The 225,862-nt window shown below is 69.3% G+C and carries 216 protein-coding genes, 2 tRNA genes and 1 riboswitch (1 of these 219 cut by a window edge); of the genes, 75 read left to right on the forward strand and 143 right to left on the reverse strand.

The annotated features are described in order from the left end of the window. Positions 1-336: 336 nt before the first annotated feature. A complete protein-coding gene (locus tag BN2660_RS00005) occupies positions 337-1,662 on the forward strand; it encodes a CoA transferase (RefSeq protein WP_255304797.1) in 1,326 nt (441 codons plus the stop codon). Here the strand turns inward: BN2660_RS00005 and BN2660_RS00010 are convergent. From BN2660_RS00010 to BN2660_RS00025, 4 genes are all read right to left on the reverse strand, one after another. Then, positions 1,619-2,452 (reverse strand): DUF4184 family protein, encoded by an 834-nt coding sequence (locus BN2660_RS00010; protein WP_091225685.1) that lies wholly within the window; start codon positions 2,450-2,452, stop codon positions 1,619-1,621. The genes BN2660_RS00005 and BN2660_RS00010 overlap by 44 nt on opposite strands. Before the next feature lie 83 nt (positions 2,453-2,535). Further along, complete coding sequence (tyrS, locus tag BN2660_RS00015; RefSeq protein ID WP_091225687.1) at positions 2,536-3,837, reverse strand: tyrosine--tRNA ligase; 1,302 nt, start codon at positions 3,835-3,837, stop codon at positions 2,536-2,538. Positions 3,838-3,869: 32 nt separating this feature from the next. Continuing rightward, positions 3,870-4,646, reverse strand: a complete 777-nt coding sequence (locus BN2660_RS00020) for a hypothetical protein (protein ID WP_091225689.1) — start codon at positions 4,644-4,646, stop codon at positions 3,870-3,872. Continuing rightward, complete coding sequence (locus tag BN2660_RS00025) at positions 4,643-5,287, reverse strand: SatD family protein (RefSeq protein ID WP_091225690.1); 645 nt, start codon at positions 5,285-5,287, stop codon at positions 4,643-4,645. The genes BN2660_RS00020 and BN2660_RS00025 overlap by 4 nt, the downstream gene beginning before the upstream one ends. A 59-nt stretch (positions 5,288-5,346) precedes the next feature. On the opposite strand from BN2660_RS00025, the gene BN2660_RS00030 reads away from it, so the two are divergent. Continuing rightward, positions 5,347-5,946 carry a DUF1349 domain-containing protein gene (locus BN2660_RS00030; RefSeq protein ID WP_091225693.1) on the forward strand — a complete coding sequence of 200 codons (600 nt, stop codon included), beginning with the start codon at positions 5,347-5,349 and terminating at the stop codon, positions 5,944-5,946. A 24-nt stretch (positions 5,947-5,970) separates the two neighbouring features. Here the strand turns inward: BN2660_RS00030 and argH are convergent, their stop codons facing one another. The 22 genes from argH to infC form a co-directional block, all read right to left on the reverse strand. Continuing rightward, positions 5,971-7,401: an argininosuccinate lyase gene (argH, locus tag BN2660_RS00035; protein WP_091225696.1), complete on the reverse strand. Its 1,431-nt coding sequence runs from the start codon at positions 7,399-7,401 to the stop codon at positions 5,971-5,973. Continuing rightward, positions 7,401-8,330: an ornithine carbamoyltransferase gene (gene argF / locus BN2660_RS00040; RefSeq protein ID WP_091225699.1), complete on the reverse strand. Its 930-nt coding sequence runs from the start codon at positions 8,328-8,330 to the stop codon at positions 7,401-7,403. The genes argH and argF overlap by 1 nt, the downstream gene beginning before the upstream one ends. After that, positions 8,327-9,538: an acetylornithine transaminase gene (locus BN2660_RS00045; RefSeq protein ID WP_091225701.1), complete on the reverse strand. Its 1,212-nt coding sequence runs from the start codon at positions 9,536-9,538 to the stop codon at positions 8,327-8,329. Before BN2660_RS00045 ends, argF begins: the two co-directional genes overlap by 4 nt. Next, complete coding sequence (gene argB / locus BN2660_RS00050) at positions 9,535-10,452, reverse strand: acetylglutamate kinase (RefSeq protein ID WP_091225704.1); 918 nt, start codon at positions 10,450-10,452, stop codon at positions 9,535-9,537. The genes BN2660_RS00045 and argB overlap by 4 nt, the downstream gene beginning before the upstream one ends. Further along, complete coding sequence (gene argJ, locus BN2660_RS00055) at positions 10,449-11,606, reverse strand: bifunctional glutamate N-acetyltransferase/amino-acid acetyltransferase ArgJ (RefSeq protein ID WP_091225706.1); 1,158 nt, start codon at positions 11,604-11,606, stop codon at positions 10,449-10,451. The genes argB and argJ overlap by 4 nt, the downstream gene beginning before the upstream one ends. Next, entirely contained in the window at positions 11,603-12,655 is a 1,053-nt protein-coding gene (gene argC / locus BN2660_RS00060; RefSeq protein ID WP_091225709.1) for an N-acetyl-gamma-glutamyl-phosphate reductase, read from the reverse strand. Before argC ends, argJ begins: the two co-directional genes overlap by 4 nt. A 245-nt stretch (positions 12,656-12,900) precedes the next feature. Beyond that, positions 12,901-15,048: a bifunctional hydroxymethylpyrimidine kinase/phosphomethylpyrimidine kinase gene (gene thiD, locus BN2660_RS00065; protein ID WP_091225711.1), complete on the reverse strand. Its 2,148-nt coding sequence runs from the start codon at positions 15,046-15,048 to the stop codon at positions 12,901-12,903. Then, the gene (thiM, locus tag BN2660_RS00070; protein WP_091225713.1) at positions 15,045-15,893 is read right to left on the reverse strand and encodes a hydroxyethylthiazole kinase; all 849 of its coding nucleotides are present in this window, start codon (positions 15,891-15,893) and stop codon (positions 15,045-15,047) included. The genes thiD and thiM overlap by 4 nt, the downstream gene beginning before the upstream one ends. Further along, positions 15,884-15,977, reverse strand: a riboswitch (TPP riboswitch). It overlaps the preceding gene by 10 nt. Before the next feature lie 120 nt (positions 15,978-16,097). Beyond that, positions 16,098-17,063 (reverse strand): NAD-dependent epimerase/dehydratase family protein, encoded by a 966-nt coding sequence (locus BN2660_RS00075; RefSeq protein ID WP_091225716.1) that lies wholly within the window; start codon positions 17,061-17,063, stop codon positions 16,098-16,100. A gap of 110 nt (positions 17,064-17,173) precedes the next feature. Then, on the reverse strand, positions 17,174-19,678 hold the full coding sequence (pheT, locus tag BN2660_RS00080) for a phenylalanine--tRNA ligase subunit beta (RefSeq protein WP_091225718.1): 2,505 nt from the start codon (positions 19,676-19,678) through the stop codon (positions 17,174-17,176). Continuing rightward, the gene (pheS, locus tag BN2660_RS00085; protein WP_091225720.1) at positions 19,678-20,718 is read right to left on the reverse strand and encodes a phenylalanine--tRNA ligase subunit alpha; all 1,041 of its coding nucleotides are present in this window, start codon (positions 20,716-20,718) and stop codon (positions 19,678-19,680) included. The genes pheT and pheS overlap by 1 nt, the downstream gene beginning before the upstream one ends. 48 nt (positions 20,719-20,766) lie before the next feature. Beyond that, entirely contained in the window at positions 20,767-21,708 is a 942-nt protein-coding gene (locus BN2660_RS00090; RefSeq protein WP_091225722.1) for an amino acid ABC transporter permease, read from the reverse strand. After that, positions 21,705-22,361: an amino acid ABC transporter permease gene (locus BN2660_RS00095; protein ID WP_091225724.1), complete on the reverse strand. Its 657-nt coding sequence runs from the start codon at positions 22,359-22,361 to the stop codon at positions 21,705-21,707. Before BN2660_RS00095 ends, BN2660_RS00090 begins: the two co-directional genes overlap by 4 nt. A gap of 60 nt (positions 22,362-22,421) precedes the next feature. Beyond that, on the reverse strand, positions 22,422-23,330 hold the full coding sequence (locus BN2660_RS00100) for a glutamate ABC transporter substrate-binding protein (protein ID WP_091226166.1): 909 nt from the start codon (positions 23,328-23,330) through the stop codon (positions 22,422-22,424). Positions 23,331-23,376: 46 nt separating this feature from the next. Then, a complete protein-coding gene (locus tag BN2660_RS00105; RefSeq protein WP_091226169.1) occupies positions 23,377-24,123 on the reverse strand; it encodes an amino acid ABC transporter ATP-binding protein in 747 nt (248 codons plus the stop codon). Positions 24,124-24,478: 355 nt separating this feature from the next. Next, positions 24,479-25,459, reverse strand: a complete 981-nt coding sequence (locus tag BN2660_RS00110) for a TAXI family TRAP transporter solute-binding subunit (RefSeq protein ID WP_091225727.1) — start codon at positions 25,457-25,459, stop codon at positions 24,479-24,481. Continuing rightward, positions 25,456-26,832, reverse strand: a complete 1,377-nt coding sequence (locus tag BN2660_RS00115) for an ATP-binding protein (RefSeq protein WP_176697027.1) — start codon at positions 26,830-26,832, stop codon at positions 25,456-25,458. Before BN2660_RS00115 ends, BN2660_RS00110 begins: the two co-directional genes overlap by 4 nt. A gap of 6 nt (positions 26,833-26,838) precedes the next feature. Beyond that, entirely contained in the window at positions 26,839-27,492 is a 654-nt protein-coding gene (locus BN2660_RS00120) for a response regulator transcription factor (RefSeq protein WP_255304814.1), read from the reverse strand. A gap of 86 nt (positions 27,493-27,578) precedes the next feature. Further along, positions 27,579-28,391 (reverse strand): TrmH family RNA methyltransferase, encoded by an 813-nt coding sequence (locus BN2660_RS00125; protein WP_091226175.1) that lies wholly within the window; start codon positions 28,389-28,391, stop codon positions 27,579-27,581. Between the two features lie 102 nt (positions 28,392-28,493). Next, entirely contained in the window at positions 28,494-28,880 is a 387-nt protein-coding gene (gene rplT / locus BN2660_RS00130; RefSeq protein ID WP_045252681.1) for a 50S ribosomal protein L20, read from the reverse strand. Positions 28,881-28,912: 32 nt separating this feature from the next. Then, positions 28,913-29,107, reverse strand: a complete 195-nt coding sequence (gene rpmI / locus BN2660_RS00135) for a 50S ribosomal protein L35 (protein WP_060927878.1) — start codon at positions 29,105-29,107, stop codon at positions 28,913-28,915. A 71-nt stretch (positions 29,108-29,178) separates the two neighbouring features. Next, positions 29,179-29,829, reverse strand: coding sequence for a translation initiation factor IF-3 (gene infC, locus BN2660_RS00140; RefSeq protein WP_255304980.1), 651 nt, complete (start codon positions 29,827-29,829; stop codon positions 29,179-29,181). A gap of 231 nt (positions 29,830-30,060) precedes the next feature. Here infC and BN2660_RS00145 point away from each other — a divergent pair, with 231 nt between their 5' ends. After that, positions 30,061-30,459, forward strand: coding sequence for a DUF1844 domain-containing protein (locus BN2660_RS00145; protein ID WP_091225734.1), 399 nt, complete (start codon positions 30,061-30,063; stop codon positions 30,457-30,459). Between the two features lie 40 nt (positions 30,460-30,499). On the opposite strand, the gene BN2660_RS00150 is transcribed toward BN2660_RS00145, so the two are convergent. The 3 genes from BN2660_RS00150 to priA form a co-directional block, all read right to left on the reverse strand. After that, positions 30,500-30,892, reverse strand: a complete 393-nt coding sequence (locus tag BN2660_RS00150; protein WP_091225736.1) for a hypothetical protein — start codon at positions 30,890-30,892, stop codon at positions 30,500-30,502. A 65-nt stretch (positions 30,893-30,957) separates the two neighbouring features. Next, positions 30,958-31,779, reverse strand: a complete 822-nt coding sequence (locus tag BN2660_RS00155) for an SseB family protein (protein WP_091225739.1) — start codon at positions 31,777-31,779, stop codon at positions 30,958-30,960. Next, a complete protein-coding gene (gene priA, locus BN2660_RS00160; protein WP_091225742.1) occupies positions 31,763-32,509 on the reverse strand; it encodes a bifunctional 1-(5-phosphoribosyl)-5-((5-phosphoribosylamino)methylideneamino)imidazole-4-carboxamide isomerase/phosphoribosylanthranilate isomerase PriA in 747 nt (248 codons plus the stop codon). The genes BN2660_RS00155 and priA overlap by 17 nt, the downstream gene beginning before the upstream one ends. 915 nt (positions 32,510-33,424) lie before the next feature. Between priA and BN2660_RS00165 the strand changes: the two genes are divergently transcribed. Beyond that, complete coding sequence (locus tag BN2660_RS00165; protein ID WP_176697028.1) at positions 33,425-34,225, forward strand: MinD/ParA family ATP-binding protein; 801 nt, start codon at positions 33,425-33,427, stop codon at positions 34,223-34,225. A 48-nt stretch (positions 34,226-34,273) separates the two neighbouring features. On the opposite strand, the gene hisH is transcribed toward BN2660_RS00165, so the two are convergent. From hisH to BN2660_RS00185, 4 genes are read right to left on the reverse strand one after another with little or no spacing between them, the layout of a single operon-like run. Next, positions 34,274-34,915, reverse strand: coding sequence for an imidazole glycerol phosphate synthase subunit HisH (gene hisH / locus BN2660_RS00170; protein ID WP_091225745.1), 642 nt, complete (start codon positions 34,913-34,915; stop codon positions 34,274-34,276). Then, the gene (gene hisB / locus BN2660_RS00175; RefSeq protein ID WP_091225748.1) at positions 34,912-35,529 is read right to left on the reverse strand and encodes an imidazoleglycerol-phosphate dehydratase HisB; all 618 of its coding nucleotides are present in this window, start codon (positions 35,527-35,529) and stop codon (positions 34,912-34,914) included. Before hisB ends, hisH begins: the two co-directional genes overlap by 4 nt. Continuing rightward, positions 35,526-36,620, reverse strand: coding sequence for a histidinol-phosphate transaminase (locus tag BN2660_RS00180; protein WP_176697029.1), 1,095 nt, complete (start codon positions 36,618-36,620; stop codon positions 35,526-35,528). The genes hisB and BN2660_RS00180 overlap by 4 nt, the downstream gene beginning before the upstream one ends. A gap of 48 nt (positions 36,621-36,668) precedes the next feature. Next, positions 36,669-37,031 (reverse strand): LysM peptidoglycan-binding domain-containing protein, encoded by a 363-nt coding sequence (locus BN2660_RS00185; protein ID WP_091225751.1) that lies wholly within the window; start codon positions 37,029-37,031, stop codon positions 36,669-36,671. A gap of 281 nt (positions 37,032-37,312) precedes the next feature. Here BN2660_RS00185 and lexA point away from each other — a divergent pair, with 281 nt between their 5' ends. Continuing rightward, entirely contained in the window at positions 37,313-37,999 is a 687-nt protein-coding gene (lexA, locus tag BN2660_RS00190) for a transcriptional repressor LexA (RefSeq protein WP_091225754.1), read from the forward strand. A gap of 120 nt (positions 38,000-38,119) precedes the next feature. After that, complete coding sequence (locus BN2660_RS00195; protein WP_091225758.1) at positions 38,120-39,982, forward strand: S9 family peptidase; 1,863 nt, start codon at positions 38,120-38,122, stop codon at positions 39,980-39,982. Here BN2660_RS00195 and smpB read toward each other — a convergent pair whose 3' ends face one another. From smpB to ftsE, 3 genes are all read right to left on the reverse strand, one after another. After that, positions 39,983-40,459 carry an SsrA-binding protein SmpB gene (gene smpB, locus BN2660_RS00200; RefSeq protein ID WP_091225760.1) on the reverse strand — a complete coding sequence of 159 codons (477 nt, stop codon included), beginning with the start codon at positions 40,457-40,459 and terminating at the stop codon, positions 39,983-39,985. Between the two features lie 76 nt (positions 40,460-40,535). Further along, complete coding sequence (ftsX, locus tag BN2660_RS00205; protein WP_091225765.1) at positions 40,536-41,450, reverse strand: permease-like cell division protein FtsX; 915 nt, start codon at positions 41,448-41,450, stop codon at positions 40,536-40,538. After that, the gene (gene ftsE / locus BN2660_RS00210) at positions 41,447-42,502 is read right to left on the reverse strand and encodes a cell division ATP-binding protein FtsE (RefSeq protein ID WP_091225768.1); all 1,056 of its coding nucleotides are present in this window, start codon (positions 42,500-42,502) and stop codon (positions 41,447-41,449) included. Before ftsE ends, ftsX begins: the two co-directional genes overlap by 4 nt. Positions 42,503-42,641: 139 nt before the next feature. On the opposite strand from ftsE, the gene BN2660_RS16705 reads away from it, so the two are divergent. Together BN2660_RS16705 and BN2660_RS00220 are read left to right on the forward strand one after the other, a co-directional pair. Beyond that, positions 42,642-44,015, forward strand: a complete 1,374-nt coding sequence (locus tag BN2660_RS16705; protein ID WP_091225770.1) for a DUF2510 domain-containing protein — start codon at positions 42,642-42,644, stop codon at positions 44,013-44,015. Between the two features lie 26 nt (positions 44,016-44,041). After that, a complete protein-coding gene (locus BN2660_RS00220; RefSeq protein ID WP_091226178.1) occupies positions 44,042-45,046 on the forward strand; it encodes a DUF2510 domain-containing protein in 1,005 nt (334 codons plus the stop codon). Positions 45,047-45,053: 7 nt separating this feature from the next. Here the strand turns inward: BN2660_RS00220 and prfB are convergent, their stop codons facing one another. Next, on the reverse strand, positions 45,054-46,163 hold the full coding sequence (prfB, locus tag BN2660_RS00225; RefSeq protein ID WP_091225774.1) for a peptide chain release factor 2: 1,110 nt from the start codon (positions 46,161-46,163) through the stop codon (positions 45,054-45,056). 108 nt (positions 46,164-46,271) lie between these two features. Between prfB and BN2660_RS00230 the strand changes: the two genes are divergently transcribed. Continuing rightward, positions 46,272-47,504, forward strand: coding sequence for an MFS transporter (locus BN2660_RS00230; RefSeq protein WP_091225777.1), 1,233 nt, complete (start codon positions 46,272-46,274; stop codon positions 47,502-47,504). Further along, complete coding sequence (locus BN2660_RS00235) at positions 47,501-48,049, forward strand: NUDIX hydrolase (RefSeq protein WP_091225780.1); 549 nt, start codon at positions 47,501-47,503, stop codon at positions 48,047-48,049. Before BN2660_RS00230 ends, BN2660_RS00235 begins: the two co-directional genes overlap by 4 nt. A 59-nt stretch (positions 48,050-48,108) precedes the next feature. Here BN2660_RS00235 and BN2660_RS00240 read toward each other — a convergent pair whose 3' ends face one another. Genes BN2660_RS00240 through BN2660_RS00270 form a run of 7 tightly spaced genes read right to left on the reverse strand, consistent with a single transcriptional unit; the run spans position 48,109 to position 52,557 of the window. After that, entirely contained in the window at positions 48,109-48,528 is a 420-nt protein-coding gene (locus tag BN2660_RS00240) for a hypothetical protein (protein ID WP_091225783.1), read from the reverse strand. After that, the gene (locus BN2660_RS00245) at positions 48,525-48,959 is read right to left on the reverse strand and encodes a TadE family protein (protein ID WP_255304834.1); all 435 of its coding nucleotides are present in this window, start codon (positions 48,957-48,959) and stop codon (positions 48,525-48,527) included. The genes BN2660_RS00240 and BN2660_RS00245 overlap by 4 nt, the downstream gene beginning before the upstream one ends. After that, positions 48,949-49,353, reverse strand: a complete 405-nt coding sequence (locus tag BN2660_RS00250) for a TadE/TadG family type IV pilus assembly protein (protein WP_176697030.1) — start codon at positions 49,351-49,353, stop codon at positions 48,949-48,951. The genes BN2660_RS00245 and BN2660_RS00250 overlap by 11 nt, the downstream gene beginning before the upstream one ends. A 9-nt stretch (positions 49,354-49,362) precedes the next feature. Beyond that, on the reverse strand, positions 49,363-49,560 hold the full coding sequence (locus tag BN2660_RS00255) for a hypothetical protein (RefSeq protein WP_091225789.1): 198 nt from the start codon (positions 49,558-49,560) through the stop codon (positions 49,363-49,365). 20 nt (positions 49,561-49,580) lie between these two features. Further along, entirely contained in the window at positions 49,581-50,519 is a 939-nt protein-coding gene (locus BN2660_RS00260; RefSeq protein WP_091225790.1) for a type II secretion system F family protein, read from the reverse strand. After that, entirely contained in the window at positions 50,516-51,373 is an 858-nt protein-coding gene (locus tag BN2660_RS00265) for a type II secretion system F family protein (RefSeq protein ID WP_091225794.1), read from the reverse strand. The genes BN2660_RS00260 and BN2660_RS00265 overlap by 4 nt, the downstream gene beginning before the upstream one ends. Further along, positions 51,370-52,557 (reverse strand): TadA family conjugal transfer-associated ATPase, encoded by a 1,188-nt coding sequence (locus tag BN2660_RS00270; protein ID WP_091225797.1) that lies wholly within the window; start codon positions 52,555-52,557, stop codon positions 51,370-51,372. Before BN2660_RS00270 ends, BN2660_RS00265 begins: the two co-directional genes overlap by 4 nt. Before the next feature lie 120 nt (positions 52,558-52,677). On the opposite strand from BN2660_RS00270, the gene BN2660_RS00275 reads away from it, so the two are divergent. After that, positions 52,678-52,759 (forward strand) — tRNA-Leu (locus BN2660_RS00275). A 65-nt stretch (positions 52,760-52,824) separates the two neighbouring features. Further along, positions 52,825-53,595 carry a DedA family protein gene (locus BN2660_RS00280; RefSeq protein WP_091225800.1) on the forward strand — a complete coding sequence of 257 codons (771 nt, stop codon included), beginning with the start codon at positions 52,825-52,827 and terminating at the stop codon, positions 53,593-53,595. 16 nt (positions 53,596-53,611) lie between these two features. Here the strand turns inward: BN2660_RS00280 and BN2660_RS00285 are convergent, their stop codons facing one another. Beyond that, complete coding sequence (locus BN2660_RS00285; RefSeq protein WP_091226182.1) at positions 53,612-54,475, reverse strand: non-homologous end joining protein Ku; 864 nt, start codon at positions 54,473-54,475, stop codon at positions 53,612-53,614. 58 nt (positions 54,476-54,533) lie between these two features. Between BN2660_RS00285 and ligD the strand changes: the two genes are divergently transcribed. After that, positions 54,534-56,537, forward strand: coding sequence for a non-homologous end-joining DNA ligase (ligD, locus tag BN2660_RS00290; protein ID WP_091225802.1), 2,004 nt, complete (start codon positions 54,534-54,536; stop codon positions 56,535-56,537). A 4-nt stretch (positions 56,538-56,541) separates the two neighbouring features. Here the strand turns inward: ligD and BN2660_RS00295 are convergent, their stop codons facing one another. The 5 genes from BN2660_RS00295 to murI form a co-directional block, all read right to left on the reverse strand. After that, complete coding sequence (locus BN2660_RS00295; RefSeq protein ID WP_091225807.1) at positions 56,542-57,462, reverse strand: cation diffusion facilitator family transporter; 921 nt, start codon at positions 57,460-57,462, stop codon at positions 56,542-56,544. Between the two features lie 82 nt (positions 57,463-57,544). After that, positions 57,545-58,120 carry a dihydrofolate reductase family protein gene (locus BN2660_RS00300; protein ID WP_091225810.1) on the reverse strand — a complete coding sequence of 192 codons (576 nt, stop codon included), beginning with the start codon at positions 58,118-58,120 and terminating at the stop codon, positions 57,545-57,547. A 59-nt stretch (positions 58,121-58,179) separates the two neighbouring features. Next, positions 58,180-58,773: an RdgB/HAM1 family non-canonical purine NTP pyrophosphatase gene (gene rdgB / locus BN2660_RS00305; protein WP_091225813.1), complete on the reverse strand. Its 594-nt coding sequence runs from the start codon at positions 58,771-58,773 to the stop codon at positions 58,180-58,182. Next, positions 58,773-59,507: a ribonuclease PH gene (rph, locus tag BN2660_RS00310; RefSeq protein ID WP_091225815.1), complete on the reverse strand. Its 735-nt coding sequence runs from the start codon at positions 59,505-59,507 to the stop codon at positions 58,773-58,775. Before rph ends, rdgB begins: the two co-directional genes overlap by 1 nt. Before the next feature lie 67 nt (positions 59,508-59,574). Beyond that, on the reverse strand, positions 59,575-60,414 hold the full coding sequence (gene murI / locus BN2660_RS00315) for a glutamate racemase (RefSeq protein WP_091225817.1): 840 nt from the start codon (positions 60,412-60,414) through the stop codon (positions 59,575-59,577). Between the two features lie 75 nt (positions 60,415-60,489). Between murI and BN2660_RS00320 the strand changes: the two genes are divergently transcribed. Next, the gene (locus tag BN2660_RS00320) at positions 60,490-61,818 is read left to right on the forward strand and encodes a nicotinate phosphoribosyltransferase (protein ID WP_091225820.1); all 1,329 of its coding nucleotides are present in this window, start codon (positions 60,490-60,492) and stop codon (positions 61,816-61,818) included. Positions 61,819-61,848: 30 nt separating this feature from the next. Here the strand turns inward: BN2660_RS00320 and BN2660_RS00325 are convergent, their stop codons facing one another. Genes BN2660_RS00325 through BN2660_RS16710 form a run of 3 tightly spaced genes read right to left on the reverse strand, consistent with a single transcriptional unit; the run spans position 61,849 to position 65,524 of the window. Further along, positions 61,849-62,115 (reverse strand): DUF3039 domain-containing protein, encoded by a 267-nt coding sequence (locus BN2660_RS00325; protein ID WP_028503536.1) that lies wholly within the window; start codon positions 62,113-62,115, stop codon positions 61,849-61,851. A gap of 41 nt (positions 62,116-62,156) precedes the next feature. Continuing rightward, positions 62,157-63,719, reverse strand: a complete 1,563-nt coding sequence (locus BN2660_RS00330) for a hypothetical protein (RefSeq protein ID WP_091225822.1) — start codon at positions 63,717-63,719, stop codon at positions 62,157-62,159. Further along, positions 63,695-65,524 (reverse strand): ATP-binding cassette domain-containing protein, encoded by a 1,830-nt coding sequence (locus tag BN2660_RS16710; RefSeq protein ID WP_255304851.1) that lies wholly within the window; start codon positions 65,522-65,524, stop codon positions 63,695-63,697. Before BN2660_RS16710 ends, BN2660_RS00330 begins: the two co-directional genes overlap by 25 nt. A 253-nt stretch (positions 65,525-65,777) precedes the next feature. Between BN2660_RS16710 and BN2660_RS00340 the strand changes: the two genes are divergently transcribed. The 4 genes from BN2660_RS00340 (at position 65,778) to BN2660_RS00355 (ending at position 69,475) form a co-directional block, all read left to right on the forward strand. Next, positions 65,778-66,470, forward strand: coding sequence for a phosphocholine cytidylyltransferase family protein (locus BN2660_RS00340; protein WP_091225824.1), 693 nt, complete (start codon positions 65,778-65,780; stop codon positions 66,468-66,470). Positions 66,471-66,549: 79 nt separating this feature from the next. Further along, positions 66,550-67,536, forward strand: coding sequence for a hypothetical protein (locus tag BN2660_RS00345; RefSeq protein ID WP_255304853.1), 987 nt, complete (start codon positions 66,550-66,552; stop codon positions 67,534-67,536). 101 nt (positions 67,537-67,637) lie between these two features. Continuing rightward, positions 67,638-69,236, forward strand: coding sequence for an acyl-CoA carboxylase subunit beta (locus tag BN2660_RS00350; RefSeq protein ID WP_091225827.1), 1,599 nt, complete (start codon positions 67,638-67,640; stop codon positions 69,234-69,236). 35 nt (positions 69,237-69,271) lie between these two features. Beyond that, on the forward strand, positions 69,272-69,475 hold the full coding sequence (locus BN2660_RS00355) for an acyl-CoA carboxylase subunit epsilon (protein WP_091226186.1): 204 nt from the start codon (positions 69,272-69,274) through the stop codon (positions 69,473-69,475). A 201-nt stretch (positions 69,476-69,676) separates the two neighbouring features. Here the strand turns inward: BN2660_RS00355 and BN2660_RS00360 are convergent, their stop codons facing one another. From BN2660_RS00360 to BN2660_RS00380, 5 genes are all read right to left on the reverse strand, one after another. Continuing rightward, positions 69,677-70,876, reverse strand: coding sequence for an ROK family transcriptional regulator (locus tag BN2660_RS00360; RefSeq protein ID WP_091225829.1), 1,200 nt, complete (start codon positions 70,874-70,876; stop codon positions 69,677-69,679). A 318-nt stretch (positions 70,877-71,194) separates the two neighbouring features. Further along, positions 71,195-72,205 (reverse strand): hypothetical protein, encoded by a 1,011-nt coding sequence (locus BN2660_RS00365; RefSeq protein WP_091225831.1) that lies wholly within the window; start codon positions 72,203-72,205, stop codon positions 71,195-71,197. Further along, positions 72,202-73,437: a sensor histidine kinase gene (locus BN2660_RS00370; protein WP_091225832.1), complete on the reverse strand. Its 1,236-nt coding sequence runs from the start codon at positions 73,435-73,437 to the stop codon at positions 72,202-72,204. Before BN2660_RS00370 ends, BN2660_RS00365 begins: the two co-directional genes overlap by 4 nt. Beyond that, positions 73,427-74,089 carry a response regulator transcription factor gene (locus tag BN2660_RS00375; RefSeq protein ID WP_091225834.1) on the reverse strand — a complete coding sequence of 221 codons (663 nt, stop codon included), beginning with the start codon at positions 74,087-74,089 and terminating at the stop codon, positions 73,427-73,429. Before BN2660_RS00375 ends, BN2660_RS00370 begins: the two co-directional genes overlap by 11 nt. A 53-nt stretch (positions 74,090-74,142) precedes the next feature. Further along, complete coding sequence (locus BN2660_RS00380; RefSeq protein WP_091225836.1) at positions 74,143-75,372, reverse strand: class I SAM-dependent RNA methyltransferase; 1,230 nt, start codon at positions 75,370-75,372, stop codon at positions 74,143-74,145. 23 nt (positions 75,373-75,395) lie between these two features. Here BN2660_RS00380 and BN2660_RS00385 point away from each other — a divergent pair, with 23 nt between their 5' ends. Both BN2660_RS00385 and BN2660_RS00390 read left to right on the forward strand, forming a co-directional pair. Further along, positions 75,396-76,034 carry a Maf family protein gene (locus tag BN2660_RS00385; protein ID WP_091226188.1) on the forward strand — a complete coding sequence of 213 codons (639 nt, stop codon included), beginning with the start codon at positions 75,396-75,398 and terminating at the stop codon, positions 76,032-76,034. Positions 76,035-76,112: 78 nt separating this feature from the next. After that, on the forward strand, positions 76,113-77,879 hold the full coding sequence (locus BN2660_RS00390) for an acetyl/propionyl/methylcrotonyl-CoA carboxylase subunit alpha (RefSeq protein WP_091225839.1): 1,767 nt from the start codon (positions 76,113-76,115) through the stop codon (positions 77,877-77,879). A gap of 68 nt (positions 77,880-77,947) precedes the next feature. Here the strand turns inward: BN2660_RS00390 and BN2660_RS00395 are convergent, their stop codons facing one another. After that, entirely contained in the window at positions 77,948-79,402 is a 1,455-nt protein-coding gene (locus BN2660_RS00395; protein ID WP_176697032.1) for an NAD(P)H-quinone dehydrogenase, read from the reverse strand. Positions 79,403-79,450: 48 nt separating this feature from the next. On the opposite strand from BN2660_RS00395, the gene BN2660_RS00400 reads away from it, so the two are divergent. From BN2660_RS00400 to BN2660_RS00410, 3 genes are read left to right on the forward strand one after another with little or no spacing between them, the layout of a single operon-like run. Beyond that, on the forward strand, positions 79,451-80,284 hold the full coding sequence (locus BN2660_RS00400) for a purine-nucleoside phosphorylase (RefSeq protein WP_091225841.1): 834 nt from the start codon (positions 79,451-79,453) through the stop codon (positions 80,282-80,284). Next, positions 80,281-81,951, forward strand: a complete 1,671-nt coding sequence (locus BN2660_RS00405; protein ID WP_255304861.1) for a phospho-sugar mutase — start codon at positions 80,281-80,283, stop codon at positions 81,949-81,951. The genes BN2660_RS00400 and BN2660_RS00405 overlap by 4 nt, the downstream gene beginning before the upstream one ends. Positions 81,952-81,956: 5 nt before the next feature. Continuing rightward, complete coding sequence (locus BN2660_RS00410) at positions 81,957-82,220, forward strand: HPr family phosphocarrier protein (RefSeq protein WP_091225844.1); 264 nt, start codon at positions 81,957-81,959, stop codon at positions 82,218-82,220. A gap of 37 nt (positions 82,221-82,257) precedes the next feature. On the opposite strand, the gene BN2660_RS00415 is transcribed toward BN2660_RS00410, so the two are convergent. Further along, complete coding sequence (locus BN2660_RS00415; RefSeq protein ID WP_091225846.1) at positions 82,258-84,177, reverse strand: BglG family transcription antiterminator; 1,920 nt, start codon at positions 84,175-84,177, stop codon at positions 82,258-82,260. 166 nt (positions 84,178-84,343) lie between these two features. On the opposite strand from BN2660_RS00415, the gene BN2660_RS00420 reads away from it, so the two are divergent. From BN2660_RS00420 to BN2660_RS00455, 8 genes are all read left to right on the forward strand, one after another. Continuing rightward, a complete protein-coding gene (locus BN2660_RS00420; protein ID WP_091226196.1) occupies positions 84,344-84,661 on the forward strand; it encodes a PTS sugar transporter subunit IIB in 318 nt (105 codons plus the stop codon). Continuing rightward, entirely contained in the window at positions 84,658-84,936 is a 279-nt protein-coding gene (locus BN2660_RS00425; RefSeq protein ID WP_091225848.1) for an HPr family phosphocarrier protein, read from the forward strand. Before BN2660_RS00420 ends, BN2660_RS00425 begins: the two co-directional genes overlap by 4 nt. Next, positions 84,933-86,618, forward strand: a complete 1,686-nt coding sequence (gene ptsP, locus BN2660_RS00430; protein ID WP_091225851.1) for a phosphoenolpyruvate--protein phosphotransferase — start codon at positions 84,933-84,935, stop codon at positions 86,616-86,618. Before BN2660_RS00425 ends, ptsP begins: the two co-directional genes overlap by 4 nt. After that, positions 86,615-88,255 carry a PTS mannitol transporter subunit IIBC gene (locus tag BN2660_RS00435; protein WP_091225854.1) on the forward strand — a complete coding sequence of 547 codons (1,641 nt, stop codon included), beginning with the start codon at positions 86,615-86,617 and terminating at the stop codon, positions 88,253-88,255. The genes ptsP and BN2660_RS00435 overlap by 4 nt, the downstream gene beginning before the upstream one ends. Positions 88,256-88,319: 64 nt before the next feature. After that, a complete protein-coding gene (locus BN2660_RS00440) occupies positions 88,320-88,751 on the forward strand; it encodes a PTS mannitol transporter subunit IIA (RefSeq protein ID WP_091225857.1) in 432 nt (143 codons plus the stop codon). 17 nt (positions 88,752-88,768) lie between these two features. Next, positions 88,769-89,926 carry a mannitol-1-phosphate 5-dehydrogenase gene (locus tag BN2660_RS00445; protein ID WP_091226198.1) on the forward strand — a complete coding sequence of 386 codons (1,158 nt, stop codon included), beginning with the start codon at positions 88,769-88,771 and terminating at the stop codon, positions 89,924-89,926. A gap of 94 nt (positions 89,927-90,020) precedes the next feature. After that, positions 90,021-91,316, forward strand: a complete 1,296-nt coding sequence (locus BN2660_RS00450; RefSeq protein ID WP_091225860.1) for a flavin-containing monooxygenase — start codon at positions 90,021-90,023, stop codon at positions 91,314-91,316. A gap of 48 nt (positions 91,317-91,364) precedes the next feature. Beyond that, positions 91,365-92,114 carry an alpha/beta hydrolase gene (locus BN2660_RS00455; protein ID WP_255304868.1) on the forward strand — a complete coding sequence of 250 codons (750 nt, stop codon included), beginning with the start codon at positions 91,365-91,367 and terminating at the stop codon, positions 92,112-92,114. 26 nt (positions 92,115-92,140) lie between these two features. Here BN2660_RS00455 and BN2660_RS00460 read toward each other — a convergent pair whose 3' ends face one another. From BN2660_RS00460 to BN2660_RS00505, 10 genes are all read right to left on the reverse strand, one after another. Next, on the reverse strand, positions 92,141-93,016 hold the full coding sequence (locus BN2660_RS00460; protein ID WP_091225864.1) for a carbohydrate kinase family protein: 876 nt from the start codon (positions 93,014-93,016) through the stop codon (positions 92,141-92,143). 28 nt (positions 93,017-93,044) lie between these two features. Next, positions 93,045-94,151 (reverse strand): polysaccharide deacetylase family protein, encoded by a 1,107-nt coding sequence (locus tag BN2660_RS00465; protein WP_091225867.1) that lies wholly within the window; start codon positions 94,149-94,151, stop codon positions 93,045-93,047. Positions 94,152-94,153: 2 nt separating this feature from the next. Beyond that, a complete protein-coding gene (locus BN2660_RS00470) occupies positions 94,154-95,269 on the reverse strand; it encodes an adenosine deaminase (RefSeq protein ID WP_091225870.1) in 1,116 nt (371 codons plus the stop codon). A 51-nt stretch (positions 95,270-95,320) separates the two neighbouring features. Continuing rightward, positions 95,321-96,622 carry a thymidine phosphorylase gene (locus tag BN2660_RS00475; protein WP_091225873.1) on the reverse strand — a complete coding sequence of 434 codons (1,302 nt, stop codon included), beginning with the start codon at positions 96,620-96,622 and terminating at the stop codon, positions 95,321-95,323. Continuing rightward, positions 96,619-97,017 carry a cytidine deaminase gene (locus BN2660_RS00480; RefSeq protein WP_042536471.1) on the reverse strand — a complete coding sequence of 133 codons (399 nt, stop codon included), beginning with the start codon at positions 97,015-97,017 and terminating at the stop codon, positions 96,619-96,621. The genes BN2660_RS00475 and BN2660_RS00480 overlap by 4 nt, the downstream gene beginning before the upstream one ends. 7 nt (positions 97,018-97,024) lie before the next feature. Continuing rightward, positions 97,025-98,311, reverse strand: coding sequence for an ABC transporter permease (locus BN2660_RS00485; protein WP_091225876.1), 1,287 nt, complete (start codon positions 98,309-98,311; stop codon positions 97,025-97,027). Next, positions 98,308-99,627 (reverse strand): ABC transporter permease, encoded by a 1,320-nt coding sequence (locus tag BN2660_RS00490; protein ID WP_176697034.1) that lies wholly within the window; start codon positions 99,625-99,627, stop codon positions 98,308-98,310. Before BN2660_RS00490 ends, BN2660_RS00485 begins: the two co-directional genes overlap by 4 nt. Further along, positions 99,624-101,138, reverse strand: a complete 1,515-nt coding sequence (locus tag BN2660_RS00495; protein ID WP_091225878.1) for an ABC transporter ATP-binding protein — start codon at positions 101,136-101,138, stop codon at positions 99,624-99,626. The genes BN2660_RS00490 and BN2660_RS00495 overlap by 4 nt, the downstream gene beginning before the upstream one ends. 157 nt (positions 101,139-101,295) lie before the next feature. Further along, positions 101,296-102,405: a BMP family lipoprotein gene (locus tag BN2660_RS00500; RefSeq protein ID WP_091225880.1), complete on the reverse strand. Its 1,110-nt coding sequence runs from the start codon at positions 102,403-102,405 to the stop codon at positions 101,296-101,298. A 147-nt stretch (positions 102,406-102,552) separates the two neighbouring features. Then, positions 102,553-103,668 carry a mannose-1-phosphate guanylyltransferase gene (locus BN2660_RS00505; RefSeq protein WP_091225883.1) on the reverse strand — a complete coding sequence of 372 codons (1,116 nt, stop codon included), beginning with the start codon at positions 103,666-103,668 and terminating at the stop codon, positions 102,553-102,555. Between the two features lie 174 nt (positions 103,669-103,842). Here BN2660_RS00505 and sdhC point away from each other — a divergent pair, with 174 nt between their 5' ends. The 8 genes from sdhC (at position 103,843) to BN2660_RS00545 (ending at position 111,308) form a co-directional block, all read left to right on the forward strand. Then, positions 103,843-104,277, forward strand: a complete 435-nt coding sequence (gene sdhC, locus BN2660_RS00510) for a succinate dehydrogenase, cytochrome b556 subunit (RefSeq protein ID WP_091225885.1) — start codon at positions 103,843-103,845, stop codon at positions 104,275-104,277. Beyond that, positions 104,277-104,729 carry a succinate dehydrogenase hydrophobic membrane anchor subunit gene (locus BN2660_RS00515; RefSeq protein ID WP_091225887.1) on the forward strand — a complete coding sequence of 151 codons (453 nt, stop codon included), beginning with the start codon at positions 104,277-104,279 and terminating at the stop codon, positions 104,727-104,729. The genes sdhC and BN2660_RS00515 overlap by 1 nt, the downstream gene beginning before the upstream one ends. A 19-nt stretch (positions 104,730-104,748) precedes the next feature. Continuing rightward, positions 104,749-106,575: a succinate dehydrogenase flavoprotein subunit gene (sdhA, locus tag BN2660_RS00520; RefSeq protein ID WP_091225889.1), complete on the forward strand. Its 1,827-nt coding sequence runs from the start codon at positions 104,749-104,751 to the stop codon at positions 106,573-106,575. Between the two features lie 2 nt (positions 106,576-106,577). After that, the gene (locus BN2660_RS00525; protein ID WP_091225891.1) at positions 106,578-107,345 is read left to right on the forward strand and encodes a succinate dehydrogenase iron-sulfur subunit; all 768 of its coding nucleotides are present in this window, start codon (positions 106,578-106,580) and stop codon (positions 107,343-107,345) included. Between the two features lie 76 nt (positions 107,346-107,421). Continuing rightward, positions 107,422-108,639, forward strand: coding sequence for a YihY/virulence factor BrkB family protein (locus BN2660_RS00530; protein WP_091225893.1), 1,218 nt, complete (start codon positions 107,422-107,424; stop codon positions 108,637-108,639). A 10-nt stretch (positions 108,640-108,649) separates the two neighbouring features. Beyond that, the gene (locus tag BN2660_RS00535; protein ID WP_176697035.1) at positions 108,650-109,489 is read left to right on the forward strand and encodes an exodeoxyribonuclease III; all 840 of its coding nucleotides are present in this window, start codon (positions 108,650-108,652) and stop codon (positions 109,487-109,489) included. Between the two features lie 53 nt (positions 109,490-109,542). After that, positions 109,543-110,547 (forward strand): tryptophan--tRNA ligase, encoded by a 1,005-nt coding sequence (trpS, locus tag BN2660_RS00540; RefSeq protein ID WP_091225899.1) that lies wholly within the window; start codon positions 109,543-109,545, stop codon positions 110,545-110,547. Positions 110,548-110,567: 20 nt separating this feature from the next. Further along, positions 110,568-111,308: a hypothetical protein gene (locus tag BN2660_RS00545; RefSeq protein WP_255304885.1), complete on the forward strand. Its 741-nt coding sequence runs from the start codon at positions 110,568-110,570 to the stop codon at positions 111,306-111,308. 42 nt (positions 111,309-111,350) lie between these two features. Here BN2660_RS00545 and pth read toward each other — a convergent pair whose 3' ends face one another. Both pth and BN2660_RS00555 read right to left on the reverse strand, forming a co-directional pair. Then, a complete protein-coding gene (gene pth / locus BN2660_RS00550; protein ID WP_091225902.1) occupies positions 111,351-111,932 on the reverse strand; it encodes an aminoacyl-tRNA hydrolase in 582 nt (193 codons plus the stop codon). 121 nt (positions 111,933-112,053) lie between these two features. Further along, positions 112,054-112,662 carry a 50S ribosomal protein L25/general stress protein Ctc gene (locus BN2660_RS00555; protein ID WP_091226206.1) on the reverse strand — a complete coding sequence of 203 codons (609 nt, stop codon included), beginning with the start codon at positions 112,660-112,662 and terminating at the stop codon, positions 112,054-112,056. 220 nt (positions 112,663-112,882) lie between these two features. Here BN2660_RS00555 and BN2660_RS16715 point away from each other — a divergent pair, with 220 nt between their 5' ends. Together BN2660_RS16715 and gndA are read left to right on the forward strand one after the other, a co-directional pair. Then, on the forward strand, positions 112,883-113,008 hold the full coding sequence (locus BN2660_RS16715) for a hypothetical protein (RefSeq protein WP_255304887.1): 126 nt from the start codon (positions 112,883-112,885) through the stop codon (positions 113,006-113,008). A 119-nt stretch (positions 113,009-113,127) separates the two neighbouring features. Next, a complete protein-coding gene (gene gndA / locus BN2660_RS00560; protein WP_091225904.1) occupies positions 113,128-114,576 on the forward strand; it encodes an NADP-dependent phosphogluconate dehydrogenase in 1,449 nt (482 codons plus the stop codon). Positions 114,577-114,630: 54 nt separating this feature from the next. Here gndA and BN2660_RS00565 read toward each other — a convergent pair whose 3' ends face one another. Together BN2660_RS00565 and BN2660_RS00570 are read right to left on the reverse strand one after the other, a co-directional pair. Next, complete coding sequence (locus tag BN2660_RS00565) at positions 114,631-115,356, reverse strand: ABC transporter ATP-binding protein (protein ID WP_176697036.1); 726 nt, start codon at positions 115,354-115,356, stop codon at positions 114,631-114,633. Positions 115,357-115,392: 36 nt separating this feature from the next. After that, the gene (locus tag BN2660_RS00570) at positions 115,393-116,871 is read right to left on the reverse strand and encodes an ABC transporter permease (RefSeq protein WP_091225907.1); all 1,479 of its coding nucleotides are present in this window, start codon (positions 116,869-116,871) and stop codon (positions 115,393-115,395) included. Positions 116,872-117,034: 163 nt separating this feature from the next. On the opposite strand from BN2660_RS00570, the gene BN2660_RS00575 reads away from it, so the two are divergent. Beyond that, positions 117,035-117,763 carry a response regulator transcription factor gene (locus tag BN2660_RS00575; RefSeq protein ID WP_091225910.1) on the forward strand — a complete coding sequence of 243 codons (729 nt, stop codon included), beginning with the start codon at positions 117,035-117,037 and terminating at the stop codon, positions 117,761-117,763. A 2-nt stretch (positions 117,764-117,765) separates the two neighbouring features. Then, complete coding sequence (locus BN2660_RS00580) at positions 117,766-119,256, forward strand: sensor histidine kinase (RefSeq protein ID WP_255304981.1); 1,491 nt, start codon at positions 117,766-117,768, stop codon at positions 119,254-119,256. 44 nt (positions 119,257-119,300) lie between these two features. On the opposite strand, the gene BN2660_RS00585 is transcribed toward BN2660_RS00580, so the two are convergent. From BN2660_RS00585 to BN2660_RS00610, 6 genes are all read right to left on the reverse strand, one after another. Further along, the gene (locus BN2660_RS00585; protein WP_091225913.1) at positions 119,301-120,875 is read right to left on the reverse strand and encodes an FAD-dependent oxidoreductase; all 1,575 of its coding nucleotides are present in this window, start codon (positions 120,873-120,875) and stop codon (positions 119,301-119,303) included. A gap of 27 nt (positions 120,876-120,902) precedes the next feature. Then, the gene (locus BN2660_RS00590; RefSeq protein WP_091225915.1) at positions 120,903-121,760 is read right to left on the reverse strand and encodes an FAD:protein FMN transferase; all 858 of its coding nucleotides are present in this window, start codon (positions 121,758-121,760) and stop codon (positions 120,903-120,905) included. 18 nt (positions 121,761-121,778) lie between these two features. Next, the gene (locus BN2660_RS00595) at positions 121,779-122,246 is read right to left on the reverse strand and encodes an FMN-binding protein (RefSeq protein ID WP_091225917.1); all 468 of its coding nucleotides are present in this window, start codon (positions 122,244-122,246) and stop codon (positions 121,779-121,781) included. Positions 122,247-122,340: 94 nt separating this feature from the next. Further along, the gene (locus BN2660_RS00600) at positions 122,341-123,375 is read right to left on the reverse strand and encodes a ribose-phosphate diphosphokinase (RefSeq protein ID WP_091225920.1); all 1,035 of its coding nucleotides are present in this window, start codon (positions 123,373-123,375) and stop codon (positions 122,341-122,343) included. A gap of 9 nt (positions 123,376-123,384) precedes the next feature. Next, positions 123,385-124,815 (reverse strand): bifunctional UDP-N-acetylglucosamine diphosphorylase/glucosamine-1-phosphate N-acetyltransferase GlmU, encoded by a 1,431-nt coding sequence (gene glmU / locus BN2660_RS00605; protein ID WP_091225923.1) that lies wholly within the window; start codon positions 124,813-124,815, stop codon positions 123,385-123,387. A gap of 1 nt (position 124,816) precedes the next feature. Beyond that, positions 124,817-124,888, reverse strand: a tRNA-Gln gene (locus tag BN2660_RS00610). A 91-nt stretch (positions 124,889-124,979) separates the two neighbouring features. Between BN2660_RS00610 and BN2660_RS00615 the strand changes: the two genes are divergently transcribed. Beyond that, the gene (locus tag BN2660_RS00615) at positions 124,980-125,474 is read left to right on the forward strand and encodes a MarR family winged helix-turn-helix transcriptional regulator (protein ID WP_091225926.1); all 495 of its coding nucleotides are present in this window, start codon (positions 124,980-124,982) and stop codon (positions 125,472-125,474) included. 19 nt (positions 125,475-125,493) lie between these two features. Continuing rightward, on the forward strand, positions 125,494-126,417 hold the full coding sequence (locus BN2660_RS00620; protein WP_218054091.1) for a pseudouridine synthase: 924 nt from the start codon (positions 125,494-125,496) through the stop codon (positions 126,415-126,417). Between the two features lie 9 nt (positions 126,418-126,426). Here the strand turns inward: BN2660_RS00620 and BN2660_RS00625 are convergent, their stop codons facing one another. The 6 genes from BN2660_RS00625 to BN2660_RS00650 form a co-directional block, all read right to left on the reverse strand. Continuing rightward, positions 126,427-127,086, reverse strand: a complete 660-nt coding sequence (locus tag BN2660_RS00625) for a methionine ABC transporter permease (RefSeq protein ID WP_091225932.1) — start codon at positions 127,084-127,086, stop codon at positions 126,427-126,429. Continuing rightward, a complete protein-coding gene (locus tag BN2660_RS00630; protein ID WP_091225934.1) occupies positions 127,086-128,129 on the reverse strand; it encodes a methionine ABC transporter ATP-binding protein in 1,044 nt (347 codons plus the stop codon). The genes BN2660_RS00625 and BN2660_RS00630 overlap by 1 nt, the downstream gene beginning before the upstream one ends. Before the next feature lie 100 nt (positions 128,130-128,229). Next, positions 128,230-129,141, reverse strand: a complete 912-nt coding sequence (locus BN2660_RS00635; protein WP_091225937.1) for a MetQ/NlpA family ABC transporter substrate-binding protein — start codon at positions 129,139-129,141, stop codon at positions 128,230-128,232. Between the two features lie 90 nt (positions 129,142-129,231). Then, positions 129,232-130,998 (reverse strand): Na+/H+ antiporter, encoded by a 1,767-nt coding sequence (locus BN2660_RS00640; protein ID WP_091225939.1) that lies wholly within the window; start codon positions 130,996-130,998, stop codon positions 129,232-129,234. Positions 130,999-131,116: 118 nt separating this feature from the next. Beyond that, complete coding sequence (locus BN2660_RS00645; protein ID WP_091225942.1) at positions 131,117-132,928, reverse strand: ABC-F family ATP-binding cassette domain-containing protein; 1,812 nt, start codon at positions 132,926-132,928, stop codon at positions 131,117-131,119. A 39-nt stretch (positions 132,929-132,967) separates the two neighbouring features. Next, complete coding sequence (locus BN2660_RS00650; protein WP_141651211.1) at positions 132,968-133,753, reverse strand: alpha/beta fold hydrolase; 786 nt, start codon at positions 133,751-133,753, stop codon at positions 132,968-132,970. A gap of 102 nt (positions 133,754-133,855) precedes the next feature. Here BN2660_RS00650 and BN2660_RS00655 point away from each other — a divergent pair, with 102 nt between their 5' ends. The 3 genes from BN2660_RS00655 to BN2660_RS00665 all read left to right on the forward strand — a co-directional run bounded on the left by BN2660_RS00655 (position 133,856) and on the right by BN2660_RS00665 (position 136,623). Then, complete coding sequence (locus tag BN2660_RS00655; protein ID WP_091225948.1) at positions 133,856-135,184, forward strand: HNH endonuclease signature motif containing protein; 1,329 nt, start codon at positions 133,856-133,858, stop codon at positions 135,182-135,184. Positions 135,185-135,361: 177 nt separating this feature from the next. Continuing rightward, positions 135,362-135,784 carry a hypothetical protein gene (locus BN2660_RS00660; RefSeq protein ID WP_091225950.1) on the forward strand — a complete coding sequence of 141 codons (423 nt, stop codon included), beginning with the start codon at positions 135,362-135,364 and terminating at the stop codon, positions 135,782-135,784. 362 nt (positions 135,785-136,146) lie between these two features. Next, positions 136,147-136,623, forward strand: coding sequence for a hypothetical protein (locus BN2660_RS00665; RefSeq protein ID WP_141651212.1), 477 nt, complete (start codon positions 136,147-136,149; stop codon positions 136,621-136,623). Between the two features lie 75 nt (positions 136,624-136,698). Here the strand turns inward: BN2660_RS00665 and BN2660_RS00670 are convergent, their stop codons facing one another. The 7 genes from BN2660_RS00670 to rsmA all read right to left on the reverse strand — a co-directional run bounded on the left by BN2660_RS00670 (position 136,699) and on the right by rsmA (position 144,905). Then, positions 136,699-137,817 (reverse strand): substrate-binding domain-containing protein, encoded by a 1,119-nt coding sequence (locus BN2660_RS00670; RefSeq protein WP_091225955.1) that lies wholly within the window; start codon positions 137,815-137,817, stop codon positions 136,699-136,701. A gap of 60 nt (positions 137,818-137,877) precedes the next feature. Next, entirely contained in the window at positions 137,878-139,236 is a 1,359-nt protein-coding gene (mmsB, locus tag BN2660_RS00675) for a multiple monosaccharide ABC transporter permease (RefSeq protein WP_091225957.1), read from the reverse strand. Beyond that, complete coding sequence (mmsA, locus tag BN2660_RS00680) at positions 139,233-140,753, reverse strand: multiple monosaccharide ABC transporter ATP-binding protein (protein ID WP_304364064.1); 1,521 nt, start codon at positions 140,751-140,753, stop codon at positions 139,233-139,235. The genes mmsB and mmsA overlap by 4 nt, the downstream gene beginning before the upstream one ends. A gap of 154 nt (positions 140,754-140,907) precedes the next feature. After that, on the reverse strand, positions 140,908-141,921 hold the full coding sequence (locus tag BN2660_RS00685; RefSeq protein WP_091225963.1) for a LacI family DNA-binding transcriptional regulator: 1,014 nt from the start codon (positions 141,919-141,921) through the stop codon (positions 140,908-140,910). 91 nt (positions 141,922-142,012) lie between these two features. After that, on the reverse strand, positions 142,013-142,945 hold the full coding sequence (locus BN2660_RS00690) for a 4-(cytidine 5'-diphospho)-2-C-methyl-D-erythritol kinase (protein WP_091225965.1): 933 nt from the start codon (positions 142,943-142,945) through the stop codon (positions 142,013-142,015). Positions 142,946-142,958: 13 nt separating this feature from the next. Continuing rightward, entirely contained in the window at positions 142,959-144,026 is a 1,068-nt protein-coding gene (gene mgrA / locus BN2660_RS00695; RefSeq protein ID WP_091225968.1) for an L-glyceraldehyde 3-phosphate reductase, read from the reverse strand. Between the two features lie 9 nt (positions 144,027-144,035). Then, positions 144,036-144,905 carry a 16S rRNA (adenine(1518)-N(6)/adenine(1519)-N(6))-dimethyltransferase RsmA gene (rsmA, locus tag BN2660_RS00700; RefSeq protein ID WP_091225971.1) on the reverse strand — a complete coding sequence of 290 codons (870 nt, stop codon included), beginning with the start codon at positions 144,903-144,905 and terminating at the stop codon, positions 144,036-144,038. A 56-nt stretch (positions 144,906-144,961) separates the two neighbouring features. On the opposite strand from rsmA, the gene BN2660_RS00705 reads away from it, so the two are divergent. Further along, positions 144,962-146,230 (forward strand): MFS transporter, encoded by a 1,269-nt coding sequence (locus BN2660_RS00705; protein ID WP_091225974.1) that lies wholly within the window; start codon positions 144,962-144,964, stop codon positions 146,228-146,230. Here BN2660_RS00705 and BN2660_RS00710 read toward each other — a convergent pair. The 11 genes from BN2660_RS00710 to rsmI all read right to left on the reverse strand — a co-directional run bounded on the left by BN2660_RS00710 (position 146,209) and on the right by rsmI (position 159,623). Next, the gene (locus BN2660_RS00710; protein ID WP_091225976.1) at positions 146,209-147,087 is read right to left on the reverse strand and encodes a TatD family hydrolase; all 879 of its coding nucleotides are present in this window, start codon (positions 147,085-147,087) and stop codon (positions 146,209-146,211) included. The genes BN2660_RS00705 and BN2660_RS00710 overlap by 22 nt on opposite strands. Positions 147,088-147,090: 3 nt before the next feature. Further along, the gene (metG, locus tag BN2660_RS00715) at positions 147,091-148,668 is read right to left on the reverse strand and encodes a methionine--tRNA ligase (RefSeq protein ID WP_091225979.1); all 1,578 of its coding nucleotides are present in this window, start codon (positions 148,666-148,668) and stop codon (positions 147,091-147,093) included. A 38-nt stretch (positions 148,669-148,706) separates the two neighbouring features. After that, entirely contained in the window at positions 148,707-150,248 is a 1,542-nt protein-coding gene (locus BN2660_RS00720; protein WP_091225981.1) for a molybdopterin-dependent oxidoreductase, read from the reverse strand. Positions 150,249-150,291: 43 nt separating this feature from the next. Continuing rightward, a complete protein-coding gene (locus BN2660_RS00725; protein ID WP_091225984.1) occupies positions 150,292-151,461 on the reverse strand; it encodes a glycoside hydrolase family 1 protein in 1,170 nt (389 codons plus the stop codon). Positions 151,462-151,488: 27 nt separating this feature from the next. Then, positions 151,489-153,210: an ABC transporter ATP-binding protein gene (locus tag BN2660_RS00730; RefSeq protein WP_091225986.1), complete on the reverse strand. Its 1,722-nt coding sequence runs from the start codon at positions 153,208-153,210 to the stop codon at positions 151,489-151,491. 5 nt (positions 153,211-153,215) lie between these two features. Next, on the reverse strand, positions 153,216-154,130 hold the full coding sequence (locus tag BN2660_RS00735) for an ABC transporter permease (RefSeq protein ID WP_091225989.1): 915 nt from the start codon (positions 154,128-154,130) through the stop codon (positions 153,216-153,218). Then, complete coding sequence (locus BN2660_RS00740) at positions 154,127-155,107, reverse strand: ABC transporter permease (RefSeq protein ID WP_091225991.1); 981 nt, start codon at positions 155,105-155,107, stop codon at positions 154,127-154,129. Before BN2660_RS00740 ends, BN2660_RS00735 begins: the two co-directional genes overlap by 4 nt. Next, entirely contained in the window at positions 155,104-156,768 is a 1,665-nt protein-coding gene (locus BN2660_RS00745) for an ABC transporter substrate-binding protein (RefSeq protein WP_255304912.1), read from the reverse strand. Before BN2660_RS00745 ends, BN2660_RS00740 begins: the two co-directional genes overlap by 4 nt. 143 nt (positions 156,769-156,911) lie before the next feature. Then, positions 156,912-158,018 carry a LacI family DNA-binding transcriptional regulator gene (locus BN2660_RS00750; RefSeq protein ID WP_091225994.1) on the reverse strand — a complete coding sequence of 369 codons (1,107 nt, stop codon included), beginning with the start codon at positions 158,016-158,018 and terminating at the stop codon, positions 156,912-156,914. A gap of 172 nt (positions 158,019-158,190) precedes the next feature. Continuing rightward, positions 158,191-158,808 carry a class I SAM-dependent methyltransferase gene (locus BN2660_RS00755; protein ID WP_091225996.1) on the reverse strand — a complete coding sequence of 206 codons (618 nt, stop codon included), beginning with the start codon at positions 158,806-158,808 and terminating at the stop codon, positions 158,191-158,193. Next, entirely contained in the window at positions 158,808-159,623 is an 816-nt protein-coding gene (gene rsmI / locus BN2660_RS00760; RefSeq protein WP_091225999.1) for a 16S rRNA (cytidine(1402)-2'-O)-methyltransferase, read from the reverse strand. The genes BN2660_RS00755 and rsmI overlap by 1 nt, the downstream gene beginning before the upstream one ends. Before the next feature lie 48 nt (positions 159,624-159,671). Between rsmI and BN2660_RS00765 the strand changes: the two genes are divergently transcribed. Then, on the forward strand, positions 159,672-161,225 hold the full coding sequence (locus BN2660_RS00765) for a dolichyl-phosphate-mannose--protein mannosyltransferase (RefSeq protein ID WP_091226001.1): 1,554 nt from the start codon (positions 159,672-159,674) through the stop codon (positions 161,223-161,225). A gap of 47 nt (positions 161,226-161,272) precedes the next feature. Here the strand turns inward: BN2660_RS00765 and BN2660_RS00770 are convergent, their stop codons facing one another. The 4 genes from BN2660_RS00770 to BN2660_RS00785 all read right to left on the reverse strand — a co-directional run bounded on the left by BN2660_RS00770 (position 161,273) and on the right by BN2660_RS00785 (position 165,793). Then, on the reverse strand, positions 161,273-163,072 hold the full coding sequence (locus tag BN2660_RS00770; RefSeq protein ID WP_091226003.1) for a thioredoxin domain-containing protein: 1,800 nt from the start codon (positions 163,070-163,072) through the stop codon (positions 161,273-161,275). Between the two features lie 60 nt (positions 163,073-163,132). Next, positions 163,133-163,705, reverse strand: coding sequence for an FMN reductase (gene msuE / locus BN2660_RS00775; protein WP_091226216.1), 573 nt, complete (start codon positions 163,703-163,705; stop codon positions 163,133-163,135). A gap of 76 nt (positions 163,706-163,781) precedes the next feature. Then, entirely contained in the window at positions 163,782-164,618 is an 837-nt protein-coding gene (locus BN2660_RS00780; protein ID WP_091226005.1) for an aldo/keto reductase, read from the reverse strand. Beyond that, positions 164,615-165,793, reverse strand: a complete 1,179-nt coding sequence (locus tag BN2660_RS00785; protein WP_255304917.1) for a heparan-alpha-glucosaminide N-acetyltransferase domain-containing protein — start codon at positions 165,791-165,793, stop codon at positions 164,615-164,617. The genes BN2660_RS00780 and BN2660_RS00785 overlap by 4 nt, the downstream gene beginning before the upstream one ends. Positions 165,794-165,864: 71 nt before the next feature. On the opposite strand from BN2660_RS00785, the gene hrpA reads away from it, so the two are divergent. Next, positions 165,865-169,764, forward strand: coding sequence for an ATP-dependent RNA helicase HrpA (gene hrpA / locus BN2660_RS00790; RefSeq protein ID WP_091226007.1), 3,900 nt, complete (start codon positions 165,865-165,867; stop codon positions 169,762-169,764). Between the two features lie 9 nt (positions 169,765-169,773). Next, positions 169,774-170,718, forward strand: coding sequence for an NADP-dependent oxidoreductase (locus BN2660_RS00795; RefSeq protein WP_091226009.1), 945 nt, complete (start codon positions 169,774-169,776; stop codon positions 170,716-170,718). A gap of 18 nt (positions 170,719-170,736) precedes the next feature. On the opposite strand, the gene BN2660_RS00800 is transcribed toward BN2660_RS00795, so the two are convergent. The 6 genes from BN2660_RS00800 to BN2660_RS00820 are packed head-to-tail and all read right to left on the reverse strand — an operon-like array spanning position 170,737 to position 176,986. After that, positions 170,737-171,867 carry an LLM class flavin-dependent oxidoreductase gene (locus tag BN2660_RS00800; RefSeq protein WP_091226012.1) on the reverse strand — a complete coding sequence of 377 codons (1,131 nt, stop codon included), beginning with the start codon at positions 171,865-171,867 and terminating at the stop codon, positions 170,737-170,739. Positions 171,868-171,871: 4 nt separating this feature from the next. Beyond that, a complete protein-coding gene (locus BN2660_RS00805) occupies positions 171,872-172,687 on the reverse strand; it encodes an ABC transporter ATP-binding protein (RefSeq protein ID WP_091226015.1) in 816 nt (271 codons plus the stop codon). Beyond that, complete coding sequence (locus tag BN2660_RS00810; RefSeq protein ID WP_255304923.1) at positions 172,684-173,592, reverse strand: ATP-binding cassette domain-containing protein; 909 nt, start codon at positions 173,590-173,592, stop codon at positions 172,684-172,686. The genes BN2660_RS00805 and BN2660_RS00810 overlap by 4 nt, the downstream gene beginning before the upstream one ends. Next, a complete protein-coding gene (locus BN2660_RS16495; protein WP_176697026.1) occupies positions 173,585-174,439 on the reverse strand; it encodes an ABC transporter permease in 855 nt (284 codons plus the stop codon). Before BN2660_RS16495 ends, BN2660_RS00810 begins: the two co-directional genes overlap by 8 nt. Beyond that, the gene (locus tag BN2660_RS00815) at positions 174,436-175,449 is read right to left on the reverse strand and encodes an ABC transporter permease (RefSeq protein WP_255304925.1); all 1,014 of its coding nucleotides are present in this window, start codon (positions 175,447-175,449) and stop codon (positions 174,436-174,438) included. The genes BN2660_RS16495 and BN2660_RS00815 overlap by 4 nt, the downstream gene beginning before the upstream one ends. Positions 175,450-175,465: 16 nt before the next feature. Next, entirely contained in the window at positions 175,466-176,986 is a 1,521-nt protein-coding gene (locus tag BN2660_RS00820; RefSeq protein WP_091226016.1) for an ABC transporter substrate-binding protein, read from the reverse strand. 120 nt (positions 176,987-177,106) lie between these two features. On the opposite strand from BN2660_RS00820, the gene BN2660_RS00825 reads away from it, so the two are divergent. Genes BN2660_RS00825 through BN2660_RS00845 form a run of 5 tightly spaced genes read left to right on the forward strand, consistent with a single transcriptional unit; the run spans position 177,107 to position 182,255 of the window. Beyond that, complete coding sequence (locus BN2660_RS00825; RefSeq protein WP_141651213.1) at positions 177,107-177,799, forward strand: alpha/beta hydrolase; 693 nt, start codon at positions 177,107-177,109, stop codon at positions 177,797-177,799. Beyond that, entirely contained in the window at positions 177,796-179,088 is a 1,293-nt protein-coding gene (locus BN2660_RS00830) for an O-acetylhomoserine aminocarboxypropyltransferase/cysteine synthase family protein (RefSeq protein WP_091226021.1), read from the forward strand. The genes BN2660_RS00825 and BN2660_RS00830 overlap by 4 nt, the downstream gene beginning before the upstream one ends. Positions 179,089-179,124: 36 nt before the next feature. After that, positions 179,125-180,180 (forward strand): LLM class flavin-dependent oxidoreductase, encoded by a 1,056-nt coding sequence (locus tag BN2660_RS00835; RefSeq protein WP_255304929.1) that lies wholly within the window; start codon positions 179,125-179,127, stop codon positions 180,178-180,180. A 37-nt stretch (positions 180,181-180,217) separates the two neighbouring features. Further along, a complete protein-coding gene (locus BN2660_RS00840) occupies positions 180,218-181,213 on the forward strand; it encodes a Gfo/Idh/MocA family protein (RefSeq protein WP_091226024.1) in 996 nt (331 codons plus the stop codon). Continuing rightward, positions 181,206-182,255, forward strand: coding sequence for an NYN domain-containing protein (locus tag BN2660_RS00845; protein ID WP_091226026.1), 1,050 nt, complete (start codon positions 181,206-181,208; stop codon positions 182,253-182,255). The genes BN2660_RS00840 and BN2660_RS00845 overlap by 8 nt, the downstream gene beginning before the upstream one ends. Here the strand turns inward: BN2660_RS00845 and BN2660_RS00850 are convergent. The 8 genes from BN2660_RS00850 to BN2660_RS00885 all read right to left on the reverse strand — a co-directional run bounded on the left by BN2660_RS00850 (position 182,252) and on the right by BN2660_RS00885 (position 190,512). After that, entirely contained in the window at positions 182,252-182,545 is a 294-nt protein-coding gene (locus BN2660_RS00850) for a Dabb family protein (RefSeq protein ID WP_091226028.1), read from the reverse strand. The genes BN2660_RS00845 and BN2660_RS00850 overlap by 4 nt on opposite strands. Then, a complete protein-coding gene (locus BN2660_RS00855) occupies positions 182,542-183,567 on the reverse strand; it encodes a sugar phosphate isomerase/epimerase family protein (protein WP_091226030.1) in 1,026 nt (341 codons plus the stop codon). Before BN2660_RS00855 ends, BN2660_RS00850 begins: the two co-directional genes overlap by 4 nt. A gap of 11 nt (positions 183,568-183,578) precedes the next feature. Then, the gene (locus BN2660_RS00860; RefSeq protein ID WP_091226033.1) at positions 183,579-184,430 is read right to left on the reverse strand and encodes a sugar phosphate isomerase/epimerase family protein; all 852 of its coding nucleotides are present in this window, start codon (positions 184,428-184,430) and stop codon (positions 183,579-183,581) included. An 83-nt stretch (positions 184,431-184,513) separates the two neighbouring features. Next, positions 184,514-185,722 (reverse strand): substrate-binding domain-containing protein, encoded by a 1,209-nt coding sequence (locus BN2660_RS00865; RefSeq protein WP_091226035.1) that lies wholly within the window; start codon positions 185,720-185,722, stop codon positions 184,514-184,516. A 2-nt stretch (positions 185,723-185,724) separates the two neighbouring features. After that, the gene (locus tag BN2660_RS00870) at positions 185,725-186,780 is read right to left on the reverse strand and encodes an ABC transporter permease (protein ID WP_091226037.1); all 1,056 of its coding nucleotides are present in this window, start codon (positions 186,778-186,780) and stop codon (positions 185,725-185,727) included. Next, positions 186,777-187,868 (reverse strand): ABC transporter permease, encoded by a 1,092-nt coding sequence (locus BN2660_RS00875; RefSeq protein ID WP_091226039.1) that lies wholly within the window; start codon positions 187,866-187,868, stop codon positions 186,777-186,779. The genes BN2660_RS00870 and BN2660_RS00875 overlap by 4 nt, the downstream gene beginning before the upstream one ends. Continuing rightward, positions 187,865-189,406, reverse strand: coding sequence for a sugar ABC transporter ATP-binding protein (locus BN2660_RS00880; protein ID WP_091226230.1), 1,542 nt, complete (start codon positions 189,404-189,406; stop codon positions 187,865-187,867). Before BN2660_RS00880 ends, BN2660_RS00875 begins: the two co-directional genes overlap by 4 nt. Continuing rightward, positions 189,403-190,512, reverse strand: coding sequence for a Gfo/Idh/MocA family protein (locus tag BN2660_RS00885; RefSeq protein WP_091226041.1), 1,110 nt, complete (start codon positions 190,510-190,512; stop codon positions 189,403-189,405). Before BN2660_RS00885 ends, BN2660_RS00880 begins: the two co-directional genes overlap by 4 nt. A gap of 114 nt (positions 190,513-190,626) precedes the next feature. Here BN2660_RS00885 and BN2660_RS00890 point away from each other — a divergent pair, with 114 nt between their 5' ends. From BN2660_RS00890 to BN2660_RS00900, 3 genes are read left to right on the forward strand one after another with little or no spacing between them, the layout of a single operon-like run. Next, positions 190,627-191,823, forward strand: a complete 1,197-nt coding sequence (locus tag BN2660_RS00890; protein WP_091226043.1) for an ROK family protein — start codon at positions 190,627-190,629, stop codon at positions 191,821-191,823. A 16-nt stretch (positions 191,824-191,839) separates the two neighbouring features. Further along, entirely contained in the window at positions 191,840-192,466 is a 627-nt protein-coding gene (locus BN2660_RS00895; protein ID WP_091226045.1) for a DUF4166 domain-containing protein, read from the forward strand. Then, positions 192,463-193,452, forward strand: a complete 990-nt coding sequence (locus BN2660_RS00900) for an epimerase (protein WP_091226047.1) — start codon at positions 192,463-192,465, stop codon at positions 193,450-193,452. The genes BN2660_RS00895 and BN2660_RS00900 overlap by 4 nt, the downstream gene beginning before the upstream one ends. On the opposite strand, the gene BN2660_RS00905 is transcribed toward BN2660_RS00900, so the two are convergent. From BN2660_RS00905 to BN2660_RS00915, 3 genes are all read right to left on the reverse strand, one after another. Continuing rightward, entirely contained in the window at positions 193,449-193,838 is a 390-nt protein-coding gene (locus tag BN2660_RS00905; protein WP_091226049.1) for a PLD nuclease N-terminal domain-containing protein, read from the reverse strand. The genes BN2660_RS00900 and BN2660_RS00905 overlap by 4 nt on opposite strands. Before the next feature lie 61 nt (positions 193,839-193,899). Continuing rightward, complete coding sequence (locus BN2660_RS00910) at positions 193,900-194,829, reverse strand: aldo/keto reductase (protein ID WP_091226051.1); 930 nt, start codon at positions 194,827-194,829, stop codon at positions 193,900-193,902. Positions 194,830-194,850: 21 nt separating this feature from the next. Further along, complete coding sequence (locus BN2660_RS00915; RefSeq protein ID WP_141651214.1) at positions 194,851-195,090, reverse strand: XRE family transcriptional regulator; 240 nt, start codon at positions 195,088-195,090, stop codon at positions 194,851-194,853. Between the two features lie 94 nt (positions 195,091-195,184). Between BN2660_RS00915 and BN2660_RS00920 the strand changes: the two genes are divergently transcribed. The 3 genes from BN2660_RS00920 to BN2660_RS00930 are packed head-to-tail and all read left to right on the forward strand — an operon-like array spanning position 195,185 to position 196,608. Continuing rightward, a complete protein-coding gene (locus BN2660_RS00920) occupies positions 195,185-195,562 on the forward strand; it encodes a helix-turn-helix domain-containing protein (RefSeq protein WP_255304941.1) in 378 nt (125 codons plus the stop codon). A 42-nt stretch (positions 195,563-195,604) separates the two neighbouring features. Continuing rightward, positions 195,605-195,997, forward strand: coding sequence for an ImmA/IrrE family metallo-endopeptidase (locus BN2660_RS00925; RefSeq protein ID WP_091226054.1), 393 nt, complete (start codon positions 195,605-195,607; stop codon positions 195,995-195,997). 8 nt (positions 195,998-196,005) lie between these two features. Beyond that, the gene (locus tag BN2660_RS00930) at positions 196,006-196,608 is read left to right on the forward strand and encodes a GNAT family N-acetyltransferase (protein ID WP_091226055.1); all 603 of its coding nucleotides are present in this window, start codon (positions 196,006-196,008) and stop codon (positions 196,606-196,608) included. Between the two features lie 29 nt (positions 196,609-196,637). On the opposite strand, the gene BN2660_RS00935 is transcribed toward BN2660_RS00930, so the two are convergent. Continuing rightward, a complete protein-coding gene (locus tag BN2660_RS00935; RefSeq protein ID WP_091226058.1) occupies positions 196,638-196,841 on the reverse strand; it encodes a hypothetical protein in 204 nt (67 codons plus the stop codon). A gap of 107 nt (positions 196,842-196,948) precedes the next feature. Here BN2660_RS00935 and BN2660_RS00940 point away from each other — a divergent pair, with 107 nt between their 5' ends. Continuing rightward, on the forward strand, positions 196,949-197,560 hold the full coding sequence (locus tag BN2660_RS00940; RefSeq protein WP_091226060.1) for a flavodoxin family protein: 612 nt from the start codon (positions 196,949-196,951) through the stop codon (positions 197,558-197,560). Between the two features lies 1 nt (position 197,561). Here the strand turns inward: BN2660_RS00940 and BN2660_RS00945 are convergent, their stop codons facing one another. Continuing rightward, on the reverse strand, positions 197,562-197,891 hold the full coding sequence (locus BN2660_RS00945) for a DUF7882 family protein (protein ID WP_091226063.1): 330 nt from the start codon (positions 197,889-197,891) through the stop codon (positions 197,562-197,564). Between the two features lie 59 nt (positions 197,892-197,950). Here BN2660_RS00945 and pgi point away from each other — a divergent pair, with 59 nt between their 5' ends. After that, positions 197,951-199,630, forward strand: coding sequence for a glucose-6-phosphate isomerase (gene pgi, locus BN2660_RS00950; RefSeq protein WP_091226065.1), 1,680 nt, complete (start codon positions 197,951-197,953; stop codon positions 199,628-199,630). A 43-nt stretch (positions 199,631-199,673) separates the two neighbouring features. Here the strand turns inward: pgi and BN2660_RS00955 are convergent, their stop codons facing one another. The 7 genes from BN2660_RS00955 to BN2660_RS00985 form a co-directional block, all read right to left on the reverse strand. Further along, positions 199,674-201,257 (reverse strand): SLC13 family permease, encoded by a 1,584-nt coding sequence (locus BN2660_RS00955; protein ID WP_091226068.1) that lies wholly within the window; start codon positions 201,255-201,257, stop codon positions 199,674-199,676. Positions 201,258-201,351: 94 nt separating this feature from the next. Then, positions 201,352-201,813, reverse strand: a complete 462-nt coding sequence (locus BN2660_RS00960; protein WP_091226070.1) for a GFA family protein — start codon at positions 201,811-201,813, stop codon at positions 201,352-201,354. Positions 201,814-201,823: 10 nt separating this feature from the next. Next, the gene (locus BN2660_RS00965) at positions 201,824-203,035 is read right to left on the reverse strand and encodes a low temperature requirement protein A (RefSeq protein WP_176697037.1); all 1,212 of its coding nucleotides are present in this window, start codon (positions 203,033-203,035) and stop codon (positions 201,824-201,826) included. 53 nt (positions 203,036-203,088) lie between these two features. Then, positions 203,089-204,381: an NAD(P)/FAD-dependent oxidoreductase gene (locus BN2660_RS00970; protein ID WP_091226075.1), complete on the reverse strand. Its 1,293-nt coding sequence runs from the start codon at positions 204,379-204,381 to the stop codon at positions 203,089-203,091. A 48-nt stretch (positions 204,382-204,429) separates the two neighbouring features. Beyond that, positions 204,430-205,236, reverse strand: a complete 807-nt coding sequence (locus BN2660_RS00975; RefSeq protein WP_369690520.1) for an NADPH-dependent F420 reductase — start codon at positions 205,234-205,236, stop codon at positions 204,430-204,432. After that, positions 205,127-205,486 carry a UBP-type zinc finger domain-containing protein gene (locus tag BN2660_RS00980; RefSeq protein ID WP_091226080.1) on the reverse strand — a complete coding sequence of 120 codons (360 nt, stop codon included), beginning with the start codon at positions 205,484-205,486 and terminating at the stop codon, positions 205,127-205,129. Before BN2660_RS00980 ends, BN2660_RS00975 begins: the two co-directional genes overlap by 110 nt. Positions 205,487-205,546: 60 nt before the next feature. Further along, entirely contained in the window at positions 205,547-206,506 is a 960-nt protein-coding gene (locus BN2660_RS00985; RefSeq protein WP_091226083.1) for an alpha/beta hydrolase, read from the reverse strand. Positions 206,507-206,695: 189 nt separating this feature from the next. Between BN2660_RS00985 and BN2660_RS00990 the strand changes: the two genes are divergently transcribed. Then, positions 206,696-207,211, forward strand: coding sequence for a MarR family winged helix-turn-helix transcriptional regulator (locus tag BN2660_RS00990; RefSeq protein WP_255304951.1), 516 nt, complete (start codon positions 206,696-206,698; stop codon positions 207,209-207,211). A gap of 5 nt (positions 207,212-207,216) precedes the next feature. Here BN2660_RS00990 and BN2660_RS00995 read toward each other — a convergent pair whose 3' ends face one another. The 4 genes from BN2660_RS00995 to BN2660_RS01010 all read right to left on the reverse strand — a co-directional run bounded on the left by BN2660_RS00995 (position 207,217) and on the right by BN2660_RS01010 (position 211,993). Then, positions 207,217-209,442, reverse strand: coding sequence for a helix-turn-helix domain-containing protein (locus BN2660_RS00995; protein WP_091226086.1), 2,226 nt, complete (start codon positions 209,440-209,442; stop codon positions 207,217-207,219). A 43-nt stretch (positions 209,443-209,485) separates the two neighbouring features. Further along, positions 209,486-209,842 carry a nuclear transport factor 2 family protein gene (locus BN2660_RS16500; RefSeq protein WP_176697038.1) on the reverse strand — a complete coding sequence of 119 codons (357 nt, stop codon included), beginning with the start codon at positions 209,840-209,842 and terminating at the stop codon, positions 209,486-209,488. A 79-nt stretch (positions 209,843-209,921) separates the two neighbouring features. After that, the gene (locus tag BN2660_RS01005) at positions 209,922-211,253 is read right to left on the reverse strand and encodes an FtsX-like permease family protein (protein ID WP_091226091.1); all 1,332 of its coding nucleotides are present in this window, start codon (positions 211,251-211,253) and stop codon (positions 209,922-209,924) included. Next, positions 211,250-211,993, reverse strand: coding sequence for an ABC transporter ATP-binding protein (locus tag BN2660_RS01010; RefSeq protein ID WP_091226094.1), 744 nt, complete (start codon positions 211,991-211,993; stop codon positions 211,250-211,252). Before BN2660_RS01010 ends, BN2660_RS01005 begins: the two co-directional genes overlap by 4 nt. Positions 211,994-212,082: 89 nt before the next feature. On the opposite strand from BN2660_RS01010, the gene BN2660_RS01015 reads away from it, so the two are divergent. The 3 genes from BN2660_RS01015 (at position 212,083) to BN2660_RS01025 (ending at position 214,188) form a co-directional block, all read left to right on the forward strand. Next, on the forward strand, positions 212,083-212,457 hold the full coding sequence (locus BN2660_RS01015) for an ArsR/SmtB family transcription factor (RefSeq protein ID WP_091226097.1): 375 nt from the start codon (positions 212,083-212,085) through the stop codon (positions 212,455-212,457). Positions 212,458-212,557: 100 nt separating this feature from the next. Then, entirely contained in the window at positions 212,558-213,148 is a 591-nt protein-coding gene (locus tag BN2660_RS01020; protein ID WP_176697039.1) for a type 1 glutamine amidotransferase domain-containing protein, read from the forward strand. Then, complete coding sequence (locus BN2660_RS01025; RefSeq protein WP_091226102.1) at positions 213,145-214,188, forward strand: SDR family NAD(P)-dependent oxidoreductase; 1,044 nt, start codon at positions 213,145-213,147, stop codon at positions 214,186-214,188. The genes BN2660_RS01020 and BN2660_RS01025 overlap by 4 nt, the downstream gene beginning before the upstream one ends. 359 nt (positions 214,189-214,547) lie before the next feature. Here BN2660_RS01025 and nrdF read toward each other — a convergent pair whose 3' ends face one another. The 4 genes from nrdF to nrdH are packed head-to-tail and all read right to left on the reverse strand — an operon-like array spanning position 214,548 to position 218,416. Beyond that, the gene (nrdF, locus tag BN2660_RS01030) at positions 214,548-215,528 is read right to left on the reverse strand and encodes a class 1b ribonucleoside-diphosphate reductase subunit beta (protein WP_091226104.1); all 981 of its coding nucleotides are present in this window, start codon (positions 215,526-215,528) and stop codon (positions 214,548-214,550) included. Positions 215,529-215,573: 45 nt separating this feature from the next. Continuing rightward, positions 215,574-217,694 carry a class 1b ribonucleoside-diphosphate reductase subunit alpha gene (nrdE, locus tag BN2660_RS01035; RefSeq protein WP_091226238.1) on the reverse strand — a complete coding sequence of 707 codons (2,121 nt, stop codon included), beginning with the start codon at positions 217,692-217,694 and terminating at the stop codon, positions 215,574-215,576. Between the two features lie 20 nt (positions 217,695-217,714). Further along, positions 217,715-218,176: a class Ib ribonucleoside-diphosphate reductase assembly flavoprotein NrdI gene (gene nrdI / locus BN2660_RS01040; RefSeq protein WP_091226107.1), complete on the reverse strand. Its 462-nt coding sequence runs from the start codon at positions 218,174-218,176 to the stop codon at positions 217,715-217,717. A gap of 6 nt (positions 218,177-218,182) precedes the next feature. Further along, a complete protein-coding gene (gene nrdH / locus BN2660_RS01045) occupies positions 218,183-218,416 on the reverse strand; it encodes a glutaredoxin-like protein NrdH (RefSeq protein ID WP_045253199.1) in 234 nt (77 codons plus the stop codon). A gap of 388 nt (positions 218,417-218,804) precedes the next feature. On the opposite strand from nrdH, the gene BN2660_RS01050 reads away from it, so the two are divergent. The 6 genes from BN2660_RS01050 to BN2660_RS01075 all read left to right on the forward strand — a co-directional run bounded on the left by BN2660_RS01050 (position 218,805) and on the right by BN2660_RS01075 (position 224,834). Continuing rightward, complete coding sequence (locus tag BN2660_RS01050) at positions 218,805-220,013, forward strand: MFS transporter (protein WP_176697040.1); 1,209 nt, start codon at positions 218,805-218,807, stop codon at positions 220,011-220,013. Next, a complete protein-coding gene (locus tag BN2660_RS01055; RefSeq protein WP_091226112.1) occupies positions 220,010-220,921 on the forward strand; it encodes a sugar kinase in 912 nt (303 codons plus the stop codon). The genes BN2660_RS01050 and BN2660_RS01055 overlap by 4 nt, the downstream gene beginning before the upstream one ends. A gap of 54 nt (positions 220,922-220,975) precedes the next feature. Continuing rightward, complete coding sequence (locus BN2660_RS01060; protein WP_091226116.1) at positions 220,976-221,734, forward strand: alpha/beta fold hydrolase; 759 nt, start codon at positions 220,976-220,978, stop codon at positions 221,732-221,734. Further along, positions 221,731-222,891, forward strand: a complete 1,161-nt coding sequence (locus BN2660_RS01065) for an acyl-CoA dehydrogenase family protein (protein WP_091226119.1) — start codon at positions 221,731-221,733, stop codon at positions 222,889-222,891. The genes BN2660_RS01060 and BN2660_RS01065 overlap by 4 nt, the downstream gene beginning before the upstream one ends. 84 nt (positions 222,892-222,975) lie before the next feature. After that, positions 222,976-223,443 carry an Lrp/AsnC family transcriptional regulator gene (locus BN2660_RS01070; RefSeq protein WP_056517648.1) on the forward strand — a complete coding sequence of 156 codons (468 nt, stop codon included), beginning with the start codon at positions 222,976-222,978 and terminating at the stop codon, positions 223,441-223,443. After that, positions 223,440-224,834 (forward strand): aspartate aminotransferase family protein, encoded by a 1,395-nt coding sequence (locus BN2660_RS01075; protein ID WP_091226121.1) that lies wholly within the window; start codon positions 223,440-223,442, stop codon positions 224,832-224,834. Before BN2660_RS01070 ends, BN2660_RS01075 begins: the two co-directional genes overlap by 4 nt. A 39-nt stretch (positions 224,835-224,873) precedes the next feature. Here BN2660_RS01075 and BN2660_RS01080 read toward each other — a convergent pair whose 3' ends face one another. After that, a protein-coding gene (locus BN2660_RS01080; protein ID WP_091226124.1) for a PucR family transcriptional regulator crosses the window boundary here: on the reverse strand, positions 224,874-225,862 show its 3' portion. Its footprint extends 487 nt past the window's final position; only the last 989 of its 1,476 coding nucleotides appear in the window; the start codon falls outside the window, past its right edge — the gene reads right to left on this strand; the stop codon is at positions 224,874-224,876.

The raw sequence follows: 225,862 nt of genomic DNA on the forward strand, positions 1-225,862 counted from the left end.
CCCACCCTGTCTCGCTTGTCAAATCAGCGCGCCGCGCGGATCTTGGATCCGCTGCGCAGCCTGTGACAGCCGCAGAAGGGGTGGATCTCCCATCCTAGACGCAGGCGTCTGTTCTCACAAGTGAGAGGATCGGGAGGTGGTTCTCCGCTTGAGGGGGGTGAAGCTCTCGGCCTCTCCGCTTCCCTGTGGGGCGAACAAGTAATAAGTTACGGGGGTTCTGGGGTTCTGGCAAATCGGGGCAGCACCCCCGGGCGTGTCGTCTGACGCTGCTCATCGCGTTTGCCCAGGCCAGGCGGTGAAACCATCGTCGAGACCCGACCGCAGTACGATCACACCGTGCCGACGCCGCCGATTCCCACCCCGCCTTCGCGTCTACTCGCCCGGGTGCGCGCCGAGCTGGAGGCGCCCGCCTCAGAGGGCTCGGCGGACGCCGCGCCCTCGCATCCGGTCCCCCTGCCCTCGCGACTCGCGACGGCCGGCCTCGCCTGGGCGAGCGTCACCGCGGTCACATCGCTCGCCGGCATCCCCCTCTCCCCTGACCCCGAGCGCATCGCCCTCGCCTACCGCAGCGACCGGCTGCTCACCGTCGACGGGACCCCTCCCGACGTGTGGTCGGGATACTCCGGCTTCTGGCGCGCGACGGACGGGTGGATCCGGACGCACGGCAACTATCCTCACCACGCCGCGGCACTGCTCGCCGGTGTGGACCTGTCTGCCGGTGCGCGCGCCGACGACCTCCGCGCGGCGTTCGGGGATCGCACGGTCCACGACGCGATCGGCGCCATCACGCGAGCAGGCGGACTCGCCGTCGCCGTCCGCCCGGAGCATCCCGAGGTCGACCGTCGGCTCCGGGAGCAGCCACTGCTCTCCGTGACCCGGCTCGGCCCCGGCGCTCGACTGCGTCTCCCCCGCACCGACCTCTCGGTGCAGCGCCCACTCGCGGGCATCCGCGTCCTCGACCTCACCCGCGTGATCGCCGGCCCCGTGTGCACGCGCACCCTCGCGCTGCTCGGTGCCGATGTGCTCCGCGTCGATCCGCCTCACCGTGCCGAGCCCGAGTGGCAGCACTTCGACACCGGGCACGGCAAGCGCTCGACCGTCCTCGATGCGGCCACCGACGACTTCCGCACACTGCTCGCCGGCGCCGACGTCGTGGTGCTCGGGTATCGCCCGGGGGCGCTCGAACGCCTCGGCCTCTCCCCCGCCCAGCTCGCGGAGCGGCATCCGGGTCTGGTGATCGCACAGCTCAGCGCGTGGGGTCTCGACCATCCGCACCTAGCGGGCTTCGACAGTCTCGTGCAGGCGGAATCGGGCATCGCGATGATCGAGTCGCGCGACGGCGTGACGCCGGGCGCCCTTCCCGCGCAGGCACTGGATCACAGCGCCGGCTACCTCCTCGCCGCCTCCATCGTCGCGCTCGTCGAGCGCCGCCGGAGAGAGGGCGGCACCTGGTGGGTGCACACGTCGCTCCGTCGCATCGCCGCCGAGCTTCTGGGAATGCCGAGAACCCGCGACCCGCAACCCGAGCAGCCGTTCGAGACCTCGGCGCACAGCGCGAGGTTCCGCGTCGGCGTCCACGACGTGACGACCGCGCGGCCCGCGCTTCCGGGACTCGAGTTCAGCGCACCTCGGCCGTGGGGAGCTGATCCGCCGAGGTGGTGACCCGAGCGAAGCGGCGGAACAAGGGCACCGCGAGGCACAGCGCGATCGTGAGCACTCCCCAGAGGCCGCACGCCGGAGGGAGCATCCGGTATGCGAGGTGCTGGAGCGTGAAGTCGTCGTCGAACGGGCCGTACGAGAGGTAGCCGATGACGCCCGCCGTGATCAGGATCACCGGAAGCGACAGCCACCAGGCGAAGCGAACACCGTCGGGGACCGCGCGGACGACGGATGCTCGCGGCCGGGCACGATGGAGACGCAGCAGCGCCCAGATCCCGATCACGACGAGTCCGATCAGGCTCGACCCGTGCTGCAGCCACTTGTACCCGGTGAGCGGCCCCCACAGTTCGTCGAGAACCGGCATCGCGTCGACGCCCCATCGCCCCTCATGCGTGAACAGGTCCCAGGCGATGTGGGACACGACGCCCAGGACGAGCGATGCAGCGAGCCAGACGAGGAACCACCGTCGCCCTGACCCGAGCCCCACAGCGGACGCCGCCGCCGCCCGACCGGAATCCGACCAGTCCGTCGTCAGCCTCCGCGCCACGGCGAGCGGCGACAGCTCTCCGATCGCCGGCCGGAGCACCACCCGCCACAGCAGGAACAGCACGAAGGCGACGAGCGCGGTGACGGCGACGTTCCCGAACTCGTGCGTGAACGAATAGGGCAGGCCGGCTCCCCTGAGGAACAGCGGCAGATCCGGCGTCATCGCTCCGATCGCGATCGCCGACGCCACGAACGGCGTGCGGATGAAGGGCAGCGCGACCAGCGCGTGGCTCGGAGTGAACGGCATCCTGCACCTCCTGTCGAACGGCTGACACCGGAGAGCCTGACGGCGGCGGCTGGGAACGACCCGAGCCGCCGCCGCGCGGGCGATCAGGCGATGAAGACTCCGGCGAGAGTCTTCTTGCCGCGCCGGAGTACGGAGACCCCACCGGGCAGCGAGCCCTCGACCACTGCCGACTCGTCGTCGACGCGTTCGCCGTCGAGCGAGACACCGCCCTGGGCGATGGCGCGGCGCGCCTCCGACAGGCTGGACACGAGCCCCGTGGAGACCAGGACCTCGATGACCGGAGTGCCTGCGGCGACGGTGGCGTTCGGGAGTTCCTCGAGCGCTGTCCTCAGGGTCGAGGCATCGAGCGCGGTGAGGTCCCCCTGCCCGAACAGCGCCTCGGATGCCGCGATCACCGCCGCTGCGGCCTCGATCCCATGCACGGTCGACACGACCTCGAGGGCCAGCCGCTTCTGCGCCGCACGACGGAAGGGCTCCGCCTCGACGAGAGCCGCGTACTCCTCGATCTCCGCGCGGGAGAGGAACGTGAAGACCTTCAGTCGGTCGATCACGTCGGCATCGGCGGTGCTCAGCCAGAACTGGTACATCCGGTACGGACTGCACATCTCGGCGTCCAGCCAGATCGCGTTGCCCTCGCTCTTGCCGAACTTCGTCCCGTCGCTGTTCGTGATCAGCGGGGTGCCGATCGCGTGCACGGAGACGCCCTCGACGCGATGGATCAGATCGGTGCCGCTCGTCAGGTTGCCCCACTGGTCGGAGCCGCCGGTCTGCAGCACGCAGTCGTACTGGCGGTAGAGCTCGAGGTAGTCCATGCCCTGCAGGATCTGGTAGCTGAACTCGGTGTAGCTGATGCCCGCGTCCGAGTTCAGCCGAGCGGCGACCGCATCCTTCTTGAGCATGGTGCCCACGCGGTAGTGCTTGCCGATCTCCCGGAGGAAGTCGATGGCCGACAGCGGCGCCGTCCAGTCGAGATTGTTCACGATGCGCGCCGCGTTGTCGCCCTCGAAGCTGAGGTAGCGCTCGACCTGCCCCCGCAGGCGACCGACCCATTCCTCGACGGTCTCCCTCGTGTTGAGGGTGCGCTCGGCTGTGGGCCGCGGATCGCCGATGAGACCGGTCGAACCGCCCACGAGGCCGAGCGGCCGGTGACCGGCGAGCTGGATACGACGCAGGGTGAGCAGCTGCACGAGGTTGCCGAGGTGCAGGCTCGGAGCCGTCGGGTCGAATCCGCAGTAATACGTGATCGGGTCCCCGGCGAGAAGGGCGCGCAGCGCCTCCTGGTCAGTGGACACGTGGACGAGGCCGCGCCACAGCAGTTCGTCCCACACGTTCTCGAACGTGGGGTCGATCGCCGGCGGGGCGGTCGTCAGAGCGGAATTCGACACGCGGACCAGGCTATCAGCGGTGGATGCTCCACTCAGACGTGGGCGGCCCACCACACGAGGAAGGCCCCGCCGAGCCCGATCACCCAGCTCACGAGGCTGCCGACGAGGAAGTACTCCGCGCGGGCTCCGGTCTCGCCGTCGCGCGAGATCTCGGGAAAGCGCACGATGCCCTTGGCCGCCAGCATCGCGGCGAGGATCGGGTAGGCCGCGGCGAGCGTGAGGATCATGACGATCACTCGCTCGAGCGGACCGATGAGCCGCCCGCCCTTGAATCCCGCTCGCGGGTCGGGTGATGCGGCGGCGGTGACGGGCTCGGTCTCGGGTGCCTCTGTCGCGGGAAGCGGTTCCGGTCGACGCCGAGCGAGTTCGGCCGGACGCCAGGTGTGCTCGCCGTCGAGCGCCGCGCGGACGACGAGGTTGGCGGACTCGAGGAGGAACAGACCGGTGCCGACGGTGAGCACCGCGAGATCGAACGGGATGTCGCCGAACGGCGAGCGCAGGCTCCAGGTGGAGCCGATGAGACCGGCATCCGCTCGGGCACCGAGCCAGACGACGGCGCTCACGGCTGCCGCGCCGAGCAGCACCGCCGGCCAGAAGCCGAGCGGCGCGGTGCGCTCGGTGGGCATGCTCCACACCCACAGGGCGCCCACGACGAGAGCGGCGAGCATGGGGAGCAGGGCGTCGCTGACGCTGCCGAGCAGCAGAAGGATGATCGCCACCGTGAGGTAGCCGATCCACCGCCGTGGTGCGAACTGACGGACGAGGTCGGCGGCGCCGACCGCGAGCAGGAGGAAGCCGGCGACGATCACGAGGCGCCTCCGCGAAGCGCGGTCAGGCCTTCGAGCAGGGCGGCGCTTCCGGCGTTGCGCAGCGACTTCGAGACCGCCGGCTGGGTGATGCCCTCCTCCGCCGCGAGCTCGTGCTGGGATCGTCCCACGAGCCGCCCGTAGGTGAGTCGTCGTTCGCGCTCGTTCATCGCGCCCACCAGCTCGTCTCTCGCGAGCAGGTAGGCGTTGGACGCCGAGATCGTGGTCTCCATGACCTCATCCTGCCCCGGGGCTCCGACAATCCAGGTGCGTGTGCGCGGTACGGCGCGCGACTCCCTCGCGTGCACGGTCTCGATCGCGGCGCGGGCGGCGTACCAGCCGGGGCCGTCTGCGAGTTCGCCGTGCACCGAATCGACCGCTCGCACCTCGCCGATCCCGATGCCGAAGCGGAATGCGATCCCGTCGGGGAGCCGGAGCTGGATCATGAGGAGCGAGACGAGCGCGTCCGCGAGATCGCGGTACAGACCCTGCTGCTCGTCGCCGACTGTCGGCGTGAGTGGCTGCATCGCGAGCGGGAGGTCGCGTTCGACCTGCGCGATGGTCTCGTCGAGGACCCGCTGCGCCGCGCTCCGGTCGTCGAGCTTGCGAGAGCCCACGATGTCGGCGAGTACGGCGATCGTCATGTGATAACCGTATCACGAATAACTAGCGTTTATATCCTATTTGGTTATATCCTCGGGATATGCCTGAATCAGTCATCATCGCCTGGTCCGACGGACAGTGGACCCACGCCCCCGCATCCGCCACGCCGGTGCACGAATCCGCCGGTGTCGAACTCGATGTCACGGCCGTGGAAGGGAGCGACGCCTGGCGCCACACCGCGTACGGCTTCATCCACGACACCGAGCACGCCCTGCTCGCGCCGCTCGCGGTCGGCGACGCCATGGAGGTCACGTTCCGCGCCCCCTGGGACGGTCAGTTCGACCAGGCGGGCGTCTTCGTGCAGACGGACGACGAGCACTGGATCAAGGCCGGTGTCGAATACGCCGACGGGCACCTCGGACTCGGTGCGGTCGTGACCGCGGTCCGATCCGACTGGTCCGTCGGATACGTCGACGACTGGCTCGACAGCGAGATCAGCGTGCGGGTGAGCCGGTGGGCGGATGCCGTGATCGTGCGCGCACGTGCCGGCGACGGCGCCTGGCGTCTGGTGCGCGTCGCGCCGTTCGACGGCGCGGCGACCGCATCCGCCGGTCCGTTCCTGGCCGCGCCCACCCGCGCCGGCCTCACGGTGCGCTTCACCCGGTGGTCGCGATCCGCCGCAGACGCCGACCTGCACTGACGATCGACCGTCGATCCCCGCCCGTCACAGACCGAGGGCGTGGGCCGCGGCCTGTGCCCTCGCGACGAGCTCGGCGCGCTGCTCGGCGACCCTGACCGGGGCGGTGCCGCCGGCGCCGGTGCGCGACGCCACCGAGCCCTCGATCGTCAGGACCTCCCGCACCTCCGGCACCAGGTGCGGCGACACCGAGAGCAACAGCTCGTCGGATGCATCCTCGAGCCCGATGCTCTGCTCTTCACAGGCCCGCACGAGGGCGCCCGAGATCTCGTGCGCATCACGGAAGGGCACGCGTCGCTTGACGAGCCACTCCGCCACATCCGTCGCGAGCGAGAAACCCTGCGGCGCGAGCGCTGCCATCCGCTCGGTGTCGAAGCGCAGCGTAGCGATCATGCCCGCGAAGGCCGGAAGCACGACCTCGAGCGTCTGCACCGAGTCGAAGACCGGCTCCTTGTCCTCCTGGAGATCGCGGTTGTACGCGAGCGGCAGGCCTTTGAGCGTCGCGAGCAGACCCGACAGGTTGCCGATGAGCCGGCCCGACTTGCCCCGGGCGAGCTCCGCGATGTCGGGGTTCTTCTTCTGCGGCATGATGCTCGACCCGGTCGAATAGCTGTCGTGCAGCGTCACGAAGCCGAACTCGCGCGTGTTCCAGAGGATGATCTCCTCGCTCAGACGCGACAGGTCGACGCCGGTCATCGCGGCGATGAAGGCGAACTCCGCGACCACGTCGCGCGCGGCTGTGCCGTCGAGGGAGTTCTCCGCCGGGCGGTCGAGGCCCAGCTCGGTCGCGACGAGCGCGGGATCGAGCCCCAGCGTCGACCCGGCGAGCGCTCCTCCCCCGTACGGCGAGACACCGGCGCGGCGGCGCCAGTCGACGAGCCGCTCGAGCTCGCGCACCAACGGCCAGCCATGGGCCTGGAGGTGGTGCGCCAGCAGCACCGGCTGCGCATGCTGCAGATGGGTGCGCCCGGGCAGGATGGCGTCGGGGTGTGCCTCGGCCTGAGCCACGAGCGCGTCGATGACGCGGAGCAGATCGCGGGCGATGACCCGCGCGTGATCGATCAGGTACATCCGCACGAGGGTCGCGATCTGGTCGTTGCGACTGCGACCCGCACGCAGGCGACCCCCGAGCTCGGGACCCACTTCTGCGATCAGCGCCTGCTCGAGCGCACCGTGCACGTCCTCGTCCGACGGAGCGGGGGCCAGGGTCCCGTCCGCGACCTTGCGCGCCAGAGCATCCAATCCCGCATGCATCCGCTCGGCCTCATCCGGCTCGAGGTAGCCGGCGGCGGCGAGCGCCGTCGCGTGCGCATGCGATCCCGCGATGTCGTAGGGCGCGAGCACCCAGTCGAAATGCGTCGACCGACTGAGCTCGGCGAGTTCCGGCGACGGACCGCTCGCGAACCGGGCGCCCCAGAGAGCGCCTTCGTTGGTGGCGTCGTTCTTCGAACCGGTCATCACGCGTCCTTCTTACCGAGCAGCCATACCAGCAGAGCCTTCTGCGCGTGCAGCCGGTTCTCCGCCTCGTCCCATACGACGCTCTGCGGTCCGTCGATGACATCCGAGTCGACCTCGTACCCGCGGTCGGCGGGGAGGCAGTGGATGAAGATCGCCTCAGAATCGGCGATCGTCATCGTCTCGGGCGTCACCTTGTAGCTCCCGAGGTCGCGGATGCGGGCGAGCTTCTCCTCCTCCTTGCCCATCGAGACCCAGGTGTCGGTGACGACGACGTCGGCACCGGCCGCAGCCTCGACCGGGTCGGTGAGAAGGGTGATGGATCCGCCGGTCTCGGCGGCGCGGCGATCGGCCGCCTCGACGACGTCGGCGCGCGGCGCGTAGTGCTCGGGTGACGCGATGCGCACATGCATGCCGGCGGTGACGCCGGCGAGCGCGTACGAATGGGCCATGTTGCTCTGACCGTCGCCGAAGAACGTCAGGGTCAGTCCCTTGAGATCACCCTTGTGCTCGCGGATCGTGAGCAGGTCCGCGAGCAGCTGGCACGGGTGGAAGTCATCGGACAGCGCATTGATGACGGGCACCGTCGTCCCTGCGGCCATCTCCTCGAGACCCGCCTGCGCGTAGGTGCGCCAGACGATGGCGGCCACCTGGCGCTCGAGCACCCGAGCGGTGTCCGAGGGGGTCTCCTTCCCGCCCAGCTGGCTGCTGGCGGTCGAGATGATCAGCGGAGAGCCGCCGAGGTCGGCGATGCCGACGGCGAAGGACACGCGCGTACGGGTCGACGACTTGTCGAAGATCACCGCGACGGTCTGCGGACCGGCGAGGGCCTTGTTCGCCCAGCGGTCCTTCTTCAACTCGAGGGCGAGATCGAGGATCTCCGCCTGCTCTGCGGGGGTCAGGTCATCGTCACGCAGCAGGTGGCGGGTCACAGTTCGGCCTTTCCGGAGGAGGTGAGAGATGTCGCGACGTCGGCCAGAGCGGCCGCGAAGAGCTCGCGGAACTCGGCGAGCTCGGCGTCGCCGATCGTGAGGGCGGGCGCGATGCGCACGGTCTCGGGATTCGCGGCGTTGACGATGAGTCCGCGCTCCTGCGCGGCGGCCACCACATCGCCGGCCACGGGAGCCGACAGTGCGACGCCGATGAGGAGTCCGCGCCCGCGCACCCCGGTGACCAAGGGCGAACCGAGACCGAGGATGATGTCACGCAGCTCGTCGCCGCGTCGAGCGGCGTTCTCGACGAGTCCTGCGCTCTCGATCTCGGTGAGCACCGCATCGGCGACCGCCGTGGCCAAGGGGTTGCCGCCGAACGTCGAGCCGTGCGATCCGGGCGTGAACAGGGAGCTGGCCGCGCCGTAGGTGACGAGCGCGCCGATGGGGAATCCGCCGCCGATGCCCTTGGCCAGTGTGATCGCATCGGGGGTGATGCCCTCGTGGCTGAAGCCGAACCAGGCTCCCGTGCGACCCGCGCCGGTCTGGATCTCGTCGACGATGAGCAGGGCTCCGTGCTTCAGGGTCAGCGAGCGCGCTGCTGCCAGATACCCCTCAGGCAGCTCCACGACTCCCGCCTCGCCCTGGATGGGTTCGACCATCACGGCGGCGACACGGTCGTCGATCGCCGCCTCGAGCGCCTCGATCGTGGCGGGGATGTGCTCCACTCCCCCGGGCATGGGCTCGAAGGGCGCCCGCATCGACTCCTTGGCGGTCAGGGCGAGTGAGCCCATCGTCCGGCCGTGGAAGCCGTTCTCGAGCGCGATGATCCGCGGCTTCTCACTGCCGCCGTGCAGACGGGCGAGTTTGAATGCCGCCTCGTTCGCCTCGGCGCCCGAGTTCGAGAAGAACACGCGTCCGTCGAGCCCGGCGCCGGCGAGGCGCTTGAGCCGCGCGGCGAGCGCGAGCTGCGACGGGGTCGCGAAGTAGTTCGAGACGTGCGCGAGGGTCGCAGCCTGCGTGGAGACGGCCTCGACGAAGACGGGGTGCGCGTGCCCGAGCGATGTCACGGCGATCCCGGCGAGGAAGTCGAGGTGCCGTGTGCCTTCGGAGTCCCACAGGTACGAGCCCTCACCGCGGATGAGGAGCGCGAGACGGCGTCCCGCGTTGAGGATCAGGTCGCTCTCCGCGTCATCCTGCCAGTTGCTCATGCTTTCGTCCCTGCGCTTCCCACGACCACTTCTGTTCCGATCCCCTTGCTGGTGAAGAGTTCGACGAGCACCGAATGCGGTACGCGTCCGTCGATGATGGCGGCGGCATCGACGCCGCCCTCGACCGCATCCAGGCAGGCCCGCATCTTCGGGATCATCCCCGATTCGAGACCCGGCAGCATCTCGATGAGATCCTCCGACGTCAGGTGCGACACGAGCGAGTCGCGGTTGGGCCAGTCGGCGTAGAGCCCCGGCACGTCGGTGAGGATCACGAGCTTGCGTGCACCGAGCGCGATCGCGAGCGCTGCAGCCGCGGCATCCGCATTCACGTTGAGCGACTGTCCGGGGTGATCGAGGTCGGGTGCGATGCTCGACACCACCGGGACCCGGCCGGCGGCCAGGTGATCGAGCACGGGTGTGGGGTCGACCTCCACGACGTCGCCCACTCGTCCGAGGTCGATCTCCTCGCCGTCGACGACGACTCCGCGGCGGCGCCCGCCGAAGAGACCGGCGTCCTCGCCGCTCAATCCCGTGGCGATGGGTCCGTGCGAGTTGATCTTCGACACGAGCTGCGGATTCACCTGACCGGTCAGCACCATGCGCACCACGCTGATCGCCTCGGTGTTGGTGACCCGGTATCCGCCCTTGAACTCGCTGGGGATCTCGAGACGCTGCAGCATGTCGGAGATCTGCGGACCGCCGCCGTGCACGACCACCGGCTGCACTCCGACATACCGCAGGTACGCGATGTCCTGCGCGAAGGCCTCCTGCAGCTCGTCGGAGACCATGGCATTGCCGCCGTACTTCACGACGACGATCTGATCGCGGAACCGCTTGAGCCATGGCAGCGACTCGATCAGCGTCTGCGCCTTGACCGCCGCGACGTCGGGCGTGGTGTCCTGGATGTCGGTCATGAGGCGTAGGCGCTGTTCTCGTGCACGTAGTCGTGGGTGAGGTCGTTCGTGAGGACCGTCGCGGTCGCCTCGCCCACCTTGAGGTCGATGACGAGGTGCGTGGCGCGCGGAGACAGGTCGACCTCCTCGCGCGGGCGGTCGGGTCCGCCCTCGCTGCAGACGCGCACGCCATTCATCCACACATCGACGTCGTAGGGGTCGAACTGCGCGGAAGTCGTTCCGATCGCCGCGAGAACGCGCCCCCAGTTCGGGTCGTTCCCGAAGATGGCGGCCTTGAACAGGTTGTTCCGAGCGACCGAGCGGCCCACCTCGACGGCCTCCGCCTCGGATGCCGCGTGCTGCACCTCGATCGTGATGTCGTGGCTGGCGCCCTCGGCGTCCCCCTGCAGCTGGACGGCGAGGTCCTGGCACAGCTCCCGCAGCGCGGCCGAGAACTCCTCGAGGTCGGGCACGACCTCGGAGGCCCCGTTGGCGAGGAGAGTGACCTGGTCGTTGGTCGACATGCAGCCGTCCGAGTCCAGGCGGTCGAAGGTCGTACCCGTCGCGGCGCGCAGCGCGGCATCCGCCTCGAGCGGCTCGAGGACGGCATCCGTCGTGATGACGACGAGCATCGTCGCGAGGCCGGGCGCGAGCATGCCCGCGCCCTTCGCCATGCCGCCGATCGTCCACCCGTCGCGGCTGACGACGGCGGTCTTCGACACGCTGTCGGTCGTCATGATCGCTTCTGCCGCGAGCGCACCGCCGTCGGCGGACAGAGCGGCGACGGCCTGCTCCGTACCGGCGAGGACCTTGCCGCGGAACACCTCGTCGCCGACGCCGATGAGTCCGGTCGAGCAGACGAGCACGTCTCCCGCGCTGATGCCGAGCAGTTCGGCCGCCTTCTCGGCGGTCTGGTGCGTGGTCTGGAATCCGAAGCTCCCGGTGAAGCAGTTGGCTCCGCCGGAGTTCAGCACGACGGCCTCGACGACCCGGTCGGCGACGGCCTGCTGCGACCAGATGATCGGGTTGGCCTTGGCGCGGTTGCTGGTGAAGACGGCGGCGCCGACTTTGCGTGGCCCGCGGTTGACGACCACCGCGACATCGGGCTTGCCGGTCGACTTGAGGCCGGCGGAGACTCCGGCCGCCTCGAATCCTGCGGGGGCGGTGACGCTCACGGCGCGACTCCGTTCACTGAGAGTGCGCGGGACTCGGGCAGCCCCAGCGCGAGGTTCATGGACTGGACGGCGGCTCCGGCGGTCCCCTTGACGAGGTTGTCGACAGCGGCGACCACGGTGACGCGGCCCGCGGCACGGTCGATGGCGAGGCCGATCAGCGCGGTGTTCGCACCGAGCACGTCCGCCGTGCGGGGGAACTCGCCCGCGGGGAGCAGCTCGACGAAGGTCTCATCGCCATAGGCCTCCTCCCACGCCGCACGGATCTCGGCGTCGGAGGCATCAGCCGCGATCGGGGCGCTGGAGGTGGCGAGGATTCCCCGCGACATGGGGACGAGGATCGGGGTGAACGAGATGCGGATGCCGTCGGCCTCGCCGCCGGACGCGGCGGCGAGCGCCTGCCGGATCTCCGGGATGTGGCGATGCGTGCCGCCGACGGCGTACGGGTTGGCGCTGCCGAGGATCTCGCCCGCCAGCAGGTTGGTCTTCAGGCTCTTGCCCGCACCCGACGGACCGACGGCGAGCACCGACACGATGTCCCCGGGGTCGATCACGCCCGCCGCGACACCAGGTGCGAGGCTGAGACTCACGGTCGAGGCGTTGCACCCGGGCGCGGCGATGCGCGTCGCTGCGCGCAGTGTCTCGCGCTGTTTGACCCCGCCGACCAGCAGCTCGGGGACGCCGTACGCCCACGGTTCGTGGAACGCGCCGCCGTAGAAGTCGTCCCACGCTCCCTGCGAGGTCAGGCGGTGGTCCGCTCCCGCATCGATCACGAGCGGCGTCTCGCCGAGCGCATCCGTGTACTGACCGGACTGCCCGTGCGGCAGGGCCAGGAACACGATGTCGTGCCCGGCGAGCGTCTCGGGGGTGGTGTCCTGCAGCGTGAGGCGGGCGAGCGATCGCAGGTGCGGCTGGTGCTGGATCAGCGGCTGCCCGGCGTTCGAGTGGGCCGTGACGGTCCGGATCTCGATGTCGGGATGATCGGCGAGAAGGCGCAGGATCTCGCCGCCCGCATAGCCGGATGCGCCGGAGACGGCGACGGAATACGTCATGCTTCTACCTTAACGGTCGGACCCCTCGTCGAACTCGGGGGTGCAGTGTCGGGAACCGGGGCGGCGACGCCGGCACTCGACCGCCGCGCATACGCAGGCAGAAGCGCAGGGTCGCCTAGAGTCGGCGGCCGCTGCGGCGTCGGCGCACGGCGATGACGCTCGGAGCGAGCATCAGAGAAGCGGTGGCGGCCGAAGGCATGCCGCGACGATAGCGCGCTCGTCGCGGCATGCGCAAATCCGGGCCGTCATCCGCACGGCAGCGGGCGTTCCTGAGCGAAGAACGCGCGCTCGTGCGCGCTGGAGACCACGAAGGCGCGGAGCATCCTCCGGCGTCCCTCGGCATCGGCCCGCGCGGCTGCACGCGTGACGTGATCGATCGCCTGCTCCGTCGCCTCCTCGAACGCCGGATCGGCATAGGTCGCGAGCCACGAGGCGTACGGGTGCGCCGGGTCGCGGACGCCGTCGCCGAACTCCCCCGCATGCAGGCGTCTGCCGAGATCCGTGTAGATCCAGAAGCACGGCAGCACCGCCGCGATGAGTTCCGAGTACACCCCGCCGAAGGCCACCGAGCGCAGATGGTCGAGGTAGGCGACGGTCGCCGGAGCGCGGGCTGCGGCGAAGGTCGAAGCACCCACGCCCGCCTCCGGAGTCAGCCAGGACGCGTGCAGTTCGAGCTCTCCGATGATGGACCCCTGTGCCGCGTGCGCCCAGAACGCCTGTTCCTGGGGAGTCGGAGCCAGCCGCGAGGCCTCGGAGAGCACGCGCGCGTACTCCCGGAGGTAGAGAGCATCCTGCCCCAGATAGAACAGGAACGCCTCCCGCGGGAGCGTCCCGTCTGCCAGAGCACCGATGAACGGCAGCTCGTCGATCTCGGCCCGCACCTCGGCGATCTGCTGCCACCAACCGTCTCGGAGCTCTTCCGGAGCGGGCGCCGTCTCGAGACCGCCGCGTCTCCAGAGCCCGCCGAGATGATCGATCGGCCCGTGCCCTCCGCCGACGCGTAGCGAGTGGCCCGTCCGCAGCGCCTCCCGCACCCACGATCGCGCCGAGGCGACGGCGTCGACGGATGACTCCCCCCTCGCGAGGCGCGTCGCCAGGGCCGACGAGAGCGAGCATCCCGTGCCGTGCGTGTTGCCGGTGGCGATGCGAGCGCCGGCGAACTCGCGCCGGAGTCCGCTCGCCGCGTGCACCAGCGCATCCGGAGCCTCGTCGCCGTCGAGATGGCCGCCCTTGACCAGCACCGCTGCACCCATCCGGGCCGAGAGTTCGTCGGCGGCGTCGAGGGCCGCATCCCATCCGTCGACAGGACGCCCGGTGAGCACGGCGAGCTCTGCGAGATTCGGTGTCACGACGTCGGCACGCTCGAGCAGTCCGCGCAGCGCCGTCTCGGCCTCCGCATCCAGCAGCCGATCGCCGCTGGTCGCGACCATGACAGGGTCGAGCACGATGATGGGCGGTCGCACCGTGTCGAGCCATTCGACCACCGTGCGGATGACGTCGCTGTTCGCGAGCATCCCGATCTTGACCGCGTCGACGACGATGTCGTCCGAGACGGCATCGAGCTGTTCGCGCAGGAAGTCGGCGGGAGGGACATGCACCGCGCGCACACCCCTGGTGTTCTGGGCGGTGAGAGCGGTGACCACCGCCATGCCGTATCCGCCGTTCGCCGCGATCGACTTCAGGTCGGCCTGGACGCCGGCGCCGCCGGACGGGTCGCTGCCCGCGATGCTCAGGACCCGCGGGACGCCGGCCGCCCGCCAGCGACGCACGAACTCCGTCGCGGTCCTCGTCGGATCATCGGCGGCGCAGAGTGCGGAGACCACTGCGAGTCCTGCAGCACCCGCGTCGTGGAGCGCCTCGGTGTCGTCGACCGTGACCCCTCCGATCGCCACACACGGGAGCGGACTGGCTGCAGCGAGCGCCGCGAAGCCGTCGATGCCCAGCGCGGGAGGATGATCCGGCTTCGTCGCGGTGGGGCGGATGACGCCGACACCCAGATAGTCCACCGTGCCCGGCGGCAGCGCCAGCACCGCATCGAGATGCTCCCGGGTGTTCGCGGTGAGTCCGACGATCGCGTCCACACCGAGCGCCTCGCGCGCCCGCAGCACCGATGCGTCTCCCTGACCGAGGTGCACGCCGTCGACGCTGGCACCGCGATCGCGGGCTGCGAGAGCCGCGTCGAGACGATCGTTCACGACGAGCAGCGCCCGCCCGTCGATCACCCGGGAGAGTTCGAGGAGCTGCACGGCGATCTCGGCATCCGTCGCCGTCTTGTCCCGCAGCTGGACGATGCGGACGCCGCCGTCGACAGCCTGACGCACCGTCTCGACGACACCCCGCCCGCCCGTGCGCTCCCGATCCGTGACGAGGTACAGGGACAGATCGGCGATCACAGCGCCCGCTCCTCGACACGTGCAGCGGCAGCCAGCTCGTGCGGCTGAACGGCCGCGAGTGCGTCGAGAAGTCCGACGGCGAAGCTGCCGGGGCCGGACGCCCGAGCCGCGGCATGCTCGGCGGCGATCGTGTAGACGAGGCTCGCCGCCGCCACCGCCGTGAGCGGTGCGATCGCCGACGGGCGCGCGGCGCCGAGGAATGCCGCCATGACGGCGCCCAGCGCGCATCCGCCCCCCGTGACCCGGGTGAGGAGCTCATGCCCGTTCGCGATGCGCACCACCCGGTCGCCGTCGGTGATCAGATCGACCGGCCCCGAGACCGCGACGACCGCACCGTGCCGCGCGGCGAGCGCCAGCGCCGCGTCGGCGGCGGCATCCGTCGTATCCGTGGCATCGACCCCGCGTCCGCCCGCGCTCACTCCGGCGAGTGCGAGGATCTCCGACGCGTTGCCTCGGATCGCCGTGGGCCGCCGGGCCACCAGGTCGTGCGCGAGCGCGGTGCGCACCGGCAGCACGCCGATCGCGACGGGGTCGAGCACCCACGGTGTGCCGACCGACGCCGCGCCGTCCGCCGCCTCGAGGGCCGCCGCCCGCTGCTCGGGTGCCGGGGTTCCCAGGTTGATCAGCACCCCTGACGCGACGCCCGCGAAGAGTCCCGCCTCGCCGACGATGTCGACCATCGCCGGTGCCGCTCCGAGAGCGAGCAGCACGTTGGCCGTGAAGCCCGTGACGACGCTGTTCGTGATGCAGTGTGTGAGTGGCGGCGCCTCCCGCACCGCGGACAGGAGCTCGGCAGCCGAAGCCACGAGGGTCGAATCGGACTCTGGACGCAGACGATCGCTCATTGCGACATCCCTTCGCTAGTACGAACTAGATCAGGTTCGACGGGTCTGTTCTCAGCCGCGGATGCGGCACCCCGTGTCACTGCTCGCAGTCTAGCGACGCCCGTCGGTCGGTCGGGCGATGCCGCCGTACAGGTCTCGGTCTCAGGCCGCGTCGTTCCGCCTCACGCTCTCAGCGGTGCGCAGCCGGGCCGGAGCGCAGTCTCGTCACGCGAGCAGGCGCAGGAGCTCCCGTTCCTCGTCGCGGGTGAGGCCGGCACGTCTCGGACGGTCGACCCCGCGTGCGTCCTCGTCGACGATGACCGCCTCGATGGTGTCCTCGACGGACCGCAGTTCGCCCCCCGCGGCGCGATACGCCCGATTCGACCGGGTCATGAAGCCGGTCATCTCGACGGGCAGCCACAGCGGAAGAGATCTGGCCCCGGCCCAGTGAGCGACGCCGTGCTCGAGCAGCCAGTCATCGCCCGCGACGACGACCTCGCCGCGGTGTCGAGCGGCTTCGCGGACGGCGGCCAGCACCTCCTCCAGCGGATGCGCGTCGCCGATCGCATTGACCGCGCCGGTGGCGGTCGTCGTGGAGATGAACGCCGCGAGGTCCTCGACATCGATGACCTGCGTGCTGCGGCCCTCTGCACGCGGCACGAGCACCGGGTCGTCCGCCGCGCGGAGGAACGCGGCCGCCCAGTAGCCGAAGCGGTCGCTCGGGTCCCCGTCCCCCACGATGAGACCCGGCCGGACGACCAGGGCGCGATCGCCGAGCGCTCGCACCGCCTCTTCGGCGGCGACCTTCTGCGGCCCGTACTCGTACTCGTCGCCTGCACGGGCCGGCGGATGCAGCGGCGACGACTCGTCGGCGCCGGTGGTCTCGTCGTCGGAGTACGCCGACACCGACGAGACGTACGTCCATCGAGCGGCACGGTCTCCGAGAGCGGCGACCGCCCCGCTGACGTGATCCGCCCGGGAGGAGATGTCGACCACGTGATCCCAGTCGCGGCCGGACACCATGTCGTAGGCGGTCGGATCGTCCCGGTCGGCGATCACGAGGCTCGCGCCCTCCGGCGACGGCCTGCCGCCCCGGGCGAGGCACATCACGGTCGCTCCGCCGACGAGGAGCCGTCGGGCCACGCGACCGGACAACCAGCCCGTTCCGCCGAGGATCAGCACATCTGTCATGCGCTCATGCCACCAGCATCCGCCCAGGAAGGGAAGGGGCTTCCGCTCGCCCCTGCACCGGGGTACGCGGACTGCATCCGAACAGGATGCAGTCCGCGTACCGGCCGGGGTCAGTCGCGGATGGTCGCGCCGAAGCGCTGAGCGGCGACCTCGACGCCGGCGAGCTTCGCATCGGTCGCCTCCGCTGCGGTCAGCGTGCGATCGTCCGCGCGGAAGCGCAGTGCGAAGGTGAGGCTCTTGCTCCCCTCGGGCAGCCCGTCGCCTCGGTAGTCGTCGACGAGGCGCAGCGACTCCAGCAGAGCTCCCGCGCCTTCGACGAGCGCCGCCCGCACCTCGCCGGCCGGGACGTCGGCGCCCACGACGAGCGAGACGTCCTGCGTCGCCGCGGGGAAGGTCGACAGCGATGCCGCGACGGATCGATCACCGGCGAGTCCCAGGATGCCGTCGAGGTCGAGCTCCACGACGGTGGCGCGGCCGGGCAGGTCAGCCTCGGCGGCCACGTCGGGATGCAGCTCGCCGACGTAGCCCACCTCGACGTCGCCGACGACCAGCGCACCGGTGCGTCCGGGGTGGAGTGCCGCCCGCTGCGTCTGGACGACGTCGATGTCGACGCCGACGGCCGCCGCGATGACGCGGACCGCATCGAGCGCCTCCGACAGGCCCGTCGCCTCGGCTGACCGACCCGGCTGACGCGGGATGACGTTGCCGGTGAGCAGCAGGGCGACATGGTTGTGCTGCGGCGGGATCGACGCGTTCAGCTCCGCGAGCGTCTCGTCCGACGGGCGGACACCGAGCGGCGGCACCGCGTCCGTGCCGTAGTCGACACCGGGCTCCGGCAGGAACACGGTTCCCGTCTCGAACAGGGCGAGGTCGGTGAATCCGCGCGAGATGTTGCGGTGCGCGATCTGCAGCAGACCAGGCACGAGCGAGCGCCGCAGGAACGGGGCGGAGCCGTCGAGCGCGTTCGCCAGGCGGATGCTGGGCAGGTGCTCTCCCGATGCGGACCCGTGCAGGTCGTTCTCCGTGTCGGTCGTGAACGGGAACGACGGCGTCTCGACGAGTCCCGCTGCGGCGAGAGCGTTCGCCACCCGGCGACGCCCCTGCTGGAACGCGGTGAGGCCTCGGCCGGACGGCGGGGTCGGCAGCACCGACGGGATGCGGTCGAGACCGTGGATGCGGGCGACTTCCTCCGCCAGCGACCATCGATCGGTGAGATCGGGGCGCCAGGTGGGCGGGATGACCGTCCACCCTGCATCCGTGCCGGTCACCTCGGCTCCGATCATGGTCAGGGCGTCCTCGATCTCGACATCGGTGTAGTCGACGCCGATGAGGCTTTGCACGAAGCCGCGCGGCAGCTCGATGTCCGCGACGAACACCTCGGAGAACAGCGCGCCGCCCTCGTCGGTGAGCGTGCCGCCGGCGAGCTCGACCATGAGGTCGGCCGCCCGACGGGCCGCGACGAACGGGACCAGCGGATCCACGCCGCGCTCGAAGCGCTTGGAGGCCTCGCTCGGCAGCTTGTGGCGGCGTGCCGTGCGTGCGATGGTGACCGGGTCGAAGGTCGCCGCCTCGATGAGGACGTTGCGCGTCGAGTCGCTCATCTCCGTGGTTCCGCCGCCCATGACGCCGGCGAGGCCGATCGGCCCCGACTCGTCGGTGATGAGCAGGTCCTCGACGTGCAGCCTCCGCTCCTGCCCGTCGAGCGTCGTCATCTTCTCGCCCGGGGTCGCGCGTCGCACGATGATCCCGCCTGCGAGCCTGTCGAGGTCGTATCCGTGCAGCGGCTGTCCGAGCTCGAGCATCACGTAGTTCGTGATGTCGATCAGGATGCCCAGCGAGCGCATGCCCGCGAGCGACAGCCGAGCGATCATCCACGGCGGGGTCGGGCGGGCAGGGTCCACGTTCCGCACGACGCGCGTGACGAACTCGCTCGCGCCGACGCGACCGCGCACCGGGGCCGCGTCGTCCACGACTGCCGTGTGGCCCGTTCCCGGCTGCAGCTCGGCGAAGTCGCGCTCCGCGGGGTCGCGGAATCTCGCTCCCGTGGCGTGCGAGTACTCGCGCGCCACACCGCGAAGGGAGAATGCGTAGCCGCGGTCGGGCGTCACGTTAATCTCCACCGCGACGTCGTCGAGACCGAGCAGGCTGATCGCGTCGGTGCCCACGGGAGCGTCGATACCGAGGTCGGCGAGCACGAGGATGCCGTTGTGCTCGTCGCCGAGGCCCAGCTCGCGTGCCGAGGCGATCATGCCGTCGGACACGTGTCCGTACGTCTTGCGGGCGGCGATCGGGAAGGGACCGGGAAGCACGGCACCGGGAAGGGTCACGACGACCTTGTCGCCGACGACGAAGTTGTGGGCTCCGCAGACGATTCCGCGGACTCCGCCGTTCGCCTCGCCCACGTCGACCTGGCACCAGTTGATGGTCTTGCCGTTCGACTGCGGCTCGGGCTCGAGAGAGACGACCTGTCCGACGACGACGGGGCCCGTGATGTCGAAGCGGTGGATGTCCTCCTCCTCGAAACCGACGGACACCATCGCCTCGAGCACATCCTCCGGCGTCGCATCCGCTGCCAGATCGACGTACTCACGCAGCCACGAAAGCGGGACGCGCATCACACCACCATCCCGTACTGCTCGCTGAAACGGACATCGCCCTCGGCCATGTCCCGCATGTCCTGCACATCGCTGCGGAACATCAGTGCGCGCTCGACGCCCATGCCGAACGCGAAGCCGCTGTAGACGTCGGGATCGATCCCCGCCGCACGCAGCACGTTCGGATTGACCATGCCGCAGCCGCCCCACTCGATCCAGCGGGCGCCGCCCTTGAAGGTCGGGTGCCACAGGTCGAGCTCGGCCGACGGCTCGGTGAAGGGGAAGAAGTTCGTGCGAAAGCGCGTCTTGGCCTCGGGGCCGAACAGCTGACGTGCCACGTGGTCGAGCGTGCCCTTGAGGTGCGCCATCGAGATGCCCTTGTCGATGACGAGGCCCTCGAACTGGGTGAACACGGGAAGGTGCGTCGCGTCGAACTCGTCGGTGCGGTAGACGCGTCCGGGGCACAGCACGTAGATCGGCAGCTCGCGATCGAGCATCGAGCGCACCTGGACGGGGCTCGTGTGGGTGCGCATCACCAGGTGACGCGATGTCGGATCGACGTAGAACGTGTCCTGCTCCTGGCGGGCGGGGTGGTCGACGTCGAAGTTCAGGGCGTCGAAGTTGAACCACTCGTGCTCGAGCTCGGGGCCTTCGGCGATCTCCCATCCCATGCCGACGAAGATGTCGGAGATCTGCTCGCTGAGGAGAGTGAGCGGATGCCGGGCGCCGACGCGCGAACGGGATGGGACCGCGGTGATGTCGACGCGCTCGGCCTCGAGCCGGGCGGCGACCTCTGCAGCGGCGAGCTCGGCCTCCTTGGCGGCGAGCGCCTGGGTGACGCGGCCACGCCCCTGGCCGACGAGCTTGCCGAACGCGGCTTTGTTCTCAGGCGCGACCTGGCGCATCGAGGCGTTGAGCACGGCGAGCGGAGAGCCGTCGGCGACATGTGCGGCGCGAGCGGCTTTCAGTTCGGTCGTATCGGCGGCTGCGGCGATCGCCTCGAGGGCTGCCGCGACGGCGGATTCGACCGCTTCCGGGGTGATTTCGGGAGACTCAGACACGAGAGTCGAGTCTACCGGCGCGAGGCGGTCGCCCCGCGCCGGTGGACCTCACTTCGGATCGGAACTGTCCAGCCCGCCGACACCGCCGGTGCCGCCGAACCCGCTCCCCCCGCGCTGCAGGGTGATGAGCTCGGTATCGGTGCCGTCGCCGTGCTGGCGAGGATCCTCTGCCGCATGGATGGCCTTCACCTTGGGCGAGCGCCGCGTCTGGATCTCCACCCACTTCGCGATGCCCGACAGGATGAGGCACATGATGATGTAGATGCCGCCGATGACGAAGGCGGACTGGAGGATGGGACGACCCTGCTGCGACGTGAGCTGCTTGGCGTAGTACAGCAGTTCCGGATAGGTGATGATGAAGCCGAGAGCGGTGTCCTTCATCGTCACGACCAGCTGGGCGACGATCACGGGGAGCATCGCCCGGATCGCCTGGGGCAGCAGGATGAGGCGCATCACGCCGCTCTTGCGCAGTCCGATCGCGTAGCCGGCCTCCTTCTGACCCCGAGGCAGCGACTCGACGCCGGCTCGCAGCACCTCTGCCAGCACGGAGCCGTTGTACGCCATCAGCGCGATCACGACAGCCCAGTACGGATCCATCTTGATGCCGACCACGGGAAGGCCGTAGTAGAGCAGCATCATGAACACCAGCACCGGGACCGCACGGAAGAGCTCGGTGATCGCGGTCACAGGGATGCGCACCCAGGCGTGCTCGGAGAGTCGACCGATCGCCAGCACGAACCCGAGGATGACGCTGAGGACGGCCGCCAGAGCGAACGCGGCGAGCGTGTTGCCCAGGGCCTTGAGGATGCCCATCCACACGTTGGAGAACGTGAACACGAACCACTTCTCGGCCGAGAACTGGCCCGTCTCCGCCATGCGGTAGACGATGAAGCCGACGGCCGCGAGGACGAGGACGATGGTGGCGACGGCGATGAGCCGGTTGCGGGCGATCGCGCGCGGTCCCGGGACGTCGTACAGTACGGAGCTCATCGCGCGATCCTCCAACGGTTCTCGAGATATCGCTGCAGCCAGCTCAACAGCAGCACCAGGGCGACGAACACCACGGCGACCCAGAGGAGGACCTCCATGGGATTGCCGGGGCGGTCGGCCGAATCGTTGATGGTCGATCGCAGAGCAGCGAGCTCGGCGACGGAGAATCCGGCTGCGACGGTCGTGTTCTTGAGCAGCGCGATGAAGACGCTCATCATCGGCGGTACGACGGAGCGGAATGCCTGCGGCAGGATCACGAGTCCCATCACCTGGCCGAAGGGAAGACCGATCGCGCGCGCGGCCTCGGCCTGGCCCACGGGAACCGTGTTGATGCCCGCCCTCAGGACCTCAGCCACATACGTGGCCGTGTAGATGCCGATGGCGAGGATGCCGAGCACGAGGTTCGACAGATCGGGCAACCCGAGTTGCGGGTACCCGAAGACGAAGAAGAAGAACACGAGGGTGAGCGGGGTGTTGCGCACGGTGTTCACGTAGACCGTGCCGACGCCGCGCGCGATGGGCACCGGGGATACACGCATCGCCCCGACGATCAGGCCCAGGATCAGCGCGATGATCCCGCCTGCGAAGAACACGATCAGCGTGTTGCTGATCGCCTGCCCCCACAGATCGAGGTTGCCGAAGATGACGTCCACGCCACCCTCCCTTCTTCAGGAATGAATGGGCGGCCTCCCTGAGGAGGCCGCCCATGTCGATCAGTACGCGTCGACCTCGGGCTGTTCGACCTCGATGCCGCTGGAACCCAGGTTCGCGTCGAAGATCGCCTGCCAGATGTCGCCACCGTCGGTGAAGAGCTCGTTGATGTGCGTGCGCAGCGCATCGTCGCCCTTCGTCAGGCCGACACCGTAGCGCTCCTCCGTGAAGAGATCGCCGGTGACCTTGACGTCATCCGGGTACTGGGCCGCGTAGCCGATGAGGATCGCCTGGTCGGTGGTCACCGCGTCGACCTTGCCGTCGATGAGGTCCTGGACGCAGGCGGAGTACAGGTCGTACTCCTGCGTCTTGATCTCCGGGAAGTTCGCCTTGATGTTCTGGATCGGCGTCGAGCCCGTCGCCGAGCAGACGGTCTTTCCGTTGAAGTCCTCGAGCGCCTCGGCGTCCTCCGCGTCAGCAGCGACCAGGAGTCCCTGACCGGTGATGAAGTACGGACCCGCGAAGTCGATGAGCTCCTTGCGCTTGTCGTTGATCGAGTAGGTGCCGACGTAGTAGTCGATGTCGCCGTTGGTGATCGCCTGCTCGCGGTTCGCCGAGGCGATCGGCTTGAACTCGATCTTGTCCTCGTCGTACCCGAGCGACGCGGCGATCCAGCGCGCGATGTCGACGTCGAAGCCGGTGCGCTCGCCCGTCGTCACGTCGAGGTAGCCGAGACCCGGCTGGTCCTCCTTGACGCCGACGACGACCTTGTCGCGCTCCTGGATCGCGTCGAACGTCGGGCTGCCCTCGAGCTGGACGTCTTCGGCGACCTCGAACCAGGTGGAGTCCTCGCCTTCCTCGCCGCCGGTTCCGGCGCCGGGGCTGGAGGGGCTGCCGCTGTTGCAGGCGGTCAGCGCGAGCAGCGCTGCCGCAGCGATCCCGATTCCTGCCAGTGTCCGTGTGCGTCGCATGTGCGTCTCCTTCATGTGATGTGGGTGCAAAGGTCTGTGAAGCTCGTCAGTGCGTGAGGAGCTTCGAGAGGAAGTCCTTGGCGCGGTCGCTCTTCGGGTTCGTGAAGAACTCCTCGGGCGTCGCCTCTTCGACGATCTTGCCGTCGGCCATGAACACGACCCTGTTGGCGGCCTTGCGGGCGAAGCCCATCTCGTGGGTCACCACGATCATGGTCATCCCGTCTCGCGCGAGCTCGACCATGACATCGAGGACCTCGTTGATCATCTCGGGGTCGAGGGCGCTGGTGGGCTCGTCGAAGAGCATGACCTTGGGCTGCATGGCGAGGGCGCGGGCGATGGCGACGCGCTGCTGCTGTCCGCCCGACAGCTGAGCGGGGAGCTTCGAGGCCTGCTGCGCGACGCCGACGCGCTCGAGGAGGGTCATCGCCTCCTTCTCGGCATCCGCCTTCTTCATGCCGCGGACCTTGATCGGACCGAGAGTCACGTTCTCGAGGATCGTGAGGTGGGCGAAGAGGTTGAACGACTGGAAGACCATGCCGACGTCTGCCCGCAGGTGTGCGAGGCCCTTGCCTTCGGCCGGCAGCGCCTTGCCGTCGATGCTGATCGTGCCGCTCGTGATGGTCTCGAGGCGGTTGATCGTGCGGCACAGCGTGGACTTGCCCGAACCGGACGGTCCGATCACGACCACGACCTCGCCGGAGTTCACCGTGAGGTTGATATCCGTGAGCGCCTGGAAGTCGCCGTAGTGCTTCTGAACGTCTTCGACCACGACGAGGGGCTTACCAGAGGTCATCATTTCTCCAAACTAGCCACGTCTCAGACGTGGCTCCAACCAGGCGCGTCGACATTTACACGTTCGTAATGACGGGAAGGCGAGGGTTCCGCCGCGCGACGGAGTGCCCCACGATCCGCCCCCGCGAACCGTGGGGGCGTCCTTGCCGCCTCGCTCCTCCCCCAGCGGGAACGCGGCAGCAAGCCTCCGATCGGATGCGACCGCGAGCGGAGACGAAGGGATGTCGGGGCTCCCGCCTGCATGAAAGGCGTCGGCCCTGTGGCATCTGAATTCTCCGTCGAATCGTGCGCGATCGAACCTCAGATTGTCAGAGCAGGGGATGTCGGTGAGAGCTTCTTGAGCATTTCTTGAGTCGTCAGTCGCGCTGCTCGCGGTGGTACTCCGTCGCCCCCGGATGCAGGGGCACGGGTCCGGTGAAGATCGCCTGCGTCCTGTCGAGCAGCGCAGCGGCCGGAACGTGCTCGGCGATCCGGGCACGCGAGTCGAACAGCACGCCGAGCACGTCCTTCACCACCCCGGCAGGAGTGGTCTCGGCCGTGACGAGGTAGTTCGGCACCGCCATCGTCGATTCCGACTCCTCCAGCCCGTACAGCCCGACCGGGAGGTCGGACGGTCGATAGGCGTGCGAGTAGCGCTCGTTCACCTCGTTCACCCACGACTGCTCGACGGGCAGGACCCGTACCGGCGTCGCCTCGGCGAGCGCGGCGATGCCCGGGGTCGGGATGCCGCCCACCCAGAAGAAGCCCTCGATCTCGGCTGCCTCCAGCGCCCTGATCGAGGCGGCCAGATCGAGCTGACGATCCCGCACGGCGGCGATGTCGACGTTCGCCGCATCGAGCACGCGCGCCGCGATGACGTTGACACCGGAGTTCTCGGCGCCGAGTGACACCGTCCTCCCCTCGAGGTCGGTGAGGTCGTCGATGTCGGAGTCCCGACGCACCACGACATGCAGGTACTCGTCGTAGAGCCGAGCGATGGCGCGCACGGGCAGCGGCTCGGCGAAAGCGCCCGTGCCCGCCACGGCATCCGCGGCCGCATCGCCCTGCGCGAACCCGATCAGCGCATCTCCCGCGCTCACACGGAGCAGGTTGTCGACGGAGCCCGCGGATTCGACGGCGGCCACCCGCACGTCCAGGGCGGAGGCCAGTTCGGCGGCGAGCTGGGTGCCATAGGCGTCGTAGACGCCGTCGTGACCACCGCCGGCGATCGCGTAGCGGTCGTCCGACCAGTCCGCGGCCTTCGTGCCGCAGCCGCCCAGCGCTGCGAGGAGCACGGCCGTCGCCGCGGCAACGGCGATGCGACGGTAGAGGGGCCGTCCTCGGCTCGCGGTCGTCATATCGCGCCGCCTGCGGGGATCAGCAGGGACACCTGAAGCCCGCCGCCGTCGCGCGATGCGACGCTCAGCCGTCCGCCGATCACGGCCAGCAGGTCGGTCGCGATGGCGAGTCCGAGGCCCGAGCCCGGTGCGTCTCCGGTGTCGTCGCTCCGCCAGAACCGATCCGTCGCGAAAGCGACCTCCTCGTGGGTGAGGCCCGGCCCCTGATCGCGCACAGTCACACTGCAGAGGCCGCCGTCCTCGGTGGCCTCGACGTCGATCGCCGATCCGGACGGCGAGTACTTCACGGCATTGTCGATCACGGCGTCCAGCGCGCTCTCGACGATCGTGCGGTCCGTGACGCTCAGGACCGGCGCCCGTCCCGTCGACCGCAGGAGGATCCCCCGACGCGAGGCGACCTCTCGCCACTCCTCCACACGTCTCGTCGCCAGTGCGTCGAGATCGACCGTCGACACGGTCGTCTCCGGCCGCCCGTCGCGTGCGAGTCCGAGAAGGGTCTCCAGGATGCGAGCCATGCGCCGCCCCTCCTCGCGCGTCTCCTCGATGTCGTCCCGCCACTCGTCGCCGAGGCCGGTCGCGAGGTGCTCGACCCTCAGCAGCAGGGCGTTGAGCGGATTGCGCAGCTCATGCGACGCATTGAGGGCGAACTCCTGCTGACGCGTCATCACGCGCTCGATCTCGTCCGCCATGCCGTTGAACACCCGGGTCATCCGCCGAAGCTCCGGAGGGCCGGTGTCCTCCGCCACCCTGGCGTCCATCGCGCCGCCCTCGATCGCGATCATGGCCTCGTCGAGGCGTCGCACGGGCGACAGCACCCACCGCGACAGCTGGAGGATCAGGAGGACGCCGAGAAGGACCGAGACGACGGCGACGACCGAGAGCACGACGATCTGCTGGAGCATCCGCGTGCGCGGCACCGCCGAGTCGGCCGTCACCATCACCGCTCCGATGACATCGCCGTCGTCGAACACCGGCTCGACCAGCGACGAGTCCGCGGCGCTCCAGGGGAAGACGGGTGCGGGAGCCTCGGCCCGACGACCGGAGAGCGCGAGGCCGACGCGCGCCGACTCGTCCTCCCCGAGCACCGCCACGTCTCGCGAGGCCGACGCCCATACGCTGCCCGAGAGGTCGAACACGACGACGTCGATGCCGTAGACCTCCTGGAAGCGCTGCGCCTCGGCGGCGACCACGGCAGGGCTGCCCGAGCGCAGAGCCTGCCTGGCGCTGGTCACGAAGTAGCCGAGATCGCCGAGCTGCTCCGTGTAGAACGCCTGCTGGATGCTGCGGGTGGCACTCCAGGCGGTCGCACCGCCGAGAGAGAGGAGGATCGCGACGAGCGGCACGAGGAAGACGATGACGAGGCGCCTGCGCACGACGGATCAGCCCGCCAGACGGTAGCCGACGCCCCGCACGGTCTCGATGAGCCGCTGCTGCCCCGCCTTCTTGCGGATGGCGCCGACATGGACCTCCAGGGAATGCCCGAAGCCACGCCAGTCCGTGTTCCACACCTCGCGGATGAGACGCTCCTTCGGCACCGCCACGCCCGGATACCGGGCGAGCATCGCGACGATGTCGAATTCCTTGCGGGTCAGCTCGACGAGCGTCCTATCGATGAGGAGCTGGCGGGCCACGAGGTCGATCTCGACGACGCCGTCCTGCACGCGGACCCGTGCCTCGGACTCCGGATGCACGGGACGCGCGCGTCGCGTGACCGCCTCGATGCGGGCGAGCAGCTCATGCACGTCGTAGGGCTTGACGACGAAGTCGTCGGCTCCGGCGCGCAGGCCTCTGATGCGCTCGGTCACCTGGTTGCGAGCGGTCACGATGACGATGGGGACATCCGATCGACCGCGGATCCGTCGACAGAGGTCGATGCCGTCCGTGTCGGGGAGTCCGAGGTCGAGCAGCACGACCTCCGTGTCCGCACCGAGCATCGTGAGCGCGGACGCCCCGTCCGCCGCGCGGGCGGTGGCGTAGCCGGACCGCACCAGGAAGGCATCGAGCGCGGCGGCGACGCGCTCGTCATCTTCCACGATCAGAATCCGCATCGACTCCGGTCCCCTTCTCCGCTGACGCAGGGACCAACCTATCAGCGCAGGTGCGTGCGGATGCTCCGCGGTCAGGCGAGGGCGGCGGCGCGCTGGGCGAATGCGCTCTCGTACAGGCACACGCTCGCGGCGGTCGCGAGATTCAGCGACTCCGCGCGTCCGAAGATGGGCAGCCGGAGGACGCGGTCGGCGAGACCCAGCGCCTCGTCCTCGAGCCCGTGGGCCTCGTTGCCGAACAGCCAGGCCGTCGGTTCGGCGAGCACCCCCTCAGCGCGCGCCTGCAGCAGGTCGTCGCCCTTCACATCCGCCGCGATGATGTTCAGACCCGCCGCGTGGGCGCGCCCCACGACCTCCGAGAGGTCGGCACCGACCGACACCGGCAGGTGGAACAGCGACCCTGTCGTGGCGCGGACCACCTTGGGGTTGTAGGGATCGACGGTGCGGCCGGTGAGCACCACGGCGTCCGCACCCGCAGCATCCGCGGCCCTGATGATGGTGCCGAGGTTGCCGGGGTCACGGATCTCCTCGCAGATGGCGACGAGACGCGGAGCCGCGGCGAAGATGTCGCGCACCGACGTCGGCGTCTGCTGGACGACGGCGACCAGCCCCTGCGGGGTCACCGTGTCGGCCATCGCATTGAGGACGTACTCGGTGACGTACTCGACCTCGACACCGGCATCCGTCGCCTTGGCGCGGATGTCGCCGTGCCTCTCCCAGCCGTTCGGCGTCGCGAACAGCTCGACGATCGCCTCGGGGCTGTAGGTGAGGGCTTCGCGCACGGCCTGCGGACCTTCGAGGAGGTACAGGCCGGTCTCGGCGCGCGCGCTGCGCTTGGTCAGCTTCGCGACGGCTCGGACTCGGGGGGAGCGGGGGTTCTCCAGCACGATCACAGTCTAGAGAACAGCGAGGGTCTTCCCGCGCAAACAGCCGGCGAACGACAGAGGACGCCCTCCCGAAGGAGAGCGTCCTCTGTGGTGAAGAGCTGCTTACGCGGCCGACTTCGGGGCGTTGACGTCAGAGGGCAGAGCCTTCTTGGCCGTCTCGACCAGGGTCGTGAACGTGGCCGCGTCGTTGACCGCGAGGTCGGCGAGCATGCGACGGTCGACCGTGACACCCGCGAGGCCGAGGCCCTGGATGAAGCGGTTGTACGTGATGCCGTTCTGGCGTGCCGCGGCGTTGATGCGCTGGATCCAGAGACGACGGAAGTCGCCCTTGCGCTTGCGACGGTCACGGTACGAGTAGACCAGCGAGTGGATGACCTGCTCTTTGGCCTTGCGGTAGAGGCGCGAACGCTGACCGCGGTAGCCGGAGGCGCGCTCGAGGATGACCCGGCGCTTCTTGTGGGCGTTTACAGCCCGCTTGACTCTTGCCATTTTCCTGTGTTCCTATTCGTGCGTTCGGGCGCTCAGCGGCCGAGAAGCTTCTTGGCGACCTTGAAGTCTGCCTTCGACAGAACCTGGTCCTGGTTGAGGCGACGGGTGCGACGGCTCGACTTGTGCTCGAGGTTGTGGCGCATCCCGGCCTGCTGCTTCTTCAGCTTGCCGCTGCCGGTGATCTTGAAGCGCTTCTTAGCACCCGAGTGGGTCTTCTGCTTCGGCATCTTCTCTTCCTTCGTATGGCGCCTTCTCAGGCGACGGTGTCAACCCGCGGTGCGGGAGTGTGTGGGCGGAGTTACTCCGCTGCGGCCTCGGCCGGTGCGTCCGCATCGGTCTTGGCTTCGCGAGCAGCCTGCTTCTTGTCCGCGCGCTGAGCGTCGCGTACCGCGTTCTGCTCCTGCTTCGCCTCGGACTTGCTCTTCAGCGGAGCCACGATCATGACCATGTTGCGACCGTCGATGGTCGGGTTCGACTCGACCGTTCCCAGCTCTGCCACGTCCTCGGCGAACTTGCGGAGCAGACGGACGCCCTGCTCGGGGCGCGACTGCTCGCGACCGCGGAACAGGATCATGGCCTTGACCTTGTCGCCGGCCTTGAGGAAGCCCTCGGCACGCTTGAGCTTCGTCGTGTAGTCGTGAGCCTCGATCTTCAGACGGAAGCGGACCTCCTTGAGGATGGTGTTCGCCTGGTTGCGGCGAGCTTCCTTCTCCTTCTGGGCAGCCTCGTACTTGAACTTGCCGTAGTCCATGATCTTGACCACGGGCGGCTTCGAGTTGGGGGCGACCTCGACGAGGTCGAGGTCGGCTTCCTGCGCAAGGCGCAGCGCCGCCTCGATGCGGACGACGCCGATCTGCTCACCCGCGGGGCCGACGAGGCGGACCTCGGGGACGCGGATGCGCTCATTGGTGCGGGGATCGCTGATGCGGAACTCCTTAGACGATGGGATTCGGCCACCGGGATGCTGTCAGCACCCGGAGCGAAATCGGAATCGTCCCCACCCGCCGGCGTTCAGATGCCGGCTTCGCACCCTGTCTACCCGATCGGTCTGACGACGCGATCCGGCGGAGTGCAAGACCCGGTAGCCTGGAACGGCAAGCGCGGGTGGGAAGTGAATCCTCTTTCGTACCGGAGCATGACGCTCCGGAGCCCGACATAGTCTAACAGAAGGCAAGGCGAAGTGACGAACCAGGCATCGGACGAGGCTGCACGCGAGCGCGAAGAGCGCTGGGCCCGACAGGAGGAGGCGGCGTCGTCCGCCACCCGGGACATCGCCGATGTCCCCGCCGTCGAGGTGATCACCACGGCGGCCGTGCACCTGATGAGCGCCGCGGCCGTGAAGCTCGGCCTCGCGGACGACCCGAATGCCGCCGCGCAGCTCGACCTCGACGAAGCCCGCAAGCTCGTCAACGCCCTCGCCGGGCTCATCACCGCCGGCGCACCCGAGATCAGCGACATGCACGCGCGCTCGCTGCGTGACGGACTCCGCTCGCTGCAGCTCGCGTTCCGTGAGGCCTCGCCCATCCCCGACCCGATCGGCAAGGGTCCCGGCGAGAAGTGGACGGGACCGGTCAACTAGCTCCCGCGCGCGGACTCCGCCGGTCCGCGCGTCCGCGGTGTCAGGGACGGAGGACCAGCGGCGGCGCCGTCGAGGGTCCACCGCACGGTTCCGTGGAGTGCGTCCAGGCGATGGGCTCCTCGGACTCCGAGAGCAGGATGCCGGAGATGTCGTACACGCGCACCGTGATCTCGTCCGGCGCGGCGAATCCGAAGTGCACCGTGCCGGCCTCCCCCAGTGCGGGAACGGAGGGTTCGCTCTCCGGTGTAGGCACCACGCCCGGCGCAGCGGAGCAGCCGGCATCCGAGCACACCTGAAGGAAGACATCGGAGCCGTAGGCGGACGCATCGATCTCGACGCCGTTCGACCACCCGATCGCCGGGCACGCGGTCGCGCACCCCGGCAGCAGCAGCGCGACGACCAGTCCGATCGCCGCGACGGCCGCCCTGTGCATGCCGCCACCCTAGCGAAGGCCCGCGGAGTCAGGTAAGGACGGTGGAGTCAGGCGGAGCGGCGGAGTCAGGCCGAGCGGCGGAGCTTGACCGTCAGAGAATCGGCGAGCACCGCGATGCGGTCGTCCCCGGCCCATCTCTGCGCCAGCCGGGCCAGCACGGCGTCGAGCACCTCGCGCTCGAGGCCGTCGACCAGCTCGAGCACGACGACCAGTTCGGGGCCGCGCAGACGGGCATCCGGATCCCCGGCGGCGACGGCCACGTCGATGACGGCGAGCTCGTGGGCGACGCTCTCCTGCAGCGCGCGGAAGACCTCCGGCGACACGAAGCTCGGCTCCCACGGCTGCCCCTGCGCGATGGCCCACACGGCGGGGCGGCGGAGCACGAACTCCGTCTCGGAGGTCGGGTCGAGGACGATCAGGTCGGTGTCTTCGGCGGACGCCGCGAGGGCGGCCCGTGTGGCCTCGACAGGAATCGGACGGGCAGTGGCGTCCCATCGCCGCATCGCCTCGACCGACGAGAAGACCGGCTGCACGCGGCGCCCGTCGGGAGCCGCCACCGTGACGATGGAGAGCTCCTGCGTCTTGTCGACCGCGAGACCGCTGGGCGCCACGCCCTCTTCGCCCTTCTCCGCGATGAGCGGGATCAGCACCCGCGCCGTCCGGAACGCGTCGACCACCTCGACCTGCGATCCGTCGCCCGCGCGGAACCTCAGCAGGGCGGCGAGCAGCGCGGGGTCGGCGGATCCGTCGTCCGCGGCGTGCGCGTTCGGCTCGAAGCTGCGTCCCTCCCACGGGACGCCCGCGGAATCGCCGGCCCCGTGAGCGCCGTCGTGCGCGTCACGACCATGAGGGCCGTGGTCGCAGACGCCGTCAGTCTCCTGCGACATCCAGCGCCTCAGCGAGGGTGAACGCACCGGCGTACAGAGCCTTGCCGACGATGGCACCCTCGACGCCGAGCGGCACGAGTTCGCGCAGAGCGGCGATGTCATCGAGGTTCGAGATGCCGCCCGAGGCGACGACCGGCTTCGGCGTGCGCGAGGTCACTTCGCGCAGGAGCTCGAGGTTCGGGCCCTTCAGCGTGCCGTCCTTGGTGACGTCGGTGACGACGTAGCGGCTGCACCCGGCGTCCTCGAGGCGCTCGAGCACCTCCCAGAGGTCCCCGCCCTCCTTCGTCCAGCCGCGGGCGGCGAGCGTCGTGCCGCGGACGTCGAGCCCGACCGCGATCGCCTCGCCGTACCGGCCGATCACGTCGGCGGCCCATTCGGGGTTCTCGAGTGCGGCGGTGCCGAGGTTGATGCGGCTCGCGCCGCTCTCGAGGGCCGCCTCGAGCGTCGCGTCGTCGCGGATGCCGCCGGACAGCTCGACGCTGACGTTCTTGAACTGCTTGATGACCTTGCGCAGGATCGGCGCGTTGCTGCCGCGGCCGAAGGCGGCGTCGAGGTCGACGAGGTGGATCCACTGGGCGCCCTGTGCGACCCACTCCCCCGCGGCGTCCAGCGGGTCGCCGTAGCTGGTCTCGGTGCCGGCCTCTCCCTGGGTGAGACGGACCGCCTTGCCGCCCGCCACATCGACGGCGGGGAGCAGAGTGAGAGAGGGGGACTGCGCGAAGTCGTTCATGACGTCCTCAGATGAGATGGGAGCGCCGATTCATCGGCACGAGACTCGACATTAGCCCGCGCGTCCTCCCGCCTCAAACTGATGGCCGCCCTGATCGACGGGCGCCACGCGGTAGCCTCGAACACACGTATTCGGTTCGTGAGGAGATGGTCGATGATGCGCGATGCGGAACCACGAGGAGGCGGACCCCTGCGACGGGGGAACCCGACCCCCGCCGAGGGTCCGGACGCCCCCGCGACCGACGACCGGGGGCAGTCCGCTTCGAACACCCCTCCCCGCGCACCGGAACCCGGCCCGGATCCCGTCATCCCGCCGCCACCGAGCGTGCCGATGACCCGGGCCGCTGCAGCCGCTGCAGCGTCGACGGCCGCACCCCGCCCGATCATCCCCGCTCCGCCCACGGTGTCGAGCGTCCCCACCGACGGCACGCCGCAGCGCGATGAGCCGGGAGCGACGACAGCACACGTACCGGCTGTTCCCACGGCCCCCGCCGTTCCCACGGCGCCGACTGCGCCCACGGTCCCGCCATCCGCCCCGGCAGCGTCGGTCCCGCAGGGCCCCGCCTCCCCGCCCACCGCGGCGCCGTCTCCCACCGCGCCGGTCGTCCCGGTCTCTCCCGCACCGGTCCCTCCGACCTCTGCACCCCCCGCCGTACCGACCGCCGGCTCCGCAGCAGCCGAAGGCCGAACGACGCCGGGCACAGTCACGACGGACGGGACCGCGTCATCAACATCCCTTCCTCCTCTGCCGCAGCCGGAGGCGTCGCCGTCGGACGGCCGTCGTGAGCGCGCGGAGGGCGCCGAGCGCCGATCCTTCCTGCAGCAGGAGCCTCGGGAGCAGCCCGCTCGCCAGGGCGGGAGAGGTCTCCTCAACCGCGTCGGATTCTCGCTCGGCCCCAATGCCAGGGAACGGGCGGTGCGAGACGACGAGCACGCCGTCAGCCGGCACTGGCCGGGTCCCCGCACGGTCGCCGTCGTCAACGGCAAGGGCGGAGCGGGGAAGACCCCGGCGACGGTGCTCCTCTCGGCGGTCTTCGCGCAGTACGGAGGCGCGGGCGTCCTCGCGTGGGACAACAATCAGACCCGCGGCACCCTCGGCTGGCGCACCGAGACCGGCGCGCACGACCGCACGCTTCTCGAGCTGCTCCCGCAGACTCAGCGGCTGCTCGGCGCCCACGGCCAGTCCGCGGACCTCGCGCACTTCGTCCACCACCAGCCTCAGGAGAAGTACGACGTGCTGCGATCGAAGCCGATCCGGCTCGCGCACGAGAACCGTCTGAGCCCCGGCGACGTCGATGCGATCCATGCGGTCGCGGCGAAGTTCTACCGTCTGATCATCATCGATTCCGGGAACGATGAATCCGACCCGATGTGGCTCCGGATGATCGATCTCGCCGATCAGATCGTCGTCGCGACGACCACGAGGGACGACCACGCCGAGGCCGGAGCGCTCCTCCTCGAGGCTCTCGAGGATCGGGACGAACGGTCGGCGCGCCTCGCGCGTGAGTCGGTCGTCGTCGTCAGCCAGGCCGACCCGAAGGCGACCGCCGCCGACGTCGCGGACGTCGTCTCCGGGTACGAATCGCTCGCTCGCGAAGTGGTCCGCATCCCGTTCGACCGGGAGATGGTCGACGGTCACCTGCGTCTGGGTGCGCTCGCCTCTTCGTCTCAGCGTGCATGGCTCTCGGCGGCCGCAGCCGTCGCCCGGGGCTTCTGACGGCGGTCAGCCGCGGCGTGCGACGGTTTCGCGGTCTCGTGATCGCGTTCAGTCGCGCAGGCTCGTCACCCAGTTGCGCAGCAGCTGGATGCCGGCCTCACCGGACTTCTCAGGGTGGAACTGCGTCGCCGAGAGCGGACCGTTCTCCACGGCCGCGAGGAACGGGTCGCCATACGTGCTCCAGGTCAGCACGGGCTGCGGGAACGGCGGGATCACGTCGAGCTCCCACGACTGCGCCGCGTAGGAGTGCACGAAGTAGAAGCGCTCCTGCTCGATGCCCTTGAACAGCACGGAGTCGGACCCCGGCTCGACGGTGTTCCATCCCATGTGCGGCAGCACCGATGCGTTGAGTTCCGTGACCGCGCCGGGCCACTCGCCGAGACCCGTCGAGTCGTGGCCCCGCTCGACGCCGCGCTCGAAGAGCACCTGCATCCCGACGCAGATGCCGAGCACCGGCCGTCCGCCGGCGAGTCTACGGTCGATGATCTCGTCGCCCCCGTGCGCGGAGAGCGCATCGCGCACGGCCTGGAAGGCGCCGACGCCCGGTACGAGGAGACCGTCCGCCTCGAGCGCCTCCTTGCGATCACGGGTCAGCACGGCATCCGCACCTGCTGCCACGAGCGCTTTGACGGCCGAGTGGACGTTGCCGGACTCGTAGTCGAATACGGCGACCTTCGGTGCGCCGCTCACAGCGCGCCCTTCGTGGACGGGATGCCGTCGACGAGCGGGTCGAGGGCCTTCGCCTCGCGGAAGGCGCGGGCGAATGCCTTGAACTCCGCCTCCGCGATGTGGTGCGGGTCGCGACCACCGAGCACGCGGACGTGCACCGTGAGCCCGGCGTTGAAGGTGATCGCCTCGAAGGAGTGTCGCACGAGAGAGCCCGTGAAGTGGCCCCCGATGAGGTGGTGCTCGAAGCCGGCAGGCTCGCCGGTGTGCACGAGGTACGGGCGGCCCGAGATGTCGACGACGGCCTGCGCGAGCGCCTCATCGAGCGGCACGAGTGCGTCGCCGTAGCGGGAGATGCCCGACTTGTCGCCCAGCGCCTCGCGGATCGCCTGGCCGAGCACGATGGAGATGTCCTCGACGGTGTGGTGCGCGTCGATCTGCGTGTCGCCCGAGGCTCGCACCGTGAGGTCGGTGAGCGAGTGCTTCGCGAAGGCCGTGAGCATGTGGTCGAAGAACGGCACCGAGGTGTCGATGCGGCTTGCCCCTGTGCCGTCGAGGTTCAGCTCGAGCTCGACGGTGGACTCCGACGTGCTGCGTACTCGGGAGGCTGTGCGCGGGGGCTGGACGGTGTCGCTCATGAAGCCGATCCTATCGAGGCGAGTGCGTCGAGGAACGCGGTGGTCTCCGCTTCGGTGCCTGCCGTGACGCGCAGGTGGTGAGGGATGCCGACGTCACGGATGAGCACGCCGCGATCGTACAGCTGCTGCCACACGCGCTTCGGATCAGCGACGCCGCCGAACAGCACGAAGTTCGCACCGGATTCGTGCGGCGTGTAGCCGAGCGCCTCCAGTGTCGCGGAGATCCGGTCCCGCTGCTCGATGATCTCCTGCACCATCCCGAGCATGACGTCGGCATTGCGCAGAGCGGCGATCGCGGCCGCCTGGGTGAGCGCGCTGAGGTGGTACGGAAGCCGCACGAGGCGCAGCGCGTCGATGAATGCGGGGTCGGCGGCAAGGTACCCGACGCGGGCACCCGCGAAGGCGAACGCCTTGCTCATGGTGCGAGAGACGGCGAGTCGCGGGCGCCCCTCGAGGAGGGTGAGGGCAGACGCTGCTTCCCGCGGAGCGAACTCCTGATAGGCCTCGTCCACGATGACGATCCCGCGAGACGCCTCATAGACGGCGTCGACGACGTCGAGGTCGAGCGCGGTCCCGGTCGGGTTGTTCGGAGAGCAGAGCAGGATGACGTCGGGGTCGGCGTCTGCGACCTGCGCGGCGGCGTCCTCCGGCGTGATCGTGTAGTCGGGCTGCCGGGGTGCGCTGAGCCACCGGGCTCCCGTCCCCTGCGCGATCAGCGGATACATCGAGTAGGTCGGACTGAACCCGAAGGCCGTGCGCCCCGGGCCGCCGAACGCCTGCAGGATGTGCTGCAGGACCTCGTTCGATCCGTTGCCGGCCCAGATCTGGTCAGCCGTGAGGCCGTGCCCGAGATACTCGGCGAATCCTTCTCGCAGAGTGGTGAACTCGCGGTCCGGATACCGGTTCACGTCGCGCAGCGCGACGGCGATGTCATCGAGGATGTCGCTCGCCACGGCATCCGGGATCGGATGCGTGTTCTCGTTGACGTTCAGGGCGATGGGCAAGGGCGCCTGCGGAGCCCCGTAGGGGGTGAGTCCACGGAGGTCGTCGCGAAGCGGCAGGTCAGCGAGTGAAGCAGTCACCCTTCCCATGGTAGGCCGCGTATCGCACCCTCTCGCCCAGTTGCCGACCGGTGCCGGTCACTCGGAGAACTGGGCAGGGATGGCCAGCTCCTGGCCGATCTGCAGCGCCCCGCCCTGGAGCAGGTTCAGACGCGTGATCTCGCCGATGACCTCGCGAGGGTCGGCCGTCGGCGCGACGCTCTCGGCGATGGCCCAGAGGGTGTCACCGGGCATCACCGTCACGGTCTCGAAGCTCGCGGTGGCGACCTGCTGCCCCGAAGCCATGGCGCTGCCTCCGCTGAGAGCTGCGAGAGCGATGCCGACGGCGAGCGGCACCGCCGCCACAGCCAGCACCACGCGACGGCCGCGCGCCGTCAGACGGAGCCGCGTCGCGGGACCCGCCGTGATGACTGCTGCGTTGCTGAAGGTGATGGTGCTCATGTCGTGCTCCTCTGCATCTCCCGCTTGGGCGGTGAAGTTGGCGTAGCGTTCGCATCCGCGGCTCGGCCGGGAGCCGAGAATGCGAAGCTACGTTCCGAAGGTATCTTCGAATTCGAATATCTGTCAAGACTTCTTCGAAACCTGCTCCGCAAAAGAACCGACACGCTCGAACAGATATTCCCCATCGGCGCTCTCGTCGGATACGGTTTCGATAACGACACCCCACCACGGGCCTCCGACATTCGCACCGAGACGCCGGATCAGCACACCTGAGGAGCACCATGAGCGACATCTCCGCCCCCGAATCCGAGGCGCCGCGCACCCGTCGTCGCAAGAGCCTGAGCCCCAAGCAGATGGCGATCCTCGAGGTCATCCAGTCATCGATCAGTCGCCACGGATACCCGCCGAGCATGCGTGAGATCGGCGACGCGGTCGGGCTGAAGTCGCTCTCCAGCGTCACCCACCAGCTCGGCCAGCTCGAGCTCAGCGGCTACCTGCGCCGTGATCCCGGCAAGACCCGAGCCATGGAGGTGCTCATCGATCTGCCGGGCACGAGCACCGAGAGTCCCGCCGACGTCGCGACGCCGGTGGGAGACGCCGCCCTCGTGCCGCTCGTCGGCAGGATCGCCGCCGGCGTGCCGATCACCGCCGACCAGCAGGTCGAGGAGATCTTCCCGCTGCCGCGCCAGCTCGTCGGCAAGGGCGATCTGTTCATGCTGAAGGTCTCGGGCGAGTCGATGATCGACGCGGCCATCTGCGACGGCGACTGGGTCGTCGTGCGCTCTCAGCACAGCGCCGAGAACGGTGAGATCGTCGCCGCGATGCTCGACGGTGAGGCGACGGTCAAGGTCCTCCGCCGCCGAGACGGCCACACCTGGCTGCTCCCGCGCAACTCGGCGTTCGAGCCCATCCTCGGCGACGAGGCCGTCGTCCTGGGCAAGATCGTCGCGGTGCTCCGCGCGGTCTGATCGCGCTGCAGCACACGCACGAGGGCCCTTCCGATCAGGAGGGGCCCTCGTACGTCCGTCGTCACCCCGGACTCCGCATTCCGCGTGACGCGGTGAGCGCGGTCGCCGTAGGCTCGAACCATGCCCTCGCCCTACGGCACCTGGCCGTCCCCCTTCTCTCCGGCTGCTGTCGCGGCGTCGTCCCCGCGCATCGACGGCGCCGCTTTCGTCGGCGACGAGATCTGGTGGGGCGAGTCGGTCCCCGCAGATGGCGGACGCGTCACGGTGCGCAGCTCATCCGGCGCCGAAGTGCTCCCCGCTCCCTGGAGCGCCCGTTCCCGTGTGCACGAGTACGGCGGCGGCGCCTGGACGGCGGACGCGGAGGGAACCCTGTACTTCGTCGACGCGGGCGACCAGCGCGTGTACCGCGTCGCGCGTGGTGCCCGGCCGAAGCCCCTGACCCCCGCCGGCCCCGCGCACGGTGGCCTTCGCCTGCAGAGCGGCCGCCTAGTGGCCGTACGCGAGGATCTCTCCGCCTCGCCGCATCGGCGCGGCATCGTCCAGATCCCGCTCGACGGCTCGGCGGCCGAAGACCCCGGCGCGCTGCGCGTCATCGTCGAGGGAGAGGAGTTCTACGCGCATCCCGCCGTCTCTCCCGACGGATCACGCGTCGCGTGGGTGGAATGGGACGGAGAGCGGATGCCGTGGCAGAGCGCCACGCTCGCCCTCGCCGACGAGCACGGGACCACGTCTCTGGCCACACGTGCGGCTCTCCAGCCCGAGTGGCTCGCGCCCGACGAGCTCCTCTACGCCGACGACCCGTCGGGTCGGTGGGCCCTGCACCGGCAGCGACTCGACGATGCGCTGGGGCCGCTCGGCTCCCCCGATCGCCTCGACGAGGTCGACGCCGACACCGGCTACGGCCTGTGGGTGCTGGGCAACCGCTGGTATCGCCCGCTCGACGACGGTCGCGTCGTCGCCGTGCGCACCAACGGGCGGGACGAGGTCGTCGTCATCGACCCCGCAGGCAGCGCTCGCCCCCTCGAGCTCGCCGTCGACGGGCACATCAGCGTCGATGATTCATCCGGTCCCCGCGTCCTGCTCTCGGGCAGCGGCTCGACAACGGCGCCCGGCCTGTGGTGCGTGGACATCGATTCCGGCGACGTCGTCACGATCGCCGGCGGCGCCCCCACGGACGCGTCGTGGATGCGGTCGGCGACGCCTGTGGTCGTCGACGGGCCGAAGGGACCGGTGCATGCGTTCGCGTATCCGCCCGCGAATCCGGGGGTATCCGCCCCCGAGGACGAACTCCCGCCGTACATCGTCCTGGTGCACGGCGGACCCACGGCGCACGTCACCGGCGCCGCATCCGCTGCGATCGCGTTCTGGACGAGTCGTGGCATCGGCGTCCTCGACGTCAACTACGGCGGCTCGACGGGATACGGCCGGGCCTATCGCGAGCGCCTCGACGGGCAATGGGGCGTGGCAGATGTCGACGACGTGACCGCCGCTGCCGTGGCGCTCTCGGAGACCGGCCTGGCGGACCCCGACCGCATCGCGATCCGAGGCAGCTCCGCCGGCGGATGGACGGTCCTGTGCGCACTGGTACGCGGCGGCACGTTCGCCGCGGGCATCAGCCGGTACGGGGTCGCCGACCTCCGCATGCTGGCCGAGCACTCGCACGACTTCGAGGCTCACTACATCGAGGGCCTCGTCGGCCCCCTCCCTGAGGCCGAGAGGCTGTACGGAGAACGCTCGCCACTGACGCACGCGGACCGCATCGACGTGCCCGTGCTCCTCATGCAGGGTGCCGACGACGGAGTCGTGCCGCCGACCCAGTCCGAGGCCATCCGCGATGCGCTCGAGGCGCGGGGCGTCGACCACGAGTACGTGCTCTACCCGGGCGAGGGACACGGGTTCCGCGCGTCAGAGACGATCGTCGACGCACTCGAGCGCGAGCTCGCGTTCCTCGGGCGGGTGTTCGGCTTCACACCCGCAGGCTGATCACTCCCCGACGCGGTTGCGGAGGCGCATGGCGCGCTCGGCTTCGCGAGTGTCCTGCCGCTCGCGCAGAGTCTGCCGCTTGTCGTACTCCTTCTTGCCCTTCGCGAGCGCGATCTCGACCTTGGCGCGGCCGTCGGAGAAGTAGAGCTTGAGAGGGATCAGCGTGTAGCCGCCCGCGGAGACGGCATGCTGCAGCTTCGCGATCTCCTCGCGGTGCAGCAGGAGCTTGCGGATGCGCTTCGCCGAATGATTGGTCCAGTGCCCTTGGGAGTACTCGGGGATGTGCACCGAGTCGAGGAACACCTCGTTCCCCTTGACGAACGCGTACCCGTCGCTGAGGTTCGCGCGCCCCTGGCGCAGCGACTTCACCTCGGTGCCGGTGAGCACCATCCCCGCCTCGTACGACTTCTCGATGTTGTAGTCGTGACGTGCGCGACGATTGGTCGCGATGACCTTCTCCCCGCGTTCCCTGGGCATGATTCTCTCCTGTGTGTCGACGGGCTCCGCAACCCACGAGTCGTGAGCAGCCTGTCAGTCTATACCGGAGCCCGGGTCAGGTACGCAGCCAGCGACGGATCGCGAAGCCGGCCGACAGCGCGGCGAGCACCACTCCGATGCCGATGAGCACCGGGACCACGAGCACAGCATCCTGCATCGTCACCCAGGTCGTGATGAAGGGGACACGGCCGCGGAGATAGCCCTCCACGCCGAAATGCAGGCCGGCGACGACCGCGGCACTGGCGAGCACCGAGCCGAGGAACGCGGCGAAGACGCCCTCCAGCACGAACGGCGTCTGGATGAAGCGGTTGGACGCGCCCACGAGACGCATGATGCCGATCTCCTTGCGGCGCGCGTACGCCGACAATCGGATCGTCGTGCCGATGAGCAGGATCGCGGCGATCAGCATCAGTGCCGCGATACCCACCGCGATGTAGGTCGCCACGGTCAACGCCGAGAAGAGCGGCTCGAGATACTGCAGCTGATCCTGCACCTGCTCGACGCCGCCCACGCCGTTGAACGCCTCGGCGATGACCTGCGACTGCCCCGGATCCTTCATCGTCACGAAGAAGACCTCGAACGCCTGCTCCGGGGAGATGACGCTCGCCTGATCCTCGCCCAGCTGCTCGACGAGTTTGGCGTAGGTGTCTTCCTTGGTGTCGAACGTCAGCTCGCTGATGAGAGGAGCCAGAGCCTCACCCTCGAGCTGGCCGCGCACGGCGTTGACCTGGTCTTCGGTCGCTCTGCCGTCGAGGCAGGTCGGCGACTCGGAGATGTCCGAGCACATGTAGATCGCGACCTGCGCGCGCTCGGTCCAGTACCCGCGCATGGTGCCGATCTGCGCCTGCATCAGGATCGCCGCTCCCACGAAGGTGAGCGAGACGAAGGTGACGAGCACGACGGAGATCACCATCGAGATGTTTCGGCGGAGGCCGCCCAGGGCCTCCGCGAGAATGAGCCCGATCCTCATGACGTCGGCCCCACTTCCTCGGCATCGTCCGAGAGGCCGAGGCGATCGGCCACCCCGAGCTCCGCGACGTCGACCTGGGGAAGGAGGATCGGATGCGTGCGCGGGCCGACGGCCGCGGGCGCCTCGACAGGCGTCTCGTCGACCTGCGGCTCGATGGGCGCCGCCTGCGCCTCCGGAGTCTCGGATGCCGTCGGCACGGCGTCAGGGGCGGATGCCGCGGCCTTGCGCTGCGCGCTGAGCTCCTCGGCCAGCGCCGCCCGCACCAGCGACAGGTCGGAGGTCTGACGCTGCACCTCCTGCACGGCTGTCAGGGCTGCGGCCGCGGCCGCTCCCCTGACCTCTTCCGGCACGAGGCGCGGGATGTTCGAGGTGTCTCCGTATCCGCCGTGGACCTCGTCGCGCACCATCTCGCCGTCGCGGAGCTCGATGACGCGGCGCTGCATCTGATCCACGAACGCCGCCTCGTGCGTGGCCATCAGCACCGTGGTCCCACCGGCATTGATCCGGGCGAGGAGCTGCATGATGTCCACCGACGTGGCGGGGTCGAGGTTGCCCGTCGGCTCGTCGGCGAGGAGCACCTGCGGACGGTTCACGAGAGCGCGGGCGATGGCGACGCGCTGCTGCTCTCCGCCCGACAGCTCGTGCGGCATCCGCTTCTGCTTCCCCTCGAGACCCACCAGTGCCAGCGCCTCGGGAACCGCCTGCTGGATGAAGCCGCGGGAGGAGCCCGTCACCTGGAGGGTGAAGGCGACGTTCTGATAGACGGTCTTGGACGGCAGCAGACGGAAGTCCTGGAAGACGGATCCGATGTGACGACGGAAGTACGGCACCTTGCGGTTGGCGAGCGATCGCAGGTCGCGTCCGAGCACCGCGACGCGACCCGTGGTGGGCACGTCCTCGCGGAGGATCAGCCGCAGACACGACGACTTCCCCGACCCCGAAGCACCCACGAGGAAGACGAACTCTCCCCGCTGGACCTCGAAATCGACGCCGGACAGAGCGGGCCTGGCGGTCCCGCGATAGCGTTTCGTGACGTTCTCGAACCGAATCATGGCTGTTCGAGCCTAAGCGCGGGGAATCGTCTGCCTGCGAGCGACACCCCCGCGAGCCACCTCCGTGTCGTGGCGCACTGCTATACATGGAGGTGCGATCCGCGCCGGGGGCACGGACGACGACTCCGAGGGGGATGCGATGACGACGCCTGCTGGCTGGTACGACGACGGTTCTGGTCGACTGCGCTGGTGGGACGGAGTGCAGTGGACCGAGCACTTCGCGCCGTCCGCCGAGTCGGCGGGAGCGTCGGCCGATGAGACCCCCGCCGACGCCGTCACCTCCGACTCGCTCGGATCGGTCGCCGCGGTCGAGGCCGGGGCGACGTGGAGCGGACAGGACGCCGAGCGTGTGGCGTCCGCCGACCCGCAGCCGTCGACCGAGCAGCCCTCGACCGATCAGCCCGCGCAGGCGGAGGCGCCGCAGCCGGAGGCGCAGCCGCAGCAGCCGGAGCCGGAGCAGGTGGAGCCGGAAGTCTTCTCGAGCCCGGCACCGGACCAGTCCCCGAACGCATACTCCGCGACACCGGACGCATCCGCGGCGGCGCCCGCCGCCCAGGACGCTGCGCAGAGCTGGCAGTCCCCCGCCTACCCCGATGCGGCGCCCACGTACCCCGGCACGGCGCCGTCGTATCCGGGCGCGGCACCGCAGTACTCGCCGCCGTCCTACCCGGGAGCCGCCGCGGATCAGGGATATCCTGCCGCAGGCGCCTACCAGGCCGCACCCGGCTACGGAGCTCCCGCGGGCTATCCCGTCTCCTCCGAGCCCTCCGGTCCGAGTCGTCTGTCGGTCGTCGGCCTCGTCGGTCTCGGCCTGGCCGCTCTCGGCACCATCCTCTCGTGCATCCCGGTCACCTTCATCTTCGGCTGGATCCTGCTCGCAGCCGGCTTCATCGTCTCGCTGATCTCCCTGTTCCTGCGGGGAAAGAAGTGGCCGGGAGTCGCCGGACTCATCCTCTCGGTGGTCGGCACGATCGTCGCCGTCATCGTGGCGATCGTGTTCGTGACGGCGAGCTTCGCCGACGCGGTCCGCGACCTCCCCACCGCGCCTCCGAGCAGCGATACGGGCACCGACGACGGCACGACAGACGAGGGCACGGACGACGGCACGCCCGACGCCGAGATCGTCGAGGGCACGCTCGGCGAACCGGTGACGGTCACCCAGATGGGCGGGACCGCAGAGGTCACCATCACGAGCGCCACCTGGAAGACGGATGACGGCAGCGGCGTCCCGAGCACCAACGGCGGCTTCGTGGTCCTCGAGGCGACCTGGACGGGCATCGACGGCACGTCCTCCGTGAGCCCCCTGTTCCTGGGGATCGAGACGGCGGAGGGCGCCGAGGGCGAGTACGACTACTTCGTCGACGGCCTCCTGAGCGAGCAGGTGACGGCAGGACAGACCGTCAGCGGCACGCTCACGTTCGACGTCGCGCAGAGCTCGTCGTACACCGTCGTCCTTCTGAACGAGCTGCTCCAGGACGTCGCTCGCATCTCGGTCACGCCGACCGCCGGCTGAGCCGTACGACCCACGGAGCAGGACCGATGACGATTCCCGCAGGATGGTACGACGACGGTTCGGGGACGCAGCGGTGGTGGGACGGCTCCGCCTGGACGGAGCACACCGTCACGGCGCCGCCCGCAGAGAGCACGGCGCCGACCGCAGACGAAGCCTTCACGCCGCCGTACGTGCTTCCCGGTCAGGCGCCCGACCGCGGCCCGGGGGCTCCGTCGAGCGGGATGCCCTTCGGCGCGGCGCAGCACGGCTCCTCCGCGCACCCAGGTACGCCGTATCCCGGTGCAGGCACGTATCCGGCGAGCCCGGCCGCCGGCGCGCCGCGCGTGAGGAAGACCTCGGTGCTCGGCGTCATCGGCCTGGCCATCACGGCCGTCGGCGTGATCCTGTCGTGCATCCCGCCGGTGTCGGTGATCGGCTGGGTCGTCCTCGGCATCGGGCTCGTCGCATCCCTCGTGTCGATCTTCCTGCCCGGCGCCAAGTGGCCGGGCATCTCGGGCATGGCGCTCGGTCTGCTCGGAGCCGTTCTGGCGGTCGTCGTCCTTCTCCTGACGCTCGGTGCGCCCGGGGGCCAGGAGTCGTCCGACGAGCCCACCCCCGTCGCCTCTCCGGGTCCGCGCGCGTCCGAAGAGCCGACCCCGGTTCCCTCCCCCACCCCCGCCGAGGGGACGAAGATGGTCACCTTCGCAGAGCTCGAGGTGGGTCAGTGCCTGCCGTTCATCGAATGGGAGGAAGAGGTCTACGAACTCCCGACCGTGCCGTGCGACCAGCCGCACACCGATGAGGTCTACCTGATCTTCGATGCGCCCGACGGAGAGTTCCCCGGCGACGATCAGCTGCAGTCGATCGCCTCAGAGCGCTGCGAGAGCGCGTTCGGCGAATTCGTCGGCGTCCCGTATGCGGACTCGCAACTCGACATGTACTGGTTCGTGCCCACGGAGGCTTCGTGGAACCGCATGCGCGACCGCGGCATCCAGTGCATCGCGTTCAGCTACGACGAGGTGACCGGCACACTCGCCGGGGCTGCTCGCTGAGGCGACGTCAGTCCTGGTCCTTGCGCTTGCGCCAGCGGATGCCGGCCGAGATGAAGCCGTCGAGATCTCCGTCGAACACGGCCATGGGGTTGCCCGACTCGTGCCCGGTGCGCAGGTCCTTCACGAGCTGCTGGCCGTAGAGGAAGTACGAGCGCATCTGGTCGCCCCAGCTGGCCGTGATGTTGCCGGCGAGTTCCTTCTTCTTCGCCGCCTCCTCCTCCTTCTGGAGCAGGAGCAGGCGGGTCTGCAGCACGCGCATCGCGGCGGCACGGTTCTGGATCTGCGACTTCTCGTTCTGCATCGAGACGACGATGCCGGTCGGGAGGTGCGTGAGGCGCACGGCGGAGTCGGTGGTGTTGACCGACTGCCCACCGGGGCCTGAAGAGCGGAACACGTCGACACGGATGTCGCTCTCGGGGATGTCGACCTCGGTCGCCTCCTCCATGAGGGGGATGACCTCGACGGCAGCGAATGACGTCTGGCGCTTGTCGGCTGAGCCGAACGGGCTGATGCGCGCCAGACGGTGCGTGCCTGCCTCCACCGAGACCGTGCCGAAGGCGTACGGGGCGTCGATCTCGAACGTCGCCGACTTGATGCCGGCACCCTCGGCGTACGAGGTGTCCATGACCTTGACCGGGTACTTGTGCCGCTCGGCCCAGCGCAGGTACATGCGCATGAGCATCTCGGCGAAGTCGGTGGCGTCGTCGCCGCCGGCCCCGGAGCGGATGGTGATGATCGCCGAGCGCTCGTCGTACTCGCCGTCGAGCAGGGTCTGCACCTCGAGCTGGTTGATGATCTCCGTCAGGGCGGTCAGCTCGTTGCGGGCCTCGATCGCGGAGTCCTCGTCGCCCATCTCGTTCGCCAGGTCGACGAGCACCTCGAGGTCGTCGAGGCGGCGCCCGATCCCCTCGATCCGGGCCAGGGCCGACTGGCGGTGGCTCAGCGCGCTGGTCACCTTCTGGGCGCGCTCGGTGTCATCCCAGAGGTCGGGAGCGCCGGCCTCTTCGCTGAGTCGGGCGATGTCGGAGCGGAGCGCATCGACATCGACGACCTCGCGGATGTCACCGTAGGTGACGCGGAGGGCCTGGATGTCTGCGGAGAGATCGAGTTCGAGCATGGCCTCCTCAGCCTAACGTGCCGTCTGCGCAGGCGGGGACCGCTCGGGATCGGGAGTAGCGTGAAGCGGGTGAGCAGTGCATCCACGGTCCTGAGACGATTCGGGCCCATGGTGTACCTGCCGACGGTGCTGTTCTCTCTCGGCGAGGGCGCCGTTATCCCTCTGATCCCGGTGATCGCCGCGTCCATGGGTGCAGACGTCGCCTTCGCGGCCCTGGTGGCGTCGGCCCTCGTCGTCGGACAGCTGTGCGGCAACCTCCCTGCGGGCTGGGCCGTGGCGCGGATCGGCGAGCGTTTCACGATGGTGATCGCGGGCACGATCGCGATCGCCGCCGGCGTGGGGATGGTGTTCGCGCCCTCGCTGGCCGTGCTCGCGGCATCCGTCTTCCTCCTCGGCTTCTGCGCCGCCGCCTTCGGGCTCGCGCGCCACGCCTTCATGACCACGCGGGTCCCGGTCGCCTTCCGCGCACGGGCCCTGTCGCTGCTGGGCGGCAGCTTCCGTCTCGGGATCTTCATCGGTCCGTTCGTCGCCGCGGGGCTGCTGCAGCTCTTCGGCTCGGAGGCCGCCGCGATCTGGTTCTTCCTCGGCTGCCTCGTCGTCATGGTCCTCCTCGTGCTGTTCGGCCCCGACCCCGAGAAGACCATCTCTCCGACGACCGCCGTCCGCACGGCGGCGCTCGCCGACGACTCGGGCGAGCCGGTCAGCGGTGCGATCCCGGCCCTCGAACGCGCGGGCATCTTCCGCACCATGTGGCTGCAGCGCGCCGTGCTCGGGCGATTGGGCCTCGCGGCGGCCTCCCTCTCGGCCGTGCGATCGGCCCGGCAGGTGGTCCTCCCCCTGTGGGGGCTCTCGCTCGGCCTGGACGCGTCGACGATCGCCCTGGTCGTCGGAGTCTCCGGCGCCATTGACTTCGCACTCTTCTACGCGAGCGGACAGGTGATGGACCGCTTCGGCCGACTCTGGGCCGCGATGCCCGCCATGCTCCTCATGGGGGCGGGGTTCCTCGCCCTGTCGTTCACGCACGACGTCGACGCCGCCGTGCTGTGGTTCGGCATGTTCGCCGCCGTGCTCGGCGTCGGCAACGGACTCTCCAGCGGCATCCTCCTCACCCTCGGCGCCGACGTCGCGCCGAAGCGGGAGCCCGCGGCCTTCCTCGGCTCGTGGCGGACGCTGACGGATGCGGGAGGTGCCGTCGCACCGCTGCTCGTGTCGGGGATCGTGGCGATCGCCTCGCTGCCCGTCGCCGCCGCCGCCATGGGCGTCATCGGGCTGGTCGGCGCCGCGGGGTTCCTCCGTTGGATACCCCGGTTCGTTCCCCGCACCGACGGCGGCCCGCAGTGAGCTCCACGCTCGGCGAGGACATGCATCGGCTGGTGACGGCGTATCCGACCGACTCCGAGCGCGACCGGGCCGTGCGGTCAGACTTCCTGACGTTCTTCGCCGACGCCGAGGGGCCGGTGCGGCGCGATGCCGGAGCCTCGCACGCCACCGCCTCGGCGTTCGTCTTCGACCCCACCCTCGACCGCACGCTGCTCGTGTTCCACCGCAAGGGCCGCTTCTGGGTGCAGCCGGGCGGCCATCTCGAGGACGACGACGCCTCGATCAGAGACGCCGCTCTGCGGGAGCTCCGTGAGGAGACCGGTCTGCACCCGGCGGGGATCGAGGATGCCGATGCCTACGACCTCGACCATCACGCGCTGTCGACGGCGTTCGGGCGCTGCCGCTCCCATCTCGACGTGGGCATCGCGATGATCGCGTCCGACGAGGCAGCCGTGACGGTGAGCGACGAATCGGAGGATGTGCGCTGGTGGCCGGTCGCCGGCCTCCCCCGCGACGTGCCTGCCGGTTTCACCGAGCGCCTGCAGCGACTGCGGGAGCGCCTCTGAGGCAGGGGAGCACCTGACCGGCCCTCGGGCGTTCCGACGTCTCCGCGGGCGCAGCGCCGTCAGCGCAGCGCCGTGCGGCTCGTGCCTGTCGCCTCCAGCCTGATGCCCTGCGGCACGAACACGGTCACCACGGGCGGATGCCACTGCGTCGACACCGTCACCCGCGCAGACACCCCCTCAGGCGCCGTCGCCGAGACGAGCACCGCATCGTCGCCCGTCGCAGACAGCACGACCTCGGCCTGCTCCCTGACGCCGTCGGACGTGAGTTCGGCGCGCACCTCGTCGCCGTCGACCGTGAGGACGAACCCGTCCGCTCCGGCGAGCGCGGCGGCGTCGGCCACCGCGTCCATCCGCTTCTGCGTGATGTACAGGTCGGTGGCGCACGTGCAGATGAGGATCAGTGCGAGAGCCAGGAGTGCGTAGCCGAGAGTGAGAAGCAGCACGCTCCCGTCGTCATCACGCTGGCGGAGGACTCTCATCCCGCACCCCAGAGTCGGGACATCTTCTGCACCGCTGCTCCTTCGACGCCGATCGCTGCGGCCCGGTCGAGTCCGAAGACGCTCGGGATCAGGGGCAGCTCCACCCGAGCCGACACCGTGAGGGTCACCATCACACCCGCGGACGGGCACGGCACATCCGCGGGTGCGCAGGTCATCGACACCTCGACGGTCTCGGGGTCGATGCCGTACTCGGCGATCACGCTCCGCAGGACCGCGTCGCCGTCGGATGCCGCGGCTGCGGCATCCGGAGCGAGTGCCATCGCCCGCACACTGTGGCGTGCCGCTGCCTCCACACCGAGCATCTGCTCCTGGATCGCGCCGAGGGCGATGATGAGGTACACGAGCGGCACGAGCAGGATGACCCCGACGGTGATGAACTCCAGTGCGGCGGAGCCGCCGTCATCCGTCATCGAATGCCTCCTCCGGCGCGTGTGCTTCCACGTCGAGCGCATGGGGCACGCCGAGGAGACCGATGACGGGGAGGGTCGTGCTGATCCTGACGACGACGGTCGCGTGGCCGAGTGATGCGTCGCTCCTGACCGTGACCCCCTCCGAATAGGTCTCCCCGATCGCGCGGTCGATGGCATGTTCGGCGCGCTGAACGCCCTGCTCCAGGGTCGTGTCGGCCAACGCCGCGTGATACGCGCCTTCGACGGCGGCGTCGTGCACGACATTGCGCACGTACACGACGAGAGCGAGCTGCATGACCCCCAGCGTGAGGAGTGTGAGGAGCGTACCGACGAGAACGAACTCCACCGGGCTCGAGCCCTGTTCATCGTCGAGGCGCACCGCGGTCACGGTCATGGTCGCCGGTCAGAGTCCGGAGACCCGTTGTATCGCCTGCTCGAACAGAGCGCTGAGAGCGGGTCCCGCCACCGCCCAGATCAGCACCACGAGCCCGGCCGTCATCAGTGTCACGAGAACCCAGCCAGGGACGTCGCCCGCTTCGTCGTCGACGAGGTCGCGTGCGCGGCGGGGAATCGATCCGATCCAGCTTCTGAGAGTGTGCATGGCGTCCTTTCGAAGAGCGCTCAGCCGATGCCGAGTCGCAGGATGAACAGTCCGGGGTAGATGGCGAAGAGCACGGACAGGGGCAGGATCAGGAAGACGAGAGGGAGGAGCATCAGGATCTCCTTGCGCCCGGCCTGCTCGATCAGGACGCGCTTCGCGTCCTCCCTCGCGTCCCCGGCCTGTGCGTGGAGGACTCCGGAGAGCGGAGCGCCGTGTTCGAGCGCGGCGATCACCTGCTCGATCGCTCTCGTGAGACCAGGCAGCTGAAGACGGGTCGCCATCTCACCGAGTGACTCGGCGAGCGGCGAACCCGTGTTCACGGAGAGCACCACGCTGCGGAACTCGGCAGTGAGCTCCCCCGAACCGACGCTCGAGATCCGACGCAGTGAGTCGAGGAACCCCTCCCCGGCCGAGAGGCAGAGCGCGAGGAACTCGAGAGTCGTCGGAAGCTCGTCGGTGAGACGGGCGCGCCGCGCCGTCGTGCGCGCGGTGAGCTGAGCCTCGTACCCGACCGCCGCACCGACCCCGACGAGTACGGGGAGCATCGCGGCCGGCGGAGCCATCCTCCCGACGACGACGAGCACGACCAGCACGGTGGCCCCGATCCCGATCCCGCCGACCGCCCAGGCGAGCTGCCTCGCGCGAAAGGTCGACGGCGCGACGTCGAGTCCTGCTTGGGACAGTCGTCGACGCAGAGCGTCACCACCGCCGAGAGCGCGTTCGAAAAGCACCTGCAGCCGCACCCAGATCGACAGACGCGCCGCGGGGAGGACGCCGGCTCGCGGGAGCACGCCGAACGGGAGGTCGTCATCGGCGACGACGTCTCGCACGTAGGGAGCGATGCGCGCGGCGAGACCCACTGCCGACCACCGGGGAAGCGCCCACAGGATGCACATCACGCCGACCGCGAGGGCGCCACCGCCGAGGACGGCGAACGCGAGTGAGGAGAACGGGTTCATCCGAACCACCGGCCCGGCTCCGGCAGACGTCCGATCCGGATCATGATGCGGTAGGCGATCACCGAGACGGCCGCACCGGCGCAGATGACGAGCACGCCCTCCGGTGTGCCGTACGCGGCAGCGCCCTCGGGCCTCATCACGAGCAGACCGAGGATGACCCACGGCGCCACGGCGCCGAGCACGGCCGCACCGCGGATCCACGACTGCCTCGCCTCCACCTCGCCGCGCAGGACGGCATCCGCGCGCACGGAGGCGGACAGGGCACGGAGGACGCTGCTGAGCTCGGTCCCACCGACCTGCCTCGCCATTCTGAGCGTCTCGATGATGCGGTCGGCGATCGGGTCCGCCAGCGTCGACTTCAGACGATCGAGGCTCGACTCGAAGCGCCCCGTCGCCCGAAGATCTCTCGCGAACACCGCGAACGCCGGTCGCATCATCGAGGGAGCGGAATCCGCCAGACTGGCCACGGCGTCGGGAAGGGAGAGGCCTACGCGGATCGACGCGATCAGAAGGTCGCACACGTCCGGCCACAGCTGCCGTCGCACCCGGCGCAGACGGAGGCGTCGAGACCTGAGGGTCATGATCGGCGCGATACCACCACCGACGCCGGCGAGAGCAGCGAGCACCGGAATCCCGGTGGCCAGCCACACCGCAGACGCCGATACGAGGGCGACCGCCGACATGACGACCACGAGCATCCGCGGCGTCGCCGAACTGAACCCCGCTTCTTCGAGAGTGCGCGACAGCACTCCGTGTCGACGCGATCCTCGTTCATCGGCACGCGGCGGCCACAGCCACGGCGACGCGCAGAGAAGCACGCCCGCGGCGAGCAGCGCACCCAGTAGAACGGTCATCGCCACCCTCCGACGGTTCGCAGGTCGGCCGGGCGGCGGTCGGAGCCCGCTTCCCCATACGCATACACCTGACGGGTCACGATGCGCCCGGCGACCACGTCACCGGTCGGCGCGACGACCTCCTGCACACGTCGGATGCCGTCGACATCGCGCACGCAGTGCACGACGAGGTCCACGGAGGCGGCGAGAGAGGGAGCGACGAACGATCGGTCGATGTTCCGTCCGGCCAGCAGCGGGAGCATGGTGAGCTTGTCGAGCGCCTCGTCCGCCGAGTTCGCGTGCACGGTCGCCGCCCCGGGCACGCCCGTGTTGAGCGCCAGCACCAGGTCGAGCGCCTCGGCGTCGCGCACCTCGCCCACCACGAGCCGGTCGGGTCTCATACGCAGCGCCTCCTTCACGAGCCGTCGGAGGGTGATCTCCCCGGAGCCCTCGAGGCTCGTCTGGCGTCCCTGCAACGCGACGAGATCGGGACCCTGCACGGCGAGCTCGAACGTCTCCTCCACGGTGATGATCCGCTGGACGTCGGCGCACGACGCGAGCAGCGCGCCCAGGAAGGTCGTCTTGCCCGCGTGCGTCGCACCGGACACGACGACGCTCTTCCCGTCTCGCATCGCGCGCCGGAGCCGCTGTGCGAGGTCGAGCGGAAGCGAGCCGCTCTCCGTGAGCGCGTCGAGCGATCGGTAGCGCGGAATGAACTTCCTGATATTGACCGACCACCCGCCGCGGACCACATCGGCGATCACCACGTGCAGCCGCGACCCATCGGGCAGCGAGGCGTCGACGAACGGCTGACCGATGTCCACCCGCCGCCCCGTGGACTGCAGCATCCGCTCCACGAGATCGCGCAGCATCGCATCCGTCAACCGCAGCTCGAGACGCTGTGCCACGCCGTCCCTCGCGACGTGCACGCTCTCAGGGCCGTTGAGCCAGATCTCCTCGATGCCGGGATCGTCGAGCAGCGGCTGCAGCGCTCCGAAACCCGTCACCGCGGCCAGGACGTCACGGACGCACGCGGCTTCGTCCTCGATGAGGGCCTCGCCGCGCGCCAGGGCCACGTCGTTGAAGCGACGGACCTCGGCGACGGCCACCGCGCGAGCGACCTCGGCCTCACTCGACGGATCGGTTCCCTCGCTGCGCAGTCGCTGCCGGACGCGCTCGGCGACGATGACGGCGGGCAGGAGCATCCGAGCATCCTCGCAAGATCAGCGAAGCGCTGTCGAAGTTATCCACAGGGTGGGGAGCTGTGCCTGCGGGCGGATGCTCAGCCACACAGGATCCCCCGGTCAGTAGACTGTTCCCACCGCGCGGGAGTGGTGGAATTGGCAGACACGCAGGATTTAGGTTCCTGTGCCCCAGGGCGTGTGGGTTCAAGTCCCACCTTCCGCACCGATCAGTCGCGTGCTCGCGACCGATGTCTTAACCGCCGCACAGCGCACTACGACGGGAAGTCCATGCATCACGCCGCTCTCATCCCCTGGCTCGACCCCGCCACGATCATCGGGTCGGCGGGTCCGTGGGCTCTGCTCGTGGTGTGCTTCATCGTCTTCGCAGAGACCGGCCTGCTGGTCGGGTTCCTCCTCCCGGGCGACACCCTGCTGGTGATCTCCGGTCTGCTCTCCCACCCGATCGCGGGCTCCGAGCACGGCGTGTTCGGCATCAACGTCTGGATCGTCGCACTCCTGATCGGTCTCTCGGCGTTCGTGGGTGGAGAGGTCGGATACCTCATCGGGCACAAGGGCGGACCGGCCGTGTTCGAGCGCAAGGAGTCGGGCCTCTTCAGCAAGAAGAACGTCGAGCGCACGAACGCGTTCTTCGAGCGGTTCGGCGGACTCACGGTCATCCTGGCCCGCTTCGTGCCGATCGTCCGCACCTTCGCGCCGGTCGCCGCGGGCGTCGGCCACATGCCCTGGCGCAAGTACACGCTCTACAACCTCATCGGCGCCATCCTGTGGGGCTTCGGCCTCACGATGTTCGGCTACGCGATCGGGTTCATCCCGCCGGTGGCGGAGTTCGTCGAGAGCTACATCGACCTGATCCTCCTCGCGGCCGTCGGCGGCACGGCCCTCGTCACTCTGTGGCACTACCTCTCGGAGCGGCACAAGGCGAAGAAGGAACGCGCCGCCGGCGAGGGCGAGACGGATGCCGTCGAGGCCGAGGAGCTGGCGCTCGACCCCCAGGTGTTCGACCGGGCACCCGACTTCGACGGCGACGGCAAGCACTGAGCCCGACGGCTGAGCGTCAGCCGGCCTTCTTCTTGCCGGCCGTCTTCTTCGGGGCGGCCTTCTTCTCCGAATCGTCCGCGTCCTCCGAGCGCGCCGCCTTCGAGCGTGCGACGCTGGCGCGCAGCGCCTCCATGAGGTCGATGACCTCGCCGCTCTTCGCATCGCCCTCATCGTCACCGAACGTATCGGCGACGTCGAACGTGTCTCCGGCGTCGATCTTCGCGTCGATGAGGGTGCGCAGCTCCTTCTGGTACTCGTCGACGAAGGACTCCGGATCGAAGTCCGCCGAGTAGCTGTCCACGAGCGATGACGACAGCTCGAGCTCCTTCTTCGAGATCCGCACGTCCTCGTCGAGCGACGGGAAGTCGGCCGCCCGCACCTCATCGGCCCAGAGGAGCGTCTGCAGCACCAGCACCTTGCCACGCACCCGCAGGGCGGCGAGCCGCGTCTTCTGCCGCAGGGTGAACCGGACGATCGCCGTACGATCGGTCTGCTCGAGCGTCTTGCGCAGCAGCACGTACGCCTTGGGCGACTGGGAATCCGGCTCGAGGTAGTAGGGCTTGTCGAGCGTCAGCAGGTCGACCTGGCCGGAGGGGACGAACTCGACGACGTCGATCTCGCGACTCTTCTCCGAGGGCAGGGCGGCAAGATCGTCTTTCGTGAGCACGACGGTCTGGCCGCCGTCGACGTATGCGCGGTCGATGTCGGCGTACGCGACGGTCTCGCCGCACACCTCGCATGTGCGCTGGTACCGGATCCGCCCGCCGTCCTTGTCGTGCACCTGATGCAGCGACACGTCGTGGTCCTCGGTCGCGGAGTACACCTTCACCGGCACGTTCACGAGGCCGAAGGTCAGCGCGCCTTTCCAGATCGTTCTCATCGGACCAGTGAACACCAGCCGCACCATCCGCTGCCACTCCCTTGACTACGCTGGCGTCATGGTTGCGGAGGCTCAGAACGTGCAGATCGACGGGCGTCGGCTCCGCGTGACGAACCTCGACAAGGTCGTCTATCCCGAATCGGGCACGACGAAGGGCGAGATCATCGCCTACTACACCGCGATCGCCCCCTACATCCTGCCGATGCTCGAGGGCCGGCCGGTGACACGCAAGCGCTGGGTCGAGGGCGTCGGAACCGCGGATGCGCCCGGAGACTCCTTCTTCACGAAGCAGCTCGAGCCCGGAGCACCGAGCTGGATCCCGCGCCAGGAGATCCGCCATTCCGACGGGCCGAAGGAGTATCCGCTCGTCGAGGACGTCCCGACCCTGGTCTGGCTCGCCCAGGTCGCAGCGATCGAGCTGCACGTGCCGCAGTGGCGCTTCGCGCCCGACGGGCTGCCCGGCAAGCCCGATCGCCTCGTGCTCGATCTCGATCCCGGGCCGGGGGTCGGTCTCGCGCAGTGCGCGGAGGTGGCGCGTATCGCTCGCACGCTGCTGTCCGGCATCGGTCTGGAACCGGTGCCGGTGACGAGCGGGAGCAAGGGAATCCATCTGTACGCGGCTCTGCCCGGACAGCAGACGAGCGACGAGATCTCGGCGGTGGTGAAGGAGATCGCGCGGCTCATCGAGAACGAGCATCCGGAACTCGCGACCAGCACGATGGCCAAGGTGGCGCGGGGCGGCAAGGTGTTCCTCGACTGGAGCCAGAACAACGGCAAGAAGACGACGATCTCGCCGTATTCACTGCGCGGTCGCGCACGCCCGTGGGCGGCTGCACCGCGAACGTGGGACGAGCTCGACGATCCCGAACTCGCGCACCTCGAGTTCGGGGAGGTGCTGGAGCGTGCGGAGTCAGGACTCGATCCACTCGCACCGCTGCGCACCGGCTCGGCGTCCGAGTCGACGGCCCCTGCCGCTCCGGCGTCGACGGAGAAGGATGCTCCTCGGCAGATCGCTCGCATCTCGACCCGACACCCGCGCGCCTCGGCAGCATCGGCGGCGTCCGCAGCCTCGATCAGCACCGCGCCCGCGACTGCGGCGACCCTCTCTCCGATGCTGGCCGAGAACGGCACCCCCGCCATCGCCCGACGGCTGAGCTCGCCGTCCTGGGTCGAGGTCAAGTGGGACGGCATCCGTGCGGTCGGTACGTGGCGCGGAGGACGGATGCTGCTGCACGCCCGCAGCGGCACGGACATCACCGCACGCTACCCGGAGCTGACGGCCGACGGTGCACCCTTCCTGCCCATCGGCGACGCGGTGGTCGACGGCGAGATCGTCGCCTTCGACCGGCACGGCAGACCCAGCTTCTCGCTTCTGCAGAACAGGATGCACCTCACGCGCCCGCGCGAGATCGAGCGCGAGGTCGTGCGCACGCCGATCGTGTACATGGTGTTCGACCTGCTGCGTCTCGACGGGCATGACCTCACAGGTCTTCCACTGTCCCAGCGGCGGACGCTGCTGGAGGACGTCATCGCCGATCTCGACGCCCCGGTCCGGGTGCCGCCGGTGTTCGACGACGTCGATGCCGCGCTGGCGGCGAGCGACGAGTTCGGACTCGAGGGGGTGGTCGTGAAGGATCCGTCGTCACGGTACCGCGCCGGCCAGCGCTCCCCCGCCTGGCTCAAGCTCAAGCACACCCGCATGCAGGAGGCGGTGATCGTCGGCATCCGTCCCGGCCGTGGTGATCGTGAGGGCACTTTCGGGTCCCTCCTGCTCGCCGTCCCCGACGCGGTCGGTGCCCTCCGCTATGTCGGCAGGGTGGGATCGGGCTTCACCGAGCGGTCGCTGCGCGACCTGCTCACCCGTCTGGAGCCGCTCCGTGTGGACCGCGCGCCGCTCGACGGCGTGCCGTCGCTCGATGCCTCGGACGCTCTCTGGGTGCGCCCCGAGCTCGTCGGCGAGGTCGAGTTCGCGAACTGGACCCCGGACGGAGTGCTGCGGCACGCGCGCTGGCGCGGACTCCGGCCTGACAAGACCCCCGACGACGTGGTGGTCGAGAGCTGACGCCTCAGGCGTGATGCGGTTCGCAGTCCGACTGCTCGGCCGGCTCGATCTGGAACGTGGAGTGCGCGACGTCGAAGTGCTCGGCGAGGCACGCCTGCATATCGCTGAGCAGCGTCGTCGACCGCCCGTCCGCGAGCCAGGAGGGAGCGACGCTGACGTGCGCGCTGAAGACCGGGGCGCCGCGGGTCAGCTGCCACACGTGCACATCGTGCACACCGACCACGCCGTCGTACCCCAGCAGGTGAGTGCGGATGTCGCTCACTGCCGTCCCTTTCGGCGCGGACTCCGACAGGACGGAGAAGACCTCGCGCAGCAGGGCGATCGCCCGAGGGATGATCATGACGGCGATGAGCAGGGAGGCGATCGCATCCGCCGGCATCCATCCCGTGGTGACGATCACGACGGCCGCCACGATGACCATGGCCGAGCCGATGAGGTCGCCCATCACCTCGAGGTAGGCGCCTCTGACGTTGATGCTCGTGCGCTGAGCGTGGCTGAGAAGCCATAGTGAGATCGCATTGGCGACGAGTCCGATGGCGGCGACGACGAGCATGAGACCACCGGCAACCTCCGTCTCGCCCGGGTCGAGGAGCCGGCCGATCGCCTCGACCCCGACCCAGCCGGAGAGCAGGATCAGGATGATCGCGTTGATGAGGGCACCGAACACCTCGGCGCGCTGATACCCGAAGGTCCGCCGGTCATCGGCCGGTCGTGCCGCGACGGCGGCCGCGATCAGCGCGATCACGAGGGCTGACGCATCCGTGAACATGTGGGCCGCGTCTGCCAGCAGCGCCAGCGATCCGGTGAAGACGGCACCGACGATCTGCACGACCATGATCGTCCCCGTCAGGGTCAGCGAGATCGCCAGAAGGCGGCGATGACCGGCCGAGCGGATGCCGCCGGCGGCGGGCGCGTGATCGTGCATGAGACCAGGCTAGACCGGCTCACTCGACCGTCGGCGCGATCTCTTGCAGTCGGGAATGGTGATGATTCTCAGTAGTCGAATGTCACGGCGTGCGCGAGTACTCGAGCACGACGCAGCCGTTGTCGAACGTCCGCGCACGGTCGAGGTGGAACATCGTGGGCGCGAAGCCGTGGTTCACCATCGGTATCCCGGAGCCGGCGATCACCGGGTACTTCTTGACGATGAGCCGATCGATCTCATCGAGCAGCGCACCCGCGAGCTCCGACCCGCCGGCGAGGTAGATGCCCAGGCCGTCCTCGGCTTTGAGCTCGCGGACCCGCGCGACCGGGTCGGTGCGCACGGCCTCGACGTTCTCGGCCCCCGGGTCCCCGAGAGTGCGGCTGAACACCACGGTGCGGAGCTGTGCGTAGGGATCCCGCACCCCCTGCTGCAGGGCCGGTTCGTACGTGCGGCGACCCATCAGCACCGTGTCGAAGCGCGTCAGTCGCTCATCGATCCCGCCGCGACCGGCGCGGACGAAAGCGGGCTGGATGTCCGCGAGCTCGGCGCCGAGGAACTCGGCGAACTCCTCGGTGACCGGGTAGAAGTCGACCTCGTCCTCGGGGCCGGCGATGAAGCCGTCGAGGGTGACGCCGATGTAATAGGTGAGCTCTCGCATGCCGTCAGTCAACCACTACGCCTGAACCACGTCAAGGGTAGTGGTTGGAGTTCGGCGTGTCAGAGCCTGGACAGCAGCGGCACCAGTTCCGCGAAGGCGCGCGCACGGTGCGAATGCGCCTGCTTCTCAGCATCCGAGAACTCTCCGACGGTCCGCTCTGCACCCTCCGACTGCCCGTCGGGGACGAAGATCGGGTCGTACCCGAACCCGCCGTCCCCCGACGCCGCGTGCGCGAGACGGCCCGGCCAGATGCCTTCGACCACGTGCTCGTCACCGTCCGGCGTCACGAGTGCGATCGTGGACGTGAAGTGCGCGGACCGATGCGGATCGACGATGTCGCGCAGCTGATCGAGAAGGAGTTCGAGATTGGCCGCGGCATCCTTCTTCTGCCCCGCCCAGTAGGCGGAGAACACGCCGGGGGATCCGCCCAGCACGTCCACGCAGATCCCCGAGTCGTCCGCAAGAGCCGCGAGGCCCGTGTGCGCCGACGCCGCGCGCGCCTTGATCAACGCGTTCTCCGCGAAGGTGACGCCGTCTTCGACCGGCTCCGGACCGTCATAGCCGACGACCTCGAGGTCGGGTCTCGTCGCGGCCACGATCTGCTGGAACTCCGCGACCTTGTGCGGATTGTGCGTGGCGAGGACGACCTTCATCAGCCGGCCAGAGCCGCCAGCTGGCGGTCCTTGAGGTCTGCGCACCCGGCGACCCCCAGCTCGAGCAGCGCGTCGAGCTCGCGCTTGTCGAACGGAGCGCCCTCGGCGGTGCCCTGCACCTCCACGAACAGTCCGCGGCCGGTGACCACGATGTTCATGTCGGTCTCGGCGCGCACATCCTCGACATATGCGAGATCGAGCATGGGTTCACCGTCGATGATCCCCACCGACACGGCGGACACCGAATCGCGCAGCGGCGTGGAGTTCTTGCCGATGAACTTCTTCTCTCGCCCCCACTCGATCGCGTCCGCGAGCGCGACGTACGCTCCGGTGATCGCGGCGGTCCGTGTTCCCCCGTCGGCCTGCAGCACGTCGCAGTCGATCACGATCGTGTTCTCGCCGAGAGCCTTGGTGTCGACGACCGCGCGCAGGGCGCGACCGATCAGGCGCGAGATCTCATGCGTGCGTCCGCCGATGCGGCCCTTCACGCTCTCCCGATCGTTCCGGCTGTTCGTCGCGCGGGGCAGCATGGAGTACTCGGCAGTGACCCAGCCCTTTCCCTTGCCCGTGAGCCAGCGTGGGACGCCATTGGTGAAGGATGCCGTGCAGAGCACCTTCGTCCCGCCGAAGCTGATGAGCGCGGAGCCCTCCGCGTGGCTGCTCCACCCTCGCTCGATGGTGATCTCGCGGAGCTGGTCGGTGGCGCGGCCGTCGACGCGGACGATGCTGGACATGGGTTTCCTTCGATTCGGGTGGATGGAGCGGATGCGGTGCGTGCGGTGCGGGTGTGGCGGCGCGGAACTAGAACGAGGACGCGGACGCCTGCTCCGGCAGAGTGATGACCCCGGTCTGCACCAGCTGGACGTCGCGGACCTCGCGGCCCATGAGCCGGTTGGCGAGCGCCGTGAACTCGGTGGCCGATGCGCCCGTCGCCTCGTAGACGTACGACGCCGTCGCCTCCGGCGACGCGAGCAGGTCGCCGCGGACGAGCTGCCGGTAGACGTCGCCGGCGGTCTCGTCGTCGCTGGAGACGAGAGTCACGCCCTCCCCCATCACGTAGCTGATCGCGCCGCGGAGGAACGGGTAGTGCGTGCAGCCCAGCACGAGCGTGTCGACGTCGGCCGCCCGCAGCGGCGCGAGGTACTCCTCGGCGGTGGCGAGGACCTCCGGAGTGCCGGTGATCCCCCCTTCGACGAACTCCACGAAACGCGGGCACGCCGCCGTGAACACCCGCAGCCGCTCGTTGACCTCGAGCATGTCCTGGTAGGCGCGCGAACCGATCGTGCCGACCGTGCCGATCACGCCGACCCGGCCGTTCCTGGTGGTCGACACCGCGCGGCGCACCGCTGGTCCGATGACCTCGACGACCGGGATGTCGTAGCGCTCCCTCGCGTCGCGAAGCATCGCCGCCGACGCCGTGTTGCAGGCGATCACGAGCATCTTCACGCCCTGGTCGACGAGCGTGTCGAGCACCTCGAGGCTGTAACGGCGGACGTCGGCGATGGGCTTCGGGCCGTAGGGCGAGTGCGCCGTGTCGCCGATGTAGACGAACGACTCGCGGGGCAGCTGGGCCCGGATGGCCCGAGCCACCGTGAGCCCGCCGACACCGGAGTCGAAGATTCCGATCGGCGCGTCATTCATGACTCCCCAGCCTACCCGCGTGTGTGCCCCGCCGCGCTGAGAGACCCGCAGGGAACCGCTCACTAAGCTGAGCGCATGACGACCTCCACGGCGCTTCTGACCGATCGTTATGAGCTCACCATGCTGGCCGCCGCGCTGCGCGACGGCACCGCGTCCCGGCCGAGCGTCTTCGAGCTGTTCTCACGGCGGCTGTCCGGCGGCCGACGGTTCGGCGTCGTCGCGGGCACCGGGCGCCTGCTGGGTCTCCTCCGTGATTTCCGCTTCGGCGACGAGGAACTGCGCTTCCTCCGGGACAACGCCGTGGTGGATGCCGACTCGCTGCGCTACCTGGAGGACTACCGATTCACCGGCTCCATCCATGGCTACCGCGAGGGTGAGCTGTACTTCCCGGGATCGCCGATCCTCACGGTCGAGGGCACGTTCGCCGATGCGGTGATCCTCGAGACGCTCGCCCTCAGCGTGCTGAACCACGACTCCGCGGTGGCGACCGCCGCGTCCCGCATGAGCATCGCCGCAGGAGAGCGCCCCCTCGCCGAGATGGGCTCGCGTCGCGCCGCCGAGCAGTCAGCCGTCGCCGCTGCGCGTGCCGCGTTCATCGCCGGATTCCGCGCCACGAGCAACCTCGAGGCGGGCAGACGCTGGGGCATCCCGACCATGGGTACGGCGGCGCACTCGTGGACGCTGCTGCACGAGACCGAGGAGGATGCGTTCCGTTCGCAGATCGAGAGCCTCGGCACAGACACGACACTGCTGGTCGACACCTACGACATCAGAACCGGTGTGGAGACGGCCATCCGGATCGCGGGGACCGGGCTCGGCGGGGTGCGGATCGACTCGGGCGACCTCCCCATCGTCGCCGCGGAGGTGCGGGCGCAGCTCGACGAACTCGGCGCGACCGGTACTCGGATCACCGTGACGAGCGATCTCGACGAATACGCGATCGCGGCGCTCGCCGCATCGCCGGTCGACGCCTACGGGGTGGGCACGTCGGTGGTCACGGGGTCCGGCTACCCAACGGCGAGCATGGTCTACAAGCTCGTCGCCCGTCAGGACGCCTCGGGCTCCTGGGTGGGCGTGGCGAAGGCGTCGACGGACAAGGCCTCGCACGGCGGGCGCAAGGCCGCGTTCCGCACCCTCGTCGACGGTGTGGCCGAGACCGAGACCGTCGTGGTGTCGGACGGCTTCGAGGAGCTCGACACCGCTGCCGAGCACCCCGACGGACGTCCGCTCCAGGTCACGTTCGTCGAGGGCGGGGAGATCGACACGGCGTTCGAGGGGCCGGAGGGCACCGCCGCAGCTCAGGCGCACCACCTCCGGGTGCGCGAGGAGCTGCCCGTTCGCGCCCTCGCCCTGAGCAAGTCGGATCCCGCGATCCCTACGGTCTACGTCGACGCGGTCGTCTGAGTCGGCGCGAGCCGGTGGTCGCCCGAGAGCTCAGCCGACCATCGACTCGTAGATCTCCTTGCAGGTGGGGCAGATCGGGAACTTCTCGGGGTCACGCCCGGGCGTCCACTTCTTGCCGCACAGGGCACGGACGGGCTTGCCCGTGATCGCCGACTCGAGGATCTTGTCCTTCTTGACGTAGTGCGAGAAGCGCTCGTGGTCGCCCGGTTCGAGATTCTCCTCCCGGAGGAGCTCTTCCAGTTCGCGATCAAGCGTTGCCACGCCGCCCTGATCGGGGCTGTCCAGCGGAGTACTCATGCCGTGAAGTCTAGCCGTGCGCAGCCCGCCGCGGGCGGCGGTCACGCTGTCTCGACGAACTCCATGAGACGCTCGCCCTCGCGCTCGAAGATACGTCCGCCGACGGCCACGCCGAGCACGACGGCACCCACGCCCGTCGCCAGCCCCGCCCAGAACGTCGCGGGGGCGAACTGCTCACCCTCGATCATCGTCAGCGCGAAGAGCCAGGCGGTGGGGACGCTGAGCACGATGGCCCCGAGGAACACCGCGGCAGGGCCATAGGCGCCACGGGACGTCGGCCGCTGCGGCTGCTGGAACGGGCTGTCGCCAGGACGGGACACCGCGTACGGCGCCACGACGGACATGATGCTCGACAGGCCGAGCGCCGACAGCAGCAGGCTGGCCGCGAGGCCCGTCAGCGGGAGGAGCAGCGGCCAGTCGTCGATCCACAGAAGAGTGAGCGGGACGGCGATCGCGAGCACGGGTACCGCGACGAGCGTCACGGGCACGAGCCGTCCGAGGCGATCCGAGAGCCCGTTCACCCCGCTGGCGACATGGGTCCACAGAGCCGTCGAATCGTAGGCGACGTCGTTGTGAGGGAGCCAGCCGAAGAACAGCGCCATCACCGGCACGGGGACGAGGGCGGCGATCTCGAGCGGGACGCCGGCGACGAGCAGGGGCAGGACGGTGAGGACGCCGGCCACCGGCACGACGATCAGGTTCATGATGTATCGGCGGTCGCGCAGCCAGTAGACCAGGCTGCGAGATGCGATCGCACCGAAGGCGTTGGACGGCAGCAGGCCGAACCACCCCAGCCCTGTGCGCTCGCGAGAGGCAACGGGCCGTTCGGTCGTCGTCAGGAGCCGTGCCACGAGCCACGTCCAGACGGACCAGAGCAGCACGGCGGTCGCGACGGCGATGACGCCGCTGATCCAGGCGTCCCCCGTGTCCGCGATGACGGCGAACAGGAACCAGGAGGGAGCCGCGAGCGGGGTGAGACCGACCGTCGTGGTAAGCGCGGCGACCGCCGCGGGAACGAGGCCCTCCCATTTGAGCGACGCCAGGAAGACGGCGACGGGGAACGCGATGACGACGACAGCGAGTGCGAAGAGCGCGGTGAGCTCACGCGATCGACGCTCGGGAAGGAGGAGGGCGTTGACCGCCATCCCGATCCGTGCCGCGAGGATGGTCGAGAGGACGCTCAGGACGCTCATGAGCACGGCCGTCGGCCAGGGAGCCCCGAGCCTGATCGCGACCACGGCGACGCACGTGTGCACGGCGACCAGCGCCAGGCTCGGAACGCTGACGAACGCGGCGAGCGCGAGGATCCACGGCATCTGCTTCTCATCGACGCCGAACACCGCGAATCGTCGCGGGTCGAGCTGGTCGGTCGCACCGACGAGGATCGGTCCGACGAGGAACCCGAGAAGCAGCGCCGCGCTGCCGAGCACGATCACGGTGCGCGCCACCGGAGCAGGGGCGTCGCCGAGACTCAGCACGGCTCCGCACACCACCACGGTGAGAACGGCGACCACTGCGAGTGCGCCGAGCGTGCGCGCCCGCCGTTCGCCGCGCAGCGACCCGACGAGGAGCGCAGCCCTCAGTCGGAGAACGTGTGCAGCCACTCGAGCCCCTCCACCTCGCTGATGCCGCCCGAGAGCTCGACGAAACGGGCTTCGAGCGTCTGTCCGGCACGGACCTCGTCGATCGTGCCCTCGGCGAGCACGTCGCCCGCGACGATGATCGCGACCCGCGAGCAGACCCGCTCGACGAGGTCCATTCCGTGGCTCGAGAGGATCACCGTTCCGCCGTGCGCGACGTAGGCGCGCAGGATGTCGAGGATCACCGCCGAGGACACCGGGTCGACGGCCTCGAACGGCTCGTCGAGGACGAGGACGCGCGGCGAATGGATCATCGCACCGGCGAGCATGATCTTCTTGGTCATGCCCGCGGAGTAGTCGGACACCACGCGGTTCAGCGCATCGCCCAGATCGAAGGCTCGGGCGAGGTCGCCGACGCGCTTCTCGATGACGTTCGACGCGAGTCCCCGGAGAAGCCCGTAGTAGTAGAGGAGCTGACGTCCCGTCAGCCGATCGAAGGTGCGCAGCCGATCGGGAAGCACTCCCATCATGCGCTTGGCGATCAACGGCTTCACCGCCTGGTCGATCCCGCAGATCTCGACGCTGCCACCATCGGCGCGGAGCAGGCCCGCCACGATCGACAGGGTTGTGGTCTTCCCCGCCCCGTTCGGGCCGACGATCCCGTAGAACGAGCCCGCGGGCACGGTGAGATCGATGCCGTTCACGGCGGTCTGATCGCCGAAGCTCTTCACGAGACCCCGGATGCGGATCGCCTCGACGGCAGAGGCTGCATCGGCGCCGCCGATCGACCGCTCGGCCGGTGCGTCCTCTGTCTCCCCGACGGTGTCGGCCGCATCGGCGACCTCTGCGGGCACGTCGGCCTGCTCCACCGCGGGGGCAGACTCGACGTCCACGACCGCGGGCTGCTCCGCCTCTGCAGCGGGCTCTGCCTCGACGGCGGGCTCCACCTCGACCGCGGGCTCGGCCTCGATCGCAGGCTCTGCCTCCACGGCAGGCTCCATCTCGACAGCCGGCTCAGCCTTCTGTACCGGCTCCACCTCGACGACCGGCTCCACCTCGACGACCGGCTCCGCGTCTACGGCCGGGTCAGCCTCGACCGTCGCCGGGAGCTCGGACGCGCGACCCGCGTCCAGGGTGCCCTCGGCGGGCATGGTCGCCGGTTCGGCCGGGATCAGCGCTTCGGCAGACGCAGTCTGCTCGGAGGCTTCGGTGGCCCGCGTCTCTTCTTCCGCCTTCTTCGCTGCGGCGGCCTTGGCCGCAGCCGTCTTGGCGGCGGCCGTCCTGGCAGCGACCGCCTTGGCCGATGTCGAACGAGCGGCAGCGGAGCGAGCGGTCGATCTCGCCGCGGCCGACTTCTCGGCGGCGGCCTTCGCCGCAGCCGTCTTGGCAGCGGCGGTCTTCGACGCGCCGGCGCCCGAGGTGGACTTCGCCGCTGTCGTCTTCGACGCGGTCTTGGCAGCTGCGGTCCTCGCTGCCGCCGTCTTCGTCGCAGCGGTGCGAGCGGCGGTCGTCCGGGTGGCCGACGCCCCCTTCGCCGTTGTCGCGGTGCGGCTGGCCGTCGACCGCGCCGAGTTCGTCGCCGCCGCCTTGCGGACGGTCGCCTTCGCCGCCGCAGGCACGTCTGCGGGGTCGATCCGAATCGCGGGTTCGGCAACGACCTCCACCGCCGAGGCGGCCTTCTCAGCGGCGACCTTCGGTGCCGTCCTGCCGGACGCCGCCTTCGCCGTCGGAGCCTTCCGCGGCGACGCCTTGCGGGCCGGCGCCTTCTTCGCGGGCGGGGTCGCGGCGTCAGCCACCTCTTCGGTGCGGTCGTCGGGGGAAGCAGTCACCGTCCTAAGGTACCAACGGGTGCCGACTTTCTTAGGCTCGCCGCAACAATCGCTCGCATCAGCGCTCACGCCTGACGACCCTCCTGTCAAGCCCTGGACGAAGCTGGACGTTCGGTGTGTAGTGGATCACGAAACGACAACGGACACCTTGCCCCGCGGAGCTTCCCAGGCTCACTCGCTAGCATGGCTCTCGGCACGACGAAGTGTCTGATCGGTGAACCGATCGTGAACACAACTTCCTTTAGGAGCACTCGTGACTCTTCAGACCGTCATCCTCGCCGCAGGCATGGGCTCGCGCCTCGGCCGGGCGCTGCCGAAGCCGCTGACCGAATTGAGCGACGGCCGCACGATCATGCGCCAGCAGCACGACAACATCCGTGCCGCGTTCGGCTCCGACGCCCGCATCACCACCGTCGTCGGCTACCGCGCCGAGACCATCATCGAGGCGTTCCCGAACGTCAACTACGTGCACAACGAGCGCTACGACGAGACCAACACGTCGAAGAGCCTGCTCCGCGCCCTCGGCGCGACCGGCAGGTCGGGAGTCCTCTGGATGAACGGCGACGTCGTGTTCGACCCGATGATCCTGGGCCGTGCCGCCGCGTACATCGAGCGCGACCAGTCGTTCGTCACCGTGAACACCTCCAAGGTCAGCGACGAGGAGGTGAAGTACACGGTCACGGCCGAGGGCTTCATCGACGAGCTCTCCAAGACGGTGAAGGGCGGCCTCGGCGAGGCGGTCGGCATCAACTACATCTCCGCCGCCAACAAGAAGGCGTTCATGCGCCAGCTGCAGCGTGTGGAGGACCAGGACTACTTCGAGCGCGGCCTGGAGCTCGCGATCGCAGAGGACGGCCTGCTGCTCGAGCCGATGGACGTCTCCGACCTGTATGCGGTCGAGGTCGACTTCGCCGAGGACCTCGAGCGGGCGAACCTCTTCGTCTGAGCCGTACAGCACGAATGCCCGGTCCGCAATGGGACCGGGCATTCGGCGTTTTTGCGGCATCCGTTCTTAGGATCGACACATGGCTCCGAAGGTGCACAAGATCCATTCGCTCTCCGACGACGCCCCGTGGGACAGGGGCGTTCCGCCGGTGGGTTCGACCGAGCATCCGTTCGTCGTCCGAGGTCTCGACCGCGTCCTCGCCATCCAACGTCCGCTCGTGCTCGCCCACATCCGCAGCATCCGCCTGCGCAATCCCCACGCGACCCCCGCCGAGATCATCCGAATCCTCGAACGGCGCTACCTCGCCGCGGTGACGACCGGCGGCGCGGCGGTCGGCGCGACCGCGGTGGTCCCGGGCATCGGAACCGGCATCACGCTCGCGCTCTCGGGAGTCGAGACGGTCGGGTTCGTGGAGTCGACGGCGCTCTTCGCGCAGTCGGTCGCCGAGGTCCACGGCATCGCGATCGCGAACCCCGACCGCGCCAGGGCGCTCGTCATGACGCTGATGCTCGGCAAGGAGGGAGTCGCCCTCGTCGGACAGCTCGCCGGCCAGGCGAGCGGCCGCGGAGGCACGCGGTCGTCCTACTGGGGCGAGCTGGTGACGAAGTCGCTCCCCCGCGCCGCCGTCGGCCCCCTCGTCGATCGACTCAAGAGTTCGTTCGTCAGGCAGTTCGCCGCGAAGGGCGGCGCCTCCTTCATCGGCAAGGCCCTCCCGTTCGGGGTCGGCGCGGCCGTCGGCGGCGCCGGCAACCACATCCTCGGCCGGCGCGTGCTCACCACCTCGCACCACGCCTTCGGGGCGCCGCCGATCACCCTGCCCATCGAGCTCGAACCGGTTGCGGGTGCCGAGCGGGTCGAGTCGCGGATGCTCCACGGCGCCCAGTTCGTCGGCGGCGCCGTCGTGGGCGCCGCGGGCTCCGCCGTCAGGGGTGTGGGCTGGGCCGGACGGACGATCGCCTCGGTCGGGCGTCGTCGCAGGAATGAGATCGAGTCGGCGGAGGATCGCGGCGATCATGAGCTGCCGGACTCGTTGGGCTCGGATTCGCCTTCGGTTCCACGCCACTGATCACAGCCGACTCGAGGGCGCTCGGCTGCAAGAGAGCAGCCAAAGGATCCGGCGACCCGTTGTGGCGAGCATCCAACGGTGCGCGCCGGGCCGACGATAGGGTGGAATCCGTGACGGACAAGCCCGAACTCTCGACCACCGCCGGCAGAATCGCAGATCTCCGCGCTCGCTACAACGAAGCCGTTGTCGACGCAGAGAAGATCGCACAGGAGAAGCAGCACGCGAAGGGCAAGATGACCGCCCGCGAGCGCATCGAGCTCCTCGTCGACCCGGGCAGCTTCGTCGAGTTCGACGAATACGTCCGCCACCGCACCACGGCCTTCGGCATGGATCGCAACCGCCCGTACGGCGACTCGGTCGTCACCGGTGTCGGCACCATCAACGGACGCACCGTCGCCGTCTACTCGCAGGACTTCACCACCTTCGGCGGGTCCCTCGGCGAGGTGTCCGGCGACAAGATCATCAAGATCATGGAATTCGCGCTGACCAACGGGATGCCGATCATCGGCATCCTCGACTCCGGCGGCGCGCGCATCCAGGAGGGTGTCCTCGCGCTGAGCAAGTATGGCGAGATCTTCCGGTTGAACACCCGCTCCTCCGGAGTCATCCCGCAGATCTCGATCATCATGGGACCGGCAGCGGGCGGCGCGGTCTACGGCCCCGCCCTCACGGACTTCGTCATCATGGTCGACAAGACCAGCCAGATGTTCGTCACCGGCCCCGACGTCATCAAGACGGTGACCGGCGAGGACGTCGGCATGGAGGAGCTGGGCGGCGCGCTCACGCACAACACGCGGTCGGGTGTCGCGCACTACCTCGCCGAGGACGAGGATGACGCGCTGGACTACGCGCGCACCCTGCTCAGCTTCCTGCCCGACAACAACATGGCCGAGATCCCCGGGTACGAGAGCGGTTTCGAGTGGGAGACAACGGATGCCGACCGGTCGCTGAACACGATCATCCCGGACTCCCCCAACCAGCCGTACGACATCCACACCGTCATCGAGCACGTGGTGGATGCGGGCGACTTCATCGAGGTCCAGCCGCTGTTCGCTCCGAACATCGTGATCGGCTTCGGACGCGTCGAAGGCCGCTCGGTCGGCATCATTGCGAACCAGCCGTCGCAGATGGCGGGGACCCTGAACATCGAGGCGGGCGAGAAGGCGAGCCGCTTCGTGCGGTTCTGCGATGCGTTCTCGATCCCGATCGTGACGCTCGTCGACGTGCCCGGCTACCTGCCAGGCACGGATCAGGAGTGGACGGGCGTCATCCGCCGCGGAGCGAAGCTCATCTACGCCTACGCCGAGGCGACGGTGCCGATGGTGACCGTGATCCTGCGCAAGGCGTACGGCGGGGCGTACATCGTGATGGGGTCGAAGCAGCTGGGCGCCGACGTCAACCTCGCCTGGCCGACCGCCGAGATCGCCGTCATGGGCGGGCAGGGCGCGGTGAACATCCTCTACCGTGGCGAGATCCGGAAGGCTGAGGAGGCGGGCGAGGACGTCGCCGCCGTCCGCACTCGCCTCGCGAACGAGTACACCTACAGCGTGACCTCGCCGTTCCTGGCGGCCGAGCGGGGTGAGATCGACGGGATCATCGAGCCGGCGAACACCCGCGTCTCCATCGCCAAGTCGCTGCGGGCACTGCGCGGCAAGCGCGCCGAGCTGCCCCCGAAGAAGCACGGGAACATTCCGCTGTGATGGGCGGCCCGGCAGAGCGAGCGGGAGCCGGCGAGATGCCTCCTGTGTTCGAGATCACGCGCGGCACCGCGACGGACGAAGAGCTGGCAGCGCTGATCGCCGTGGTCGGCGACGCCTACGCGCAGGAGGCCGCCGATGCCGTCGCAGACGAGCCCGTCGTCTCGGCGTGGACGCGGACGCAGCGATCGATGCGCGCGCCGCTCCGCCGCGACATCCGCTGGGGCAGATTCTCCGGCTGACCCGGGATACGGGTGGCACGGCCATCGGCGCGGGGGCCTGCGTGGTCCGCAAACCCCCCAGCTCGCGGACCACGCAGTCGTGTTCGCCGATCGGTGCGGGGGCAACCCCGGCACCACCCCAGTCGGCGCATCCCTCGTCGATAGTACATCGATTGGAGATATCCGTCCCGGGCTACGAGCGATATACCGGTATGCGGAGAATCATCGATCCAGGTACAGGTCCGACGCGCGCGGGGTGAGGGCGGAATCCAGGACCACGCACCCCGCCCCCACCGCGCCCACGTCGTCACCCACGACCGTCCCCGCGACGGGGATGGTGCGCACGGAGCGCGTCGCGCTCCGAGCGTCGAGGATCCCGGGGATGTCTTCGAGGTACACGTCGGACACCCGTGCCCAGAAGGGCCCTCCCAGCACCACCCTGTCGACGTCCAGCACGTTCGTCAGAACGCAGACGAGGACGGCGAGGTCTGCGGCCGCGCGGCGGAGCACTGCGAGAGCGTCCGGGTCGCCTGCCCCTGCACGCTCGGACAGCCGCGTGAAGCGCTCCTCCACTGTCTGGGCGTCGCCTCCCGCGTGGTCGCCGTCGAACACCCCGGCGTCGACGGCCCGCTCGACGATCGCCTGCGGGGTGCAGACCACCTCGACGCACCCCCGAGCCCCGCACAGGCACGGCGGGCCCTCCGGATCGACGATGATGTGCCCCACCTCGCCGAAGTTCTGGGAGCTGCCCCTGACCGCTTCGCCCTCGCGTACCAGCGACGCCCCGATACCCGTGCCCAGGTACACGAAGAGGAAGGAGTCGTCGACGGGACTCGTGGCGGTCCACACCTCGCCCACCGCAGCGGCGGTGGTGTCCTTCTCGACGATGACGGCGAGGCCGGTCGCCTCGGCCAGCACCTCGCGCAGTGCGACCCGGTGCCAGCCCTGCAGCTTGGGCGGATCGATCACCGTGCCGCGCTCCGCATCGAGCGGGCCGGGCGCGGCGACGCCGACACCGGCGACGCGCCGTCGATCGATGTCGGCGTCGTCGAGCAGCGCGTCGATCGTGAGCGCCATCGTCTCGATCACCCGTCGAGGATCCTGCTCCGCGACACGGACGATCCTGCGGCGGACGATCGCGCCCGCCATGTCCAGCAGCACGAACGTGATCACAGCCGGATCCAGGTGCACGCCCACAGAGAACCGGCTCTCGGCGACGAGACGCAGGGTCACGCGCGGCTTCCCCGGCCCGTTGATCGTGCGTCCCGCCTCGATGATGAGCCCCTCGTCGAGAAGGCGACGGGTGATGTTGGTGACGGTCTGCGCCGAGAGGCCCGTGGCCTCGACCAGCTCGATCCTGCTGAGCCCCTCGACCGATCGGCGGATGGCCTCGAGGATCACCGATTGGTTGAAGTCGCCCATTCGGGGGAGATTGGTTCCGCGACGCATTCCCATGCCTCATCTTCTCGCACGTCGGCGAGATCCGTGTCCCCCAAAATACCTACAGACAACGACTTGACTAACCGTGAGACTGAAGAGGACGCTTCGCGTTCGGCTGGTCTCTCCGTCCCAGGGTAGACAGACGCAGATCAGCCACCGGCGGACGGTTTTCGGGTAACTGTTCCGCACGGCGAGGGGCTGGCGACAACGCCGCCCCTCGCCCATCTCACCGCCTCGACTCCGATCCCCTCCCCCGGTCGGAGCCGAGGACGCAGCCGGTCGGACCCCGGGAAGCGCCGGTCAGAGGCGGGGAGCCTCGCGCGGGATCTCGTGCCAGACGTCGACGGCGTCGTCGTCACTGGTGCCGCCGGTCGCCGCCCGCCCGACCACCGTGACGGCCGTCAGCGGGTCCCGGGCGGCACGGATGATCCACCGCTCCGCCTCCGCGCCGCGCAGAACCTCGGCGAGCTCCTCGTGGATCGCTGCTCGCCGCTGTTCGTCGACGTCGTCGAGGCCGCCCTCGTCGAAGACCGTGACGACCGCCCCGCGGCGACGCGCGTCCTCGATCGCATCTCGCACCGCGTCGTTCAGCAGGTCCGCCCCGCGCAGCTCGTCGCGGAGCCTGCCTTCTGCGAGCCGCGCCTCCAGCCGCTCGGCGTCGTCGAGAGCACCGCGGGTCGCGACGGCACGGCTTAGGATCGGTCCCGCCACATCGAGCGCGAACTGGGTCCGCAGCCGGCGCTCCTTCTGCCGCACCTGCTGCGTCGCATGCCACGCCGAGACGGCCTGCTGGATGCCGGCGAGACGCTCGGTGTCGCGCACGGCGCGGTCCCAGAACATCACGAGCAGATGAGCGACGGCGACCCACATCACGGAGCCGACGAGCCCGAGCGAGAGTGCGACGAAGAACCCGAGGGCAGCGGACGACGCGACCACGAGGACCACGACGACGAGCCAGCCGATGACGAAGCGGCGGCGCACCACGCACACGATGCCCAGCAGGCCGAGCGCGCCGATGTACCAGGTCGCGAACGGAGCCGTCAGTGTCAGAGGGTCGAGCGAGACAGTGACGAGTGCGGGAATGAGTGCGCTCGACACGAGAGCCAGCAGCGCCGCCCACAGCGGCATCTTCACGGCGACCGCCGAATCCCAGAGGATCGCGACGTTGACCACCACGAGGTACAGACCGATGGCGCCCACCATGAAGAGCGGGCCGGTGGGCTGTTCGATCCACCAGATCCCGCGTGCGGCGAAGTACATCGCGAACCCGACCGCGAGCGAGGTCGCGACGCTGCGCACCGTCCTGTTCACGGGCTCTCCCAACCGAGGGTCACGGTCGTTCCGGATTCGCCGGAGACGATCGCGGCCGTTCCGGCGACGCCGGCCATGCGGGCGAAGATCGACGCGCGGATGCCGAGCCGGTCGGGACCGATCCCCGAGAGGTCGAAGCCGGGTCCGGAGTCGGAGATCGTGACGCTGATGCCCTCGTCGCCTCGGCCTTCGGCGATGATGTGCAGCCCGCGTCCGTGAGCATGCGTGACCGAATTGCCGAGGGCCTGCCTCGCGGCGAGGACGAGAGCGCGAGCCGCCCTGCCGGGGATCAGGCCGATGCCGCCGCGCTCCTCGACGATCGCGTCGGCTCCCAGCTCCGACAGCGCGCGTCTCAGCTCGACGACGATCTGGGCTGCCGCCACGGGCTCGTCGCTGCCCTCCTGCGCGACCGCCGCCTCCGTATTGGCCAGGCGGGTGAGGGCTTCTCGCGCCATCCCGACAGCGAGGTCCTGTGCGCGGTCGCCCTCTGCGCGCTCGGCCGCGATCAGTGCCGCCAGCACGCTGTCGTGCATGAGCGCCGACATCGCCGCACGCTCCTCCTCCGCCGCCGCAGCGGCGGCAGCTGCCGCGTAGGACGCGACCGCCCGGGCGCGCGCCTCGTCGACGCCCGCCGCCACCGACCGGAACATCCACCCGAGGGAGATGATCACGATGCCAAGGATGAGCGTGAAGGACACGTCGAACGCCGTCGTCACCCAGAAGTCGCGCGAGAAATCACCCTCGACGAGTCGCACGTAGCCGTACACGAACGGCAGCCCCACGGCCCAGGCGAACTGAAGCCACAGCGGGAAGGCCAGCATCGCCGCGACCACACCCACATTGACCAGGAAGAAGATCCACGGCTGCTCGGCGGCAGCCTTGTCGCCGCTGCCGACGATGCTCGGCCAGGCTCCCAGGGCGAGCACGTAGACGACGGCGAACATGCCCGAGGCCCATCGGACACCCCGGCCGACGACACAGGCGACGAGCATGGCCGCGAGCGGGACGTAGACGACGAGCAGCATCGCGACGTGCGGCGCATCCGACCAGGCCATCGTCGTCATGGCCGCGATCAGCGCCTGCGACCCCAGGACCGCGGAGCCGACCGCGACGACCGTCGCGAGGATCCGCTCCATCCGCTTTCCGGTGAACCGCTCGAATTCGGTCTCCACGCTGCCCGGAGAGGGGATCTTGCTCCAGGCCTCACGGATGCTGAGCGGATCAGCGGGCACTCGGTGCCCCGTCTGCCCCGACGATGCCGTCCTCCATCGCGCGGCGCAGAAGATCGACCTTGGTGGGCGCCGGGCGTCCGACGTCGACGTACTTGACCCTGATCCGGGTGATGTTCTCCTTGGCCGTCGAATACGCGACGCCGAGGCGCTCCGCCACGGCCTTCAGCGGCAGGCCGGTCGCGTACAGGCGCAGCACCTCGCGCTCGCGGGTCGACAGCTGGGCGTCCGCGAAATCGCGATCGCCGTCGACCGCACTCGCCCACTCCACGTTGTTGAGCGCCTCACCCTGCGCGACCGTCCGGATGGCGTCGAGCACGTCGTCCAGCGACGAGGACTTGCTCACGACCCCGGCGGCTCCCGCGGCGAGCGCTTCACGCACGGCTGCCGGACGATCGGCGACGCTGTGGATGACCACGCTCGCCCCGTCCGCCACGAGAGACGTGACGTTCTCGGTGACGGTCGTGCCGTCGCCGAGGGTGAGGTCGAGGACGACCACATCGGCGGATGCCGCGGATGTCGCGGCCCGCCACTCCAGATAGGACCCCACGCTGCTGCCGGAGAAGACGACGGTCTGGGAGCCGTCGCGGGAGCACGCCGCCTCCAGCCCTAGGCGGACGGATTCGTGATCGTCGATGAGTGCGACCCTGCTCATCCGTCCAGCCTAGTGAGTCCGCCTCCTCGGCAGACGACCGCCTCGGCGTCCGATCAGCGGGTGAGCAGCGCGACGACCTCGAAGTGATGGGAGTGCGGGAACAGGTCGAAGCCGCGCATCGTCCCGACCTTCCACCCGTGTTCGCGGAAGGTTCCGAGGTCGCGGGCCAGGGCGACCGGGTCGCAGGCCACGTACGCGATGGCGTCGGGAGACAGGCGGTGGAGGGCATCGACGACGGCGCGACCGGCTCCTGCGCGGGGCGGGTCGAGGACGACGGCGCCGGCCGTGGCGGTCGGCGGGAGAGCCGCGAGATAGCGATCGACCCGGGCGGTGACGGCATTGACGTCGAGCGGCGCCAGGTTCTGCTGCGCGTGCCCGGTCGCCCTCCTGCTGGACTCCACGGTGACGATGTCCGTGCCGCCGAGGTCGGCGAGGGTGGCGGCGAACAGCCCGACCCCTCCGTACAGGTCGAGGTGCGTCGCCGACGGATCGACGTGGTCGTCGAGCAGACCGTAGACAGCGGCATCCAGCACCGACGCCGCACGCGGATGCACCTGCCAGAACCCGCCCGCATCGACCTGGAAGCGTCGATCTCCGATCTGCTCGTAGACGACCTCGGGCTTCGGGCGACGCCCCTGCCCGCGGGCAGGCCGACCTTCGACGCGGTCGCGACGGATGATGCGCACCTCGCCGTCGCCCGGCTCGACGAGGTCGATGCTCCCCGGCGCCTCGTCGGCGAGGGCGAGCGCCGCCTCGGCGATCGACGGCCGGGCAAGGGGGTGCGATGCGACGGGGATCACCCGGTGACTGCGCGCGGCGTAGGGACCGACCGTGCCCTCGTCATCGACGTGCAGGGTGACGCGGGTCCGCCAGCCCGTGCCGTCGGAGGAGTCCACCGCCTCGATCTGCGGAGCCTCGAGCCCGGGACCGGCGAAGCGGTCGAGGGCCTCGGTGAGCACCTGCCGCTTGAGCACCCGCTGGTGAGCGAGATCGATGTGGCCGAGGTCGGCACCGCCGGCGCGGTCCGCGGGATCGCGCGACACGTCGGCATCCGCCCAGACGTGCGGGCGCCGGTGGGGTGACGCCTCGAGGACCTCGACGGTCTCGGCGCGCCAGAAGCTCTTGGAGTCGTCGGTCGAATCGGCGGTGAGGCGCGCGCGCACCCTCTCGCCGGGCACCGCGTCGGACACGAACACCACACGTCCTTCGTGGCGCGCGATGAAGGTACCGCCGTGCGCGATGCCGGTGATGTCGAGATCGAGCAGTGCCGGGGAGGAAGTCATCCTTCGAGGATACGGTGGTGGACATGCGCGTCTGCCTGGCCTCCACCTCCCCCGCCCGCCTCATGCTGCTCCGTCAGGCGGGGATCGAGCCCGTCACGCAGTCCCCCGACGTGGATGAGGACGCCGTGGCGGCGGCCGCGGCGGCCGCACGCGGTGCGGAGCTGGCCCCCGAGGAGCTGGTCCTCCTCCTCGCGAGGGCGAAGGCCGCGGACGTCGCGCACCGACTCGCGGACGAGGGCTCGTTCGACGGCATCGTCATCGGCGGCGACTCGATGTTCGCACTGGGCGGCCGCGTCTACGGCAAGCCCTACACGCCGGAGGAGGCCACGAGGCGCTGGCACGAGATGCGCGGAGCGACCGGCATCCTGCATTCGGGCCACTCGGTCTTCAGGGTCGCGCCCGGCGAGCCGCTCGTCGAGGCGACCGCGACGGCCGAGGCCGCCGTCACCTTCGCCGACGACATCACCGACGCCGAGCTCGCCGCCTACGTCGCGTCGGGTGAGCCGCTCCTCGTCGCGGGCGCCTTCACCGTCGACAGTCTCGGCGGCGCCTTCATCACCCGGGTCGACGGCGACCCGTCGACGGTCGTCGGGATGTCGCTCTCGACCGTCCGGCGCCTGGCCGCCGAACTCGGCGTCACCTGGACCGACCTCTGGTCGTAGACTCCCGTCGACGTTTCGACCTCTTTCTTGTGGAGGGTCGTCAAAAAGATCGAGGGGCTTCTCGCTAGGCTGGCAACCATGCCTGATATCGCCAAGGTGCTCATCGCCAACCGCGGCGAGATCGCCGTCCGCATCATCCGCGCCGCTCGCGACTCCGGGATCGCGTCTGTCGCGGTCTACGCCGACCAGGACCGGGATGCACTGCACACCCGCCTCGCCGACGAGGCGTTCGCCCTCGGGGGCGCGACCAGCGCCGAGACCTATCTCCAGATCGAGAAGATCCTCTCGATCGCCCGTCGGGCCGGCGCGGATGCCGTGCACCCGGGCTACGGATTCCTCGCCGAGAACGCGGAGTTCGCCCGCGCCGTCATCGGCGCCGGCATGACCTGGATCGGCCCCTCCCCCGAGGCCATCGAGGCTCTGGGCGACAAGGTCACCGCACGTCACGTCGCCGAGAAGGTCGGCGCCCCGCTCGCTCCCGGCACGCCCGGCCCGGTCGCCGGCGCCGACGAGGTCGTCGCCTTCGCGCAGGAGTTCGGTCTGCCGATCGCCATCAAGGCGGCATACGGCGGCGGCGGTCGCGGCCTGAAGGTCGCTCGCGAGCTCGACGAGGTCGCCGAGCTCTTCGAGTCCGCCACCCGTGAAGCCGTCGCGGCATTCGGCCGTGGGGAGTGCTTCGTCGAGAAGTACCTCGACAAGCCGCGGCACGTCGAGACCCAGTGCCTGGCGGATGCCGAGGGCAACGTCGTCGTCATCTCCACTCGCGACTGCTCGCTGCAGCGCCGCCACCAGAAGCTCGTCGAGGAGGCGCCGGCGCCGTACCTCACAGACGAGCAGAACGCCCAGCTGTACTCCGCCTCGAAGGCGATCCTCAAGGAGGTCGGGTACGTCGGCGCCGGCACCTGCGAGTTCCTCATCGGCGCCGACGGCACCGTGTCGTTCCTCGAGGTCAACACCCGCCTGCAGGTCGAGCACCCGGTCTCCGAGGAGGTCACCGGCATCGATCTGGTGCGCGAGCAGTTCCGCATCGCCGCGGGCGGCACCATCGACTACGACGACCCCGCGCCGACCGGACACTCCATCGAGTTCCGCATCAACGGCGAGGACCCCGGACGCGGCTTCCTCCCCCAGCCGGGACCCATCCACGTCTTCAAGACCTTCGGCGGCCCCGGCATCCGCCTCGACTCCGGTGTCACCGCCGGCGACTCGGTCTCGGGCGCGTTCGATTCGCTGCTCGCGAAGATCATCGTGACGGGCAAGGACCGCGCCGAGGCGCTCGAGCGCTCGCGTCGGGCGCTGAACGAGTTCGAGGTCGCGGGCCTGCCCACCGTCCTGCCCTTCCACCGCAAGGTCGTGAACGACCCGGCCTTCACCGCCGAGAACGGCGAGTTCGGCGTCTTCACCCGCTGGATCGAGACGGAGTTCGTCAACGACATCCCGGCGTGGGACGGCGAGCTCGAGTCGCCGTCTGCGTCCGAGAACCGTCACACCGTCGTCGTGGAGGTGGGCGGCAAGCGCCTCGAGGTCAGCCTCCCCGACCGCGTCGCCGTCGCACCGGGCACGGCCGGCCGCCCCGCCGCGGTTCCGCCGTCCCGCCGCAGCCACTCGACATCCGTCAGCGCCGGAGCATCGGGTGACGCCGTGAAGTCCCCGATGCAGGCCACCGTCGTCAAGGTCGCGGTCGAAGAGGGGCAGCAGGTCGTCAAGGGCGACCTGGTCGTCGTGCTCGAGGCCATGAAGATGGAGCAGCCGCTGCAGGCGCACAAGGACGGCGTCGTCGGCAGCATCAACGCCGAGGCCGGAGCCACGGTCTCCGCCGGTCACCAGCTGCTCACCATCAGCTGACACGATCCCGGATACGACGAAGGCGCCCTGCGGATGCGGGGCGCCTTCGTCGTATCGACGGGATGCCGTCAGCTGATGTTCGCGTTGACGAGGTGCATCGCGCGGCTCGCGTCGGTGATGCTGCTCGACAGCGACGGGTAGGCGGCGAAGACCCGCGACACCTGGTCGACGGTGAGACGGCGCTCGACGGCGACGGCGATCGGGTAGATCAGCTCGGACGCCTTCGGTGCGACGATCACGCCGCCGATGACGGTGCCCGACCCCTTGCGGGCGATCAGCTTCACGAAGCCGTCCTTGATGCCCATCATCTTCGCGCGCGGGTTCGCCGCGAGCGGCAGCTTGTAGACGAGTCCGTCGGCCACGCCGTCCTCGACGTCCTTCTCCGAGTAGCCGACGGTCGCGATCTCCGGGGCCGTGAAGATGTTCGACGTGATCTTGATCAGCTCGAGGGGGATCACGATGTCGCCGAGCGCGTGGAACACGGCCGTGCGGCCCTGCATCGACGCGACCGAGGCGAGCGGGAAGAAGTTCGTGCAGTCGCCGACGGCGTAGACGTTCGGCACCGAGGTGCGCGCCACGCGGTTGACCCGCACGTGGCCGGTCTCGTTGAGCTCGACGCCCGCGTCCTCCAGGCCGATGCCCGCGGTGTTCGGGATGGAGCCGACGGCCATGAGGCAGTGGCTGCCGTCGACCGTGCGGCCGTCCGACAGGGTCACCGTCACGCCGGCGTCGGTCACCTCGACCTTCTCTGCACGCGCCTTGGAGAGCACCTGCATGCCGCCGCGCTTGAACACCTTCTCGAGCACGTGAGCGGCATCCTGGTCCTCACCGGGCAGCACCTGCTCACGGCTCGAGACCAGGGTCACCTTCGCGCCGAGGTTCATGTAGGCCGAGGCGAACTCCGCGCCGGTCACACCCGAGCCGACGACGATGAGGTGCTCGGGCAGCGCCTTCATGTCGTAGAGCTGCGTCCAGGTGAGGATCCGCTTGCCGTCGGGCTTGGCCGAGTCGAGCTCGCGCGGCGACGCGCCCACCGCGACGATGATCGTGTCGGCCTCGATGCGGTCGAAGTCCGTTCCGCCCTGGCCGGTCGACACGACGATCGCGTTCGGCCCCTCGAGTCGTCCGTGTCCGGAGAGGATGCGCACGCCCGCGTCGAGGAGTGCGGAGCGCATGTCCTCCGACTGCTGCCCCGCCAGCGCGACGAGACGCTTGTTCACCGCGGCCAGGTTGATGGCGATCTCGGGCTTGAGAGGCTTGCCCTTCTCGCCCTTGGCGTAGAACTGCACTCCCAGATCGGAGGCCTCGGAGATCGCGACGGCGGCGTCGGCCGTGGCGATGAGGCTCTTCGACGGCACGACGTCGGTGAGGACGGCCGCCCCGCCGACGCCGACGCGCTCGACCAGGGTCACCTCGGCTCCGAGCTGGGCGGCCGCGATGGCCGCCTCGTAGCCGCCGGGACCGCCGCCGAGGACGGCGACGCGCTGAGTGCGCTCAAAAGGGGTGGAAGACATGCTTCCCATTCTTCCGCAATCCTGGCCCCCGAGCCTGCACCTTCCTAGAGTGGATCCATGTCCGAAACACACAGCAACCCTCTCGACGACCCGAACGCGAACCCGTTCGAGGTCGCAGCCGACGCAGCCGCGGACATCGCGCGCCTGACCGGAGTCGAGAACCACGACATCGCCCTCACGCTCGGCAGCGGCTGGGGCAAGGCCGCCGACATCATCGGCGAGACGGTCGCGACGGTCCCCGCCACCGAGGTGACCGGCTTCTCCAAGCCGGCTCTCGAAGGACACGTCGGCACCCTGCGCAGCATCCGCACCGCCGACGGCAAGAACGTGCTCGTCATCGGTGCCCGCACGCACTACTACGAGGGCCACGGCGTACGCCGCGTCGTCCACTCCGTCCGCACCGCCGCGGCGACGGGCGCCAAGATCATGGTCCTCACGAACGGCGCCGGAGGCGTGCGCGAGACCTGGACGCCGGGCCAGCCGGTGCTGATCAGCGACCACATCAACCTCACGGCGGACTCTCCGCTCGAGGGCGCGACCTTCATCGACCTCACCGACCTCTACGCGAAGCGCCTGCGCGATATCGCCCGCAGCGTCGACCCCGGCCTCGACGAGGGCGTGTACACGCAGTTCCGCGGCCCGCACTACGAGACGCCTGCCGAGGTGCAGATGGCGAAGCACATCGGCGGCCACATCGTGGGCATGTCGACGGCGCTCGAGGCGATCGCCGCCCGAGAGGCGGGCATGGAGATCCTCGGGTTCTCGCTCATCACGAACCTCGCCGCCGGCATCCAGAAGACGCCGCTCAGCCATGCCGAGGTCATCGAGGCCGGACGCGACGCCGAGCCCGTGATCTCGGCACTCCTCGCGCGAGTGGTCGAGGCGCTGTGAGCGACGAGCGGCTCGCCCAGGCGCGCGCCTGGATGCGTCAGGACCCCGACCCCGAGACCCGTGACGAGCTCGCCGGGCTCATCACGCGCGCGGCGGGCGGCGAGGAGCAGGCTGTCGCCGAGCTCGATGATCGCTTCGGCGCTCGACTCGCCTTCGGCACCGCCGGACTCCGTGGGGCGCTCGGAGCCGGCAGCAACCGCATGAACCGTGTGCTCGTCGCGCAGGCCGCCGCCGGATTCGCGGCCTACCTGCGCGAGCGGGCCGGCGACCGTGTCCCCACGGTCGTGGTCGGCTACGACGGCCGCCGCAACTCCCGCACCTTCGCGACCGACTCCGCCGAGCTCTTCGCCGGCGCGGGCCTGCGCGCCATCCTGCTCCCCCGCCTCCTGCCGACCCCGGTGCTCGCGTTCGCCGTCCGCCATCTCGGCGCGGATGCCGGGGTGATGGTGACGGCGTCGCACAACCCGCCCAACGACAACGGCTACAAGGTGTATCTCGGAGGAGACGACCAGGGGTCGCAAATCGTCGCACCGGCGGATGCCGAGATCGCGGCGCACATCCAGCACGTCGCCGACACGGGCGACGTGTCCGCCCTTCCGCGCTCGACCGCGTACGAGACCGCCGGCGAGGACGTCGTCGAGGCGTACGTCTCGGCGACTGCGGCGGTGGCTCCCGCCCCGGAGTCGGCGTCCGGCCTCCGCTGGGTCTACACCGCGATGCACGGCGTCGGGTGGGAGACGCTGTCGAAGATCGTCGCGGCGGCGGGCTACCCGCAGCCGATGGTCGTCGGCGAGCAGCTGACACCCGACGCGACCTTCCGCACCGTGTCCTTCCCGAACCCCGAGGAGCCGGGGGCGATGGATCTGTCCTTCGCCCGCGGCCGCCGCGTGCAGGCGGACTTCATCCTCGCGAACGACCCCGACGCCGACCGCCTCGCGGTCGCGATCCCCGATGCGTCGTCGGAGAGCGGATGGCGGCGCCTCACGGGCAACGAGGTCGGGCTGCTGCTCGGCGCCCGCGCCGCACGCGCCGCGGCGGGCACCCCGGGAGCAGCACTCGCCTGCTCATTGGTCTCCTCCCCCGGGCTCCGCGCGGTCGCACAGCATCACGGTCTCGACTTCCACGAGACGCTCACCGGCTTCAAGTGGATCTCACGTGCTCCCGGGATCGTGTTCGGCTTCGAGGAGGCCCTCGGCTACCTCGTGAACCCCGAGACCGTGCGCGACAAGGACGGCATCTCGGCCGCGGTCGCGATCCTCGGTCTGGCCGCCGAGGCCCACGCGCGCCACGCGACCCTCGCCGACCTCATCGCCGAGCTCGGCGACACCTACGGTCACTTCGCCAGCGGACAGGTGTCCGTGCGCGTCGACGACCTCTCGGTGATCGGTCGGGTGATGCTGTCGCTGCGCACGCTCCCGCCGGCGCACTTCGGCTCCCACACCATCGCATCCGCGGAGGACCTCCTGCACGCGGAGCCCGGCCGGCCGTCGGGCGACGTGCTGCGCCACCGTCTCGCCGACGGCTCGCGCATCATCGTGCGGCCCAGCGGCACCGAGCCGAAGCTCAAGGTGTACATCGATGCCGCGGCGGAGTCCGCGGAGCGCGCCACCGCCGCCGTCGGAGAACTCGAGGCCGCCGTGCGCGCGCTGCTGGAAGAGCGCTCGTAGTCGTCATGCCGCGGAGACACGTCGTGATCAGCGCTCACAACGGGGTGCATGCGCGCCCCGTCGCGGAGCTCGTGCGGCTCGTCCAGGCGCATCCGCACGCCGTGACGCTGCAGACGTCGAGCGGCGCGGTCGTGGACCTCAGCAGCGTGCTCGCGCTCATGGACCTCGGCCTCGCCGCCGGCGACGCGGTGGTGCTCGAGACCTCGGAGTCGGAGGACGCCGAGGCGGTGCTCGACACGCTGGCCGGCGTCCTCGACCCCCGGCGCTGACACTCCGATCCGCGAAGAACGCGGGATCCGGCGGGCGTCAGCCGTCGATGACGGCGACGAGCTCGTCGAGGAACGACTCGAACGTCGACCCGCGGCGGACGATGCGCTGCACGCTGTCGCGCTCGCTGAACACCTCGACGAGCTGCTCGAACACGGTCTGGAACGCAGCGCGGTCGCTCTCGCTGAACGCGGCGAGCGCCACGACCTGCACGCGCCCCTCGCCCCAGGCGGCGGATCCGTCGGCGACGCCGATCGCGATGGCCGTCCTGCTCGCGGTCATCTGGAGGGCGTGCGGCACGGCGAGGGCATCCGTGAACGCGGTGGAGGACATCCGCTCGCGCACGATCGTGTTCTCGACGTAGTCCTCGCCGATGAGACCGACCCGCACGAGCAGGCCGCCCAGTCGGCGGATGATGGCCTCCTCGCCCTCATCCGGGAGCGGGTGGACGAAGGCGTCGGCGTGGAAGTAGCGCGCCAGCTCACCGCGCAGACGGGTGAGGCGTCGCGTGCGCCGCACCCGGGCCGCCGCCTGCTGGATGCGGTCGACGTCGGCATCCGTGAGGAAAGGCTGGATGCGCACGAAGCGGTCGCCCGTCGCCGGTTCGATCGTGCTGAGGACCAGGTCGGTCTCGAACGACGCCCAGTCCGGGTCGACGTTCGTGACGACGCTCGTCACCTCGATCGAGGTGCCGAGCGAGCGGTCGACACTGGATCGCAGCAGCTCGTGGAGCTCGTAGTACCCGGGGCAGACGATGGTCGCGGTGAGGATCGACTCGGCCTTGCGGCTGCGTTCGAGCCGACCGCCGACGTGCATCGCGATGTAGGCGATCTCGTCGTCGTGGATCGGGGTGCCGAGCCGGTCGTGCAGCCCGCTCGCGATCGACACCGCCACCTCGAAGATCATCGGATACGTCGTCTTGAGCGAGCGGGTGAGCGGATTGCGCGTGAGCCCGCTCTCCTCGGCGCGGCGCAGCAGGTTCTGCACGTGCAGCGCGAGCCTCAGCACGAAGGTCTCGTCGACGAGGTCGACCTGGAAGTCCTCGGCGGCGCGAGCGAGCTCGGCGCGCACGGCCTGCTCCACCGCGGGATCCACTCCGCTTCTCGCGACCTCGCGCGTCGCGTCCTCGCCCGGTGCCACGATGCGCGTGAGCACGAGGGAGGCGAGGTGCCCGCTGTCGCCCTCGCCGAGCGACACCGAGAAGTGCTCTTCGGCGAGGCGTGCGATGACGGCGCCCACCCGTGGGATCTCCTGGCGGGCGCCCGCGGGAGCCGCCTCCAGCGAGTGCCCGGCCGCCACGCGGTCGGCTGCGATCGCGATGTGCAGGAGCACGTCGGAGATCGCGAGCTCGTTGACGTAGTACCCGAGCTCGCCGAGTTCGCGCACGAGCTCCGACTTGAACGGCCCGACGGCGTGCGCTGCGACGGCGCTTCCGGCGAGAGCGCGCCGGAACGTCTCGGGGTGGAAGGATGCGGCATCCATCTCGTCGTGCGCGAGCCTGCTGAGCAGGCGTCGCTGCGCCGCCTCGCCACCGGTCAGGCGCACGATCTCCCGATCACGGGTCAGCACGAGGTCGCCCCCCTCGAGCAGGACGCGTACCCTGGAGAGATCGGCCTCGAGCGTGGCCTCGCTCACGTGCAGCCTCTCGGCCATCTCGAACACGTCCACGCCGTCGGGGACGTCCAGCAGCGTGCGGACGAGCGCGTGCAGACGGTCGCGAGGTGCCGACTCGCCGCCCTGACGCCTGCGCAACGCGTCGCGCGCGCCCGCACCTGCCCGATAGCCCGCCGGGCCCGACTCGACGGCATCCGCGCCGGACGTGCGCGCGTTCAGGGCCGCGACATACGAACGGATGCTGCGCGGCGTCACGCCGAGCTGGTCGGCAAGACTCGCGGCCGTCGCCCACGTGCCCCGGCGCAGGAGGGTGGAGAGGAGCTGGTCCTGGCGCTGACGCGACATGTTCCTCCCCGCTCCCCCGTGCCGACTGCACTGTCCCGACGTGTCTTCCATGATGTCAGGTACCGGGAGTCGCCGCTCCGAAACGGACGTTCCGCAGGGGCGGAAAGGAACCTGGTGGCACAGAGCCCCGTCCTTTCCCAGACTGTTCTCAGGAAAGGTGGCATCGATGAGGATCCTCGTGGTGTGCGGCGCAGGGGCGTCGAGCACGTTCGTCGCGCAACGACTTCGGCGCGCGGCATCGGACGCCGGTCTCGACTGGGACGCGGCCGCCGGCATGGAGAGCTCCGTCTCGGGCGCCGACCACGATCTGATCCTCGTCGGCCCTCATCTGGCCGACCGCCTCGAGGCCATCCGCGGCGCCGTTCCCATTCCCGTCGCCGTCCTCCCCGAGGACGTCTTCGCGGACAGGGACGGCACTCGCACCCTGGCTCTCGCCCGCTCGGTGATCGCCGACGCCTGGAACACCCCGAAAGGAACATCATGACCGTCTCCCGCACCGTCCGCATCGGTTCGTCCCATGGCCTGCACGCCCGCCCCGCGAAGCTGTTCGCGCAGGCCGCGAAGGACTCCGGGATCGCCGTGACGATCGCGAAGGACTCGGGCAAGGCCGTCAACGCGGCCAGCATCCTCGGCGTCATCGCACTGGCCATCGAGCACGGCGACTACGTCACCCTGACCGCAGACGGCGACGGCGCAGAAGGCGTGCTCGACACGCTCACCGAACTGCTGACGACCGACCACGACCAGGACACGGCATGAGCGAACTGCGAGGAGTCGGTATCGGCCTCGGCGTCGCCCAGGGGCCGGTCGTCCGTATGACCGAGGCACTGCTCGCGCCGGAGAACACGGCGAGCACGCAGGGCCCGGACGCCGAGCGCGCGCGGGTCCGGGAGGCGGTCGCGGCCGTCGCCCAGGAGCTCACCGCCCGCGGAGAGAAGGCGGGCGGCTCGGCGCAGGAGGTGCTCGAGGCGCAGGCGATGATCGCCGAGGACCCGACGCTTCAGGACGAGGTGGACACGAGGATCGACGCCGGGTCGACCGCGGAGTGGGCCGTGCACGACGCGTTCGCCGGCTTCCGGGCGACGCTCGAGGCCGTCGGCGGCTACCTCGGCGAGCGCGCGGCCGACCTCGACGACATCGCGCAGCGCGTGCTGGCCCGGCTGCGGGGCGTCGAAGCACCCGGCGTGCCCGACCCCGGGCATCCGTTCGTGCTCGTCGCGCGCGACCTGGCCCCTGCGGACACCGCACTGCTGAACCTCGACCAGGTGCTCGCGCTCGTCACGTTCGACGGCGGACCGACCTCGCACACCGCCATCCTCGCCAGGGAGAAGGGCATCGTCGCCATCGTCGGCGCGGCCTCGGCATCAGACCTCGACACCGGGCGTCACGTCATCGTCGACGCCGCTGCGGGCATCGTGACCCTGGACCCGAGCGACGACGAGAAGGAGCGCGCGGAGCAGCGCGCCGCCGAGCGACGCTCCGCCGACTCCGCACCGCTCACCCCCGGCGCCCTCGCCGACGGCACGCTGATACCGCTGCTGGCGAATCTGGGGAAACCTGCAGACGCATCCGATGCCGTCGAACGCGGGGCCGAGGGCGTCGGGCTCTTCCGCACGGAGTTCCTGTTCCTTTCGTCGGCCCAGGCGCCGACGGTCGAGCAGCAGCGGGCCTCGTACAGCGAGCTCCTCGCCGCCTTCCCCGGCAAGAAGGTCGTCGTGCGGATGCTCGATGCCGGCGCCGACAAGCCGCTGGCCTTCCTCAACGACGCCCACGAGGAGAACCCGGCCCTGGGCCTGCGCGGCCTCCGTGCGCTGCGCGCCAGCGAGGACATCCTGCGGGAGCAGCTCACGGCGCTCGCCGAGGCGGATGCCGCGACCGACGCCGACCTGTGGGTCATGGCGCCGATGGTGGCGACCGTCGAGGAGACGGAGTACTTCACCTCCCTCGCCCGCGAATACGGGCTGAAGACCGCGGGCGTCATGGTGGAGGTCCCCTCGAGCGCCCTGCTCGCCGACCGGGTGCTCGCGCACGCCGACTTCGCCTCCATCGGCACGAACGACCTCACGCAGTACACGATGGCGGCCGATCGCCTCCTGGGCTCCGTCGCCGGCTTCCAGGATCCCTGGCACCCGGCCGTGCTGCGCCTCGTGCGCGAGGTGGGCGCCGCCGGAGCGCGCCTCGGCAAGCCGGTCGGGATCTGCGGCGAGGCCGCAGCCGACCCGATGCTCGCCGTCGTGCTCGTGGGCCTCGGCGCGACGAGCCTGTCGATGGCGCCGTCGGCGCTTGCGGACGTGCGCCAGACCCTGTCCACCCGAACCCTCGACGAGGCCCGACACCTCGCCGAACTCGCACTGGCGGCCGACGACGCCGCCGGTGCACGCCTCGCCGTGGCCGACGCCACAGCAACCCTTCCCCCTCACCAGAAAGAGACGACATCATGACGACGACGTCACCGGCCGCCACGAAGGCAGGCGGCCTCCGAACGGGCGTGCAGCGCTTCGGCACGTTCCTGTCCGGAATGATCATGCCCAACATCGCCGCGTTCATCGCGTGGGGATTCATCACCATGCTGTTCATCCCGGCCGGGTTCTTCGGATCGAACAGCCCGTTCGGCTGGCACTGGGCCGGGGTCGCCGAGATCATCGGCGGCGGCGGCGACTCGGGCGTCGTCGGATGGCAGGGTGCCATGACCTCGGTGGCCGAGGGCGCCGACGGCAACATCCTCGCCTACGTGGGCCTGGTCGGTCCGATGGTCACGTACCTCCTGCCGCTGCTCATCGCCAACACGGCGGGGCGCATGGTCTACGGCGAGCGCGGCGGCGTCGTCGCCACGATCGCGACCATGGGTGTCATCGTGGGCACCAACATCCCGATGTTCCTCGGCGCCATGATCATGGGTCCGCTCGCGGCCTGGATCACGAAGCAGATGGACAGGCTATGGGACGGCAAGATCCGCCCCGGCTTCGAGATGCTGGTGAACAACTTCTCCGCCGGCATCCTCGGCATGGTCCTCGCCATCCTCGGGTTCTTCGCCTTCGGTCCGGTCATGCTCGGCATCAGCGCCGTCCTCGGCGGCGCCGTCGACTGGCTCGTCGCGCTGAACCTGCTGCCTCTCGTGTCGATCATCGTCGAGCCCGCCAAGGTGCTGTTCCTGAACAACGCCATCAACCACGGCGTGTTCACGCCGCTCGGAATCGAGCAGGCCGCGGAGACCGGCAAGTCGATCCTGTTCCTCATCGAGGCGAACCCCGGCCCGGGTCTCGGTCTGCTCCTCGCGTTCACCTTCTTCGGTGTCGGGGCGGCGAAGGCCTCCGCTCCGGGCGCGGCGATCATCCAGTTCTTCGGTGGCATCCACGAGATCTACTTCCCGTACGCGCTCAGCAAGCCCACCACGATCCTCGCGCTCATCGCGGGTGGTGCGGCCGGCGTCACCACGAACATGGTCCTCGGCGGCGGTCTCGCCTTCCCGGCGGCCCCCGGCAGCATCATCGCCGTCACCGCGGCAGCCGTCGGCCCCGGCGTCGCGAACCTGCTGGTCGTGTACCTCTCGGTGGTCATCGCCGCGGTCGTCACGTTCCTCATCACCGGTGTCATCCTGCGGGCGTCGCGCAAGCGCGACCTCGCTGCAGAGGGAGACAGCTTCGGCGACGCGATCGCGCAGACCGAGGCGAACAAGGGCAAGTCCTCCGCCGCCATGGATGCGCTGCGGGCCTCGTCCGGCGCGGGTGCGGCCAACGCCGCTGCAGGCACCGGTGCCGGCACCGCTGTCGCCACCGACCGCCGCATCTCGAACATCGTGTTCGCGTGCGACGCCGGCATGGGCTCGTCGGCCATGGGCGCCAGCGTCCTGCGGAACAAGTTCAAGAAGGCCGACATCGACGGCATCGTGGTGACCAACCAGGCGATCGCGAACCTCGACGGCACGGCCGACCTCGTGATCACGCAGCAGCAGCTGACGGATCGCGCGAAGGCGCAGTCGCCGAACTCGCTCCACGTGTCCGTCGACAACTTCATGAACTCTCCGAAGTACGAAGAGGTCGTCGAGATGGTGCGCGAACAGCGCGAATCCGGCGCGTGACAGACCAGGCGGGGCGGATGCCACGGCATCCGCCCCGCCTCCACACCCTCAGAAAGGAATCACCATGAGCGTTCTCACCCTCGGCCAGGTCCGCATCCACGCGGGCTCGACCACCCAGGAGGCGGCCCTCCAGGAGGCCACCGACATCCTCGTCACCGCCGGCGCCGTCACACCCGCGTACGTCGATGCCATGCGTCAGCGCGAGGAGACCGTGTCGACGTACATGGGCAACGGTCTGGCGATCCCCCACGGCACGAACGATGCGAAGGACGCGATCCTCGGCTCCGCCCTCTCCGTCGTGCGCTACGACGGAGGCGTCGACTGGGCCGGCGAGTCCGCGACGTTCGTGGTCGGCATCGCGGGCCGCGGCGACGAGCACCTGGAGATCCTGTCGCAGATCGCGATCCTCTTCTCCGATGAGGACGACGTCGCGAAGCTCAACGCCGCGCAGACGCCGGAGGAGCTGTTCGCACTCCTGTCGGCCGTGAACGAGTGATGGCCGGGGACCGGACGATGAAGGCGGTGCATTTCGGCGCGGGCAACATCGGCCGCGGCTTCGTCGGGCTCCTGCTGCGGGAGGGCGGCTACGAGGTGGTGTTCTCGGACGTCGCGGACGCTCTGGTGGACGCCATCAACGCGGCGGACTCCTACACCGTGCGCGAGGCGGGCCCCGGAGGACGCAATCATGTGGTCACCGGCTTCCGCGCCGTGAACAGCAGGACCGATCCCGACGCCGTCGCCGAGGAGGTCGCCACCGCCGATGTCGTGACGACCGCCGTGGGCCCGACCGTCCTGCGGTTCGTCGCGCCGACCGTGGTCGCGGGCCTTCGACTGCGCTCCCCCGAGGCCGCGCCCCTGCAGGTGATGGCCTGCGAGAACGCCATCGGCGCGACCGACACCCTGCGGGCCGAGATCGAGGAGGCGGCAGGGTCGGATGCCGAGGAGCTGCTGTCACGTGCGGTCTTCGCGAACACCGCGGTCGACCGCATCGTGCCGGCGCAGCCCGACGGGTCCGGCGTCGACGTCACCGTCGAGCCGTACTTCGAATGGGCCATCGAGTCGCGGGCGTTCGGCGACGAGCTGCCGAACATCCCCGGAGCGCACTTCGTCGACGACCTGGCGCCGTACATCGAGCGCAAGCTGTTCACGGTGAACACGGGCCACGCCGCCACCGCGTACTTCGGGGCCAGGGCGGGTGTCGAGCGCATCTCGGACGCCCTCGCCGACCCCGATATCGCCGCTCGCGTGTCGGCCGCCCTCGAGGAGACCTCGGCGGTCCTCGTGTCCGAGCACGGTCTCGATCCGGCCGAGCTCGCCGAGTACCGCGCGAAGATCCTCGACCGGTTCCGCAACCCCGAGCTCATCGACACCGTCCAGCGCGTCGGGCGACAGCCTCTGCGCAAGATCTCCCGCCACGAGCGCTTCATCGGCCCGGCGGCGATGGCGGCCGAGCGCGGCCTCTCGACGATCGCGCTGATCGGGGCGGTGACCGCCGCCCTCGAGTTCGAGGATCCCGACGACGAGCAGGCCGTCGAGCTGCAGGAGCGCCTGCGCACCGAGGACGCTGTGGACTTCACCACCGCTGCGACGGGGCTGGATCCGGAGCATCCGCTCTTCCCCGCGGTCCGCGACGCCGTGGTGTCTCGCCAGACGGCGCTGCGCGCCTCCTGACCCCGCGCCACCGCATCCGACCGCGAAGCGACGCCCCCTGCCGATACGATCGGCAGGGGGCTTTGTGGTGGCACGACGACGTGCGGGGAGCAGCATGAGCAGATACGCGGTGATCGGAGCGGGACCCTCGGGCCTCGCCGCGGCGAGAGCCCTGACCGCGCGCGGGATCGACCTCGACGGGTACGAGGCCTCGCACGGCGTCGGAGGTCTCTGGGACATCGCGAATCCCCGGAGCACGATGTACGAGTCGGCTCACCTCATCTCCTCGCGGACGACCACCGAATTCGCCGAATTCCCGATGCGCTCGACCGTCGACTACCCCGGGCACCGCGCGCTGCTGCAGTACTTCCGGCAGTACTCCGATCACTTCGGGCTGACCGAGGTCTTCCGGTTCGGCACGACCGTGACGCGCCTCGAGCCGCGCGACGGCGGCTGGGACGTGACATCCGAAGGCCCCGACGGCACGCAGACCCGCTGGTACGCCGGTGCGGTGCTCGCCAACGGCACTCTCGCCGAACCGAACATCCCGACGTTCTCGGGAGAGTTCTCGGGCGAACTGCTGCACACCCGGTCCTACAGGTCGGCGTCGCAGCTCTCGGGCGCGCGCGTCCTCGTCGTCGGTGGCGGCAACTCAGGGTGCGACATCGCCGTCGACGCCGTGCATCATGCAGCGTCCGTCGACATGAGCGTGCGCCGCGGGTACCACTTCGTGCCGCGATACCTGTTCGGGCGCCCGAGCGACACGCTGAATCAGGGGCGCCCCCTCCCCCCGCGCCTGAAGCAGGCGATCGACAGCCGCGTGCTGCGGGCGTTCACAGGCGACCCCGTGCGATTCGGCTTCCCGACGCCGGACCACCGGATCTACGAGTCGCATCCGGTCGTGAACACCGCGGTCCTCGGACACATCGGGCAGGGCGATCTGCGTGTCCGCCCCGACATCGAGCGGTTCGACGGCCAGACGGTGCGGTTCCGCGACGGATCCTCCGACGACTACGACCTCGTGCTGCTCGCCACGGGGTACCGGCTCGACTATCCGTTCGTCGACCGGGAGCATCTGCAGTGGCGGGGTGCAGCGCCTCGGCTCTTCCTCCACATCTTCCCCGCATCCTTCAACGGCCTCTTCGTCATGGGGATGGTCGAGGCGTCGGGCATCGGCTGGCAGGGACGTTACGAGCAGGCAGAGCTGCTCGCGAGCTATCTGGATGCGGTCGAGACGGATCCCGCGCGAGCGGCGAGGTTCCGTCAGCGGGTCGTGGGCGCTCCCTGGCCCGACCTCACCGGCGGATACCGCTATCTCGGGCTCGACCGCATGGCGTACTACGTCAACAAGGACGCCTACCGCGGGGCGGTGCGGCGAGAGGTCCGGGGGCTCGCGTCCGCCGTCGTGTGACGCCGCGCTGCGAAGGTCGCTCACATGTGCGCGCCGTACGGTGGAGGCGTGCAGAAGAAGCGTGGGCGTCGCGTCCTCAAGATCATCGGCTGGAGTCTCGTCGCGGTCCTCGTTCTCGGAATCGGCGGCATCGTCGCCTGGAGCCAGATCGGCGTCATGCAGGCCGAGCCCGAGCCGCTCGCCGAGGTGCGCGCGAACACCGAGATCCAGATCGCGGACACCGACCAGGGCATCGTGATGACGCCGGCGGACGGCGACTCCGAGCTCGGTCTGGTCTTCGTCCCCGGCGCGAAGGTCGACCCCTGGGCCTACGCGCCGATCCTGCAGAGCCTCGCAGAGGAGGGGATCACCGTCGTGATCACCCGTCCCTGGCTGAACCTCGCCTTCTTCGACCTGCGGGGGCTCGATTCCTTCACGTCCGCCGCGCCCGACATCGAGGACTGGGGCGTGGGAGGGCATTCGCTCGGGGGCGTGCGTGCCTGTCAGCTCGCGGCGGATGCCGAGGCGCTGCTGCTGCTCGGCTCGTACTGCTCCACGGACGTCTCGGAGAGCGACCTCGCGGTGCTGAGCATCTCGGGCAGCGAGGACGGGCTCTCCACTCCCGAGAAGATCGATGCCGCGCGCGACCTGCTTCCGAGCGACGCCGAGATGGTGCAGATCGAAGGCGCCTCGCACGCGTCCTTCGGCGACTACGGCCCGCAGGCCGGCGACGGGACCCCCACGATCTCCGACGACGAGATGCACGCCGAGGTCGCGGAGATCATGAGCGCGTTCGTCACGGAGCTCCAGCGCGGCTGACGGCGCCCCGCGACTCGTGCTCGTCGCTAGTCGCTCAGCGCCTCGGCGAGCAGCGGATGCAGGTGCGTGCTGCCGAGTGCGATCGACGCCGAACGTGCACCCGCGGTGAGCGCCTCGGGGACGTCCAGCCCTGCGAGACGCGCGTCGAGCACCCCGGCGAAGAACGCGTCGCCGGCGCCGTTGGTGTCGACGACCTCGACCGGCACCGCCGCGACCCGATGCACGACGCCGTCGGCATCGACGGCCACAGCGCCGTCGGCTCCCAGCGTGCAGACCGCAAGGCCCGCGCCGCGCCCGATGCACTCTCGGAGGAACGCCTCGGGGTCGGGCAGCCGGTCGGCGTTGCAGAACACGGCGTCTGCGGCGTCGAGGAACGGGCGATGGAAGTCGGCCTCGCCGTCGTAGTCGTGCACGTCCACCCAGATCGGTCGGCCCGTGGCCCAGGCGGCGGGCAGCAGACGCAGCGGCTCGGCCGCGAGGTCCAGCACGATGGCGTCGGCGCCCGACATCGCGGCGACGAGGTCGTCGTCGCCGTCGCCGTCCGCCCGGTCGCTCGCGGTCGCGGACGGCATGGAGAGGTAGAGCGACACCCGCTCCCCGCGGCGAGTCATGAGGTTGAGATGCCGTTCGGTCGCATCCGCCCGCTGCCACCGCACCGAGACGCCTGCGGCCTCGAGAGCACGGCGAACGCGATCGCCGGCCTCGTCGTCGGCGCGCCAGGCGTAGAGCAGGTTCTCACGTCCGAGCGCCGTCAGGGCCAGCGCCTTCCCGGCGCTCGTGCCGCCGACCGTCTCCCATGTCCCCTCGGCGAACTGCATGTGCGGAACGGGCTCCGGCAGCCGGTCGAGCACCACGATGGAGTTCCAGGACGCGGGGCCGGCGATGAAGACGGATGCGGTCATGGATGCCATCCTGCCGTGGATCACGGACTCAGCCGATGCGTTCGATCAGCGAGTCCAGACCCATCCCGTAGTCGATCCGCACCACCGGAAGGGCGAGCTTGTCGGTGCCGATGCCGACGTAGCCCGGCTCGATCGTGCGCGCCATCTCGAACCCCGCGAGTGCGACCCCCTGCTTGGCGGTGTCGTCGAAATGACCGAAGGGGTAGGCGATGACCTCGCGCACGCCGAGCGCGTCACCCGAGGTGTTCAGGTCCGCAGCGATCGCCTCCGCCGTCCAGTTCACCATCCGTCCCTTGCCGTTCTCCCCCGCCTGGTGCATGTCGTGCGTGTGCGAGCGTCGGAGCACGTAGGTCGACGGCGGCGGGTCCTGGCGGTAGGCCGTGATCATGAAGGAGGTCGACAGCAGCTCATGCCTGTCGATGACGGGCACGGCGAGGTCGAACCAGGTCTGGTCGGCGTCGTCATCCGTGATGATCACCGACCGTGCGGGGAGGAAGAGCCGTCCGTCGATGAAGGCGCTCAGCTCGTCCCACGTCGGCAGGTAGAAACCGGTCGTCGCGATGTGGTTCATCTGCGCGTCGAAGTCGCCGATGTAGGCGTAGTTCCCGCGCAGCCAGCCGCTCTCGCCCTCGGGGTTCGCGGTGAACTGGTGGTACATGAGGATCGGGATCCGCGCGTTCTCCGTGAGGTTCTCCGCCGGGGTCTTCCATCCGGCGAACAGCTCGACCTGCTGGTCGACGCACACCACCGGGTCGGCGCCGTTGATCCGCGAGCCGACCGCGAAGGCGGCGGCATCGGGCTCCGACGCGTACCAGCCCGCGAACACCAGCCCCTCCTGCGTCGGGATGGGCAGGCCGGCGTACAGGGCGTCCTGGCGCTGCAGCATGGGCTCGGCGGGCGCGCCGTCTCCGGCGAATGTCACGGCGCACACGAGCGGATCGGCGGCGTCGGCGATGAGCTGCTGGGCGGGCGTCAGCGACCGCACGACCGCGGCAGTGCTCGCCTTCGGCGTGCGCACCTCGGGCTCGCGCGTGAGCCACACGGATGCGGCCGCCGCCCCGCCTGCGACGAGCACGACGGCGACGACCGTCACGATGACTCCGACCCTGTGCCGCTTCTTCCCCCCGGAAGCCATGGTCAGATGTCGAAACCCTCGGCGATCATCTCGACGAGCTCTTCCCGCTCCTCGACGGGGAGGAAGGCAGCGGCTGCAGCGTTGAACTGGAAGGTCTCGAGGTCGTCGAGATCGTATTCGAACGCCTCGATCAGGAGCGACAGCTCACGGGTGAGGGACGTGGCGCTCATGGTGCGGTTGTCGACGTTCACCGTGACGGCGAAGCCGAGCTGGTACAGCAGGTCGAACGGGTGATCGGCGAGGGTGTTGCCCCACGCGGCGATCGCGCCGGTCTGCAGATTGGATGACGGTGAGAGCTCGAGCGGGATCTCGCGATCGCGCACCCAGCGAGCGAGATCGCCGAACTGCACCTGCACCTCGTCGCCCTCCTGCTGGATCACCTGCAGGTCCTCGGCGATGCGCACGCCGTGGCCGAGACGCAGCGCACGCCCGTCGAGCAGGGCCGAGCGGATCGACGCGAGCCCCGCGGCCTCTCCGGCATGGACCGTCACGGGGAAGAAGTTCTCGGCGAGGAGGTCGAACGCCTCCCGGTGGTCGGATGCGGGGAATCCGTCCTCCGGCCCGGCGATGTCGAAGCCGACCGCGCCCCGACTCCGGTAGTCGATCGCGAGCTCCGCGATCTCCCGTGACCGATCGGTGTGACGCATCGCGGTGATGAGCTGACCGACGCGGATGCTGTGGCCGGCGCGGTCCGCGGCATCCTCACCCTCTTCGATGCCCTGTTGCACGGCCTCGACCGTCTGCTCGAGGGTCAGGCCCTTCGCGAGGTGCTGCTCGGGAGCCCAGCGGACCTCTCCGTAGATGACACCGTCCTTCGCGAGATCCTGGACGAATTCGCGGGCGACGCGGGTCAGCCCCTCCTCTGTCTGCATGACGGCCGTCGTCAGATCGAAGGTCTTGAGGTACTCGACGAGGGATCCCGAGTCGCTCTTCTTCGCGAACCACGCGCCGAGCGCCTTCGGGGTGGACTCCGGGACCTCGAGACCGATGGCATCCGCCAGTTCGATGATCGTCGCCGGACGCACTGCTCCGTCGAGGTGATCGTGCAGCGACACCTTCGGCAGGCTGCGCAGGGACACGCCCTGGATGGTGACGTCGCCGTTCGCGTCGATCGACATGGAATTCCTCTCGGTCGCGGATTCGCTCAGTTCAGGCTAGCGGCCCGGACCTCAGGCCGTGATGCGTTCGCGCACGATCGGAGAGGTCTCGGGCGCGTCGTCGCCGATCGCCCATGCCCCCTCGAGAGCCTCGAGCGCGCGGGGGAAGCGGGCCTCGTCCGCGGCCGAGAGGGTGAAGAGGGGCTGCCCAGCGGCGACGCGATCCCCCGGCTTCGCGTGCAGGTCGATGCCCGCCTCGAAGACCACCGGATCCTCCGCCCGAGCCCGACCGGCGCCCAGGCGCCAAGCGGCGATGCCGAACGGGAGCGCGTCCATCTGCGAGACCACTCCGTCGACCGGGGCGGTGACGACGTGCGTCTCGCGAGCCGTCGCCAGCGGAGCATCCGGATCGCCGTCCTGCGCGCGGATCATCGCCTTCCAGCTGTCCATCGCCCGGCCGTCATCGAGCGCGGCCTCGACGTCCGCATCCGGCTGTCCGGCGAGCGAGAGCATCTCGCGCGCGAGGGCGACCGTCAGCTCGCGGACGTCTGCGGGTCCGCCGCCGGCGAGGATCTCGACCGACTCGCGGACCTCGTTCGCGTTGCCGATCGCGAGCCCGAGCGGCACGTTCATGTCGGTGAGCAGCGCGGTCGTGGCCACGCCGGAGTCGGTGCCGAGCGCGACCATGGTGCGAGCGAGCTCGCGCGCGCGGTCGATGTCCTGCATGAAGGCTCCGGAGCCGAACTTCACGTCCAGCACCAGGGCGTCGGTGCCCTCCGCGATCTTCTTCGACATGATGCTCGACGCGATCAGCGGGATCGCCTCGACGGTTCCGGTCACATCGCGCAGCGCGTAGAGCTTCTTGTCCGCAGGAGCGAGGCCGGATCCCGCCGCGCAGATGACGGCTCCGACGTCGCTCTGCATCTGCGCGAACATCTCCTCGTTGCTGAGCGCCGCGCGCCAGCCGGGGATCGATTCGAGCTTGTCGAGGGTGCCGCCGGTGTGGCCGAGACCGCGGCCCGAGAGCTGCGGCACCGCGACTCCGAACACCGCGACGAGCGGCGCGAGCGGCAGGGTGATCTTGTCGCCGACCCCGCCGGTGGAGTGCTTGTCGACCGTCTTCTTGCCGAGCGACTGGAAGCTCATCCGCTCCCCCGACGCGATCATGGCGTCGGTGAGCACGCGGATCTCGTCGCGCTCCATCCCCCGCTGGAAGATCGCCATCGCGAAGGAGGCCATCTGCGCGTCGGAGACGTAGCCGCGGGTATACGCGTCGACCATCCAGCGCAGCGCCTTCTCGGGTACGACGCCCCCGTCGCGCTTCGCGCGGATCACATCGACCGCGTCGAAGGGCTCGATCGTTCCACCGGTCATCGGGCGTCCTCCAGGTCGCGCGGGCCGAACGCGTCCGGCAGTACTTCGTCGATCGTGCGGATGCCCGAGACCGTCTCGAGGAGCATCCCCGGCATCGCGTGCTCGTAGAGCAGCTGGCGGCACCGGCCGCACGGCATGATCGTCTGACCGTCGTTGTTCACGCAGACGAAGGCGACGAGCTGCCCTCCGCCCGACATGTGCAGGTCGCCGACCAGCGCGCACTCGGCGCAGAGCGTGACTCCGTACGATGCGTTCTCCACGTTGCAGCCGGCGACGATCCGCCCGTCGCCGACCAGCGCGGCGGCGCCCACCCGGTAGCGCGAGTACGGTGCGTAGGCCTTCGTCATGGCGTCGGTCGCGACCTGGCGGAGCTCGTCCCAGTCGATGTCTGTCATGTCTCTCCTAGGACTTGATGTACGGCTTGCCGCTGGCGGCGGGTCCGCGGATCTGGCCTGCGAATCCTGCCACCGCGATGAGTGTGACGACGTACGGCAGCATGAGCATGAACTCGCTGGGCACGGGCGTCTTCAGGATCGACAGCAGGTTCTGCAGGTTGGTCGCGAAGCCGAAGAGAAGGGCGGCGAGCGACGCGCGGATGGGGTCCCACCGGCCGAAGATCACGGCGGCGAGTGCGATGAAGCCGAGACCCGCCGTCATGTCCTTGCCGAACTGCGGCACGGACACCAGCGTGAAGTACGCGCCGCCGATGCCGGCGATAGCGCCCGCGAGCAGGACGTTCCAGAACCTCGTCGCGTTGACCTTGATGCCCACGGTGTCCGCGGCCTGCGGGTGCTCGCCCACGGCGCGCAGACGCAGACCCCACTTCGTGCGGTACAGGCCCCAGGCGACCACGGCGACCGTGATGAACATGAGGTACACGATGAAGGTCTGGTTGAAGAGGACGGGCCCGATGATCGGGATGTCGCTGAGCACGGGGATCTTGATGCGACTGAAGCGCTCCGGAGTGTTGAGCTCCGCCTCGTTCGGTGCCAGGAGGGCGCCGTAGAGGAACCCGGTGAGACCCGTCACGAGGACGTTGAGGACGACACCGACGATGACCTGTTCGACGAGGTACTTGATCGCGAACGCCGCGAGGACGCTCGCGACGAGGACGCCGCCGATCATGGCGCCGATCAGACCGACGAAGGGGTTGCCGGTGATGCTCGACAGCAGCGCCGCGGAGAATGCGCCGAGCAGCAGCTGGCCCTCGATCGCGACGTTCACCACGCCCGCACGCTCGCCGATCACGCCGCCGAGCGCACCGAACACGAGCGGCACCGACAGCGACACGGCACCGAACAGCAGGCTCGTCACGGGGACGAGACCGTTGGCGCCCGCCCACACGAGGAAGCCGAAGATCGCGAGGATGCCGAAGCCGAGCACGAGCCAGAGGGACGCCGTGCGGTAGTTCCAGGCGCGGAGGAACGCGACGACGACGAGCACGACGAGGATGCCGAGGACGATCCAGCTGGTCGCGGCCGTGGGCAGCTCGACGACCGGGAGCTCGAACGACTGCGACTGATCGCCGAGGCGGAACGACGTCGTGCCGGTGCGAGGCACGAGGAGGAACAGCAGCGCGAGCAGCGCGGTGACGACGGCGAGGGTGATCGGCGCCTTGAGGTGCCGCTCCTTCACTGTGGCGAGCTGGACGGTGCCGTCCGCCGCCTGGGACTGCGCGAGCGAGGTCATGCGGTCACCGCCTTCTTCGCGGCCTTGGCTCTGGCCTTGGCCGCCTTCTCCGCGTCGGACTTGGGAAGGAAGAACACGGCGCGCAGCAGAGGCGGCGCGGCGATGAAGAGCACGACGAGCGACTGCACGACGAGCACGATGTCGACGGGGATGTCCTGGGCCTGCATCGAGAACGACCCGGCCTTCAGCGCACCGAACAGGATGCCGGCGGCGAAGGTGCCCCACGCCCGGCTGCGGCCGAGCAGGGCGACGGTGATCGCGTCGAAGCCGATGCCGGCGTCGATGGTCTCGGTGATGCCGGTGGTGACGGCACCCTGCAGCTGGTTCATGCCTGCGAGTCCGGCGAGTCCACCGGCGAGCAGCATCGCGTACACGTACACACGCTGGACGCTGATGCCCGCGGCGCGTGCCGCGTGCGGGTTCTCGCCGACGGCCCGCATGCGGAGTCCCAGCGACGAGCGCTCGATCAGCCACCACACGAACAGGGTCGCGATGATGACGATGACGAAACCGAGGTCGAGAAGCGGGAACTTCGGCCCGAGCAGCTCGGGGAACTGGGCCGACTCGGGAGTCGCCGAACCGAGCGCCTGGTTCGTCCCCGGCTTCTGCAGGAGTCCCGGTGTGCGGATCATCCAGAGCAGCAGGTAGTAGGCGACGTAGTTCAGCATGATCGTGAGGATGACCTCGTGGGCACCGGTGCGCGCCTTGAGGAGTCCTGCGATCGCTCCCCACAGCGCACCACCGGCGATGCCGGCGATGAGCGTGACCGGGATGTGGAGCCAGAACGGCAGGTCGAGGTTGAAGGTCAGGAGACCCGCGACGCCCACCGCGATGAGCATCTGGCCGCGTGCGCCGATGTTGAACAGGCCGACGCGGAACGCCAGGGCGACACCGAGGCCGGCGGCGATCAGCGGGGCCGCGAAGCCGAGGGTGTTGGTCAGCGGACGGATCTGCGCCGCGAAGTCCGCGCCGCGCGCGTTGAAGATCGCCCCGCGGAAGAGCGCCTCGTACCCGTTGTAGACCGCGTTCCAGATGGCGGCGAAGGTGTCGCTCGGCCGCTGGAAGAAGTACCCCGAGGCCGTGAGGACGTCCTCGTTGGTGAAGGCGATGAGGATTCCGCCCACGACCAGCGCCAGGAAGATGGCGAGGATCGTGGTCACCGCGCTGCCGCGGAGCATCTCCTTGAGGATCACGTTGCCGCGCGGGGGCGGCGGTGCGTCGGCGGAGTCGCGGAGCGTCGTCGTCGTGTTCACGGAGAGCTGGTCGGACGAGCTCTCGTTCCCTGTTCCACCGCCCTGTGGCGTCGTACCGCTCATGCGGCAACCTCTCCCTCGGCGGCGCCCGCCATCATCAGTCCCAGCGTCTCGCGGGGGGTGTCGCCGGGAACGATCCCGACGATGGTTCCTCTGTACATCACCGCGATGCGGTCGGCGAGAGCTGCGACCTCGTCGAGCTCGGTCGACACGACGACGACGGGGATGCCGGCGTCTCGCGTCTCGACGATCCTCTTGTGGATGAACTCGATCGATCCGACGTCGACTCCGCGGGTCGGCTGTGCCGCGACGAGCAGCCGAAGCTCTCGGCTCATCTCGCGCGCGATCACGACCTTCTGCTGGTTTCCACCCGAGAGGGTGCCCGCCGGCGTGTGCGGACCCTGGGTGCGGATGTCGTACTCCTCGATGCGCGCCCTGGCGAAATCATCGAGCTCGCCGCGGCGGATCGTGCCCCCGCGGCTGAACGCCTCGTCGGTCGACCGGTCGAGGATGAGGTTCTCCGCGACGGAGAAGGCGGCGACCAGGCCGTCCTCAGTGCGGTCCTCCGGCACGAACCCGACGCCCGCGTCGAGGATCCCTCGCACGCTCCTGCCGACGAGCTCGGTGCCGTCCAGGGTGATCGAGCCCTCGACGCGTGCCGCGAGGCCGACGATGGCCTCCACGAGCTCGGTCTGGCCATTGCCCTGGACACCGGCCACGGCGAGCACCTCGCCCGGACGGACGACGAAGTCGACGCCGTCGACGACGATGGCGCCGGTGGCGGTGAGGACGCGGAGGCCGCTGACCTCGAGGCCGCCGTCGCCCAGGCGCGGCGGCTCCTTGTGCACGGTGAGCTCGACCGCACGACCGACCATGAGAGAGGCCAGCTCGGCGTTGGTGGCGGTCGGCGAGGCTTCGCCCACGATGCGGCCGAGGCGGACGATCGTGATGGTGTCCGCGACCTCGCGGACCTCCCGCAGCTTGTGGGTGATGAAGACGATCGCGGTGCCCTCGTCCCGGAGCTGACGCATGATGCCCATCAGCTCGTCGGTCTCCTGCGGAGTGAGGACCGCGGTGGGCTCGTCGAACACGAGCACCTTCGCATCGCGAGACAGCGCCTTGATGATCTCGACGCGCTGCTGGACGCCGACGGGCAGATCGCCGACGATCGCGTCGGGGTCGATGTCGAAGCCGAATCGCGCGGCGACGGAGCGGACGTGCTCGCGCGCCTTGGTGATGTCGAGGGTGCCCAGGCCCTTGGTCTGCTCGTGGCCGAGCATGACGTTCTCCGCCACCGTGAACACGGGGACGAGCATGAAGTGCTGGTGCACCATGCCGATGCCGGCGTTCATGGCGTCGCCGGGACCGCGGAACCGCTGGACGACGTCGTCCAGGAGGATCTCGCCCTCGTCGGCCTGGTAGAGGCCGTAGAGCACGTTCATGAGGGTGGACTTGCCTGCGCCGTTCTCGCCGAGCAGCGCGTGGATCTGCCCCGGTTCGACGACCAGGTCGATGTGGTCGTTGGCCACCAGGGTTCCGAACCGCTTGGTGATTCCGCGAAGTTCGAGCTTCATATCTGCACCTTATCCAGAAGAGTCATCCGGAGTCCGAGATTCTCAGGGGCACCGCACGGGGATCGCCCGGCTGTGCCACGGACAGTCGTCATGGTCCGTCCACGGCACGGGGCGAGTGGCAGCTTTCACCACTCGCCCCGTGCCGGATGTGAACTGCTTACGGGGAGTTCTCCGAGTCCACCGTGATGTCACCGGCGATGATCTGCTCCTGCAGAGCGGCGATCTCGTCGAGCAGCCCGTCGGGCAGCTCGCCCTCGAAGGAACCGAAGCCCGAGAGCTTCACGCCCTCGTTCTCGAGGGTGCCGATGTAGGGAGCCGGGTCGAAGTCGCCCTCGGAGGCCGCGATGGTCGCGTCCTCGACGGCGACGTCGATGGCCTTCATGATCGAGAAGAGGGTGACGTCCGCCACGGTCTCGTCTGCGACGGCGAGGTCGCTGTCGACGCCGACCAGCAGCGTGTCCTTGCCGCTGTCCGCGATGGCCGCAGCAGCGCTCTGGTAGATCGGTCCGCCGACCGGGAGGATCACGTCGACACCCTGGTCGAGCACGCCCTGTGCGGTCTGCTTGGCGGTGTCGTTCGCGTCGAAGCCGCCCGTGAACGAGCCCTTCTGCGTGGCGATGTCCCAGCCGAACAGCTCGACCGCGCCGCCCTTGTCCTCGTTGTACTTGTCGACGCCGAGCTGGAAGCCGTCCATGAACACGGCGACCGACGGGATCTGCATTCCGCCGAAGGTGCCGACCTTGTTCACGCCCGCCTCAGCGGACCATCCGGCCGCGGCGTAGCCGCCGAGGTAGGCGGCCTGAGCGGTGTCGAAGACGAGAGGCTTGATGTTCGGGGCATCGGTGGTGCCGTCGAAGTCGTTGTCGGCGTAGTCGTCGATGATCGCGTAGTCGATCTCGGGGTTCGCGAGAGCCGACTCGACGGTCGCGGCCGACAGCTTGAAGCCGACGGCGACGATGAGGGAGCAGCCCTCGGAGACCGCGGTCTCGAGGTTCGGAGCGTAGTCGTTGTCGTTGGCCGACTCGAACTCGAGCGGCTTGACGCCGAGCTCGTCCGCAGCGCGGTCCATGCCCTCCTTGGCGGACTGGTTGAACGACTTGTCGTTCCATCCGCCGGCGTCGGAGATGAGGCAGGGCAGGAAGTCGGATGCCGCGTCGCCGCCGCCGTCGCCGGATTCGGTCGGCGCCTGGCCGCAGCCTGCGAGCGCGAAGATCACTCCGGCGGCGACGGTGGCGCCGAGAAGCTTCTTGGTGGTGGAGATGGTCAACTGATGCCTCCTCAACGGACCCGCGGCCATCGCGGATCGCTCAAAGTTACCCAGTGTTTCGACTTTTGTGCACACCGCGACCGCAGCCGCAAACGAATGGTTACAAAGCTGAAATCAAGCCAGCCGATGAGCAGCGCGGGCCGCTCATCAGAGCACGTCGCCGCGTCCGGTGAGCTTCAGCGACTCGACGACGCCCTTCACGCGCTGGGCGTGCTCGATGGTGGTGACGAGCAGCGCGTCGGGGGTGTCGACCACGACGATGTCCTTCACTCCGACCAGGCTGATCACCCTCGAGGTCTGACTGACCAGGATGCCGCTCGCCGCATCCGACAGCACGCGGGCGTTCGGGCCGAGCACGGCGAGGTCGTTCTTCCGGCCGTTCGTGATGAGCTTGGTGAGCGACGCGAAGTCGCCGACGTCGTCCCAGTCGAAGTGCCCGGGCACGACCGCGAGCCGCCCCCGCTTCGCCGCGGGCTCCGCGACGGCGTAGTCGATCGCGATCTTCTTCAGACCGGGCCAGATCCGGTCGACGGCGGGGCCGCGACGGTCGCGGTCGTCCCACGCCTCCGCCAGCTCCAGCAACCCGGCATGGAGCGCCGGCTCGTTGGCGGCGAGCTCGTCCAGCAGCACGCTCGCCTTGGCGATGAACATGCCGGCGTTCCACAGGTAGCCGCGGTCGGCGAAATAGGCCTTGGCCGTCTCGCTGTCCGGCTTCTCGACGAAGCTCTCGACCAGCGCCGCCTCCCGGGCGCCGTCGACGACGAGCTCGGAGCCCTTCTTGATGTAGCCGAAGCCGACCGCCGGCTCCGTCGGCGCGATGCCGATCGTGCAGATGTACCCCTCGCGCGCCACCTCGACCGCATCCCGCACGGCGAACTCGAACACCCGCGTGCTGCGGATGACATGGTCGGCGCTGAACGAGCCGATGATCACGTCGGGGTCCCGTCGGTGCAGGATCGCCGCGGCGAGACCGATGGCCGCGGCCGATTCGCGCGGCTCGGATTCGAGGAAGACATTCAGATCGAGGATCCCGGGCAGCTCCGCCTCGACCGCCGCGCGGTGGGCGCGGCCCGTGACGACGGCGATGCGGTCGTGGCCGGCCAGCGGCTCGAGGCGGTCCCAGGTGTCCCTGAGCAGCGAGTGTCCGGACCCGGTGAGGTCATGCAGGAACTTCGGTGCGTCGGCGCGGGACAGCGGCCACAGCCGACTGCCGATACCGCCGGCGGGAATCACGGCGTAGAAGTTCTCGATCGGTCGATTCACCTTGCCAGAGTAGCCTCGGGTCCCCCTCGGCAGAGTTAGGGTCCCCTTCGTCGCCACGACGTCCGGTCGGGAATAGGATGGAAACCGATCGGCCGTGCCCTCACGTGAAGACGGGCTCACGCTTGGACGACGCGACGCACGCGACCGAGTCACATCGATCCAGGGAGGACGACCGTGTCCACAAGCGCTCGCTTGACACCGTCGATTTCGGAAACCACGTCCAAGACCCCTCGCGGCACCCTCTACCGGGGACGCGAAGGCATGTGGTCGTGGGTGCTTCACCGCATCACCGGAGTCGCCATCTTCTTCTTCCTGTTGGTGCATGTGCTCGACACTGCGCTCATCAGGGTGTCCCCCGAGGCGTACGACGCCGTGATCGGCACCTATAAGAACCCGGTCATGGCGATCGGCGAGGTCGTCCTCGTCGCCGGCATCGTGTTCCACGCCATGAACGGTCTGCGCATCATCGCCGTCGACTTCTGGTCGAAGGGCGCGAGGTACCAGCGTCAGCTGTTCTGGGGCGTGCTGCTCGTGTGGGGCATCATCATGGCCGGCTTCGTCCCTCGTCACCTCATGCTCGCGTTCGCCGGCTTCGGAGGAGGACACTGATGACCGCTCAGACCGCTCAGACCGTCGCCGCCCCCACCCGCACCCGCCGCGGCGTGAACCTGGAGAAGTGGGGCTGGCTCTTCATGCGCGTCTCCGGGGTCATCCTGGTCGTGCTGATCTTCGGCCACCTGTTCATCAACCTGATGGTCGGCGAGGGCATCCACGCCCTCGACTTCGCGTTCATCGCGGGCAAGTTCGCTACGCCGTTCTGGCAGTGGTGGGACGTCATCATGCTGTGGCTCGCGCTGATCCACGGCGCGAACGGCATGCGCACGATCGTCAACGACTACGTCACGAACACCACTGCGCGCAAGGTCCTGATCTGGGCCCTCGGCCTGGCTGCGGGCCTCCTCATCCTCCTCGGCACCCTGGTCGTCTTCACGTTCGACCCGTGCCTCGGTGTGACCGAGACGAGCACGCTGTGGGAATCGTGCCAGGCGCTGGGCAAGTAGAAGAGAAGGCAAACGAGAAGTGACTACCGAGACCCAGGATTCCGTCGTGCGCGACGGCGTGCACTACCACCAGTTCGACATCGTCATCGTGGGCGCCGGCGGCGCCGGCATGCGGGCCGCCATCGAGGCGGGCCCCGGCGCGAAGACGGCCGTGATCTCCAAGCTCTACCCCACGCGCTCGCACACCGGTGCCGCGCAGGGCGGTATGGCGGCGGCGCTCGCGAACGTCGAGGAGGACAGCTGGGAGTGGCACACCTTCGACACCGTCAAGGGCGGCGATTACCTGGTCGACCAGGATGCTGCGGAGATCCTCGCCAAGGAGGCCATCGACGCGGTCATCGACCTCGAGAACATGGGTCTCCCCTTCAACCGCACGCCTGAGGGCAAGATCGACCAGCGCCGCTTCGGCGGGCACACGGCCGAGCACGGCAAGACGCCCGTGCGCCGCGCCTGCTATGCCGCCGACCGCACGGGTCACATGATCCTCCAGACGCTGTTCCAGAACTGCGTCAAGCTCGGCATCAACTTCTTCAACGAGTTCTACGTGCTCGACCTGCTGACGGTGAAGGATGCCGACGGCAAGACGCAGGTCTCGGGCGTCGTGGCCTACGACCTCTCGACCGGCGAGCTGCACGTCTTCCAGGCCAAGGCCGTGATCTTCGCGACCGGCGGCTTCGGCAAGATCTTCAAGACGACGTCGAACGCGCACACCCTCACGGGCGACGGCGTCGGCATCGTGTGGCGCAAGGGCCTCCCCCTCGAGGACCTCGAGTTCTTCCAGTTCCACCCGACCGGCCTCGCCGGGCTCGGCATCCTCCTCACCGAGGGCGCTCGAGGTGAGGGCGCGATCCTGCGCAACGCCTCCGGAGAGCGCTTCATGGAGCGCTACGCCCCGACCATCAAGGACCTCGCCCCGCGTGACATCGTCGCGCGCTGCATGGTCCAGGAGGTCGCCGAAGGCCGCGGAGCGGGTCCCGACAAGGACTACGTGCTCCTCGACTGCACCCACCTGGGCGCCGAGGTCCTCGAGACCAAGCTGCCCGACATCACGGAGTTCGCGCGCACCTACCTCGGCGTCGACCCGGTGGTCGAGCCGGTGCCGGTGATGCCGACCGCCCACTACGCGATGGGCGGCATCCCGACGAACAACAACGGCGAGGTCCTCGCCGACAACGACACCGTCGTTCCCGGGCTCTACGCCGCAGGCGAGTGCGCCTGCGTCTCTGTGCACGGTGCCAACCGTCTCGGCACCAACTCGCTGCTCGACATCAACGTCTTCGGCAAGCGCAGCGGCCGCAACGCCGTCGAGTATGTCAAGACGGCCGAGTTCGTGCCGCTCCCCGAGAACCCGGCCGGCTTCGTGTCGGGCATGCTCGAGGGCCTGCGGAACAACCAGGGAACCGAGCGCATCGCGGTGCTGCGCAAGACCCTGCAGGACGAGATGGACAAGGGCGCTCAGGTGTTCCGCACCCACGAGTCCCTCCAGCACGTCCTCGGCGTCATCGCCGAGCTGCGCGAGCGCTACAAGAACATCCACGTCGACGACAAGGGCAAGCGGTTCAACACGGACCTGCTCGAGGCCGTCGAACTCGGATTCCTCCTCGACATCGCGGAGGTCGTCGTCTACGCTGCGCAGAACCGCGAGGAGAGCCGTGGCGGCCACATGCGCGACGACTTCCCGAAGCGCGACGACGAGAAGTACATGCAGCACACCATGGCCTACCTGACGGGCGACCCCCACTCGTCCGACCCGAGCGACCACATCAAGCTCGGCTGGAAGCCCGTGGTGTTCACCAAGAACGAGCAGGGCGAGTTGAACTACCCGCCGATGGAGAGGAAGTACTGACAATGTCGAACGCACTCGCCGAGGCCCCCGCAGCGGCCGCGGAGGACACCGGCATCCAGTCCTTCATCGTCACATTCAACATCCGCCGCTTCGATCCCGAGGTCGACGCGGAGCCGCACTGGGTGGACTACGACGTCGAGCTCTACTCGACCGACCGCGTCCTCGATGCCCTGCACAAGATCAAGTGGGAGGTCGACGGGTCGCTGAGCTTCCGCCGCTCCTGCGCCCACGGGATCTGCGGGTCCGATGCCATGCGCATCAACGGCCGCAACCGCCTCGCGTGCAAGACGCTGATCAAGGACCTCGACATCTCCAAGCCGATCTACGTCGAGGCGATCAAGGGCCTGCCCCTCGAGAAGGACCTCATCGTCGACATGGAGCCGTTCTTCGCCTCCTACCGCGACGTGCAGCCGTTCCTCGTCGCGAGCTCCGTGCCGGAGAAGGGCAAGGAGCGCACGCAGTCGATCGCCGATCGCGAGATCTTCGACGACACCACCAAGTGCATCCTCTGCGCCGCGTGCACGTCGTCCTGCCCCGTGTTCTGGACCGACGGCCAGTACTTCGGGCCGGCCGCCATCGTCAACGCGCACCGTTTCATCTTCGACTCGCGCGACGACAACGCCGAGGTCCGCCTCGACATCCTCAACGACAAGGAGGGCGTGTGGCGCTGCCGCACGACCTTCAACTGCTCCGAGGCGTGCCCCCGCGGCATCGAGGTCACCAAGGCGATCGCCGAGGTCAAGCAGGCTGTGCTGCGCGGCCGTCCCTGAGACGACTTGTGCACCTGCGAGAAGGCGGGCCCCTCCGGGGGTCCGCCTTCTCGCGTTTCGTCGATAGGGTGAGGACGTGGCAGATCCCGACGACGCCCGCACCGAGCCCGGTCGCCTCGATGCGGCGGTGGAGCGCGCGACCGCACTCACGAAGCGCACCCTCGGCCTGTTCCCGGTGCGCGTCTGGCGCCACTTCCTCCAGCACAACGGGTTCCTCCTCGCCGCGGGCGTGAGCTATCAGGCGCTCTTCGCGATCTTCGCGGCCATCTACCTCGCCTTCGCGATCGCCGGACTCTGGCTCGGGGGCAGCACGGAGGCCGTCGACGGCCTGATCGACATCATCAACAGCTACATCCCCAATCTCATCCAGGACGAGGGCGGCGTGGTGACCCCCGCGCAGGTGCAGGAGGTCGCCGCGAGCACCGCCGGGGTCCTCGGCGTCACGGGTCTGATCGCCCTCGGCACCGTCATCTGGACGGCCATCGGGTGGGTGACCTTCTCACGACGCGCGACCAGGGACATCTTCGGCCTTCCGCCCGACCGGCGGAGCTACGTCCTGCTGAAGGCCCGCGACCTGGTCGCCGCCCTGATCTTCGGCGTCGCTCTCGTCGCCGGATCCATTCTCAGCTCGGCCAGTGCGGCGGTGTTGAGCTGGCTGCTCAGTCTGATGGGCTGGGACGCCGGGTCCGACGGCCTGAACCTCACCATCCGCATAGGAACCGTCATCGTGTCGTTCATCCTGCTGTCGGGCGCTCTCGCGGCGATGGTCCGCTTCCTCACGGGCACCTCGCTCCGCTGGCGGACCATCTGGCCCGGGGCGCTCCTCGGCGGAGGCGCGATGACCGTCCTGCAGTACGGCGCGGGCTTCCTGCTGAGCTACACGCCCTCCAATCCCCTGCTCGCCACCTTCGCCATCTTCATCGGCCTCCTCCTCTGGTTCCGCGTGAACGGCGTCGTGATGCTGGTGGCCTCCTCGTGGATCGCGGTCGCCGCCACCGACCGGGACCTCCCGCTGCTGCCGCAGACCGACGCGGAGCGCCGGGCCGCGGAACATCGGACGCTGGTCGACGCGGCGCGGATCCGCGTCCGTGACGCCCACGAGAGGCTGGACGCGGCACCGTGGTATCGGGCCCGGGGTGCACGACGGACACTGCGCGACGCGGAGCGGGAGCTCGAGGCGCTCGAGGCGCTCGAGGCGTCGGCACCGCCGCCCGCCGACGCGGCGACTCCCCTCCCGCAGCGGCTCCTCTCGGACCTGCAGCGGGCGACTCGCGATGTCGGAGGGCGTCGTTAGGCTGGGAGGCATGCCTCATCTGCGTATCGCCACTGTCAACGTCAACGGGATCCGCGCCGCGGCTCGCAACGGCATGAGCGGATGGCTCGATGCGGCCGACGTCGACATCCTCACGCTGCAGGAGGTGCGCGGACAGGACGAGCATCTCGAGGCCGCACTGCCGGGGTGGACCTTCGTGCACGACGAGGCGACGGCGAAGGGTCGAGCCGGTGTGGCCATCGCGAGCCGCATCCCGGCACTCGCCTCCCGCACCGACTTCGGAGACCTCGACTTCGACTCGAAGGGCCGCTGGCTCGAAGCGGACTTCCTCATCGGCGAGCGTCCGCTGACGGTGGTCAGCGCCTACGTCCACAGCGGCGAGGCCGACACCCCGAAGCAGGAGGAGAAGTGGAAGTTCCTCGATGCCTTCGAGCGGCGCATGGCCGAGCTGGGCCGCGATGACGCGCTCGCGCTCGTCACGGGCGATCTCAACGTCGGGCATCGTGAGCTCGACATCAAGAACTGGCGGGGCAACCGCAAGAAGGCGGGCTTCCTGCCTCGCGAGCGTGCGTACTTCGACCGCTTCCTCGGCCCCGCCGGCGACACCGTGGAAGGAGTCGACGGCTCGACCGGCACCGGGCTCGGGTGGGTCGACGTCGGTCGCCGATTCCACGGCGAGGTCGACGGTCCCTACACGTGGTGGTCCATGCGCGGTCAGGCTTTCGACAACGACTCGGGCTGGCGCATCGACTACCACCTCGCGACCCCTGCGCTCGCCGAGCGTGTGACGGCATACCACGTCGCTCGCGCGGCCGCCTACGACCAGCGCTGGAGCGATCACGCGCCGGTCGTCGTCGACTACACCTACTGAATGGCGAACCGCCGGCGCGCTGCTCGCCGATCGTCGCCCCATAGGATTGACACGTGACCAAGCCTCGTCTCTACTCAGGAATGCAGCCCTCCGCCGACTCCCTCCAGATCGGCAACTACATCGGGGCGCTCCTCCAGTGGCGAGAGCTGCAGAACTCCTACGACGCATACTTCTCCGTCGTCGACCTGCACGCCCTGACCGTCGCGCAGAACCCCGTGGAGCTGCGGGAGAAGACCCGTCGCACCGCGGCGCAGTACATCGCGGCCGGCATCGAGCCGTCGCAGTCGACGCTGTACGTGCAGTCCCACGTCCGCGCGCACGCCGAGCTGGCGTGGATCCTCTCGACCATCACCGGATTCGGCGAGGCCGGGCGGATGACCCAGTTCAAGGACAAGTCGGCGCGCTACGGCGCCGACGCCACGAGCGTCGGGCTCTTCACGTATCCGGTCCTGATGGCGGCCGACATCCTGCTCTATCAGACCGACGTCGTGCCGGTCGGCGACGATCAGAAGCAGCACGTCGAACTGACCCGTGACCTCGCCGAGCGCTTCAACTCCCGGTTCGGAGAGACCTTCACGGTTCCGCGTCCGGTGATCCAGAAGGACACCGCCCGCATCTACGATCTCCAGAACCCCACGTCAAAGATGTCGAAGTCGGCGGAGAGCGATGCCGGGGTCCTCTGGATGCTCGATGACCCGGCGAAGTCGGCGAAGAAGATCATGCGCGCGGTGACCGACAACGAGGGCTCGGTGCGATTCGATCGCGAGAGCAAGCCCGGCGTCTCGAACCTGCTCACCATCTACGCCGCCCTCACGGGCCGCCAGGTGCCGGCCATCGAAGACGAGTACGCGGGTCGTGGCTACGGCGACTTCAAGAAGGGTCTCGCCGAGGTCGTGGTGAGCGAGTTCGAGCCGGTGCGTGCGCGTGCCCTCGAGCTGCTCGACGATCCGGCCGAGCTCGACCGCATCCTGGCCGCGAACGCCGCACGCGCCGACGCCGTCGCCGACGCGACTCTCGCAGCCGTGTACGACCGCGTGGGCCTGCTGCGTCGCGTCTGACTCAGCCCTAGGATGGGGGCGTGACTGATCCGCAGCTGCCCCCGTCCGGTGCCGTTCCTTCCGTGCCGCCCGCACCTCAGCAGCCCGCGGATGCACAGCCGCCTTCGACGCCGCCCGCCCCCGCGCCGCCCGCGTATTCCCCCGCGCCGCCCGCACCCCCGGCGTTTGCGTCGCCGGCCCCGAGGTTCGAGGCGCCGACCGCGCACCCGGCACCGTCTGCCCAGCCGCAGGGCTACCCCGGCGGCGCACCCGCCTACCCCGCGCAGCCCTTCGGCGGCCAGCCGGCCGCACCCACCTATCAGGCAGCCCCTCCCGGGGCGTATCAGGTTCCGGTCGGCGGCTACTCTGCACCGGCAGGCACCTACCAGGCGCCCGCCTCGGACGAGCGGAGGTCATCGTTCCTCGGCATCCTGGCTCTCGTCCTCGCGGTCGTCGCCGCCGTCGTCACGCCGATCGTCGCCGGGATCACCGGCTTCGAGATCGGCCGCCGGATTCCCGCCGGGTTCGACGCCACGTCACCCGATCTCCTGACGGTCCTCTCCCCTGCACGCGATCAGGTGCTCTGGGCGGAGATCTCGTTCTGGGTCGGCACACTGCTCGGCATCGCGGCGATCGTGCTCGGCATCATCGCGATCCGGAAGAAGCAGGGACGCGGCGCAGGAATCGCCGCCCTGGTCGTGGCGGTCCTCGGACCCATCGTCTTCTGGGTCGTGCTGTTCTTCGCGTTCTCCGTGGGCACGGCCGCGGGCTTCCTGCCTTAGGCGCCGCGGCGCGCGGCGCGGCGCTCGATCGAAGGCCCCCGCTCAGCGCGGGGCGTGGTGCTTCTGCTGCGCGGCGAGGAGCCCCTCGTCCACGAGCTGCTCGACGGCATCCGCCGCATCCGAGATCAGGATCGGCAGGTTCGCGCGCTCGTCCTTGCCGAACGGTGAGAGCACCCAGTCGGCGGGGTCCTGCCGGCCCGCCGGGCGGCCGATGCCGACCCGCACACGCGGGAAGTCGGGCGTCGTGATCGCACGCGCGATGTCGCGGACGCCGTTGTGCCCACCATGCCCTCCCCCGATCTTGAGCTTGATGGTGTCGAAGGGGATGTCGAGCTCGTCGTGGATGACGACGATCTGCTCGGCGGGAACGGAGTAGAAGCGGGCGAGTGCGGCGACCGGCGTTCCGGAGACGTTCATGAAGGTGTTCGGCTTCGCGAGCACGAGCTTGTCGGCGCCCGGGCGCAGCCACGTCTCCACCACGCGCGCGCCGCCCTTGTGCTCGCGGAAGCTCTCGCCGCGCCGAACGGCCAGTTCGTCGACGACCATCTGGCCGACGTTGTGCCGCGTCGCCTCGTAGCGCGGGCCCGGATTGCCGAGTCCCACCACCAACCAGGTGGATGCCATGTGCTCGTCCTCTCGGGATGCGGGCCCCTCGGGGGCGCCCGGGTCAGGATACGACAGAGGGGGCGCGATCTGCTCGCGCCCCCTCTGTGATGCAGTCAGCTGTGCGCTGCGCCTGCGGAGATCACTCCGCGGCGGGAGCGTCCTCGGCGGCAGCCTCGTCGGCTCCGGCCTCGTCCTCTTCGAGGGACTCCTCAGCCGGGATCGAGATCGCGACGACCAGGACCTCGGGGTCGGTCAGCAGCGTCGAGCCCTGGGGCAGCGTGACGTCGGCGGCGGTGATGTGCGCGCCGTCCTCGAGACCCTCGACCGAGACCTCGACGTTCTGCGGGAGGTGCGTGGCCTCGGCCTCGATCGACAGGGTGTTCGCGTCCTGGTTGACGATCGTGCCGGCAGCCGACTCTCCGGTCACGATGACGGGAACGTCGATGGTGACCTTCTCGCCCTTCTTCACGACGAGGAGGTCGATGTGCTCGATGATCTGGTGCACCGGGTCCTTCTGGACGTCCTTGACCAGGGCGAGCTGCGAGGTGCCCTCGATGTCGAGCTCGAGCAGGGCGTTCGCGCGGCGGATGATCAGCGAGACCTGGTGGCCGGGCAGTGCGACGTGCACGGGCTCGGTGCCGTGGCCGTAGATGACGGCGGGGATCTTGCCGGCGGCGCGCAGACGGCGGGCGAAGCCCTTGCCGAAGCTCTCGCGGAGCTCGGCCTTGACCGTGTTGTCTTCAGACATGGGGTTCTCCTTCGGGGCACGCAGCGAGAGCCGCGCGGTGGTCTTGGAATTGTTCTCGAACGTGGACACGTGAGGAAAGCCACCGGGCTTGCTTCGCCGCGTCGATAACGGACGTCCGCGCACGCGCGAAAGCGTCCCTCGCCGAGGTACTCCCTTCATGGTACCCGATGACCCGGTAGGCTGAAGACACCGATCCCTACTGCAGAACACGGAGTTCCCCATGCTCGACGGCGCCTTCTTCTCACACGTGATCGCCTGGGTGATCGGCGCGATGACCGTGTGCGCCGCCGGCTTCTCGTTCGCCGCCCTCTTCTCCCTCGGTCGCTCCGGCTACCGCAAGGACTGATCCGCGGGCGGTCGTCTCCCGCCGGCCCGCGCGCCGTCGCCGACCGTCACACGAGGGCCTCGTCTCGGTCGCCGCGATACCCTGAGAACATCCCCTACTTCACGATCCAGGAGTCTTCTGTGCCCGAAGCATCAGCGAACATCGGAGTCGTCGGACTCGCCGTCATGGGTTCGAATCTCGCCCGCAACCTCGCGAGCCGCGAGGGGAACACGGTGGCGATCTTCAACCGCAGCTACGAGAAGACCGAGACGCTGCTCTCCGAGCACCCCGAGGCCGAGTTCGTCCCCGCGTCGACGTACCAGGAGTTCGCCGACAGCCTGCAGAAGCCCCGCACGGCGATCATCATGGTCAAGGCCGGCCGCCCGACCGACGCCGTGATCGACTCCCTCGTCGAGGTCTTCGAGCCGGGCGACATCATCGTCGACGGCGGCAACGCCTACTTCCCCGACACGATCCGCCGCGAGAAGGCGGTCCGCGAGACCGGCATCAACTTCGTCGGCGCCGGCATCTCCGGCGGCGAGGAGGGAGCGCTCCTCGGACCGTCGATCATGCCCGGCGGCTCCGACGAGTCCTGGATCACCCTGGGGCCGATCCTGAAGTCGATCGCCGCCATCGCCGAGGGCGAGCCGTGCGTGACGCACGTCGGCCACGACGGCGCCGGCCACTTCGTCAAGATGGTGCACAACGGCATCGAGTACGCCGACATGCAGCTCATCGCCGAGGCTTACGACCTCATTCGGCGCGGCACGGACAAGACCCCCGCCGAGATCGCCGAGATCTTCGCGGAATGGAACACCGGCGAGCTCGAGTCGTACCTCATCGAGATCACCGCCGAGGTGCTGCGTCAGGTCGATGCCGAGACCGGCAAGCCGCTCGTCGACGTCATCGTCGACCAGGCCGGCGCCAAGGGCACCGGCGCATGGACGGTGCAGACCGCGCTCTCGCTCGGCGTTCCCGTCTCCGGCATCGCCGAGGCCACGTTCGCCCGCTCGCTGTCCAGCCACCCGGAGCAGCGCGAGGTCGCCGCATCCCTCCCCGGCCCCGGTGAGACGTTCACCGTGGCCGACGAGGCCGCGTTCATCGAGGACGTCCGCCAGGCCCTGTACGCGTCGAAGATCGTCGCCTACTCGCAGGGCTTCGACGAGATCCGCGCCGGCGCCGCGGAGTACGACTGGACCATCGACCTCGGCGCCATCTCGAAGATCTGGCGCGCGGGCTGCATCATCCGCGCGCAGTTCCTCAACCGCATCGCCGACGCGTACGCCGAGACCCCGGATCTCCCCGTCCTCATGACGGCCCCGTACTTCGCCGAGGCGCTCACCCGCGGCCAGGCGTCCTGGCGCCGCGTCGTGATCGCCGCCGCACAAGCGGGCATCCCGGCCCCGGCGTTCTCGTCGTCGCTGTCGTACTACGACGGCATCCGCGCCGACCGCCTTCCTGCCGCCCTCGTGCAGGGCCAGCGCGACTTCTTCGGCGCACACACCTACAAGCGCATCGACAAGGACGGCACCTTCCACACGCTGTGGTCGGTGGACCGCACCGAGATCGAGGCCGAGGACACGCACTGAGTCGTCTCTGACGCACGAAGGCCCCGGCTGCATGGCCGGGGCCTTCGTCATGTCTCAGCGGGTGATGTCCTGCACCGCGCCGTTCGCGAGTCGCAGCCTCCGGGTGGCCCGACGGGCGACGGCGGAGTCGTGCGTGACGACCACCATCGTGATCCCCTCGGTGCACAGCGACTCCAGCAGCGCGAGGATCTCGTCCCGCATGCTCTCGTCAAGGTTGCCGGTGGGCTCGTCGGCGAGCAGCACCCGGGGACGCTTCACGATCGCGCGCGCGATCGCCACGCGCTGCTGCTGCCCACCCGAGAGCTCCGTCGGCAGGTGATCTGCGCGGTCGGCCAGCCCGACGTGAGCCAGCGCCTCGGCCACGCGCGTCGCACGTTCCGCCCTGTCCAGCGTCATGGGCTCCAGCGCCATGTTCACGTTCTCGGCGGCCGTGAGCGTGGGAATCAGGTTGAATCCTTGGAACACGAACCCGATCTCCTCGGAACGGATCCTGCTCAGCTCCCGCGCCGAAGCCGAAGCGAGCTCGGTCTCTCCCAGGCGCAGCGAACCGGACGACGGCGTGTCGAGTGCTCCCAGCAGTTGCAGGAGCGTGGACTTCCCACCCCCGGTGGGGCCTTGGATGGTGACGAGCTCCCCCGGCAGGATGGTGAGGTCGACGCCGGTGAGCGCCTTCACCGTGCGGCCCTTCTGGGCGTAGGTGCGGGTGACGTTCTCGGCTCGATACAGCGGTGCCGCGGCATCCGTGCTGTTCGTCGTGTGAGCGAGGTCTGCGATGGTCATGATGTTCTTCTCCTGTTCGTGGGTGGTGGGCGCTTGTCAGGCGACGGATCGGAGGGCCTCGGCGGGGCTGAGGCGCGCCGCGCGCCACCCGCCCAAGGCGCCGGCCACGAGTCCGCCGAGCACGGCGAGACCGACGGCGGCGACGAGCACCCACGGAGTGAACGGGGCCTGCAGCACGATGTCGGCGGCCTGCGCGGTCTGGAACATCCCTCCGCCCCCGGTCGGGCCTCCGCCCATGCCTCCGGGGCCGCTCTCGCCGGCGCCGGCCGTGCTCGCAGCGACGGTCGGCTTGATCAGGTTGATCGCCACGATGCCCGCGATGCCGAGCACGAGACCGACAGCACCTCCGATGAGTCCCTGGATCATCGACTCGCCCGCGACCTGGCGCACGACGCGTCCGTCCGACCAGCCGATCGCCTTGAGCGTGCCGAACTCCCGCGTGCGACGCGATACGCCCGACAGGGTGAGGAGCACCGAGAGCAGCACGGCGACGGCCAGCACGATGATCGAGAGCCAGGTGCCGAGGTTCGTGATGAGGGACGTCGCGCTCGACAGCGACCCGGAGACCGTGGAGGCGAGCTCCGACTGCGAGGTCACCGTGGCGTCGGGCAGCTCCTCGGCCAGCGCCGTCTGCACGGCGTCGATCGAGTCGGCGGACTCCGCCTGGACGTAGACCGTCGAGATGACATCACCGGCGCCGGACAGCTCCTGCGCGGTGTCGAGCGGGAGATAGACGTTCGCTACGGTGTCTGCGGCGTCGGAGCCGGAGCCGGAGCCGGAGGCCACGGTCCCGACGACCTCGACCTGTGAACCGCCCACGTCGATCGCGTCGCCGATGGCGATCTCGTTCGTCGTGGCGTAGGTGGCATCGACGAGCGCGACGAGGGCGCCGGAGTCTTCGTCATCGAGCGCGCGCCCATCGGTCACGGATGCCGAGGCGAGCGGGCCCACGGATGCCAGCGACGGATCGATGCCGAGCACCGTGAACGAGTTCACGCCGAACGAGCCGTCGCCGGCGCCGGCCGAGCCGTCCTGCGGCGGGGCCTCCCCCTCGGTCGGTGAGGCGCCCTCGGCATCCTGCTGTGCGAAGCCGCCGCTCGGGAGCTCTCCCGAGAAGGTCGAGTTGGTGAGGCTGAGCGCCGCGGATGCTGCGGTCACGCCGTCCGTGGCGCTCACGGTGTCGAGCACCGAGGCATCGAGGGTGGCGCGCATCATGTCGGTGCGCAGGGTCGACTGGCTCAGGGTGGTCGTCTCGCCATCGGACGTGCCGTCGTCCGTGCCGAAGTCGAAGCGCTGGCCGCCCCCTTCGCCCGGCGCGGCCGCTGCTCCTGTGACGGTGAGGTCGGTGCCGACGCCGTAGACCGACTCCAGCGCCTGCTCCTGCGCGTCCCGTACCCCCGCCGTGAGCGCGTTCACGATGATCACCAGAGCGATGGCGATCGCGAGGCCTATCGCCACGATCATCGTCTGCTTCTTGCGGCCCGCCAGTTCTCGCCGCAGATATGTCCCGTACATGTGTCTCCTTCCGCCGCGCCTTTCGCGGGCCGATGACGACGCTAGGGAGCCGTCTTCTGCGACATCGATGGGCGAGTGATGAGAACGCTATGCGCCGCTGGCTCACAGGCGATGCATAGTGCCTTCCATAGAAATCCCATAGGAGATTCCGCAGAATGGAGGCATGAGCAACGACCTCCCCGAACTGCGGCGTCCTGATGGTTCCCCCCTGCGCATCCTCGCCGTCGATGACGAGCAGATGCTCACGGATCTCCTCGCCATGGCGCTGCGGATGGAGGGGTGGGAGGTGCGAACGGCCTCGTCGGGCCTCGAAGCCCTCCAGGTGGCGCGGGAGTTCGAGCCCGACGCGCTCGTGCTCGACATCATGATGCCCGACCTCGACGGCATGGCCGTCCTGCGGCGGCTCCGCGAGTCGGGAAGCCTCGTCCCGGTGCTCTTCCTCACCGCGAAGGACGCCGTGGGCGATCGCGTCGCCGGTCTGACCGCAGGAGGGGACGACTACGTGACGAAGCCCTTCAGCCTCGAGGAGGTGATCGCCCGCCTGCGCGCGATCATCCGTCGCACCGGGCACGCCACGGCCGACGACGGCCAGTCGATCCTCCGGGTCGCCGACCTGACCCTCAACGAGGACAGCCACGAGGTGATGCGCGACGGCACCGAGATCGAGCTGACCGCGACGGAGTTCGAGCTGCTCCGATACCTGATGCGCAACGAGCGCAGGGTCCTGTCGAAGGCGCAGATCCTCGACCGCGTGTGGAGCTACGACTTCGGCGGCAAGTCCTCGGTGGTCGAGTTGTACATCTCGTACCTGCGCAAGAAGATCGACGCCGGACGCGCTCCCCTGCTGCACACGGTCCGCGGCGTCGGATACATGATCAAGGCGCCTCAGTGAGCATGACGAAGATGCCGGGGAGGCCGATGAGCCTGCAGGCTCGGCTCATGACGGCCGTTATCGGCTTCGTCTCCCTCATCCTCGTGATCGTGGCGGTGATCACCAGCGCGACCCTCGGGGCGACCATGGAGCGTCAGCTCGAGGACAGCCTGAAGAACTACTCGAATCAGATCACGCGCTGGGTGGGCAGCTTCCCCGAGGAGCTCGCCAACGTCGACAACATCCTGGTCGGGCTCAAGCCGGTGCCCGGGCTCCTGCTGGCGGTGTCGAGCGTCGAGGGAGGGACGAGCGGTGTCGTCTTCAGCGACACCGCCGGTGACCTGGGAGGTTCGGAGAAGCTCAGCGCAAGCGAGCTCGATCGGATCAACGCCTCGCTCGCCGGGCGTCCGACCGGAACGGTCTCGATCGAGGACCACGGTTCGTACCTCCTCGTCGTCCAGAGCGCCCCCAACGGCGCGAACGTCGTGACCGGGCTCCCCCGCACCGAGATCCAGAACCAGCTCACGACCCTGCTGACCGTGATCGCACTGGCGACGATCGGCGGGCTCATCCTCCTCGCGCTCACGACCGCGATCACCATCCGGGTGGGACTGAGGCCGCTGCGAGCGGTCGCCGCGACGGCCACTCGCGTCGCCGACCAGCCGCTCGACCGCGGCGAGGTGGAGATCACGGAGCGTGTGCCCGCCTCGGAGGCCGACCCGCGCACCGAGACCGGGCTCGTCGGCGCCTCTCTCAACAAGCTCCTGGACCATGTGAACACCTCGCTCGCGGCACGCCAGAAGAACGAGGAGCGGATGCGACGCTTCGTCGCCGATGCGAGCCATGAGCTGAGGACGCCGCTGTCGTCGATCCGCGGCTACTCGGAGCTCTCCCTGCGCGCGCTCAAGCAGCAGGGCGGAGCCGCCGCGATCGAGGGCACCACGACATCGCTCGAGCGCATCCAGGCTCAGTCGCTGCGCATGACCCGCCTGGTCGAGGACCTCCTGCTGCTCGCCCGTCTCGACGAGGGTCGCGAGCTCGTGTACGGCACCGTCGACCTCGCGCAGCTCGCGGTGGAGAGCCTGACCGACGCACGGCCGACCGCGCCCGACCACCAGTGGAGCATCGAGGTGCCGGAGGAGTCGGTCGTCATCGTCGGCGACGCCGGCCGCATGCATCAGGTCGTCGCCAACCTGTTGGCGAACGCACGGACGCACACCCCCGCGGGCACGTCCATCACGCTCCGCGTCGGTCGCGAGGGCGACGAGGCCGTGATCCGCGTGCACGACGACGGACCCGGCATCGATCCGGAGGTGCGGGAAGAGCTGTTCGCCCGCTTCGCTCGCGGCGACAGCTCGCGAGCCCGACAGACCGGCGGGACGGGTCTGGGCCTCGCGATCGCGAAGGCGATCGTCGAAGGGCATGGCGGTCACATCACCGTGGCGAGCGAGCCCGGGGACACGACCTTCACCGTGCGCATCCCGATGAATCCCGCCGCCGAGCCGGCCGCCTGACCGGCGGCTCTCAGTAGCCGGCGGCTCTCAGTATCCGGCGGCTCTCAGTAGCCGGCGAACGCGTCGGTGGTGAGGGAGCGCGCCTTCTGCAGGGCGGGGGCGAGAGCGGCGATCAGTCGGGGCGGACCCGAGATGTACGCGTGGCGCGCACGCAGGTCGGGGACATGGTGCTCCAGCCCCTCGGCATCCAGCCGCGCACCCTGCGCCCAGCTCCAGTGCGCCGGGAGGCCGGCGGGCTCGTCACGCGTGAAGACGACGACCCGCGCCCCGGTCTCGGTGAGCTCGTCGCGGAACGCGAGCTCCGTGCTGTCGGATGCCACGTACACGAGCACCACGTCCTGCTGCCTTCCCGTCGACTGCAGCTGACGGAGCTGGGACACGAACGGGGTCACGCCGATGCCCGCGGCCACCATGAGCACGGGCGCATCCGATCGCGGCAGCAGGAAGTCGCCCCAGGTGCCGGTCACGGCGAGCGTCGCGCCCGGTTCGGCCGCAGCCAGCGCACGCTTGTAGCTCGACGGATGCTTCTGATCGCCGTCCTTGTAGGCGATCCGCAGCGTCGGCAGGTCGGCGGGCGCCGAGACGATGCTGAACTCCCGTCGGGTCCCCCGTGCGTCCGGACGGCTGTGCGGAACGTCGAGCTCGAGGTACTGGCCCGGGAGGAATCGCACCCTGCCCTTCGCGTGGAACGTCAGCTCCTGGGCCGTGGGGGTGATGAATCGTCGGCGCTCCAGCACGAGACGCACCGAGCCGCGGAGGGCGAAGGCGAAGGCCAGGAGGTTCCCGATCAGCAGGGCCCGCTCCTGCCCGAGGGTGAAGAGACCGCCGACCGCGATCGGCCAGCCCGCCAGCACACCCACGAGCGCCGCCACCGAGAACTGCTGCCAGCGACGAGGCGGCAGGGTCAGGGGCTCGGAGAGCATGAACGCCCCGAGGAAGAGGAACGGCGACTGCAGCGCGGCGAACGAGAGCGCGGAACCGAGGTCGAACGCGATGTCGAACTCCTGCGCCTGGACGGCCTGTCGCAGCACGGCGACCCCGATCGCGATGACGAGGAAGACGAGCACGATCCGCACCTTCTCGGTGCGCCAGAGCACCGCGAGTCCGAGGACCACGACCGGGATGAAGAGCGAGGGGGTGCCCACCCACCAGGACGACGACGTGCCGAGCCACTCGAATGCGCCGAAGGAGCCGAGGATCGACACCACCGCGGCACCGAACGCCGCAGGGTTGAGGATGTGGCGTCCGCGCCACGCGATCAGGTACTTCGACAGACTCGCCACCACCCCGGCGATGGCGAGACCGAGCAGCGCCGCCGGCTCGAGACCCGGGCGCAGCACGAACAGCAGGATCAGGGCCGTCACGAGTGACGACTCGATGCGCCACGGCAGCCTGAGGATGCGCTGCGCGACGGCATCGACCCCGGAGATCACGACCGCGAGCACCGCGAACGATGCGACGATCTCCGGCGGCGTCGGCGCCACGATGACGCCGAGGGCCGACAGCACGACGGCGATCAGCGCGAGAGCGAGGAGCGCGAAGAGCACGAGCCGGTACATCGAGATGCCGCCCAGCAGAGCGAGCACGCGCTGCCTCAGGGCGGTGATGGAGGTGATCACGGGTCTACTCTTCCCTACTTCTGAACGCTAGCGGCGGGCGAGGAAGAGTTCGGCGGGGCAGCCCGGAGAGCGCTCGACACGCCCGTCGGTGGTCATGCGCACCCACTCGACCTCCCACGATGCGGCGAGCTCCGGCACGCCGTCGAAGAACAGCGCGGTGGCGACTGCATCCGCGCGCATCGCCTCGGGGGCGATGGCCCACGTCGCCGCCCAGGTGCGCACCGGCACTCCCGTCCGCGCGTCGAGGACGTGATGGAGGCCGTCTCCCCAGGCGCGACGGTTGACGGCCGATGCGCAGAGCGCGGCGTCCTGCAGCTCGACGACGCCGATCGCCTGGGAGGGATCGTACGGATGCTCGAGACCGACGCGCACGGCGCTGCCGCGCGCCCGCATGTCGCCCCCTGCGTCGACGACGACATCTCCCGGCACCGCGTCGAGAACCCCGGCGACGAGATCGACGAGACGGCCCTTGCCGAGTGCGCCGACGTCGAGGAGCGCCGGGGCGGATGCCGTCGCCTGCCCCTCCGTCCATCGCACGGTCGACGTCCACTCCGTCGGGGCCGCGGTCGGCCCGCCCGCGACGAGACTGTAGGCGGCGTCGTAGCCGAGGGCCTCGAGGCTGGCGCCGATCAGAGGATTCACGGCTCCGCTCGTGGCCGCCGAGAGTTCGCGGTACGCGTCGAGCATCGCCCCCGCATCCGAGGAACGGATCGTGCCGCCCTCGCGTGCGACGCGGGTGACCGCGGAGTCCGCGCGGAACCGCGACCACTCCCGGTCGAAGCGCTCGATCTCGGCGCCGACGAGACCGCGCTCATCGGCGCCGAGGTCGTGCGTCGTCTCGATCTCCCAGCGGGTTCCGATCGCATCGAAACGCCAGATCGCCATGATCGCGCCTCTCGCGCCTCAGGCGGCTGCCTGCTCCTTGATGGACTCGACCGCCTCGTTGAATCCGCCGCTCGTGAGCGACGACCCCGCGACACGGCTGACCTCGATCTCGTCGAGCGACTTGCCCACGACCTCGTCGGAGATTCCGTCGATGAACTGGCCCTGGTACTGCTCCGACTCCCGCGCCTGCGGGTCGCCGGTCACCTCGACCTCGGACACGACGCCGTCGGCGAGGGTGAGCGTGACGGAGATCGTCTCGACGGTCTCGGGGGTCTGGTACGAGCCGTCGGCCGTGTACGTGCCGTCGGAGTACTCGCCGGCGGCACCGGAGTCGCTCGACTCCGTGCTGGTGTCGGTACCCGTGTCGGTGGCCGTGTCGTTCTCGGCGTCTGCGGTGCCGGAGCAGCCCGCGAGGACGAGGAGTCCTGCGACGCCGGCGAGGGCTGCGCCCTTGCGGACAGAAGTCGGTGCAGTCGTGCGGATCATGATGGTCCTCCCGGCCGTGATCGTTGTGGTGTTTCGACCGTAGGGACCGCGGCTATGTGCGGGCTGTGCTGCGGGTAAGCGTGACCTAAGTCGGCTACGCGTCGCCGCCGAACATGCTCGTGACGGAGCCGTCCTCGAACACCTCGTGGATCGCACGCGCCAGCAGCGGTGCGATGGGCAGGACCGTGAGCTTGTCCCAGCGGCGCGACTCGGTCAGCGGGATCGTGTCGGTGATGACGACCTCGTCGATCGACGCGTCCTGCAGCCGCTCCGAGGCCGGGTCGCTGAAGATCGCGTGCGTCGCCGCGACGATGACTCGGTGCGCCCCGTTGGCCTTGAGCGCCTGCGCGGCCTTCACGATCGTGCCGCCGGTGTCGATCATGTCGTCGACGAGCAGGCAGGTGCGCCCCTCGACGGCACCGACGATCTCGTGCACGGAGACCTGGTTCGCGACCTTCGGGTCACGGCGCTTGTGGATGATCGCGAGCGGCGCACCGAGGCTGTCGGACCATGTGTCGGCGACGCGCACACGGCCCATGTCGGGCGACACGACCGTGAGGATCTCACGATCCGCCGCGCTCAGCGTGCGCTGGAAGTGATCGAGCAGCACGGGCTTCGCGAAGAGGTGGTCGACGGGACCGTCGAAGAATCCCTGGATCTGCGCGGCGTGCAGGTCGACGCTCATGACGCGGTCTGCGCCTGCGGTCTTCAGCAGGTCGGCGACGAGGCGCGCGCTGATGGGCTCACGCCCGCGACCCTTCTTGTCCTGACGCGAATAGGGATAGTACGGGGCGACCACGGTGATGCGCTTGGCCGAGGCGCGCTTGGCGGCGTCGATCATGATGAGCGTCTCCATGAGCCACTCGTTGACCGGCTCTCCGAACGTCTGGATCAGGAAGAGGTCGCAGCCGCGGATGGAGACCTCGAAACGCGCGTAGATCTCGCCGGACGCGAAGGTCCGGTGCTCGGTGGGGACCACCTCGGTGCCCAGTGCGGTGGCGACGGCGGCGGTGAGCTCGGGGTGGGAGCGGCCTCCGGCGACGACGAGCCGCTTCTTCGTCTTGGCGACGAGACCGGGCGCGATGCCGTTGTCCCGATCCAGATCGACCGTCTTCTTCTTGCGCGCCATTCAGTCCGCCTACTCCGCGTCTCGGGATCGGGCCGCAGCATCCGCCGCGCCCGTGCCTGCCCTGTTCTTCTCGACCCAGCCTTCGATGTTGCGCTGAGGCGCGACGCTCATCGAGAGGGCACCGGCCGGTACGTCCTTGCGGACGACGGCGCCGGCACCCGTCTTGGCGCCAGCACCCAGCCTAACGGGCGCGACGAGGGTCGTGTGCGAGCCGGTGTGGACCTCGTCCTCGACGATCGTGCGGTGCTTGTTCACGTCGTCGTAGTTGGCGGTGATGGTGCTCGCGCCGAGGTTCACACCGCGTCCGATGGTCGCATCGCCGACGTACGACAGATGCGGGACCTTGCTGCCCTCGCCGATCTCCGCGTTCTTCGTCTCGACGTAGGCGCCGATCTTGCCGCCCGCGCCGAGCACCGTGTTGGGGCGCAGGAACGAGAACGGGCCGACCGTGGCCTCGGCGCCGATGACGGCGAGCGTGGCATCCGTGCGCCGCACGATGGCGTCCTCCCCCACCTCGCAGTCCACGAGGGTGGTGTCCGGGCCGATGATGGCGCCCTCGGCGATCTTCGTCGCCCCCAGGATCTGCGTGTGCGGCAGGATCGTGACGTCCGGGGCGAGCGTGGCGTCGTCGTCGATCCAGGTCGTCGCCGGATCGATCACCGTGACGCCCTCGCGCTGCCAGTGACGCACGATGCGCTCGTTGAGCAGGCGGCCCACGAGGGCGAGCTGCGCGCGGTCGTTGACCCCGTAGGTCACCGTGACGTCGGAGACGACGGATGCCGCCACGCGGTCGCCGTCGCGACGAAGCAGCCCGGGGACGTCGGTGAGGTACATCTCGCCCTGCGCGTTGTCGACGCCGATCTCGGGGAGGTACCTGCGCAGCGTGGAGGCACGGAACACGTACATCCCGGCGTTGATCTCGCGGACGGCGGCCTCGTCGGCATCCGCGTCCTTCTGCTCCACGATGCGGTCGACGCCGCCCTCGCCGTCGCGGATGACCCTGCCGTAACCGCTGGGGTCGTCGACGACGGCGGTCATGAGGGTCGCGGGGGCTCCCGAGGCTCGATGCTCCGCGAGGAACGCCGAGAGGGTGTCGGCATCGGCGAGCGGGCAGTCGCCGGAGAGCACCAGCACGTCGCCGTCGAACTCTGCCGGCAGCGCGTCGATCGCGACCTGCACGGCCCGCCCCGTCCCGGGGACGTCGTCCTGATCGACGAACACGGCGTCGGGGTAGTCCTCGCGCAGCGCATTCACGACCTGGTCGCGCTCATGGCGCACGACGACCTCGATGTGGTCGGCACCGAGCCGAGTGGCGGTGGTGAGGACGTGCCCGACCAGCGGGCGGCCTCCGATCGGATGCAGCACCTTCGGCAGCCGCGAGCGCATGCGCGTCCCCTGCCCTGCGGCGAGGATGACGATGGCGAGAGTGTTCCCAGTCATGCTCCGCCGCCAGGACTCGAACCTAGACCTCACAGCTCCAAAGGCTGTCGTGCTGCCATTACACCACGGCGGACCGCGGCATCCGGGGACACCGCCTGTCAAGTCTGCCATGCCCGCATCGGTGCCGACGGCGATACGGTGGCGCGACCCGCGATAATGGACGGATGAGCGAGGCTGATGAGGTCGATCGGATCGTCGGTGCCTGGAACACCCAGCGCCCCGACCTCGACTTCTCACCCCTCGAGGTGCTCTCGCGCATGGATCGGCTCACGCGCCTGCTCGACCGCGCCCGGCGAGACGTGTTCCGCCGCAGCGACCTGGAGGCATGGGAGTGGGATGTGCTCTCGGCGCTGCGCCGGGCCGGCACGCCCTTCCAGCTCTCGCCGAAGCAGCTGCTGCAGCAGACCCTCGTCTCCAGCGGCACGATGACCAACCGCATCGATCGACTGGTGGGGCGCCGGTTCGTCCGTCGAGAGGCCGACCCCGCAGACGGGCGCAGCGTGCTCGTCACCCTCACGGACGACGGCCGGATCAGGGTGGATGCCGCGATCACGCGCCTCGTCGACGTCGAGGCCGACCTTCTGCAGGCGCTGTCACGCAGCGACCGCGACCGGCTGGCCGGGCTGCTGCGCAAGCTCAGCCTGAGCTTCGACGCGTGAGGGGCGCACGCTGATGGCCATGCTCTCCCCTCTTCCCGTGCGCGACGGCGTGGGCGCGACGCGCCTGCACGTGCCCCTGGTCGGCGAATGGCCGACCGTCGCCGCGTACATGATCGAGCGCTTCTTCCACCTCGACCCCGAGCGACTGCTCGTGCGCTTCGACCGGGGCGAGATCGTGGCGCGCGACGGCACCCCGCTGGCGAGGGACACTCCCCTGGGCGCGGAGGAGTTCATCTGGTACTACCGCGACCCGCCGGTCGAGACGCGCCTTCCCGTCGAGCTCGAGATCCTGCACCAGGACGACGACCTCGTGGTCATCGACAAGCCGCACTTCCTGCCGACCACCCCAGGCGGGAGGTTCCTGCAGAACTCCGCTCTCATCCGTCTGCGCAACCTGCTCGACAACCCCGATATCGCACCCATCCATCGCCTCGACCGCGCGACCGCAGGGCTGCTGATGTTCTCGGCGCGTCCGGAGTCGCGCGGGCCGTACCAGCTGCTGTTCGAGACCCGCCAGGTGCAGAAGGTCTACGAGGCCGTGTCGGCCCGCCCGGACGACTGGGACTCCTCCCGCTTCCCGCTCGTGTACCGCAACCACATCGTCAAGCTCCGCGGCGAGCTGAAGGTGCGCGTCGACGACGAGCGGGAACCCAACGCCGAGACGCTGGTCGAGCTCATCGACGCCGACTCGCGGGTCGTCCACACACTGCTGCGGCCGCACAGCGGCAAGATGCATCAGCTGCGGGTGCACCTCGCGGCACTGGGCCTGCCGATCATGAACGACCCCTTCTACCCCGAGCTCACCGGCGAGGCGCCCGACGACTTCGACCACCCGCTCCAGCTGCTCGCCCGCGAGCTGCACTTCGTGGATCCGCTGAGCGGCGCGCCGAGGATGTTCTCCTCGACGCGCACACTGCAGGAGGCTCCGCTCAGCGACGCATGATCTGGCCGCTCAGCGGCGCATGATCTTGCGCGCCAGCCTCGTCCCGAGGATCTGGACGAGGTGCACGAACACCACGATGAGGACGATCGCCGTCCACATGACGACCGGCTCGAACTGGCGGAAGCCGTAGATCTGGGCGAACGCGCCGAGACCGCCGCCGCCGATGAGACCTGCCATGGCGGTCATGTCGATCAGCGCCACCACGATGAAGGTGTACCCGAGGATGAGGGGCCCCAGCGACTCGGGGATCGCCACGGTGAACAGGATGCGCCAGGGACCGGCGCCCATCGCCCGCGCCGCCTCGATGACGCCGGGCGACACCGAGACCAGATGCTGCTCGACGATGCGGCCGATCGCGAAGGCCGCGGCGAGGGCGATCATGAACGCCCCGGCCGTGGTGCCGATGCCGGTGCCGACCACCGCACGCGCGAAGGGCTGCGCGACCGCCACGAAGAGCACGAACGGGATCGGGCGGAAGAAGTTGACGCCGAGGTTGGCGATCAGCGAGACGGCCCGGTTCTGCGCGAGTCCGCCCGGCCGGGTGACGTAGAGGACCACGCCGATCGCAAGCCCGAGGATGCCGCCGAGCAGGAGCGCGAACGACGTCATGTACAGGGTCTCGAGCGCGGCCTTCCACAGCTCGGGCCACAGTTCGTTCAGACGATCCATCAGAGCGCCTCCTCTCGAGCGATCTCCGTGACTTCGACGCGCTCTCCGATGGCGGACAGCGCCGCATCGATGGCGGCGCCGTCACCGCGGATCGCCAGCGTGAGGTGACCGAAGGCCCGACCCCGGATGTCGTTGATCCCGCCGTAGACGAGCTCGAAGTCGAGTCCGGCGGCGGCCAGGTCGAGGAAGACCTGCGCCTGCGAGGAGTCGCCGTCGCGGAAGGAGAACGTGACCAGACGTCCGCGGTGCCGTTCGCGCAGGACCGAGAGTTCGGACGGCGAGGGGATGCCCTTCACCACCGTTCCCACGAATCGCTGCGATGCGGGGTTCTGTGGTGCGGAGAAGACCTCGAACACGTCGCCCTCCTCGATCACCCGTCCGTTCTCCATCACGGCCACCTTCGTGGCGATGGTCTGGATGACGTCCATCTCGTGCGTGATCACGACGATGGTCACGCCCTGCTCCTCGTTGACGCGCTTCAGCAGATCGAGCACCTCGTGGGTCGTCTGCGGGTCGAGCGCGCTGGTGGCCTCGTCCGCGAGGAGGATCGCCGGCTTCGTGGCCAGTGCGCGGGCGATGCCGACGCGCTGCTTCTGACCCCCCGACAGCTGCTCGGGGTATGCCTTCGCCTTGTCGGACAGCCCGACGAAGGAGAGGAGCTCGGCGACCCGCGTCTCGATGTCGGCCTTGCTCCACCCGGCGAGCTTGAGCGGGTACCCGACGTTGGCCTTGACCGTGCGGGACGCGAAGAGGTTGAACTGCTGGAAGATCATCCCGATCCCGCCGCGGACCTTGCGCAGCTCGCTCTCCTTGAGCGACGTGATGTCGACGCCGTCGACGAGGATCGAGCCGGAGGTCGCGGGCTCGAGAGCGTTGATGAGCCGCACGAGCGTCGACTTGCCGGCGCCCGAGTACCCGATGATCCCGAAGACGTCGCCCTTCTCGATCGACAGGGTGACGTCGTCGACGGCGACGATGTCGCCGTCGCCCGGGGTGCGGGCGGGGTATGCCTTCGACACGTTGGTCAGGCTCACGATGGGCATGTGCTGCTCCGGTCAGGTGGTCGGAAGACGACGAATCGGGTGACGCGCGCAGCGCCACCCGATTCTCTCGCATCGCGCGGAGAGATTCCTCCGCGTCGGCTTACTTCTGCGCCTCGGTGTCCTTCTGGACCTTCTCCAGCGAGGAGACGAGGTCCTCGACCGGCGTCTGCAGCGGGACCGCGGTGTCGCCCGACGACTCCAGCAGACCGGCCTGGACGTCCTCGTTCGTCTGGAAGATCTCGACGAGCTTGAGGTACGTCTCGTTGTCGGCGTCCTCCGCGCGGGCAGCGAAGACGTTCACGTACGGCAGGGCGTTGGGGTCCTCAGGGTCGTCCTGGGCGATCGCATCGTCGAACGTCAGACCGGCGTCCTGCACGAAGTCGTTGTTGATGATCGCGGCGGCGACGTCGGGCAGCGAGGTGGGGATCAGCGCGGCCTCGAGTGCGGTGACCTCGACCTTCGACTTCGCCGTGTCGACGTCCGCGACGTCGGAGAAGATCGTGCCGCCGCTCTTGAGTTCGATGAGCCCTGCGGACTGCAGGACGAGCAGCGCACGCGCCTGGTTCGATGCGTCGTCCGGGACCGCGACGGTCTCGCCCTCGGGGATGTCGTCGACGTCGTCGTACTTCTGCGAGTAGAGGCCCAGCGGGTAGATGGCCGTGGAGCCGACCGGCGTGAGGTCGGAACCGGAGTTCACGTTGTAGTCCGCGAGGTACACGATGTGCTGGAACTGGTTGAGGTCGATCTCGCCCTCGGTCAGCGCCGGGTTCGGCTGCTCGTACGAGCCGAAGTCGACGAGCTCGACCGTGATGCCCTCTTCAGCGGCTGCCTCGACGAAGGGCGCCCACTGCGCGTCGCCCTTTCCGACGACACCGACCTTGACGGTCTCGTTCTCGCTGCCGGAGCCGGCCTCTGAGGAGCCGGTCGCGCAGCCTGCGAGCGCGACGACGAGCGGGACCGCGGCGAGCGCGGCGATGACGGATGTTGTCCGGCGGGATGCGGTGAAGGACATGGTGTTCGGGTTCCTCTCTTGGGGGACTCGAATACGTTAGGCAGCGACGCGCCGCTCGCCACAATCGAGCGTCACAGAGCGTCACAGCTCTCAGTCGTAGTCCTCGATGCCCTGCAGGCGCACCTGCTCGAGGTCGAGGCGGGCCGAGATGCGGCGGACCACGAGGTCGTCGACCGTACCGCTTCGGCGGAGTCCGAGCAGCACCTCGCGCTTGCGGTCGATGAGTGCGAGCTTGAGGCGCGTGTGCTCCTCGTGACGCAGCAGCGGAGAGCGCTGCATCACGTCCACGTCGGCCGAGGTCGCGATCATCTGCAGCGTGCGGACCTCGCCTTCGACGGCATCCACCGTGACGAGGTCGGGGGCCGACCTCCCGCTCCCGGGCCCGACCGGGCTCGTCCCCGCACCGAGCGGGTCGGGTTCGCCGAGCATCTCGTCGAGAACCTCGGCCTCGGCGTCCACGATCGCCTGCTCGCGGGCGAGAGAGCGCGCGTTCGCGAACTCCAGCATCTGGTAGCCCTCGGCTCGCACCTTGTCGCGGATCTCCTGGCCCACTCCGTGCTCGGCGGCGAGGTCGTCGAGGGCGGCGAGCGCGGCACCCGAGATGGTGCGCTCGGCGAGCTCGTACTCCTCGTCGTCCCTGTGATCGTCGGGGAAGCGTGCCCAGCGGACGATGGCAGGAAGAAGCGGACCCTGCACCAGCAGGCTGAGCAGGATCACCCCGGCCGTCACGAAGACGATCTCGTCGCGGCCGGCGATCTCTCCCTCGGTGGCACTGGCGGCGGGCACCGACAGAGCGATCGCGAGCGACACCGCTCCGCGCATGCCCGCGACTGTGGACACGGCCATCGATCTCGCTCGCGCGCCTCTCGTCGGGCGCGGACTCGTCCGGCGCTGGAAGGGCGCGTTCATGAGCTGGAACAGGTATCGCACCGCGAGCAGCGTCGCCCACACCGCCAGGGTGATGAGGACGAGGCGGCCGATCGCGGCCCCGGAGATCTCGTGGGCGACGAACTGCACCTCGAGACCGATCAGCACGAACAGCGCCCCGTTCAGCAGGAAGACGCCGAAGGGCCATGCGGCATCCGCCTGACGCCTCGACGACGCCGTCGTGACCCGCGGGGCCATGTAGGCGACGATGAGGCCGGCGACGACGACCGCGAGCACCCCCGACGCGTGCACGATCTCGGCGAGCAGGAAGGCCGAGAACGGGATCAGCAGCAGGGTCACGTTGATCACGATGGTCGACGACGTGCGACGGAGCAGCAGGTATCCGAGCACGGCGATCACGACACCGGCCGCGACGCCACCCACGTAGGAGGTGAGCACCGAGAGCGTCACCGACCACGGGGAGATCTGGCCGCCCAGGGCGAGGGAGACGGCGATGGCGTAGAGGACGAGCGCCGTGCCGTCGTTGGTGAGGCTCTCGGCCTTGAGCTTCATGAACATCCGGCGCGGCAGCAGGCGGCCGAGCGCGGCGACGGCGGTGGCGTCGGGCGGGGCGACGGCGGCGCCGAGGATGAGGGCGGTCTCCCACGGCATCCCGAACAGCAGTCCGATGCCCGCGACCGCGAAGGCGGATGCCACCACGAGGACGGTGCTCATCGGCAGGATGTAGCGGAAGTCGCGTCGGATGGAACGCAGAGAGGTGGTCAGGCTCTCCCAGAACAGCATCACCGGGAGGAAGAGCAGCAGCACCGTCTCCGGAGGCAGCTGGATCTCACGCAGCTGCGGCACGAAGCCGAGCGCCAGGCCGAGGATCACGAGCACGAGCGGCAGAGCCAGCCGTATGCGCGGCGCGAGCATCGTGCCGACGAGGATCGTGAGTCCGAGCAGGACGGTGACCTCGAGTCCTTCCAACTGAACCTCCCGGGTACCGCAGGATCATGCTGTGCGATCCCGGATGGCATCGAACCCCGCCCAGATCACAGCGTCCTGCAGTGCCACCGTATTCCCACGGGGCACGGATGGCGAGATGTCAGTCGAGCTCTTCGGTCAGTTCGAACCAGCGCAGCTCGAGCTCCTCGATCTCGGCCTGCTGGTCGCTGATCGCCTTCATCTTGTCTCCCAGCCCGGCGAAGTCCGACTGGTCGTGATCCGCCAGCGCGGTCTTCGCCTTGTCGACCTGCTGGGTGAGCTTCTGGATGCGGCGCTCGAGGGCGGCAACCTCCTTCTGCGCGGTGCGCAAGGCGGCGCCGTCGAGGGTGGACGCCTTCTTCTCGGTGTTGACGGCGGTCTGGGACTTGCCCGGCGCCGAGGTCTGCAGCTGGCGCAGTCGCAGGTACTCGTCGACGCCCCCGGGCAGATGCCGCAGATGGCCGTCGAGGATCGCGAACTGCTGATCGGTCACGCGCTCGAGGAAGTACCGGTCATGGCTGACGACCAGCAGGGTGCCCGACCACGAGTCGAGCAGATCCTCGATCGCCGCCAGCATGTCGGTGTCGAGGTCGTTCGTCGGCTCGTCGAGGATCAGCACGTTCGGCTGGTCGAGGAGCACGAGCAGCAGCTGCAGACGGCGCTGCTGACCTCCGGACAGATCCTTCACCGGGGTGGAGAGCTGGGCGGAATCGAAGCCGAGCCGCTCGAGCAGCTGCCCGGGCGTGAGCTCCTGCGCCTTCGAGCCGGAACCCATCGTGTACGAGGTGCGCAGGCGCGAGATCACGACGCGCACCGGCTCGTGCCGCACGTCCTCGAGTTCGTCGAGCCGCTGGGTGAGCGTCTTGACCTTCACGGTCGTGCCGCGCTTCACGCGGCCCACCGTGGGCTCCACGGTGCCCGAGATGAGTCCGAGCAGCGTCGACTTGCCCGCGCCGTTGACACCGAGGATGCCGGTGCGCTCCCCCGGCGCGATGCGCCACTCGACGTCTTTCAGCACGGTCTTCGTGCCGCCGTCGGGGCTCGGATAAGTCACACCCACGTCGAGCAGGTCGACGACGTCCTTGCCGAGGCGCGAGACCGCCAGCGACTGCAGCGAGACCTTGTCGCGGATCTCGGGCACGTCGGCGATGAGCTCGTTGGCCGCATCGATGCGGAACTTCGGCTTGCTGGTGCGGGCGGGTGCGCCGCGGCGCAGCCACGCGAGCTCCTTCTTGGCGAGGTTCTGACGCTTGGCCTCGGTGGCCGCTGCCATCCGGTCGCGCTCGACGCGCTGCAGGATGTAGGCCGCGTAGCCGCCCTCGAAGGGCTCGACGATACGGTCGTGCACCTCCCAGGTCTCGGTGCAGATCTCGTCGAGGAACCACCGGTCGTGCGTCACGACCATGAGCGCTCCGGAGTTCGGGCTCCACCGCTTCTTGAGGTGCCCGGCCAGCCATGTGATGGCTTCGACGTCGAGGTGGTTGGTGGGCTCGTCGAGGGCGATGACATCCCAGTCCCCCGTGAGCAGCTTCGCGAGCGAGACACGGCGACGCTGGCCACCGCTGAGAGAGCCGATCTCGGCATCCCAGGGCAGATCCTTCAGCAGCCCCTCGATCACGTCGCGGATGCGGGGGTCGCCTGCCCATTCGTACTCCGGGGTGTCGCCGACGACCGCGGCGCTGATGGCCAGGTCGTCACTGAGGGTGTCGGCCTGATCGAGGACGCCGATGGTCGTCCCGCCGCGCACGGTGACGCGACCGGAGTTCGGCTCCTTGATGCCGGCGAGCATGCCCAGCAGACTCGACTTGCCGTCGCCGTTGCGGCCGACGATGCCGATGCGGTCACCTTCTTCGATGCCGAGGGTCACGGAGTCGAAGACGACCCTCGTCGGATATTCGAGGTGAAGGGCTTCTGCCCCGAGAAGATGTGCCATGTCGTCTTCCAGGGTAGTCGCGGTCGATGTGTGGCTCGCTCAGTCGGGCTCGCTGCTGCTATCGGCGCTGCTGGGCTCACTGCTGTCGGTTGGGCTGTGGTTCACGCGTGCGGGAGCGAACAGCTCGGGGAGCGCGGCGGTGAACTCGTGGAAATGGCTGTACCAGATCGTGTGCGCGGCGCCGGGGATGCGTCGCACCTCGACGCCGTTCGCCTCGAACCGCCGTACGTCGTCGTCGCTCACCCAGTCGCTCGGGTCGGCTCGGACGACGACCGAACCAGCGGCGGGAAGTCGCGAGTGGTCGGGACCGCAGGAGATCGACGCCATGGTCGCCGGGTCGAACCGAGAGGCGGCCAGGGCCTCGACCTCGGCATCCCGGGCGGAGTAGAAGCGCCGAGAGCGTCGCAGCGCTTCGGGCGAGAGGCGGCCGGCTCTGTCGCGCTCGTAGCGGGTCGTCAACTCCGCGCGATCCTGGCGGCCGGGGAAGGCGAGACCCGCATCGACGTAGATCGCCAGGGTCGGCCGCAACCGTCGTGCGGCCTCGGCGAGCACGGTCGCTCCGTAGGAGTGGCCGACGGCGACGACCGGATGCTCGGGCGCATGATGTCTCACGGTTTCCACGACGGAGGACCCCGCCCGCTCGATCGTGAGATACGGGTCGCGAGGCGAGAGCCCATGACCGGGGAGATCGAGGGCCAGCACACGCCAGCCCTGCTCGACGAGGAGCGGGATGACTCGCCACCAGCTCTCCGAGGAGCCCATCATGCCGTGCAGCAGCACGACGGTGCGCGGGGCGGTTCCGACGTCGACGGCGTGAAGAAGCATCGAGTCAGTGTCGCACACGTCGTTATCGATTCGTGATCATATCCCTTTCGGCATACCTCGAATCTTTCTTCGAATGTCGGTGGCCCATGATCTACTCGAATCATGACAGCACTGCTCGACGCGACCCACACGCAGATGGCGACTCTCGCCGGTCTCGTGGCGTCGCTCGAGGCTGCCGAATCCACTCTCAGCAGCATGACCGCGGCCCGCGACGGGCTTCTCGCGATCGCCGGTCGTCTCGCGATCGACATCGCGAAGCAGGGCGACCACCCTGACAAGGGCGACCACTCGATCCGGACCATCGCGGCCGAGATCGCCGCAGTCCAGCATGTGAGCGACCGCACCGTCGAGCGTCGGATGATGTCGGCGGGGATGCTCGTTGAGGAGTTTCCGGCCGTCTGGGAGGCGCAGGGTGCCGGACGCATCAGTGCCGCGCATTCCCGCGTCATCGTCGACGCCGGTTCCCGTATCGGGAGCTCCGAGAGCCGAGAGGCGTACGCCGCCGCGGTGCTGCCCCTCGCCGAAGCTGAGTCACCGAACAGGCTGCGCCCGCTCGCGCGGCGGATCGCCGAGCGCTTCGCTCCCAGCACCATCGACGAGCGGCACCGCCGGGCCCGCTCGCAGCGACGGGTCTGGGTGTCCGACGGCGAAGACGGCATGGCCGGGCTCCAGGTGCATGCTCCCGCCGCACTCGTGCACGGCATGTTCGATCGGCTCTCGCAAGCCGCACAAATCATCCGCGAGGAGAACCGGCGGGCGAAGAAGGCCGCGGCGCGTGCGGGGCAGGACCTCGAGGCCGATGATCGCACCGTCGACGAGATCCGCGCAGATCTGCTCGTCGACCTGGTGCTCACAGGCACGTGGAGCGGTCACGACAGCGAAGACGGGCTGTTGAGCGAGATCCGCGGCCGCATCGAGGTGACGGTCCCTGTCACGACGCTCATGCAGGGTGATGAAGGAGACGCATCCGCTCCGACGCCGCCCGCCGAGCTCGACGGGGCGCTGCCCATCGATGGCTGCACGGCCCGCTTCTTGGCAAGCGCCGCCTCGGTCTGGGACCGGGTGCTGACGCACCCGGTCAGCGGGCGGATGCTCGGGGTCGACGGATACCGACCGAGCAGGCGACTTCGACGGCACCTGAGGGCGAGAGACCAGCGCTGCAGATTTCCCGGATGCGGCATCGCCGCCCGCAAGTGCGACCTCGACCACAACCACGCGGCGTCAGCCGGTGGTGCCACGTGCGAGACGAACCTCGCCGCCTTCTGCCGCCGACACCATTTGCTCAAGCACCACTCCCCCTGGCATGTCCGGCAACGACCGGGCGGCGTCCTCGAATGGACCAGCCCGACCGGACGCTCCTACATCGATCGGCCGCCACCGCAGCACACGGTGACGTTCTCCTCCGCCGCCGACGAACCGCCGCCGTTCTGAGACCTGTGGATAACGCGGACGCCGCCGCCTGAGTTTCACTACGGTGGCGCGGTGACCTCTCCACGATCTTCCGCGCGCACTTCTCTGCCGGTCTCTCTCCTGTGTCTCCTCGGCATCAGCACGGGGTTGCTCGTGGGGTGCGCGCCAGACCCGGTGCCCAGCCCGTCGCCCTCGCCCGTGTTCGCCAGCGAGGAGGAGGCCTTCGCCGCGGCGGAAGAGGTCTACCGGGCGTATAACGATGCGCTGAACGCTCGATTCCGAGACGAAACCTATCCAGATCCCCAAACCTTTCTGACGGGTCTCGCGCTAGAGGGGGACATAGATGGACAGAATCAGCTTCGCGACTGGGGCCTCCAATCTGCGGGGCAAACAGCGATCTCATCGTTCAAAGGAATCGACTTTCACGCTGACCATGCTGAAGCTGTGCTTATCGGCTATGTCTGCATCGACGTCTCGCGCTTCAGAGTGCTGAACGCAGCCGGCGAGGACGTAACGCCGCCTGAGCGCGGCGATGTCGTGGCGCAGTCAGTCACGTTCGTCGGTACGCCTCGCACGCTGCTCATCTCCAACGAGGAGTCTGCTGAGGAGTCCCAATGCTAGACCGACCGTTCGCCGTTCTCCTCGCATTAATCATGGCCGCGGCACCCCTCTCCACGGCGATCGCTGCTGCGTCCTCCTCGTGCTCAGGCACGTTCGAGACGATGGGTCTGTGCGGATCAAACGACGGATCCTCGCTGAACATTTCCGGCACGCAACAGCAGAGCACGAGCAGCAACTCGCCCTCGACTCCGGGCTCGAACGGGCCGCGACAGGACGGGAATCCTGCCCCGCCTGCGGGACCGAGTGACGAGGCGCGGCGATTGGCGGAGTGCCTCGATGACGGCGGGACGACGCGGTGCATACGAACACAGGAAGTCGTGGAGCAGGCCCCTGCGGCGCCCGCCACACCGGACGCGCGCCCGGTGACGATCAGCGATCTCGCGCGGTTCACGCCGGGTTCGACCGTGCTCGCCGCGGAACCCCAGAACGTCGGCGTCGCGGGAATGCCGACGAACTTCGCCGCGGCGGCATCCGTGCAGACGCTCAGCGGGACACTGTTCGGCGCCCCGATCGTCGTGCGGTTCACGCCCGCGGGATACGACTACACGTTCGGTGACGGCGACACCGCGAGAACGGCGACAGCCGGGCAGTCGTGGGAGGCGCTCGGCCAGGCACCGTTCACCCCTACGCCCACGAGCCACACGTACACGGAGCGTGGGACGTACTCCGCTCGCGTCGACGTCCGCTACACGGCGGAGATCGACCTCGGCGCGGGGTGGACCACGGTGCCCGGGCAGCTCACCTCGCAGGGGACGGCGGTCGAGATCCGGATCTTCGAGGCGCGCACGGCGCTCGTCGCCCACACGTGCGACGAGAACCCCGACGGACCCGGCTGCTGACCGCATCCGAGACGCGGACGAGCCGCCCGGACCCGAAGGCCCGGACGGCTCGTCGTCTGTGTGAGCGGGAATCGCTTACTGGTACGACTCGACGATCTCGAGGAGGCTCGGGACGTTGGCGTACGCCTCAGCCGCGTTCTCCTTGGTCACGATGATCGGGTCGAGCAGGTACGAGTCGACGATCTTCGCGCCGTTGTCGTAGGACTCGGTGTCGTTGACGTCGACGTCGTCGCCCTTCTGCAGCTGGCCGACCATCTTGATGGCCTGCTCCACGAGCAGCGTGGTGTCCTTGTTGATCGTGGAGTACTGGATGCCCTCCATGATCGACTTCACCGACTCGACCTCGGAGTCCTGACCCGTGACGACTGGAACCGGCTTGCCGGCCTGCTGCACCGAGGTGATGATGGCGCGAGCAAGTGTGTCGTTCGGGGACAGCACGCCGTCGACCACGGTGTCACCGCTGTACGACGAGGTGAGCAGCGTGTCCATACGGTTCTGAGCGTTCTCCGGAAGCCATCCCTCGGTCGCGGTCTGCGCGATCTCGGTCTGACCCGACACGACGTTCAGGGTGCCGTCGTCGATCTTGTCCTGGAGCACGCTCATGGCGCCGTCGAAGAAGACCTTCGAGTTCGCGTCATCCGGCGAACCGGAGAACAGCTCGATGTTGTACGGAGCCTCGTGACCGGCACGCTCGGCCAGACCGTCGAGCAGGGCCTGACCCTGGAGCTCGCCGACCTTGAAGTTGTCGAACGCGACGTAGTAGTCGACGGCCTCGGTGTTCTCGATGAGGCGGTCGTACGCGATCACGTAGGCGCCGGCATCCTTCGCCGCCTGCACCTGCGTGGCCAGCTGCTTGCCGTCCTTCGCGCCGATGATGATGACCTTGGCACCGTTGGTGACCATGGCCTGGATCTGGTTCTGCTGCTCGGCGACGGTGTTGCTCGCCGGGGCGTACTGGACGTCCGCCTTGAAGCCGGCCTCTTCGAGACCGTCGGTGAACAGCTTGCCGGCCAGAACCCAGTTCTCACTGGTCTTGTCCGGAAGCGCGACGCCGATCGAGGAGTCGGCGGCGAAGCCCGCTTCGGCTTCCTCGCCCGAGCCTGCGGTGTCTCCCCCACGCTCCGCGGAGCAGCCGGTGAGAGCGAAGGCAGCGGTCGCGACGAGCGCTGTCGCGGTGACGATGATCTTCTTCATGTGATCTCTTTCTGTGTGATGTGACGGATCCTGCACGCGAGCACTGCGCGAAGATTCCGCTTACTCGCCCCGGGTCTTGTCGACGGGAGGGGCTTGGTAAGTCCTGTTGGGCTCGAAGACCGGCGAAGCCTCCGGGTCGTCCTTGCGGCCGAAGCGGCGCGTCATGAAGGCGATGACCGACGGGCGGCCCTGCTGCTTGTTCCAGACGTCGATGCCGACCGCGAGCAGAAGCACGAGGCCCTTGATCATCGAGACGACGTCGGCGCCCTGGCCGAGCAGCGCGAGGCCGTTGTTGAGGAACGCCATGACGAGACCACCGATGATCGACCCGATCACGGTGCCGATACCGCCGGCGACGGCCGCGCCGCCGATGAACACCGAGGCGATGGCGTCCAGCTCCCAGCCGGTGCCGTCGTTCGGGCCCGAAGCCTGCGAGCGGGCCACGAAGATCATGCCCGCGAGAGCAGCCATGACCGACATGTTCATCATGACGAAGAAGTCGACCCAGCGGTCCTTCACGCCCGACAGTCGGGCAGCCTGCCGGTTGCCGCCGACCGCGTAGATGTGGCGGCCGAAGACCGTGTTGCGGGTCAGGAACGAGTAGATGATGACGAGCGCGAGGAGGATCAGACCCGGAACCGGGAAGCTCGTGCCGGGGCGACCCGTCGCGAACATCCACGCCGCGGCGAGCACGACGACCGAGAGCAGCACGACCTTGACGACGCTGACCCAGACGGGGGCGCTGTCGGAGCCCATCTTGTGCTGGATGCGGCGCGTGCGGATCTCCCAGAAGATCAGCCATGCGACGGCGACCAGCGCGAGAAGCATGGTGGGCACGTTGAACGGCAGCGGCAGCCCGACCTCGGGGAGGTAGCCCGTGCCGATGATCTGGAAGCCCTTCGGCACCGGGATCGTCTGCGCGTCGCCGATGAACTGCTGCGCGCCACGGAAGAACAGCATGCCGGCCAGCGTCACGATGAACGCGGGCACTCCGACATACGCCACCCAGAAGCCCTGCCACGCTCCGACGAGCGCACCGACGACGAGCCCCAGGACGATCGCGAGCGGCCAGGGGAGGTTCCAGTCGGCCATCGACTTCGCCACGATGATGCCCGTGAAGGCGGCCACGGACCCGACCGACAGGTCGATGTGGCCCATGATGATGACCATCACCATGCCGATCGCGAGGATCAGGATGAACGAGTACTGGTTGATGACGTTGATCAGGTTGCCGGACGTCAGCGTCGCGCCGTTCGGGCCGTTGCGCAGAAGGGTGAGGATCTCGAACAGCGCGATGATGACGATGAGGCTGCCGAGGATGCCAAACTGGCGGAGGGACGACGTGCCGTTGCTCCCGAACATCTTGCGGATGTCGCCGAAGTGGAAGCCACGCTTCGTTGTCGTGAGGTCGGTGGTCATGCGGATGCTTTCTGAGTCGCGGAGGTCATGCTGCGCATGAGGGCCTCGGGTGTCGCCTGGTCGGCCGGGATGCAGTCGGTGACCCGACCTTCGAAGACTGTGTAGATGCGGTCGGAGATGCCGAGGAGCTCGGGCAGCTCGCTGGAGATCACGATGACGCCCTTGCCCTGCGAGGCGAGCTCGTTGATGATCGCGTAGATCTCGTACTTGGCTCCGACGTCGATGCCGCGGGTGGGCTCATCGAGGATCAGGAGATCCGGATCCGTGAACATCCACCTCGCCAGCACGACCTTCTGCTGGTTGCCGCCGGAGAGCTTTCCGACGCCCTCCTCGACGCTCGGCGTCTTGATGCGCAGCGCCTTGCGGTAGCGGTCGGCCACCGAGTACTCCTCGCGCTCGTCGACGACTCCGCGACGGGAGATCTTCGACAGCTTGGCCGCGACGACCGAGCGCTTGATCGTGTCGAGCAGGTTCAGCCCCAGGACCTTGCGGTCCTCGCTGACGTACGCGAGACCGTGCTTGATCGCCGAGGACACGTCGGGGAGGCTGATCTCCCGCCCGTCCTTGACGATCGTCCCCGACTGGAAGTTGCCGTAGGAGCGCCCGAAGATGCTCATCATGAACTCGGTGCGGCCGGCGCCCATCAGGCCCGCGATGCCGACGACCTCGCCGCGGCGGACGTTGAGGTTCGACCCCTTGACCACCATGCGCTCCGACACCGTCGGGTGCTGCACCCACCAGTCCTTGACCTCGAAGAACACCTCGCCGATCTCGGGGGTGCGGTCGGGGTAGCGGCTCTCGAGCGACCGACCGACCATGCCGCGGATGATGCGGTCCTCGTTGATCTCGCCGCGCGAGATGTCGAGCGTCTCGACCGTGCGGCCGTCGCGGATGATCGTGATCTCGTCGGCGATCTGCTCGATCTCGTTGAGCTTGTGGCTGATCATGATCGACGCGATCCCCTTGGCCTTCAGACCGAGGATCAGGTCGAGCAGGTGCTGGGAGTCGTTCTCGTTCAGCGCTGCAGTGGGCTCGTCGAGGATCAGCAGCCTGACGTCCTTGTTGAGCGCCTTGGCGATCTCGATGAGCTGCTGCTTACCGACACCCAGCGTCTTGACCGCCACGTCGGGGTCTTCGCGCAGACCGACACGGGCGAGCAGCTCCACCGTGCGCTGACGCTGCGCGCGCCAGTCGATGCGGCCGAAGCTGCGGATCTCGTTGCCGAGGAAGATGTTCTCGGTGACCGACAGCTCGGGAATCAGCGCGAGCTCCTGGTGGATGATCGCGATGCCCGCCTGCTCGCTCGCCGCAATGTCGCGGAAGCGCTGCTCCTCGCCGTAGAGGAGGATCTCCCCCTCGTAGGTGCCGTACGGGTACACCCCCGACAGGACCTTCATCAGGGTGGATTTGCCTGCGCCGTTCTCACCGCAGATCGCGTGGATCTCTCCTGCGCGGACGGTGATGGAGACGTCAGACAGCGCCTTGACTCCCGGGAACTCCTTGGTGATGCTGCGCATCTCCAGGATGGGGCCTGACACGACCGGCAACGTTGCTGTGGTGCTCACGGATCTTCCTCGCGACGGGCGATCACATTCGATGTGACCGTTCACATTGGTTTACATAGTCTACGCTCGCTGAGCCGGTGTCAAGACCACTCGCGAAATTGTGGCCCTATCGAGGTGCCGACGATTCCCTGGTGCGCAGCGTCGTCTGGAGAGGACCGAACACCGGCGCCGTCTCCCCCCGGATCTGCGCGAGGAGGAGCCGCACGGCCCGCCTCCCGAGCTCCGGGAAGTCCTGGTGCACGGTCGTCAGAGTCGGCGCCACATGCGCGGCCACCGGGACGTCGTCGAAGCCGACGACGCTCACGTCCTCGGGGACACGGATGCGCGCATCGCGGAAGCCGTGCATCAGCCCGATCGCCATCTCGTCGTTCGCGGCGAAGACCGCCGTGAAGTCGCGGCGGCGCGACAGCTCCTGCCCCGCGAAGTAGCCGAAGTCGGCTGTCCAGTCGCCGCGTATCGGCGGGAACGTCGGCAGATCGGCCTCCCGCAGGGCGTCGAGGTATCCGCGCATGCGGGACTCCGCCTCGATCCAGTCCTGCGGACCGGCGAGGTGGAGGATGTCGCTGTGTCCGAGCTCGATCAGATGCTCCGTCGCGCGCTGCGCGCCCGCGACCTGGTCGGCCGAGAGGCTCATGCCGTCCGACCCCGATGCGGTCTGCAGCGAGACGAAGGGCGTGTCGACCGCCATCGCCCGCAGCACATGGAACACGCGCACCTGGGGTGCAAGCACCACGATGCCGTCGACCTGCTCGCGGGCGAGCTGACGCAGCGCGCTGCCGATCGCCTCGGGCGTGGTCGCCGACAGGTTCAGCGTCGAGACCGAGTAGCCCTCCTCGCGGGCGGCGTCCTCGATGCCGACCATCGACGATGTCGGACCGAACTCCCCGACGGTCGCCGACAGGATGCCGAGCATGTTCGAGCGGCTCGTGACGAGGGCTCGGGCGGCGAGGTTCGGCCGGTAGTCCAGCACCGAGATCGCGTCGAGGACCTTCGCCTTCGTCTCGGGGCGGATGCTCGGATGATCGTTGAGCACTCGGGAGACGGTCTGGTGCGAGACGCCGGCGAGTCGGGCGACATCGCGGATGCTCGGCATCCGTGCGCGCTCGGAGGCTGTGGACATGTCACGCCTCCTTGCATGTGCACGGTCACATCGGTCTCCCCATTATGTCCGGAAGGCATGCCCGAGCGCACCTTTCGCGGACCGGGGCCGGTCAGGCGATGATGCGCGCGCCCGCCACGGGGCCGTGCACGTGCAGCGAGTCGAGCCCGTGCTCGAGGAGCCCCGCCTGGACGTGCTGCGCGGCCTCGGGGCTCGCGCACAGCAGCGCGACGGTCGGCCCGGAACCGGACACGATGCCCTGGAGGGCTCCCGCATGGATGCCGCGCAGGATCGTCGTCTCCAGCTCCGGCCGCTCGTGCAGCGCGGCCTCCTGGAGGTCGTTGTAGATGCTCTCGGCCAGCAGCTCCGGGTCGCCGGAGCGCAGAGCCTGCAGCACGGGGATCGGCACGTCGAGGGAGAGGGGCGGATCGTCGGCGAGGGCGCCGTCCGCCTCGCGCAGCGCGTCGAGACGTCCGTAGACGACCGGGGTCGACAGTCCCTGGTCGCTCGTCACCAGCACCCAGTCGAAGCGACCGCGTGCCAGGGCCGGATTGAGCTGGTCGCCCCGCCCCGTCCCGACGGCCGTCCCGCCGTGCAGCGCGAACGGCACGTCGGCCCCGAGGCGTGCGGCCAGCTCGTGCAGTCGGGCCGGCGTGAACCCCGTGCCCCAGAGGGCGTCGCAGGCCACGAGCGCCGCAGCCGCATCCGCCGAGCCGCCGCCCATGCCGCCGGCGACCGGCACGCTCTTGCGGATCTCCAGCGCCACACCGCCGTCGTACTCGGCCGCCGTCGCGAGCAGCTTCGCCGCCCGCATGGCCAGGTTGCGGTCGTCGAGAGGGACGGTGTCGGGGTCGTCCACTCCGGTCACCGTGATCGAGAAGTCGTCGGCGTGCCGGGCGATCACATCTTCGTACAGGGAGACCGCCTGGAACACCGTCGCCAGCGCGTGGTAGCCGTCGTCGTGCCGCCCGCCGACCCCGAGGTAGACGTTGATCTTGCCCGGCGCGCGTACGTGCACGGACTCGGTGGTGGCGGCGAAGCTCATCGCACGCTCCTCGTCACAGCTCCGTCGAGTTCGACCACAGGTCGACGTCGATGCCGCCGGAGAGCTCGTCGATCCTCGCGAGCTCGTCGGTGGTGAAGGCCGGCCCGTTGACGGCGGCGATGTTCTCGTCGAGCTGCTCAGGACGCGAGGCGCCGATCAGCGCCGAGGCGACGACCGGGGTGCGCAGCGTCCACTGCAGGGCGAGCTGCGCGAGCGACTGCCCTCGATCGCGGGCGACCTCGTTCAGCGAGCGGAGGGTCTGCACCGCGGCATCCGTCAGCGGAGCATCCGGCAGCGACCCGCGCTTCTGCGCGCGGTCGGCCGTGCCGTCGCCGAGGTACTTGTCGGTGAGGAGGCCCTGCGCGAGCGGGGTGAACGCGATCGCTCCGAGCCCGGACTGCGCGAGCGTGTCGGTGAGTCCGTCCTCGACCCAGCGGTTGAGGATCGAGTACGCAGGCTGGTGGATCACCAGGGGTGTTCCGAGGTCCTGGGCCACCGCGACGGCCTCGGCCGTGCGCTCGGCGCTGTACGACGAGATGCCTACGTAGAGCGCCTTGCCCTGCCGCACGAGCGTGTCGAGCGCGCCGACGGTCTCGGCGATCGGCGTGACCGGGTCGGCCCGGTGCGAGTAGAAGATGTCGACGTAGTCGAGTCCCATGCGCGTGAGCGACTGCTCGGCGCTCGCGAGGATGTACTTGCGGCTCGCGAAGTCGCCGTACGGGCCCGGCCACATGTCCCAGCCGGCCTTGGACGAGATGATCAGCTCGTCGCGATAGGGGCGGAAGTCCTCGGCGAAGATGCGGCCGAAGTTCTTCTCGGCGGATCCGTACGGCGGGCCGTAGTTGTTCGCCAGGTCGAAGTGGGTGATGCCGCGATCGAACGCGTGGCGCAGCAGCGTGCGCTGGTTGTCGAGCGGGATGTTGTCGCCGAAGTTCCACCACAGCCCCAGCGAGATGGGCGGCAGGTACAGGCCGGACGAGCCGACCTGGCGGTACTCGAACTGCTGGTAGCGGCTCTCATCGGCCGTGTACGGCCGGTGCAGCTCACGGACATCGGGGCGGAAGCGCGGAGACTCGGTCACCGTGCCAGATTAGTCGGTGCCGACCGGTGCGCCGATCGCGGCGACGTGCTGCGCAACACGGTGATAGTCGTCGACCGTGAGGTCCTCCCCGCGGGCGGTCGGTGCGACGCCGGCCGCGAGCAGCACCTCGGATGCTGCGGCGGAACTGCCGAACAGCCCCGAGAGCGCCTGGCGCAGCATCTTGCGGCGCTGGTTGAAGGCGGCGTCGACGATCCGGAAGGTGAGTCGGCGCTCGTCCTCCGACCCGCGCTCCCCCTCCGAGCGGTCGAACCCGACGAGCAGGCTGTCGACGTTCGGGACGGGCCAGAAGACCTGACGCGAGACCGTGCCGGACAGCTTCCACTCCCCGTACCAGGCGGCCTTGACGCTCGGTGAGCCGTAGATCTTCGAGCCCGGCTTCGCGGCGAGCCGCTCGGCCACCTCGGCCTGCACCATCACGACACCGCGCTGCAGGTACGCGAAGTTCTCGAGGAAGTGCAGAAGCACCGGGACGGAGACGTTGTACGGCAGGTTCGCGACGAGCACCGCGGGCTCGCCGGGGAGCTCCGTGATGCGCAGCGCGTCGGCATCCACCACCGTCAGCCGGTCGGGCGCGACGCCGTGCTCGGCCGCCGTCTGCGGCAGGCGCGCGGCGAGGCGGTGGTCGATCTCGACGGCGACGACGGATGCTCCTGCTTCGAGGATCGCGAGGGTCAGCGACCCGAGCCCCGGTCCGACCTCGACGACGTGCTCGCCCGGCTGCACCCGAGCGGCCTGCACGATCTTGCGCACCGTGTTGGCGTCGACGACGAAGTTCTGCCCGAGCTTCTTCGTCGGGGTGACGTCGAGCTCGGCAGCGAGGCGTCGGATCTCGGTGGCGCCGAGCAGGGTGACTGTCATTGGTCCATTGTCCCCCACCCCTCATCGGTGTCCGTACCGCCCAGTAGTCTTCTGGGATGCCCTCGCTCGGTGAACTCGTCGCGCCCCGCCGCATGGGCCGCGATTTCCGCTGGCTCCTGGCTTCGTCGTGGACGAGCAACGTGGGCGACGGGGTCGCCCTGGCGGCCGCCCCGCTTCTCATCGCGTCTCTCACGTCCTCGCCGATCCTCGTCGCCGCCGGCGCCATGCTGCAGTTCCTGCCGTGGCTCCTGTTCGGTCTGCACGCCGGGGCGATCGCCGATCGCTTCGACCGACGCCGCCTCGTGATGGTCGCGAACGCCGCGCGCGCCGTCGTGCTCGCGGCGCTCTGCGTCGTCCTCATCACCGGCACCGCGAACATCGCGATCGTGCTCGCGGTGGCCTTCCTCTACGGCACCGCCGAGGTCTTCGTCGACACCGCGGGCAGCACTCTGCTGCCGATGCTCGTGAAACCGGCCGACCTCGGCATCGGCAACGCGCGCCTGCAGGCCGGCTATCTGGTCGCGAACCAGTTCGCCGGTCCCCCGCTCGGCGCCTTCCTCTTCGCCGCCGGCACGGCCTGGCCGTTCCTCGTCGAGGTGGTGTGCGTGCTGCTCGCGGTGGTCCTCATCTCGCGGATGGCGCGCACCCCCGTGCCGCCCCGCCCTTCGACAGGCTCCAGGACCCCGGAGAAGTCGCACGTGCACACCGACATCGGCGAGGGGCTGCGCTGGCTCTGGCAGAACCCGCCGGTGCGGACGCTCGTGCTCATCATCCTCGTCTTCAACGTGACCTGGGCGGCTCCGTGGGGCGTGCTGGTCCTCTACGCGACCGAGCATCTGCACATGGGCGCGATCGGCTACGGCGCCCTGACCACCGCATCCGCAGCCGGGGGCCTGCTCGCCACGGTGTGCTTCGGCTGGCTCGAGCGCCATGTGTCCTTCGCGACGCTCATGCGCGTGGTGCTCACACTCGAGGTGCTGATGCACCTGGCCTTCGCGCTCACCTCGAGCGGATGGGTCGCCCTCGCGATCATGTTCGTGTTCGGGGCGTACGCGTTCGTCTGGGGGACGATCTCGACCACGGTGCGCCAGCGCCTCGTGCCCCCCGAGCTGCAGGGCCGCGTCGCCTCGGTGAACATGGTCGGCGTGTTCGGCGGCATGGTGATCGGGCAGGGCCTGGGCGGGGTCATCGCGCAGATCTGGGGCCTCACCGGTCCGTGGTGGTTCGCCTTCGTGGGTGCGGCTCTCACCCTGCTGTTCGTCTGGAAGCCGATCTCGCAGATCGTGAGCGCCGCGCCGGTCGATCAGTCGGTGAACGAGCCGTAGACGCGCAGCGTGTTGGCGGCGAGCCGCGCGCACAGCTCGTCGACCTCGATGTCGAGCTCCGCGGCCATGAAGCGCACCGTGACCGGCACGAGGTAGGGCGCGTTGGGGCGACCGCGCAGCGGGGTCGGCGTGAGGAACGGCGCATCCGTCTCGACGAGGATGCGGTCGAGCGGCGTGACCTGCAGGGCGTCGCGGAGGTTCTGGGCGTTCTTGAACGTCACATTGCCGGCGAAGGACAGGTGGTAGCCGGCATCCGCGCAGACACGGGCCATCGCCGCGTCGCCCGAGAAGCAGTGGAACACCGTGCGGTCGGGGGCGCCGACCCTCGTGAGCGTCTCGAGCACGGCGTCGTGCGCGTCGCGATCGTGGATCTGCATCGCGATGCCGTGCTTCTTCGCGAGGGCGATGTGCGCCTCGAACGACTCGAACTGCGGCGCCCGGCGCTCCGGCTCGGTGCGGAAGAAGTCGAGTCCCGTCTCGCCGATCGCCCGCGTGCGCGGATGCGCGGCGAGCTCGTCGATGACGGCGATCGCCTCGTCGAGGCGTCCGTCCTCGGCGTAGGCGGGCGCGTCGTTCGGATGGATCGCCACCGCGGCGAGCACCCGCGGGTCGGATGCCGCGGCCTCGACCGCCCAGCGCGACGACTCGATGTCACCGGACGCCTGCACGACGCCCGCGACGCCCACGGCGGCTGCGCGATCGAGCTGCTCGGTCAGGAGCAGGGGCTCGTCGCCGTCGAGGATCTCCAGGTGGGCGTGATTGTCGTAGACGGGAACCGCGAGGGGCTCAGGGGCGGCGGGGTACCGCAGATCCTTGCGCCCCTCGCCGTCGCGTCGCTGCACGTACGTCTCGACCATGGGTCAGGCGGCGGACTCCACGCGGGGGAACAGCGGAGCGAGACCGTTGACGCTCGTACCGGGACGCAGCGCACCCCAGGCGCCGGCCTCGCGGATCGGCTGGTCCTGCAGACGTCCGAGGCTCTCCGCCGCGCCGAGCGCGATCCACAGCTTCTCCGTCGACTGCGGCATGACCGGCGAGAGGAGCACGGCGAGCGCACGAAGCCCCTCGGCGCACGTGTACAGCACGGTGCCGAGGCGCTCGCGCTGAGCCTCGTCGCGGGCCAGCGCCCACGGCTCGTTCTCGGTGATGTAGCCGTTCAGCGCATCGACGATCGTCCAGATCGCCCGGATCGCCTCGTCGATGCGGAACTGCTCGACCGCGGCATCCGCATCGGTGGTGGCACGCGCGACGAGACGCTGGATCACCAGATCCTGCTCCAGATACTCGGCGGGCGGCGGCACGATGCCCTCGAAGTACTTCTCGATCATCGCCGTGGTGCGCGAGGCGAGGTTGCCGAAGCCGTTCGCGAGCTCGGCCTGATAGCGGGCCGCGAGGTCCTCCCACGAGAACGATCCGTCCTGGCCGAACGCGATCGCCGAGAGGAAGTAGAACCGGTAGGCGTCTGAGCCGAAGACATCGGTGATCTCGGTCGGCGCGATGCCGGTGAGCTTCGACTTCGACATCTTCTCGCCGCCGACCAGCAGCCAGCCGTGTGCGAAGACGCCCTTGGGCACGTCGACGCCGGCAGCCATCAGCATGGCCGGCCAGATGACCGCGTGGAATCGCAGGATGTCCTTGCCGACCACGTGGTACGCGGGCCAGCGGCGATCGAACGTCTCGGGGTCGTCGCCGTAGCCGACGGCCGTGGCGTAGTTGAGCAGGGCGTCGACCCAGACGTAGATGACGTGCGACGGGTCCCACGGCACCTCGATGCCCCAGTCGAACGCGGAGCGCGAGATCGAGAGGTCCTTCAGTCCCTGGCGCACGAACGAGACGACCTCGTTGCGGGCGGACTCAGGGCGGATGAAGTCGGGCTGGTCCTTGTAGAGGTCGAGCAGCCGGTCCTGGAACTCGCTGAGCTTGAAGAAGTAGTTCTTCTCCTGCAGCAGCTCGAGCGGCTTCGAGTGGATCGCACACACCTTGAGGCCCTCGAAAGGACCGGTGCCGTCGAGGATCTCGGACTCGGGCTTGAACTCCTCGCAGCCCACGCAGTAGAGCGCCTCGTACTCGCCCGCGTAGATGTAGCCGCGGTCGTAGATCGCCTGCACGAACTTCTTCACGCGCTCCTCATGCCGCTCCTGGGTGGTGCGGATGAAGTCGTCGTTCGCGACGTCGAGGGTCTCGAGCAGCGGGAACCACGCCTCGGTGACGAGCTTGTCGACCCACTCCTGCGGCGTGACGCTGTTCGCCGCCGCGGCACGGAGCATCTTCTGCCCGTGCTCGTCGGTGCCCGTCAGCATCCACGTGTCGTCGCCGCCCTGACGGTGCCAGCGCGCGAGCGCGTCGACCGCCACCGTGGTGTACCCGTGACCGATGTGGGGCACGTCGGAGGGGTAGTAGATGGGCGTGGTGATGTAGAACGACTCGCCTGCGGGCATGGGATCGATTCTAGGCGGGATGCCGGGGGTCGTGACGCTCAGGCCACCGAGACCTCGACGCGGTGCCAGCCCTGAGCGCCGTCAGGCACCACGTCGGCCGGCTCCGAGGTCTGGGTCTCGCCGTCGGCGCTGATCGCGCGGCACTCGATCGTGTGCGCGCCGCTCTCGGCCGACCAGTCGAGACGCCATTGCACCCAGGTGTCGGCGGAGATGGCCGCCGCCAGCTCGGCGCGCTGCCACGGCCCGCCGTCGATCCGCACCTCGACGCCCTCGACACCCACGTGCTGCTGCCACGCCATGCCGGCGATCACCGCGTCGCCCGCCTCGATGCGCTGCCCCCGGCGAGGCACGTCGATGCGCGACTGCAGCTTCACGGGACCGCGCTCCGACCATCCGCGGGTCGTCCAGTACGCCGCGACCCGGTCGAAGCGGGTCACCTCCAGCTGCGTCACCCACTTCGTCGCCGACACGTAGCCGAAGAGACCGGGGACGACCATGCGCACCGGGAAGCCGTGCTCGATCGGCAGCGGGTCGCCGTTCATCCCGATCGCGAGCAGGGCGTCACGGTCGTCGGTGAGCGCCTCCAGCGGAGTCGAGGCCGTGAAGCCGTCCGCAGAGGTCGACAGCACCATGTCGGCCTGCGGGTCGACACCGGCCCGAGCGAGCAGCTCGCGCAACGGATGACCGAGCCAGCGCGCGTTGCCGATCAGCGACCCGCCCACCTCGTTCGACACGCACGCGAGCGTCACGTGCGCCTCGCTCATCGGCAGGGCGAGCAGCTCGTCCCAGGTGATCTCGATCTCCCGCTCGACCATCCCGTGGATGCGCAGCGACCAGTCGGCGGGGTCGATCCGCGGCACGATCAGGGCGGTGTCGATGCGGTAGAACTCGGCGTTCGGGGTGACCACGGCGGTGAGCCCCGGGACGTCCAGCTCGGCGGCCGCCACGACCGCCGGAGCGGGCCGCACCGGTGCCGGAAGGCGCAGCGCAGTGCGGACCGCCTCGATCGAGCGGGTCGCGCCACGGGCGACGGAGCCGACGACGAGCGCCGCGAGACCCGTGGCCGCGACACCGACCGTCCAGAGGAGGAATCGGCGGCGCTCCTCGCTCTCCGCCCGGAGGTAGGGCACCGGATGCACCGTGCGCATGAGCAGTCGGAGCGCGACGACCGCCACGACCGCCGCGACGAGGCCGGGCAGCCAGGCGAAGGGCCCCGCCCCGGGGCGGATCATCGCGATCACCAGCGCGAGAGCACCCAGGGCGCCGAGGATCGTCGCACCGACACCGGGCCGGCGCGACTCCAGGATGCCCGCGACCGCCGCCACGGCGGCGAGGACCAGCGCGATGCCGGTGAGCAGCGCGACCTTGTCTCCGGTGCCGAAAAGAGCGATTGCGGCATCCTTGGCCCAGCTGGGCGCGAGGTCGATGAGGCCGCCGCCGATCACGGCGAAAGGACTCGCGCTCGGTTCGACGACCGCGGCGACGAACTCCGCCAGGCCGACCGCGGCGACCGCCGCGCTCAGCCCGACGGCCGCCGATCGGAGCCGGTCACCGCGCCCGGTGGCGATCGCGTGGGTCATGAACCGAGGGTAACCCGGGCATCACCGACCCGGCCGCGCCGACTCAGAGACCGTTGCGACGCGCGACCTCGCCGAGCCAGGCGAGCGAGGGCTTCGGCGAGCGCTCGAACGTCTCGTGGTCGAACCCGATGAGGCCGAACGTCGGAGCGTAGCCGCTCGCCCACTCGTAGTTGTCCAGCGCGCTCCAGTGCTGGTAGGCCTTCACCTCGATGCCGTCGGAGATCGCGCGGTGAAGTCCTTCGAGCGCTCCCTGCGTGTAGGCGATGCGGCGGGTGTCGTCGGCCGTCGCGATGCCGTTCTCCGTCACGAGCACCGGCACGCCGCCGCTGCGCTCCCAGGCGCTGCGCACGCCGAGCTCGAGCGCCTCGGGGAAGAACTCCCAGCCGGTGAGAGTCGTCTCGACGTCGGCCGCGACCGGCAGCGGGCCCTTCGGACCGATGAAGGTTCGCGTGTACGCCTGCACGCCGACGAAGTCGTCGCCGGCGGACTGGTCGAGGTACCAGTGGTCACGGGGGTCGCCGTATTCTGCGAGCATCTCGTCGGCTCCGGGCTCACCGGTGGAGTGGAAGGCCTGCGTCGCGATGGTCCACCCCGCCTGCACACCGGGGACGGAGTGCAGGATGTCGGATGCGCGGTGGTGAGCGTCGAGGAGGGTGTCGGCGACAGCGAGGTCGGGGTTCGGGAGTCCGTACGCCACCAGGTTCGCGGCATCCTCTCCCCCGGCCAGCATCGCCGCGATGTTCGGCTCGTTGATCGTGCACACGTAGGTGACGCCGTCGAGGATCGGCAGCACCGTCTCGACGTAGCGCGAGAAGAGGTCGACGGCGTCGGATGCCCGCCAGAAGCCGTCCTTCTGGAACCACTGCGGCACGGTGAAGTGCATGAGCGTGACCGTGGGGTCGAGGCCGTTCTCCCTGGCCGTGTCGATCATCCGGCGGTAGTGGTCGAGCATGGCCCGGGAGATGACGCCGCGCTCCGGCTCGATGCGCGCCCACTCGACCGAGAAGCGGTACGAGTTGAGCCCGGCGTCCGCGAGGAGACGCATGTCCTCCGGGTACCGGTGGAAGTGGTCGGCGGCATCGCCCGAGGGCTCCACCATGGGCGAGCCGGGAGCGTGCTCCATGGTCCACCAGTTGCTGGTCGTGTTGTTCCCCTCCACCTGATGGGCTGCGGTCGCAGCGCCCCAGAGGAAGCCGTCGGGGAATGTGAGCACGTGTGCTCTCCTCTCTGTCTCGAGTCTCTATCTCGAGATACGTGATGGGTTCGGTACGGCGTCGAGGAGCTCGACCGTGTACGGGTCCTCCGGATGCTGCAGCACCTGGGACGTCTCGCCGCGCTCGACGACACGTCCGCTGTTGAGCACGAGGATGTTCTCGGTGACGAGGCGCGCGCTCAGCAGGTCGTGCGTGATGTAGAGCATGCTGATGCCCCAGCGCTCCCGCAGGTCCTCGAGGAGCGCCAGCACTCCGGCGCGGAGCGAGACGTCGAGCATCGACACCGGCTCGTCGGCGATCAGCACCTGCGGGTCGCTCGCGAGCGCCCGGGCGATCACGACGCGCTGCCGCTGACCGCCGGAGAGCTGGTGCGGGAGCTTCGCCGCGAACTGCTCGACGGGCGTCAGACCGACCGTCTCGAGCAGTTCGAGCACGCGGGCCCTCGCCTCGTCGCCGCGCAGCTTCGTGTAGTTGCGGATCGGGCGGCTGAGCGCGTACTCGACCGTGTGCAGCGGGTTCAGGGCCGCGTACGGATCCTGGAACACCATCTGCACGTCCTTGCGGAGGTCGCGCAGGCCCGTGCGGCGCAGCGACGCGACGTCGACGTCGCCGAAGCGCACCGTGCCCTCGGTCGGCTTCTCGACGCCCGTGATGAGCTTCGCCAGCGTCGACTTGCCGGAGCCGGAGGCGCCGACGAGCGCGAGGGCCTCGCCCGGCTCCAGACGGAAGGACACGTCGTCCACCGCGGTCACGGGCTGCTCCCCGCGGCGCGGGGCCGGGTAGCGCTTCGACACGCCCTCGACCACGATCGCGGCATCGGCCCGGCGCGTGTCCCGCTGCGACACCGTGGGCAGCGTCTCGGTGAGGTCGGTGCGAGTGCGTCCCTCACGCCGTCGGGTGCCGAGGTCGACGAATCCGGGGATCGAGATGGACTCGGCCCGCGGGTCGGCGTAGTGGCTCAGCAGCATCCGCGTGTACTCGTCCTGCGGGCGCTGCAGGATGTCGAGGCTCGGCGCGTCCTCGACGATGCGCCCCTCGTGCATGACCATCACCCGGTCGGTCGCCTCGAGCACGATTCCGAGGTCGTGGCTGATGAGGATCGCCGTGAAGTGCTCGGAGCGCTGGAGATCCTTGATGGTGTCCATCACCGCGTGCTGCACGAGCACGTCGAGCGCCGTGGTCGGCTCGTCGAACACCATGAGCTGCGGCTCCAGCGAGAGGGCGAGCGCGATGGACGCGCGCTGGCGCATGCCGCCCGACAGCTCGCTGGGATACCGTGCCAGCACCGCGGGGTCGAGGCCGACCTTCGCGACGAGCTCCCGCGCGCGGGCCTCCCTGGCATCGCGGGCGACGTGTCCGTGCGCCGCGAAGATGTCCTGGAAGTGGGTGCCGATCGTGCGCACCGGGTTCAGCGCGTTCATGCCCGACTGCAGCACCATCGCGAATCCGCCCTGGCGCTGGCGGCGCAGCTCCTCGGCATCCAGCTCGCGGATGTCGCGACCGCCGAAGAGGATTCGTCCGTCGCTGATGCGGGCCGGGGGCTTCTGCAGCCGCGTGAGGGCGAAGCCCAGCGTGGACTTGCCCGAGCCCGATTCGCCGACGAGCCCGACGAACTCGCCCCGCCGCAGCGTGAACGACACGTTCTCGACAGCCGTGACCGGGGTCGTGCCCGGAGAGGCGTACTCGACGGACAGGCCCTGGACGTCGAGCAGGACGTCGTCTTCGGCTCTGGGGGTGCTCGCGGTCATGGCGCTCATCGTCCCTTCCCTTCTCGCAGGCGCGGATTGGAGATTCCGTCCACGCCGAAGTTGATGAGTGTGAGGCTCAGCGCCAGCAGCGCGATGCAGAGACCGGGGGCGAACAGCAGCAGCCACTGCCCGGTGAGCAGCGAGTTCGAGTTCTGCGCCCAGTAGAGCATCGTGCCCCAGCTGACGATGCTGGAGTCGCCGAGGCCGAGGAACTCCAGTCCCGCCTCGGCGAGGATCGCCGCGGTCGCCGCCCCGAAGAGCGTGCCGGCGATGATCGAGGTCATGTTCGGCAGGATCTCGCGGAACACGATGCGCGCCCGACTGTCACCCGAGAACTGCGCCGAGGTGACGAAGTCGTTGCCCCGGAGCGACTGGGTCTGGCTGCGCAGCACTCGTGCGCCCCAGGCCCAGCCGGTCACGACGATGACCGCGATGATCATGAGGATGCCGCCGTTCTGCAGGTACGCGGCGATCACGATCATGAGCGGGAGGCCCGGGATCACGAGGAAGAGGTTCACGATGAACCCGACGACCTCTCCGAGGAAGCCCCGCATGTACCCCCAGCTGAGGCCGATCAGCACGGCCACGATCGTCGACAGGATGCCGGCGGCGAGGCCGACGAGCAGACTGATCTGCGATCCGTAGATCAACTGGCTCAGGACGTCCTCCCCCGCGGCCGTGGTGCCGAGCCAGTGCGCGGGCGAGGCGTCGGCGTTGCGTTCGAACGAGTTGTCCTTCGGCCCGTAGGGCGCGAGCAGCGGAGCGAACACCGCGACCAGCACGAACAGGCCGAGGATGATGAGGCCGAGACGCGCCTTGCCGTTCGACCACAGCGTGCCGACCATGCGGCCGAACGAGCGCCACGGACTGGGAGCCGCGATGCGGTCGGAGGGAACCTTGACGTTCATGGTGGAGGTCATCGGCGAGTCCTCGGGTCGAGTACCCCGTAGAGGATGTCCACGAGGAAGTTGGCGACGAGCACGCTGACGGTGATCATCAGGAAGAGCGCCTGCATGAGCGGGTAGTCCTGCCCGATCACGGCGTTGAAGAGGAGGTATCCGATACCGGGGTACTGGAACACCTGCTCCACGAGGATGGATCCGCCGACCACGCCGCCGAGCGTGAGCCCGAAGCCCGTGAGGTTCGGCAGGATCGCATTGCGTGCGGCGTACCGCAGGGCGATGGTGCGGCCGTGGAGGCCGTTCGCCTCGGCGAAGGTCACGTAGTCCTCGCCGAGCGTGTTGATCATGGCGTTGCGCATGCCGATGATCCATCCGCCGAGCGATGTCAGCAGAATCGTCAGTGCGGGGAGCACCGCATGCTGCAGGAGGTCGCCGATGAACTCCCAGGTGAAGCCGGGGGTCGTCGTCGCGGAGTACGCGCCCGTGGTCGGGAACCAGTGCAGCACGTATCCGAGGAAGAACAGCAGCAGCAGTGCGGTCCAGAAGTACGGGAAGGTGCTGAGGAACGAGCCGGTCAGCGTCGGCAGCGAGTCGAGCCACGTGCCGCGGCGCCATGCGGCGGCGACGCCGATCAGCGTGCCGATCACGAACGCGAGGATCGTGACGATGCCGACCAGGCCGATCGTGTACGGCAGAGCGGTGGAGACCATGCTCGACACGCTCTGCGGGTAGAACGTGTAGGAGACGCCGAAGTCGAGCCGGACGACCTGACCGAGGTAGGCCACGTACTGGTCCCACATCGAGCCGGTCGGGACTCCGAGCTGGGCCTCGATGGCGGCGCGCGTCGCGTCGGACACGGGGCCGTTCTGCGCGAGCTTCGCGATCGCGGCATCGGCCGGCGACCCCGGCATCAGGCGTGGGAGGAAGAAGTTCAGCGTGATCGCCGCCCACAGCGTGAGCACGAACAGGCCGACCTTCTGGAGGACGTACTTCATCGGTCATCCTCCTTCACGCGCTCCAGCTCGGTGAAGATGAGCAGCGGCGCCGAGTCGTAGTTCTGGGGGATCATGTAGGGGTCGTCCTGGCTGGGCCAGCCGGTGAATTTGGAGTCGTTGAAGAGTCCCCAGATGCCGCCGTAGTACATCCCGATCACCGGCATCTCCTCGTAGACGATGCCCTGGAGCTCGTGCACGATCTCGGTCTGACGGGCGGGGTCGACCGTCTCGCGGTACTCCGCGAGCAGCGCGTCGGCCTCGTCGGACCGGTAGCGCTCGAAGTTGTTCGCCGTGGCCTCGCCGGACGGGACGTAGAACTCGCTGGAGAGCAGGTTGTTGTACGCCTGGTACGGGTCACCGCCGCCCATGCCGCCGATCGCGACCTCGAAGTCGCCGTTGCTGATCGCGCTCTGGTACCCCGCCGGCTGCGGGAGCTTCAGTGTGACCTTCACCCCGACCTCGGCGAGCTGCCGCTGCACCGTCTGCGCGGCCCGGGTCCAGTCGGAGTAGCCGTTGGCGGTGGTGAGCGCGAACTCGAGCTGCTCCCCGTCGGGGCCGACGAGACGGTCGCCGTCGAGGGTGTAGCCCGCCTCCGCGAAGGCCGCGAGCGCGGCATCCGCATCCTGCGTCAGCATCCCGCCGTCGGGGATGCTCGGGTCGAGGTACTTCTCCTGGTTGGGGAGGATAAGACCGGTCTGACCGGCCGGCTCCATGTACCCCTCGGAGGCCGTTTCGGCGATCTCCTCGCGATCGAGGGCGAGGGCGATGCCGCGACGGACGTTCACGTCGTCGAACGGCGCCACCTCGAGGTTGGGCATCAGGGCGATCACGCCTCCCGGCGGGAACCACCATGTGTTGTCCGGACTCGCGGCGCCCCAGGTGCCCTCGACGTCCGAGATGAACGAGTACGACCAGTCGTAGCCGCGCGTGACGGTGTCGAGCTGCGTGTTCGTGGCCGGGAGGATGATGTGCTCGATCTCGATCGAGTCGGCCTGCCAGTAGTCGGGATTCCTGTCCATCGAGTACTGCTGGTCGTTGTAGTTGCCGAGCACGAAGGGGCCGGTGCCGACCGGCTCCTCGTTGCGGTATGTGCCCGGGTCCTCGACGTCGCTCCACAGGTGCTCGGGGACGATCATGGTGAGACCCAGGACCGTCAGCGAGGGGGCGTCATCGCCCTGCAGGTGCATGATGACGTCGTCGCCGTCGGTCTCGACGGACTCGAGGTGCTGCCACGCGCCCTTGATGTCGAGCGAGGGGTTGTCCTTCAGCAGCTGGAACGTGAACGCGACGTCGTCGGGAGTCAGCTTCTCGCCGTCGCTCCACTCGACGTCGTCGCGGATCGTCATGACGATCGTGCGCGCGTCGGGCTGGGTCCACTCGCTGGCCAGCCACGGGTTGAGGGTGTTGTCGAGCGGGTTCACCAGGATCAGCGGCTCGTAGATCCACCGCGACGCCGTGCGCGTGTTGGTGAGGTACGGGTTGAAGTTCCGGGTGAAGAACGGATTCCCCTTGTCGGCGTTGATCAGCATCGTGTCGTCGCCGATCGACGGATCGGGCTGCGAGCTGATCTGGATGCTGCAGCCGCTGAGCACGACGGCCGCAGCCGCCAACCCTACGATCGCGGCTCTCCGCCAGCGCCGGAGCATGTGCGTCTTCGCCACGCTGCCACCTCATGTCGTCTGTGTCATGAAGGAGGTCCCGCCGTTCGGGACACTCCGCGGCCACGGCCGCATGACCGATTGTAAGCGCATACATTTTGGGACCGCAACCCCTCGTCACGGATGCGGAATGCCGGCATCCACCTCTACGAGGGTCGCTGCGAGCTCTCCCGGACGAGGATCTGCAGCGGAAGCCGCACCGTCATGGGCGACGAATCCGGCTGCTCGAGACGGCGTGCGAGCAGCTGGACGGCGGCCCGGCCCAGGTCGATCATCGGCTGCCGCACCGTGGTGAGCGCAGGCCGCGAGAGCGCCGCGGCCTCGATGCCGTCGAAGCCCGTGACGCGCACGTCGTGCGGCACGCGGATGCCGGCCGAGCGGAAGGCGTCGATCGCGCCGAGGGCCATCTGGTCGTTCGCCGCGATGAGCGCGGACGGGACGCCTCGCGCGATGAGCTCCGCCGCGGCGCGGCGACCCGACGCGCGGGTGAAGTCGCCGCGGAGCAGCGTGACGTCGTCGAGCGCGATGCCCGCGTCGGCGATCGCGGCGGCGAAGCCCTCCCGGCGCTGAGCGCCGTCGGGGGAATCCTCGGGGCCGTCGAGATAGGCGAGATCGCCGCCGTCGGCCTGGGCGATGACGAGCCGGGTGAGCTGGGTCATCGCCTCCGCATTGCTCACCGTGACGTGATCGTAGCTGTCGCCCCGAGGAGGACCCGAGAGCACGACCACGGGGATCCGCTGTGCGAGGCGCGCGAGCACATCGTCGGGGACGCTCTGCGCGAGCACCATCAGCCCGTCGACGCGGCCGGCGATGTCGCGCACGGTCTCTCGGGCGGGGTCGTCCCTCCCGACGCCGATCATCAGCACGAAGCCCCGCTTCCAGGCCTCGAGCTCCGCCCCGCGGAGCACCTCGTCGAGGAACAGCATGGTCGGCTGCGGGACCGCCGAGTCGGCGGTCTCCTGCTCGACCGTGAACGGCGGCGCCTCACCCCGGTCGTCGGCGAGCACATCGAGCAGCGGAGCGTCCTCGGACGCGTCGAATCCCGGGAAGTACAGTCCGAGCACGCCGGTACGACGCTCCGCGAGCCCGCGGGCGCTGCCGCTGGGCACGTAGCCGAGGGCTGCGACCGAGTCGAGCACGCGCTCCCGCGTGGCCGGGCGCACGGCATCCGGCTGCCGCAGGACGCGCGAGACGGTCGCGATCGACACTCCGGCACGCTCTGCGACGTCGTAGACGGTCGCCTTCCTGGTCACGCTCGCTCCTCCTGCATCCGGGCCGGGGTGGGTGTGCACCAGGGTAACCCGGCGCCGAGTCAGCGCCTGCGCGCACCTCGGAAGGCGATGTGCGCCTGCGAGGGCAGAATGCGTGGAATCCGGACGGGCGAAGCGCGATCGGACTCGCGAGGCGCGCAGCGTCGGGCCTGAGCTAGCAACGCGCGACCACCGATCCGTGGGGGCGCGTGCTGATCTCGCCGGAATCGCGGCCGCGGGTGGCCGTCGACACGACCTCGAAGCCGGCGTCCGCCAGGAGTACGGCGAGCGCGTCGGCCGACCAGAAGTACGCGGGCGCCACGGCGTGCGCGAACGGTTCGCGGGGTGCGCCGTCGAAGAACCCCATCAGGATGCTGCCCCGTGGCGCCAGGACACGGGCGAACTCGCTCAGCACCTCGGGCAGATCGGCCGGCGGGGTGTGGATCAGGGAGTACCACGCGAGGATGCCGCCGATCGAACCGTCTGCGACAGGCAGGTCGCGGAACGAACCGACGTCGAACCGGATGCCGCGGTGCCGCCGCCGTGCGGTCGAGATGAACTCCGTCGACAGGTCGATCCCCCGCGCCTCCCGCCCGCCTCGCGTCAGGAACTCGGTCCACTGCCCCGGCCCGCAGCCGGCATCCAGCAGCGGCCCCGTCGTGCTGTCGCACCAGGTCTCGATGACCGCCGCGTCGCGCGCATCCATCTGCTCCAGTGCTCCGGCCACCTCGACGTACTCGGCGGCCCGGGCGTCGTAGGCGGCGGCGACGTCCGCATCAGAGCCGTCGCGCATCAGCGTGCCGCGAGCGCGGCCTGATAGAGATCGCGGGACGACAGGCCGGTGGCTGCGGCGACCTCGGCGCACGCGTCCTTCAGACGGGTGCCGGACGCCACGACCTGCTGCACCTGCGCGAGCGCGTCCTCCGCCGAGGCCGCCCGGCGCGGAGCGCCCTCGACCACGACCACGACCTCGCCCTTGACACCCTCGGACGCCCATTCGGCGAGCTCGCCCGCCGTGCCGCGGCGCACCTCCTCGTAGAATTTGGTGAGCTCGCGGCACACGGCGATACGGCGGTCGTCGCCGAACGCGACGCCCATGTCGACGAGCGTCGAGGCCAGGCGCGCGGGCGACTCGAAGAACACCATGGTGCGGGGTTCGGCGGCGAGCGCACGCAGCGTCGAGCGCCGCTCCCCCGGCTTGCGCGGCAGGAAGCCCTCGAACGTGAACCGGTCGGTCGGCAGGCCCGAGATCGCCAGCGCCATGAGCACGGCGCTCGGGCCGGGGATCGCCGTCACCGTCACCCCCTGCGCCACGGCCTCGGCGACGAGCCCGTACCCGGGATCGCTGATCGCCGGCATCCCCGCGTCGCTCACGACCACCACGTCGGTCTCGAGCGCCAGCGCCGCGAGCTCCGCCGCCTTCTGCTTCTCGTTGTGGTCGTGCAGCGCGATCAGCCGCGGACGGTTCGCGATCTGCAGCGCCTGCAGCAGCCGCCCGGTGGTGCGCGTGTCCTCCGCGACGACGACCTCGGCGTTCTCCAGCACCTCGACGAGGCGGCGGGAGACATCCCCGAGGTTTCCGATCGGTGTCGCAGCGAGGATGATCACCCGCCCAGCTTAGGCGTGGCTCCGAAGGGCGTTGTCTAGGCTGGAGCGGTGACCGCGCCCGTACCCCTGCTGCCTCCGCCCGCCGAGCGGCTCACGCGATACGGGCAGCTGCGCGACCGCATCCTCACCGATCCCGACTGGGGACGCATGGTGCGGTGGTTCGCGCCGCTCGTCGTCACCGCGGTCGCCGCGGTGCTGCGGCTGGTCAATCTCGGGCATCCGCACCAGCTGGCCTTCGACGAGACCTACTACGTCAAGGACGCCTGGTCGCTGTGGACCCTCGGCTACGAGGGCACGTGGGGCGAGGACGCGAACGAGGCGTTCGTCACCCTGCAGAAGCTCCCCCTGTCGGACGTGGGGGCGTTCGTCGTTCACCCCCCACTGGGCAAATGGCTGATCGCGCTGGGCATGTCGCTCGGCGGCCCCGACAACACCGTCGGATGGCGGCTCGCGACGGCGCTCTTCGGCACCGCGAGCGTCCTGCTGGTCTACCTCGTCGCGCGCCGGCTCACCGGATCGATCCCCGTCGCGACCGTCGCGAGCGGCCTGCTCGCGATCGACGGTCTCAGCATCGTGATGAGCCGCATCGCCCTGCTCGACGGCCTGCTGACGTTCTTCCTGCTGCTCGGGGCCCTGTTCATCCTGCACGACCGTCGACAGACGATCCCCCTGATCGAACGCATCGATCCGGAGGCCCCCGACCCGATGTGGGGGCGGGTGTTCTGGCGACGCCCTTGGCTGGTCGCCGCGGGAATCGCCCTCGGCGCCGCCTGCGCCGTGAAATGGTCGGGGCTCTACGCCCTCGCGGCCTTCGGCCTGTACGTCGTGGTGACGGATGCTCTCGCCCGGCGCCGTGCGGGCGTCGTGCTGTGGCCGACCTCGGCGGCCTTCCGGCAGGGACCGGTGTCGTTCGTGCTCCTCATCCTTCCGGCGCTCGCCGCCTACCTCGCGAGCTGGACCGGGTGGCTCGTCACCTCGGGCGGCTACGCACGGCAGAGCGACCCGAACCCCCTCCTCGCCCTGTGGAAGTACCACGACCTGATCCTCGACTTCCACGTCGGGCTCAGCAAGGGCCACCCCTACGCGAGCCCGGCCTGGGAGTGGCCGTTCCTCCTCCGGCCGACGGCCGTGTGGGTGGGCACCGACCCCGCGCCGTGCGGCGTCGACCACTGCATCGCCGTGATCTCCACGATCCCCAACCCGCTCATCTGGTACGCGGGTGTCGCGGCGACGGTGTACCTGATCTACCGCCTCGTGCGCGGCTGGATCACACGGCAGCCGGTCGGCCCCGCGCTCACCTTCCCGCTGATCGGGCTGGCCGCCACCTACGTGCCGTGGCTGATGATCCCCGAGCGCACGATCTTCCAGTTCTACACGGTCGCGATGATGCCGTTCCTCGTGCTCGCCCTCGCCGTGACCCTGCGCGTGATCGCCGGGCGCAGGGAGGATCCGCTGCACCGCCGCCAGTCCGGCGAGCGCACCGTCGCGATCTTCCTCGTGGTCGTCGTGCTCGTGTCGGCGTTCTTCTATCCGGTGTGGACCGGCATGAGCGTGCCGTACGACTTCTGGCTGCTGCACAACTGGCTCCCCGGCTGGGTCTGACGCCGGCGCACGATCAGCGCCGGCGCACGATCAGCGCCGGGGCACGATCAGCGCCGGGGCGGCAGATCCGCCGGATCGGCGACCGGCAGCCGGCAGACGAACGACCGGCAGTCGTAGGCGCGCTCGGGGGCGTCGGCCTTGCCCTCGAAGAGCTCGAAGCCGGCATCCGCGAGGGCCTGCGCCTGAGCGGGCGAGACGATCGCCACGACATCGGCCTGGGCCCGTCGAGCGGCAGCCGCCAGTGCGCCGGCGGGATGCTCGGTGACGACGACGATCTGACGAGGGGCGTCGACGAGTCCGGCAGCGACCCGGAGCAGACTGCCATGGGCGAAGGGCTGGCCGAGCGCCGCCGCGGCATGCTCGCGTACACGGTCGGCGGCCGCCTCGCGGTACCGGTCTCCGGCGCCGAGACGCCACGCGGTCAGAGCTGCGGCGGCCAGCGCGGCGACCCCCGACGGCAGATCGCCGTCGGTCTGATCGGGTGCGACGGCGACGCCGCGGGCGGTGAGCAGCGGATCGCCGGCGACCCCGTCGAGCGCCGTGTCGAGCAGGGCTCGGCCCTCGACCGCCCAGGCCGCCTCGCCGGTCGCCGCCGCCAATGCGAGCAGCCCGTCTGCGAGCAGGGCCACGTCGGCCGTCGTCGCGACCGCAGACGAGGGGATGCCGTCGAGCGATGCCCGGACGAGCGCACCGTCGGGCGCGCGGTTGATGCGCAGGACGTGGTCGGCCGCTCTCGCCGCCGCGCGGACCCACTCCTCCTCGCCGAGCGTCGCACCCGCCCGCGCCAGCGCCGCGATGGCCAGCCCGTTCCACCCGGTGATGACCTTGCCGTCGACCGCAGGGGGCTCGAGGTCCGCCCGCTCGGGCACAGGCCGCAGGTAGTACCCGCCCTCACTGCGCTCCCCGTCGATCCACGATTCCGAGTCCTGGGCGGCGCCGAAGCCCCCTCCGTCGCGCCGCAGCACTCCGAGGAGGAACGCCGCGACTCCCCTCGCGGTCGACTCGTCGCCGGCATCGAGCGCCACGGAGAGCAGCTGCGCATTGTCGGTCAGCATCCGCTCGTAATGGGGCACAGACCAGTCGCGCTGGGTGGCGTAGCGGAAGAACCCGCCGTCCTCATCGCGGAGCGGCGACGAGGCCATCGCCACCAGCGCCCGACCTGCCGAGGCAGCGGCATCCGGCGCCTCGCGCCGGACCAGCGGCGTCTTCAGCAGCCCGAGCACGGTGGCGACGGGGAACTTCGGAGCCCCGCCGTACCCGCCGAACAGACGATCCTCACGTGCCGCGATGGCCTGAGCGGCCGTCGCGATCGCCGCGGCGTCGGGGAGGTCCGACGGCGTCGAGGCCGCAGCGCGCGCGAGTGCCTCGGTCACGGCATCCGCCGACTCCTCGGCCTGCGCCCGGCGCACGGTCCACGCCTCACGCACGGCCCCGAGCACATCGCGGAACGCCGGCATCGGCCCCCGCGCCTCGGGTGGCCAATAGGTGCCGGCGTAGAACGCGCGGCCGCGAGGCGTCGTGAACACCGTGAGGGGCCATCCGAGGTTCTGGGTGAACGCAGAGGCCGCCGCCATGTAGGCGCCGTCGACATCCGGATGCTCCTCGCGGTCGACCTTGACGGCCACGAAATCCCGGTCGATCAGCGCCGCCGTCTCGGGGTCGGCGAACGATTCGCGCGCCATCACGTGGCACCAGTGACAGGTCGAGTACCCGATCGAGATGAGGAGCGGCACGTCGCGGCGTTCCGCCTCGGCGAACGCCTCGGCACCCCAGGGGTACCAGTCGACGGGGTTGTCCGCGTGGGCGCGGAGGTACGGGCTGAGCGTGTCGGCGAGCCGGTTCGTCATACCCTCACGCTACGCCGACGGCAGGAGCTCCGGGCCTTTCTCAGGAGCTCCGGGCCTTTCTCAGGAGACGAGGAGCTGTTCAGCCGGACGCGATGCCGCATAGCCGACGAGCGGCAACGCGCGCTCGGCGGCGAGATCGATGCGCGCACGCAGCACGTCGGAGGAGATCACGTAGCCGTCGAAGTCGGTGTTGCTGGCGTAGACGCCCAGAGGCAGCGTCAGCGCCTGGAAGAAGGCGAACAGCGGACGCAGCTGGTGCTCGATGATGAGCGCGTGGCGCTCACCCCCGCCGGTGGCGGCGAGGAGGACGGGCTTGCCGACGAGCTCGTACTGCCCCACGAAGTCGAACAGGTGCTTGAAGAGGCCCGTGAACGAGGCCCGGTAGACCGGACTCCCGACGATGAGCAGGTCGGCCGCCTCGATCGCGAGGAGCTTCTCCTCCACCTCGGCGGGCAGTTGATCGCGTCGCAGCGCTCCCGCGAGCGAGGGACCGATGTCCGTCAGCTCGACGACCTCGACCTCGACCTCCGCGCGCTCGGCGACGGCATCGGCGATCGCACGGATGAGGACCGTGGTCTTGCTGGGCTCGTGCAGCGAGCCGGACACGGCGACGACGCGGTAGGGGGCTGTCATGCCGACGACGCTACTCACGACGACGCCCCGTGTCGCGATACGCGACACGGGGCGTCATCTGCGGTCTCGGACCGACTCAGTTGACGTCGTTCGGGTGCGAGCCGACGCGGCCCGACCCGTCGAGCGGGTCGAGGGCGTCGATCGCCGCGACCTCGGCATCCGACAGCTCGAACCCGAAGACGTCGAGGTTCTCGCGCAGACGCTCGGGACGCACCGACTTCGGGAAGACGATGAAGCCCTTCTGCAGGTGCCAGCGCAGCACCGCCTGGGCGGGGGTGACGTCGTGCGCCGCCGCCGCATCGGCGATGGCCGGAGTGCCGAACAGGTCGTACTTGCCCTGTCCGAGCGGGCCCCACGACTCGATGCGCACGCCGTGAGCGGTTGCCCAGTCGACGATGTCTCGCTGCTGGTACGCCGGGTGCAGCTCGATCTGGTTCACCGCCGGCGTCACGCCCGTCTCGGCCACGATGCGCTCGAGGTGCGGCACGAGGAAGTTCGAGACGCCGATGCTGCGGGTCAGGCCGGCGTCGCGCAGCTCGATGAGCTTCGCGAAGGCGTGCACGTAGTCGTCCTTCGCCGGGGTGGGCCAGTGCACGAGGTACAGGTCGACCTGCTCGAGGCCGAGCTTCTCGAGGCTCTCGGCGATGGCCCTGTTCGGCTCGTCGTCGTGGTGGCGGTCGTTCCAGAGCTTGGTCGTGATGAAGAGCTCGTCGCGCGCGATGCCGGACGAGGCGATGGCGGCGCCGACGCCCTCTTCGTTGCCGTAGATCGCCGCGGTGTCGATGTGGCGGTAGCCGATCTCCAGGGCTTCGCTCACCGCGCGCTCGGTCTCGTCGGCCGGCACCTTGAAGACGCCGTAGCCGAGCTGGGGGATGGAGGTGCCGTCGTTCAGTTCGAGTGCAGGAATCGTCATGGGTCCAGCCTAGAAGGGTTCTGGGAGGGGCGGCCGGCCATGGCCGCCGCCGCGCGGCCGACCAGCCGCTCGAGGGGGCCGCGCCCGAACAGGATCGACCACACCGACGTGGCGAGCAGCAGCACGATCGCGGTTGCCGCCCAGAAGGCGTTGCTGGACGGGAATCCTCCCGGACCGCCGAGGAGCGCCGTCGACACCACATGCGCCGTGTATGCCGTGAGCGGCATGGAGCCGAGGGCGCCGAGCGGCAGCAGCAGCCAGCGCAGCGGTCCGCTGACCAGCACGCACGCCGCGAGGACCACGAGGGCGAAGCCGCCCGACCCGAGGATCTCGGCGGTGCCGCCCGAGTGCGGCACCACGCCGAAGACGGCCGCGAGGACCGCCCCGCCCGGGTTCGCGGCGGCGAGCGCGTCGGGGTAGTCGCTCCATCCGGACGGAGGAGTCCCGGCGCTGTCGAAGGATTCGCCACCGGCGATCCCTGCCACCGCGCCGACGAGACCCAGCCCGTAGCCGACGATCATCAGTCCGACGCCGATGCCCAGGGCGACCACCGCCGTCTCGGACCGTTCGACGTGCAGACGCCCGAGGGCCATGCCGCCCAGCACGAACGCCAGCCACGCGGTGATCGGATACGAGCCGTAGAGCACCAGGTCGATGCCGGGGCCGGTCGGGTACAGGGTGAGGGCGGCGAGGAGCGCGAGCACCGCCGGGGCCGTCACCGCGAGGACGCCCGACGCGATCAGCAGCTTTCCCGGACTCCAGCGGAGGACGGGGATCACCGCGATGTAGAGCAGCCCGTACACGGTGAGGATGATCGCGATCGGCGTCCCCAGCATCTCGAGCGCGAGCCCGATGAGGAAGATCACCGCTCCGCGTCCGAGGAGCTGCAGGCGGATGCTCGGCATCCGCTCCGGATCCGGGATCTCGCTGCGCCCCGTCATCAGGGCGATCGACACGCCCGCGAGCACCGCGAACAGGATGGACGACCTCCCGTGCACGAGGTCGAGCCAGGTCGACGGATCGAGGGGGTCGAACGACGGCGTCTCGCCGACGTGCGCTCCGGCCATCCCGAGGATCGCGAGCCCCCGGGCGATGTCGAGCCCGAGGATGCGCGGCGCCCTGCCGAACTCGCGGAACCAGCGCGTCACGGGTTCGGTCGATGCGGGAGTGGTCACCGCCTCATCGTAGGAGCACCGGCTGACCGGGAGGGGCGGACGGGCCTCTTCCCGTCATACGATGGAGGGCTATGTCCTCACCCGTGATCTCGTATCCTCCCGAGCTGCCCGTCAGCGCCGCCAGGGACGAGATCGCCGACGCCATCCGCGACAACCAGGTCGTCATCGTCGCCGGCGCCACGGGGTCTGGCAAGACGACGCAGCTTCCGAAGATCTGCCTCGAGCTCGGGCGCGAGCGCATCGCGCACACGCAGCCGCGCCGCCTGGCAGCGCGGACGATCGCGGAGCGCGTCGCGGAGGAGCTGCAGGTCGAGCTCGGCACCCTGGTCGGCTACAAGGTGCGCTTCACCGACAAGGTCTCGGACGACACCCGCGTCGCGTTGATGACCGACGGCATCCTCCTCAACGAGATCCACCGCGACCGCCTGCTCCGTCGCTACGACACCATCATCATCGACGAGGCGCACGAGCGGTCGCTCAACGTCGACTTCCTGCTCGGGTACCTCGTGCGAATCCTGCCCGAGCGCCCCGATCTGAAGGTCATCATCACCTCGGCGACGATCGACCCCGAGAGCTTCGCGAGGCACTTCGCGACGCCTCAGGGCGACCCCGCGCCGATCATCGAGGTCTCGGGGCGCACCTACCCCGTGGAGATCCGCTACCGGGCGCAGGCGGAGGAAGAATCGAGTGGATCCGCACCCCAGGAGGAAGGCGACGAGGTCACCGCCATCGTCGCCGCCCTGCGCGAGCTCGATCGTGAGGCCCCGGGCGACGTGCTCGTGTTCCTCCCCGGAGAGGCCGAGATCAGGGATGCGGCGGATGCCGTGCGCGGCGCCTACGCGAAGGACCGCTCCCCCACCGAGGTGCTCCCGCTCTACGGGCGCCTGTCGGCCGCCGAGCAGCACCGCGTCTTCGAGAAGAGCAGGGTCGCGGGCGTGCGACGTCGCGTCATCCTCGCCACGAACGTCGCGGAGACGAGCCTCACGGTTCCCGGCATCCGGTACGTGATCGACACCGGCACGGCCCGCATCTCGCGGTACAGCAACCGCTCGAAGGTGCAGCGCCTGCCCATCGAGGCCATCTCGCAGGCATCCGCGAACCAGCGCTCCGGTCGCGCCGGCCGCACCAGCGACGGCATCGCCATCCGCCTGTACAGCGAGGAGGACTTCGACCGCCGCGAGGAGTTCACCGAGCCCGAGATCCTGCGCACGTCGCTCGCCTCGGTTATCCTGCAGATGCTGTCGCTCGGGTTCGGCGACATCACCGCCTTCCCGTTCCTCACCCCGCCCGATTCCCGCGGCGTCAGGGCCGCTCTCGACCTGCTCACCGAGCTCGGCGCGGTCGCCGGCAGCGGGGATTCGCCGCGTCTGACCCGCATCGGGCGCGACATCTCCCGCATCCCGATCGATCCCCGTTTCGCCCGGATGCTCATCGAGGCCGGCCGCACGGGCGGCGGTCAGGTGCAGCGCGACGTGCTCGCGATCGTCGCCGGCATGTCGATCCAGGACGTCCGTGAGCGCCCGTCGCAGGAGGTTCCGCAGAGCGTCCGCGACGAGGCCGACCGGATGCATGCGCGCTTCGCCGACCCGACGAGCGACTTCCTCGCGATCCTCAACCTCTGGAACCACCTCAGGGAGCAGCAGCGCGAGCTCGGGTCCAGCGCCTTCCGTCGCCTGTGCCGCTCGGAGCACCTCAACTACGTCCGGGTGCGCGAATGGTTCGATGTGCACCGCCAGCTGCGCTCTCTCGTGCGGGAGAAGGACTCCACCGGGTCGGGAGGCGCCGCAGACCCCGACGCGATCCACCGGGCGCTGCTGTCGGGACTCCTGTCGCAGATCGGCATCCTCGACGAGCGCAGCGCGGGCAAGGGGGCGGATCCGAAGAAGCGGAGGATGGCCGAGTATCGCGGCGCCCGCGGCATCCGCTTCTCGATCTTCCCGGGGTCCGGGCTGCGCAAGAAGAGCCCGCAATCCGTCATGGCCGCGGAGATCGTCGAGACGTCCCGCACCTACGCACGCACGGTCGCCGCGATCGACCCCGCCTGGGCGGAGGTGCTCGCGGGCGATCTCGCCAAGCGGCAGGTCACCGAGCCGCACTGGTCGAAGGATGCCGGAGCCGCCGTCGCGTACGAGAAGGTGACGCTGTTCGGCGTCGAGATCATCCCGCGACGGCGGGTGCAGTTCGCGCGCATCGACCGGGCGGCGTCGCGGGAGATGTTCGTGCGGCACGCTCTCGTCGAGGGCGAGTGGGATCCGACGCGCATCGACAAGCGCGTGAGCGCCTTCTGGCGCAGCAACGCCGAGCTCCGCAAGCGGCTCGAGAAGCTGGAGGAGCGCGAGCGCCGCCGCGACATCCTCGCCGGTGACGAGGCCGTGTTCCGCTTCTACGATGAGCGGATCCCCGCCGATGTGTTCGACCTCCGCTCGTTCGAGAGATGGTGGCGGGACGCTCTCGGCGCGACGCCGAAGCTGCTCGTGATGCGCGAGGCCGACCTGCTCGACGACGACAGCCGCGCGGACCAGAGCGAGTTCCCCACGAAGTGGACGCAGGGCGATCAGGTGCTCGGCCTCGCCTACCGCTTCGAGCCGGGAGCGGCCGACGACGGCGTGAGCGTCGTGATCCCGCTGGCCCTCCTCGCGCAGATCCAGGACCGCGGCTTCGACTGGCAGGTGCCGGGGCTCCGTGCGGAGCTCGTCACGGGTCTGCTCCGCGCGCTCCCCAAGGCGATCCGCCGCCACGTGGTGCCCGCCGCGGACTGGGCCGACAAGTTCGGTGAGGAGCTCGCCGGCGACGGCCCGGAATCGCACGGCGGTCTGCCCCCGCGCGGCCTGAAGGAGGCTCTGGCGCGGCTGATCCAGCCGCTCGCGAACCAGCTCGTGTCGGCCGCCGACTTCGAGGACGAGCGTGTGCCCGCGCACCTGCGCATGAACTTCCGCGCCGTCGACGAGCGCGGACGTATCGTCGGCTCGAACCGCGACCTGAGCGCCCTGCAGGAGGAGCTCGCCGATCGCGCTCGCAGCAGCGTGGCGCGATCGATCTCGACTCCCCCACGTCGTCCCGGTCCCTCGACGGGGCCGCAGCCCGCCATCGCCGCGTCGATCGAGCAGTCGGGGCTCACCACCTGGTCGTTCGGCGACCTGCCCGAGGTGCTCGACACCCGCGTCGCCGGCGGCGTGGTCCGCGGCTACCCGGCGATCGTCGATCAGGGCAAGACCGTCGCCGTGCGGGTGGAGTCGACTGCGGATGCCGCCGCGGCCGCGACCCGCGCCGGCGTGCTGCGGCTCGTGCTGCTCGGCGTGCCCTCGCCGTCGTCGTACGTGCAGCAGCACCTCACCAGCCAGGAGAAGCTCGCACTCGCCGCATCGCCGTACCAGTCGGCCGCGGCGCTGATCGAGGACTGCCGCGCGGCCGTCGTGCAGCAGACGCTCGACGCATCCGCTCCCGGCGGCGTGGTGCGCTCGGAGGCCGAGTTCACCCGCATCCGCGATGCCGTCTCGGCGACCCTCGTCGACGAGCTCTTCGCCTGCGTGTCACTGGTCGCCCGCATCCTCACGAAGGCGCGCGACGTCGAGCGCGGGATCAAGTCGCAGAACTCGCTCGCGCTGCTCGGGCCCCTCAACGACATCCGCACGCAGCTGTCCGGCCTCCTGCATCCGGGGTTCGTGTCGGCCGCCGGCGTGCAGCGCCTCGCGCACTTCCCCCGGTACCTCGACGCGATGCTCGACCGGCTGAAGACGCTCGCGAACGAACCGGGCAAGGACCGCACCCGGATGAGCGAGTACGAGCGGATGGCGAAGGCGTACGAGGATGCCGGGGGCACGGTCCCGCTGTCGGCCGGTGCGTCCGCCGCGCTGGTGGAGACGCGCTGGCTGCTCGAGGAGTACCGGGTCAGCGTGTTCGCGCAGCGACTCGGCACCGCGCAGGCGGTCTCGCCGCAGCGCATCATGAAGGCCCTCGCCGCACGGGGGTAGCCTGGAGACATGGCTCGCGCGATCGTCTACACAGAGTTCGGTTCCCCTGACGTGCTGCACGAGATGGAGGTGCCGGACCCGATCGCACTCGGCGGCGAAGCCGTCGTGCGCATCGAGGCGGCCGGGGTGAACCCGATCGACGCCAAGCTCCGCAGCGCGAAGCGCCCGTCCCCTCCGATCGAGGAGCCGCGACCGGTCGGCTTCGACGGCGCCGGGGTCATCGAGTCCCTCGCGGAGGACGTGGAGGGGTTCGTGGTGGGCGACCGCGTCGCGATCCGCGACACCCGCGGCACGTACGCGAGCCTCCTCGCCGTACCCGCGGAGCACATCGTGCTCCTGCCCGATGCGGTGACCGCCGCGGAGGGCGCGGCCATCGGCATCCCCGCAGGGACCGCGTACCAGTCGCTGAAGTCGCTCGGTGTGCACTCCGGTGACGTCCTGCTCGTGCACGGCGGCTCGGGCTCGGTCGGTCAGGCCGCGGTGCAGTTCGCCGTCGCGTGGGGCGCCACGGTCGTCGCGACCGCCAGCCCCGCACGCCACGATCAGCTGCGCGAGCTCGGGGCGATCCCGGTGGCGTACGGCGACGGCCTGCTCGACCGGGTGCGCGAGGCCGCGCCGAACGCCGTCACGGTCGCGCTCGACTGCGCGGGCACCGACGAGGCGATCGAGGCGTCGCTCGCGCTGGTCGACGACCGGAACCGCATCGCCACCATCGTGCGCGGCCCGGACGCGGCATCCTTCGGCATCCGGGCCTTCTCCGGAGGGGCCCCGCAGCCGCTCACCGAGCAGGAGCTCGCCTGGCGCGCCGAGGCGCTCGGTGCCACCGTCGAGCTGCTGGCGGCGGGCGACTTCACGATCGAGCTCGGTCCCGAGCTGCCGCTCGCCGAAGCGGCGCAGGCCCACGAGCTCGTGGAGTCCGGCACCGCTTCGGGCAAGATCGTCCTGATTCCCTAGCCCTCGGCTCGACGCCGGTCAGGCGACCTTCTCGGCATCCGCCGCGGCCCGTGCCTCGTCGCGCCGTCGTGCACCCTCGCGCAGGGCGGGCACGAGCTCCTCGCCCCACTCGCGCACGTCGCCGAGCGGATCGAAGCCGCGGATCAGGAAGCGGGTCACGCCCAGGTCGTAGTACTTCAGCAGCGCCTCGGCCACCTGCTCCGGAGTGCCGACCGGTGCCGTCGAGTTCCCGGCCGGGCCGGTGAGCCTCGTGATGCCCAGCCACAGACGCTCGTCGTGGACGTCGCCGCGCGCGGCGTGCTGCTGCAGACGGTCCGCCGACACCGCGTCCGGCTCGCGCTGCGGCGGCCGGGCGAACTCTAGCGGGTTGCCCGAGGCGGCGCGCCGCAGCAGCTCCTCCGTGTCGGCGTAGATCCGGTCGGCCCGCCGCCACGCCTCCTCCTCCGTCGCGCCGATGATCGGTCGCGTCGACAGGCTGAACTCGACGGTGCGCCCGTGGGCCGCCGCGGCCGCGCGGATGGTGCGGATGTGCTCGGCGACGTCGGCGAGCGGCTCGCCGAACAGCATGTAGACGTCGGCTCCCTGAGCGCCGACCTCGACCGCGCCGTCCGACAGCCCACCGAAGAAGACCGGGATGCCGTCGTCGGTGGCGGGCTTCACGGCCGAATAGGCGCCCTCGACGCGGTAGAAGTCACCGTCGTGGTCGAACGGCTCCGCCGAGGTCAGCGTGCGGCGCAGGACGTCGATGAACTCGCCGGTGCGCCGGTAGCGGTCGCCCTTGTCGCTGAAGTCTCCGTCGCGACGCTGGTCGGCCTCGCTGCCCCCGCTGATGTGGTGGATGGCCACCCGGCCCCCTCCGGTGAGGTGGTCGAGCGTGGCGAGCTTGCGCGCGACCACCGTCGGCGCGACGAATCCCGGGCGGTGCGCGATGAGCACCTTGAGCCGCTCGGTCGCGTGGAGTGCCGCGGACGCCACCGCGAAGCCGTCGGGCGAGCTCGCGCTGTAGCCGATCAGCACACGATCGAAGCCGGCCTCCTCGTGAGCGCGCGAGAACTCCCGCACATAGTTCGCGTCGACGACGGGGCCCTCGACCGCGCGGGTCTCGGATCCGGGGGTGGTGGCGATCATTCCGAGCAGTTCGATGGGCATTGCTTCAGCTCCTGACGGGTACGGGGGACGGGCGGTTCGCGGTGGGCGTGTGGATGACGGGCACGGAGTCGATCAGCAGCCGGGTGTACGGATGCTCCGGCCGGGAGACGACACGTCTGGTGGGCCCGTCCTCGACGATGCGGCCGTGGTCGAGGACGACCAGGCGGTCGCTCATGGCGGCGAGCGAGCCGATGTCGTGCGAGATCACCACCATCGCCAGGTCGCTCCCCCGCGCGTCGCGCAGCGCGATGAGCGCCTTCACGACCCGGTCGCGGCTCGCGGCGTCCAGGGCGCTGACCGGTTCGTCGAGGAGGAGCAGACGAGGCTCGACGACGAGGGCGCGGGCGATCGCCGCACGCTGCCGCTGTCCGCCGGAGAGTCCTGCGGGCAGGCGCGCGATGAGCTCCTCGTCGAGACCGACGGCCTCGAGCGCCTCTGCGCGGCGTCGGCCGGCGTCGGCCGCGGGAACGCCCGCGATGCGGAGCCCCTCGACGATCGAGTCCGCGACGCGCACCCCCGGATCCAGGGATCGGAGCGGGTCCTGGAACACGTACTGCACGGCCCCGGATCGTCGCCAGGCGCGCAGCGAGCGGCCGCGGAGACGCGAGACCTCGCGTCCGTCGACGAGGATCCGCGATCCGCGAGAGACGTCGACCGCGCGGAGGACCGCCTTGGCGAGCGTCGTCTTGCCGGAGCCGGACTCGCCGACCACCCCGACGACCTCTCCGGGCCGTACCGTCAGCGAGATCCGGTCGAGCACGCGCACGCGGTCGTAGTCGACCGACACGCCGTCGAGCTCGAGGAGGGGTGCGGGCGTCATGCGAGGTACCTCTCGAGTCCGTACTCCGCGTGGGCGCTGAGCAGCTCGCGCGTGTACGGATGCCCGGGCGCGCGGAGCACCCGCGACGTCGCTCCGGCCTCGACGACCCGACCGTCACGGAACACCTGCACGCGCTCGCACACCTGCGCGACGACCGCCAGATCATGAGAGACGAGGATGAGGGCGAGGTCGCGCTCGAGGCGCAGCCGCCGGAGGAGGTCGAGCAGCTCCGCCTGCACCGTCACGTCGAGCGCCGTGGTGGCCTCGTCGGCGATGAGCACGGCGGGGTCCGCGGCGAGCGCCATGGCGATCAGCACACGTTGCAGCATCCCGCCCGACAGGTGGGCGACCCTCTGTCGCAGCACGAGATCGACGCGGCGGATGCCGAGGTCGTCGAGCAGCTCGCGGGCGCGCTCGCGGGCCTGTCGACGCGGCAGCCCGGCGGTGACCCGCAGCGTCTCCTCGAGCTGGGCGCCCACCGGCATCGCCGGGTTGAGGTACGACGCAGGGTCCTGGAACACGGCGGCGATGCGGTTCCCCCGCACCCGACGCCATCCGGGCTCTCCGGCGTCGGTCAGGTCGATCCCGTCGACGGTCACCGACCCCGACACGACGTCGAGCCCGGGCGGGAGGATGCCGAGCAGCGCGCGGCAGGTCAGCGTCTTGCCGCTGCCCGACTCTCCCACGATGCCGAGCGCTTCGCCGGGACGCACCGAGACCGAGACGCCGTGCACGAGCTCGCTGCCGTCGCGGGACGCGATGACGAGGTCCCGCACCTCCGCGACGGCGGGCCGGGCGAGCGAGGCCTCGTCGAACGAGGGCGGCAGGTTCGCGCCTCCCCGCACTGCGGGCGGCCGCGGGTCGCGGGCGATCGTCTCGCCGGTGAGTGCTGCGACGTCAGACACGAGCCGCCTCCTTCTTCGGTGTCGGCGCATCCGCGCCGAACGCGTCTCGCGAGGCATCCGCGACGAGGTTCAGCGCCCCCACGGTCACGATGATCGCGAGTGCGGGGGCGAGCGGCCCCCACGGACGCTGGCTCAGGTAGCCGAGGTCGCTGGAGAGCATGCCGCCCCAGGTGGGGGCCGGAGGCTGGACTCCGATGCCGAGGAACGTGAGGGACGCGACGGCCAGGAGCGCGCCGCCGAGGGCCGACACCGTGGCCACGATCAGGTTCGGGCCGACCTGACGCCAGACGTGCCGGCGCAGCACCCACCACGCGGAGGCGCCCAGGTAGGTCGCCGCGTCGATGTACTGCGAGTCGCGCACGCGGAGCGTCGTCGCTCTCGCGATGCGGAAGAAGCCGGGGGCGAGGAGTATGCCGATCGCCAGTGTCGCCTGCACCAGCCCGTTGCCCAGGAGCGCAGCGAAGACGATCGCGAAGAGGATGAACGGCAGCGCCAGCAGTGCGTCGACCACACGCAGGGACAGCCACTCGGCCGCCTTCGGTGAGAAGGCGCTCAGCGCGCCGGGGACGGCGCCCAGCAGCAACCCGATGAGGGCGGCGGCGACGGCGCTCAGCAGGGACGACGGCGCACCGGCGAACAGCCGCGACAGGACGTCCCTGCCCAGGTAGTCCGTGCCGAGGAGGTGCGCGAGGCTCGGCTCCTGCAGAGCGGCGGCGGCGTCCTGGGCCAGCGGATCCTGCGGCGCGAGCGCGGGACCGGCGACCGCAAGCACGGTGACGGCGACGAGCACGAGGAGTGCGACGCGGACGCTCCCCCCTGCGGCCCAGAGGCGGGTGATCACTCTCATGCGGCGCTCCTGTCCGTGCCGGCGGTGCGGGAGATCACGATGTTCAGCACCGCACCCACGAGCACGATGATCGCGATGGTGACGAGCAGCACGCCCTGAACCACGGGCACGTCGCCCTGCAGAGCGGCCCGGTTCGCGAGCTGGCCGAGCCCCGGCATCCCGAAGACGACCTCGGTGATGACGGCGCCGCCGACGAGACGGGGCGCGTGCACGCCGAGAGCGGAGAGCGCAGGACCGGCGGCGATGGGGAGGGCGTGACGGAACACGATGCGGCCGGGGCCCAGGCCGTGGACCCGCGCTCCGACGATGAAGTTCTCATCGAGCGTGCCCACGAGCGAGGTGCGCAGCTGGCGGGCGATGTCGGCTCCGGCATCCAGGCTGAGGGCGACCGACGGCAGGACGAGGCAGACGAGCCAGGCCCCGACGCTCTTCTCCGGAGGGGTGTAGCCCGCCACGGGGAAGAGCGGGATCGCGTAGGAGAACAGCAGGATCAGGCCGATGGCCGCGACGAACGCGGGTACGGTGGCCGCGACCGTGCTGAGGAGCGTGATCACCCGGTCGATCGGTCCGCCCCGGTTCACCGCCGCGAGCACACCGGCCGCGAACCCGAAGAGGAGCGCGACCAGCGTCGCTCCCGCCGCGATCGACAGACTCACCGGAAAGGCCTGGGCGATGCTGTCGGCGACCGGGATCGTCGTGAACCACGATCTGCCGAGGTCGCCGGTGACCGCACCGAGGATCCAGTCGACGTAGCGGACGAGGAACGGCCGATCCAGACCGAACTCGTGGTTGAGGCGGTCGATGTCCTCCTGCGTCGCCACCTCGCCGAGTGCGACGGCCGCGGGGTTCGAACCGCTCGCCGCCCCGAGCGCGAACGTCGCGAAGGTCGCGAGCACGAACACCGTGGCCGCCGTGACGACGGTCGCGACCGCCGTGCGGAGAGCGGGCAGCGCCCTCCGCACCGCAGGCACCTCGTCGACCCGCCCGAGGTCCGGCGCGTCCGTCGTCACGATCGACATGGTGAGCTCAGCCCTCGACCTTGACGTCTTCCCAGCGCTGCACGTCGAGCCAGTGCCGGATGCCGGTCACCTCGGCCGGGTGGACGAGGATGCGCGGCCAGCTGAACAGGAACGTGTTCGGCTGCAGGCGCACCCCCACCTCGACCGCATCCTGGATCTTCTCGGCGTAGTCGTCGGCATCCGTCGGCGTCGCCCTGGCCTCGTTGATGGCCTCGGTCAGCTCAGGAGGCGTCTGCCGCCCCAGGTTCATGAGTCCCTCGGCGCCGTAGAGCACCTCGAGCCCCTGCAGTGGCGACTGGCGTCCCGAGTAGCTGTCGAGCACGAAGGGCAGGGTGCGCTGCACGTAGTTCTGCGCGACCGCCGCAGCCGGGAGGACGTTGAGCGTCACATCGATCCCGGCCTCGGCCCACTGCGCCTGCAGCACCTCGGCGAGCGCGGTGTCGTCTTCGGTGAGCGAGAGTGTGATCTCGAGCCCGTCGGGATGCCCCGCCTCGGCAAGCAGGTCCTTCGCAGCGTCGACGTCGTGCGGGTAGAGGTCGTCGAGCTCGGGGCTGTGGGCGACGTAGCCCTCGGGGAACGGCTGCCAGTTCGGCGCGCCCTGACCGAAGTAGGCGGCGTCGACGAGCGCCTGACGATCCGTCGCGTGGCTGATCGCCTGCAGCACCCGCTGGTCGTCGAAGGGCGCCACGGTGCTGTTCACGTCGAGGGCGCGCACGGTGAGCGCCTTGATGGTCTCGACCTCGAGGTTCGCGGCCTCCGCCCCGTCGACCTGGGCCGGCGGCACCAGCGCGACGTCCCACTGCCCCGAGCTCACGCCCGCGACCACGGTCGCGGGGTCGGTCACCGGGACGATCGAGAAGTCGTCGATGAAGATGCGCTCGGCGTTCCAGTACTCCTCGTTCTTCTCGAGGTCGGCGTGCGCGTTCGGCACGTACTCGGTGAGCGCGAACGGCCCCGATCCCTCGGGCTGGGTCGCGAGGGTCGCCACGTCGCCGAACGCCGCAGGGTTGACGATGAACCCGGTCTTGCCCGCGAACAGGTACGGCACCTGGTAGTCCGCCTGATCGAGGTGCACGGTGACGGTGCGGTCGTCGACGACGTCGACGCCGACGACGATCCGCAGCTGTCCGGCGAGGGTGGAGTTCTCCTGATCGCGTCCGCGCTCGAGGTTCTGCTTCACGGCATCCGCCGTCACCGCCGTCCCGTCCGTGAACACCGCATCCTCCCGCAGGTGGAATGTGATCGCGGTGCCGGTCTCGTCGTACTCCCAGCTCTCCGCGAGCCCCGGGCCGACCTCGCCCTTCGTGTCGAGCTGCGTCAGCCCGTCGTACACGAGGGCGAGCGCGTGCGTGTCCCACCCGGCGGTGGACGTCACGGGATCCCAGCTCGTCGGCAGGTTCCAGCCCCACGTCAGCGAGGTGGGGCCGGCGCCCGTCGAGGGGGCGGGTGACGAGCCGGCGCAGCCGGCGAGCACGAGGGCGGCCGCCGTGGCAGCGGCGACGAGGGCGAAGCGAGGTCGGGGGGTCATGGAAGCGAACGTAGGAAGCGACGGCGGGGCGCCACAACAGATGTGAAGCCCAGTGACACGCGGCGCAACACGGCGACACATGCGGGGCGGACGGATGCGGACGCGCAGAACATGGGACGCATGACCACTCCTTCGCCTCATGCCCTCTGGACGCCACCCGCCCGCGTGCGCGGTGCGCTCGCCCTCGTCACCGGACGCGGCGAGCGCGCGGCGGTCTACGAGCGCTTCGGCCGCCGTCTCAGCGCCGACGGGTACACGGTCGCCGTCTTCGAGACCGACGCGGAGGACGCCTCCTCCTGGCTCACTGCCCAGAGCGACGCCCCGCGCGTCCTGGTCGGTGCGGATGCCGGCGCATCGGGCGTCCTGCGCACCCTCGCCCAGGGTGCCGACGTCGACGCGGCGATCGTCGCGGGCGTCCTCGTGGATGCCGAGAGCGCGCTCCCCGCCGCCGAGGAGCGCACCGCCTGCCCGCTGCACCTGGGGGTGCTCGCCGCCGAGACCACGGTCGACGACCCGCGCGCGACGGAGCCCTTGCCCGCACCCGCCGACCTCGCCGCCATCGCGGTTCCCGTGCTCGCCGTCCATGGCGGGGCAGACCCGGTGTCATCGCTCGCCGCGGCGTCCGCGGCGCTGCGCGCCGTCCCCGACCTCGAACTGATCGAGACCGTCGACGGGCTGCACGACGCTCTCAACGACCAGTCGCACCGCAGCGTCGCGGCATCCGTCGTGCTGTGGCTCGAGCGGCTGCGTACCGGAGACGTGCGCTCGCCGGTCGTGCGGGCGCTCGAGGCCGTGGGAGCGCCGATCGCATGACGGAGTTCTCCACGCGGCAGATCCAGGCCGGGTACGTGCCCGGCGCCCCGCAGAACAGCGCGGTGCCGCCGATCTATCAGACCGCGGCGTACGAGTTCGCCTCGCTCGCCGACGCCGCCGACCTGTTCGCCCTTCGCACGACCGGCAATCTGTACAGTCGCAACGCCAGCCCGACGCAGCAGGTGCTCGAGGAGCGGATAGCCGCCCTGGAGGGCGGGGTCTCGGCCGTCGCCGTGGCGTCGGGTCAGGCGGCGGTCGCGGTGACCCTGCTGGCGCTCGCCGGTCGCGGCGGTCACATCGTCGCGGCGAACCAGCTGTACGGCGGCACCGTCGATCTGCTGGTGGAGACCTTCGACGACTTCGGCATCCCGGTGACCTTCGTCGACCAGGACGACCCGGATGCCTGGCGTGCGGCCGTCCGCCCAGACACGCGCGTGCTGTTCGCCGAGTCGATCGCGAACCCGATCGCCCAGGTGCTCGACATCCGCGCCGTCGCCGACATCGCGCACGACGCCGGCGTCCCGCTCGTGATCGACAACACCGTCGGGACTCCGTATCTCGTGCGCCCCGGCGAGCACGGCGCCGACTTCGTCGTGCACTCCGCCACCAAGTTCCTCAGCGGCCACGGGACCTCGCTCGGAGGCGTCGTGGTCGACCAGGGCACGTTCGACTTCGGCGCGGAACCCGCCCGCTGGCCGCAGTTCACCGAGCCCTACACCCGGGTCGGGGATCTCATGCTGTGGGAGCGCTTCGGCATCGGTCAGGCGTTCGCCGCCCTCGTGAAGTCGAAGTACGTGCACGACCTCGGCCCGTCGCTGTCGCCGTTCAACGCGTGGCAGATCCTGCAGGGCGTCGAGACGCTCGATCTCCGTGTGTCGCGGCAGAGCGCGACGGCCCTCTCCCTGGCTCGGCACCTGGCGCGGCATCCGGCGGTCGCCGTCGTGCACCACCCCGGGCTCGAGGGCAACCGCTGGCATGAGAACGCCCGGCGGTACCTGCCCCGGGGCGGCCCGTCGGTCTTCTCCTTCGACCTCGCCATCCCGGAGGATGCCGAGGCGCAACGCACGGTCGCGCACGTCGTCGACGGGCTCCGCGTGATCCGACTCGTCGCGAACATCGGCGACGCCCGCAGCCTGGTCAACCACCCTGCGTCCATGACGCACTCGCACCTCACTGCCGCCCAGCGCACCGCCGCAGGGATCTCGCTCACGACGATCCGTCTCTCCGCAGGCCTCGAGGACCCGGCGGACCTCATCGCGGATCTCGATCGCGCGCTCGCGCCGGCCTGACCGCGTCCCCTCCCCCACGACCACAGGAGCATCACCATGGCGATCGACATCGGATACTGGACGCCCGTGTACGGCGGATTCCTCCGCAACGTCACCGACGAAGGCCGGATGGCCGCCACCTGGGAGTACATCCGGGAGGTCTCGGTCACCGCCGACCGCCTCGGGTTCCACACCACCCTCGTGCCCGAGCTGTACCTCAACGACCGCAAGGGCGTGGATGCGCCGAGCCTCGAGGCGTGGTCGCTGTCCGCCGCGATCCTCGCGGTCACGGAGCGGCTCCGCGTGATGACGGCCGTGCGTCCGGGGTTCCACCTTCCTGCCGTCCTCGCCAAGACGGTCGGGACTCTCGATCAGGTCGCGCCCGGGCGCGTCGCGCTCAACGTGGTCGCCGCCTGGTGGGCCGAGGAGGCACGGCAGTTCGGCGGGCGCTTCACCACGCACGACGAGCGCTACGTCCAGGCCCGGGAGTTCGTCGAGGTCCTGAACGGACTCTGGGAGCGCACGCCGTTCTCCTTCGACGGAGCCCACTACTCGCTCGACGGGACGATCGTCGAGCCCAAGCCGTCGAGCCACCCCGTGATCTTCGCGGGCGGCGAGAGCGAGGCCGGTCGCGAGTCGATCGCCGGCTTCGCCGACGCCTACGTCATGCACGGCGGCACGCTCGACGAGGTGCGCTCGAACGTCTCGGACATGAACGCCCGCTCGGAGCGCCTGCACGGCCGCCCGATCGCCGAGTTCGGGATGCCGGCCTACGTGATCGTCCGCGACAGCGAGGCGGAGGCGCGGCGCGAGCTCGACCGCATCACCACGGTCGACCCCGACTCGCCCGGATACGCGTCCTTCGAGGAGTTCCAGCGCAATTCGAAGCTGTCGCTCGAGCTGACCAGACGCGAGTACTCCGTCGGCACCCGCGGCCTGCGCCCGAATCTCGTCGGCACCGCCGAGCAGGTCGCCGAGCGCATCGACGACTATGCGGATGCCGGCATCACCCTGCTCCTCGTCCAGGCATCCCCGCTCGACGAGGAGCTCGAGCGGATCGCCGAGCAGGTCTTCCCGCTGGTGCCGCAGCGGACGCTCGCGACGGCCTCCTGAACTCCCGCGCGTCGGCGCCACCCTCTACGCTGAGACCATGACTGGTCTTCGTTGGGGAATCCTCGCGACCGGCGGCATCGCCGGCGCCTTCGCATCCGATCTGCGCACTGCAGGGCTCGATCTCGTCGCGGTCGGGTCGCGCTCGCAGGAGTCGGCCGACGCCTTCGCCGCGCGGTTCGACATCGCGCACGCGCACCCGTCCTACGAGGCCCTCGTCGCCGACCCCGACATCGACATCATCTACGTCTCGACTCCGCACCCGATGCACCACGAGAACGCACGTCTCGCGCTCGAGGCCGGCAAGCACGTGCTCGTCGAGAAGGCGTTCACGCTGAACCGCGCACAGGCCGAGGACCTGCAGAGGCTCGCCGCCGAACGCGGGCTGCTCGCCATGGAGGCGATGTGGACGCGGTATCTGCCGCACATGGCTCGCATCCGCGAGATCATCGCCGCCGGCATGCTCGGTGAGGTCCGCGCGGTGAGCGCCGACCACACCCAGCTGCTGTCGTCCGACCCGGAGCACCGTCTGAATGCGCTCGAGCTCGGCGGCGGAGCGCTGCTCGACCTCGGGATCTACCCCATCTCCTTCGTGTGGGACATCCTCGGCGCCCCCACCGGCATCCAGGCAGTGGCCCGACTCGTCGAGACGGGGGCTGACGCAGAGGTCGCGACCGTCATGACCCACGCGAGCGGGGCGGTCTCCACGACTCTGTCGTCGTCGCGCGCCGCAGGCCCCAACGTCGCCAGCATCATCGGCACGCAGGCCCGCATCGACATCGACACCGTCTGGTACACGCCCACGACGTTCCGCGTCGTGCTCCCCGACGGCACGGTCGTCGAGGAGTACGCGTCGGACGTCGACGGTCGCGGAATGCAGTTCCAGGCTCTCGCGGCCGAGCGCCTGGTCGGCGACGGCACCGTCGAGGGCGACATCCTCCCCGTCGCCGAGAGCGTCGCGATCATGGGCACGCTCGACGAGATCCGCGCACAGATCGGCGTGCGGTACCCGGGCGAGGGGCAGAGCAATGGCTGAGCCGACCGACGCCCGCGTGGCGGTGTACCTCGACTTCGACAACATCGTCATCTCCTGGTACGACCGCGTGCACGGCCGCAACGCATACGGCAAGGATCGCCAGCGCATCACCGAGAACCCCGACGACCCCGAGGTGATCGACCGCCTGCGTCGCGCGATGATCGACGTCGGCGCGATCATCGACTACGCCGCGTCCTTCGGCACGCTGGTGCTCACCCGCGCCTACGCCGACTGGTCGTCGCCGGTGAACGCCGAGTACCGCTCGCAGCTCGTCGCGCGCGCCGTGGATCTCGTGCAGCTCTTCCCCGCTGCCGCCTACGCCAAGAACGGCGCCGACATCCGTCTCGCGGTCGACGCGGTAGAGGACATGTTCCGGCTCCCCGATCTCACGCACGTCGTGATCGTCGCCGGCGACAGCGACTACGTGCCCCTCGCCCAGCGCTGCAAGCGCCTCGGCCGCTACGTGATCGGCGTCGGTGTGGCCGGATCCACGGCGAAGTCGCTCGCCGCCGCGTGCGACGAGTTCGAGGCGTACGACTCGCTCCCCGGAGTGGTCCGCCCGGTCAAGGCGGTCGCCCCTCCGGTAGAGGTCGTCGCCGAGGTCGTCCCCGCGGTCGTGGCGGAGCCCGTCACCGATCCCGTGGCAGAACCTGCCGCGAAGGCGAAGTCCCGCCCTCCGGCGAAGACCTCGAGGGGCGCGAAGTCCGGCACGGCCAAGGCCGACGAGCAGCGCAAGGCCGACGAGCAGCGCAAGCTCGAGGAGCAGCGCAAGCTCGAGGAGCAGACGACGCTCGACGGGCAGGGCGAGGCGACCGAGCTGCTGCAGCGCGCGCTGCGGCTGGGCCACGGCAAGGCCGACGCCGACGAGTGGCTGCACAGCTCGGCGGTGAAGACCCACATGCGCCGCATGGATCCCTCGTTCAGCGAGAAGGCCCTGGGCTATCGGTCGTTCTCCGAGTTCCTGAAGTCCCGCGAGAGCATCGCGGAGCTCGAGGAGACCGGTCACGAGCGACTCGTGAAGCTGCGGGAGCCGGCCGCCTAGCCGACGAAGTCGTACTCCTGGAAGGCGGCGACCTCGGGCACCCACCGTTCCGCCACGAACGCGGTGTGCGCCGGATGCTCGTCGTAGGCGTCGTAGGCCGCCCGGTCGGCGAAGACCATCGAGAACTGGTGCTCGAGGTCGCTCTTCGGGCTGACCTGCCGGCGCACCGTGAAGTCCTCGACGCCGGGGATCGACGAGAGGATCTCCCGCCCAGCGGCGAGGAACGACCGCTCCTCGTCGGATCCCGGTTCGTGCACGAGGCGGAAGACGACGGTGTGCTGGATGCTCATGGGTTCTCCCCCGTGCTCTGGTTCCTGAAGGCGGCATCGAACGATTCCGCGGGCTGCGGCCACAGCAGCGAGCGGACGAAGCCGACCGCCTCGGCGGCGCCGTGCAGACGGTCCATCCCCGCATCCTCCCATTCGATCGAGATGGGTCCGGAGTAGCCGATCGCGTCGAGCGCGCGGAACGAATCCTCCCAGGGCACGTCGCCGTGGCCCGTCGAGACGAAGTCCCACCCTCGACGCGGGTCTCCCCACGGCAGGTGTGAGCCCAGCACCCCGGCCCGACCGTTGCGCGGTCGCATCCGGGTGTCCTTGCAGTCGACGTGGTAGATCCGGTCGGCGAAGTCCACGATGAACCCCACCGGATCGATGTTCTGCCACATCATGTGCGAGGGATCCCAGTTGAAGCCGAACGACGCACGGTGCTCGATCGCCTCGAGCGCCCGCACGCTCGACCAGTAGTCGTAGGCGATCTCCCCCGGATGCACCTCGTGCGCGAACCGCACCCCTTCCCCGTCGAACACGTCGAGGATCGGGTTCCAGCGACGCGCGAAGTCGTCGAACCCGCCCTCGATGACCGACGCCGGAACGGGCGGGAACATCGCCACGTACGGCCAGATCGACGACCCGGTGAAGCCGACGACCGTGTCGATGCCGAGCTTGCGCGCGACGCGCGCCGCCCGCGTCATGTCCTCGGCTGCCCGCTGCCGGACCCCCTCGGCGTCGCCGTCGCCCCACACGTACTCGCGAAGGATCGCCTGATGACGGAAGTCGATCGGCGCGTCGCACACCGCCTGCCCCGCGAGATGGTTCGAGATCGCGAACACCTGCAGCCCGTGGCGATCGAGGATCTCCTTCCGAGACGCGACGTACGCGTCGTCCTCGTCCGCACGGCGCAGATCGAGATGGTCGCCCGACGCCGCGATCTCGAGTCCGTCGTATCCCCATGCGGCGGCGAGCCGGGCGACCTCCTCGAAGGGCAGATCAGCCCACTGGCCGGTGAACAGCGTGACGGGGCGGGTGGTCATGCGTGGTCCTTTCAGGCTCCGAAGCCGCGGAGAGAGCGGATGCTGCGCGCGGCGAGCTCGTCCTGGCTGGGTGCGAGCGGCCGCCACACCGAGGCGGCGACCGCGATCGTCGCGTTCTCCCCGGTGAAGCTCTCGAGGCCGAGCGGTCCGCGGTATCCCGCGTCGTCCAGAGCGCGCAGGACCCCCGGCCAGTCGGTGTGGTCGTCTCCGACCGCGCCCCGGTCGCTGCCGCACACCTGCACGTGCGCGATCGCGTCGCCCGCCGCACGGATGGCGTCGGCCGGCCGCTTCTCCTCGATGTTCAGGTGATAGGTGTCCAGTGCGAGCCCGAGCCCGGCGCCGAGCAGCGGGTCGAGGGCGTCGAGGCTCTGCGCGACGGTGTTCAGGACGCTCGTCTCGTAGCGGTTCAGCGGCTCGACGGCGAGCGTGATGCCGAGCTCCGCAGCCTGGGCGGCCGGCTGCGCGAGGTTCTCACGCAGCTCGCGCACCACCTCGGCGCGCTCCTCGGGAGTCATGCGCCAGGCGACCCCGGTGGGGGCGTAGAACGGGCCGGCGACCACATCGGCCCCCAGGGTCACCGCCGCCGCGACGCACGACCGCAGATAGTCCTGCGTCGCACTCACATCGCCCGCGCGCGCCAGGAGCGACCGCCCCGGTCCCATCGCCCCGACGACGATCGCGCCCAGACCCGCGGCATCCAGCACATCGCGGGTCCGGTGCGGGTCCCAGTCGCCGACACTCTCGAGCGGCAGCTCCAGCGCCTGGTAGCCCAGGTCCGCCGCCTTCCGCGCCAGCGGCTCGAGTGACGCGTCGGTGAGCGGAGACGTCCACACCCACGTGTTGACGGCGATCGTGCGAGGCATCCTGCTCCTTCGGGGATGACGCGTGTGCTCCCACCCTCCCATCCGCGGGTGCGCGAACGGAAGGGTGGGAGCCGCACTGCTCGTTACGGGATCTGACGCTCCTGCCAGACCGTCGGGTACCCGGGAAGGTTCTCCCCGCCGAACTTCGCGTAGTGACCGTCGGGCATGCCCTCGTTCGCCGTGAGGTAGTCGTCGAGCTCCCCCTCGGTGATCGGCGACTGCGGGAGCACCCATTCCTTCGGGACCTCCTCGCCGGCGAAGATCATCTGCGCGGCGAGCAGCGGCGTGCGCCACTGGAAGTTCGAGTACACCGGCGCAAGACCGGTGAGGCCGGTGTCCTTCCACTTCCGGAGGAAGCTCATCTCGTCCTCGCCGGTCATGACCGGATAGTCGGCCCCCGCATCCTCGAACGCCTCGATCGCTGCGACGGCGCCGTCACCGGCATCCATCCAGATGCCCTGGACGTCGCCCTTCGCGAGCTCGTCGCTGATGATGCTCTTGATCTCCGCCGGGTCGGCGCCCGTGAAGTAGTCCACGGCCTCGATTCCTGCCTCGTCGAAGAGCTTCTCCGCGGCCGCCCACCGGTGCTCGAGCACGTCGACGCCGGGGAGGATGCGCAGAGCCACGACCTTGTCGCCCTCCTCGAGGTTGTCGATGAGGAACTCGGCGGTGTCGATGCCCCACGCGAATCCGCCGATCGGGTGGATGAACGTGACGGGGCAGTCGGTGTCGACGCCGCGGTCGAACACGATGACGGGCTTGCCCGTCTCGCACGCGCGCTCCACGGCCGGGGTCATCGCCGCCGTGCTGTTCGGCGAGATGAGGAAGACGTCGCAGTCGCCCTCCGAGATGAAGTAGTCGATGTCCGCGATCTGCGTGTCATCGGAGTCCTGCGCGTCGCGCGTCTCCATGTCACTGATCGCACCGGCCTCCTGCAGCGCCTTGAGCTGCTCGTTCATCGTGATCCACCCCGTCTGCCGCCACGGGTTCGAGATCGAGGCGTTGGCGAAGCAGGCCTTCTTGGCACCCTCGCTCGCGAAGGCCGAGGTGTCGACCATCTCTGCGTTGATGTGCTGGAGGTAGGGCTCATCCGCCGGGCCTTCCGGCTCGACGCCGCGCTCGGCATCCTGCTTGTCGAAGAGCTCCTGGTCGAACCACTCCGTGGTCTCCGCCGACTCTTCGGGGTTCTCCGACTCCGCCGGCGCCACGGACGGGTCTGTCGTACACCCGGCGAGCGCGATGAGGCCGAAGAGAGCCACCCCTGCGGTGGCGATCTTCATCGATCGTCGCATTGCTAATCTCCTCTGGTTTCTGTGTGGATGGTGCTGGTTCTTACGGGTTCTGCGGGTACGGGTTCTGCGGGCGCGAGGTCCGGAGACGTCTGCGGGCCGCGCCGCCGACGGGCACGGAATGCCACGGCCGAGTAAGCGACGGCGGCGATGATGATGACCCCCTGCACGGCGTCGCGGAGGGTCGAGGGGACGCCGGCGATGTTGAGCAGCATGAACAGCGCCTCGAGGGCGAAGGCGCCGGCCGCCGCCGCGACGATCCAGCCGCGGCCTCCTCCGAGCACGACCCCGCCGAGGACGACGGCCGTGATGGCCACGAACTCGTAGCCGCGTCCCACCGAGGGGTGCACGCCGGCGTACCCGACGAGGAGCACGGCCGACAGGGTGGCCGAGAGCGAGGAGATCATGAACGCGCGGGTCGTGACCCAGGCGCGTCGCGCACCGGCGTAGTCGACGGCCCGGGCGTTGTCGCCCACGGCGATCAGCATCTTGCCCAGGGGGCGCTTGGTCACCCAGATCCCGAGGGCGAGCCAGCCCGCGAGGATGAAGACGGCCCACGGGACGAAATCGAGGAAGGGCACGTCGCGGATGCCGCCGCGGCCGATCTCCCGGAAGCTGTCGGCGGGATTGCCGGTCGCCGCGCCGCCGGTCCACCACATCACGCCTCCGAGGAGGGCGAGCATCATGCCCAGCGTGACGATGAACGAGGGCACCTTGAGCAGCGTCGTGATGACGCCGTTGACGAGGCCGACGGCCGCGCCGACGACGACCATGAGCAGCAGCACCGGCACGGTGCGCGAGTCGTCCTGTCCGACGAGGTTGCCCGCGATGATGACCTGTGCGGTGATGAGCGACCCCTGCGACAGATCGAACTCTCCGGCGATGATCACGAAGTACTGGCCGATCGCCACGATCGCGATGGGGGCGACGCGCTGGATGAAGCGCATGAACTGCCCCGGCTCGGCGAAGCTCGGGTTGAGTGCCGTGACGGCGATGAGCAGCAGCACGAGCAGCAGGAACACCGCGCCGCGCGGGCTCACGAGTGTACGCAGGGCGTTCACGGGCGGCCTCCTTCCGCCGCGGAATGCGTATCGACGGCAGGATCGAGCTGCGACGCGGCCGCGGCCATCTCGGGCTCTGCCGCCTTCGCCGCGTCATCGCCCCCGGTCCGGGTCCCTCCGGCGCCGAAGCGCGGGCGACGCGGCACGATCGCACGACGGCTGTAGACGGCCACCGCCGCGACGATGACGACGCCGCGCACGACGTCCTTGAGGAACGGGTTGACCTGCATGACGCTCATGACGTTGTCGACGACCGCGAGGATCGCGACACCGCCGATCGCTCCCCAGATCGAACCCCGGCCGCCGAGCAGCAGCGTGCCGCCCAGGACGACGGCCGCGATCGAGAGCAGCGCGTACCCGCCCTGCTGACCGACGGTGGGGCTGCCGACGCCGAGCCGGCTGGCCAGCAGCAGTCCGGCGAGGCCGGCGAAGACCGAGCAGAGCACGTGGGCGGCGATGAGCGGCGGGCGCGTGCGGACTCCGCTGAGGCGCGCGATCTCGGGGTCGCCGCCCACCGCGTACAGGTGCGCTCCCGTGCGGGTGCGGTCGAGCAGGAACCAGACGAGGGCGGCGAGCGCGATCATGATGATCGTCGACACCGGCACCGGGCCGACGCCTGTGGCGCCGATCAGCTGGAACTCCCACGGCACCATGCCCGCCGACCCCTCGAAATTGGTGTTGAGGATGCCCTGCAGGATGAGGCCGACGCCGAGCGTCGCGATGAAGCCGTTCACCTTGAGCACCGTGACGATGAGTCCGTTCACCAGGCCGATGCCCGCGCAGACGAGCAGCGTGACGGCGACGGCCGCGGGGATGTTGCCCGCGCTACCGTTCATGATCGTCGCGGCGAGCAGACTCGAGAGGCTGATGACGTAGGTGACCGACAGGTCGAGGGAGGCACCGAGGACGACGAGCGTCTGCCCGATCGCCACGAGACCGAGCACGCTCATCCCGGTGAGGATGTCGCGGATGTTGCCGGGGCTGAGGAAGTTCCGCCCGACCGTGGCGACGAGGATCGCGCCGACGACGATCGACAGGATGAGGATGCCGAGGACGATGACCGTCGAGTCGATCCGGAACCGCTTCATCGTGCACCTCCGTCCGTGGCCGTCCCGTGGCCGCGTGCCGCACCCGTCGCCGCGCCGAGGATCTCGTGCTCGGCGGATCCCGCCGGGAGCTCGGCGACGAGCTCGCCGTCGCGCATGACGAGGATGCGATCGCTCATGCCGATCACCTCGGGGAGCTCGCTCGACACCATGAGCACCGCCTTTCCCTGCGTCGCCAGCTCGCGCATGAGCTGATACACGGCGTACTTCGCGCCGACGTCGATGCCTCGGGTCGGCTCATCGAACAGCACGATCTGCGGCTGGGTCAGCAGCCACTTCGCGAGCACCACCTTCTGCTGGTTGCCGCCGGAGAGGAAGCGGGCCTCCTGGTCGAGTCCTCGCGCGCTGATCTCCAGCGAGCTGAGAACGCCGGGCACCTCTCTCCGCGAGGCCGCGGTGCGTCCCGAGAACACGCTGCGGATGACGAGCAGCGAGTTGTCGAGCACGGACTGGCCGAGCGCGAGCCCCTGGGCCTTGCGATCCTCCGACACGAGGGCGAGACCCGCGCGCACGGCGCCACGGGCACTCGTGATGCGGGTCGGGGTGCCGTCGATCCGCATCGTGCCCCGCGCGAAGGGATCGATGCCGAACACACCCTCGACGAGCTCGGTGCGACCCGACCCCTGCAGGCCCGCGATGCCGACGATCTCGCCGGCGCGCAGCGTGAGCGACACTCCGTCGACGAAGGCGTTGCCGCATCCGTCGAGCTCGAGACGCGGATCTCCGATCACGGTGCCCTCCACGGCATCCGGGAAGTACGACTGGATCGAGCGCCCGACCATGCGCCGCACGAGCTCGTCGGTGGTGAGCGCACTCGCGTCATCGGTGGAGACCAGCGCACCGTCCTTGAGGATGGTGATGCGATCGCACAGGTCGAAGATCTCCTTCAGCCGGTGCGAGACGTAGATCACGGCGACGCCGCGCGAGGTCAGCCGCCGGATGATCGCGTACAGCAGCTCGACCTCCCGACCGCTGAGCGCGGCCGTCGGCTCGTCCATCGAGATGACCTGCGCGTCGAAGGAGAGCGCCTTCACGATCTCGACGATCTGCTGCTCCGCGACCGTGAGCGAGCCGACCCGCGCCTGCGGATCGATGAACGAGACGCCGAGGTCGCCGAGCAGTTCGGCCGTGCGGCGGTTCATCGCCTTGCGGTCGACGAACGCTCCGCGCCGCGGCTCGCGTCCGAGATACACGTTCTGGGCGACGGTGCGCTCGGGGAGCAGCGTGAACTCCTGGAAGACCGTGACGATGCCGTCGTCCATCGCCTGACGCGGATGCGCATGGCGCACCTCCTCGCCGCGGTAGCGCACGACGCCGTCGTCGGCGGGCTGCACTCCGGCGATGATTTTCATCAGGGTCGACTTGCCCGCCCCGTTCTCGCCGACGAGGCCGTGGACCTCTCCCGGCCGTACGTCGAAGTCGATGCCCTTGAGCACCTCGACGCCGAAGAACGACTTCCGGATGCCCGACACCTCGAGCACGGCCTGCGTTGCGGCGTGCGTCTCCGCGAGAGCGTTCATGCCGCCACCTCCGTCCATCGACCGTCATGGGCCGCCGAGTCGAGCACGGCGTCGGTGAGCAGCACCGATCGATACCCGTCGTCGAAGGTGGGGAGTCCGTCGGGGTGCGCGCCGCCGATCGCGGCGTAGACGTCGGAGACGAAGCCGTTGAACGCGTCCTGGTAGCCCATCGCATGCCCCGCCGGCACCCGCTGCAGGCGCGCGGAGTCCGGAGCCGCGGCCGCGGGGTCGCGCAGGAGGAGTCGGGACTCGCCCCTCGTGCCGATCCACAGCTCCTCCGGACGCTCCTGCTCGAAGCGGAGAGTCTGCGTCGACCCGTGCAGCTCCAGGGTCAGCGCATTCTTGCGGCCTGCGGCCATCTGCGAGATGAGCAGTGTGCCCAGCGCTCCCGAGCCCGTCTCGACGAGGATCGCCACGATGTCCTCCGTGTCCACCGCGCGACCGGCGCGCTCGGCGAAGACTCGGCGGGTCCGGGCACTGAGTGCCCGGATGCGCTCGCCCACCACGAACTCGATGAGGTCGCAGAGATGCGAGCCGATGTCCGCGAAGGCGCGGGACGCGCCCCCCGACTCCGAGCGCACCCGCCAGTCGTCGTCCGTCGGCAGCAGCATCCAGTCCTGGAGATAGGAGCAGTCGAGGGTGAGGAGGTCGCCGATATCACCGCGGGCCACTCGCGCCCTCGCCTCTCGCACCATCGGGTGGTAGCGGTAGACGAACGGCACGGCGGCGACGAGTCCGCGCGACGCCGCCAGGTCGGCGAGCGCCCGGGCATCGGCGACGGTCGTCGCGAGCGGCTTCTCGCAGACCACGTGTTTGCCCGCGTGCAGAGCGTGCAGCGCGAGGTCCGCGTGCGTGGCGTTGGGGGTGCAGATGTGCACGACGTCGATGTCCTCCGCGGCGAGCAGTGCGGTCGCATCCGTCTCCGCCCGCCCCGCTCCGAGCTCGCCGGCGGCGCTGGCGCTCCCCGCGGCCGAACGGGTGGCGACCGCGCGGAGCTGGCCGCCGGCGTCCCGTGACGCGGTGCGGTGCACGCGGGCCATGAAGCCTCCGCCGAGGATCCCGGCTCGGATCGTTCCGAGACCGGTGTCTGTGACATCCGTTGTCATGCCGGTGAGTCTGACACAGCACTTCCGACTTTTGCTAGACCTTCGTCAAAAGTTGTTTGTAACGAATCGGAAGTCATACGAGGCCGCACCGAAGTGCTGTGGTTTACTGACGCAATGGTTGACGTTCTGCGGCCGGCTGCGGCGGCGAACCCGGGAGCGGGTGAGATCTTCCAGATCCTCCGCGACGGCCAGGCGCGCACGAAGGCGGAACTCGCCTCGCTCACCGGCCTCGCCCGGTCGACCGTCGCTCTCCGCGTCGACGCCCTCCTCGCCGCCGACCTGCTGCGGCCGGCAGGAGAGGCGGTGTCCACCGGCGGGCGCCCGCCGGCGCGCGTCGCGTTCAACCCTCGCGCAGGCCTCGTGCTGGCGGTCGACCTCGGGGCGACTCACGCGACGGTCGCGGTCGCCGATCTCGCCGGCGTGATCCTCGACGCGCACACCCGCACCATCGACATCGGCGACGGTCCCGAGCGGCTGCTCGACGTGATCCTCGCCGACGGCGCGGGGCTCCTCGCGGCCCCGTCCGCCGCGGACGCGCACCTGCTCGGCATCGGCATCGGGGTTCCCGGGCCGGTCGAGCACTCCACCGGCCGCCCGACGAACCCGCCGATCATGCCCGGATGGGACCGCTTCGACGTCCCGGCGTACGTGCAGCGCACGTTCGACGTCCCCGTCCTCGTCGACAACGACGTCAACATCCTCGCCCTCGGCGAGCACGCGACCACCTGGCCGCACATCGACGACCTGATCTTCGTCAAGGTCTCCACGGGCATCGGCGCCGGCATCATCGCCGGCGGGCAGCTGCAGCGCGGGGCGCAGGGGTCGGCGGGCGACATGGGCCACGTGCAGGTCCCGAGCGGATCCGGATCGAGCCGCGAACCCGGCGACGACCGTGACCTCGAGGCGCTCGCGAGCGGGTCGGCCCTCGCCGCGGCGCTCCGCGGAGAGGGTCACGAGGCGCACGGGCCGTCGGATGTCGTCGAGCTCGTGCGCTCCGGCAACGCCGCTGCGATCGAGGCGACCAGGCAGGCCGGGCGGGACGTCGGCGAGGTCCTCGCGACGGTGGTCAATCTCCTCAATCCGTCGATCATCGTCCTCGGCGGCAGTATCGCCCGCGCCGGCGAGCACCTCCTGGCCGGGGTGCGCGAAGTGGTCTATCGCCGCTCGATCCCGCTCGCGACACAGCATCTCGCGATCGTCCAGTCGCAGGCGGGCGATCGGGCGGCGGTGCTCGGGGCGGCGATCATGGTGGCCCGCGAGGTCCTCTCCCCCGCCAGCGTCGACCGGCACGTCGCCGAGAAGACGCGCTGATCCATAAGCTGGAGCCGTGACCGCTGCCGACGACTCCGCCTCGCCGTACGAACGCGCTCTCGGCGAGCGCATCGCCGAGCTGCATCCGAAGACCGCCTGGTACTTCCGCACCATCCCATCAGGACACGTCGGCGTGGGAACCGGCGTGTTCACCACCGCAGGGTCCCGGCATCGCTGGCTGTGGCCCGCGTTCCGGATCGCGGAGGCCCTCGGCGTCGCCTTCTCCGGATGGGAACGCGACGTCCCGTTCCGCATCGAGAACCGCACGATCGACGGCCAGGCCGTCGCCGTCCGCCACTTCGAGCTGCCCGGACGCACGTGGGTCATGCCCGACACCGTCGCGCTGGGCCCGAACGGCATCCTCCGCAACGAGATCGGCCCACGCCGCACCGTCGTGACGACGTTCGACATCGATGTCCGCGACGGCGCCGTCGTGCTGACGATCCGCAAGGTGGGCCTGCGACTCGGCCGCCTCCGCCTCGCCGCACCGAGCTTCCTCCGGCCGCGTATCGGACTCGTCGAGCGGTGGGACGACGAGCGGCACCGCCATCACGTCGACATGACCATCGACGCGCCTCTCCTCGGGCGCGTCTACGAGTACACCGGATTCTTCGAGTACACGATCGAGAGCGAGACCCGATGACCGATTCCTCCGAGGCTCCCGGAGGCCGCGTCGTCGTCGGCGGGTCCACCGGATTCATGGGCCGGTACCTCGTGCCGCGCTTCCGGGCTGCCGGCCGCGAGGTCGTCACGGTCTCGCGTTCAGGCGCCGACATCGCCTGGGGCGATCAGGATGCCATCGACGCCGCCGTCGACGGCGCCGATCTCGTCATCGGCCTCGCCGGCAAGAGCGTGAACTGCCGGTACACCCCCGAGAACCGCGCCGCGATCTTCCGGTCACGACTCGACACGACGGCATCCCTCAGCGCGGCGATCGCCGGAGCGGCGAACCCGCCGGCCCTGTGGGTGAACTCCTCGACGGCGACCATCTACCGCCATGCGGAGGATCGTCCGATGACCGAGTCGGGCGGCGAGATCGGCACCGGGTTCTCGGTGGAGGTGGCGAAGGCATGGGAGCGGGCGCTCTTCTCCGACGAGCTGCCGCACACGCGGCGGGTGGCGCTGCGCAGCGCCATCGTCCTCGGGCACGGCGGTGTTCTGGAACCCCTCAGGAACCTCGCGCGGCTCGGCGTGGGCGGCGCGCAGCACGACGGGCGATGGCCGGTGAGCCGCGCCCGGAGGGCCGCCGGCACAGGGCACTTCTTCGGGGCTCGACGCGGCCGCCAGCGGTTCAGCTGGGTGCACGTCGACGACGTGGCGCGCATCATCGACTTCCTCGAGCAGAATCCGGCGCTCGAGGGCCCGATCAACGCGGCGGCGCCGAACCCCGTCGACAACACGACGTTCATGGCGACGGTGCGACGAGTGCTCGGCGTGCGCATCGGGCCACCCATGCCGCGGTGGATGCTGGAGCTGGGCGCCATCGGCATCCGCACCGAGACGGAGCTGATCCTGAAGAGCCGATGGGTTCTGCCCGAGACCCTCACCGCGGCCGGATTCGAGTTCACCCACCCCGAGCTGGAGGGCGCCGTCCGGGAGTCCTTCGACCGCGAGCAGACGACCCTCTAGCCGCCCGCGGAATCCTCGCCGTCGTCCCTGCGCTTGTCGATCTCGGCACGCAATCGCCATTCCTCGATCTCGCGGTCGAGGTCGGCGATCTGCTGCTCCGTCGTCCGCGTGTCGATCGGAGTCGCCGGCGCGGGCGGCGGGCCCGGCTGAGGTGACGGCCGTCCGGCCGGGCGCATCCGGGGCAACCTCGGGATCCGCAGGCCTGCGTCGGAGTACTCGCGGCCGATGGCGAACCACAGCAGGCTGCCGATCAGCGGCAGCAGCACCACGATGATGATCCAGGCGAGCTTCGGCAGGAAGCGCACCTGGGAGTCCTCACGCCGGATGATGTCCACCATCGCGCCGATCATCAGTGCGATGACGAGGAGCGAGAACAGGAACGGCATGTGTTCAGGGTAGACGACACGGGCGCTCCGCGCCCCTGCCGTCCGAGCAGCTGGCGCCTGCTCAGGGGAGCAGGTGACCCGCCGCGCGGAAGAGCTCGTACCACTCCGCGCGCGTCAGTTCGATGTCGGCGCCGAGCGCCGCATCCCGTACGCGCTGCGGCGTGGTGGTGCCGAGCACGACCTGCATCTTCGCGGGATGCCGGGTGATCCATGCCGTCGCGATGGCGATCGGCGCGACGCTGTAGGACGCGGCGAGACGGTCGATCACGGCGTTGAGCTCGGCGTACTCCGGATTGCCGAGGAAGACCCCGGTGAAGAATCCGCCCTGGAACGGCGACCACGCCTGCACGGTGATGCCGTTGATCCGGCAGTACTCGACGATGCCGCCGCCGTCGCGCACGACGCTCTGGGACTCGCCGGCCATGTTGGCGGCGACCGGCTGCGCGATGATCGGCGCGTGCGTGATCGACAGCTGCAGCTGGTTCGCGATGATCGGCTGCCTGACGGCGGTGCGGAGCAGATCGATCTGGCGGGGCGTGTGGTTCGAGACGCCGAAGGCCCTGACCTTGCCCGCCGACTCGAGCTCGTCGAATGCGCGGGCGACCTCGTCGGGCTCGACGAGCGCGTCGGGGCGGTGCAGCAGCAGCACATCGATGTGATCCGTACGCAGGGCCGCCAGGGAGCCCTCCACCTGGCGCACGATGTGGTCGTACGAGAAGTCGAACATGCCCTCGGCCGGGTTGATGCCGCACTTGGTCTGCAGCACGATCTCGTCACGCTCGGCGGCGCTGAGCTGCAGCGCATCGGCGAAGCGCGACTCGCAGAAGTGCATGCTGCCGCCGTAGATGTCGGCGTGATCGAAGAAGTCGATGCCCGCGGCGCGCGCGGTCTCGTACAGCTCTCGGATCTGCGTGTCGTCCTTGTCGTCGATGCGCATCATGCCGGCGACGACGGCGGGGGCGGTGGTGGAGCCGAAGGGAACGGTCTTCATGGCTCTACGCTAGCGCTCCCTTCAGCGGGGTGTCTCCTGCTCCTCAGCACGAGCGGGAATGAGGCTCGCGACCGGGACCGCGAGAGCGTCGGCGATGTCGGCGAGATCGGTGACGGTGAAGTCTGCATGCCGATCGAGCTTGCTCTGGAGGGCGGCGAGTCCGATCGCGGTGCTCTCCGACAGCCAGTGCGGAGTGCGACCCGCGCGTTCGAGCTCCGCGATCACCGCGGATGCCACCATTCGGCGCGTATCTGTCTTCATTCATAGACAGTAACGCCGCGCACGGGCGCATTCAAGGCGAGCAGGCACCAATATGACGGCATCTCGGTGTCACGCCGGTGCTATCGTGACTCACGTGAAGACACGGGCCGAGCAGTACAACGCCGCCGTGGGCCGGCAGCTCCGCGCAGAGATCGGAGCCGCGGGCAGCAGCATCGCCGCGATGGCCCGGGAGATCGGCATCGCCCGCAGCGCCCTCGACAACTACGTCACGGGCAAGCGCGCCATCCCTGTTCCCATCCTCTTCGCGGTGAGCGCTGCCGTCGACGTCGAACCCCACACGGTGCTCGACCGGGCAGAGGAGCGGCTCCGCGCCGAAGCCGGCCGACGCTCCGCCACCGTCACCCCTCTGCGTCCCCGCGCCGATGTCCCCGGCACCCGCGATAATCGCACCGAGGTCGCCTTCGACTCCGCCGTCACGCACGACGACGACACCGACGACCTCTACGACTGACGCTCATCGCGAGATCGTCTCGCACGCCGACCGGGAGGACGCATGGACCAGCTCCTCCGTCTGGTCGAGGAGCATGGCCTGCGCCTGATCGAACGGCCCGGCCCCTCGTGCGGCGGCTTCGAGCCGCTGACGTCGACCATCCGCCTGGCTCCGGGCATGAGCGCCCGGACCACGTGCAGCGTACTCGCCCACGAACTCGCCCACGCGGTGCTCGGACACGCCCCCACGCCCGACCCGACGACCCGGGCGCGGCAGGAGCAGCGCGCCGACGAATGGGCTGCTCGTCTGCTGATCGCCCCCGGTGCGTATGCCGAAGCCGAGAGGTTGAGAGGCCCTCATCTCGCGAGCCTCGCCTTCGAACTCGGCGTCACGGTCGAGATCGTCACCGCCTACCGACGACTGCTCGTCCGGGCGCACCCTCTCGGCGCTGATTGAATGGCAGCATGACCTTCCGCACCACCCCCGCCCCCGTCACCCTCACCGGACGCCTCGTCGAGCTGCGCCCGCTGGAGACGTCGCACCACGACGGCCTTCTCGAGGCGCTGCTCGAGGGCGATCTGTGGAAGAACGCCTGGTACACGTCGGTGCCGTCGCCGGACGGGCTCGCGGCCGAGATCGATCGCCGGATCGGACTCATCGACGAGGGCGGGATGATCCCGTTCACCGCCTTCGACGCCGCCGGCCGCACGCTCGGACTCACGTCGTACTACGACATCGTCGAGGAGGTTCCGCGGCTGCACATCGGCTACACCTGGAACCGGCCGTCGGCCCACGGCACCGGCACCAACGCCGAGTCGAAGCTCCTGCTGCTGCGCCACGCCTTCGAGGAGCTGGGCGTGTTCCGTGTGGGACTCACCACGCAGTGGGTCAACTTCCAGTCGCGGGCGGCGATCGAGCGCCTCGGCGCGAAGCAGGACGGAGTGATGCGCGCGATCAGCCGCTATCGCAACGGCGCACTCCGCGACAGCGTCGAGTACTCGATCATCGAGCCCGAGTGGCCCGCTGTGCGCGCCACGCTCGAGGCCAGGCTCGTCAAGCGGGCCTGACCAGGCTCGTCACACGAGCCTGCAAGACGTCACTCGGTGGCGTTGCCCGACCAGTTGTCGTCGCGACGCGTGGCCGACCCGCGCTGACGCATGATGAAGGCGAGAGCAAGGCTGACGGCGAGGATGCCGGCGACGAAGACGAGCCCCTGGAAATCCGGGATCGTCTGCGCGAGCCCCAGGAGCCAGAACCCTCCGAGGAAGAGGATCATGAAGAAGATGAAGCTGAGGATCATGGGGTCTCCTGTCTGAGCGGCCGGCTCGACCAGGATACCGCTAGCGCAGACGCGGGGCCGACGAAACCCCCTGTCCGGGGAGCGCCCGACCTGGTTACGTCGACCCCATGAGCGAACGACTGACGGCCCTGGCCATCTCCTGCACCCTCAAGCCCTCCCCCGCGGAATCGAGCACGGATCTGCTGGGATCGCAGATCCTCGCCGAGCTCGCGACCCACGGCGTCACCGGCGAGCTCGTGCGCGCGGTGGATCACGCCATAAGCCCCGGCGTCGAGGCCGACATGGGCGACGGCGACGAGTGGCCGGCGTTGCGCACGAAGGTGCTCGAGGCCGACATCCTGGTCTTCGTGACGCCCACCTGGATGGGCCAGCACTCGAGCGTCGCGCAGCGTGTGCTCGAGCGGCTGGATGCCGAGCTGGGCGAGACCGACGAGCAGGGTCGACCGATCCTCTTCGACAAGGTCGCGATCGCCGGCGTCGTGGGCAACGAGGACGGTGCGCACCACATCTCGGCGATCGTCTTCCAGGCCCTCGACGACGTCGGATACACCGTGCCGGCTCAGACCTCCGTGTACTGGAACGGCGAGGCGATGCAGGGCGTCGACTACAAGGACCTGCCCGAGACTCCCGAGAAGGTGGCGCAGGCGACGGCGACGGCTGCGCGCAACGCCGCGCACCTCGCTCGACTGCTCAAGGCCGAGGCGTACCCGGCCGAGTAGGTCAGGCGGGAACGCTGCTGTCGACGACGCTGAACTGCACGTACTCGTCGATGACGAGTTCGCCCGAGGCGTTCAGGGCGCGCATCATGTCCTCGATACGGCTCTTCTCGATGGGCTGCTGCTCGCCCGACTGGAAGAGGAACTGGAGCGGGATCGCCGGGTGCATCCACACGGTGACCCGAGCGGGGTCGCCGCCTTCACGAGGACGCCAGGTGAGCATGAAGCTCTCCTGGCGGCGCAGCTTCGTCCCGATGATCACCTTGAGGTGCGCCAGCGTCGCATCGTCGATGAAGATCGGCTCCGAAGTGCCGTCGTAACGCAGTCGTCCCATGAGAGAAAGAGTACCCCGCCGGGGCATTGCCCACGTGCATCCAGCGGTACCGTGGAGCCATGACCGCTCCCATCGATCCGACACGCACATCCGCCTGGTCCGAGCTCGCCGAGTTGCATGAGAGCCTCACCCCCGACCTCCGGGACTGGTTCGCCGCCGACCCGGGTCGCGTAGATCGCCTGTCGTTCCCCCTCGCCGACCTCCACGTCGACCTGTCGAAGAACCTCGTGACCGATGAGGTCGTCGCGGCGCTTCTGAAGCTGGCCGAGCAGACAGGCGTCGCCGAGCGCTTCGCCGCCATGCTCGAGGGTCGGCACCTCAACACCTCGGAGGACAGGGCCGTCCTGCACACGGCGCTGCGGCGCCCGCAGGGCGCGTCGCCGGCTCTCACGGTCGACGGCCAGGACGTCGACGCCGATGTGCAGTCCGTCCTCGCCGCGCTGTCGGCCTTCGCCGAGCGTGTCCGCGGCGGCGACTGGCTCGGCGTCACGGGCAAGAAGGTCACCCACGTCGTCAACATCGGCATCGGCGGCTCGGACCTCGGGCCGGTCATGGTCTACGAGGCGCTGAAGCCCTACGCGGATGCCGGGATCGAGGCGCGCTTCGTCTCGAACATCGACCCGACGGACATCGCGCAGAAGACCGCCGACCTCGACCCCGAGACGACGCTGTTCATCGTCGCGTCGAAGACGTTCACGACCCTCGAGACGCTGACGAACGCCCGCCTCGCCCGAGACTGGCTCTGGGAGGGGCTCACCGCCTCGGACGCGATCTCCGGCGACGAGGACTCGCGTACGGATGCCGTCGCCCACCACTTCGTGGCCGTGTCCACCGCGCTCGACAAAGTCGCGGCGTTCGGCATCGATCCGGTCAACGCGTTCGGGTTCTGGGACTGGGTGGGCGGACGCTACTCGGTCGACTCCGCGATCGGCCTCTCACTCGCGATCGCACTCGGCCCCGACGCCTTCCGCGACCTGCTCGCCGGCTTCCACGCGGTCGACGAGCACGTGCGCACGACGCCGCTCGAGCGCAACGTGCCCGTCCTCATGGCGCTGCTGAACGTCTGGTACGTGAACTTCTTCGGGGCGCAGTCGCACGCGGTGCTCCCCTACGCGCAGCAGCTGAGCCGGTTCCCCGCCTACCTCCAGCAGCTGACGATGGAATCGAACGGCAAGTCGGTGCGCTGGGACGGCTCCCCGGTCACGACCGACACGGGCGAGGTGTTCTGGGGAGAGCCGGGCACGAACGGACAGCACGCCTTCTACCAGCTCATCCACCAGGGGACACGGCTCATCCCGGCCGACTTCATCGCCTTCGTCAACCCCGCCTACCCGCTCACCGACGGCGACGCCGACGTGCACGAGCTGTTCCTCGCGAACTTCCTCGCGCAGACCAAGGCGCTGGCGTTCGGCAAGACCGCGACCGAGGTCGAGGCCGAGGGCACGACCGGCTCGCTCGTCGCGGCGCGCACGTTCGCCGGCAACCGGCCCACGACGTCGATCTTCGCTCCGGCACTGACGCCGCAGGTTCTGGGCCAGCTCATCGCCCTGTACGAGCACATCACCTTCACCCAGGGCACGATCTGGGGCATCAACTCGTTCGACCAGTGGGGCGTCGAGCTGGGCAAGCAGCTGGCGATGCAGATCGCTCCCGCGATCGGCGGCGACGCGTCGGCCCTGGAGGCGCAGGACGCGTCGACGAGGGCGCTGCTCGCGTACTACGCGGCCAACCGGGCATAGGCCCGGGCCGATGTGACGCTGGGGGCTCACCCTCGGAGATCTCTCAGAACGGCCACACCAGCGGCACATAGAGGACTGCGACCGCGACGTAGATGAGCACCAACGGAACACCCAGGCGCCAATAGTCCCCGAACCGATAGCCGGCCGGTTGCATCACCATCAGATTCACCGGTGTCGCGATGGGTGTGAGAAACGCGGCGGCGCCGACCACGGTCAGCGCCATCATGAACGGCTGCACACTGACCTGCATGCTCGACGCCACTGACACCGCGATCGGGGCGATGACGAGCACCGTGGCGACGTTGGAGATGAACTGGCCCAGAATCACCGATGCGAGGCAGATCGTCAGAAGTGCCAGGTACGGCGACGTATCTCCGACGAGGCCGAGCACGGCATCACCGACGAGAGCGGCAGCGCCGGTGGACACGAAGGCCGATGACAGCGGGATCATGCCGGCGATGAGGGTGACCGTCGGCCAGGAGATCGAGGCGAACGTCTGCGGGACCGTGAGCACGCGGGTCACCACCAGCGCGCCGGCGGCGAGGAGCCCTGCGATGACGGGTGGCACGGCTCCTGTCGCAAGGAGCACGACCATGACAGCGAGAATGACCAGTGCGCGTCTCGCCCCGCGTCCGAGCGGAACGGTGCGTTGCATCTGCTGGGGCGAGCTCACGGGGATGACATCCGGCGAGTTCGTGTAGCGATGCAGAGCCTCCCACGGTCCTTGCACGAGCACCGCATCGCCTGCTTGCAGCGTCAGGGAACGCGATGCCTTCGAGCCGACCTGACCCGGGCGGTTCCCGTGACGCAGCGCGAGGATGACGAGGTCCTCCTGACGTGTCGTCATCCCCGGTGAGACGACCCGTCCGATCAGTGTCGATCTCGGCGCGATGAGAACTTCGGCCACACCTTCGCCGACGGTGAAGAGACGGCCGGTCTCGAGCGTCAGGTCGTAGGTCTCGCGCCACGCCCGAGCATCCTGGCTGGGGTCAGCAGGCTCCTCGAGTCGATCCGGCACCCGCGCCGGAAGGAGCCGGTCTCCGAAGGCGATCACCACGAGCACCGTCAACAGCACCAGCGGGATGCCGACCACGGCGAACTCGAAGTAGCCGAAGGGTCGTCCGCCGGCCTCCGCGGCGGCTTCTGACACCAGGATGTTGACCGGCGTCCCCGTGAGGGTGAGGAGGGAGCCGGCCCCGGCGGCGAAGGCGAGGGGCAGGAGCATCCGAGAGGGCACGATCCCCGCACGCACGGCGACCAACACGACGATGGGCAGTAGTGCGGCAACCGCCCCGTTGATGCTGATGACTGCCGAGAGCAGGGCAGCGAGGGCGCAGACGATGAGAAGCAGGCGCGTCCGCTTCTTGCCCGCTCGCCGCATCAGCTGTCCGCCGACCCACGACGTGACGCCCGTCGCGTCGAGCGCTTCGCTCACGACGAAGAGAGCGACGATGAAGAGGACGATGGGATCGCCGAACCCGGCGAACGCCTGGGTCAGCGTCAGCACCCCCGTCGCCCACAGCAGGATCGGAACGGCCATCGCGACGACGACCATCGGAATGCGATTCGATACGAAGGCGATCACAGCGGCGCCGAGGATGAGGAACGTGATGATCTCTGGGTTCATCCCCGAGCCTCCGCTGTTCGATGCGCATCAGGCGCGTGATCGTCTGAATCTCCTGTGTGGTGCTCCCCCGATTATCGCGGTCGCGCAGTCCTCATCATCCGCATCCTCCGGGCAGCCGCCCCTCGGCGGACCCGGGGACGGCATCCGGACGTGCGGGATACTGCGGAACGTCGAGAGCCTTCGTCCACGAGATCCGGCGTGCGGTGAAGATCTCCATGATCGGCGGCTTCACGGATTCCGGGTCATCGAGACTGCCGAGCATGACGAACATCTGCCCCGGGAACCCGGAGAGATTGACGTTGAAGAGCCGTGCTCCACAGTCAGGGCAGAATGCTCGGTCGAGTGTGTTTCCGCTGTCCGCGACATAGGGATAGGTCGAGGGCGTTCCGCTCAGCAGCGTGAAGTCGTCCAGGCCGACGCTGAAGTACGAGGCCATGACTCCCCCTGACGCTCGCTGACAATCGCGGCAGTAGCAGTCGGCGACGAAGTCCGGGGCCTTCGTGAACTCGTAGGTGATGGCGCCGCATTCGCAGCGCCCGGTGAACGTGTCCGGCATTTCTTCTCCTTCATCGATGCCCTGGGCGGGCGGGTATGGGTGGGTATGTTCGCTGAGCCGTCCCGGGGCTCGATACCGCATCGGGTCGATGCGGAAGCTTCTCGCCGCCTCGAGACCCTCGAGCAAGCGACTCGATGGCGACCGGGATCGCGAGGACGACGACAGCGACGACGAGGGCGGCGAGTGGGGATATGACGCGCCCCGAACCGATGATCGTGAGGAGCGCGATCCCTGCTCCGATCCTCCACGCCTTCCACCTTCCGAGCATTCGGAACGTGAACGCCGCGTGGGATGTGAGGTAGAGAGAGGCGCCTCCGAAGAGGGCTGCGGCGCCGAAGCATCCCAACGCTCCCGGTTCCTCCACGTGCGCGATCGCGATCTCCACGCCGAGCGCCATGACGACGACACCGGCGATCATCGGGAGGTGCATGAACGTGTACGCCTGCAGCGCGAGCAGCGCTCGGGACCTGCCCTGCTTCCGGGCGAGTTCGTGTTCGGCATCTGCGGATGCCGTGTCGAAGTACAGCCACCAGACCGCAGCTGCGAGAAGCACTGCCAGCGCAGACCCGAGGATGAGCGGAGTCGATATGGGCCGCGTCGAGGCCCCGTCGCCGATGGCGACGATGGATTCGCCGATCGCGAGGATGATGACGAGACCGTGACGCTCTCCCCAATGCGCCGCCGAATGCACCCGCCAGTGCCCGCCGCGCGAGGTCACGTACGTGAGGGCACCGTTGGTGGTGACCGCGAGAACCCACAGGACCGTCTGCAGTTCCCCACCTGCGAGAGCGCCGACGGCGAGGAGGCCGAGCTCGACCACGAAGGGGACGAACGTGATGAGGACCTGGCGGCGAAGCGCCGCATCGGCGCCCGCTGCCATGAGGTAGAGAGACAAGTGGATGGAGCGGACGACCGCATAGCCGGCGACGAGAACGAGAGGTCCGCTGAGACCGCTCGGCATGTCGTCATACGCCTCGGGGATCACGAGAGCGACGACGAAGATCGCCACCGCAGACAGGGTCATCCCCCGGCGGATGATGCCTTGGTCGACGTGGACGTGGTTGGACAGCCAGCTGTATGAGACCCAGGACCACCACAGCATGGTCAACAGGGTCATCGCATGAACGACAGCGAGCAGCGTGCGGTCGTGCACCATGAACTCCGTGACCTGGGTGAATGCGAAGACGAACACCAGATCGAAGAACAACTCGAATGTCGTCACCCGGTGCTGTTCGCCCGACGTCTCTACCCGCATGAGGTGCCTCACCCCCACTCTCAGACGAAGTGCTCTGACAGAAAACGGTGGACGAAGGCGACGGCCATGGCACCCTCACCGACCCCGGAGGCGACGCGCTTGACGGAGTTCCGTCGAACGTCTCCGGCGGCGAACGACCCAGGCACACTCGTCTCTAGATAGAACGGCGCCCGCTCGAGCGGCCAGTGGTCACGAAGGTGCGCCCGGGAGAGATCCGGCCCCGTGACCAGATAGCCGAGGTGGTCGCGCTCGATCGATGTGTCTCTCGCCCAGTCTGTGTTCGGCGCACCGCCGATGCAGACGAAGAGCTTTCTCGCCTTCAGCAGGCCTCGTTCACCCGTGTGCGAGTCGATCGTGGCCACGGACTCGAGCGACGCATCTCCGAGAAGTTCTGTCACCGAGGAGTTGAGGGCGAGGCGGACGTTCGTCCGATTCTTGATCCGTGACACCAGGTAGGACGACAGCGTCGCCGAGAGGTCCGCCCCCCTGACCACCATGGTGACGGAGCGTGCCTGGGCGGAGAGGTTGAGGACGGCTTGTCCGGCAGAGTTCCCGCCGCCGACGACGATGACGTCCTCTCCGCTGCAGTGCGCCGCCTCGCTCGTTCCAGCTCCGTAGAACACGCCCAGGCCGAGGAGCTCGTCTTCTCGAGCAACGCCGAGCCGTCTCCACTCCACACCGGTCGCGCAGATGTTCGAGTGGGAGATCATGGTGGTGCCGTCGTTCAAGGTGGCGATCATCCGGTCGCCCTGGAACTCTCCGTGAGTCCCCCCGCGCATGAGGAGCAGTTCTGCGCCGAACGCGATCGCCTGCTGACGCGCGCGCTCGGCGAGATCGCTGCCGCGAATCCCGTCCGGGAAGCCGAGATAGTTCTCGATCAGGCTGCTGTAACCGGCTTGGCCGCCGACGGCCTCGCGTTCGAGGAGCACGACCTTGAGCCCTTCAGACGCCGCATACACGGCGGCCGACAGTCCGGCCGGCCCCGCTCCGTAGATGGAGAGGTCGTATTCACGGTGCTGGGGGCGCATGACCCATCCCAGTCGGGCGGCCACTTCTGCCGGGGTGGGTTGCACGAGTCTCGACCCGTTCGGGAGATCGACGATCGGTAAGGCAGCATCGTGCAGCGACTGACCCGTGAGGGCGTAGCAAGCGAGATCCGTCTCGATCTCCGTCCATTCGTAGGACACGACACTACGAGTGAGGTAGTCCCGCAGCGCGTATGCATCACGAGAGTCGCGGCGGCCGTACATTCGCAACGTCCGCGACGTGCCGCCGCTGCGGGTGCTGTCGACGAAGTGCGGGTCGTCGCTCATGGTGCGGTCCTCCAGGCGGTGCGCATTCCGGTGAGTCGAATGCGGGGATCAGGCGTCGGGCAGGTCGCGGTAGCGCAGAGCGCGAGCGAGTGCGCTGCGCATCTCGGCGGCGGTATGGCGGATTCCGTAGGCGGGAAGGTCGCGCTGAAAGCGCCATCCCTCAGAAAGCGGGCCCACGTCGACGACGTCGAACCCGAAGCTGTCCAGCAGCTCCTGCACGACGCGCTTGGCATTCGTGTCGTCTCCTGCCATCGCGAGCGCGCGGCGATTCTCGGTGCCCGCGGGGCTACCTGTCGTCGTCAGCTCGGCAGCGTTCAGGTTGTTGAGCGCTTTGACCACCGATGCGCCGGGCAGCGCTCGTTGCAGAATCTCTGCGGTGGTCGTCGATTCGTCGTCCAGTTCCGCGATGTCGCCGTTCCAGCTGGGGTAGTAGTTTCCCGTGTCGATGACGATCCTGCCGTCGAAAGCCTTGGAGGGCAGCCCCTCGTATGAGTGGATCGGCACGGCGACGACAACGACGTCGGCCCGTTCCGTCGCATCCGCGACGGACCCTGCGGCGCGAGCGCGGGGTCCGAGCTCGTCGATGAGGGCGTCGAGTCCTTCCCCACCGCGAGAGTTCGCGAGTACGACGTCATGGCCGGTCCGTACGGCGACACGCGCCACCTGGGATCCGACGTTTCCTGCTCCGATGATGGCTATGGTCGCCACGTTCTGCCTTTCGCTGGGAATGCGTGTGGATGGGTGTTCAGTCGGCGGTGCGCGAGCGGGACTGGAGGATCTCCGCCCAGTTCTCCGGAACCCGGGCCGCCGGGCCCGGAGCGGACTGGTCGTCCGGGTGACTGTGCGGCGGAGCAAGCACGGGCCCGGTGGCGAATCGATCGGTTCGGAAGTCCCAGAACCACTCCTCGCCCGGTTCGAAACTCTGGATGATCGCGTGGCCCGTCCGCTGAGCGTGCGCCGTAGCGTGTCGGTTCAGCGAGTCGTCGCAGCAGCCCACATGCCCGCATGCTGCGCAGCGCCGCAGGTGCACCCACCAGGAGCCGCTCTCTTCGCATTCCACGCATCCGGTGCCGCTGGGCGGCACCTCCGTGTCGATCTGGTTCATGACATTCGGCTTCCCGTCTCGGGAGAAGAGAGGGCGGGCGAGCCCGCCCTCTCCGGTCGGTCAGGCGAAGGCTGCACGCAGGGACGCGGTGGCCAGCAGGATGGCGTGCTTCGCGGCCTCGGTGTCGTGGACGGAATTCACCATGACGAAGTCGTGCACGATGCCGCCGAAGCGAGCGTTGGTCGCCTTGACGCCGGCTTCGCGCAGGCGGGCGGCGAACGCCTCTCCCTCGTCGCGAAGGACGTCGGCCTCGGCGGTCATGATGAGCGTCTCCGGGAGGTGGCCCAGCTGCTCGAGCGACGCACGCAGCGGCGATGCGGTGATCTGACCACGCTCGCCCTCGTCGGTGGTGTACTGGTCCCAGAACCAGTGCATCGCATCGCGGGAGAGGAAGTATCCCTCCGCGAACGTGTCGTAGGACTCCGTGTCGAAGGCGGCGTTCGTGACGGGGTAGAACAGCACCTGCTTGATGAAGTTCACGTCTCCTCGCTCGTGGGCGAGCAGCGAGAGGGCGATGGCCATGTTCCCGCCGACGGAGTCACCGGCGACCGCGATCTTCGAGGCATCCAGGCCGTTGTCGCCGCCCTGGGCGACGACCCACTGCGCCGCGGCGTAGCTCTGCTCGATGGCGACGGGGTACTTGGCCTCGGGCGAGCGGTCGTACTCGGGGAACACGACGGCAGCACCCGAGCCGACGGCAAGGTCGCGGACGAGTCGGTCGTGGCTGTGCGCGCTGCCGAGCACCCAACCCGCGCCGTGGACGTAGAGGATGACGGGCAGAGTGCCGGTCGCGCCGGCGGGCTTGACGATGCGGACGCGCACCGTGCCGGTCGGCCCGCCCTCGATCTCGACCCACTCGTCGTCCACGTCGGGCTTGAAGATCGTCGAGCTCTGTGCGGTCTCGAGGAAGTCCCGGGCGTCCGGAACGGTCATCTGGTAGAGGAACGGGGGGTTCGACGTGGCGTCCACGAACTCCTGAGCGGCGGGCTCGAGCGCGATGTCGTGCGGGTTTCCAGACATGTTGTCTCCTGTCGGTGCCGGCGGCGGGTCCGCCTGCACCGCAAGCCTCGTCTCATCGGTGTCCGCGCACCAGGAAGAACGGAGGCAGAAACGAGGCACCATCCGGTTCTGAGTTCGGAAGTCCGCAGGAGGCGTCGCCTCGTGGACGTCGTGCGAGAGTAGTGAAGTCCGCGAAGGAAGGAGACCACTGTGTCGGATGAGTATGACCTGCGTCCAGACTCGCCGTTCGCACTCCTCTCCCCGAACGAGGTGTCCGCCTGGTTCGCCTACATGAAGGTGCACTTGCGGATCAGCTACGAGATGAACCGGCAACTGCGCGTGGACAGCGGGATCTCATTGGGAGACTTCGACGTGCTCGTCGCGTTGACGAGCGACCCGCACGGACGGATGACGGTTTCCGGCCTCGCCACACGGATCGGGTGGGAAAGAAGTCGCCTGTCGCATCATCTTCGACGCATGCGGGCCAGCGGGCTCGTGGAGACCAGCCAGTCGACGTCGGACCGTCGCGTCACCGAGGTCGTGCTCACCGAGGCGGGATCCCAGAAGCTCCGTGAAGCCTCTCCGTCTCACATCGGCTTCGTCCAGCGGGCATTCTTCGGCGATCTCGCACCGGCCGAGATCGCGGCGCTGACCTCGACGCTGGAGAAGGTCTATGACGGCCTCATCGAGCACGGGTCATTGCCGCGGCCGGAGGATCACCCCTGAGCGAATCAGTCGGCCTCCGGCAAAGGCGGATCAAGCTCTGCCCGGGCGACAGTCTCGCCTCTCAGATCACCGATCTGAGCGAAGGTCTCCGCCGCTCGGGCGAATGCCGCGCGAGCGGACTCCTCGTCCCCGTTCATCCGGTGCGCTCGGCCGATCCGGAGGTGGGCGAGTCCCGCGCCCTGAGCCAGGTCGAGCTCCTCGGCCGCCTGCAACGCCGCGTGAGCCGCCGCCAGCGCCGTCTCCGGTTGCGTCGTTCCCAGCGCCGCCGACGCCATGCCGATGCGCGCGTTCACCAGCGCATGTCGAGCGATGTTGTGAGCCGGCGCCGTCGCCGGGTCCTCGACCCACGCAGCGGCGCGCTCTGCGTCGATCAGCGCCTCTTCGAACTTCGCCTCGAAGAGCTTGCTGGCTGAGAGGGTCAGCAGAGCCTGCGGGAATCCTTCCTTGTTCCGCATCCGCTCGAAGAGTTCCGCTGCCGCGTGTGCGTGCCGCTGCGCCTCTGCCTGCTCGCCCGTCGCCGTCTGCACCTCCGCGATGTACATGTGACTCCAGGCGATCTGTTCTGCATCGTCCGCCGATGTCGCCGCGTCGAGCGCCGCCTCGGCGTGAACGAGCGACTGCGCGAGGTCCCAGCGTTCCATCCGATCTGCCCACGACAGATACCCGAGGTGTCGGGCCTGCTCCGAGCGATCGGCGATGGCCACGGCCGATGAGACCGAGAGGCGAAACACCGTATGCCAGTTGCCCCACTTCAACCACAGATCGGAGAACCAGTGCAGGGAGTCCGCCACGCGCAGCACGTCGGCATGCAGACCCGCCGCATGCGCGGCTCTCAGTGCTGCGAGCCAGTGCTCGGCGTTGGCGACCAGCCACGCTCTTGCCGCGGGCTGTTCTTCTTCGATGGCTCGTCGCTCCGTCGGGATCGCCTCCTGCGTGTCTGGTTCGAAGAGCTGTCCGTATTCGAACGTGCGCTGCAGCAACCACGAGACCTTGTTCTTCTCGAGGGTCGCCACCTCACGGCTGCCGAGAGCCTCGTCGAGTCGATCCCGCCCGTACAGGCGGAGAAGATCATGCATTCGGTACCGACCTCCCGCCGACGTCTCCACCAGCGCGAGTTCGATGAGCTCGTCGAGTGAATGCTCCGCGGTCCGCTGGGAGACCTGCAGGATGGCCGCCGGCAGGTCTGCAGAGAAAGTCGATCCGTCCAGGAGGCTGCACACGCCGAAGAGCGAACGAGCTGATTCGCTGAGCAGCTCGTACGACAGGTCAACGGCGTTCTTGACCTCCAGATCGCCCGCGCGCAAGGTGTCCAGCCGGGTGTCCGCGTTGCGCAGCCGGAAGAGCAAGTCCTCCGCCGACCAGTCGGGGCGGGTCGCCAGACGGTTCCCCGCGACCCGCAGCGCGAGCGGGATGCGTCCGCACAGTTGCGCCAGTTCCCTGGTGTGAGGGTCTCCGGCGTTCAGCGTCGGGGCGAGCGAGGCGAGAAGGACTTCACTCTCCGACTGGGCGAGAGGGTCGATACGGAGACGATGGATGCGCTCCAGTCCCGACAGAGGCCGACGGCTCGTCACGATCACCAACGCACCCGGGTTGGCCAGGAGTGGGCGCACCTGTGCCTCGCTTCCGGCGTTGTCGAGGACGACGATGTGGCGTCGAGTCGTGTCTTCGCTCCAGAGCCGCATCGCAGCACCCAGATCGGTCGCCACGAACTGCTCCGGTCGCGCCACCTGCCCGAGGATCGCCTGGATGACGGCGAGGGGCGACGCCGGTCTGGCATCGAGGCCCTGGAGGTCGGCGAACAGTACTCGCGCTCCTTCGTCGGCGAACAGCCGTGCCGCTTCCAGGGCGAGGGACGTCTTGCCGATTCCGGGAGCGCCCCACAGGAGCGCCGCTCCGCCGGAATCGCCGACAGCGGAGCGCAGTCGTGCGAGCTCGTCGATGCGCCCCACGAAGTCCGCCAAGGGCGTGGGCATGACCGTGGAGGCGACCTCGCGTCGCTGCTGCCGCACCGACCGCGCCGTGTGGAGGAAGACCTCCCGCTCCGCTCCGCGGAGCTGCAGGGCATCGGCGAGCAGTCGTACGGTGCGCACCTGTGGTGCCACGCTGACACCCCGCTCGATGTCGCCGATGCCCCGCTCACTCACGCCCGATGCCTCACTGAGCGCCTCGAGTGTGAGGTCTCGCGCAACTCGACGGTCGCGCAGCATCGCGCCGAACGGGTTCTGACTCAACGGAGACTCCTCCCTGGTGGGGATCGCTGGTGTGAAGTGTGGTTCAGGCGTCGATGACGACGTAGAGCGCGGTGATCAGCCCGTTCTGCACGAGAAGCACGTCGCGGCCGGTGGCCGCTACGATTCCCTCGGTCGGCGTCCCGAGACTCCACTGATAGGTCACGAGGTCCTGCGCCTGCTGGATCGGCCCATTCAGTGTGAGAGTCATCCCGGGCAGCGCGCCGTGAAGACCGGCGATGGCCTCGTTCACCCCGGCGTGCCCGGCGTAGGAGGCATCGCTCTCCGTGGTCCTGACGTCATCGGCGTACACCTTCGCCATCGATGTGAGGCGCTGCCCGGCATCTCCGGAGTTCCATACATCGAGGTGAGCATCTACCAGGGTGCGGATGTCTGAGGTCACGGTGGCGACTCCTTCGATAGGTGATATTTCACTTAATGTAGCGGCAGATGAAGGTGTGCGGGCCCGCTCGCGTCGACGTTCATGCCGCGAGCAGAGGCGCGCGCACGCCACGACCGAGGTCGCGGATGGTGGGAGCGACAGTCGCGGCGAGCATGAGCACCAGGGCGCCCGAAGCGACGACCGCTGCCTCACCCAGGCGAAGAACGGGTGCAACGTGGAGGGCGAGAGCCGACCCCGCAACAGCCAGCACCGTGACGACGAGAGCGGAAAGGAGCCCGGTCCCGACATAGATCACCGCTTCATACACTGCACTGGCGATGACGACCTCGGGGGTTGCCCCGGCTGACTGCAGCAGTGCCTGCTCGCCCGCACGCGAGCGACCAGACATGAAGACCGTAGCTGTGGCGCCGGCGATGGAAAGGAGGATGGGGCCGCCGATGAGAAGGACCACGACCTGTGAAGGCAAGCCCGCGCCGGGGGCTGAGTCGGCACGTGCGCTCGACACCGTCGCGTCGAGCGAGAACAGAAGGCCGCTCGACGCTGAAGCGATCATGAGCGGTCCCACTGTCGCCGCACCTCGCCTGATGTTGTCGGCTGCGGCGGCGCGGGCGAGGAACCATGCCACGGACAGCCGAGTCGGCACGGCTCTGGTCCAGCCACGGGTCACCCACGCGTACAGCGGGGCACCGACGCCCGCGACAGCGGCCGCCAGCAGAACCCCGGCGATGAGCAAGGGCAGCTCGGCTGCGCCCGGAGAGCGTCCCTCTTGAGCGAAGATCATCCCTGCTCCGGCGACGGTCAGCAGACCGACACCGACCATGCGCGCTCTCGGGAAAGGGCGCGGCGACGAGCCGCCGCCCCGAATCGCAACCGTGATCGTCACTCTGCTCGCAGCGCGCGCGGCCCGCATGCTCGCGACGACCGAGACAAGGACCACCGTGCCGACAGCGGAGAACACGCCAACCGGCGAGGACACTGCGCCCAGCCCGTCGAAGCCGCGCGCGCCCTCGAGCACATACCCGAGCATCGGGGCAAGGGCGGGGCCAGCCGCGACAGCTCCGAGAATCGACGCGACCGTGGACGCGACCAGCACCTGCATGAGGACGACGGCTTGGATCCGTGCCGGGGTGAAGCCGATCACCTGCCACAACGCGTACTCGCGTTCCTGAAGGGCGACGGTGAGACCTGCGACGGATGACAGGACGATGATCGCGGCGACGAGGACGAACACGATCACCACTCCGCTGATCCCGTACGTCGCCAACGCCGTCACCCCTCCGGCGCGAATGCCGGATTCGAGGAATCCTGCGGCGAGACCCGCGATGAATGCCGTGAGAAATCCGACCGCGAGCACTCCTGCCCAGATCCGGAGGTTGCTCAGGAGGTCCGCGATGATGAGTCGAGCGATCACGAGAGCTGGCCTGCCTCCGTGACGGCGTCGAGCACGGCTCGCGCAGAGGGGTTGGCGAGTTGTCTATGGATCTCGCCGTCACGAAGGACGAGCACTCGATCGGCGGTCGCGGCGGCCTCCAGGTCGTGCGTGACCAGGACGACGGATCGATCCGCGGTCGCGGCGGAATGCAGCAGTTCGAGAACCTTCGCGCTCGCCAACTCATCCAGGGCGCCGGTGGGCTCGTCGGCGAAGACCACCTGAGGCTTCGCGGCGAGCACTCGCGCGATTGCGACTCGCTGCTGTTGCCCGCCGGAGAGTTCACGAGGTCGATGGTCGCCGCGGTCACTCAGCCCGACGTCGGCCAGCGCTTCGTCCACCGCTGACGCGCTGAGGGCACGATGCGCGAGGATCGCCGGAAGAGCGATGTTCTCCCGTGCAGTCAACGACCCGATGAGGTTGTACGTCTGAAAGATGACACCGACCTCATCCCGACGGAGCTTCGCAAGCGCCGCCCGGCTGAGCGTGTCCACTCTCTTTCCGGCCACCTCCACGCTCCCCCCGTCGACGGGCTCCAATCCGGACAGCGCGTAGAGAAGCGTCGACTTTCCGGACCCGCTCGGTCCTACGATCGCGACGAACTCGCCGCGTCCCACCGTGAGGGACACGTCCTTCAGCACGGGCAGGGGACGGCCATCCGGATCGCTGTAGATCTTCGTGATCCCGTCCGCCCTGACCACGTCCCGTGAGGCATCGCCCATCAATGATCTCCCAAGATCTCTCAGCGCCCGAGGCGCTACAATAGTTGGATAACGATCAAACTATTGCACGGATTCCCGGAGGAGCGAACATGGCAGGTCCCGTCGACGAATCAGCCTCGCGCCAGTTCTGGGAGCCGGACGTCCTGGAGATCCAACTCGTGGATGTGCTGAAGGCGATCGCCGATCCGGCCAGGTTGAGCATCCTCCACGGCTTGGCCGACGGTGAGTACCACCCCTGCAACGTCGCGGAATTCGGTCTGCCCATTCACAAGTCGACGCTCTCCCATCACTTCAAGACACTCCGCGAAGCCGGCGTGACCACCACCCGCGTGCAGGGCCGCGAAGCGGGGGTCCGCCTGCGCTTCGCCGACCTCGAGCGTCGGTGGCCCGGACTGCTGCCCGCGCTGCTCCAGGCTGCATCGAGTCACACCTACGCCCCCGCAGGCAGGACGCCGACGGCATAGGGCCACCTGAGGACGCAGTCGAACTGTTTGACAAGTATCAAACAGCTGTGCACAATAAAATTGTTTGATGTTTGTCGAACAATTATCTCTCGAGGTGAACATGCCCATCACACACGATCACGACGTCTCCGACAACCGCGCCGGAATCGGACACGGTCGCACCCGCGGCCGTGTCGCGATCCTGACCGCGGACGACGTCGAGGACGTCGAGTTCTTCTACCCGTACTACCGGTTCGTCGAAGAGGGATTCGACGTCGATGTGCTCACCCCGGCGAGCACGACGGTCACCGGCTACAAGGGTCTTTCGCTCTCGACGGGCGTTTCTGCGGTCGCTGATGCGAACCCGGCGGACTACGACCTCCTGTTCATCCCTGGAGGTCTTGCTCCTGGAGCCGTTCGCCAGGACTCGGACTCGGTCTCGTTCGTGCAGGACTTCGCTACGACAGGCCGTGTCATCGGGGCCGTGTGCCACGGGCCTCAGGTGCTGGTCACCGCCGGCCTGGTCGAGGGTCGGCGCATGACCTCCTGGAAGGACGTCGCCCACGAGATCCGCGACGCCGGCGGCGAGTATGTGGACGAGCCCGTCGTCGAAGATGCGCAGTTCATCACCGCGCGCAAGCCCGGCGATATGCCTCGGGAGATGGCTCGGATCTTCGAGCGTCTCACAGAGGCGAACGGAGAGAACGCATGAACTCGCTCATCGCCACCCCTTTCGGCCCGAAGACGACGGCTGACGAGGTGCTCGACGGTGTGGACCTGACCGGACGCACCTACCTGGTGACAGGTGGCGCGTCCGGCATCGGCGCGGAGACGGTGCGCGCTCTGGCGCGCGCAGGCGGAAACGTCGTGATCGGAACACGGCGCCCGGAACAGGCGGACATGCTCCTTCGCGAGTTCAGAGGCCTCCCCGAAGCGGGAGACGTCAGCGCCGCCGAACTCGATCTCGCCGATCTCGGTTCTGTGGATCGCTTTGTCGAGAACTGGAGCTCCCCGCTCGACGCAGTCATCGCCAACGCCGGCATCATGGCCCTACCCCGGCGTGAAGAATCCGCCGAGCACTGGGAACTCCAGCTGGCTACGAACTACCTCGGCCACTTCGCTCTGATGAGAGGACTCCGGCCGCAACTGGCAGCCAGCAGTGACGGACGGGTGGCCATCGTGAGCTCCACCGCACACCTGCGCTCACCCATGCATTTCGAGGACCCGAACTTCGTGAGCCGTCCCTACGACCGATGGGCCGCATACGCGCAGTCCAAGACGGCAGACGTGCTGCTCGCCGTCGGGATCGCGGAGAGGTGGGCCGGCGACGGGATCACGGCGAACGCTCTCATGCCGGGGTGGATCACCACGAACCTACAACGTCACCTCGACGATGACACGCTCCGGGCACTCGGTGCGATGAACGAAGCCGGGGAGCGGATCGAGCAGTCCTATTTCAAGACGCCTGCGCAAGGAGCTGCGACATCTGTTCTCGTTGCGGCCTCCCCGCTCGTCAGCGGTGTGACCGGTCGCTACTTCGAGGACAACCAGGAAGCCGCGACGATCGTCGACACCGAAGGCCACAGTGTCGGCGTCGCGGCGCATGCGCTCGACCGTGAAGCTGCCCAGCGCCTGTGGGTGTTGGGTGAAACCACGCTCGAGCGACGCGAGCCGCGGCGTGCGTCGATGCCGGCGGTCACGACGAAGGGGCGGATGCCGCAGCATCCGCCCCTTCGTCGTGTCGACACCTGATGTGCCGCTTCGACGAACCTGATCCCTACGACATGCTCCGAGGACAGTTCGAGCGCGCCGGGGTGCTCCTGAGCAGTCGAAGCCTTCGGTGCTTGGTGCCACCGATCCCGGCCTCACTCGCCACGCGACGGATGCGCTTCTCCCCCATCGCTGTGCGCAGATTCACGACGAACTGCCTTGCCGCCTCGCCCGCCGGATCAGGGGACGGCTCATCCGTCCACGCGTTGGTGAGGTCCTAGGGAGTGGGGTGCGGCGGGCAGAGCGAAGCGTCTAAGGCTTCTTCGAGGAGTGCTATCGTGCGGAGGTCCGGCCACTTCAATGGTGTGCGGCGCCGCATTGCGCGACGCCGCACAACTGACTCAGAAGTCCCAGTCGTCGTCTTCCGTCGCCTCGGCCTTGCCGATGACGTAGGAGGAACCGGAGCCCGAGAAGAAGTCGTGGTTCTCGTCGGCGTTCGGCGAGAGCGCCGAGAGGATCGCCGGGTTCACGTTCGTCACGGTCGAGGGGAACATCGCCTCGTAGCCGAGGTTCATCAGCGCCTTGTTGGCGTTGTAGTGCAGGAACTTCTTGACGTCCTCGGTCAGGCCGACGCCGTCGTAGAGGTCCTGCGTGTACTGCACCTCGTTGTCGTAGAGCTCGAACAGCAGGTTGAAGGTGTAGTCCTTCAGCTCCTGGCGGCGCTCCTCGGTCTCCTTCTCGAGACCCTTCTGGAACTTGTAGCCGATGTAGTACCCATGCACGGCCTCGTCGCGGATGATGAGGCGGATCAGGTCAGCCGTGTTCGTCAGCTTCGCCTTCGACGACCAGTAGATCGGCAGGTAGAAGCCCGAGTAGAACAGGAACGACTCGAGGAGCGTCGAAGCGACCTTGCGCTTGAGCGGGTCGTCACCCTGGTAGTAGTCCATGATGATCTGAGCCTTCTTCTGAAGATTCGGGTTCTCGGTGGACCACCGGAACGCCTCGTCGATCTCCTTCGTCGACGCGAGGGTCGAGAAGATCGAAGAGTAGCTCTTCGCGTGCACCGACTCCATGAACGCGATGTTCGTGTACACCGCCTCCTCGTGAGGGGTGATCGCGTCAGGGATGAGCGAGACGGCGCCGACGGTGCCCTGGATCGTGTCCAGCAGCGTGAGCCCGGTGAAGACGCGCATCGTGAGCAGCTGCTCTTCGGGCGTCAGCGTGTTCCACGACTGGACGTCGTTCGACAGCGGCACCTTCTCGGGCAGCCAGAAGTTGTTCACCAGGCGGTTCCAGACCTCGAGGTCCTTGTCGTCCTGGATGCGGTTCCAGTTGATCGCCTGCACGCTGTCGACCAGCTTGAGCGGGGGGTGGGGAGTCATGATTCGTCGTTTCTCGATACCTGGGTCACTGAGCCTGTCGAAGTGTCAGAGCATGCACGAGACGCACTCGGTCATGTCAGTGCCCTCGAGCGCCAGCTGACGCAGACGGATGTAGTAGATCGTCTTGATGCCCTTGCGCCATGCGTAGATCTGGGCCTTGTTGATGTCACGCGTCGTGGCGGTGTCCTTGAAGAACAGCGTCAGCGACAGGCCCTGGTCGACGTGCTGCGTGGCGGCGGCGTACGTGTCGATGACCTTCTCGTAGCCGATCTCGTACGCGTCCTGGTAGAACTCCAGGTTGTCGTTCGTCATGAACGGCGCCGGGTAGTAGACGCGGCCGAGCTTGCCCTCCTTGCGGATCTCGATCTTCGACGCGATCGGGTGGATCGACGACGTCGAGTTGTTGATGTACGAGATCGAGCCGGTCGGAGGCACCGCCTGGAGGTTCTGGTTGTAGATGCCGTGCTCCTGGATCGACGCCTTCAGCGCCACCCAGTCCTCCTGCGTCGGGATGTGCTTGCCCGCGAAGAGCTCCTTGACCTTCTCGGTCTCGGGCACCCAGGCACGCTCGATGTACTTGTCGAAGAACTCCCCCGACGCGTACGTCGAGTCGGCGAAGCCGTCGAAGGCCTGCTTGCGCTCGATCGCGAGGTTGTTCGAGGCGCGCAGCGCGTGGAACAGCACCGTGTAGAAGTAGATGTTCGTGAAGTCGATGCCCTCTTCGGACCCGTAGTGGACGTGCTCGCGAGCGAGGTAGCCGTGCAGGTTCATCTGCCCGAGGCCGATCGCGTGCGAACGGTCGTTGCCGTCCTCGATCGAGCGGACCGAGCGGATGTGGCTCTGGTCGCTGACCGCGCTCAGCGCACGGATCGCCGTCTCGACGGTCTGACCGAGGTCATCGGCATCCATCGACAGCGCGATGTTCATCGAGCCGAGGTTGCAGGAGATGTCCTTGCCGATCTGGTCGTACGACAGGTCGTCGTTGTACGTGGTCGGCGTGTTCACCTGCAGGATCTCGCTGCAGAGGTTGGACATGTTGATGCGGCCCTTGATCGGGTTGGCCTTGTTCACCGTGTCCTCGAACATGATGTACGGGTAGCCCGACTCGAACTGGATCTCGGCGATGGTCTGGAAGAACTCGCGCGCGTTGATCTTGGTCTTCTTGATGCGCGGGTCGTCGACCATCTCGCGGTACTTCTCGGTGACCGAGATGTCGCCGAAGGGGACGCCGTAGACCTTCTCGACGTCGTACGGCGAGAAGAGGTACATGTCCTCGCCGTTCTTGGCGAGCTCGAACGTGATGTCGGGGACGACGACACCCAGCGACAGCGTCTTGATGCGGATCTTCTCGTCGGCGTTCTCACGCTTGGTGTCGAGGAAGCGCATGATGTCGGGGTGGTGCGCGTTGAGGTACACCGCGCCGGCACCCTGACGGGCTCCGAGCTGGTTGGCGTAGCTGAAGCTGTCTTCGAGGAGCTTCATGACGGGGATGATGCCGGAGGACTGGTTCTCGATCTGCTTGATCGGTGCGCCGGCCTCGCGGATGTTCGAGAGCAGCAGCGCCACTCCGCCACCGCGCTTGGAGAGCTGGAGGGCGGAGTTGATGCCGCGGGCGATCGACTCCATGTTGTCTTCGATGCGCAGCAGGAAGCAGCTGACGAGCTCGCCGCGCTGGGCCTTGCCCGCGTTGAGGAACGTCGGGGTCGCGGGCTGGAAGCGACCGGAGATGATCTCCTCGACCAGTGCGACGGCGAGCTGCTCGTCGCCGTCGGCGAGGCCGAGGGCCGTCATCACGACGCGGTCCTCGAAGCGCTCGAGGTAGCGCTTGCCGTCGAAGGTCTTCAGCGTGTAGCTCGTGTAGTACTTGAAGGCGCCGAGGAACGTCTCGAAGCGGAACTTCTTGCCGTACGCGAGGTCGTTGAGCTTCTGGATGAACTCGAGCGAGTACTGCTCGATGACCGCCGGCTCGTAGTACTCCTTCTCGACCAGGTAGTCCAGACGCTCCTTGAGGGAGTGGAAGAACACGGTGTTCTGGTTGACGTGCTGGAGGAAGTACTCGCGGGCCGCGCGCTTGTCGGCGTCGAACTGGATCTTGCCGTTCGCGTCGTACAGGTTCAGCATCGCGTTGAGGGCGTGATAGTCCAGACCCTCATAGGTCGGGTTCATCTTGAACGCCACCGTATCCGTCACTGAGTCGGCTCCTGCCTGCTCGTCAACTGCGGTACCCACCGTCGCTCCAATCCGTCGCTCACGCGATCAACATCGTCTTGTGTGCCGAAGATCTCGAGCCGATACAAGTGAGGCACGTGGCACTTGCGGCTGATGATGTCACCGGCGAGACAGAACGAGTCGCCGAAGTTGGTGTTGCCCGCAGAGATGACTCCGCGGATATGACGCCGGTTGCGCTCGTCGTTGAGGAATCGGATGACCTGTTTGGGCACCGCGCCTCGTTCGACGCCGCCCCCCTCACCCCCGCCATAGGTGGGGGTGACCAGGACGTAGGGCTCGTCGACGACGAGCTCTTCGTCCTGCCGGTGAAGGGGGATGCGTCGGGCCGGAAGCCCGAGCTTCTCGACGAAGCGCGCGGTGTTACCCGACGCGCTCGAGAAGTAGACCAGGAGCGGCGCAGCGGTCGCGACGGCGCTCATGGGCGATCACGCCAGACGCGAGGCGAGCTCGTCGATCTTGTCGGGACGGAAGCCCGACCAGTGGCCCTCGTCGGTGACGACGACGGGTGCCTGCATGTAGCCGAGCGACTTGACCTGCTCGAGGGCTGCCGGGTCCTCCGACAGGTCGAGGATCTCGTACTCGATGCCCTTGGCGTCGAGCGCGCGGTAGGTGGCGTTGCACTGAACGCAGGACGGCTTCGTGTAGACCGTGATCGACATCTTTTCGCTTCCCCTCACATCTCTGGCCCGCTTCTCGTCGGGCTGCTTTCCGGTAGACCCTCACCGGGATCTCAATACTACATATGGGTACGGACATTCGGGGTGACCACAAGGGGTAGTAGTTACATCCGTGTAGTTTTCCACCGCTCTCCACTGATACAACACAGGTTGTCCACCGTTTCTTCCACAGGCTGAGCCCTCGGGCAGCGGCCTCCGAACCGCGAGAAATCGCGGCTGTGAAGAAGCTGGGCGAGATCCATCCACAGGGGCGACCCTACGAGGGGGTTCTGACATTCCGATTCCTGTGGAAACTGCATCCCGGCGTGTCGCGGCGTGTCGCCGAGCACCCCCTTCTGCGACCGCCTCCGGCTCCCGGTAGCGTTGAGTCGTGGCGGGATATCGGGACCTTCTTCGCACGCCGGGAGTGGCGCGCATGATCGCGGCTCAGCTGACCGCTCGCTTCCCCAACGGGATGAGCTCCCTCGCGATCCTTCTGCACGTCGAGCAGCAGACAGGATCGTACGGATCGGCCGGCCTCGTGCTGGCGGCGACCAGCGTCGGCCAGGCCGTCGCAGGCCCGATCACGAGCAGATGGATGGGCGCCTGGGGAATGCGCCGCGTGCTCACGCTCACCCTGAGCATCTGCGTCGTCGCCATCCTCGGACTCGCCCTCCTCCCCCTCTCCGTTCCCGGGTACATGGTGCTCGGAATGATCGCCGGACTCTCCACTCCGCCGATCCAGGCCGCGGTGCGCACCATCTACCCCAAGCTCGTCAACGCGAAGCAGCTCACACCGCTGTTCTCCCTCGACGCCTCCCTGCAGGAGATCATCTGGGTCATCGCGCCCGTCGTCATCACCCTCGTGTCGACGCAGATCGGCACGGCGGAGGGCCTGCTGCTCGTCGCCATCGTGCTCGTCGGTGGCGGAGCGTGGTTCATCCTGTCGCCCGAGGTGGGCCGCGTGCGCATCCCGCGCAGCCGCAACGCCCTCGGCACGGTCGTCCTCAAGCCCCCGGTGCTGCTGGCCACGGTCGTCGGCTTCCTCCTCATCGGCGCCTGCTCCGCGGTGGAGGTCGGCGTCGTCGCCACCTTCGAGCACGGCAGCCTCGCCGCCGGACTCGTGCTCGCCGTCTTCTCGGTCGGCAGCCTCGCGGGCGGTCTCGCCTTCGGCCACATCCCGATCGGCCCCTGGGCGATGGCGCGCCGCCTGCTCATCGTGACGGTCGGACTCTCGCTCACGATGTTCTCCCTCAACGAGTTCTGGCTCGGCGGCACCCTCATCGTCGCCGGCATCGGCATCGCCCCCGCTCTGGCCGTGCTCTTCGCCATCACCTCCGCGAGCGTCAAGTTCAGCGAGACCGCCGAGGCCTTCGGCTGGGCCGGCACGGGTCAGCTCATCGGAGCGGCCGCCGGGTCGGCCGTCGCCGGATTCCTCGTCGACGCGACCGATCCCCGCGGCGCCTATCTCGCGGCGACCCTGTTCGCCGCGGTCGGTCTGATCGTCGCGATCGTCTTCGTGCGCTCCTTCCCCGATCTGCGTCACCGCGACGCGAGTCCCCACCCCGATACCGAACCACTGGCGGTCACCCCTTCATGAGCCCGGCTCCCTCCCCCACCCCCGTCCCCGAGGTCGTCTGCGTCGGCGAATCCATGGGCCTCGTCACGGCCCTCGGCGCACCGCTCGCCGAGACGGAATCGGCCGCCCTCGGCCTGGCCGGCGCCGAAGGCAACGTCGCGGTCGGACTCGTCGCAGCCGGGCGCACCGCGGCATGGGCCTCCCGGCTCGGCGATGATCCGATCGGCATCCGCATCTCCACCGAACTTCAGCGGCGAGGGGTGGAGCTCTGGGTGGAGACGGATGCCGATGCCCCGACCGGCGTCATGTTCAAGGACCCCGGCACCGAGTCGTCGTCCGTGTACTACTACCGCCGAGGCTCCGCGGCGTCCCGCATGGCCGCGGGATTCCTCGACGCCTCGCGCCTCGCCGGCGTCCGGGTCGTGCACACCACCGGCATCACTCCCGCGCTCTCCGAGTCCTGCCGCGCCATGGTTGACCGGCTGTACGTCGACGCGAGAGCAGCCGGCGCCCTCGTCTCGTTCGACGTGAACGACCGGCGCGCGCTGTGGACGATGGAGGATGCGGCCGCGACGCTGACCCGGTTCGCGGATGCCGCGGACATCGCCTTCGTCGGCCGTGACGAGGCGGAGCGGATCTGGGGCACGGCGACTCCTACCGAGATCCGCGCGCACCTCCCCCACTGCGGCCTCCTCATCGTCAAGGACGGCGACATCGGAGCGACGGCGTTCCCCGGCGACGACGAGCCGGTGTTCGTCCCCGCTCCGCGAGTCGAGGTCGTCGAACCGGTGGGCGCCGGTGACGCGTTCGCCGCGGGGTTCCTCGCCGCCACGCTCGACGGCGCCGCACTCGCCGATCGCCTCGCCGCGGGGCACGCGGCGGCCGCGCGCGTGCTCACCACGCACGGCGACCTGCCGCCGCTGGGCTGACCGGGCGCCGCCCGCGCCCCGCCTCACGTCCGCCGCCGGTCGTAGGCTGGGATCATGCCTGCTCCGCTCACCCTGCCCCGCCTCGCGTGGGGCGACCCGTCGGCCGGTCGATACGCTCTGCTCGTGCACGGACTCGGCTCATCCGGCGCGCTGATGTGGCGGCTCGGCGACGCGCTCGCGACCGCGGGCTGGCACGCCACCGCCGTTGACCTGCGCGGGCACGGCGACGCACCGCGGGCACTCGACTACAGCGTCGAGGCGTACGGAGCCGACCTGGCGGCGACGCGACGGGACGACGGAGAACCCTGGGATGCCGTGATCGGCCATTCCCTCGGCGGCGCCGCGAGCACGGTCGCCGCGGCATCCGCACCCGCGTGGACCCGCCGTATCGTGCTTCTCGACCCCGCGATCCTCGTCGGCGGCCGGGACGCGAAGATCGTCCGCAAGAGCCAGGAGCGCGCGTTCGCCGACAACCGCGTCGAGCTCGTGCAGCAGGAGCATCCGCACTGGCATCCGCAGGACTGGGAGCTCAAGGTCGACGCCGTGCATCGCGCGAGCGCCTGGGCCGTCGAGCAGACGAGTGTGCAGAACACTCCGTGGGACGTCACCGCCCATGCCGCCCGCCTGACGGTGCCCACGCACGTCATCGCGTCGGATCCCGCGGTCTACAGCATCTTCACCGGCGAGGTCGCCGAATCCGTGCTCGACGCCAACCCCCTCCTCACCCTGTCGGTCGTCGAGGGGGCGGGGCACTCGCTGCACCGGGACAAGCCGGAGGAGACAGTCCGACAGCTGAGAGAGGCCCTCGCGTGAGCACGTTCGACCCGACCGCGTATCTGCCCGACGACCTGCTCGAGCGCATCCGCGAGCGCGCTCCGATCCACGACCGCGACAACACCTTCCCCGAGCAGGACCTCGCCGAGCTGCGGGATGCCGGATACCTGGCGATCCTCGTGCCGTCCGAGCGCGGCGGAGCGGGCCTCGGGCTCGCGGAGGCGGCGATCCTGCAGCAGCGGCTGGCGACAGCCGCTCCGGCCACGGCCCTCGCGATCAACATGCACCTGGTGTGGACGGGTGTCGCGAAGGTCTTCTCCGACCGCGGCATCCACGGCCTCCAATTCGTGCAGGAGGGCGCGGTCGCCGGAGAGGTGTTCGCGTTCGGCATCAGCGAGGGCGGCAACGACCTGGTCCTCTTCGCCAGCGACACGGACGCGCGCCCCGTCGCCGACGGCGGCTACTTGTTCACCGGCACGAAGATCTTCACCTCCCTCGCCCCCGTCTGGACGAAGCTCGGCCTGCACGGGCTCGACACGACGAGTCCCGATGCGCCGAAGCTCGTCTTCGCCTTCGTCGAACGCGACGACGCGGTCGTCACGGGCGATGATTGGGACACCCTGGGCATGCGCGCCACGCAGAGCAGGACCACGCGGCTGGACGGCGCGACGGCGGATGCCGCACACGTCGTGCGCCGCATCGACCCGGGGCCCAACCCCGACCCGATCGTGTTCGGGATCTTCTCGGTGTTCGAGATCCTGCTGGCGTCGGTCTACACGGGCGTCGCCCGACGCGCGCTCGACCTCGCCGTCCTCACCGCGAAGAAGAGGAAATCGAAGAAGACGGGTGCGGCGTACAGCCAGGACCCGGACATCCGCTGGCGAATCGCCGACATGGGGCTCGCCTACGACGCGCTGCCTCCGCAGATCGCGGCCCTCGCGCGGGACGTCGATGAGAGCGCCGATCACGGGGCCCGATGGTTCACCCTGCTCTCGGGCGTCAAGCACCGGGCGATCACGACCGCGAAGCACGTCGTCGATCAGGCGATGCTCGTCGCGGGCGGCGGGTCGTACTTCTCCTCGAACGAGCTGTCGCGGCTGTACCGCGACGTGCTGGCCGGCGCGTTCCACCCGTCCGACCCGGAGTCGGCGCACGCGACGGCGGCGAGCGCCTGGCTGGGCCCGATCGAGTCCTGACTCCAGTTCCGGTTTCGCCACTCTCAGAGCACGAATTCTGCGGATCCGGTTGCCGAGAGCCTCTGAGAGTGCGAGGATCGCACCATGCCGTCCTCGAAGAAGCACCCGCCATTGGATGACGTGGCGAAGACCATCATCGAGCTGCTCCAGGAGGACGGGCGCCGCTCGTACTCGGACATCGGGCGGGAGGTCGGCCTCAGCGAGGCCGCGGTCCGTCAGCGGGTGCAGCGCCTGACCGAATCCGGCGTCATGCAGATCGTGGCGGTCACGGATCCGATGCAGCTGGGGTTCCCGCGTCAGGCGATGATCGGCATCCGCGTCTCCGGCGACACGCGCGTCGTCGCGGAGGCGATCGCCGAGATCCCCGCCATCGACTACGTCGTGATCACCGTCGGGTCCTTCGACATCCTCGCCGAGGTCGTCTGCGAGGACGACGAGGACCTCCTGGCGATGATCAACGACCACATCCGTCCGATCGACGGGGTGCTGTCGACCGAGACCTTCATCTACGCCAAGCTGCAGAAGCAGCTCTACAACTGGGGGACCAGATGAGCACACACCGCACGACTCCCTCCGAGGCCGAGCTCCAGGCGATGGCCAAGGACCACCTCTGGATGCACTTCACCCGTCAGTCGACGATGGAGAAGAGCGGTGTGCCCATCATCGTCAAGGGCGAAGGCCACCGCATCTGGGACTCGAAGGGCAAGGAGTACTTCGACGGCCTCTCTGGGCTCTTCGTCGTCAACGCCGGGCATGGCCGCCGTCGTCTGGCCGAGACCGCCGCGAAGCAGGCATCCGAGCTCTCGTTCTTCCCGCTGTGGTCGTATGCGCACCCCGCCGCCATCGAGCTCGCCGACCGGCTGGCCGATGAGGCGCCCGGCGACCTCAACCGCGTGTTCTTCTCCACGGGCGGAGGCGAAGCCGTCGAGACCGCCTTCAAGCTCGCGAAGCACTACTGGAAGCTGATGGGCAAGCCCACCAAGCACAAGGTGATCTCCCGCTCGGTCGCGTACCACGGCACGCCTCAGGGCGCGCTGGCGATCACCGGCATCCCGGCGATGAAGGCGATGTTCGAGCCGGTCACGCCCGGCGGATTCCGTGTGCCGAACACCAACTTCTACCGCGCGGCCGAGATGGGCGGGCCGAGCGACGACCTCGAGGCGTTCGGCCGCTGGGCGGCCGACCGCATCGAGGAGATGATCCTCTTCGAGGGTGCGGACACGGTCGCCGCGGTCTTCCTCGAGCCGGTGCAGAACTCCGGCGGATGCTTCCCGCCTCCTCCCGGCTACTTCGCCCGGGTGCGCGAGATCTGCGATCGACACGATGTGCTGCTGGTGTCCGACGAGGTCATCTGCGCCTTCGGTCGCCTCGGCCACACTTTCGCCTGCTCCGGGCTCGGCTACGTGCCCGACATGATCACGTGCGCCAAGGGCATGACGAGCGGCTACTCGCCGATCGGCGCCACGATCGTCAGCGACCGGATCTACGAGCCCTTCTCGCACGGAGACGTGTCGTTCCCCCACGGCTACACCTTCGGCGGGCACCCCGTCTCGGCGGCCGTCGCGCTCGAGAACCTCGCCATCTTCGACGAGGAGGGGCTCAACGAGCGCGTGCGCGAGAACTCGCCGCTGTTCCGCGCCGAGCTCGAGAAGCTGCTCGACATCCCGATCGTCGGCGACGTGCGCGGAGACGGCTACTTCTTCGGCATCGAGCTCGTGAAGGACAAGGCGACCCGCGAGACCTTCGATGACGCCGAGTCGGAGCGCCTGCTGCGCGGCTTCCTCTCCCCCGCCCTGTTCGAGGCCGGGCTCTACTGCCGGGCGGACGACCGCGGCGACCCTGTGATCCAGCTCGCGCCGCCGCTCACCGTGGGCGCCGCCGAGTTCCGCCAGATCGAGCAGATCCTGCGCAGCGTACTCACCGAGGCGCAGTCGGTGCTCTGATCGCGAGGGCTCTGACGGCGAGTGCTCTGACCGCGAGGCTCAGCGGGCGGATGCCGCGGTGCGCCGTCTCGCGAGGAGGGCGAGGTGGAGCGCCGCGAGCGTCTCGCCGTCGTCGAGATCGGCTCCGAGCAGGTCGCCGATCAGCGTGAGGCGCTGGTAGAAGACCGACCGTGACAGGTGGCTCGCCGCGGCCGCGGCCGAGCGATTGCCGGGGTGCGCCACCAGCGCGGCGAGCACGTCGAGCAGATCCCCGCGGCGCTCCTCGTCGTGCCGGACGAGCGGGGCGAGCATCCGCTGGCTGTGCGCGTGCAGACGGTGGTCGTCGCGCAGCGTGGCGACGAGACGCTCGAGGGGGCGGTCGCCGACGCGGCGCACCCTGGCCCCGGCATCCGCCCTGTCGCTGTCGGCGAGGTCGCGCGCCGCCCGCAGCGACGCGAGGAGGCCGAGCACGTCGTCGGCGACCGGGCCGACGAAGACGGCGCGATCGGGTCCGGCGATCCGCAGCAGGACCTCGTTGGACAGGACGGCGGATGTCGGCGATGACAGCAGCGCGACGTCGTCGTCGCCCACGTGGGCCGCGACCACGGCGCACCCCGCCTGCCGAGCCCGGTACGCGAGTTCGCCGATCGAGCCGCTGCCTCGCACCACCACCCCGTGGCACTGCCGATCCCTGAGCGCGAAGCCGCCGGCTCGCAGCCGGGCGTCGACGTCCTGTGCCTTCGCGAATCGGGCGCCGAGCAGGTCGTCGATCACGGAGCGCTGGGCGAGCAGGGACCATTCCGCGTCGCCTCCGTCGGCGATGCAGCCGAACGCGAGCGCTGTCGCGCCCTGTTCGAGCACAGTGAGGCGTCCCGCGGGATGCGGACGACCGGCGAGCGCGAGAAGCGTCCCCCAGCGCACTCCCCGGGCCTGCACCGGCACGCGCTCCCCCCTGTGCCGGCTCTCCAGGACATCTGCGACCGAGGTGTCGAGAGCCTCGGCCGCGATCACCTCTCCGGCCAGGTTCTCGAGGACGACGGGCGCACCGA

Source organism: Microbacterium sp. 3J1, from assembly GCF_001049495.1.
In the GTDB taxonomy this organism is placed as follows: domain Bacteria; phylum Actinomycetota; class Actinomycetes; order Actinomycetales; family Microbacteriaceae; genus Microbacterium.

What these genes read in the sequence shown, in the direction of transcription:
- BN2660_RS00010 (WP_091225685.1), bottom strand. Translation starts at nt 2,452, where the DNA reads ATGCCGTTCACTCCGAGCCACGCGCTGGTCGCGCTGCCCTTCATCCGC.
- BN2660_RS00025 (WP_091225690.1), bottom strand. Translation starts at nt 5,287, where the DNA reads ATGACGATCGCCGTACTCGCCGACATCGTGGGCTCTCGCAAGCTCGAC.
- BN2660_RS00030 (WP_091225693.1), top strand. Translation starts at nt 5,347, where the DNA reads ATGCCTGAATCAGTCATCATCGCCTGGTCCGACGGACAGTGGACCCAC.
- argH (WP_091225696.1), bottom strand. Translation starts at nt 7,401, where the DNA reads ATGACCGGTTCGAAGAACGACGCCACCAACGAAGGCGCTCTCTGGGGC.
- BN2660_RS00045 (WP_091225701.1), bottom strand. Translation starts at nt 9,538, where the DNA reads ATGAGCAACTGGCAGGATGACGCGGAGAGCGACCTGATCCTCAACGCG.
- argB (WP_091225704.1), bottom strand. Translation starts at nt 10,452, where the DNA reads ATGACCGACATCCAGGACACCACGCCCGACGTCGCGGCGGTCAAGGCG.
- argC (WP_091225709.1), bottom strand. Translation starts at nt 12,655, where the DNA reads ATGACGTATTCCGTCGCCGTCTCCGGCGCATCCGGCTATGCGGGCGGC.
- thiM (WP_091225713.1), bottom strand. Translation starts at nt 15,893, where the DNA reads ATGAGCGATCGTCTGCGTCCAGAGTCCGATTCGACCCTCGTGGCTTCG.
- BN2660_RS00075 (WP_091225716.1), bottom strand. Translation starts at nt 17,063, where the DNA reads ATGACAGATGTGCTGATCCTCGGCGGAACGGGCTGGTTGTCCGGTCGC.
- pheT (WP_091225718.1), bottom strand. Translation starts at nt 19,678, where the DNA reads ATGCGCGTCCCGCTTTCGTGGCTGCGTGAGTACGTCGATCTGGCAGCG.
- BN2660_RS00090 (WP_091225722.1), bottom strand. Translation starts at nt 21,708, where the DNA reads ATGAGCTCCGTACTGTACGACGTCCCGGGACCGCGCGCGATCGCCCGC.
- BN2660_RS00100 (WP_091226166.1), bottom strand. Translation starts at nt 23,330, where the DNA reads ATGCGACGCACACGGACACTGGCAGGAATCGGGATCGCTGCGGCAGCG.
- BN2660_RS00105 (WP_091226169.1), bottom strand. Translation starts at nt 24,123, where the DNA reads ATGACCTCTGGTAAGCCCCTCGTCGTGGTCGAAGACGTTCAGAAGCAC.
- BN2660_RS00110 (WP_091225727.1), bottom strand. Translation starts at nt 25,459, where the DNA reads ATGACGACCGCGAGCCGAGGACGGCCCCTCTACCGTCGCATCGCCGTT.
- rplT (WP_045252681.1), bottom strand. Translation starts at nt 28,880, where the DNA reads ATGGCAAGAGTCAAGCGGGCTGTAAACGCCCACAAGAAGCGCCGGGTC.
- rpmI (WP_060927878.1), bottom strand. Translation starts at nt 29,107, where the DNA reads ATGCCGAAGCAGAAGACCCACTCGGGTGCTAAGAAGCGCTTCAAGATC.
- BN2660_RS00150 (WP_091225736.1), bottom strand. Translation starts at nt 30,892, where the DNA reads ATGCACAGGGCGGCCGTCGCGGCGATCGGACTGGTCGTCGCGCTGCTG.
- BN2660_RS00155 (WP_091225739.1), bottom strand. Translation starts at nt 31,779, where the DNA reads ATGTCGCAGGAGACTGACGGCGTCTGCGACCACGGCCCTCATGGTCGT.
- priA (WP_091225742.1), bottom strand. Translation starts at nt 32,509, where the DNA reads ATGAACGACTTCGCGCAGTCCCCCTCTCTCACTCTGCTCCCCGCCGTC.
- hisB (WP_091225748.1), bottom strand. Translation starts at nt 35,529, where the DNA reads ATGAGCGACACCGTCCAGCCCCCGCGCACAGCCTCCCGAGTACGCAGC.
- BN2660_RS00180 (WP_176697029.1), bottom strand. Translation starts at nt 36,620, where the DNA reads ATGGGAAGGGTGACTGCTTCACTCGCTGACCTGCCGCTTCGCGACGAC.
- BN2660_RS00185 (WP_091225751.1), bottom strand. Translation starts at nt 37,031, where the DNA reads ATGAGCACCATCACCTTCAGCAACGCAGCAGTCATCACGGCGGGTCCC.
- lexA (WP_091225754.1), top strand. Translation starts at nt 37,313, where the DNA reads ATGAGCGACATCTCCGCCCCCGAATCCGAGGCGCCGCGCACCCGTCGT.
- BN2660_RS00195 (WP_091225758.1), top strand. Translation starts at nt 38,120, where the DNA reads ATGCCCTCGCCCTACGGCACCTGGCCGTCCCCCTTCTCTCCGGCTGCT.
- smpB (WP_091225760.1), bottom strand. Translation starts at nt 40,459, where the DNA reads ATGCCCAGGGAACGCGGGGAGAAGGTCATCGCGACCAATCGTCGCGCA.
- ftsX (WP_091225765.1), bottom strand. Translation starts at nt 41,450, where the DNA reads ATGAGGATCGGGCTCATTCTCGCGGAGGCCCTGGGCGGCCTCCGCCGA.
- ftsE (WP_091225768.1), bottom strand. Translation starts at nt 42,502, where the DNA reads ATGATTCGGTTCGAGAACGTCACGAAACGCTATCGCGGGACCGCCAGG.
- BN2660_RS16705 (WP_091225770.1), top strand. Translation starts at nt 42,642, where the DNA reads ATGACGACGCCTGCTGGCTGGTACGACGACGGTTCTGGTCGACTGCGC.
- BN2660_RS00220 (WP_091226178.1), top strand. Translation starts at nt 44,042, where the DNA reads ATGACGATTCCCGCAGGATGGTACGACGACGGTTCGGGGACGCAGCGG.
- prfB (WP_091225774.1), bottom strand. Translation starts at nt 46,163, where the DNA reads ATGCTCGAACTCGATCTCTCCGCAGACATCCAGGCCCTCCGCGTCACC.
- BN2660_RS00230 (WP_091225777.1), top strand. Translation starts at nt 46,272, where the DNA reads ATGGTGTACCTGCCGACGGTGCTGTTCTCTCTCGGCGAGGGCGCCGTT.
- BN2660_RS00240 (WP_091225783.1), bottom strand. Translation starts at nt 48,528, where the DNA reads ATGAGAGTCCTCCGCCAGCGTGATGACGACGGGAGCGTGCTGCTTCTC.
- BN2660_RS00245 (WP_255304834.1), bottom strand. Translation starts at nt 48,959, where the DNA reads ATGACGGATGACGGCGGCTCCGCCGCACTGGAGTTCATCACCGTCGGG.
- BN2660_RS00250 (WP_176697030.1), bottom strand. Translation starts at nt 49,353, where the DNA reads ATGACCGTGACCGCGGTGCGCCTCGACGATGAACAGGGCTCGAGCCCG.
- BN2660_RS00255 (WP_091225789.1), bottom strand. Translation starts at nt 49,560, where the DNA reads ATGCACACTCTCAGAAGCTGGATCGGATCGATTCCCCGCCGCGCACGC.
- BN2660_RS00260 (WP_091225790.1), bottom strand. Translation starts at nt 50,519, where the DNA reads ATGAACCCGTTCTCCTCACTCGCGTTCGCCGTCCTCGGCGGTGGCGCC.
- BN2660_RS00265 (WP_091225794.1), bottom strand. Translation starts at nt 51,373, where the DNA reads ATGACCGTTCTACTGGGTGCGCTGCTCGCCGCGGGCGTGCTTCTCTGC.
- BN2660_RS00270 (WP_091225797.1), bottom strand. Translation starts at nt 52,557, where the DNA reads ATGCTCCTGCCCGCCGTCATCGTCGCCGAGCGCGTCCGGCAGCGACTG.
- BN2660_RS00280 (WP_091225800.1), top strand. Translation starts at nt 52,825, where the DNA reads ATGCATCACGCCGCTCTCATCCCCTGGCTCGACCCCGCCACGATCATC.
- BN2660_RS00285 (WP_091226182.1), bottom strand. Translation starts at nt 54,475, where the DNA reads ATGAGAACGATCTGGAAAGGCGCGCTGACCTTCGGCCTCGTGAACGTG.
- ligD (WP_091225802.1), top strand. Translation starts at nt 54,534, where the DNA reads ATGGTTGCGGAGGCTCAGAACGTGCAGATCGACGGGCGTCGGCTCCGC.
- BN2660_RS00295 (WP_091225807.1), bottom strand. Translation starts at nt 57,462, where the DNA reads ATGCACGATCACGCGCCCGCCGCCGGCGGCATCCGCTCGGCCGGTCAT.
- BN2660_RS00300 (WP_091225810.1), bottom strand. Translation starts at nt 58,120, where the DNA reads ATGCGAGAGCTCACCTATTACATCGGCGTCACCCTCGACGGCTTCATC.
- rdgB (WP_091225813.1), bottom strand. Translation starts at nt 58,773, where the DNA reads ATGAAGGTCGTCCTCGCCACGCACAATCCGCACAAGGTCGCGGAGTTC.
- rph (WP_091225815.1), bottom strand. Translation starts at nt 59,507, where the DNA reads ATGTCCAGCATCGTCCGCGTCGACGGCCGCGCCACCGACCAGCTCCGC.
- murI (WP_091225817.1), bottom strand. Translation starts at nt 60,414, where the DNA reads ATGAATGACGCGCCGATCGGAATCTTCGACTCCGGTGTCGGCGGGCTC.
- BN2660_RS00320 (WP_091225820.1), top strand. Translation starts at nt 60,490, where the DNA reads ATGACGACCTCCACGGCGCTTCTGACCGATCGTTATGAGCTCACCATG.
- BN2660_RS00325 (WP_028503536.1), bottom strand. Translation starts at nt 62,115, where the DNA reads ATGAGTACTCCGCTGGACAGCCCCGATCAGGGCGGCGTGGCAACGCTT.
- BN2660_RS00345 (WP_255304853.1), top strand. Translation starts at nt 66,550, where the DNA reads ATGGCTCCGAAGGTGCACAAGATCCATTCGCTCTCCGACGACGCCCCG.
- BN2660_RS00355 (WP_091226186.1), top strand. Translation starts at nt 69,272, where the DNA reads ATGCCTCCTGTGTTCGAGATCACGCGCGGCACCGCGACGGACGAAGAG.
- BN2660_RS00360 (WP_091225829.1), bottom strand. Translation starts at nt 70,876, where the DNA reads ATGGGCGACTTCAACCAATCGGTGATCCTCGAGGCCATCCGCCGATCG.
- BN2660_RS00375 (WP_091225834.1), bottom strand. Translation starts at nt 74,089, where the DNA reads ATGAGCAGGGTCGCACTCATCGACGATCACGAATCCGTCCGCCTAGGG.
- BN2660_RS00380 (WP_091225836.1), bottom strand. Translation starts at nt 75,372, where the DNA reads ATGACTTCCTCCCCGGCACTGCTCGATCTCGACATCACCGGCATCGCG.
- BN2660_RS00385 (WP_091226188.1), top strand. Translation starts at nt 75,396, where the DNA reads ATGCGCGTCTGCCTGGCCTCCACCTCCCCCGCCCGCCTCATGCTGCTC.
- BN2660_RS00390 (WP_091225839.1), top strand. Translation starts at nt 76,113, where the DNA reads ATGCCTGATATCGCCAAGGTGCTCATCGCCAACCGCGGCGAGATCGCC.
- BN2660_RS00395 (WP_176697032.1), bottom strand. Translation starts at nt 79,402, where the DNA reads ATGGGAAGCATGTCTTCCACCCCTTTTGAGCGCACTCAGCGCGTCGCC.
- BN2660_RS00400 (WP_091225841.1), top strand. Translation starts at nt 79,451, where the DNA reads ATGTCCGAAACACACAGCAACCCTCTCGACGACCCGAACGCGAACCCG.
- BN2660_RS00410 (WP_091225844.1), top strand. Translation starts at nt 81,957, where the DNA reads ATGCCGCGGAGACACGTCGTGATCAGCGCTCACAACGGGGTGCATGCG.
- BN2660_RS00415 (WP_091225846.1), bottom strand. Translation starts at nt 84,177, where the DNA reads ATGTCGCGTCAGCGCCAGGACCAGCTCCTCTCCACCCTCCTGCGCCGG.
- BN2660_RS00420 (WP_091226196.1), top strand. Translation starts at nt 84,344, where the DNA reads ATGAGGATCCTCGTGGTGTGCGGCGCAGGGGCGTCGAGCACGTTCGTC.
- BN2660_RS00425 (WP_091225848.1), top strand. Translation starts at nt 84,658, where the DNA reads ATGACCGTCTCCCGCACCGTCCGCATCGGTTCGTCCCATGGCCTGCAC.
- ptsP (WP_091225851.1), top strand. Translation starts at nt 84,933, where the DNA reads ATGAGCGAACTGCGAGGAGTCGGTATCGGCCTCGGCGTCGCCCAGGGG.
- BN2660_RS00435 (WP_091225854.1), top strand. Translation starts at nt 86,615, where the DNA reads ATGACGACGACGTCACCGGCCGCCACGAAGGCAGGCGGCCTCCGAACG.
- BN2660_RS00440 (WP_091225857.1), top strand. Translation starts at nt 88,320, where the DNA reads ATGAGCGTTCTCACCCTCGGCCAGGTCCGCATCCACGCGGGCTCGACC.
- BN2660_RS00445 (WP_091226198.1), top strand. Translation starts at nt 88,769, where the DNA reads ATGAAGGCGGTGCATTTCGGCGCGGGCAACATCGGCCGCGGCTTCGTC.
- BN2660_RS00450 (WP_091225860.1), top strand. Translation starts at nt 90,021, where the DNA reads ATGAGCAGATACGCGGTGATCGGAGCGGGACCCTCGGGCCTCGCCGCG.
- BN2660_RS00460 (WP_091225864.1), bottom strand. Translation starts at nt 93,016, where the DNA reads ATGACCGCATCCGTCTTCATCGCCGGCCCCGCGTCCTGGAACTCCATC.
- BN2660_RS00465 (WP_091225867.1), bottom strand. Translation starts at nt 94,151, where the DNA reads ATGGCTTCCGGGGGGAAGAAGCGGCACAGGGTCGGAGTCATCGTGACG.
- BN2660_RS00470 (WP_091225870.1), bottom strand. Translation starts at nt 95,269, where the DNA reads ATGTCGATCGACGCGAACGGCGACGTCACCATCCAGGGCGTGTCCCTG.
- BN2660_RS00475 (WP_091225873.1), bottom strand. Translation starts at nt 96,622, where the DNA reads ATGACCGGTGGAACGATCGAGCCCTTCGACGCGGTCGATGTGATCCGC.
- BN2660_RS00480 (WP_042536471.1), bottom strand. Translation starts at nt 97,017, where the DNA reads ATGACAGACATCGACTGGGACGAGCTCCGCCAGGTCGCGACCGACGCC.
- BN2660_RS00485 (WP_091225876.1), bottom strand. Translation starts at nt 98,311, where the DNA reads ATGACCTCGCTCGCGCAGTCCCAGGCGGCGGACGGCACCGTCCAGCTC.
- BN2660_RS00490 (WP_176697034.1), bottom strand. Translation starts at nt 99,627, where the DNA reads ATGAGCGGTACGACGCCACAGGGCGGTGGAACAGGGAACGAGAGCTCG.
- BN2660_RS00495 (WP_091225878.1), bottom strand. Translation starts at nt 101,138, where the DNA reads ATGAAGCTCGAACTTCGCGGAATCACCAAGCGGTTCGGAACCCTGGTG.
- BN2660_RS00515 (WP_091225887.1), top strand. Translation starts at nt 104,277, where the DNA reads ATGACCGCTCAGACCGCTCAGACCGTCGCCGCCCCCACCCGCACCCGC.
- BN2660_RS00525 (WP_091225891.1), top strand. Translation starts at nt 106,578, where the DNA reads ATGTCGAACGCACTCGCCGAGGCCCCCGCAGCGGCCGCGGAGGACACC.
- BN2660_RS00535 (WP_176697035.1), top strand. Translation starts at nt 108,650, where the DNA reads ATGCCTCATCTGCGTATCGCCACTGTCAACGTCAACGGGATCCGCGCC.
- pth (WP_091225902.1), bottom strand. Translation starts at nt 111,932, where the DNA reads ATGGCATCCACCTGGTTGGTGGTGGGACTCGGCAATCCGGGCCCGCGC.
- BN2660_RS00555 (WP_091226206.1), bottom strand. Translation starts at nt 112,662, where the DNA reads ATGTCTGAAGACAACACGGTCAAGGCCGAGCTCCGCGAGAGCTTCGGC.
- BN2660_RS16715 (WP_255304887.1), top strand. Translation starts at nt 112,883, where the DNA reads ATGCTCGACGGCGCCTTCTTCTCACACGTGATCGCCTGGGTGATCGGC.
- BN2660_RS00565 (WP_176697036.1), bottom strand. Translation starts at nt 115,356, where the DNA reads ATGACCATCGCAGACCTCGCTCACACGACGAACAGCACGGATGCCGCG.
- BN2660_RS00570 (WP_091225907.1), bottom strand. Translation starts at nt 116,871, where the DNA reads ATGTACGGGACATATCTGCGGCGAGAACTGGCGGGCCGCAAGAAGCAG.
- BN2660_RS00575 (WP_091225910.1), top strand. Translation starts at nt 117,035, where the DNA reads ATGAGCAACGACCTCCCCGAACTGCGGCGTCCTGATGGTTCCCCCCTG.
- BN2660_RS00580 (WP_255304981.1), top strand. Translation starts at nt 117,766, where the DNA reads ATGACGAAGATGCCGGGGAGGCCGATGAGCCTGCAGGCTCGGCTCATG.
- BN2660_RS00590 (WP_091225915.1), bottom strand. Translation starts at nt 121,760, where the DNA reads ATGGCGATCTGGCGTTTCGATGCGATCGGAACCCGCTGGGAGATCGAG.
- BN2660_RS00595 (WP_091225917.1), bottom strand. Translation starts at nt 122,246, where the DNA reads ATGATCCGCACGACTGCACCGACTTCTGTCCGCAAGGGCGCAGCCCTC.
- BN2660_RS00600 (WP_091225920.1), bottom strand. Translation starts at nt 123,375, where the DNA reads ATGGCGCGCAAGAAGAAGACGGTCGATCTGGATCGGGACAACGGCATC.
- glmU (WP_091225923.1), bottom strand. Translation starts at nt 124,815, where the DNA reads ATGACTGGGAACACTCTCGCCATCGTCATCCTCGCCGCAGGGCAGGGG.
- BN2660_RS00615 (WP_091225926.1), top strand. Translation starts at nt 124,980, where the DNA reads ATGAGCGAGGCTGATGAGGTCGATCGGATCGTCGGTGCCTGGAACACC.
- BN2660_RS00620 (WP_218054091.1), top strand. Translation starts at nt 125,494, where the DNA reads ATGCTCTCCCCTCTTCCCGTGCGCGACGGCGTGGGCGCGACGCGCCTG.
- BN2660_RS00625 (WP_091225932.1), bottom strand. Translation starts at nt 127,086, where the DNA reads ATGGATCGTCTGAACGAACTGTGGCCCGAGCTGTGGAAGGCCGCGCTC.
- BN2660_RS00630 (WP_091225934.1), bottom strand. Translation starts at nt 128,129, where the DNA reads ATGCCCATCGTGAGCCTGACCAACGTGTCGAAGGCATACCCCGCCCGC.
- BN2660_RS00635 (WP_091225937.1), bottom strand. Translation starts at nt 129,141, where the DNA reads ATGTCCTTCACCGCATCCCGCCGGACAACATCCGTCATCGCCGCGCTC.
- BN2660_RS00645 (WP_091225942.1), bottom strand. Translation starts at nt 132,928, where the DNA reads ATGGCACATCTTCTCGGGGCAGAAGCCCTTCACCTCGAATATCCGACG.
- BN2660_RS00650 (WP_141651211.1), bottom strand. Translation starts at nt 133,753, where the DNA reads ATGCTTCTTCACGCCGTCGACGTCGGAACCGCCCCGCGCACCGTCGTG.
- BN2660_RS00655 (WP_091225948.1), top strand. Translation starts at nt 133,856, where the DNA reads ATGACAGCACTGCTCGACGCGACCCACACGCAGATGGCGACTCTCGCC.
- BN2660_RS00670 (WP_091225955.1), bottom strand. Translation starts at nt 137,817, where the DNA reads ATGAAGAAGATCATCGTCACCGCGACAGCGCTCGTCGCGACCGCTGCC.
- mmsB (WP_091225957.1), bottom strand. Translation starts at nt 139,236, where the DNA reads ATGACCACCGACCTCACGACAACGAAGCGTGGCTTCCACTTCGGCGAC.
- mmsA (WP_304364064.1), bottom strand. Translation starts at nt 140,753, where the DNA reads ATGCGCAGCATCACCAAGGAGTTCCCGGGAGTCAAGGCGCTGTCTGAC.
- BN2660_RS00685 (WP_091225963.1), bottom strand. Translation starts at nt 141,921, where the DNA reads ATGTCCACAGCCTCCGAGCGCGCACGGATGCCGAGCATCCGCGATGTC.
- BN2660_RS00690 (WP_091225965.1), bottom strand. Translation starts at nt 142,945, where the DNA reads ATGAGCTTCGCCGCCACCACCGAGTCCGTGCACGTACGCGCGCCGGGC.
- rsmA (WP_091225971.1), bottom strand. Translation starts at nt 144,905, where the DNA reads ATGACAGTCACCCTGCTCGGCGCCACCGAGATCCGACGCCTCGCTGCC.
- BN2660_RS00705 (WP_091225974.1), top strand. Translation starts at nt 144,962, where the DNA reads ATGCCCTCGCTCGGTGAACTCGTCGCGCCCCGCCGCATGGGCCGCGAT.
- BN2660_RS00710 (WP_091225976.1), bottom strand. Translation starts at nt 147,087, where the DNA reads ATGGTCGAGACGTACGTGCAGCGACGCGACGGCGAGGGGCGCAAGGAT.
- metG (WP_091225979.1), bottom strand. Translation starts at nt 148,668, where the DNA reads ATGCCCGCAGGCGAGTCGTTCTACATCACCACGCCCATCTACTACCCC.
- BN2660_RS00720 (WP_091225981.1), bottom strand. Translation starts at nt 150,248, where the DNA reads ATGACCCACGCGATCGCCACCGGGCGCGGTGACCGGCTCCGATCGGCG.
- BN2660_RS00730 (WP_091225986.1), bottom strand. Translation starts at nt 153,210, where the DNA reads ATGACCGCGAGCACCCCCAGAGCCGAAGACGACGTCCTGCTCGACGTC.
- BN2660_RS00735 (WP_091225989.1), bottom strand. Translation starts at nt 154,130, where the DNA reads ATGACCTCCACCATGAACGTCAAGGTTCCCTCCGACCGCATCGCGGCT.
- BN2660_RS00740 (WP_091225991.1), bottom strand. Translation starts at nt 155,107, where the DNA reads ATGAAGTACGTCCTCCAGAAGGTCGGCCTGTTCGTGCTCACGCTGTGG.
- BN2660_RS00755 (WP_091225996.1), bottom strand. Translation starts at nt 158,808, where the DNA reads ATGCGCGACGGCTCTGATGCGGACGTCGCCGCCGCCTACGACGCCCGG.
- BN2660_RS00770 (WP_091226003.1), bottom strand. Translation starts at nt 163,072, where the DNA reads ATGACGAACCGGCTCGCCGACACGCTCAGCCCGTACCTCCGCGCCCAC.
- msuE (WP_091226216.1), bottom strand. Translation starts at nt 163,705, where the DNA reads ATGACAGCCCCCTACCGCGTCGTCGCCGTGTCCGGCTCGCTGCACGAG.
- BN2660_RS00780 (WP_091226005.1), bottom strand. Translation starts at nt 164,618, where the DNA reads ATGACGATTCCTGCACTCGAACTGAACGACGGCACCTCCATCCCCCAG.
- hrpA (WP_091226007.1), top strand. Translation starts at nt 165,865, where the DNA reads ATGTCCTCACCCGTGATCTCGTATCCTCCCGAGCTGCCCGTCAGCGCC.
- BN2660_RS00795 (WP_091226009.1), top strand. Translation starts at nt 169,774, where the DNA reads ATGGCTCGCGCGATCGTCTACACAGAGTTCGGTTCCCCTGACGTGCTG.
- BN2660_RS00800 (WP_091226012.1), bottom strand. Translation starts at nt 171,867, where the DNA reads ATGCCCATCGAACTGCTCGGAATGATCGCCACCACCCCCGGATCCGAG.
- BN2660_RS00805 (WP_091226015.1), bottom strand. Translation starts at nt 172,687, where the DNA reads ATGACGCCCGCACCCCTCCTCGAGCTCGACGGCGTGTCGGTCGACTAC.
- BN2660_RS16495 (WP_176697026.1), bottom strand. Translation starts at nt 174,439, where the DNA reads ATGAGAGTGATCACCCGCCTCTGGGCCGCAGGGGGGAGCGTCCGCGTC.
- BN2660_RS00820 (WP_091226016.1), bottom strand. Translation starts at nt 176,986, where the DNA reads ATGACCCCCCGACCTCGCTTCGCCCTCGTCGCCGCTGCCACGGCGGCC.
- BN2660_RS00825 (WP_141651213.1), top strand. Translation starts at nt 177,107, where the DNA reads ATGACCACTCCTTCGCCTCATGCCCTCTGGACGCCACCCGCCCGCGTG.
- BN2660_RS00830 (WP_091226021.1), top strand. Translation starts at nt 177,796, where the DNA reads ATGACGGAGTTCTCCACGCGGCAGATCCAGGCCGGGTACGTGCCCGGC.
- BN2660_RS00835 (WP_255304929.1), top strand. Translation starts at nt 179,125, where the DNA reads ATGGCGATCGACATCGGATACTGGACGCCCGTGTACGGCGGATTCCTC.
- BN2660_RS00840 (WP_091226024.1), top strand. Translation starts at nt 180,218, where the DNA reads ATGACTGGTCTTCGTTGGGGAATCCTCGCGACCGGCGGCATCGCCGGC.
- BN2660_RS00845 (WP_091226026.1), top strand. Translation starts at nt 181,206, where the DNA reads ATGGCTGAGCCGACCGACGCCCGCGTGGCGGTGTACCTCGACTTCGAC.
- BN2660_RS00850 (WP_091226028.1), bottom strand. Translation starts at nt 182,545, where the DNA reads ATGAGCATCCAGCACACCGTCGTCTTCCGCCTCGTGCACGAACCGGGA.
- BN2660_RS00855 (WP_091226030.1), bottom strand. Translation starts at nt 183,567, where the DNA reads ATGACCACCCGCCCCGTCACGCTGTTCACCGGCCAGTGGGCTGATCTG.
- BN2660_RS00860 (WP_091226033.1), bottom strand. Translation starts at nt 184,430, where the DNA reads ATGCCTCGCACGATCGCCGTCAACACGTGGGTGTGGACGTCTCCGCTC.
- BN2660_RS00865 (WP_091226035.1), bottom strand. Translation starts at nt 185,722, where the DNA reads ATGCGACGATCGATGAAGATCGCCACCGCAGGGGTGGCTCTCTTCGGC.
- BN2660_RS00875 (WP_091226039.1), bottom strand. Translation starts at nt 187,868, where the DNA reads ATGAAGCGGTTCCGGATCGACTCGACGGTCATCGTCCTCGGCATCCTC.
- BN2660_RS00880 (WP_091226230.1), bottom strand. Translation starts at nt 189,406, where the DNA reads ATGAACGCTCTCGCGGAGACGCACGCCGCAACGCAGGCCGTGCTCGAG.
- BN2660_RS00885 (WP_091226041.1), bottom strand. Translation starts at nt 190,512, where the DNA reads ATGACAACGGATGTCACAGACACCGGTCTCGGAACGATCCGAGCCGGG.
- BN2660_RS00890 (WP_091226043.1), top strand. Translation starts at nt 190,627, where the DNA reads ATGGTTGACGTTCTGCGGCCGGCTGCGGCGGCGAACCCGGGAGCGGGT.
- BN2660_RS00900 (WP_091226047.1), top strand. Translation starts at nt 192,463, where the DNA reads ATGACCGATTCCTCCGAGGCTCCCGGAGGCCGCGTCGTCGTCGGCGGG.
- BN2660_RS00905 (WP_091226049.1), bottom strand. Translation starts at nt 193,838, where the DNA reads ATGCCGTTCCTGTTCTCGCTCCTCGTCATCGCACTGATGATCGGCGCG.
- BN2660_RS00910 (WP_091226051.1), bottom strand. Translation starts at nt 194,829, where the DNA reads ATGAAGACCGTTCCCTTCGGCTCCACCACCGCCCCCGCCGTCGTCGCC.
- BN2660_RS00915 (WP_141651214.1), bottom strand. Translation starts at nt 195,090, where the DNA reads ATGAAGACAGATACGCGCCGAATGGTGGCATCCGCGGTGATCGCGGAG.
- BN2660_RS00925 (WP_091226054.1), top strand. Translation starts at nt 195,605, where the DNA reads ATGGACCAGCTCCTCCGTCTGGTCGAGGAGCATGGCCTGCGCCTGATC.
- BN2660_RS00930 (WP_091226055.1), top strand. Translation starts at nt 196,006, where the DNA reads ATGACCTTCCGCACCACCCCCGCCCCCGTCACCCTCACCGGACGCCTC.
- BN2660_RS00935 (WP_091226058.1), bottom strand. Translation starts at nt 196,841, where the DNA reads ATGATCCTCAGCTTCATCTTCTTCATGATCCTCTTCCTCGGAGGGTTC.
- BN2660_RS00940 (WP_091226060.1), top strand. Translation starts at nt 196,949, where the DNA reads ATGAGCGAACGACTGACGGCCCTGGCCATCTCCTGCACCCTCAAGCCC.
- BN2660_RS00945 (WP_091226063.1), bottom strand. Translation starts at nt 197,891, where the DNA reads ATGGGACGACTGCGTTACGACGGCACTTCGGAGCCGATCTTCATCGAC.
- pgi (WP_091226065.1), top strand. Translation starts at nt 197,951, where the DNA reads ATGACCGCTCCCATCGATCCGACACGCACATCCGCCTGGTCCGAGCTC.
- BN2660_RS00955 (WP_091226068.1), bottom strand. Translation starts at nt 201,257, where the DNA reads ATGAACCCAGAGATCATCACGTTCCTCATCCTCGGCGCCGCTGTGATC.
- BN2660_RS00960 (WP_091226070.1), bottom strand. Translation starts at nt 201,813, where the DNA reads ATGCCGGACACGTTCACCGGGCGCTGCGAATGCGGCGCCATCACCTAC.
- BN2660_RS00970 (WP_091226075.1), bottom strand. Translation starts at nt 204,381, where the DNA reads ATGAGCGACGACCCGCACTTCGTCGACAGCACCCGCAGCGGCGGCACG.
- BN2660_RS00980 (WP_091226080.1), bottom strand. Translation starts at nt 205,486, where the DNA reads ATGAACCAGATCGACACGGAGGTGCCGCCCAGCGGCACCGGATGCGTG.
- BN2660_RS00985 (WP_091226083.1), bottom strand. Translation starts at nt 206,506, where the DNA reads ATGTCTGGAAACCCGCACGACATCGCGCTCGAGCCCGCCGCTCAGGAG.
- BN2660_RS01010 (WP_091226094.1), bottom strand. Translation starts at nt 211,993, where the DNA reads ATGGGCGATGCCTCACGGGACGTGGTCAGGGCGGACGGGATCACGAAG.
- BN2660_RS01015 (WP_091226097.1), top strand. Translation starts at nt 212,083, where the DNA reads ATGGCAGGTCCCGTCGACGAATCAGCCTCGCGCCAGTTCTGGGAGCCG.
- BN2660_RS01020 (WP_176697039.1), top strand. Translation starts at nt 212,558, where the DNA reads ATGCCCATCACACACGATCACGACGTCTCCGACAACCGCGCCGGAATC.
- BN2660_RS01025 (WP_091226102.1), top strand. Translation starts at nt 213,145, where the DNA reads ATGAACTCGCTCATCGCCACCCCTTTCGGCCCGAAGACGACGGCTGAC.
- nrdF (WP_091226104.1), bottom strand. Translation starts at nt 215,528, where the DNA reads ATGACTCCCCACCCCCCGCTCAAGCTGGTCGACAGCGTGCAGGCGATC.
- nrdE (WP_091226238.1), bottom strand. Translation starts at nt 217,694, where the DNA reads ATGAACCCGACCTATGAGGGTCTGGACTATCACGCCCTCAACGCGATG.
- nrdI (WP_091226107.1), bottom strand. Translation starts at nt 218,176, where the DNA reads ATGAGCGCCGTCGCGACCGCTGCGCCGCTCCTGGTCTACTTCTCGAGC.
- nrdH (WP_045253199.1), bottom strand. Translation starts at nt 218,416, where the DNA reads ATGTCGATCACGGTCTACACGAAGCCGTCCTGCGTTCAGTGCAACGCC.
- BN2660_RS01055 (WP_091226112.1), top strand. Translation starts at nt 220,010, where the DNA reads ATGAGCCCGGCTCCCTCCCCCACCCCCGTCCCCGAGGTCGTCTGCGTC.
- BN2660_RS01060 (WP_091226116.1), top strand. Translation starts at nt 220,976, where the DNA reads ATGCCTGCTCCGCTCACCCTGCCCCGCCTCGCGTGGGGCGACCCGTCG.
- BN2660_RS01070 (WP_056517648.1), top strand. Translation starts at nt 222,976, where the DNA reads ATGCCGTCCTCGAAGAAGCACCCGCCATTGGATGACGTGGCGAAGACC.
- BN2660_RS01075 (WP_091226121.1), top strand. Translation starts at nt 223,440, where the DNA reads ATGAGCACACACCGCACGACTCCCTCCGAGGCCGAGCTCCAGGCGATG.